The following is a 220,988-nucleotide window of genomic DNA, read 5'->3' as shown; positions in this document are numbered from 1 at the left end:
GAACAGCGGGTTCGCTGTTGACGGAGGCTATTCACACGCCTTATACTTTTTTGCTCTGGGCGGGCCGGGTGACCGGGCCGCCTAGTTTTTCGTAAGGATACTGCCGGGCCGCAAGGGCTTCATTTGACCCGGAAAGTCTTGATTTCATGGGGTTTTGCGCACCCAGCCGCGAAACCCGTCGCTCTTTAACGAAGGAGTCTCCGCCATGGCGGACCAAAAGATCCGGATTCGGCTCAAGGCGTTCGATCATCGTTTGATCGACCGTTCGGCCAGCGAGATCGTCGAGACGGCCAAGCGGACCGGCGCGCAAGTGCGCGGCCCGATCCCGCTGCCCACCAAGATCGAACGCTACACCGTGCTGGTGTCGCCGCACGTCGACAAAGACGCGCGCGACCAGTACGAGACCCGCACGCACAAGCGCGTGCTCGACATCGTCGACCCCAACGACAAGACCGTGGACGCGCTGATGAAGCTCGAACTCGCGGCGGGCGTCGACGTGCAAATCAAGTTGACCTGAGGCTAGGACCATGACCGCGAAGAAATATTCGTTGGGCATCGTCGGCCGTAAGGCCGGCATGAGCCGCATCTTCACCGAAGACGGCAAGTCGGTTCCGGTGACCCTGATCGAGGCGACCCCGAACCGCATCACCCAAATCAAGACCGTCGAAACCGACGGCTACAGCGCCGTGCAGATCACCGCCGGCGTCAAGCGCGCCGCGCTGCTGACCAAGCCGGAAGCCGGCCACCTGGCCAAGGCCAAGGTGGAAGCGGGCCGCGGCCTGTGGGAGCTGCGCGTGGAAGCCGACAAGATCGGCGACTTCCAGGTCGGCGGCGAGATCAAGGCCGACATCTTCGAAGTCGGGCAGATTGTCGACGTCGAAGGCGTGACCAAGGGCAAGGGCTTCCAGGGCACGATCAAGCGCTGGAACTTCAAGATGGGCGACGCCACCCACGGCAACTCGCTGTCGCATCGCGCCCCGGGCTCGATCGGCCAGCGCCAGACGCCGGGCCGCGTTTTCCCGGGCAAGAAGATGTCCGGCCATATGGGCGCCGTGCGCCAGAGCACGCAGAACTTGGAAGTGATCAAGGTGGACGCCGAGCGCGGCCTGATCGCGGTCAAGGGCGCGGTGCCGGGCGCGCCGGGCGGCGACGTCATCGTCCGTCCGACGAGCAAGGCATAAGGAGCGACGACGATGGAACTCGCTATCACCAATAGCAAAGAAAAACTGTCGGTCTCCGACGCCGTGTTCGGCCGCGAATTCAGCCATGACCTCGTGCACCAGGTCGTGGTCGCGTACCGCAACGCCGGCCGCGCCGGCACCAAGGCGCAGAAAACGCGCTCGGAAGTCAACGGCACGACCAAGAAGTCGAAGAAGCAGAAGGGCGGCGGCGCGCGTCACGGCGCGTTGACGGCTCCGATCTTCGTCGGCGGCGGCGTGACCTTCGCGGCCAAGCCGCGCAGCTTCGAGCAGAAGGTCAACCGCAAGATGTACCGCGCGGCGATCTCGGCGATCCTGTCCGAGCTCAACCGCCAGGGCCGCCTCAAGGTCGTGGACGCGTTCGACGTGGACGCCACCAAGACCAGCGGCCTGGTCGAGAAGCTGAAGGGCTTCGATCTGGGCCAGCGCCCGCTGATCGTGACCGAAGAGGCTTCCGAGCACCTGTATCTGTCCGCGCGCAACCTGCCGTACGTCGAAGTGCGCGACGTGCAGGGCCTGGACCCGGTCGCCCTGGTCGGCGCCGACACCGTGCTGGTGACCGCCGACGCCGTCAAGAAGATCGAGGAGTGGCTGGCATGAGCACCAACGTCTACAACGTAATCCGCGCGCCGCGCGTGTCCGAAAAGACCGCCCGGTTGCAGGAGCTTTCCAATCAGTACGTGTTCGAAGTCGCCACCGACGCCACCAAGGCCGACGTGAAGGCGGCCGTCGAGCAGATCTTCGACGTCAAGGTCGAGGCGGTGAACGTGGTCAACGTGAAGGGCAAGAACAAGGCCTTCCGTAACCGCCTGGGCCGTCGCGGCAGCTGGCGCAAGGCCTACGTGAAGCTGGCCGAAGGCCAGTCGATCGACGTGATGATGACCAAGGCCTGAGGAACTAGACCATGGCATTGATGACTTTCAAACCCACTTCCGCCGGCCGCCGTTCCGCGGTGCGCGTGGTCACGCCCGATCTGCACAAGGGCGCGCCGCACGCTGCGCTGGTCGAGAAGCAGGGCAAGACCGGCGGCCGCAACAACTACGGCCGCATCACCACCCGCCACGTCGGCGGCGGTCACAAGCAGCATTACCGCATCATCGACTTCAAGCGCGACAAGGAAGGCATCGCCGCGCGCGTCGAGCGGATCGAGTACGACCCGAACCGCACCGCGCACATCGCGCTGCTGTGCTACGTCGACGGCGAGCGCCGCTACATCATCGCGCCGAAGGGCCTGAAGGCCGGCGACCAAGTGATCGCGGGCAACGACGCTCCGATCCGCGCCGGCAACACCCTGCCGCTGCTCAACATCCCGGTCGGCACCACGGTGCATTGCATCGAGATGAAGCCGGGCAAGGGCGCCCAGCTGGCCCGCGCGGCCGGCGCCGGCGTGCAGCTGATCGCTCGCGAGCAGGGCTACGCCACGCTGCGTCTGCGTTCGGGCGAAATGCGCCGCGTTCCGGTCGACTGCCGCGCCACCATCGGCGAAGTCGGCAACGACGAGCACAACCTGGAAAAGCTGGGTAAGGCCGGCGCCAAGCGCTGGCGCGGCATCCGCCCGACCGTTCGCGGCGCGGCGATGAACCCGGTCGACCACCCGCACGGCGGCGGCGAGGCCAAGGCCGGACAGGGCAACCCGCATCCGGTCACCCCGTGGGGCGTGCCGACCAAGGGTTACAAGACCCGCAAGAACAAGCGCACGCAGAAGTTCATCGTGCGCGATCGTAGGAGCTAATCGGCAATGGCACGTTCACTGAAAAAGGGTCCGTTCGTCGACCACCACCTGATCAAGAAGGTGGAGTCCGCGGGCAACACCAAGAAGCCGATCAAGACCTGGTCGCGCCGTTCGATGATCCTGCCGGAGATGGTGGGCTTCACCATCGCCGTGCACAACGGCAAGAACCACATCCCGGTGCTGGTCAACGAGAACATGGTCGGCCACAAGCTCGGCGAGTTCGCGCTGACCCGGACCTTCAAGGGCCACGGCGGCGACAAGAAGGCCGAGGCGAAGAAGTAAGGAGATGACCATGGAAGCCAAAGCCATCCTGCGCACCGCGCGCATCTCCCCGCAGAAAGCCCGCCTGGTCGCCGACCAGGTGCGCGGCCTGCCGGCCGCCCGCGCCCTCGACTTGCTGAAGTTCAGCGACAAGAAGGCCGCGCACATGATCCACAAGCTGCTGTGGTCGGCGATCTCCAATGCCGAAAACAACGCCGGCGCCGACGCCGACGAGCTGAAGGTGAAGACGATCATGGTCGACGAAGGTCCCACGCTGAAGCGCTTCATGGCGCGTGCGAAGGGCCGCGGCACCCGCATTCTCAAGCGCACCAGCCATATCACCGTGGTCGTGGGCGAGGGCAAATAAGATGGGTCATAAAGTTCATCCCACCGGCATCCGCCTGGGCATCGCCAAGGACTGGAATTCCAAGTGGTACGCCGGCAAGAAGGAATACGCCGGTTACCTGGCCGCCGACCTCAAGGTCCGCGAGATGCTGCGCAAGAAGCTGGCCCAGGCCGGCATCAGCAAGATCCTGATCGAGCGTCCGGCCAAGACGGCGCGCGTCACGATCCACACCGCCCGTCCGGGCGTGGTGATCGGCAAGCGCGGCGAGGACATCGAGAAGCTGCGCAAGGAAGTCAGCGACCTGATGGGCGTCCCGGCGCACATCAACGTCACCGAAGTCCGCAAGCCCGAACTCGACGCGCAGCTGGTCGCCGAGTCGATCGCGCAACAGCTCGAGCGCCGCATCATGTTCCGCCGCGCGATGAAGCGCGCCGTCGGCAACGCGATGCGCCTGGGCGCGCTGGGCATCAAGGTCAACGTCGCCGGCCGCCTGAACGGCGCCGAGATCGCGCGTTCGGAGTGGTACCGCGAAGGCCGCGTGCCGCTGCATACCCTCCGCGCCGATATCGACTACGGCTTCGCCGAGGCCAAGACCACCTACGGGATCATCGGCATCAAGGTCTGGGTGTACAAGGGTGAAGTGTTCGACTTCAGCCAGGTCGGCCAGGAAAAGCAGGACGATTCGCCGCGCCCGGAGCGTGGTGATCGTAACGATCGCAATGATCGTCCGCGCGGCCCGCGTCCGCCGCGCGATCGCGAGGCAAGGGGCTAAGTCATGTTGCAACCCAAGCGAACCAAATACCGCAAGATGCACAAGGGCCGGAACGAGGGCCTGAGCTGGAACGCGAACGCCGTCAGCTTCGGCGAGTACGGCTTGAAGTCGACCGCGACCGGCCAGCTCACCTCGCGCCAGATCGAGGCCGCGCGCCGTTCCATCAGCCGCTACGTCAAGCGCGGCGGCAAGATGTGGATCCGCGTTTTCCCCGACAAGCCGATCACCAAGAAGCCGATCGAAGTCCGCATGGGCTCCGGTAAGGGCGGCGTGGAGTACTGGGTCGCGCAGATCCAGCCGGGACGCATGATCTATGAAATCGAGGGCGTCGACGAAGCCACCGCACGCGAGGCGTTCCGCCTGGCCGCGGCCAAGCTGTCGGTGACCACCACTTTCGTTACCCGGACGGTGCGGTGATGGAACTCAAGCAAATGCGTCAAAAGTCGGCCGACGAGCTGAACAAGCACCTGGCGGACCTGCAGAAGGAGCAGTTCGCGCTGCGCATGCAGAAGGCCACCGGCCAGCTCGCCAAGTCCCACGACACCCGTCGCGTGCGCCGCGAGATCGCCCGCGTCAAGACCCTGCTCGGCCAGCAGTCGGCCAAGCAGTAAGGAACCCACGACCATGAACAACACTGATAAAAAGCAGCACACGGTCGAAGGCCGCGTGGTCAGCAACAAGATGGACAAGACGGTGACGGTGCTCGTCGAGCGCCAGGTCAAGCACGCGCTGTACGGCAAGTACATCCGCCGCTCGACCAAGCTGCACGCCCACGACGCCGACAACGCCTGCAACGAAGGCGACAAGGTCCGTCTGGCCGAAATCGCGCCGATGTCCAAGACCAAGAACTGGCGCGTCGTCGAAATCATCGCCCGCGCGGCCGAATAAGAGGAGGCTAGACCATGATCCAGATGCAGAGCCACCTCGACGTCGCCGACAACTCGGGTGCCAAGGAAGTGATGTGCATCAAGGTGCTCGGCGGCTCCAAGCGCCGGTACGCGCACATCGGCGACATCATCAAGGTGTCGATCAAGGACGCGATCCCGCGCGGCAAGGTCAAGAAGGGCGAGGTTTACGACGCCGTCGTGGTCCGCACCCGCAAGGGCGTTCGCCGCGCCGACGGTTCGCTGATCCGCTTCGACGGCAACGCCGCCGTGCTGCTCAACAACAAGCACGAGCCGATCGGCACCCGCATCTTCGGGCCTGTGACCCGCGAGCTGCGCTCCGAGAAGTTCATGAAAATCGTCTCGCTCGCACCCGAAGTGCTCTGAGCGGAGGACTCAAAGATGAATCGCATCAAGAAAGGCGACCACGTCGTGGTCATCACCGGCAACAAAGACCTGAAGGGCAAGCGCGGCGAAGTGCTGCGCGTCGAAGGCGATCGCGTGATCGTTTCGAACCTGAACATGGTCAAGCGCCACACCAAGCCCAACCCGCAGGCCAACCAGCCCGGCGGCGTGGTCGAGCGCGAGGCTTCGATCCACATTTCAAACGTGATGCCGTTCAACCCTGCCTCGGGCAAGGGCGAGCGCATCGGAACCAAGGTGCTGGAGGATGGACGCAAATTGCGTGTGTTCCGCTCCAGCGGTGAGGCGATCGACGCCTGAGGAATGCAGCAATGACCACCCGTCTCGAAAAAATCTACAAGGAAGAAGTGATGCCCGCGCTGATGAAGCGCTTCGGCTACACCAATCCGATGCAGGTCCCGCGCATCACCAAGATCACGCTCAACATGGGCGTGGGCGAAGCCGCGGCCAACAAGAAGATCCTTGAGAACGCCGTCGCCGACATGACGAAGATCGCCGGCCAGAAGCCGATCGTCACCAAGTCGCGCATCTCGGTGGCCTCGTTCAAGATCCGCGACGGTTGGCCGATCGGCGCCAAGGTGACCCTGCGCCGCGCCAAGATGTACGAGTTCCTGGACCGCCTGATCAACGTGTCGCTGCCGCGCGTGCGCGACTTCCGCGGCGTGTCGGGCCGTTCGTTCGACGGCCGCGGCAACTACAACATGGGCGTGAAGGAACAGATCATCTTCCCGGAAATCGACTTCGACCAGGTCGACGCGATCCGCGGCATGGATATCGCCATCACCACCACGGCCAAGACCAACGAAGAAGCCAAGGCGCTGCTCGAGGCCTTCCGCTTCCCGTTCCGCAACTGACTTAGCGAGAGATAAGACATGGCAAAGACCAGCATGATCAATCGCGACGTCAAGCGCGCGAAACTGGCGAAGAAGTTCGCCGCCAAGCGCGAAGCGCTGAAGAAGACCATCTCCAGCGGCAAGGCTTCGTACGAAGAGAAGATGGAAGCGGCGGTGAAGCTGCAGAAGCTGCCGCGCGACTCCTCGCCCAGCCGCCAGCGCAACCGTTGCGAGCTGTCGGGCCGTTCGCGCGGCGTGTACCGCAAGTTCGGCCTGGGCCGCAACAAGCTGCGCGAAGCCACCATGCGCGGCGACGTTCCGGGCCTGCGCAAGGCTTCTTGGTAAATAACGACCGGCCGTCCGCGGCCGTAATTGAAGAATCGATTCGCGAAAGCGGATATCGGTGCTACTCAAAGGTGATATTCAATGAGCATGACTGATCCCATCGCCGACATGCTGGTCCGCATCAAGAATGCGGCCGCTGTGGGCAAGCCGACGGTGAAGATGCCGTCGTCGAAGATCAAGGCCGCCATCGCCGGCGTCCTGAAGGACGAAGGCTACATCGGCGAAACCCGCGTGACCGATCTGGGCAACGGCAAGGCCGAGCTCGAGATCGTGCTGAAGTACTACGAAGGCAAGCCGGTCATCGAGAAGCTGCAGCGCGTTTCGCGCTCGGGCCTGCGCCAGTACCGCAGCAAGGATGCGTTGCCGAAGGTGCTGGGTGGCCTGGGCGTCGCCATCATTTCCACGTCCAAGGGCATCATGACCGACACGCAGGCGCGCCAGCAGGGCGTCGGCGGCGAAGTCCTGTGCTTCGTGGCGTAAGGGAGTAAAGACCATGTCCCGCGTAGCCAAAAAGCCGATCGCTCTGCCCAAGGGCGTCGACCTCAACATCCAGTCCGACAGCATCAGCGTCAAAGGTGCCAAGGGCACGCTGTCCATCGCCAAGCCCGCCGGCGTCGAAGTCAAGCTCGAAGACGGCAACGCCCAGATTTCGACCGACAACGCCGAACTCGTGCCGATGGCCGGCACCTTGCGCGCGATCCTCGCGAACATGGTGCAGGGCGTCAGCCAGGGCTTCGAGCGCAAGCTCGAGCTGGTCGGCGTCGGTTACCGCGCCGCGATGCAGGGCAAGGATCTGAACCTGTCGCTGGGTTATTCGCACCCGGTGCTGTTCAAGACTCCGGACGGCATCAGCATCGCCACGCCGACCCAGACCGAGATCGTGGTCAGCGGCGCCGACAAGCAGCGCGTCGGCGAAGTCGCCGCCAAGATCCGCGGTTTCCGTCCGCCGGAGCCCTACAAGGGCAAGGGCGTGAAGTACGCCGGCGAAAACATCATCCGCAAAGAAGCTAAGAAGGCCTAAGCGGCCAATCCGCTTCGGAGAAACAGACCATGCAAAAGAAAATCGCCCGCCTGCGCCGCGCCAAGTCGACCCGCGCCCACATCCGCGAACTGAACGTGCCGCGTTTGTCGGTGCTGCGCACCGGCCAGCATTTGTACGCGCAGTTGTTCACCGCCGACGGCTCGAAGGTCCTGGCTTCGGCCTCGACCGTGCAGGCCGACGTGCGCGAAGGCCTGAAGAGCGGCAAGAACGCCGACGCCGCCGCCAAAGTCGGCCGCATGATCGCCGAGCGCGCCAAAGCCGCGGGCATCGAGAAGGTCGCTTTCGACCGCTCGGGCTACCGCTACCACGGCCGCATCAAGGCGCTGGCCGACGCCGCGCGCGAGGGCGGTCTGCAGTTCTGATCCTTGAAGGCGCGGGCATCGTCCCCACGCCTGAGGTTTGCCACCTGCCGATGCGGGAAGCATCGGGCGACGCGTAGGGTTTCCGGCGCGCCGAAACATCCGATCCACACCACAACTACAAGCGGCCAAGCCGCAAATTTCCTTAATCGAATAGGTAAATCGAGATGGCAGAACAACGTGAACCGCGGGGCCGCGATCGCGACCGCAACCGCGAAGAGATGGACGACGGCATGGTCGAGAAGCTGGTCGCGGTCAACCGCGTCAGCAAGACCGTCAAGGGCGGCCGCCAATTCACCTTCACCGCGCTGACGGTGGTGGGCGATGGCGCCGGCAAAGTCGGCTTCGGCTACGGCAAGGCGCGCGAAGTGCCGGTCGCGATCCAGAAGTCGATGGAAGCGGCCCGTAAGACGATGGTCAACATCGACCTGAACAATGGCACCTTGTGGCACGTGGTGAAGTCGCGCCACGGCGCGGCGAACGTGTTCATGCAGCCGGCTTCCGAAGGTACCGGCGTGATCGCCGGCGGTGCGATGCGCGCCGTGCTGGAAGCGGTCGGCGTGAAGAACGTGCTGGCCAAGGCGGTCGGCTCGCGCAACCCGATCAACCTGGTGCGCGCCACGCTGCGCGGCCTGAGCGAGATGCATTCGCCGGCCAAGATCGCGGCCAAGCGCGGTAAGAAGGTGGAGGACCTGCACCATGGCTAAGAAGGAAACCAACACCGGCACCGTCAAGGTGCGTCTGGTCAAGGGCCTGCGCGGCACCCAGTCGCGTCATCGCCTGTCGGTGCGCGCTCTGGGCCTCAACAAATTGAACGACGTGCGCGAGCTGAAAGACAGCCCGCAGGTTCGCGGCCTGATCAACAAGGTCCATTACCTGGTGCAGGTCGAGGAGTAATTCTGATGAAACTCAATACGCTTAAGCCGGCCCCCGGCGCCCGCACCGAACGCACCCGCGTCGGCCGCGGCATCGGTTCGGGCCTGGGCAAGACCGCGGGCCGCGGCCACAAGGGTTCGTTCGCGCGTTCGGGCAAGGGCAAGATCAAGGCCGGCTTCGAAGGCGGCCAGATGCCCATGCACATGCGCCTGCCGAAGGTCGGCTTCCGCTCCAAGCTGAAGAACGACACCGCCGAAGTCATGCTCTACAAGCTCGAGCTGATCGAAGGCGACACCGTCGACTTCGCCGCGCTGCGCGCCGCCAAGCTGGTGCCGAGCACGGCCAAGAAGGCCAAGATCGTCAAGAAGGGCGAACTTTCCAAGAAGCTCGTACTCAAAGGCGTGCTGGCCACCGCCGGCGCCAAGGCGGCGATCGAAGCGGCCGGCGGAAAAATCGAGGAGTAATCGATAGATGTCGCGTAGCAGCAGCGCAATGGGCGGAATGGGAGCGGGCCTCGGCAAATTTACCGAGCTGCGCTCGCGTCTGCTGTTCGTGCTGGGCGCGCTGATCGTCTACCGCATCGGCTGCTACATCCCCGTGCCGGGCGTGAACCCGGAGGCGATGCTGCAGCTGATGGAAGCGCAGAAGGGCACCATCGTGGACATGTTTAACATGTTCTCCGGCGGCGCCCTGCAGCGTTTCAGCCTGTTCGCGCTGAACGTGGTGCCTTACATCTCCTCGTCGATCATCGTGCAGCTGTGCGCGCAGATCTTCCCGAGCCTGAAGGCGATCCAGAAGGAAGGCGAGTCCGGCCGCCGCAAGATCACTCAGTGGTCGCGCATGGGCGCGGTGCCGCTGGCGATCTTCCAGGCCGCGGGCATTGCGATCGCGCTGCAGAATTCGGGCGCGAGCAGCGGCATCCCGGTGGTCTACAACCCGGGTCCGGGCTTCGTCCTGACCGCGGTGATCGCGCTGACCGCCGGCACGATGTTCCTGATGTGGCTGGGCGAGCAGGTGACCGAGCGCGGCGTCGGCAACGGCGTGTCGCTGATCATCTTCGCCGGCATCGTCGCCGGCCTGCCGGGCGCGGTGCTGGGTACGTTCGAGCAGATGCGCAACGGCGAAATCAGCACCTTCGCGATCCTGCTCATCCTGGTGATCGTGCTGGCCTTCACCTTCTTCGTGGTGTGGGTCGAGCGCGGCCAGCGCCGGGTGACGGTGAACTATGCGCGCCGCCAGGGCGGCCGCAGCGCGTACATGAACCAGAGCTCGTTCCTGCCGTTGAAGCTCAATATGGCGGGGGTGATTCCGGCGATCTTCGCTTCGTCGATCATCATGTTCCCGGCCACGGCTTCGACTTGGTTCAGCCAGGCCAGCACCATGCCTTGGCTGCAGAAGTTGACCCAAGCGCTGAATCCGGGCGAGCCGCTGCACATGATTTTGTTCGCCGCGCTGATCATCGGCTTCGCGTTCTTCTACACGGCGCTGGTGTTCAACTCGCAGGAAACCGCGGACAACCTGAAGAAGTCGGGCGCGCTGATCCCGGGCATCCGGCCGGGCAAGGCCACCGCCGACTACATCGACGGCGTGCTGACCCGCCTGACCGCGGCCGGCGCTTGCTATCTGGTCCTGGTCTGCCTGTTGCCGGAAGTGATGCGGACCCAGATGGGGACCTCGTTCTACTTCGGCGGCACCTCGCTGTTGATCGTGGTGGTCGTGGTGATGGACTTCATCGCCCAGATCCAGGCCCACCTGATGTCGCACCAGTACGAAAGCCTGTTGAAGAAGGCCAATCTCAAAGGATCCAAGGCCGGCCTCCCGGGCCGCCTCTGATCCACCGATGGGCGACCTGCGCGGCGGTCTCGCGCGCGGGTGAGCCGGTACCAGCCCTGCGCTTGAGTGGCGCGGGCGGCGGAACCCCGGATTTCGGGGTTCCGGCCAGTACCGGTTCGTCGCCGGAGCATGGGCACACTCCCCATGCCGGGCACGCGGAGGCTTCGGCCGCCGCGGGCTTCCTAGTAACCCGAGACCCTGTTAGAATTTCGTGTTCACTCCGCCGGATTTGACCGTCCGGCCGCTAACCAGTTGGAGATCCGCGCATGGCGCGTATTGCAGGTGTCAACCTGCCTGCCCAGAAACACGTCTGGGTCGGGCTACAAAGCATCTACGGCATCGGCCGTACCCGTTCGAAGAAGGTCTGCGAATCCGCCGGCGTCGCTTCGACGACCAAGATCCGCGACCTGTCGGAGCCGGAAGTCGAGCGCCTGCGCGCCGAAGTCGGCAAGTACGTGGTCGAGGGCGACCTCCGCCGCGAAGTCGGCATCGCCATCAAGCGCCTGATGGACCTGGCCTGCTACCGCGGCCTGCGCCATCGCCGCGGCCTGCCGCTGCGCGGCCAGCGCACCCGGACCAATGCACGCACCCGCAAGGGTCCGCGCAAGGCCATCAAGAAGTAAGGGGAACAGACCATGGCCAAGCCGGCAGCTGCTGCTAAGACCAAGAAGAAGATCAAGCGCGTCGTCACCGACGGCATCGCGCACGTGCACGCTTCTTTCAACAACACCATCGTCACCATCACCGACCGCCAGGGCAACGCGCTGTCGTGGGCGACTTCGGGCGGCGCGGGTTTCCGCGGCTCGCGCAAATCGACCCCGTTCGCCGCCCAGGTCGCCGCCGAGAAGGCCGGCCGCGCCGCGCTGGACTACGGCGTGAAGTCGCTGGAAGTGCGCATCAAGGGCCCGGGCCCGGGACGCGAGTCGGCCGTTCGTTCGTTGAACAACGTCGGCTACAAGATCATCAACATCATCGACGTGACGCCGATCCCGCACAACGGGTGCCGTCCGCCGAAGAAGCGTCGCGTCTGACGCCGGGAGCATTAGAAAATGGCTCGTTATATCGGTCCCACCTGTAAGCTCGCGCGCCGCGAAGGCGCCGACCTGTCCCTGAAGAGCCCGGCGCGCGCGCTGGACTCCAAGTGCAAGCTGGAGCAGAAGCCCGGCCAGCACGGCGCCACCGCGCGCAAGGGCAAGCTGTCCGACTACGCCACCCAGCTGCGCGAGAAGCAGAAGGTCAAGCGCATCTACGGCCTGCTGGAGCGCCAGTTCCGCAACTACTACAAAAAGGCCTCGACCAAGAAGGGCAACACCGGCGAGAACCTGCTGCAGTTGCTGGAAACCCGCCTGGACAACGTCATCTACCGCATGGGCTTCGCGGTCACCCGTCCGGCCGCGCGCCAGCTGGTGTCGCACCGCGGCGTCACCGTCAACGGCAAGCCGGTCAACCTGCCTTCCTACCAAGTGAAGGCGGGCGACGCGATCGCCCTGTCCGAACGCGCCCAGAAGCAGCTGCGCGTGCAGGAAGCGCTGACCGTGTCGGCCACGATGGACCTGTCGCCTTCCTGGATCGAAGTCGATTCCAAGAAGTTCAGCGGCGTGTTCAAGGCCGTTCCGGATCGCGCCGATCTGCCGGCCGACATCAACGAAGCGCTGATCGTCGAGTTGTACTCGAAGTAAGCAACAACGCCGGAGGCTGCCCGCCTCCGCAATGTGGCCGTCGCGTCGCGACGGCCGCCCCTTCCGAGGGGAGGGGCTCCAAAAGCACCAGGCCGGCGTCCCCCAATCCGCCGGCCACCGCAGGAGACGCTACAAAATGACGGTTACCGCCAACCAGGTTTTGCGCCCCAAGGGTCCGCAGATCGAACGCCTCGCCGACAACCGCGCGAAGGTCGTGATCGAACCGCTGGAGCGCGGCTATGGCCACACCCTCGGCAACGCGCTGCGCCGCGTGCTGCTGTCCTCGATCCCCGGCTTCGCCATCACCGAAGTCGAGATCGACGGCGTGCTGCACGAATACAGCACCATCGAAGGCCTGCAGGAAGACGTGCTGGAAGTGCTGCTCAACCTGAAGGACGTCGCCATCCGCATGGGTACCGGCGACAGCGCCACCCTCAGCCTGAGCAAGCAGGAGCCGGGCACGGTCACCGCGGGCGACATCAAGACCGACCACAACGTCGAGATCCTCAATCCCGACCACGTGATCTGCCACCTGACCAAGGACGCGTCGCTGAACATGCGCTTGAAGATCGAGCGCGGCTTCGGCTACCAGCCGGCCACCACGCGCCGCCGTCCCGACGAAGAAACCCGCACCATCGGCCGTCTGATGCTGGACGCCTCGTTCTCGCCGGTCCGCCGCGTCGCCTACGCGGTCGAAGCCGCGCGCGTCGAGCAGCGCACCGACCTGGACAAGCTGGTGTTGGACATCGAAACCAACGGCACGATCGACGCCGAGGAAGCCGTGCGCACCGCCGCCGACATCCTCACCGATCAGCTGAGCGTGTTCGGCGACTTCACCCACCGCGAGCGCGGCGCCGCCAAGCCGGTCGCCACGGGCGTGGATCCGGTGCTGCTGCGCCCGATCGACGACCTCGAGCTGACCGTGCGTTCGGCCAACTGCCTCAAGGCCGAGAGCATCTACTACATCGGCGACCTGATCCAGAAGACCGAAGTCGAGCTGCTGAAGACCCCGAACCTCGGCAAGAAGTCGTTGACCGAGATCAAGGAAGTCCTCGCCCAGCGCGGTTTGTCGCTCGGCATGAAGTTAGAAAACTGGCCGCCGGCGGGTATTTCCCAGCACGGGATGATGGGGTGAAATCGAACCGCTCGCGCGGCACTGCCGCGCGGTTCGGTTGAACGCCCGGCGCGCTGCGCCGGGCCGGGGCGCCAAGTTTCAGAATTCGCTGCGCACAACGTAAGCGATGCAGTAAACGCAACACCGCAACACGCAACACAAGTCGACGGGCGCAGCCCGCGACTCGCCGGTCAAGGATAGGCCGGCCAGGACCAACCGCAGTCCGAAGCGTCAACGCCATGAAGGCGACAACGAAGTCCAACGTCTCAATATTCATCAGGAACCCTAACCATGCGCCACCAGAAAGCCGGCCGTAAATTCAGCCGCACCAGCGCCCACCGCGATGCCATGTTCACCAACATGGCCGCGTCGCTGATCAAGCACGAGCTGATCAAGACCACCCTGCCCAAGGCGAAAGAACTGCGCCGCATCGCCGAACCGCTCATCACGCTGTCGAAGAAGGACGGCGTGGCCAACCGCCGCCTGGCCTTCTCGCGCCTGCGCGACAAGGAAGCCGTCGGCACGCTGTTCACCGTGCTGGGCCCGCGTTACGCCACCCGTCCGGGCGGCTACCTGCGCATCCTCAAGTGCGGCTTCCGCGCCGGCGACAATGCGCCGATGGCGTACGTCGAGCTGGTCGATCGCCCGCAAGCGGCCGAGTAAGCTTCGCGGTACCGAACTACCGAAAACCCCGGCCCAGCGCCGGGGTTTTTGTTTTGCTTCCCATTTGTGGGATTGGCTTTTGTGGGAGCGGCTTCAGCCGCGAGCTCTTTCCTGCAAGATTGCCGCGATCGGATAAAAGAGCTCGCGGCTGAAGCCGCTCCCACAAGAGCAAAAGCAATCTCCTTCGGTCCTTTTTTCAAAGGGAGTTCCAGGTGCCGGCAAGATCGCGGCGTTCTCGCTGTTCTCCCTCCTTTGAAAAGGGAAGGAAGCGCGCTTACGAAGCGCGGCTTCGTGCGCTGACGAACGCCCGCAGGCCATGCCTGCGGGTCGGGCGGGTGGGGGAGGATTTACGCGAAATCGCTAGACCGCAGCGCAACTTTTGCCGTCCGTACCGGTCTGTCAGGCATGCCGCCAGCCCATGCTAAGGTTCCCGCCATGAACCGACTCTCGTTCCGTTCCGCCTATCTGCTGGGCTTTCTGGTCTGCGCCGCCCTGATCGGCTTCGCGCTGTACAGCCAATTCCAATGGGGCTTGCAGCCTTGTCCGCTGTGCATCTTCCAGCGCATCGCGTTCGCCGTCTTGGGCCTGATGTTCCTGATCGGCGCGCTGCATGCGCTGAAAGGCGCGGGCGGCCGACGGGTTTATGGCGTGCTGGCTTTCATCGCCGCCGCGGTCGGCATCGGCATCGCCGGCCGCCACGTCTGGTTGACCCATCTGCCGCCGGATCAGGTGCCGCATTGCGGTCCGCCGTTGGAATTCATGATGGAGACCAATGCGCTCACCGACGTCATCCGCAAGGTGCTGACCGGTTCGGGCGAATGCGCCAAAGTCGATTGGACCTTCTTGGGCCTGTCGATGCCGGCCTGGAGCCTGACGTGGTTCGTCCTGCTCGCGGTCTGGGCATTGTGGATGGCCTTCCGCCGCCGCTAAAAAAAGCGGTTGCTGCGGTAACGGTTGCAGCGCGGGCGGGGCGGAGCCATGATGGGTTGGTGCAACGCAGCAACCGACCTTTCGCCATGGCCAGCCTCGACCGTCCGCAACCCGTAAACCTTCCCGTCGATTGGACGCCAGGCAGTTGGCGCGGCCGACCCGCCGTGCAGCAGCCGACCTATCCGGATGCGGAAGCCTTGGCCGGCGTCCAGCGCGAACTCGCGGCACTGCCGCCGCTGGTGACCTCGTGGGAAATCCTGTCGCTCAAGCGCCACCTGGCCGACGCGCAGGAAGGCCGCCGCTTCCTGCTGCAGGGCGGCGATTGCGCCGAGAGCTTCGTCGACTGCACTTCCGACGTCATCTCCAACCGGCTCAAGGTGCTGCTGCAGATGAGCCTGGTGCTGGTGCACGGTTTGCGTCTGCCGGTGGTGCGCGTGGGCCGCTTCGCCGGCCAATACGCCAAGCCGCGTTCGGCCGACACGGAGACGCGCGGCGAGCACACCTTGCCCAGCTACCGCGGCGACATCATCAATGCGCCCGAATTCTCGCTCGAAGCGCGCGTTCCCGATCCGCGCCGCATGATCAAGGCGCATGCGCGTTCGGCGATGACGATGAACTTCGTGCGTTCGCTGATCGACGGCGGTTTCGCCGACCTGCACCATCCCGAATATTGGGACCTGGGCTGGGTGACGCATTCGCCGCTAGCCGACGAATACCATCGCATGGTGGCCGGCATCGGCGATGCGGTGCGCTTCATGGAAACGCTGTCCGGTTCCGAAGTCCACAACCTCAACCGCGTCGATTTCTACACCTCGCACGAAGCTTTGCTGCTGCCTTACGAGGAAGCGCAGACGCGTCAAGTGCCGCGGCAATGGGGCTGGTTCAACCTCAGCACGCATTACCCGTGGATCGGCATGCGCACCGCCGCGTTGGACGGCGCGCACCTGGAATACTTCCGCGGCATCCGCAATCCGATCGCGGTCAAGATCGGACCGTCGGCCGCGCCCGATCAGGTGCTGCGTTTGATCGAAGCGCTGAATCCGGACGACGAGCCCGGCCGTCTCACCTTGATCCACCGCATGGGCGCGACGCAGATCGCCGCCAAGCTGTCGCCGCTGCTGGACGCGGTGCGCCGCGAAGGCCGGCGCGTGCTGTGGGTTTGCGATCCGATGCACGGCAATACCGAGAACAGCAGCAACGGCTACAAGACGCGCCGCTTCGGCAATATCCGCAGCGAAGTGGAACAGTCGTTCGACCTGCACGCCGCGGCCGGCACGCGCTTGGGCGGCGTGCATCTGGAGCTGACCGGCGAAGACGTGACCGAATGCACCGGCGGCGCGCGCGACCTGACCGACCTGGATCTGGAACGCGCCTACCGCTCGACCGTCGATCCGCGCCTGAACTACGAGCAGGCGCTGGAAACGGCGATGCTGATCGTGCGTAAGCAGGCCCAGATCGCTGCGCCGGCATCGGCCTGACATCGAACCGTAGCCCGGGTTGAGCGAAGCGATACCCGGGGCTTTTTGCGGCGTTCATAGATGGCGTCCCCGGGTATTCCCCGGATCAAGTCCGGGGCCCCCCGGGCTACACTCGCGGCTCCGAAACGGAGCCGTCGCCCATGCCGCCAACACGAATCCTCATCGCCGCCGCGTTGATGCTCGCGGCTGGCGCCGCCATCGCCGAAATCCGCCTCGTGCCGCAAGACAGCGGCGTCAAAGTGCGCTTGCGCGGCATCTCCGCAGTCAGCAGCGACGTGGCTTGGGCCAGCGGCCGCGAGGGCACGGTGCTGCGCACGGTCGACGGCGGCAAGCATTGGCAGGCGATGAAGGTGCCGGGCGCGAACGAATTGGATTTCCGCGACGTGGAAGGCTTCGATGCCGATACCGCGGTGGTGTTGAGCATCGGGCCGGGCGAAGCGTCGCGGGTTTATCGCACCGAGGATGGCGGGAAATCCTGGACGCTATCGCTGCAAAACAAGGATCCGCGCGCCTTCTTCGATTGCATGGCTTTCGATCGCGATAAAGGCTGGATGATGGGCGACCCGGTCGATGGCCGTTTTCAGGTCTACGCCACGCAAGACGCCGGTCGAAATTGGAAATTGCTTTCCACGGGTCCGAAGGCGGAGGAAGGCGAAGCGGCGTTCGCGGCGAGCGGGACCTGCATCGCCATCGTCCAGGATGCGTTGATGATCGGAACGGGCGGTTCGCATGCGCGCTTGCATGTGTCGCGCGACGGCGGTTCGACTTGGAACGCGTCCGACAGCGGCATGTCGCGCCGTAAACCGGAAGCCGGCGTCTTTTCGCTCGCAGCCACGCCGTTCGGCGCATTCGCCGTCGGCGGCGATTACAAAGCCGAGCAAGCGCCTGGGAATGCCGTCGAATGGCGGTTGCGGAACAAACGCGATCCGCTGATTACGATCATCGCCCCGAGCGGATATCGGTCCGGCGCCGCTTGCTTGGAGGCGACGCCTTTGGCCTGTATTGCTGTCGGCCCAAGCGGCGCGGATGCGTGGAATACGGTTGCTTGGAAGCCGGTATCCGAGGTCGGGTACGACGCTGTCGATCTGGCCGGCAATGTAGGTTGGGCTAGCGGCGATGCGGGGCGTATCGCGAGGGTCGAAATCGGCGATTAGTTTTTTCCTCCCCCTCGCGGGGAGGATGCCCGAAGGGAGCGAGCGTGCTTTTGATCTTGCTTGGGCTCTGCGCGAAAAGCCGAACCCTCTCCCTGGCGCTTCGCGCCTATCCCTCTCCCGTAAAGGGAGAGGGTAAAAGCGTCTGGCGCTGCTATTTGGCGGATTGCGCCGCTTCCAGCTTCACCGTCGGCTCGAACCTCGGCGCCTTGCGCGCTTTGGTCGCCTGTTCGAACGAATACGCCAGCTCGATCAAACGAGGTTCGCTCCACGCCGGACCCATGAAGGTGATGCCCAGCGGCAGGCCATGGCTGTCGCCCGTCGGCACGGTGATGCTGGGCGTACCGGCGACCGCGGCCGCGCCGTAGCCGGCGCCGGTGAAATGGTCGCCGTTGACCGGATCGGTCAGCCAGGCCGGCGACATCGACGGCGCGATCAGCGCATCCAGCTTCTGCGATTTCAATGCGGCGTCGATCCCTTCCGGCCCGGCCAACTTGCGCGCCTTGGTGCGCGCTTCGATGTAGGCGGCATCCGTGAGAGGACCTTTGGCTTGCGCTTTTTCGAACAGCTCCTGCGCGAAGTAGGGCATCTCCGCGGAAGCGTTCTTCTTGTTGAACTCAATCAGCTCGGCCAAAGTTTTCACCGGCGCGCCACTCTTCGCCAAGTAAGCCTCCAGATCCGCCTTGAATTCGTACAGCAGCACTTCGAATTCCGGCTCGTCCCATTTGCCCAGCGTCGGGATTTCGACGTCGACCACTTCAGCGCCCGAGGCCTTGATCGAAGCGATGGCTTTCTCCATCGCGGCGTCGACATCGGGCTGGTAACCCATCAGCTTACGCACCACGCCGATCCGCGCGCCCTTCAAGCCGTCGGTCTTCAGGCTGGCCGTGTAGTCGAACACCGCCTTGCCGACGTTCTGCTGCGTGGCCGCGTCGGCATCGTCCTTGCCGGTGATCGCGGCCAGCAGCGCGGCCGCATCGGCGACGCTGCGCGTCATCGGGCCGGCGGTGTCTTGGCTATGCGAGATCGGGATGATGCCGCTGCGGCTCACCAGGCCCACCGTCGGCTTGATGCCGACCAGGCCGGCGACCGCCGACGGGCAGATGATGCTGCCGTCGGTTTCGGTGCCGATGCCGACGACGGCGAGATTGGCCGCGATCGCGGTGCCCGTGCCGCCGCTGGAACCGCAGGGGTTGCGGTCCAGCGCGTACGGATTTTTGGTTTGGCCGCCGCGCCCGCTCCAGCCGGAGGTGGAACGCGACGAACGGAAATTCGCCCACTCGCTGAGATTGGTCTTGCCGAGCACCACGGCGCCGGCTTCGCGCAGGCGTTGCACGAGGAAAGCGTCGGCCTTCGGTTTGTGGTTGGCCAATGCCAAAGAACCGGCGGAATTGACCATCGGCGTAACGTCGATATTGTCCTTCAGCAGCACCGGAATGCCGTGCAATGCGCTGCGCTTCTTGCCATCCTTGCGCTCGGCGTCGCGCGCGTCGGCTTCCTTCAACGCATCGGGATTGAGTTCGATCACCGAATTCAGCATCGGCCCCGCCTTGTCGATCGCCGCGATGCGGTCCAGATAGGCTTGGGTCAGCGCATGGCTGGTGAGCTCGCCCTTGTCCATGCGCGCCTGCAGGCTGGCGATGCCGGCTTCTTCGAATGCGAACGCCGCAGGCGGCGGCGTGGGCGCCGGGGTTGCGGCGGGTGCGGGCGCGCTGGTTGCCGCGGGCGTGCCGGAAGCGGCGGGTTCGGAAGTCTCGCGCTGGCATGCGGCCAGCGCCAGGGCCGCGACGAGCGGCAGCAAAACGGGTTTGCGGAACATGTCGATCCCCTAGAGGCCGCTGGCAGGGCGCGGCAGCGCGCAGCATCCCGTGTCGGCCGGCCGGCTGCAAGGGTAGATAACCCCGGCGCGAAAAGCCGCTCGCAGGACCTATCGCATCGGCCCGGTACGACCTACTCTACGAAAGGCGGTGCGCTCGGCGCCAAAGCCAGAACGCGGCGGCCGGGTAGGCCAGGGCCAGCCCGATGCCGGTTTCGGATACTAGATAAGGCGTCAGCGGCGCGGGAATCGTCGAAGCATCGAACCAGGTCACCGCCAGGTTGTGCGCGGAATGAAAAACCACGGCCGGCCAGACACTGCCCGAACGCAGACGCATCCACGCCAAGAAGAACGCCGAACCCACCACCATGATCGTGAACATCGTCATGCCGTAGGCGAGGGGCGGCCCGCCCAAGTCGTATTTGAAGAACACCGGGTAATGCCATACCGCCCACAGCGCGCCCGACCACAGCGCCGCTTTCGCAGCGCTCATCCGCCGCGCGAGTTGCGGCACCAGCAAGCCGCGCCAGCCGATTTCCTCGCCGAAAGCGTAGAACGCGGTCAACGAGACGACGTACAGCCACTTCGGATAGAGATAAGTCGCGCCCACGGGATCGAAGCTGCCCGAATTCCCGAGCCAGGCGATGCCGTAGACCAAACCCATGCATCCCAGCGGAATCAACAGTGCCGGCAGCAGATAGCCGGTGCCCGGCGACCAGCCCAGGTCGCGCAAATTACGCTGCACGACCAAGCATGCGATCAGGGCGGCCGCGCCCGGGCACCAGTCCAGCGGGATCGGGCTTCGCTTGGGCGGCGAGAGATAGACGACCGTGGAGAACACGATCAGCAAACTTAGGAAAAGGATCAGCAGCCGCTGCGAATCGCGTTCCGATACCGGCACGTGTGATGCGTCCATCGGCGTCCCCTCCGCGGGCCGAACACCCCGCGCTCCGGCCTTAGGTTAACGCTTGAGCATCAACAAAATCTCGATTCGGCCGGTGGGCCGCCGTGAGCATGGATCGCTATCATGCGCGGCGAGTGGTGCCGCAATCGGAAGGCGAATCAATGCAGTCGCAGAGCGAAATGCAGGGGATGTGGCAGGTCGGCGTCGGCCTCGCGCTCCTGTTCCTGGCGATCGCAGTCTTCGTCGTGATCGCCATCGCAAGAAACAATCGTGAAGCAAAGACCGCCACGCTCGGCGGGGACACGGCCGGCGGGACGGCTATTCCCTTGGTCGCCGCTTTCACGGGGTGGAAGGGCGTGCCTTGGGTGGCGCTCGCGCATTCGAACCTGGCGCCGCGGTTGGTCCTGTACGAAGGCGATTTCCTATACCAGGTCGTCCGTGCGCGCCGTCGTTCTTACCGGGAAATCGCCATGGTCGACGTACGCACGACCGTCGGCACCGTCAATGTCGTGCTCGAATTCCGCGACTCGTCCTTCACCTTCGCCGGCAATACCGCGAGCCGCCAAATCGCCGCCAAGGCGGTGGCCATCTTGATGCGGAAGGGCTGTCAGCTCACGCCGCGCGCGCAGGCGCTGCTGCCCGCGGTTAACGCCGGCGCTTGAACAAATCCCGGCCCAGCACCCAAACCACGATCAGGTTGATCAACACGACGCCAGCCGACAGCCAGCCGGGGTGACGGAACAAAGCGTAGATATCGAAAGGCAGATAGGCCGCCGCCGCCAGGCAGCCCAGCCAGGAGGCCCAGGCCTTGGCCCGCCACAAGCCCCAGGCTTCCAGCAGATGCAGCAGGCCGTAAGCGAGCACGGCCGCGGCGGCGAAATGCACCGAGTGCGGGCTGATCGCGTTCGCCAGCCAGGCCATCGCGCCATGGTCGGGATCCAACTGGAAGCGCGCGATCAATTCGTGGACCCAGCGCTGCAGCGGCGCCGGGCCCAGCAATTCCAAACCGCTGGCGGCGAACACCGCCAGTGCGCCTTTTACCGCCTCGACGATGGCGATGACATGCAGCCCCGGATGCCTGCGCGGGTCCGGGTTGTAGTGCGGATCGTCGGGGGCCATCGGCGAAGTTTACGCGGCGCGCGAGGCGCGCTTGCGGTCCACTTCAGTGCGTTGCTTCTTGCGCAGGCGGATCGCCTTGGGGGTGATCTCGACCAGTTCGTCGTCGTCGATGAATTCCAGCGCCTGCTCCAGCGAGAACTTGATCGGCGGGATCAGGCCTTCGTCGTCGTCCTTGCCGGACGCGCGGAAGTTGGTCAGCTGCTTGCCGCGCAGGGCATTGACGGTGAGGTCGTTGTCCTTGCTGTTGATGCCGACGATCTGGCCTTCGTAGATTTCCTCGCCCGGCTCGATGAAGAGGCGGCCGCGTTCCTGCATCGCGATCTGCGCGTACGCCGGCGACGGGCCGGTGCCGTTGGAGATCAGCACGCCGTTCTGGCGCTGGCCGATGGCGCCTTCGGTCTTCGGGCCGTAATGGTCGAACACATGGAACAGCAGGCCGGTGCCGGCGGTGATCGTACGGAATTCGGTCTGGAAACCGATCAGCCCGCGCGCCGGGATCATGAATTCGATCCGCACGCGGCCTTTGCCGTCCGGTTCCATATTGGTCAGCAGCGCCTTGCGGTCGCCCAGGCGCGACATCACGCCGCCCTGGAACTGCTCTTCCATGTCGACGACCAACTGTTCGAACGGTTCCTGCGCGATGCCGTCGATCTGCTTGATGATCACTTCCGGACGCGACACGGCCAGCTCGTAGCCTTCGCGGCGCATGGTTTCGATCAGGATCGACAGATGCAGTTCGCCGCGGCCGCTGACCTTGAACTTGTCGGCATCGGCGGTGTCTTCGACTTTGAGCGCGACGTTGTGCTGGGTCTCGCGGGTCAGGCGGTCGCGCAGCTGGCGCGAGGTGAGGAACTTGCCGCCGCTCTTGTCCTTGACGCCGGCGAACGGCGAATCGTTCACCTGGAAGGTCATCGAGATGGTCGGCTCGTCGACGGTCAGCACCGGCAGCTGCTCGACCGCGTCGGTCGCGCACAGCGTGTCGGAAATGCCCAAGCCTTCGATGCCGCTGAAGGCGATGATGTCGCCGGCCTGCGCTTCCGGCACTTCGACGCGTTCCAGGCCCATGAAGCCGAGCACCTGCAGCACCTTGGCGTTGCGGGTCTTGCCCTCGCGGTCGATCACCGTGACCTGCTGGTTGGTCTTGACCTTGCCGCGCTGGATCCGGCCCACGCCGATGATGCCGACGTAGTTGTTGTAGTCCAGCGAGGTGACGCGCATCTGGAACGGGCCGTCCGGATCGACCGGCGGCGCGGGCACGTGCTCGCAGATCGCTTCGAACAACGGAGTCATGTCGCCTTCGCGCACGTCGTCGGTAAGGCCGGCGTAACCCTGCAGGCCCGACGCGTACACGGTGTGGAAGTCGAGCTGGTCGTCGTTCGCGCCCAGGCGGTCGAACAGATCGAAGGTCTGGTCCAGCACCCAGCTCGGGCGGGCGCCCGGGCGGTCGACCTTGTTGACGACCACGATCGGCTTGAAGCCCATCGCGAACGCCTTCTGGGTCACGAAGCGGGTCTGCGGCATCGGGCCGTCCATCGCGTCGACCAGGATCAGCACCGAGTCGACCATCGACAGCACGCGCTCCACTTCGCCGCCGAAGTCGGCGTGTCCGGGCGTATCGACGATGTTGATACGCCAGACCTCGTTGGTCTTGGGGTTGGTCCAGCGGATCGCCGTGTTCTTGGACAGGATGGTGATGCCGCGCTCCTTTTCCAGGTCGTTGCTGTCCATCACGCGGTCCGGGACCACGGCGCGCTCGTTGAGGGTGCCCGACTGCTTCAGCAGCTGGTCGACGAGGGTGGTCTTGCCATGGTCGACGTGGGCGACGATGGCGATATTGCGGAGGCGTTCGATGGACATGACGGAAGGGCGCCGGCGGCGCGGCGCAGGGTCGGGTAAGGAAGCCGGTTATTATAGCGGGCTGCCGAGACAAAAACCCTTTCGGGTCGCGGATTTATCCCTTAACGGCCTTGAAGGGCGCCGCCCCCGGCCTCAAATCCCCGGCTCGAGCCGACACCAGGAGTTCCCATGTCCCTTTTCGCCACCTTCGATACCGACCGCGGCGCCATCAAAGTCGAGCTGTACCCCGACAAGGCTCCGCTGACCGTGGCCAATTTCGTCAACCTGGCCAAGCGCGGCTTCTACAACGGCCTGAACTTCCACCGGGTGATCGCCGATTTCATGATCCAAGGCGGCTGCCCGCAAGGCACCGGCACCGGCGGCCCGGGCTACAAGTTCGAGGACGAGACCCGCAACGGCGTGCCGCACGAGCGCGGCGTGCTGTCGATGGCCAATGCCGGCCCCAACACCAACGGCAGCCAGTTCTTCATCACCCACGTCGCCACGCCGTGGCTGGACGGCAAACACACCGTGTTCGGCAAGGTCGTGTCGGGCATCGAAGCGGTCGATGCGGTGAAGCAGGGCGACAAGATCAAGTCGGTCACCATCGAAGGCGACGCCGATGCCGCTCTGGCCGCCAAGGCCGATCGCGTGGCGGAATGGAACAAGATCCTCGCCGCTTAACCGCTCGACGGTCCGCTTTGTAGAGCGGGGCAAGCCCCGCTCTACAAAGCAAAGCAGCGGAGCAAGCTCCGCTCTACACGAGCAAAGCTATTTCCAACGCAAGGTGTCCAGCATCCGCGACACCTTCTCCGCATCGCGGGGATAGTAGTACTCGCTGGGCGCCAGGAAGATCGCCAGCGCCAGTTCCTTGTCGTGTTCGAACGCGGCGACCATGCCCTGGTATTTCAGCCCTTCCTCGTTGGCCAATGACACTTCGAAGCGCAAGCCTTCGCGGTCGCCGAACGTCGTCGGCCGCAGATTGCTCGGCGCGATGTTCACCGCGCCCGATGCGGCCAAGCCGTCGACGATTAGATCGCGCAATTCGTCCGCGCGCATCCCCGGCTTGAAGTAGGCGCCGTCCGGGCGGCGCTTGGTCTGGCGGCTGCCCAGGAAGATGTAATCGCGCTCGCGCACCGACGGGATCAGGTAAAGGCGGTTGAGCAACTCGCCGTCGATGGTCCATAACTGGAAGCGCGATGCGGAAATACGCGTCCATTCCATCTCGCTGTTCAAGCTCAAACGACTGCCGGCGGGATTCGGGCCGGGCAGGACCAGCGGGCGGCCGTTGGAGGCGCAGGCCGCCAATAGCGTCGACAACATGAAGATTGCGACCAAGCGCGTAGCCCGGGTAAGCGCAGCGCACCCGGGAACACGTCGCGACTCATTCCCGGGTGCGCTGCGCTTACCCGGGCTACGGAATAGGTTCACGAGCCACCTCCCAGCTTGTCCAATTCGCGTTGCACGAAGGCGCGATCCTCGGCCTGCGGCGCGTCGGCGAGATAGCGTTGCAAGGCGACGCGCGCGTCGGCGTTGCGGCCGGAGGCGCGCAGTGCGAAACCGTGTTCGCGCCACGCCGCGGCCGGTGCGCCGGGCATCGCGACGGCTTGCGCATACAGCCTGGCCGCCGCGGCGCGGTCGCCGTCGGCGTTGCGCCGGCGGTGCGCTTCGCCCAGGTAGAAGGTCAGCACGCCCTCGTCCTGCTGCGGCGAATCGGCGAGCAGTTCGCCGATCACCAGCAGCGAGGCGGCATAAGCGCGGCGGGCGAGTTCGGTGTCCAGCCAATGTTCCAGATACGGCCGCGTCGCGGCGCGGTAGGCGTCGCGGCGGCGCTCATTCGATGCGTTCGCCACCGCGTCGGCCGCGGCGGTGATGTCGGCCAAGCGCTCGGCCGTGGCGGGGTGGGTGGAGAACGCCGGCGAAGGCTTGTCGTATTTGCGCGTGTCTTCCTCGCGCTTCATCCGCGCCCACAGGTCGATGCCGGCGCGCGGGTCGTAGCCGTGTTCGACGATGGCCTGGAAACCCAGCCGGTCGGCTTCGCGTTCCTGGTCGCGGGTGAACTTGAACAAGGTCGCATAGCCGGCGAGCGAGCCGAGCATCGCCGTGTTCGGCGCGCCGGCGCCGTAGGCCAGCACCTGGAACACCGTCAACATGGCGCTGGTGTCCTTGATGCGGCGCCACTGTTTCAACGAGTGCTGCGCCTTGAAGTGGCCGGCTTCGTGGCCGAGCACGAAAGCCAATTCGGCCTCGTCGCGCGCGCGGAGCAGGGCGCCGGTCCAGACCAGCATCACGCCGTTCGGCGCCATGCTGGCGTTGAACTGCGGCACGTCCATCACGTAGACGCGCAGGTCCTTGCAGTATTCGCCGGACACCTCGCAGGCGACCTTGCGCACGTACTCGTTGAGCGCAGGGTCGCGCACGCGCAGCGGCGAGCGCTGCAGTTCGGTTTCGGCGCGCTCCATCGCGTACCACAATTCGGCTTCGTCGCTCCCGGCGGCGGGCGCGGTGCCCGGCTTGTTGTCGCGGATCGGCGCCTGGCTGGCGCAGGCGGTCAAGGCGACGAGCAGGCCGATGCCGAGTGCGCGCGTCTTCATTGCGGCTTGCCCCGCATGCCTTTGAGCAGATCGTCGGCGGTCTCGCGCGCGCCGGGCGCGTCGCGCAAGTCGCCGGTCTGGTCCAGCAGCAGGTTGTGCCAGACCACTTGGCCGGTGCGCAGATCGACCAGCGAGGCCAGCCCGATTTGGGTGCCGCCGCCGATGTCGCCGCCCAGCAGCAGGAAGCCGACCACCCGCATCGCCGCGCGGCCGCCGCTGGTGTAGCTGTCGCGGACGTAGGTGAACAAAGCGTAGTCGGCGCCGGTGGCTTGGCGCAGTTCGGCCGCGCCCGGGCCCAGCGTCCAGTCGAACTTGCCGTGCTTGTTGCGCAGCGGACCGGTGCCGCTGCTGCGCGAGTACTGCAGGATGCTCAGCGAGACCGCCTGGTTCAGCAGATACATCTGGCGCAGGCGGTTCTCCGGGCCGGCGTCGGCCGGGATGGCGAAATCCGGGCGCAGAACGATGCCCTGGGCCTGAAGCTGATCGCGGGCGGCCTGCGGATACAGCTTGCGTGCGGCTTCGGTCCATTCCTTGCGCGGTTCGGCCGCGCCGCCGACCAGCAATTCGGACAATTCGATGTCCGGCTCCACCAGCACTACGCTGCCGTCGATGCGCAGCGGCTGGCCGGTGGCGTCCTTGGCGGTGCGGACCTGGGTGGACACGCAGCCGGATAGCGAGAACGTCAGCAACACGGCCGCGACGAGCGCAGCGAATAAACCTCGGAACGATGATTGCGGCACGGATCCCCCTCCCCCGCGGCCGTCGCGGGCGGCCTTTTTCGCATTATCTTGTTTTTCGGCCCGGTGCCTGCGCCTCCTCGGCAAGGAGCGCCGCCGCTGCCGACGCGGCGCCAGCCGTTCATCGGGATTCAGGGCCGTCCCGGCATCGCCGCTCGGCTCCCAGGCTGCGAGACCGCCGTCCGAGCCGGTTCTTGCCGAGACGGATTCGACCGGACTCAGACAGGGCATCTGCAGGCTGTTCGAACCGTCCGGCGGCTCCGGGGCGAGCGGTCGAAGGGTGCCTACGGCCACGGCCTCCTGATTCCGCAAGCGCAAGGACTCTTCATGTGGCCGCAGCGCTTCCTCACGCCAAGGCGCCTCCAAGAGCACCAGCGTGCCGTCCCGCAGACGCAGCGCCGCATGTCCGCGGTAAACCGGCGGGCCGGATGGCCTCATGCGCAGGTCGACGGGGGTATAGGTCCCGATGACGCGCACGCGTTTTCCTGCTTGGCCGGCGATGTCCGCCAAGTCGGTCACGGCGGCGGGCTCGACCGCCACCGGCATCCGCGCTCGTTCGGGCGGGGCCGCCGAATGGCAACCGGCCAGCGCGAGCGACGGCAACAGCAATAACGAAGGACGTAGGGTGCAGGTCACGCGCTCGACGGTCATGGGGCTCTCGTTTTTTGCGGTCGGCCGCTTCGGATGCCGGCCTGCATGCGTGGATTGCGTGCGGGAGGCCGAAGCGCTTGCAATAAGCGCCGGCCCCGGGCGTCCCGGGCGACCAGTAGGACGAAATCCCCGAAGAAGTCTGGCCAGGACGCGCTTCGCAGCAGTCGAACCCGGCGCCGCGAAAAACCGCGCCATGCTAAAATTCCGCCGCTCTCCCGCGCCTGTCCGCAGGCTTCCCACGTCGAACCCCACGAGGTTTCCCGCGATGCCCCAGCTCGCCCGCCGCATGGGCCGCGCCAAGCCCAGCGCGATCATGCTCGTCGCCGAAAAGGCCAAGCAGCTCAAGGCCGAAGGCCGCGACATCATCAGCTTCTCCATCGGCGTTCCCAACTTCCTGCCCGGCGAGCACGTCTACGCCGCCGCCCGCGAGGCGCTGGCCAAGGACAGCGGCCAGTACGGCAGCAACCGCGGCGCGGATGCGCTGCTGGACGCGTTCCTGAAACACATCGAACAGGTCGGCATGACCGGCTACACCCGCGCCAACATCGCCACCGGCATCGGCGCGAAGCACGTGATCTACAACGTCTGCGAAGCGCTGCTGGACGAAGGCGACGGCTTCGCTTTCCCCACGCCGTACTGGACCAGCTACGTCGACATCGGCGAGATCCTCAACGCCGACATCCAACTGCTGCCGTGCCCGCCGGAACAGAACTACAAGCTGACGCCCGCGCAGCTCGACGCCGCGCTGGCGAAGAAGCCGAAAGTGTTCCTGTTCAACAATCCGTCCAACCCGACCGGCATGGTCTACACGCGCGAGGAAATCGCCGCGCTGGCGGACGTGATCGTCAAGCATCCGGACACCTGGATCCTCACCGACGACATCTACAACCGCATGGTGTTCGACGGCGTGGGCTACCACAACTTCGTGCATTTCCGTCCGGAACTGCGCGATCGGGTGATCTTCCTGGATTCGTTGTCCAAGACTTACGGCATGCCGGGCTGGCGCGTCGGCTTCATGGCCGGGCCGGAGTCGGTGGCCAAGGCGGTCACGACGATGAACTCCAACCACATCACCAACATTCCCGAGATCGTCACTGCGGCCGCCGTCGCCGCGTTGAACGGCCCGCAGGACATCCCGACCCAGAAGAACGCCGAATTCCAGGCCAAGCGCGACCAAGTGATGGCCATGCTGAATTCGATTCCCGGCGTGGTCTGCCCGAAGCCGCAGGGCGCGTTCTACGCCTTCCCGGACATCAGCGTCGCGTTCGGCAAGTCGCACGACGGCAAGAAGATCGAGAACGACGTCGACTTCTGCAACGCGCTGCTGGAAGCCAAGGGCGTGGCTTGCGTGCCGGGCTCGGCCTTCGGCGAACCGCGTGCGCTGCGCATCAGCTACACCTGCCCGACGCCGCAGCTGGCTCCGGGTTTGCAGCGGTTCCAGGAATTCTTCGCCGAATTGAAGTAACCCCCGGCGGACATCGTCCGCCGTCTCCCACGATGCACCGAGGATCGAAACCATGAAGCAACCCGTCCGCGTAGCCGTCACCGGCGCCGCCGGCCAGATCGGCTATTCGCTGCTGTTCCGCATCGCTTCCGGCGAAATGCTGGGCAAGGATCAGCCCGTCATCCTGCAGATGCTGGAATTGCCGATGGAGAAGGCCCAGGCCGCGCTGAAGGGCGTGATGATGGAGCTTGAGGACTGCGCGTTCCCGTTGTTGGCCGGTATGGTCGGCACCGACGACGCCGAAGTCGCGTTCAAGGACGCCGACATCGCCCTGCTGGTCGGCGCGCGTCCGCGCGGCCCGGGCATGGAGCGCAAGGATCTGCTGCTCGAGAACGCCAAGATCTTCACCGCCCAAGGCGCCGCGCTGAACAAGGCCGCCAAGCGCGACGTGAAGGTGCTCGTCGTCGGCAACCCGGCCAACACCAACGCCTACATCGCGATGAAGTCGGCGCCGGATCTGCCGGCCAAGAATTTCACCGCCATGCTGCGCCTGGACCACAACCGCGCGCTGAGCCAGCTCGCCGCGAAGGCCGGCGTCGCCGTCGGCGATATCGACAAGCTGATCGTGTGGGGCAACCACAGCCCGACCATGTATCCGGATTACCGCTTCGCCACTGCGAACGGCGCGTCGCTGAAGGACAAGATCAACGACGCCGATTGGAACGCGAATACGTTCATCCCGCAGGTCGGCAAGCGCGGCGCGGCGATCATCGAAGCGCGCGGCCTGTCTTCGGCTGCGTCGGCCGCCAACGCCGCCATCGACCACATCCGCGACTGGGTGCTGGGCAGCGACGGCAAGTGGGTGACGATGGGCGTGCCGTCGGACGGCAGCTACGGCATTCCCAAGGACGTGATGTACGGCGTGCCGGTGACCACCAAGAACGGCGAGTACACCCGCATCGAAGGCTTGGAGATCGACGCGTTCAGCCGCGAGCGCATGGATAAGACTTTGGCCGAGCTGGAAGAAGAGCGGGCTGGCGTGGCGCATTTGCTCGGCTGAGCAAGCGGACATGCTGATGAAAAGGGCGGCTTCGGCCGCCCTTTTTCATGACCGTCGCGACTGACCGCGGCTATGGCTGCGCCGTTCGCTGCGAAGCAGGTTTCACTTGCATCAACTGGATGAGATTGCCGCAGGTATCGTCGAACACAGCCATGCGCACATTGCCCACGTCTACGGGCTCTCGTGCGAATGAAACGCCGAGGGAGCGCAGCCTCGCGTATTCGGCATCGATGTCGTCGACCTGGAACGAGGTCGCCGGGATGCCGTCTTCGACCAATGCGGCCTTGTACGGCGGAACGGCGGGATGTTCGCTCGGCTCGAGCAGCAATTCGGTGCCTTGCGGAACTTCCGGCGAAACCACGGTCAGCCACCGGTGTTCGCCCAGGGGCACGTCGTGCTTCTTCACGAAACCGAGCACGCGGGTATAGAAGTCCAAGGCTTTCGCCTGATCGTCCACGAAGACGCTGGTGACATAGATCCTCATCCGGATTCTCCTCGTCTAAAGGTGTTTTCGGAGCCATTGCCTGGCCGCCGCTCGCAGCGGTCCGGGATCGAAAGAGTGGATCTTGGTGCGGCCGGACCATTCGACGCGGACTAGCCCGGCTTTCTGCAGCATGTCCAGGTGTTGGGTGACTGCCTGGCGCGAAAGAGCTGCGCCTTCTTGCAGCGCCGAAAGGGCGCAAATTTCGAACAGCGACTGTTGCGGACGCCGTCTCAGGCTGTCGAGGATCCTGCGGCGGGTAGGGTCGCCGAGGGCCTTGAAAACACGGTCCAGCTCATCTTCGTCCACGGCCGTCATTATGCAATGAAATCATTGCATGTCAAGCGGCGCACGGAATCGTCGTTGGATGCGTTCAGCGAGCCGCGCCGATCGACGCGGCCGCTTCACCTGCCCGCATCAAGGGCACATCGATATGACTGTCGCCGTACCAGCGCAGCCGCATCGGCTCGCCGGCGTCGGCGACGGTTTCGTCGCTGACGTCCTTGCCGCTGCCGTAATTGATCTGCATGTCGCGCTGCTTGTTGAGCGCCAGCACGATCACCAGCCGGCTGCCCGCCTGCAATCGCCGGCTCACCAGCCGTTCGCTGCGGAAATCAAGCGACTGGCGCTTGCCGGGCTTCAGCAGTTCGCGGCGGTTCCGGTCCTTGGCGTAGCTCGCGCGGCCGAGGTGCCAGGCCAGCAGCAGATAGCGGCCGTCGGCCATGCGCTCGTACAGCGACACGGTCAGATCCATGTCGCGCTTGTTGGTGGTGAAGTCCAAACGGCCGGAGAACAATCCGCTCAATTCGACAGGCGCCGCGAAAGGCGCGCTGGCGAAGACCAGGCCGCCGTGCGGATCCAGCTTGTCGAGCAGGGATTCGGTGGGCGAAGTCCAGTCGACGTCGCTGCGGTCGGCGAAATCGACGTTCTGCGCGCTGAACGCATCGCGCGCTGGCGCTTGCTCGGCGAGCGCGCCTTCGCCGCCGCCGGAAGCGGGTTGCAGATACAGGCGCAAGCGTTCGTTCGCCATCGCTTCGATCGACGGCGCATGCTTCCAGGCGTCGGCGCCCATCACTTGATAGTTCACGCGGCCGCGCAGCGGTTCGGGCTTGGGCGCGCCGCGGAAGACGTGATCGAACCATTGATAGCGCAGTTCGGGCAGATCGATCAGGGCCGACGGATCGACCTGATAGCCCTCGACGAAGCGGGCCACGCCGGTCTGCATCGCGAAATGCCCCCACGGGCCGATCAGCAGGGTGTGGTCCGCGTTCGGACGATGGCGCAGATGCTCGTCGTAGTAGTGCTGCACGCCGACCCGCCCGCCGTCGAAATAACCGGTCACCGCGAGCACCGGGATGTCGATCCGCGCGAACTCGTCGCCTTGCGGCGTCATCGCCTGCCAGTAGGCGTCGTAGCCGGGATGCTGCAACCAGCGCGAATAAACCGGATTCGGCGTGCCGTCGATCCTGGGCAGATCGCGGTAGGCGCGGCCGCTTTCGTACCAAGTGCGATCCAGGCGCTGCCATCGCGCCTGGTCGCCGTAGCTGTCGCCGTCGAGCGTGGCGTTGTTCGCGGTCCACAGCGGCCAGGGGTACAGGAAATTGAGGAAGACGTTGCCTTGCATCGGCACGTCGATGCCGGGCGCGGTCGACGCCGACGTCATCATCGCTTTCAATGCCGGCGGCCGATGCTTCGCCGCGGCCCACTGGGTGAAGCTGTTGTAGCTGTTGCCGTACATGCCCACGCGCCCGTCGCACCAGGGCTGGCGCGCGATCCAGGCGATCGCCGCCGCCGCATCGGCACCGTCGTGCTCGTAAGGCGCGATGGGGCCGGGGCTGCCGGCTTTGCCGCGGCTGTACACGGCCACGCCGACGTAACCGTGCGCGGCCGCGGCCTTGGCGTCGGAGAGCGACCAGTCGCCGTTGGCGTAGATGGTGAATCCCAGCAACGCGGGTTGCGCATCTCGCGCCGATTTCGGGCGCACGACCAGGCCGCGCAGACTTGCGCCGTCGGCGCCGGGAACGACGACGTCGCGTTGGATCTCGTAACGCCGCGTTTCGTCTTCGGCGATCAGCGTCGGCATGGCTGGCAGCAGCGCGGCGTAGACCTTGTGGAAGACGAACAGGCGGACCAGTTCCAGCGCATCCGCTTGCGCGATGCTTTTCTTGCCGAGTTGCCGCGTCAGGGCGGCGTCCAAATCGTTGCGCGCGCGCGGCAGATCGGCGCCGAACGCGGGCAAGGCCCGCGCCGCCTCCCGGTCGCCGAGCGCGGCGAAACCGCGCCGCAGCGAGGGCAGCAGCGAAGGCTCGCCGCGCAGCTTCGCATCGGCGTAGATCTCGTATTGCAGGAACAGCGTCTTGGCGTCGACCGGTGCGGCGGTGGACGCGCGTTGTTCGCGCGCGGCGCGGATGCTTTCGGTCGCTTCGCGATAGCGGTCCGCGGCCAGTTGCAGGCGCATGCGCTGGGCCGGTTCCCAGTCGGCGCGCTCCGACAATAGTTTGCGGGCCAGATCGGGCGCTTGCGCTTCCAGCGCGGCCGTGGCGGCGGCGGCCCGCGATGGCCATGCCGTCTCCTGGGCCGTGGCGAGGGAGGAGTAGGCCAGGCAACAGGCCAGTAGCCACGCTTTGCGCACGTTCGTCCCTCGTTGTCCGGTGGCGCATGCTAGCAGCGCGGCCGGTGCGCCAGCGGGCGCCGCCGGCCCGGCTCGGCTAAAATATGGCCTTTCCTGGAGACGCCATGAGCCCGCAGACCTCCGCCGGCGCGCGATTCCGCGCCGCGCTCGCCGAAGAATCCCCGTTGCAGGTGATGGGCAGCATCACCGCCTACGCCGGCTTGATGGCCAAGCGCGTCGGCTACAAAGCGCTGTACTTGTCCGGCGGCGGCGTAGCGGCCAACTCGCTCGGCGTGCCCGATTTGGGCATCAGCACGATGGAAGACGTGCTGATCGATGCGCGCCGCATCGTCGACGCGACCGGCATGCCGCTGCTGGTCGACATCGACACCGGCTGGGGCGGCGCCTTCAACATCGCGCGCACCATCAAATCCTTCATCAACGTCGGCGTCGCGGCGGTCCATATCGAAGATCAGGTCGGGCAGAAGCGTTGCGGCCATCGCCCCGGCAAGGAAGTGGTGCCGGCCGACGAAATGGTCGACCGCATCAAGTCTGCTGTGGACGCGCGCCACGACGAAAGCTTCGTGATCATGGCCCGCACCGACGCCGCCGCCAGCGAAGGCGTGGATTCGGCGATCGAACGTGCCGTGGCCTACGTCGACGCCGGCGCCGACATGATTTTCCCCGAAGCGATGAAGTCGCTGGACGACTACCGTCGCTTCAAGCAGGCGGTGAAGGTGCCGATCCTCGCCAACCTCACCGAATTCGGCTCCACGCCTTTCTTCACCACCGACGAGCTGCGCGAGGCGAACGTCGACATCGCGCTGTACTGCTGCGGCGCGTACCGGGCGATGAACAAGGCGGCGCTGGGCTTCTACGAAACCGTGCGCAAGGACGGCACCCAGAAGGGCATCGTCGACCGGCTGCAGACGCGCGAGGAGCTGTACGACTTCCTCGGCTATCACGCTTACGAGCAGAAGCTCGACACCCTGTTCGCCAAGTCGAAGTGAACGAAGCGCAGGCCAAGCCCGGCACCGATTGGGATCGCATCACCGCGATCTCGGCGGTGCTGATCGGCCTGGTCGCGGTGGCCGTCTCGGCCTACACCGCGTTGATCCAGCGCCAGCAGGTGCGCGCCGAGGTCTGGCCGCGGCTGCTGATGTACAACGCCGGCCAGGCAGGCGAGTTTCGCATCGCCAACAAAGGCGTGGGTCCGGCGATGGTGCGTTCGGTGCGGGTCGAAGTCGACGGCAAGCCGGCGCACAGCTGGGGCCAGGTGCTCGAACGCCTGCGATTGCAGGATCCCGGCCAGTCCTACAGCTCGCTCGCCGGACTGGTGCTGTCGGCCGGAGAGGATTTGGTTTACCTGAAACCTTCCAGCCACGAGCGCTTCCTCGAGTTGCGCCGGCATGCCGGTAAGCGCCTGCGGATCAAGCTCTGCTACTGCTCGGCGCTGGACGAGTGCTGGACCACGCAGACCTGGGGCGAATCGCTGGAAGACGCGCAGCGCGAAGTCGCGCGCTGTCCGGCGATGGGGCCGGACGAGTTCTACGAATGAGCCAGGCGCCCGGACCGCCGCCGCATGCCGACAGCGACGCGCGGGTGCGCATCGAACCGCAGCGACGTTGGGACGCCTTCGGCATGATCGTCGCTTCGTGCATCGGCCTGCTCGCATTGCTGGTGTCCGGCTACACCGCCTACGTGCAGCGCCAACAGGTGCGCGCGCAGGTGTGGCCGCACGCGACCATCGCCTACCAGGACCAAGACCGTCGGGTGAGCATCTTCAACAAGGGCGTCGGTCCGGCCAAGCTAGAGACGGTGCGGATCACCGTCGACGGCAAGCCGTATCGCAACTGGGCGGCCGTGCTGTCCGCGCTCGGTTTGTCCGGCGCCGAGTACGGCCATTCGACCTTGTCCGAAACCGTGCTTAGCCCCGGCGAGTCGCTGGCCGTGCTCATCTTCAAGGATCCGTCGATTTACGCGCGCTTCCGTCGGGGAATGAACGCGCGCGGACGGATGGATTTTTGTTACTGCTCGACCCTGGAAGAATGCTGGGTGTTCGAAGACCGGCGCGCGCCCGTCAAGCCGGTGGTGCGGCCGGTGGCCCAATGCCCCTGGCAGACCGCGACGGAAGCCTTTACCGATTGAACCGACCGATGAATCACGGAGAACGAAAGTGAGCGACAATTCCACGCAGCCCGGCTTCAAGCCGAAAAAATCGGTCGCCCTGTCCGGCACCGCCGCGGGCAACACCGCGCTGTGCACGGTCGGCCGCAGCGGCAACGACCTGCACTACCGCGGCTACGACATCCACGACCTGGCGACCAAATCCACGTTCGAGGAAGTCGCCCATCTGCTGGTGCACGGCGCGCTGCCGACGGCTTCGCAGCTGAAGGCCTACAAGGCCAAGCTCAAGCGCCTGCGCGGGCTGCCGGCGATCGTGCAGGAAGCGCTGGAACTGGTGCCCGCCAACGCGCACCCGATGGACGTGATGCGCACCGGTTGCTCGGTGCTGGGAACGGTGTTGCCGGAACGCGAAGGCCACCCGGCTTCGGAAGCGCGCGACATCGCCGACCGGCTGATGGCCAGCTTCGGTTCGATGCTGCTGTACTGGTGGCATTTCACCCGCAACGGCCGCCGCATCGACGTCGAAACCGACGACGACAGCATCGCCGCGCATTTCCTGCATTTGCTGCACGGCGAGCCGCCGAGCGCGCTGCACGCCGATGCGATGGACAAATCGCTGATCCTCTACGCCGAACACGAATTCAACGCCAGCACTTTCACCGCGCGCGTCATCGCCGGCACCGGTTCGGACATGCATTCCTGCATCACCGGCGCGATCGGCGCGCTGCGCGGTCCCAAGCACGGCGGCGCGAACGAAGTGGCGATGGACATCATTTCGCGCTATTCGACCGCCGACGAAGCCGAAGCCGACATCCGCGCCCGGGTCGAACGCAAGGAAATCGTGATCGGCTTCGGCCATCCGGTCTACACTATCGGCGATCCGCGCAACCCGATCATCAAGGACATCAGCCGCAAGCTGTGCGACGAGGGCGGCAACCGTACGCTGTTCGACGTCAGCGAGCGCATCGAAACGCTGATGTGGGACCTGAAGAAGATGTTCCCGAACCTGGATTGGTACAGCGCCTCCAGCTACCACATGATGGGCGTGCCGACCCCGATGTTCACGCCGCTGTTCGTGATCGCGCGCACGTCCGGCTGGTCGGCTCATGTGATAGAACAGCGCGAAGACGGCAAGATCATCCGCCCGAGCGCCAACTACACCGGGCCGGATGATCGCGAATACGTGCCGATCGAACGCCGCGGCTAAGGGAGACCGCGGCGCGCATCCTGAGCCGGGGGAGGGGGAGATGCGAGCCGACGAGGTGTACGCCAAGACCGATGCCGGTCGCGAAGAAATCGAAACGCGGGCGCGCAAGCTGCCGCCCGCGCTTCGCTCCACGTTGCTGCTGGTCGACGGCCGGCGCAACATCGCCCAGTTGCTGGGCCTGGCCAGCGGTCTGCACGCGCCGCCGGATGCGTTGGCGCAACTGGCCGAGCAGGGTTTGATCGCGCCGCTGGCGCAAATCGCCGAAGCCGCTGCGGCTTGGTCCGATGCGGCCGACCGTTATCGCGTGCTGAGCGGACTGATGTCCGAAGCGGTGCGCCAGCATCTGGGCCTGCGCGGCTATTTCATGCAGCTGAAGATCGAGCGTTGCAACGACACCGACGAATTGTCGGCGCTGTTGCCGGAATTGACCGCGGCGATCGCCAAGAGCAAGGGCGTGCCGTCGGCGCAGCAGTGGGAACGCGGCGTGCGCGCCGCCATGGCGTAACGCTTTGTAGAGCGGGGCTTGCTCCGCTGCTTTTCTCGCCGACCCGATGGAATAAGAGCAGCGGAGCAAGCTCCGCTCTACACGAGCAACGGCAAAGGCAGCGGAGCAAGCACCGTTCTACAAAGCGAAAGCGGTTTAGGCCAGGCCTTCGTCCTTCATCGCCTTCTGCACGTGCGCATCGGCCAGCATGTGGGCGAAGAAACGCTCGAGGTTGGAAAGGCCGGACAGGTCGATGTCGTTGGCCTTGGCCCAACGCGTCAGCACGAACAAATACGGGTCGGCGATCGAACGCTGCCCGATTAGCCAATCCTTGCCCGCCAATTGCGCGTCGGCAGTCGCGAACATGCCACGCAGTTTCTTCTTGGCGTCGGCCTTGGATTTTTCGATCGCGCCTTCGTCGCCCAGATAAGCGGTCGAACCGAATAGCGGCTTGAACGCCGGATGCATGTCTGAATTGACGAACGCCAGCCAGCGGTTCGCTTCGGCGCGGCTCTTCGGCGTGCCGTCGCCGCCCAGGCCCGCTTCGGGAAAACTGTCGGCGAGGAAATTGAGGATCGCCGCGTTCTGCGTCAATCGCCAGCTGCCGTCCTCGAGCACGGGCACCGCGCCGGCGGGATTGATCTTCAGGAATTCGGGCTGCTTGCGCTCCTCGCGGTTCACGCGCACGGCTTCATAAGGCTTGCCGATCCATTCCAGCACGATGTGGTCGGCCAGCGAGCAGGCGCCGGGCGAGTAGTAAAGCTTCATGGAGCGACTCCGTTGCGAGGAGGCGCGATGATGGACGCGGAGGCGTGAAGGCTCAATCGCCGCGGCGCAACGGATCGTTGCGGCTTTGCTTCGTGGGGGCGGGCTTTTGCTTTAGCCGCGAGCTCATTGCTTCAAATCGCGACATTGCAAGGATTTGAGAGAAAAAGCTCGCGGCTAAAGCCGCTCCTACAAAAAATCGAAGCCGCGGCGATCAACCGCGGCGCGGTTTCAGCTTCTGCACGCGCAGGAAAGTGTGGTCGCCGATCGTCGCCACCTGGTAGGCGTTGCGCCAGCTCGGCGCGGCGATGGCGTGGGCCATGAAGTGGCTGGCGCCGGGGACAATCTCTTTGCGCTTGCCGGGCGGCAGGGCCCAGTTGCGCTCGGCTTCGAGCGCCACGGTCACGGCTTCGGCCCAGGCTTCGCTGTTGCCGAGCCGGGTCTGGCGCGAAACCAGGGTGGGGGCGAATTGCTTGGGAGCGGTGACCACCGAGCAGACGTTGTTGCCCCACAGGCCGCTGTCGCGGCGGCGCAGGGCGACTTCGGCCACGGCTTGCTGGCCGCGGACCGACTGGTCGCGGGCTTCCAGGTAGACCGTCGTGCTCAGGCACAACGAATCGGCGGCCGGCTGGGGCAGCATTTGGGACAGCCAGAGGATCCAGGCCAGTTTCATGTAACGCGTACTCCTTGCTCCGTTGCGCAGGTCGTGACGCGGATCCCCCATGGTTCCTTACGGGAATCGGCGCCGGAAACCGGCATGGCGTACTGGGGAGGGCGTGGGCGGCTCTGTGGCGCCCTTTGCCCGGGCGCGAAAGCCGCAGGATTGCGGGCTGGCGCCGGTCCCGCCCAGGTCCGGGCGGGGAGAAAGTGCGCGCAAGGTAGCGGCGGATTACCGAACCCTGGCTGAACGGTAAAACTGGAAATTATTGATTAATTTGGAGTTTTTGTTCGGGAAGTCGCGGTAAGTGGCGGTCGCCGGAGGGAAAGATGGGATGCGGGCCAGGCCCCACTACAGCTCGGCGGCCAGGCGGCTGCCTTGGGCGATGGCGCGCTTGGCGTCCAGTTCGGCGGCCACGTCTGCGCCGCCGATCACATGCACCGTCCGCCCGACTGCCTGGAGTGCGGCCAGGAGTTCCCGGCGCGGCTCCTGGCCGGCGCAGACGACCACGTGGTCGACCGGCAGGATTTGTTCCTTGCCGTCGATCCGAACCCGGAGCCCGGCCTCGTCCAGCCCCAAGTACTCGACCCCGCCCAGCATCTTCACGCCCTTGGCCTTCAGGGTCGCCCGGTGGATCCAGCCGGTGGTCTTGCCCAAACGGGCGCCCGGGCGGCCGGGACTGCGCTGCAGCAGCCAGATCTGCCGGGCCGGCGGCTCTGGACGCGGCGAAGCCAGTCCGCCGCGCGCATCGAAGCGGGCGTCCACGCCCCATTCGGCCATCCAGCGGCGCGCGTCCAGGCTGGGCGATTGGCCGTGGTGGACGAGGAATTCGGCGACGTCGAAACCGATGCCGCCCGCGCCGACGATCGCCACGCGCGCGCCGGGCACGACCCGTCCTTGCAGCACGTCGAGATAGCCGACGGCCTTGGCGTGATCCGCACCGGGGAAATCGACCTTGCGCGGCGACACGCCGGTGGCCAGCACCACCGCGTCGTAATCCTGCAGCGCCGACGCATCGACCGGAGAATTCAAGCGCACCTCGACGCCGGTTTCGCGCAAGCGATGCTCGAAGTAGCGCAAGGTCTCGTGGAATTCTTCTTTGCCCGGAATGCGCTTGGCCAGATTGAATTGGCCGCCGATCTCGTTCGCGGCGTCGAACAGCGCGACCCGATGTCCGCGTTCGGCGGCGACCGTCGCGCAAGCCAAACCGGCCGGGCCGGCGCCGACCACGGCGATGCGTTTGGGCGCATCGGTTTTCGGATAATTCAATTCGGTTTCGGCGCAAGCGCGCGGATTGACCAAGCAGCTGGCTTTCTTGTTTTCGAACACGTGGTCCAAGCAGGCCTGGTTGCAGGCGATGCAGGTGTTGATCGCGAACGCTTTGCCGGCGCGCGCCTTGGCGACCCATTGCGGATCGGCCAGCAGCGGCCGCGCCATCGACACCATATCCGCGCCGCCGCCGGCGAGCACGGTCTCGGCCACTTCGGGCGTGTTGATGCGGTTGGTCGCCACCAGCGGCAGCTTCACGTGCGGACGCAGCTTGGCGGTGACGCCGGCGAACGCCGCGCGCGGCACCGAGGTGGCGATGGTCGGGATGCGCGCTTCGTGCCAGCCGATGCCGGTGTTGATGATCGTCGCGCCGGCCGCTTCGACCGCTTTCGCCTGGGCGACGATCTCGTTCCAATCCGAGCCGCCGTCGACCAGATCGAGCATCGACAACCGGTAGATCAGGATGAAGTCCGGTCCGCAGGCTTCGCGCACGCGGCGCACGATCTCCACCGCGAAACGCATCCGCTTTTCCGCATCGCCGCCCCAGCGGTCGTCGCGCTGGTTGGTGCGGACCGCGGTGAACTGGTTCAGCAGATAGCCTTCCGAACCCATGATCTCGACGCCGTCGTAGCCGCCGTCGCGCGCGAGCTTGGCGGCGTTGGCGAAAGCGGCGATCTGGCGTTCGACGCCGCGCGCGGACAGGGCGCGCGGCGTGAACGGGTTGATCGGCGCTTTCAACTTCGACGCCGATACCGACAGCGGGTGATAGGCGTAACGCCCGGCATGCAGCAACTGCAGGCAGATCCGGCCGCCGTGCGCATGCACGGCCGAGGTGACTCGACGATGCTTGCGCGCTTCCCAGGGCCAACTCAGCTTGCCGGCGAAGGGCTTCAACCAGCCGACCAGGTTCGGCGAGAAGCCGCCGGTGACCATCAGGCCGACGCCGCCGGCCGCGCGTTCGGCGAAATAGGCGGCGAGTTTGGGGAAATCGCGGGCGCGGTCCTCCAGCCCGGTGTGCATCGAGCCCATCAACACGCGGTTGGGCAGGGTGGCGAAGCCGAGATCCAGCGGGGCGAACAGATGCGGGTAATGCGCGTTCTGGGAGGACATGCGGCCGGGCTCGCGTGCGAAGCGCGCACCATGCCGGGAAAGATTAGAGCCGGCAACCGGCCCGTTGCGGTTACGCGATCGGAACGGCGGTGCCACTCACGACGATGCCTCCGGCGGCGGGAATCTCCACATGCACGCGGCTGGGCCGGCCCATCGCCTCGCCTTGGCGGATCAGCACGGTGGCGGGCGCGTCGATCAGCTTCGCATCGCGCAGATAACCGCCCAAGGCCGCGGCGGCGGCGCCGGTGGCCGGGTCTTCGACCACGCCGCCCACCGGGAAAGGATTGCGGGCGTGGAATACCGCCTCGCTTTCCCGCCACACCAACTGCAGCGTGGTCAGATCTTCGGCGAGCATCAAGGCTTTGAGGCGATCGAAATCGTAGTCCAGACGCGCCAGCGTGCCGGCGTCGGCGACGGCGAGCACCAGATGCCACGCGCCGGCGAAGGCGCGCGCGGGCGGGATCGACGAATCGAGTTCTTCGCGTCTCCAGCCCAACGCGGACAGCGCGGCATCGACCAGGGCGTTCGGTGCCGGCTCGTGACGCGGCGCCACCGACGTCAGCGAGGCTTCGCGCACGCCGCGGCGCGTGCGCACGGCGACGGGCACCTCGCCCACGCGTGTCGCCAGGCGGTAGTCGCCGTCGCTTTCGGATTCGCCTAGCGCTACGCCGGCGGCGATGGTCGCGTGCCCGCAGAACGGCACTTCCGCTTCGGGGCTGTAGTAGCGGATTTCCCGCGCGACGCCATGCCGGGGCGCTACGAACGCGGTCTCCGAATAACCGAGGTCGGCCGCGATCTTTTGCATGGCGGCCGCGTCGGGCAATGCGTCGCCGATCCACACGCCGGCGGGATTGCCGCCGCTGGGGTCGCTGGAAAATGCGGTGTAGCGGCTAAGGGTGCCGTTATTCATTCGGTTCTCCGGAAGCGGACGTGAAATATGGAGGCGCTGCGCCGCGCTCACCACCCGGCTAAAGTGAGCTTACCGATGGCGGACCCCGATTCCAGCCGCCGGTGCGCTTCGCGCAGATTCGCCGCATCGATCTTGCCGAGCGTTTCGGTATGTGTGCTGCGCAATTCGCCGGCGTCGATCAACGCCGCGATGCGGTCGAGGATGCGGCCTTGTTCGCCTTGGTCCGCCGTTTTGAAGCGCGGCCTGGCGAACATCATCTCCCAGTGGATGCCGATGCATTTGGCCTTGTACGGATCGCCGATCTTCAGCGCGCCGCTAGGCTCGACGATCAGGCCCACATGCCCTTGCGGCGCCAACAGTTCGCCTAGCGCATCCCAGTAGCGGTCGGTGTCGGCCAAATTGATCGCCGCATCCACTTGCGCGAAGCCCAACGCGGACAATTGCTGGGCCAGCGGTTGGCGATGGTCGATCACATGTTCGGCGCCCATCGTCTTGCACCATTCGATCGTTTCCGGCCGCGAGGCGGTGGCGACGATGGTAAAACCGGCGCGGCGCGCGAGCTGGATCGCGATCGAACCGACGCCGCCGGCGCCGCCGATCACCAGCAGCGTTTTACCTTTACCGCCGTTGTCGGCATCGAAGGGCATGCGTTGGAACAGCAACTCCCAAGCGGTGATCGCGGTCAGCGGCAGCGCCGCGGCCTGGGCGAAGTCCAACGACTGCGGCTTCGCGCCGACCAAGCGTTCGTCGACGAGTTGGAACTCGGCATCGCTGCCGGGGCGGGTGATGTCGCCGGCGTAATACACCGCATCGCCGGGCCTGAACCGAGTGACTTTTTCGCCGACCGCTTCGACCACGCCAGCGGCGTCGTAACCCAGCACTTTCGGCTGCGCTTCGACTTGGGGCTTGGGCGAACGCACTTTGGTATCGACCGGATTGACCGATACCGCTTCGACGCGGACGAGCAAGTCGTAACCGGTGGGCGCATCCGGCTTCGGCAATTCGACGTCGACCAGCGATTGCGGATCGTCGATCGGCAGGTAACGGGTGAGGGCGACGGCTTTCATGCGGACTCCTGGCGCGGTACGGCGACCGGCGGCGGATTGCGCTCGGCGAACTGGCCGTTCCAATACGGGTAATAGGGATAAGGCGGCGTGAGGTAGCTCGCCGCATCGAGTTTGGCGACCTGATTGGCCGTCAAGTTCCAGCCGACCGCGCCCAGGTTCTGCCGTAGCTGTTCTTCGTTGCGGGCGCCGATCAGCACGGTCGATACGGTCGGCCGCTGCAACAGCCAGTTCAATGCGATCTGCGGAATGGTCTTGCCGGTTTCGGCGGCGATTTCGTCCAACGCGTCGACGATGCGATACAAACGCTCCTCGTCCACCGGCGGCGCGAAGCCGGCGGTGTCGTGCAAGCGGCTGCCTTCCGGCAAGGGTTGGCCGCGGCGGATCTTGCCGGTCAGCCGGCCCCAGCCGAGCGGACTCCACACCACCGCCCCCACGCCTTGATCGATGCCCAGCGGCATCAGCTCCCACTCGTAATCGCGGCCGATCAGCGAGTAGTAGGTCTGGTTGGCGACGTAGCGCGAATAACCGTGCCTGTCGGCGGCGGCCTGCGATTTCATCAATTGCCAGCCGGAGAAATTCGAGACGCCGAGGTGGCGCACCTTGCCCGCGCGGACCAAATCGTCGAGCGTGGACATCACCTGTTCGACCGGCGTCATCGCGTCGAAGTGGTGCAATTGCAGCAGGTCGATGTAGTCGGTATCCAAGCGCCGCAGCGCCTTGTTCACGCCTTCGATCAAATGATGGCGCGAAGCGCCGGCATCGTTTGGCCCGTCGCCGGCGCGCAGCGTCAGCTTGGTCGAAACGATGGCTTTGTCGCGCCGGCCTTTGAGCGCCGCGCCGAGGATCGATTCGGATGCGCCGTCCGAATAGACGTCCGCGGTGTCGAACAGATTGAGGCCGGCGTCGAGGCAGATGTCGATCAGCCGCTTGGCTTCATCCACATCGGTATTGCCCCAGGCGCTGAACAGAGGGCCTTTGCCGCCGAAAGTGCCCGCGCCGAAACCCAGTGCGGGGACTTTGAATCCGGAGGCGCCGAGAAAACGGTATTCCATGGTTCGGTTCCTTTTCGAAAGTTCAGTTGGCGGTGCACGTCGCCGCTTCGACGGTCACGCGCCGCGGCCTTTCCAGGCGCGCGCTCCACAGCGCGACCGCGATGCCGGACACCGTCACCAAGGCCGCGATCCAAGGTATGGAGCCGAGCCCGGGACCGCGTTCGATCACCACGCCGCCGAGCCAGGCGCCGAGCGCGTTGCCCAGGTTGAATGCGCCGATGTTGAGGCTGGAAGCGAGATTCTGCGCGCCTTCGGCCTTCTGCAGTACCCACAGCTGCAGCGGCGGCACCGTGGCGAATGCGGCGATGCCGAATAGGCCGAAGAACAACACCGTCGCCACTTTGCTGTGCAGTGCGAACGTCATCAGGACCAGCACGATCGCCAATCCCGCCAGGGTGGCGAGCAGAGACGCCATCAGACGCTTGTCGGCCAGACGGCCGCCGAGCAGGTTGCCGATGATCAGGCCCACGCCGAGCAGGAACAGGATCGGCGACACCGCGCTGTCGGCGAAACCGGTGACGCGGGTCAAAATCGGCTGGATATAGGTGAATACCACGAACACGCCGGCGAAGCCGAGCACGGTCATCAGCAACCCCAGCAACACCTGCGGGCGGCGCACCACTTTCAATTCTTCGCGAAACGCGATCGGCGCATGGTCTTCGCGATCGGCCGGCACCAGCGTGGCGATGACGATGGTGGCGACGATGCCGACCGCGGTCACCGCCCAGAACGTCGCGCGCCAGCCGTATTCGTGTCCCAGCCATGCGCCGGCCGGCACACCGAGCAGCGTGGCCACGGTCAGGCCGGTGAACATGATCGAGATCGCCGAGGCCTTGCGGTCGGCCGCGACCAAACCCGTGGCCACCACCGCGCCGACGCCGAAGAAGGTGCCGTGGGCGAGCGAGGTGATCACGCGCGCGATCATCAGCACCGTGTAGTTCGGCGCCAGCGCGCAGGCGAGATTGCCGATGGTGAACACCACCATCAACGCCACCAGCACGGCTTTACGCGGCATGCGGCTGGTGAGCGCGGTCAGCAGCGGCGCGCCGACGAACACGCCCAGCGCGTAGCCGGAGATCAGCAGTCCAGCCGCGGCGATGCTCACGTGCAGGTCGGCGGCGACCTGCAGCAGCAGGCCCATGATCACGAATTCGGTGGTGCCGATGCCGAAGGCGCCGGCGGTCAGCGCGTATAGGCCCAGCGGAAGGCGCGAGGGCGGGGACGGGGCGAGTGGGGTGGCCATGATGGACAGGGAAGGATGAATAGAGGCGCCCAGCCTAGGCCGTTGCATATTCAGCGGAAACCGGCAATATCCCTAATCAGTATCAATAATCAGTTGATAATCATGGACCGGATCGGCGATATCAGCCTGTTCCTGCGGGTGCTGGATCTCGGCTCGATCAGCGCCGCCGCGCGCAGCCTGGATCTGTCCGTCGCCGTCGCCAGCCAGCGGCTCAAGCGCCTGGAACGCGATCTGGGCGTGCGCCTGCTGCATCGGACCACCCGGCAATTGCACGCCACGCCGGAAGGCGCGGCGCTCGCCGAACAGGGCCGGGCGCTGGTCGAAGATTTGGAGGCGTTGACCGGCGGTCTGCGCCAGGCGAGCAGCGACGTCACCGGCACTTTGCGGGTGACGACGTCGGCTTCGTTCGGCCGCCTGTACATCTCGCCGCTGCTGCCCGAATTCATGGCCCGGCATCCGCGCGTCAAGTTGAGCATCAACCTCAACGATCAGCGCTTGGACTTGATCAGTTCCGGTTTCGATCTGGCCATCCGCATCGGCGCGCTCGACGATTCCAGCCTGGTCGCGCGCAAGCTGGCCGACAACCGGCGCGTGTTGTGCGCTTCGCCCGAGTACCTGCGCAAGCACGGCGCGCCGCGCACGCCCGATGATCTGGCGAACCACGAATGCGTGCTGCTGGTCGGCAGCGCCGGGCGCCAGGACGTGTGGCGGATGAACGATCGCGACGGCCGCGAGATCGCGGTGCGGGTCGGCGGCCGCATCGAAAGCAACTACGGCGAAGTGATCCTCGACGCCGTGGTCGCCGGCTTGGGCATCGCGATGCATTCAGCCTGGCACGCTTGCGAGGATTTGCGCGCGGGGCGGCTGCAGGTCGTCTTGCCGGACTATCCGATCGCCACCACCGGCATCTACGCGGTCATGCCGCAGCGCAGGCTGGTACCGCCGCGGGTGCGCGCCTTCGTCGATTTCTTCGCCGAGAAGTTCGGCGAAAACCCGCCGTGGGAAAAACCCTTGTAGCCGCTCCTATGAGGATCGAAAGCGTGCGAATGAATTCGCACCTACGAAAGCGGTATCAATCGAAGGCGAACGCATCCAACGCCAGCGACCCGAACTCGTGCGAACGGTGCAGGCTGCGCACGCGCGCCGCGTCGCCGCCGGCGCCGAGCGCGACGAACAGCGGCATCAGGTGCTCGACCGTGGGATGCGCCTTGCGCGCATGCGGCGCGCGCGTCTGCCAATCCAACAGCGCCGCGGTGTCGTGGGCTTCCAGTTTGTCGCGCATCCACACGGCGAAATCGTTGGCCCAGGCCGGCAGCGGCGCGTCGCGATCGTCCCATTCCAGATCGCGCAAGTTGTGCACGAAGCCGCCCGAGCCGATCACCAGCACGCCGTCCTCGCGTAGCGGCGCCAGCGCGCGTCCGACCGCGAAGTGGTGCGCCGCGTCGGCGCGCGGATTCACCGACAGCGGCACCACCGGAATATCGGCCTCGGGATAGGCGCGCCGCAGAGGCACCCACACGCCGTGGTCGAGCCAGTGATGCGAGCAGACCCGCGCCGCCAATCCCGCATCGCTCAAGCGGTGGGCGATGGCCTCGGCCAACGCCGGCGCGCCGGGCGCCGGATAGCGGATCTGGTAGAGCTGCGACGGAAAGCCGCCGAAATCGTGCACGGTCTGCGGTTCGGGCGCGCCGCCCACGCTGGGCTGGTCGGCCTCGAAATGGGCCGATGCGACCACGATGGCTCGCGGCCGCGGCCATTGCCCGCCCAGGCCATCCAAGAAACGGCCGGCGGGAGAATCCTCGACCGCCAGCATGGGCGAGCCGTGGGAGAGGAACAGGGCGGGAAGGCGGGTCATGGCGTCCATGCCACGAAAAATGCGACTTGCGCTGGCCTTCGCCAAGCCGTCGAAACGGCCCGCTGCGTTGCAAAGGTGGGGCCGGAGCGGCTGCGTCTGGCAAAATAGCGGGCTTCCCCTCCGCCAGCCTCCCAGGGACCCATGAGTCATTTCGACATCCGCTCCGCCGTGCGCCCCGATCCCGACCAGCCGATGGTCGATATCGCCGACTACGTCATCGACGCCCAGATCGACTCGCAGGAGGCTTACGACACCGCGCGCTACATGCTGCTCGACTCGCTAGCCTGCGCGATGCTGGCGATGAAGTTCCCCGACTGCGTCAAGCACCTCGGTCCGCTGGTTCCCGGCGGCGAACTTCCCGGCGGCGCGCGCGTGCCCGGCACTTCGTTCGAACTCGATCCGGTCCAGGCCGCGTTCAACATCGGCACGCTGGTGCGCTGGCTGGATTTCAACGACACCTGGCTGGCGGCCGAGTGGGGCCATCCGTCCGACAACCTGGGCGCCATCCTGGCCGTCGCCGATTACCTGGCGCGCAAGGAAGGCAAGAAGATCACCGTGCGCGACGTGCTGGGCTGGGCGATCAAGGCCCACGAGATCCAGGGCGTGTACGCGTTGCAGAACTCGTTCAACCGGGTCGGCTTGGATCACGTGATCCTGGTCCGCCTGGCGTCCACCGCGGTCGCCACCGCGATGCTCGGCGGCGGCAAGGACGAGGTGATCACCGCCGTGTCGCATTCCTGGATCGACAACGGCGTGCTGCGCACCTACCGCCACGCGCCGAACACCGGTCCGCGCAAGAGCTGGGCCGCCGGCGACGCCTGCCGCCGCGCCGTGATCCACGCGCTGAACGCGGCGCACAAGAAGGTCGTGGGTTATCCGAGCGCGCTCAGCGCCAAGACCTGGGGCTTCTACGACGTGGCGTTCAAGGGCAAGGAATTCGCCTTCGAACGCCCGTTCGGCAGCTACGTGATGGAGAACGTCCTGTTCAAGATCAGCTTCCCCGCCGAATTCCACGCCCAGACCGCGGTGGAATGCGCGATGCAACTGCACGGCCAGGTGAAAGACCGGATCGGCGACATCGAAAAGATCGTCATCGAAACCCAGGAAGCCGGCGTGCGCATCATCGACAAGACCGGCCCGCTGGCCAACTACGCCGACCGCGACCACTGCATCCAGTACATGGTCGCCGTGCCGCTGATCTTCGGCCGCCTGACCGCTTCGGACTACAACGACGACGTCGCCGCAGACCCGCGCATCGACGCCCTGCGCGACCGCATGGAAGTGCGCGAGAACCCGCAGTTCACCCAGGACTATTTCGACGCCGACAAGCGCTATATCGGCAACTCGGTCCAGGTGTTCTTCAAGGACGGCAGTTCGACCGACAAGGTCTCCATCGACTACCCGATCGGCCACCGCAAGCGCCGCGCCGAGGGCATCCCGGTCCTGATGGCCAAATGCGAGGCCGCGTTGAAGGCCCAGTTGCCGGCCGAGCAGGCCGACCGGATCATGGCCCTGGCCCGCGAGCCGGGGGCCCTAGAGGCCCTGCCGATCCAGGATTTCATGAACCTGTACCGGGCCTAGGACGGCCCTGTCGGGTTGGCAAGGTTTCAACTGTTATGCTATTGTTAACACCGCTTTCACATATCCGGTACTAATCTGGATGGGATGGCGTGCGGAACGGCCGTCTAAAACCATAACCACGCAATACCCGTGATATCGCTACATTTACCTGATCAAGGAGCTGAACATGAATAAGAAACTCCTCTGTGCTGCGCTGTTGGGCGGGCTGTGCGTGGCGCAGGCCGCTTCCGCGCAGGAGTTTGATGATCGCTGGTACGTCGCCGGTTCGACTGGCGTTAACTTCCAGGACAAGGATCGCGACACCGAAGACACCATCTTCGGCACCGTTGGCTTCGGTAAGTTCTTGAACCCGAACTGGTCGGTCGATTTCGAACTGAACTATCAGAACCCGGACAAGACCGCCAACCCGAACCTGTGGTGGAGCCAGTACGGCGCCTCGGTCGATGCTCGTTACCACTTCCGCAACGCCGACCGCAAGTGGTGGCCGTACATCCGTATGGGCCTCGGCTGGCAGCGTCATGAGGAAGAGTTCGTCCGCAACCCGGCGCTCGGCCCGAATCCGGCCCAGCACTCGGACAACAACGTCGCCGCCAACCTCGGCGCCGGCCTGCAGTTCGACTTCGGCCGCGTGGACCTGCGTACGGAAATCGGCACCCGCGTGGACTTCGACGATGTCCAGGCGCGTCCGGCTCAGCAGCAGGAAGACTACTTCACCGATCTGCTGGCTTCGGTCGGCCTGACCGTGGCCCTGGGCCCGGAGGCTGCTGCCGCTCCGCCGCCGGCTCCGGCTCCGTCCTGCGCCGACAGCGACAGCGACGGCGACGGTGTGAACGATTGCGACGACAAGTGCCCCGGTTCGCAGGCTGGCCAGACCATCGGTCCGGACGGCTGCCCGGTGCCGGTGTCGATCGATCTGAAGGGCGTGAACTTCGACTTCGACAAGTCGGTGCTGCGTCCTGACGCGGTCGCGATCCTCAACGAGGCCATCGAGATCCTGAAGCGTTACCCCGACCTGCGCGTCGAAGTGGCTGGCCACACCGACTCGAAGGGTACGGACGCCTACAACCAGAAGCTGTCCGAGCGTCGTGCCAAGGCTGTGTACGACTATCTGACCAGCAACGGCATCGATGCCGGCCGTCTGGTGGGCCCGGTGGGTTACGGCGAGAGCCGTCCGATCGCTCCGAACACCAACGAAGATGGTTCGGACAATCCGGAAGGCCGCGCGCGCAACCGCCGCACCGAGCTGAACGTCCAGAACTAATCGGACGCCAAGCTAAGCGATACACGAAGCCCGGCCTCGCGCCGGGCTTCGTTTTTCCGGATCATCGAATAGCCACTTTTGTGGGAGCGGCTTCTGCCGCGAGCTTTTCCTCCCTATCGCTGCGAGCTGAGCCAAGAGCTCGCGGCTGAAGCCGCTCCCACAAAAAAGAGCTGGTCGCCGCGCCTATTTCCTGTTCAGGTCTAAGCGAAGCGCGGCACCCTGCCCACTGCACGAGTCGCGCGCTTGTCGCCGCCGGACACGCGGCCTACACTCGCCGCATCCATCGACGCGGGGATTGCCATGCGCGCGCTACCGATTCTTACTTTCTGCCTGCTCGCAGGCGCCGCCGTCTCCGCGCAAGCCGCGAACTGCAACACCGCCGCCGTGCCGCAACCCTTGCCGGTACGCCCGACCTTGCTGGCGCCGGTGTCGTCGGAACTGTCCACCACCGCATCCCAACTCGGCGCGCCCAGCGGCGTGCTGGCGCAGGCCTACGACGAGAGCATGTCGGTCGACTTGGTGCTCCTGCGTTTGCGCGTGGAAGGCTGCAACGTGGCCAACGCCGGGCCGGCGCCGAAAGCGCTCGATCCCAACGATCCGTCGGTCTACAAGCCCAAGACGGCGTTCGACAACACGCCCTGGCGTTTCGACATGAACCAGAACGGCAAGCGCATGACCGCCGACGAGTTCGACGCCTGGATGAAAGCCCGCGGCGTGCGCGTGGCGGGGCGCAAGCCGGCCGCCACGGCTCCGGCCGCAGGCGAAGCCGCGCCGGCCCCGGCTGCGACGGACGCCAAGAAGAAACCGTAGGCGTTCGCGGCGCATCGCATGCCGCACTCGTGTAGGGAAAACGGCGCGACAAGCTTCGCGTCGCGCCTATCGTCGTGAATCGGCGTCCGCCAACGAAGCACGGGTTGGCGCGCGTGCTGTCCAAGCGCGGCGTCTGCTCGCGCACGCAAGCGGCGCAGTGGATCGGCGAGGGCCGCGTGACTTTGTCGGGCAGGACGATCCGCGATCCCGAATTTCCGACGCCGGTGGACAGCGACGCGATCGCGATCGACGGCAAGCCGCTCGCGAAGCGCGCGCCGATCCATCTGATGCTGAACAAACCACGCGGGCTGGTGACCACGACGGCCGACGAACGCGGCCGCGATACCGTGTACCGCTGTTTCGAAGGCGCGGACCTGGGCTGGATCGCGCCGGTGGGGCGCTTGGACAAGGCCAGCGAAGGCTTGTTGCTCTTCAGCAACGATCCGGAATGGGCGGCGCGCATCGCCGATCCGCAGCGCGGGCCGGACAAGACCTACCACGTGCAAGCGAATGCGATGCCGGAGCCCGCGCAACTGTCAGCGATGATCGCCGGCGTCGATGCGGGCGGCGAACATTTGAGCGCGAAATCCGCGCGCTTGCTGCGCACGGGCGAGAAGAATGCGTGGCTGGAGATCGTGCTGGACGAAGGACGCAATCGTCAGATCAGGCGTTTGCTGGCCGCGTTCGACATCGAAGTGCTGCGCTTGGTGCGCGTCGCGATCGGCGATTTGGCGCTGGGCGAATTGCCGAAGGGGCAGTGGCGCAGGTTGACGGCGGAAGAGGCTGCGTCGTTGTCGCCGCTTTAAGCGCGAAGGGCTGCTTTTCCTCCTCCTCGTGGAGGAGGATGCCCTAAGGGCAGGAGAGGGGCGCGAAGCGAAGCAAGCGTGCTTTTGATCTTGCCTGCAGCTCCGCGCGAAGAGCCGAACCCTCTCCCTGGCCTTCGGCCTTTCCCTCTCCCGTAAAGGGAGAGGGATGAAGCGCGTGAGCTTGTAGGTTACTTCGCGCCCACCACGCCCAATTCGCGCCCGATCTTGGTGAACGCCGCGATCGCTCGATCCAAATGCTCGCGCGTATGCGCCGCGCTCATCTGGGTGCGGATGCGCGCCTGTCCTTGCGGCACCACCGGGAAGAAGAAGCCGATCGCGTAGATGCCTTCTTCCAGCAAGCGCGCGGCGAATTTCTGCGCCAGCGGAGCGTCGTACAGCATCACCGGGCTGATCGGATGCGTGCCCGGCTTCAGGTCGAAACCGGCGGCCGCCATCTTTTCGCGGAAATACGCGGTATTTTCGGCCAAGCGCTCGCGCAGCTCTCCGGCGGCGTCGAGCATCTCGAAGGCCTTGATGCCTGCGGCCACCACGTGCGGGGGCAGCGAATTGGAGAACAAATACGGACGCGAGCGCTGGCGCAGCAGTTCGATCACTTCCTTCTTGGCCGTGGTGAAGCCGCCGAGGGCGCCGCCCATCGCTTTGCCCAGCGTGCCGGTGAAGATGTCGATCTTGTCCATCACGCCTTTGACTTCCGCCGATCCGCGCCCGGTTTTGCCGAGGAAGCCGGTGGCGTGGCATTCGTCGATGTGGACCAGCGCGTTGTACTTCTTGGCCAGCGCGGTGATCTCGTCGAGCGGGGCGATGAAGCCGTCCATCGAGAACACGCCGTCGCTGGAGATCAGCTTGGTGCGCGCGCCGGCCGCATCCGCCGCCTGCAACTGCTTCTCCAGGTCGGCCATGTCGCAGTTGGCGTAGCGGAAACGCTTGGCCTTGCACAGGCGGATGCCGTCGATGATCGAGGCGTGGTTCAGCGCGTCGGAGATGATCGCGTCCTCCTCGCCCAGCAGCGGTTCGTACAGCCCGCCGTTGGCGTCGAAGCAGGCCGCGTACAAAATCGTGTCTTCGGTGCCGAAGAAATCGGCGATGGTCTTTTCCAGCCGCTTATGCAGGTCCTGGGTGCCGCAGATGAAGCGCACCGAGGCCATGCCGAAACCGTGCGTGTCCAGCGCGTCTTTCGCGGCGGCGATGATGTCCGGATGGTCGGCCAGGCCCAGATAGTTGTTGGCGCAGAAATTCAGCACTTCGCGGCCGTCGGCCAGGGTGATCTGCGCCGACTGCGGCGAGGTGATGATGCGTTCGGACTTGAACAGGCCGGCCTCGCGGATTTCGTCGAGGGTGTTCGCGTAGCGTTCGGTCAAGGACATGGTTTCCTCGGGATGTCGGGCCGCGAACCGGTCACGGCTTGGGATTCGGTTGCAACAGCAATTCATAGCGCGCGGCGAGAGTTCCGCTGCTGCGCGCCAGCTCGCGGGCGATGCCGGCGCAGTTGGGCAGCTGCATCGGTTGGTCGTTCAACAGCAGCGCGCCGAGCTTGTCGTAGACCTTCTGCACGTACTGCTGGCCGCCGTAGACCTCGCCGATCCGGCTGGCCTGCGCGAAAGGCATCTTGGCCAGCGCTTGGGTGACGATGGCGACGTTGTAGGCGGTATCGAGCAGCATCGGCTCCTGGGTGCCCGACCAGCCCTTCCAAGCTGAGCAGGGACGCGGCGGCGCATCGCCCGGATTGTCGCGTTCCATCGCCGCCGCCATCGCGTCCAGGTGCCGTTGGTGCTTCAACGCCGCTTCGCGGTTGCGCGCGATCTCGGCGCGGATCGATTGCAGCGCGCTGGCGACGGTTTCGCGGTCCTTCCTGGCGTCGAACCAGCCGTCGATCGCCAGCGCGAGCAGGATGCCGATCACCACCGCGATCGTCTCCACCGCCAGCTCGCCGAGATTGATCGGCGCGCGTTCGAACCAGGCCTTGCGCGGCGGCGCGGTGTCGACGGCCGGCTCGCTCACCGCATCAGTTCCAGCTGAGCACGACTTTGCCGGACTTGCCCGATTCCATCAGGTCGAACCCCTTCTGGAAATCGTCGATCGGCAATTGATGGCTCAGCACCTTGCCCAGCGGGAAGCCGCCCAGCACCAGTTGCGTCATCTTGTACCAGGTCTCGTACATGCGCCGGCCGTAGATGCCGTGGATGGTGAGGCCCTTGAAGATGATCCGGTCCCAATCCACGCCCGCGCCCTTAGGCAGCAGGCCGAGCAGGGCGATCTTGCCGCCGTGGTACATGCAGTCGAGCATGTCGTTGAAAGCGCGCGGATTGCCGCTCATCTCCAGGCCCACGTCGAAGCCTTCCATATGCAGATCGCTCATCACGTCCTTCAGCGAGGTATTGCTGACGTTCACTACGCGCGTCGCGCCCATGTCGGCGGCCAGCTTCAGGCGGTAATCGTTGACGTCGGTGACCACGACGTTGCGCGCGCCGATGTGCTTGCAGATGCCCGCGGCCATCACGCCGATCGGGCCGGCGCCGGTGATCAGCACGTCTTCGCCGACCACGTCGAACTCCAGCGCGCAATGCGCGGCGTTGCCGTACGGGTCGAAGAACGCGGCCAGCTCGCTCGGGATCTGGTCCGGGATCGGCCACAGGTTGCTGGCCGGCATCACGATGTATTCGGCGAAGGCGCCGTTGCGGTTCACGCCGATGCCGACCGTGTTCGGGCACAAATGCTGCTTGCCGGCGCGGCAGTTGCGGCAATGGCCGCAGACGATGTGGCCCTCGGCCGACACGCGTTGGCCCAGCGTATAGCCGCCGACGCCCGGCCCGAGCTCGACGATGCGGCCGACGAATTCGTGGCCGATCACCAGGCCCGGCTTGATCGTGCGCTGGCTCCATTCGTCCCACAGATAGATGTGCAGGTCGGTGCCGCAGATCGCGGTCTTCTCCAGCTTGATCAGCACCTCGTTCGCGCCCGGGCGCGGCACCGGCACTTCCTCCAGCCAGATGCCCTTGGCCGCTTCGCGCTTGACCAGCGCTTTCATACTGGGCGGGAACGACGGAATCGACGACATGGGCGGACCTGGGACGGATGGGCGGAAAGAGATCGCAATTGTACCGCCCGCGGCAAGCCGAGGCAGGGCGGTGACCGGCGGCAGTTGCCTGCGCGGCGATGCCGCGTCTATCGTCGCTGATTCGCAATCCACCAGGAGTAGTCCGTGCCCCGACGTATGTTGGCCATGGCGGTCGCCGCCACCCTGCTGCCCGCCGCCGCGCATGCCGACGAGGGCATGTGGATGCCTTCGCAATTGCCCGAAATCGCCGCGCAGCTGAAAGCCGCCGGGTTCCAGGGCGACCCCGCCGGCCTGGCCGAGCTGGCCAAGCCGCCGATGAACGCGGTGGTCAAGGTCGGCGGCGCCACCGGCGCCTTCGTGTCCGGCGACGGCCTGGTGCTGACCAACCACCACGTCGCGTTCGGCGTGATCCAGTACAACAGCAACAAAGACCGCGACCTGATCGGCAACGGCTTCATCGCCGCGAACCGCGACGCGGAATTGCCGGCCAATCCCGATTACCGCGTGCTGGTGACGACCGGCTTCGACCGCATCACCGACAAGATCCTGGCCGACGCGCGCGGCAAGACCGGACGCGCTTACTACGACGCGGTCGATGCGGCCAGCAAAGCGGCCGTCGCCGAATGCGAAAGCGAGGTGGGCTATCGCTGCAGCGTCGCCAACATGTATTACGGCACCGATTTCTATCTGATCAAGCAGCTCGAACTGAAGGACATCCGTCTGGTCTACGCGCCGCCGGAAGCGATCGGCAACTACGGCGACGAGATCGACAACTTCGTTTGGCCGCGCCATAGCGGCGATTTCACAATCCTGCGCGCCTACGTCGGCAAGGACGGCAAGCCGGCCGCCTATTCCAAGGACAATGTGCCGTACCGGCCGCCGGCGCATCTGCAGATCTCCACCGATCCGGTGGGCGAAGGCGATTACGCGATGCTGGCCGGTTATCCGGGCGTCACCTACCGTCATCGGATGGCGTCCGAATTCAAGAGCCAGATCGAATGGCAGCTGCCGGCGCGGGTAGCGCTGTTCGACGGCATGATCGACACCATCGAAGCCGCGACGGCCGCCAAGCCGTCGGCGAAAGTGCTGTACGCCTCGCAAGTCGCCAGCCTGAAGAACGGCCTTAAGCGCGCCCAGGGCGAGCTGGACGGCCTGCGTCGCAGCGATGCGGTGAGCGCCCGCGCCGCGGACGAAAAAGCGATGCTGGCCTGGTTGGGCAAGCAGTCCGACGCCAAGGCGATCCAGGCCGACATCGCCGCTGCGCAGAAAGTGTTGGACGCCGGCGCCGCCACGCGCGAACGCGACCAGCTGTTCGGACTGATCCGCGGCCAGCCGCAGCTGTTGCGTTCGGCGGTGACGCTGCAGCGATTGGCCGCCGAGCGCGGCAAGCCCGACGCGCAGCGCGAAAGCGGCTTCCAGCAGCGCGACGAAGCTTTGATCGAAGGCTCGCTGAAGCAGGTCCAGCGCCGCTACGACGCCGATGTCGAGAAAGCGCTGCTGTCGGATCTGCTGAAGCGTTATCGCGCGCTGCCCGCGGCGCAGCGCATCGCCGAAGTGGATGCCGTGTTCGGCGGCGACGATGCGCAAGCGAAGGCGGCGATCGACGCGCTGTACGCGCAAACCAAACTCGGCGATGAAGCCGAGCGCCTGCGCTGGTTGAGAGCCGCTCCGGCGGATGTCGCGGCGTCGACCGACCCGTTGATGCTGGCGGCCGCGAAGCTGCTGCCGGCGGTGTTGCGCCAGGAAGAAACGGACAAATCCCGCGAAGGCGACCTGCTGCGGCTGCGTCCGGCCTATATGCGCGCCCTGATCGGCTACCGCAAATCGCAGGGCCGCGCGGTCTATCCCGACGCCAACTCCACGTTGCGCGTCAGCTACGGTAAGGTCAGCACCATGTCGCCGCGCGACGGCGTCACCTACGTGCCGCTGACCACGGTGCAGGGCATCGTCGAGAAGCATACCGGCAAAGCCCCGTTCGATGCGCCCAAACCGCTGCGCGACGCCATCGCCAAGGGCGATTTCGGCGGCACGGCGGATCCGAAGTTGAAGACGCAGACGGTGGATTTCCTGACCAACCTCGACACGACCGGCGGCAATTCCGGTTCGCCCGTGCTCGATGCGAACGGGCGCCTGATCGGCTTGAACTTCGACAGCAACTGGGAAGCGGTCAGCGCCAGCTGGATGTTCGATCCGCGCTACAAGCGCGCGATCCACGTCGACATGCGCTATCTGCGCTGGTTGCTGGCGAAAGTCTATCCGGCGCCGCATCTGTTGAAGGAAATGAATCTCCCCGCGGAGTAAGCGAGCCGCCGCGATAAAGCCCTCTCCCGTTTGCGGGAGAGGGTTGGGTGAGGGCGCGCGTAGTCGCCTTGGCCTGCGCAGCTATCTACGGAACTGCGCTCAATCCAACCTACGATCGCCCAGAGGCCGGATTCATAGCCCGCAGACCGCCGTGCGAGCGAGATATCGGCATTTGAGACGCGCATAGCCAAGACTGGCGCCCTCGCCGCACCAAACCCCCGCGACCCAACTTTAGTCATGCCTGCGCCCGAAAAGCCTGGGCTAGACTCCCAGACCGATCCAATTCAGGAGCACCGCATGCGCTATCACCTCTTGGCCGCCGCTATCGTCACCGCAACGCTCGGTGCGGGCATGGCGGATTCCGTCCGCGCGGGCGAGGGCATGTGGGTTCCGCAGCAACTGCCCGAAATCGCCGGTCCGCTGAAAAAAGCGGGCTTGAAGCTCGATCCGAAGCAGCTCGCCAATCTCACCGGTGATCCGATGGGTGCGGTCGTGTCGCTCGGCGGTTGCACCGCCAGTTTCGTGTCTCCCGACGGCCTGGTCGTCACCAACCACCACTGCGCGTACGGCGCCATCCAGCTCAATTCCACGCCGGAAAAGAACTTGATGAACGACGGCTTCAACGCCGCCACGCGCGACGGCGAACTCAGCGCCGGGCCGAACGCGCGCATCTACGCGCTGGATTCGATCCAGGACGTGACGCCGGCAGTGAAGGCCGCGATCGCCGCCGCGCCCGATGCGCTCGGCCGCACGCAAGCCTTGGAAGCGATCGACAAGAAGCTGGTCGCGCAATGCGAAGCCGCGGGAGGCTATCGCTGCCGCCTGTACAGCTTCTCCGGCGGCAACGTCTACCGCTTGTTCCGCAATCTCGAAATCAAGGACGTGCGCCTGGTTTACGCGCCGCCGAGCAGCATCGGCAACTACGGCGGCGAAGTCGACAACTGGATGTGGCCGCGCCACACCGGCGATTTTTCGTTCTATCGCGCCTACGTCGGCAAGGACGGCAAGCCCGCGGCGTATTCCGCCGACAACGTGCCGTACAAGCCCAAGCATTGGCTGAAGATCGCGGACAAGCCGCTCGGCCCCGGCGATTTCGTGATGGTCGCAGGCTACCCCGGCACGACCAGCCGCTACGCGCTGGCCGGCGATTTCGACAACACCGCGGCCTGGACCTATCCGACCATCAGCGGCCATTTCAAGAAATTGGTCGCGTTGGTGGACGAACAGAGCAAGAAGAATCCCGAGATCGGCGTGAAGTACGCCAACACCGTGCGCGGCTGGGAAAACGTGCTGAAGAACTACGACGGCCAGCTGGAAGGCTTCAAGCGCACCGACGCCGCCGCCACCAAGCACCGCGAAGAAGCGGCGGTGCTCGATTGGTTGAAGAAGCAAGGCGATAAGGGCAAGCCGGCGCTGGAAGCGCACGACCAATTGGTCGCGGTGAGCGATCAGGCCAAAGCCACGCGCGAACGCGATCTGGTGTTCGGCCAGTTCTCCAATACCGGCGTGGTCGGCACGGCGGCGATGCTGTACCGCTTGTCGATCGAGCGCGCCAAGCCCGACGCCGAACGCGAATCCGGTTTCCAGGAACGGGACCTGGCCGCGATCGAAGGCGGCATCAAGCAGATGGAGCGCCGTTACCAGCCGACGATGGACCGCGAATTGCAGCGCTACTGGCTAGATCAGTACATCGCGCTCCCGCAAGGCCAGCGCGTCGAAGCCTTGGACAAATGGCTGGCGGGCAACGACGAAAAAGCCGTCGGCAAAGCGGTCGACCGCCTCGGCAAGAGCAAGCTCGGCGGCACCGCCGAACGGATGAAATGGTTCAAGGCCGACCGCAAGGCTTTCGAATCGAGCAAGGATCCGGCGATCCAGCTGGCCGTGGCGATGATGCCGACGTTGCTCAAGCAAGAAGACGAACGCAAGACCCGCGCCGGCGAAGCGCTGGTCGCGCGGCCGGTGTATCTGCAGGCGGTGGCCGACTACAAGAAGAGCAAGGGCGAGTTCGTCTATCCCGACGCCAATTCCTCGCTGCGCATCACCTTCGGCAACGTGATGGGCTACACCAAGGTCGACGGCAGCAAGCAGCAGCCGTTCACCAAGCTGGAGGAAGTGGCGGCCAAGGCCACCGGCAAGGAGCCGTTCGATGCGCCCAAGCCGCTGCTGGACGCGATCGCCGCCAAGCGCTACGGCGGCCTGGCCGACAAGCGTTTGGGCACGGTGCCGGTGAATTTCCTGTCCGATCTGGACATCACCGGCGGCAACTCCGGCTCGCCGGTGCTGGACGCGCGCGGCAATCTGGTCGGCTTGGCTTTCGACGGCAACTGGGAATCGGTGAGCTCGAACTGGGTATTCGACCCGGTGATGACGCGCATGATCTCGGTCGACCAGCGCTATATGCGCTGGATCATGCAAGAGGTCTATCCCGCGCCGCAGCTGCTGCAGGAGTTGAACGTCGTCGCGAAGTGATCCCCTGGCGTAGGGTGGGCCTTGGCCCACCATTGCCGTGTGCGAGTCGCTTCGAACAATGATGGAAACGATGGCGTTCTTCGCCGATTGCTCACCGCAACCGACCATGGCGATGGTGGGCCAAGGCCCACCCTACGCCTTCGTCCTCAATCCGGATTGCAGATGGCGTGGCCGCTGCTGTAGAAGTTGGTGCGGATGCCGGACTCGTACAGATTGCCCTCGCAATCCAGCGAGGCGCTGCCGACGATGTTGCCGTCCTGGTCGAAGTAGAAATAGAACTCGCCGATCTCGTCGGGCCCGGGCGGGCGGGCGATGGCGACGCCGGCGGCGATCGCCGCCAGCAAACCCAAGGTGATTGCGGTCTTCCTGCGCATGTTTTTCTCCTGTGAGGGGGATCAGGTCGGGTCCGGATCGCAGATGAAATAGCCGTCGGCGTAATTGCGGGTGAACTTGCCCCAGGCTTCGCGGGTGCCGTCGCAATGGATCGCTTGATAGCCGACGATCTGGCCGGCGTCGTTGTAGTAGTAATAGAACTGGCCCGGTCCCGTCGGGCCCACCGCGGCGATCGCCGCGCCTACCGCCGCTGCGGCCGCCAGGCCCAGCGCGAGCGCTGATTTCCTACGCATGTCTTTCTCCCTGTCTTGCCGCCGGCTTCGTGCCGGCCGAAGGAATGTAGGCAGCGTTTTGTTGGAAAGCGGTTAGCGCGCGATGAAGATTTCGGACGATGCGATGCAGCATCGCGCATCTGTGAAACGCATCACTACGCAGCTGTGAGCTGCGGTGCGTGCGGTTCTTCGCATGCATCCTGTTTCGACGGAACCAATCGTGCAGGCCGGCGCAATCTCAAGCCCGTCATCCCGGCGAAAGCCGGGACCCAGGACTACATCGTTACCGTAATTGCGTCGGCCTGGATCCCGGCTTTCGCCGGGATGACGGCGTGGGGAAGTTCAGAACAAGTCGTAGTCGAAGGTGTAGTAGTGCTTCCCATCGACGATATCGATCTTCATCGACCCGCGCAGCCCTTCCAGTCCGTCGCTGCCCGAATCGGGCACCACCGTCAGCGACAGCGATGGCGCGCCGCGGTCCATGACGCCGCTGTGTTGGGTGAGGAACGCGCCGCTGCGGCCTGCCAGCGTGCCGACGATGCGTTCGATCGCGACATAAGCGCCCGAGCCTTCGGTTTGCGTCATCGCCGCGAGCATGTGGACCACGCCGACTGCGTCCAGATCGCCGTGGAAACGCTTGTCGAAGCGGAAATGCCCGGCCTGGACGCCGTCGCCCAGGTCGCAGGGCGCTTCGGGGCTGCGTTTCACGTCGAATTCGCCTTTGATTTGCCGGGACATGGGCCGATCTCCGCCGCCGAGGGAGCGCCATCCTCGCCGAGACCGGCCGCCGTGGCCAGCCTCTTGCGCCGCCGCCGCGGTCTGCTACGCTGAACCCGTCGCGGATTCCCATGCCAGCCGGCCCCGTCTCCCGACCCGTGTTCGATCCAGCCGCCGTTGGCGGCCGTTATTCCGATTCATCGCTCACGTTGCGCCGGCTGCCGGGACTCCGCGGGACCTTCCCCACAGGAGTTCGACGATGAAAGTGCTGGCTTGCGACGGTATCCACGACGATGGCTTGGCCTTGTTCCGCGAGGCGGGCTGGGACGTCGAAATTTCCGACCCGATCAAAGACCCCGCCAAGCTCGCGCAGGCGCTGCAAGGCGTCGACGCGCTGTTGGTGCGTTCGGCCACCCAGGTGAGCGCCGAAGCGATCGCCAACGCGCCGCAGCTGAAAGTGATCGGCCGCGCCGGCGCCGGCGTCGACACCATCGACGTGGACGCCGCCACCGCCAAGGGGATCGCGGTGATGAACGCGCCCGACGGCAACACGCTGGCCGCGGCCGAACATGCGATCTCGCTGCTGTTCGCGCTGGCGCGGCACATCCCGCGCGCCGACGCCGGCATGAAGGCCGGCGAATGGCCGAAAGCCGGCCTCACCGGTTTCGAATTGGAAGGCAAGAAGCTGGGTGTGATCGGCCTGGGCCGCATCGGCAGCACCGTCGCGCGCAAGGCGCAGGGCATCGGCATGGATGTCGCCGCGTACGATCCGTTCCTGCCCGCATCGGCCGCCGGCAAGGGCAGCGTGCCGTTGAAGCCGCTCGACGAACTGCTGGCGAAAGCCGACATCGTCACCTTGCACATTCCACGCACGAAAGACACCACCAATCTGTTGTCCGAACAGAATCTGCGGGCCATGAAGAAGGGCGCGTACGTGATCAACGCCGCGCGCGGCGGTTTGGTCGACGAAGAAGCCCTGCTGCGCCTGCTCGACGAAGGCCATCTGGCCGGCGCCGCGCTCGACACGTTCGCCACCGAACCGCTGCAAGCCGACTCGCCGTTGCGCGGCCATCCGAAACTGATCCTCACGCCGCATCTGGGCGCGTCGACCAGCGAAGCGCAGCAAGCGGTCAGCACCATCCTGGCGCGGCAGATCGTCGATTTCATCGATACCGGCGCGGTCGCCGGCTGCGTCAACCTGCCGCCGCTGACCGCCGAAGCCGCGCGCGAGGTGGGCCCGTGGATGCCGTTGATGTCGGCGTTGGGCAAGTTGGCCGCGCGCTTGGTGCCGGCGCCCACGCGCCTGCACATCACCTATGCGGGGCGCGCGGAATCGTTGGATCCGCGGCCTTTGACGCGATTGCTGGTCGCCTCGCTGCTGGGCAGCGCATCCAGCCGCGTCACGCCCGTCAATGCGCTGCAGGAAGCCGCGGCGCGCGGCCTGGTGGTGGCGGAAACGGTCGGCGGCGACGGCGACGGTTTCGACCGCTTGTTGAAGCTGCGCGTAGAAGGCGAGCAGGGCGCGGCGCGCGAGATCGAGGCCACGCTGCACCGCGGCCCGCGCGTGGTGCGGCTGGACGGCGTGGAAATCGAATTCGATCCGCAAGCGCATCTGCTGCTGATGCGCAACGAGGACCGGCCCGGCATGATCGGCCTGGTCGGCTCGCATCTGGGCGCGGCAGGAGTGAACATCGCGAACTTCTCGCTCGGCGCCAAGGGCGACGGCGAGGCGCTCGCGGCGATCACGGTGGACCGCGCGGTGCCGGAGTCGCAGTTGGTGGCGGTGCGCGGGATTCCGGGCGTGCTGTCGATCGAGTCGTTGTAAATTTCAAATCGTCATCCCGGCTTGCGCCGGGATGACGGAACTGTAAGGGATATCGTTGCATGAAAATCATCCTCGCCCGCCACGGCGAAACCCCCTGGAACGCGGAAGGCCGCTACCAAGGCCAGGAAGACATCCCGCTGTCGTCGGTCGGCGAAGCGCAGGCACGCGCGCTCGGCGAACGATTGAAGGACGTCGTTATCGATCGCGCCGTCGCATCGCCGCTGGTCCGCGCCAAGCGCACCGCGGAACTCGCGCTCGGCGAATCGCGGCAAAACCTGCTGACCACCGATCCGGGCCTGATGGAAATCGCCCACGGCACTTGGGAAGGCTTGCTCGCCGGCGAAATCCGCGACCGCGACGGCGAACGCCTGCAAGCCTGGCGCGACACGCCGCACGAAGTGCTGATGCCGGAAGGCGAATCGCTGCAGCACGTGTTCGACCGCGCTTGGCCGGCGCTGGCCCGCGCCTCCGAAGGCTTGGGCCGCGACGATACTTTGCTGGTCGTCGCCCACGATGCGGTCAACCGCGTACTGCTCTGCCGCATCCTCGGCATTCCGCTTGCGCGCTTGTGGACGTTCCGCCAGGCGCCGACCACGATCAACCTGCTGGAGGGCGCCGACGTCGAGCGCCTGGAAGTGGTGCGGCTGAACGATTGCGCGCACCACACGCCGTTCTTCGGCGAAGCCGTGCATCGCGCGCTGTGAACGGACGATCCCTCGCCGATTGGCTGGAGTACGTCGAGCGCCAGCATCCCAAGTCCATCGACATGGGCTTGGATCGCGTGCGCGAAGTGGCTTCGCGGCTGGGCTTGGGCAAGCCGGCCAAGCATGTCGTCACGATCGGCGGCACCAACGGCAAAGGCTCCACGGTCGCCTTCGTCGAAGCCATCGCCAAGGCCGCGGGCTGGCGCATCGGCGCCTACACCTCGCCGCATCTGCTCGCCTACAACGAGCGCGTTCGTATCGGCGGTCAGGATGCGAGCGATGAAGCCTTGATCGAGGCCTTCGAAGCGATCGAAGCCGCGCGGCTAAGCCCCTCTCCCCTCGGGAGAGGGGTTGGGGCGAGGGTTCGGAATAGCGACGCGAACCCGAATGTCGGCGTTTCCACCGAACCCTCATCCGCCCCTGCGGGGCACCTTCTCCCGAGGGGAGAAGGGGAAGGAATCTCGCTGACCTACTTCGAATACGGCACGCTCGCAGCATTGTGGTTGTTCGAGCGCGGCGATCTGGATCTAGCGATCCTCGAAGTCGGCCTAGGCGGCAGGCTGGACGCCACCAACATCGTCGACCCGGACGTCGCGGTGATCACCACGGTCGATTTGGACCACCAGGACTATCTCGGGGACGATCGCGAGAAGATCGGCTTCGAAAAGGCCGGCATCGCCCGCGCCTGGAAGCCGCTGGTGCTGGGCGAAGACGATCCGCCGGCCAGCGTGTTGCGCCACGCCTACGCCATCGGCGCTTCGGCGCTGCGCGCGGGCAGCGATTTCTTCTTCGAACGCATCGACGGCGCGCATTGGCGTTGGCGCGAGATCGGTTACGGCATCGAATTGCCGACGCCGAAGCTGGCCGCGCCCGCGCAATTGCGCAACGCGGCGACCGCGATCGCCGCCTTGCGCGCCTTGGGCGAACCGATCGACGATGCGGCGCTGATCGCGGGCGTCGCTGCGGCGAACGTCGCCGGCCGCCTGCAGGCTTTCGATCGCGGCGGCGTGGAAGTGGTGGTGGATGTGGGCCACAACCCGCAAGCGGCGCGCGAGCTCGCGAGATGGTTGAATTCTTTTGCGGGAGGGGCTTCAGCCCCGACAGAAGCGGTCGGGGCTGAAGCCCCTCCCGCAAGGGCGAAACGCACGTACGCGGTGTTCGCGGCGCTGGGCGACAAAGATGTGGCGGGCGTCGTGGATGCCTTGGCCGAATGCGTCGATGGTTGGTTCCTAGCCGGATTGGCCGACGTCAATCCGCGCGGCCTCGGCGCGGACGCCTTCGCGCAGCGCTTGTCCGCGACCGCCGCCGGTGCGGGCTCGCGTCATGCGACGGTGCCCGAGGCCTTGGCCGCGGCATTGGCGCAAGCGCAGCCGGGCGACCGCGTCCTGATCTTCGGTTCGTTCCACACCGCCGCGGCCGCGCTCGTCGCGCTCGGCGCATCCGTCGGTTAATTCGGGGCCCGTCCGGCGCGGGTATAATTCGCGCGGCGATCCGCCGTGCCCCCCGAGCCCCGATGGAACCTGCCCTGAAACAGCGCCTGTGGGGCGCAGTGATCCTGATCGCGCTGGCGGTGATCTTCCTGCCGATGCTGATCCAAGGACCGGCGCCGGACAGCGGCGTGGCCGATGTGCCGCTGACGATGCCCAATGCGCCGGCAGGCCAATACGAAACCCGCGAATTGCCCCTAGTGACGCCCGCCGAAGCGCCCGAAGGCGGCGCCGTGGGCATGACTCCATCCTCGGCGTCGCCCGACGCGGCCGATCCGGCCCGTCCGCAGCCCGCAACGACGGCGCCGGCCGCAACCGCATCCGCCAGCCAGCCCGTGCCTTTGGGCGAGGGCGGCGTGTCGGCCCCGGCCGCTCTGCCGGCCGAAGCGCCGGCGCCCGCCGCTTCTTTGCCGGCGCCTGCGGCCGGCGGCGATTACGCCGTGAATCTCGGCAGCTTCGCCAGCGCGGCCAATGCCGAAGGCGCGGTGCGCGCGCTCAAGCAAGCGAAGCTCCCCGCGTACAGCGAACCGGCCACGGTGAACGGACGCAGCGGTTACCGCATCCGGGTCGGCCCCTATGCCACGCGTCCGGATGCGGAAGCCGCGCGCCTGCGTGCGCAAGAATTGCCGCAGGGTTTGCGCGGCAGCGTGGTCGTGCTCGATGCCGAGCCGATCGCCGCCGCGCCCAAACCCGCCGAAACCAAGCCCGCCGCTCCCAAGCCGGCTGTTGAAACCAAGCCTGCGCCCCCATCTACCGTCCAGGCGCCCGCGCCGGCGAAGTCTGCGGCCAGCGGCACGGGCTTCGCGGTGCAGCTGGCGGCCTTCAGCAAGCCTGCGGACGCCAACGCCTTGCGCGATCGTTTGCGCGCGGCCGGCTTCAGCGCTTTCGTCGAACAAGTGAAGACCGACAAGGGCCCGTTGTCGCGCGTCCGAGTCGGGCCCGTGGTCGGCCGCGCCGAGGCCGACCAGCTCAAGGCGCAAGTGAAGGCGAAAACCGGGATGGACGGCATCGTCCGCCCGCATCCGTAACCGATTTTTTGGCGCTGCGACGCGGCGCGGAGTAAGCAACATGTGCGGCATCGTCGGCATCGTCGGCACCACTGAAGTCGCAGCCGCGCTGTACGACGGCCTGACCGTGCTCCAGCACCGCGGCCAGGACGCCGCGGGCATCGCCACCGCCAACGGCACGCAGCTGCGCGTGCACAAGGGCAACGGCCTGGTGCGCGACGTGTTCGACGCCAAGGCGATGGCGCTGTTGGAAGGGCGGGTGGGCATCGCCCACTGCCGCTATCCGACCGCCGGCAGCGAAGGCAGCGACGAGGCGCAGCCGTTCTACGTCAATTCGCCGTACGGCATCGCGCTCGCGCACAACGGCAATCTGGTGAACACCGACGCGCTGCGCCGCGAGGTGTTCGAACAAGATCGGCGCAACGTCAATACCGAATCCGATTCGGAAGTGCTGCTGAACGTGTTCGCTCACGAGCTCGACACGCAGAAGGCGCTGACCCCCGATTCCGTGTTCCGCGCCATCGAAGGCGTCAACCGTCGCGCCAAAGGCGGCTATGCGGTGGTCGCGACCGTGCTCGGACTCGGCCTGGTGGCGTTCCGCGATCCGCACGGCATCCGTCCGCTGGTGCTGGGCCGGCGCAATACCGATGCCGGCATCGAATACGCGATCGCGTCCGAATCGGTGGCGTTGGACATCCTCGGCTTCGAGCGCATGCGCGACGTCGCGCCGGGCGAAGCGATCGTGGTCACCGCGCGCGGCGAGATTCACGCCCGGATCTGCGCGCAGGATCCGCAGAACTTCCCCTGCATCTTCGAATACGTCTATTTCGCCCGTCCGGACTCGATGATGGACGAGATCTCGGTGCATAAAGCGCGGATGCGGATGGGCGTGGCCCTGGGCGAGAAGATCCTGCGCCAACGTCCCGACCACGACATCGACGTGGTGATCCCGATCCCGGACACCTCGCGCGATGCGGCTTTGGAAATCGCCAATCTGCTCGGCGTGAAGTACCGCGAGGGCTTCATCAAGAACCGCTACGTCGGCCGCACCTTCATCATGCCGGGGCAGGGCGAGCGGGCGAAGTCGGTGAAGCGCAAGCTCAACCCGATTCCGCTGGAATTCAAGAACCGGGTCGTGCTGCTGGTCGACGATTCCATCGTCCGCGGCACCACGTCCAAGCAGATCGTGCAGATGGCGCGCGACGCCGGGGCGCGCAAGGTCTATCTGGCTTCGGCGGCGCCGCCGGTGCGCTATCCGAACATTTACGGCATCGACATGCCTTCGTCGGAAGAACTGGTCGCGCACGGCCGCACCGAAAAGGAGATCGAAGAATTGCTCGGCTGCGATTGGCTGATCTACCAGGAACTGAAGGACCTGGAAGCCGCCGTCGCCGGGCCGAAATTCCCGGGCCGCAAATTCGACAGTTCCTGCTTCAGCGGCGAATACGTCACCGGCATCGAGCCCGGTTACTTCGAACGCATCCAGCAGTTGCGTTCGGACGAGGCGAAGAAGAAGCGGCGTTTGGCGTCCTGATGCCTCTTCATGCTCGTCATCCCGGCGAAAGCCGGGATCCAGGGGGGACGGCGCGACCGTCACGCATGTCGGATAGCACTGGATCCCGGCTTTCGCCGGGATGACGGCATTGGGAATGACGTTATTCGCGGCCGCGCGCGAGTGTCTGGGCGCGCGCTCGTGCGAGGACAAAGTGGCGCGTACTTTCGCCGCGGCGGAGGCGTACCGCAGCGGCGAGTTGCACATCGATCCCACCGCGCCGCCGCCCGAACCGATCCGCATGCCCGGCCGCCCGCCCAAGCCGGCGCTGGTGCATCCGCGCGATCTGCCCAAACGCGGTTTCGGCACGCCGGAAGGCCGCGCGGCTTTCGTCCACTCCATCGCGCACATCGAATTCAACGCCATCGACCTGGCCTGGGATGCGGTCTACCGCTTCCGCGGCATGCCGGACGCTTACTACGCGGACTGGGTGAGCGTGGCGAACGACGAAGCGCGCCATTTCGTCCTGCTGCGCGGGCGCCTGAACGAATTGGGCCGCGATTACGGCGATTTCGACGCCCACAACGGTCTGTGGGAAATGGCCGAAAAGACCGCGCACGACGGCCTGGCGCGGATGGCGCTGGTGCCGCGCGTGCTCGAGGCGCGCGGCTTGGACGTGACGCCGGGGATGATCGAGAAACTGCGCGCGCTGGCCGACGACGCCACGGCCGGCATCCTGGAAATCATCTTGCGCGAGGAAGTGGCGCACGTCGCGGCCGGATCGCGCTGGTTTCGTTGGTTCTGCGAGCGCGCCGGCGTGGAGCCGGAACCGCGTTTCCGCGAGTTGCTCGCGGAGTATGCGCGCGCGGTGCTGCATGGGCCGTTCAATCTCGAAGCCCGCAGCGCGGCGGGTTTCGGCGAAGAAGAATTGAAAGCGCTGCAGCAATTAAGCGCATAACCCGAGCCCGGCTTTTTTGTGGGAGCGGCTTTAGCCACGAGCTTTCTCCATCAAATACTCGCAATGCCGCGATTTGAAGAAGAGAGCTCGCGGCTAAAGCCGCTCCTGCGAAAAGCAAGAGCAGCGGAGCAAGCCCCGCTCTACAAAGCCGACAGCTTCGCGCCTTCGGCGGTCACCCGCAGCACCGATCCTTGTTCATACCAATCCCCGAGCACGATCCGCGTGTTGCCGTTGGCCTCATGCACCGCCGGCCGATGCGTATGGCCGTGGATCAGCGTGTCAATGCCATAACGCTTGAAGGCTTCGGCCACTGTGGCCGGCGACACGTCGGTGATGGTTTCCATCGTGCCCGCATCGCGCAGTTCGCCCGCGCGCGCCTTGCTGGCGGCGCGCGCCTTCTCGGCGAACGCCAGGCGTGCGACCAAAGGCTGCGTCAGGAATTGCGCCTGCCAGGCCGGATCGCGGGTCTGCGCGCGGAATTGCTGGTAGGCCACATCGTCGGTGCAAAGCAGGTCGCCGTGCATCAGCAGCGTCGGCTTTCCGTACAGCATCACTACGGCCGGATCCGGCAGGATCGCCATGCCGGCGCGGCGCGCGAAATCGTCGCCGACCAGGAAATCGCGGTTGCCGCGGATGAAGCTCACCGGCACGCCGGCATCCGCGAGCGCGCGCAGCTTCTGCGCTACGAAGGCGCCGGCTTCGGAAGGATCGTCGTCGCCGACCCAGGCTTCGAACAAATCGCCGAGGATGTAGAGCGCATCGGCGCTGCGGGCCTCGCCGTCGACGAATTCGCCGAAGAGGCGGGTGATGTCGGGGCGCGCGGGGTCGAGGTGGAGGTCGGAGATGAACAACGTCGTCATCCCCGCATTGTAGAGCCGAGCCTCTGCTCTTGTGGGAGCGGCTTCAGCCGCGAGTTCCTTCCGCACTCTGGAACGGAAGAGCTCGCGGCTGAAGCCGCTCTCACAAAGCGAGGCGGCGGCGGGTCCGCTAAAATGCAGGCCTTCCCGTTTCCAGACGCCCGCATGACCTGCCGCACCCGCTTCGCGCCCAGTCCCACCGGCTACCTGCACATCGGCGGCGCCCGCACGGCGCTGTATTGCTGGCTGGAGGCGCGCCGCCGCGGCGGCCAGTTCATCCTGCGGATCGAGGACACCGACCGCGAGCGCAGCACCCAGGCCGCGATCGACGCGATCCTGCAAGCGATGGATTGGCTGGGCCTGGACTACGACGAGGGTCCGATCTATCAGACCCACCGCCTGGATCGCTATCGCGAAGTCGCCGAGCAACTGGTCGCTTCCGGCCACGCCTATTACGCTTACGAGACCAAGGAAGAACTCGAAGCGGCGCGCGAGGCGATGATCGCCGCCGGCGAGAAGCCGCGTTACAACGGCGCCTATCGCGACCGCAACGAGCCCGGCTTCGATGAGGCGCACCGCGACGATCCGAACCGGGTGATCCGCTTCAAGAACCCGCAAGGCGGCACGGTCGTGTTCGACGACAAGGTCAAAGGCCGCATCGAGTGGAGCAACGACGAGCTCGACGATTTGGTGATCTTCCGCTCCGACGGCTATCCCACCTACAACTTCGCGGTGGTGGTCGACGATCTGGACATGCGGATCACCGACGTGGTGCGCGGCGACGACCACGTCAACAACACCCCGCGCCAGATCAACATCTACCGGGCATTGGGCGCGCCGGTGCCGTATTTCGCGCATTTGCCGATGATCCTGGACCCGGATGGCGCGAAATTGTCCAAGCGCACCGGTGCCGCCGACGTGATGCAGTATCGCGACGAGGGCTATCTGCCGCATGCGCTGCTGAATTACCTGGTGCGGCTGGGCTGGTCGCACGGCGACCAGGAAATCTTCAGCATCGAAGAGATGCAGCGCTTGTTCGACCTGAAGGACGTCAACGCCAAGGCTTCGCGCCTGGATCCGGCCAAGCTCGGCTGGTTGAACCAGCAATACTTGAAGAACGACGATCCGAACGACGTCGCCAAGCACCTGGAATGGCATCTGCTCAACGAAGGCTACGATTTGGCTTCGGGCCCGAAGCCGGCCGACGTGGTCGTCGCTTTGCGCGACCGCGTGCAGACGCTGAAGGAAATGGCGGCGCGCGCCGCGGTTTGGTACCGGCCGTTGGAGCAATACGACGATGCCGCGGTCGCCAAACATCTCACCGCAGCCGCGGGCATGCCGCTGGCCGAGGCGCGCGATCGACTGTCGAAGCTGAGTTCCTGGACCGCGGAAACGGTTTCCGCCGCATTGCACGAAACCGCCGAAGCCTTGGGCATCGGCATGGGCAAGATCGCGCAGCCGCTGCGGGTGGCGATCACCGGGACCCAGGTGAGTCCGGATATCTCGCATACCGTGTATTTGGCGGGGCAGGCGCAGGCGCTGGAACGCATCGATCAGGCCCTGAAACGGCTGCCGGCTTGAGTCCGGGCGCGTGCGGCACCATCATCTGACCATGGCCGAGCACGCTTGCACCGACCCCAAACACCACGTCCACGACGCTTCCGGCTTCGTGCGCGCGGTCGAGCGCGCCTGCCACGAACGCGGCCTGCGCCTGACCCCGATCCGCGCGCGAGTACTGGGTCTGATCGCCGACGGCGGCCGCCCGATCAAGGCCTACGACCTGCTCGATCAGGTCCGCAACGGCGAAGGCGCCGGCGCAGCCGCGCCGCCCACCGTGTACCGCGCGTTGGATTTCCTGCTCGCCAACGGCTTCATCCACAAACTCGAATCGGTCAATGCCTTCGTCGCCTGCCACCATCCGAGCACGGCGCAGCATTCGGTGCCGTTCCTGATCTGCGACCGTTGCCATAACGCGGTCGAATTGGAAGACGAGCGCGTCGTCGCGCAGCTGGACGAGCGCGCCCGCGCACTGGGCTTCATGCCGCAAGCGCAAACTTTGGAAGTGCACGGCCTCTGCGCCGATTGCGCGCGAGCCGCGTAAGGCTGCTTTTGTAGGAGCGGCTTCAGCCGCGAGCTTTTTCCTGCAAACTCCGACCAAACTCGCGATTTGCCGCAAAGAGCTCGCGGCTGAAGCCGCTCCTACGAAAAGCCATCACGCGGGCGCAACAGCGCTGCGCACGATCCGCGTTTCCCGAATCGGCAGATTCGCCGCCGCTGCGATCAGCGCCAGCGCGATGTCGGCATACCACATCCAGGTGTAATCGCCGAAACGGGAAATCACCAACCCGCCGACCCAGGCGCCGAAGAAACCGCCGATCTGGTGCGAGAACAAGGTCAGTCCGAACAGCGTGCCGAGATAGCGCGGTCCGAACAGCTTGCCGACCAAGCCCGCGGTCGGCGGCACGGTCGCCAGCCAAGTCAGTCCCAGGCCCGCGGCGAAGACGTAGAACACGATCGGCGTGGGCGGGGAGACCAGGTACAACGCGATCATCGCCGCACGGCTGGCGTACATCAGCGCCAGCAGCGATTTCATCCGGTAGCGTTGTCCCAGCCAGCCCGCGGCCAAGCTGCCGCCGACGTTGAACAGGCCGATCAGCGCCAATGCGGTGGCGGACACGCTTTCCGGCAAGCCGCACAACGCGATTTCGCTGGGCAAATGCGTCACCAGGAAGGCGATGTGGAAGCCGCAGGTGAAGAAGCCCAGATGCAGCAGCCAATAGCTGCGGTCGCGCGCTGCGATGCGCAGTTGTTCGCGCAAGCCGATGTCGGCGGGCGTCGCCGCGTTCGCGACGGCGGGCGCGGCCGCCTCGGGCGCCGCACGCCGGCTGCGCAACGGCCAAGCCAGCGGCAAGGTCGCCAATGCGGCCGCGGCCAGCGCCCACATGCCGGCGACCCAGCCCGCGGCGCTGATCACCGCTTGCGCGAACGGCGCGAACAGGAATTGGCCGAACGAGCCGCCTGCGTTGATCACGCCGGCGGCCATCGAGCGCTTTTCGGCGGGGATGCGCCGCGCGGTGGCGCCGATCAGGATCGAGAAACTGCCCGCGCCCGCGCCTGCCGCCGAGAGCACGCCGAGGGTGAGCAGCAAGCCCCACGACGAACCGAACACGGGCGTCAGCGCCATGCCCGCCGCCAACAGGATGCCGCCCGCGACGAGCACCCGTCCGGCGCCGCGCTGATCGGCTAAAGCGCCAAACAACGGCTGCACCGCGCCCCAGACGAATTGCCCGATCGCCAGCGCGAAGCTGATGTCGACGATGCTCAGTCCGGTGCTGGCGCCGATCGGCTTGACGAACAGGCCCAGCGATTGGCGCACGCCCATGGTGATCATCAGCATCGCCGCCGCGGCGAGGATCAGCGGCCACGCATTCGTTTTGCTCTGCGATGCGGTATTCATCGGCCGTTCTCCGCTTGTAGCCGGAGCAGGGCGGCGTCGAGTTGGGCATGCAAACGTTGGGTGGCGGCGTCGCCGATCGCGTTTTCGATCTCTTGCTGCGCCTGCAGCCACAACGGTCTGGCTTTTTCCGCCGCGCGTTTGCCGGCCGCGGTGACGGTGACGACGCGGCGGCGCGCATCTTGGCCCGTGGCCACGGCGATCCACCCGGAAGCGATCAGCGGCTTCAGGTCGCGGGTGAGGGTGGTGCGGTCCATGCCCATTTTCTTGGCCAACTCGCCGATGCCGCGCGGCTCTCCTTCGGCACGGCGCAGCAGTGAGTATTGGTTGATGTTGAGTCCGGCCTCGGCCAGACGGCGGTCGTAGCGTTGCGACATCAACCGGCTGAGCTTGCGCAGGCGGAAGCAGGTGCAAGTCGGAGCGGACGGGGGTGGATGGGCCATTTCCGTGCAGGCGGCGTGAGATAGGTGTATATACACTTATATCTTCGGCGGATGCAAGCCTGCTCGGTTGCAGTTATGGAACGGCACGTCGCGGCCGTAGAGTCGAGCTTGCTCGACTGCTTTGATTTCCATCCGGCGTCGCTTCTGGGAAAAAGGGCAGTCGAGCAGGCTCGACTCTACAAAAGCAAAAAAGAAAACCGGCCGAAGCCGGTTCGAAAGATCCGCAACGACTCCGGGCGTGCATGAGGTCACGGCACCGGAGCCGCTGCGGCGGGGGGAAGATCAGAAGAACACGCGCAACCCTGCGCTGACGCCGCGGCCGGGAAGCACGACCTTGTCCTTCAGGAAAGAGGTGTGCACGCGCGCGGTCTCGTCGGTGAGGTTGCTGCCGTCCAAGAAAATTTCCCAGCCGCTGCTGTAGTCGTCGTTGCCCATGTCCCAGTGGTAGGCGACGTGCGCATTGACCAGGGTGTAGCCGTCGGTCGGGGTTTCGTTGATGGCGACCTTGTCCTGCTTGGCGTAGCGCACCGCGCCGAGCGATGCGCGCCAGCCTTCCTGCTGCCATTGCAGGTCCGCGCCGGCGCGCGACGGCGCGATCCGCGGCACGTTGCCGCCGCCCTCGGCGAAGGTCGCCCGCACCGTGTCGCCGAACACGCGCAGGTTCCAGTTGTCGGCGAATTTGAACGTCGCTTCGCCTTCGAAGCCGCGGAAGCGCGCATCGGCCTGCGACCATTGCCGCACCGGCAGGTCTTCTTCCTCGCCGGCGACGATTTCGCCGGTATCGACGAGGAAAATGTAGTCGTCGAAGCGGTTGTAATAAGCCGCGAGCTTCGCCTGGATCCGATCGCCGTGGTAGTGCAGGCCGAATTCGAGCTGGTTGGCCGCTTCTTCGGTGAGGTTCGGGTTGCCGATTTCGAACGAAGCCGTGGCGATGTGCGGCCCGTTCGCGAACAGTTCCTCCTCGGCCGGCGCGCGTTCGGCGCGATCGAGGTTTGCGGTCAGATCCCAATCCTTGGCGAAGTGCCAAATGCCGCCGATCGAGGCGCTGACCGGCTTGAAGTCGCGCGCCGCGGCGTCGGCCGGATCGCTGCGCACGTCGTCGACGCGCGCGCCGAAATCCAGTTGGAAGGCATCCCACTTGCGCTTGGCCACGCCGAAAATGCCGCGGCCGTGGGTCTGCACGCGCGGCACGAAGGCTTCTTCGCCGATCGCTTCGAATTCGCTGTTCGACGCCTGACCGCCGAAGGCCAGATCCCAACCGCCCAAGCCGGTCAGCGCGTATTCCGCGCGGCCTTCGGTCGCGGTTTTCAGGAAACGCGTGCCCACGTCCGCGCCTTCGAATTCGATATGCTCGTAATCGGTGTCGGCCACGCTGAAGCGCAGCGTACCGTTATCCGAGAACAGATGGTTGATGCCGCCCTTCAGCTCGTTGCGGTTCTGCTTCATGTCCAAGTGCACGCCCAGCTCGCCTTCTTCCGGATTGCCGGGTTCGCCGGGATTGCCGTAAGTGTCGTGGTAGCGCGAACGGGCGAAACCGACGAAGCCCCAATCGCCGAACAGCGATCCACCGACGGCGCCGGTCTTGGTTTTGAGGAAGCTGTTGAGCTGCGTTCCGTCTGGCGTTTTGTAATCGTCGTTGTCGCGGTACACGCCGTCGAAGTGGAATGCGAAGCGGTCGTTGCCGACATCGACGCGCGCCATCTCGGTGAAGCCCTGGCTGACGCTGTCGTAGCGCGCCTCGGCGCGGCCGCTGGCGCCGTCGTCCGGCGGCGATTCGGGAATGCGGCCGTCGACCACGTTGACCACGCCGCCGATCGCGCCGGAGCCGTAGAGCAGGGTGGACGGCCCTTTCAGCACTTCGATCTGGTCGGCGAGGAAGGATTCCACCGCCGGCGCATGGTCCTGGCTCACGGTCGATACGTCCTGGGTTTGCAGGCCGCCGGAGAGGATGCTGACCCGGGCGCCGTCTAGGCCGCGGATGATCGGACGGCCCACGCCGGCGCCGAAATTGGAGGTTTGCACGCCCGGCAAGCTGTTCACGGTCTCGCCCAGGGTGGCGCCGCGCACCTCGTCCAGACGTTCGCCCGACAGTACTTCGACCGGTTTGGCCAGGTCCTCGACGCCGCCGCGCAGCGGGCTGGCGGTGACCACGACCGCGTCCAGTTCGGTGGCCTTGTCTTCATGGCGGGCCTTGTCTTGGGCGGGCGTCGGCGGATCGGCGGCCCAAACTGGGGCGGAAGCCAGGACCAGGGCCAAAAAGAGCGGGGTGCGGCGCAACAAAGACTTGGTCATCATTAGAGTCGGTTGGATGGGCCAGGATTAGGATGTTATAATGTTTCAAAACCGGCGCCATCCCTCAAAAGTCATGTCCAGTCCCCAATCCGCTTTACACCGCGCTGACCGCTTCGGCTTCGCCGCCTCCTTTCTGTGCGCGATCCACTGCGCCTTATTGCCGATCCTGGTCGCCCTGCTGCCGGCCTTCGGCCTGAACATCAGCGGCTGGATCGACCTGGACCAGGCCTTCGTGATCTTCGCCACGTTGCTCGCGGCCACCACGCTGACCCTGGGCTACCGCCGCCATCGCGTCTTCCGCGCATGGGCGCTGTTGTTGCCGGCGCTGGCCCTGGTCTGGCTGGCGACGTTCAGCCCCTTGCACCACCACGACCTGACTCATGCCGTGCTGATGACGGTCGGCGGCCTGATGCTGGCCGCCGCGCATTTCGTCAATCTGCGCCTGACCCACGCCGCGAGCGCCGCTGCGGAAAGCGCCTGAGGGCGCCGCGTGCTAGGATTTGCGGCTTGCGCCGCGTCCGGCGCACGCGAAACCAACGAGATCAGGAGCAAGACGATGGGCAAGGGCGACCGCAAGACCGCCAAGGGCAAGCGCTATAACTCCAGCTACGGCAACGCGCGTTCGCACGCCACCGCCAAGGCCGCCGGCACCGGCGCGGCGCCCGCCGCGAAGAAGACCGCGACCAAGAGCGTGGCCAAGGCTCCGGCGAAGAAGGCCGTGGCGAAGAAGGCCGTCAAGCCGGAATAAGCGTCCCGCGACGTTTCGAAAAAAGCCCCGCTTTGAGCGGGGCTTTTTCATGATGACGACCGGCACTTCATGCGCGATGCGGCCTCGCCGAGCACGATCAGGTGGTGCAGTTGCTCGGCGTCCAGGAGGACGGCAAAGAACGGGCGGGCATGATCGTCAACGACCGTCCCCTCCGTCCGATCGTGCAAGACCTGGAAGAGACCGCCAAGCTGGACGCGATGGCGGCGCCCGACCGCGAGAAATTGATGAAGGAACGTTACGAAAGCGGATATTACGGGCAACAACGCCTGTTCATCGGCAAGAACGCCGAGCGCAGTTCGATGGTCACGCTCAAGGACGACAAGGGCAGGACGCGTCTGCGCCTGCAGGTCGCGGCCGACGGCGCGGCGAAAATCGAATTCCTGGATGCCGACGGCAAGGTGCAGCGCAGCGTGACGCCGGAAGCCGCGGCGAAGCAATAGGGTTCCATGGCTTATGCGGGAGCGGCTTCAGCCGCGAGCTCTCCTTTCGGATCGCCAGCGGGCGGAGCTCGCGGCTGAAGCCGCTCCTACAATAAAGCGGTTAGCGCGTAGCGGCGGCTTCTACGGCAGTCCAAACCCGCAACAGATTGCCGCCCAGGATCTTGCGGATGTCCGCATCCTTGTAACCGCGCGCCTGCAGGCCCGCCACGAAGTTCGGATAGTCCGCGACGGTGCGCAGTCCGTCAGGCAATTCGCCGTCGACGCCGTCGAAGTCCGAGCCGACGCCGACGTGGTCCACGCCGATCAGCTTCACCGCGTAGTCGATCTGGTCCAGCACCGCGTCGATCTTGGTCTGCGGCGGCGGATGCGCCTCGGCCCAGGCCTTGTCGAATTCGTCCTCGCTTTCCAGCGGCTTGCCCGCCGCTTTCAACTCGGCGTTGCGCTTGTTGAATTCGTTGATCGCGCGGAAATGCGCTTGCGTGTTCGCGGCGCCTTTCGGGTCGACGAAGGCGGTGCCGAACGGGATCTGCACCACGCCGCCCTTCGCGGCGACGGCCTTGGCCAGCTCGTCGCTGATATTGCGCTCGAAATCCGGGGTGAAATGCCGGAACGCGGAATGGCTGGCGATCACCGGCGTCTTGCTCAGGGCGATCGTCTCCTTCGCCGATTCGTCGGAGATATGCGAAACATCGACCATGATGCCGAGCCGGTTCATTTCGGCGACGACTCGCTTGCCGAACGGGCTCAGCCCGTGCCATTTGCGTTCGATGCCGTAGGACGAATCGGCGATCCGGTTCGCCGCGCTGTGGGCGAGGGTGATGTAGCGCACGCCGCGGTCGAAGAAGAACTTCAGTTGCGACAGGTCGTCGCCGATCGGCGCGCCGTTTTCCATGCCCAGCGGCAGCAGCACGCGTCCGCCTTGGCGCAGCTTGTCGACATCCTGGGGCGAGCGCAGCAGCGCGAACTTGTCGGGGTTGCGTGCGGCCAGCGCCTCGACCGCATCGATCATCTCGTTCGCCGTCTGCCAGGCGGTGCCTTCGCCGTCCTGTTTGGCGGAGGTGTAGATCGACATGAAGGCCACGTCCAAGCCGCCCTTGCGCGCTTTCGGATAATCGAACTCGAACTTCGCCGCATCTTTGCCGAGTTCGGCCCAATGGCTCATCAATCCGCCGGGCGCATCGATGTGCGTGTCGACGATGATCGCGTCCTGGGCGAGCTTGTTCGCCGCGTCGTCGGCGGCGAAAGCGGGAGCGGCGAGCAAGAGAGCGGCGGCTAGGACGGTCGGGCGCATCGTGTTCTCCGGAAAACGGTCGGACGAATTCAAAGGGAGTGGGCTCGATTCCCACCGATGTAGACGGACCGGAGCGAATTTCCCCCCAGCCAATAGCAAAGCTCGGCGGGCTGCGCGATCGCCCAATGCGCGAAATCCGCGCGCATGCCGGCGCGCAGCGCGCCGCGATCGTGCAATCCGAGCGCCCGCGCGGCGTGCACGGTCGCGCCGCGCAGCGCTTCTTCCGGCGTCAACTTGAAATGGGTGCAGGCCAGCGCCATCGCCAATCGCAGCGACTGCAGCGGCGAAGTGCCGGGATTGCAGTCGGTCGCCACGGCCATGGGCACGTGGCGGGCGCGGAATTCGTCCAGCGGCGGCAATTTCGTTTCGCGCAGCACGTGGAAGGCGCCCGGCAGCAGCACCGCCACGGTGCCGTGCTCGGCCATCGCGCGCACGCCGCCGACCGAAGTATGTTCGACGTGGTCGGCGGACAGGCCGCCGAATTCGGCCACCAGCGCGGCGCCGTCGCCGTCGCTGAGCTGGTCGGCGTGCAGCTTCACCGGCAATCCCAGCGCGCGCGCGGCTTCGAACACGCGCCGCGTTTGCGCCGCATCGAAGCCGATCCGCTCGCAGAACGCATCCACCGCATCGACCAGGCCTTCCGCGTGCAGCCGCGGCAGCCATTCGCAGACTCGGTCGATGTAGCCATCGGGATTGCCGGCGAACTCCGGCGGCAACGCATGCGCGCCCAGGAAGGTGGTGCGTACGCCGATGCCGAGTGCTTCGCCGATCCGGCGCGCCACGCGCAGCATCTTGCGTTCGTTGTCGTAATCCAGGCCGTAACCGGATTTGATTTCGATCGTGGCCACGCCGTCGGCCAGCAAAGCGCGGGCCCTGGGCAGCGATTGCGCCAACAATTCCGCCTCGTCCGCGGCGCGGGTGGCGCGCACCGTGGAAACGATGCCGCCGCCGGCGCGCGCGATCTGCTCGTAGCTGGCGCCCTGCAGGCGCTGTTCGAATTCGCCGGCGCGGTCGCCGGCGAAGACCAGATGGGTGTGGCAGTCGATCAGGGCGGGCGTGATCCAGCCGCCGCCCGCGTCGATGGTTTGCCGGGCCAACGCGGCCGGATCGCCGGGCAGGGCAGCGCGCGGGCCGACGTAGGCCAAGATGCCGTCCCGCCAGCCGATCGCGCCGTCTTCGATGCCGCCATAACCGGCGTCCGCGTCCAGCGTCGCCAGGCTCGCGCCGACGATCAGTCCATCCCAGGGCGTATCGGCGACGGAAGGCATTTACCGATTGTAGCCGCGCCGCTGGGCTATTGGGCTCGCTGTATCGCCTCAACGCGCCGCCGCGCGCTGCGAACGCCGGTCACGACGGCTTTTCGGGCGATATTTCGGCGAGAATAGGCCATGAACGAAGGCATGACCTGGACGACGGAAGGCTGGCAGCAACGCGGGTCGGCGGGTTGGATCTTGCCGGGCATCGCCAATCTGCATTCGCACGCTTTTCAACGCGCGATGGCCGGGATGGCCGAACGCCAAACGAACCCCGAGGATTCGTTCTGGACTTGGCGCGAAACCATGTACCGCATGGCCGCGCGGTTCGATCCCGAATCGCTGCAGGCCGTGGCCGAGCAGTTGTACGTCGAGATGCTGGAATCCGGCTACACCACCGTTTGCGAATTCCACTATCTGCATCACGCGCCCGACGGCCGGCCTTACGCGGATTCGGCGGCGATGTCGCGCGCCTTGATCGCCGCGGCGCGCAGCACCGGCATCCGCATGACGCTGTTGCCGGTGCTCTACATGACCGGCGGTTTCGACGGACGCGCGCTCGGCGAACGGCAGCGCCGTTTCGGCCACAGCGTGGAGGCCTATCTGCGCTTGTTCGAGTCGTTGCGGGAGGAAGAAGACGAGACGTTGCGGATCGGCTGCGCCTTGCACAGCTTGCGCGCGGTGCCGCCCGAAGCGATGCGGGAAACGCTGGCGGCGCTGCCCGAAGAGGCCCGCGTCCACATCCACATCGCCGAACAGATCGGCGAAGTGCAGGATTGCGCCGCGATCCGCGGCGCGCGTCCGGTGGAATGGCTGTTGGCGAATGCGCCGGTGGATCGGCGTTGGACGCTGGTGCACGCGACCCACCTGACTCCGGCCGAAATCCGCGGCATCGCCCGCAGCGGCGCGACGGTGGCGATCTGTCCGACCACCGAAGCCAATCTCGGCGACGGTTTGTTCCCGCTGCGCGAGTACTTGAACGCGAACGGCGCCTGGGGCGTCGGCTCGGATTCGCACATCTCGGTATCCCCGGTGGAAGAACTGCGCTGGCTGGAATACGGTCAGCGCCTGAACACCCGCCATCGCAACATTGCCGTGCGCGAAGGCTCGCCCAGCGTCGGCGAGACTTTGCTGCGCGATGCCGTGTCCAGCGCGGCGGACGCCACCGGCTTCGCTCCGGCGGACGAGGATGCGGTGACGCTGGACGACCGCGCGCCGCAATTGGCGGGCGCCGCCGCGGACGACGTGATCGATCGCTGGATCTTCAGCGGCAACCGCAATCTCGTCGACCGGGTCGAAGTCGCCGGCCGCGCCGTGGTCGAAAGCGGACGGCATGTCGATGCCGAACGCATCGCGTCGAACTATCGCCGCACGATGCGCGTCTTGATGGGCGATTGATGCTACGTTTTATTTCTTCCCGGGTTCCGGAAACTCATCGCCCGCCAGGAAGCCGTCCTTGTTCTTGTCCAAATGATCGAAGCTGGCGCGCAAGCCGCTTTCGAATTGCGCGCGGGCCAGCTTCTGGCCGGCTTTCGGCGGCGGTTGCTGCGGCAGTTCGGCGCTTTCCAGCACGCCGTCGCCGTTCTTGTCCAAGCGCGTGAAGTTGTCGGACATCGCTTTGCGGTATTCGTCCCAGCTGGCGCGATGGTCGCCGTCCAGATCGCGCGGATCCTTGCGTTCGGCGGCGGGCTTGGCGGCCGGGGCCGCTGTGGTTTGCGCGGCCGCGGAGGCGCAGAAAGCGGCGGCGGCCAGGGCGATGGCGAGGGTCGAAAGGGTACGCATGGGCTTGCTCCTCGGGGGATGCCCTGTACCAACGTCAGCGCGCCTGTCCTCCGGCCAGCGGCGCGCGCAGCGCCGGCAGCAAGCGCTGCGGATCGCCGTCGTTGGGCGCGGCGGGAATGCCCAGCAGCCGCGTCAGTAGCGGATAGACGTCGACGTTGTCGAAAGGCGGCAGCGTCGCGCCGCTGCGGAACGAAGGCCCGCGCGCGATGAACAAGGCGCGCATCGACGGCAGCGCCGGATCGTAGCCGTGCGAACCGCGAACCGCATCCTTAGGACGATCGTTCAGTTTTTTCCGCGATATCGCATCCCAGCCTTCGCGCATCTGGCAGACGATGGCCGGGATCCGCGGGTTCGTCCCATATTGCCAGCGCGCCGGCAATTCGCCCTTGCGCCAGCAGTCGTAATGCGGATGCGCGCCCAGCAAACGCGCCTCGGCGCTGCGCTCGCGCCCCGGCTTGGGCGCGAAACCGACGGATTGCCCGTCCGACACCACGTTGGCGTCGGCGGCGGACACCATCTCGTCGGTGGCGATCGCGTGCCCCGGGCCGACCGTGGCCATGCCGTGATCGGACACGACGATCACATCGGTGCTGCGCAATCGTCCGCGCGCATCCAAAGCCTGCAACAAGCGCCCGACGGCGGCATCCGCTTGCGCTATCGCATCGCGCACCTGCGCCGAATCCGGACCGAAATCGTGGCCGGCCTTGTCCACTTTCTCGAAGTACAACGTCGCCAAACGCGGACGCTGCGTCGCGGGCGCATCCAACCAGGCCATTACTTGGTCGACGCGCGCTTCGTAACTGAACTTCTCGTCGAATTTCTTCCAATACGTGGGACGCACGCCGTCGATGGCCGCTTCGCTGCCCGGCCAGAACATCGTCGCGGTGCGCAAGCCGGCTTTTTCCGCACCGACCCAGACCGGTTCGCCGCCCCACCATCTTCCGTCGCCGACCGCATCGCGATCGGCGGTCTTGAAGCCGCCCAATGCCGCGTCCCACATCGCGTTGTGGATCACGCCGTGATGGTCCGGCCGCAAACCCGTGACGATGGTGTAGTGGTTGGGGAACGTCAGCGACGGGTAGGACGGATTCATCCACTCGGCGCGCACGCCTTGCCGCGCGATCCGCGACAAGTTCGGGGTCAATCCGCGGTCGAGGTAATCGGCGCGGAAAGCGTCAATCGATATCAACAGCACGGTGCGCGGTTCGGGCGGTCCGGAGCGGGTTCCGGAGCCGGCGCAACCGGCCAGCAAAGAGCAAATCAGCAAGGCGCGGAGGATGACGAACGGCAGGTGCATGCGTTTCCGGATCGTTTAGCCTGGGCCAAGCATGTCAGAGGCGGAGGGGATTTTCATGACGGCAGCGAGGCGACACCTGTTCCTTTCCGCTCTGGCCGCATTGTCCGCGGCGCTGCCGATGGCCGCTGCCTGGGCGGTCGTCCCAGAACCGCCGGCGCCCCGATTGAGCGCGGCCGAATGCGAAGTGTGGGCGCGCGAGCTGAGCTTCGCGCAATCGGTCGCCGACCACGATGCGGCCGCGTTCGCCGCGCATCTGCATCCCGGCGCGGTATTCGGCGCCAAAAGTCCGCAGCCGCAGCGCGGACGCGATGAGATAGCGCGCAGCTGGGCCGGCATCGTCGAAGGCAAGCGGATGAAGCTGTCCTGGTATCCGGCGATGGTCGCGATCGGCGGCGAAGGCGACATCGCCTATTCCAGCGGGCCGGCGCTGTACGAAAGCCTGGCGCCGGGCGCGAAGCAGCGTTACTCCATCGGTGGGTTCCAGTCGATGTGGCACAAGGACGCCGACGGCGTTTGGCGCGTGTTGTTCGACGATGGCGTGCAGCCGCAGCCTGCGACGGATGCGCAGGTTGAGGCTTTCAAAAAAGGCCGGTTAGCAACTTGCCCGAAGGGCTGAAGCTTCTTCCTCCCCCCTCGCGGGGGGAGGATGCCCGAAGGGCAGGAGAGGGGTGAGCGAAGCGAGTGCTTTGCTTGAAGATGCCTGCGAAAAGCCGAACCCTCTCCCTGGCGCTGCGCGCCTTTCCCTCTCCCGCGGAGGGAAGAGGGCAAGAGCCTCAGCCGAACAAATCGCCGGTCACCGGCTTGGTCTCGGGCAACTTCAACGCGCCTTCCAAACGCAGCAATTTCTCTTTCACGTCCAACCCGCCGCCGAAACCCGTCAGGGCGCCGTTCGCGCCGATCACGCGATGGCAGGGCAGGATGATCGGAATCGGATTGCGCCCGTTCGCAGCGCCCACCGCGCGCGCCGATTCCGGTTCGCCGATCAGTTTCGCGAGCTGGCCGTAGCTCCAAGTCGTGCCGTACGGGATTTCCGCCAACGTATTCCACACCATCACCTGGAACGGCGTGCCCATCGGCGCCAGCGGCAATTCGAAATCGCGGCGCTCGCCTTCGAAATATTCTTCCAGCTGCTTGCGCGCATGCGCCACGCGCGGGGGCGAGCGCAACCAAGCGCTGCGGCCGCCGGGCACCGGATGGCGGTTGCGCTCGAACAGGATGTGGCGCAGGCCGCCTTCGTCCGCGGCTACGACCAATCGGCCGATCGGCGTCTTGAATTCATCGAACCACACGTTCGCGCTTCCTTCGTTCCGACCGCTCCACCGCATGGTCGCCGGCCAGGTGCCATAACTGCAACACCGCATAGGCGCGCCAGGGGCGCCAGTTTTCCGCGCGCGCCGCGGTGGCGCGTTCGCTCAGGCGCGAACCGTCGCCGGTGGTCGCGCCGCCCAGCACTTGTTGCAGCACCAGGTCGCCGGCCGGGAACGCATCCGGCTGGCTCAACGCGCGCATCGCCACGTATTGCGCCGTCCACGGACCGATGCCCGGCAATGCGGTGAAGCGTTCGATGAAATCGTCCAGCTTCTGCCCGGCGCCGAAATCGATGCGGCCTTCCGCCACCGCGCGCGCCAGCGAACGCAACGTCGCCGCGCGCGTCTTCGGCAGGCCCAGCAACTCCAGCGGCGCGCCCACCAAGCGCTCCGGCGCGGGGAATACGCGATCCAGTCCCGCCGGCGCGCCCTTGCACGGCTCGCCGTACGCTTCCACCAAGCGCCGCGCCAACGTCGTCGCGCCGGCCACGCTCACCTGCTGGCCCAGCACGGCGCGCACCGCGAGTTCGAAACCGTCCCAGCCGCCCGGCACGCGCAGGCCCGGACGCTTCTTGATCGCCTGCGCCAGCTGCGGCTCGGCGCGCAGCACCGCATGCACGGCGCGCAGGTCCGCATCCAAGTCGAACACGCGGCGCACGCGGCGGACGATGTCCGGAATCGCGCGCGGGTCCGGCCCTTCGATCCGCAACAGCACTTCGGGACGCTTCGGATCCGCGCTGACGTGGATCAAGGTCGGCGCGTCCGGCGAGCCGACCACGCGTTCGTAGCTGTCGGCGCTGACGCGCTCGATGCCGGGGATCGCGCGCTTGGCCAGGAAGGCGAGCATCAGCGGGAAATCGAACGGCGGCCGATAGCCGAAACGCAACGTCAACGCGCCGGCCGGCGCGTTCGCGTTCTGGCGGCGGATCGCCGTCGGCGCCATGCCGCAGCCTTCCAGGAACGCCGCATTGAAGCGGCGCAAACTGTTGAAGCCGGACGCGAGCGCGATCTGCGTCACCGGCAGCGAGGTTTCGGTGAGCAGCTGCTTCGCCAGCAGCATCCGGCGCGTGCTGTGGACGACGATCGGCGTCGCCCCGGTGCGCGCCAGGAACAAGCGCCGCAATTGGCGGCTGCTGACGCCGACGCGCTGCGCCAGGTCTTCCACCGACCCGTCCTGCAGCGCGCCTTCGGCGATCAGTTCCAGCGCGCGCTGCACCGTTTCTTCGCCGATCCGCGCATAAGCCTCCGGCGACAGTTCCGGACGGCAGCGTAGGCACGGCCGATAACCGGCCGCGACCGCCGCCGCCGCGGTCGGCATGAACACGACGTTCTTGCGTTTCGCGGTCGGGGCCGGGCACACCGGCCGGCAATAGATGCCGGTGCTGCGTACCGCGATGAAGAACAGACCGTCGAATCGCGGATCGTGGGCGATCCGCGCGCGGTCGCAGATTTCGGGGGAGGGCATACCGTGCATGGGGCCATTCTAGGCCGTCCGCGCGGCGGAACTCGCCGTTTTCGGACAGGGCCATTTTTGGCCGCTTGCACAGCTCAAAGCCCTCTCCCGCGTGCGGGAGAGGGCTGGGTGAGGGCGCGCACGCTAACGGATCGCGTCAAACCTCTCTGCAACCTAGGCTGTCATTCCCGCGCAGGCGGGAATAGCGACTGTGCTCTTTTTGGGGCATCGCGCGAAAAGCCGAACCTTCTCCCTGGCGCTTCGCGCCTTTCGCCCTCCCGTAAATAAAAGGGAGAGGCTGAGCAGCCCCGCGGGCCCTAGGCGATAATCGCCGCTTCCCCGCACCACGGACCCAGACCGGCATGTCCACCCGCAAAGACCCGTCCCGCACCATCCGCGCCCCGCGCGGCAGCGAACTCAGCTGCAAGAGCTGGCTGACCGAAGCGCCGTTCCGCATGATCCAGAACAACCTGGACCCGGACGTGGCCGAGAACCCGGCGGAACTCGTGGTCTACGGCGGCATCGGCCGCGCGGCGCGCGATTGGGAATGCTTCGATGCGATCCTGAAGTCGCTGAAGGAACTGGGCGACGACGAAACCCTGCTGGTGCAATCCGGCAAGCCGGTCGGCATCTTCCCCACGCATGCGGATGCGCCGCGCGTGCTGCTCGCCAATTCCAACCTGGTGCCGCATTGGTCCACGTGGGAGCATTTCAACGAACTCGATAAGAAAGGCCTGATGATGTACGGCCAGATGACGGCCGGCAGTTGGATCTACATCGGCAGCCAAGGCATCGTGCAGGGCACGTACGAAACCTTCGTCGAAATGGGGCGCCAGCATTACGGCGGCGATCTCACCGGCAAGTGGATCCTCACCGCGGGCCTGGGCGGCATGGGCGGCGCGCAGCCGCTGGCCGCGTCGCTGGCCGGCGCTTGCAGCTTGAACATCGAATGCCAGCAGTCGCGCATCGACATGCGCCTGCGCACGCGTTACGTGGACGAGCAGGCGAGCGACCTGGACGACGCGCTCGCCCGCATCGAGAAATACACGAAGGCCGGCCAGGCGAAATCGATCGCGCTGCTCGGCAATGCGGCCGAGATCCTTCCGCAGCTCGTCGAGCGCGGCGTGCGTCCGGACGCGGTCACCGACCAGACCAGCGCGCACGACCCGGTGCACGGCTACCTGCCGCTCGGCTGGACGGTGGAGCAGTGGTTGGCGGAGCAGAAGCTGCATCCGGAGCATGTGCGCGATGCGGCCAAGAAGTCGATGCGCGTGCACGTCGAGGCGATGCTCGCGTTCCAGAAGATGGGCGTGCCCACGTTCGACTACGGCAACAACATCCGCCAGATGGCCAAGGACGAAGGCTGCGCTAACGCGTTCGATTTCCCCGGTTTCGTGCCGGCCTACGTGCGTCCGCTGTTCTGCCGCGGCGTCGGCCCGTTCCGCTGGGTCGCGCTGAGCGGCGATCCGGAAGACATCTACAAGACCGACGCGAAGGTGAAGGAGCTGATCCCCGACGACAAGCATCTGCACCGTTGGCTGGATATGGCGCGCGAGCGCATCAGTTTCCAGGGCCTGCCGGCGCGCATCTGCTGGGTCGGGCTGGGCCAGCGCCACAAGCTGGGCCTGGCGTTCAACGAAATGGTGCGAAAGGGCGAGTTGAAGGCGCCGGTGGTGATCGGCCGCGACCATTTGGACAGCGGCAGCGTGGCTTCGCCGAACCGCGAGACCGAAGCGATGCGCGATGGTTCGGATGCGGTGTCCGATTGGCCGTTGTTGAATGCGATGTTGAACGTGGCCGGCGGCGCGACCTGGGTGTCGCTGCACCACGGCGGCGGTGTGGGCATGGGCTATTCGCAGCATTCCGGCGTGGTGATCGTCTGCGACGGCACCGAAGCGGCGGACAAACGCATCGCGCGCGTGCTGTGGAACGATCCGGGCACGGGCGTGATGCGGCATGCGGATGCGGGTTACGAGATCGCGCAGCAGTGCGCGCAGGAACAAGGGCTGAAGTTGCCCATGGCATAAAGCGCCGCAGCCGCGGCCTTACAACGAAGGGGAGGGGGCTCCATGAATAGGGTTTGGGTTGCGGTTCTGATCATCGTGGTCGCGCTGGCGGCTTACGTCGGCGTCGATCGTTTGGGCAAGAAAGGGATGGAGTACTACGCCACCCAGAAGATAGACGACATGCAGGAGGAGGCGGCCAAGAAGTATCCGGACATGCCGCTGACCGATGCGATGAAGAAACTCGGCGAAGAGCGGGCTCGCGACATGCTGAGCAAGACGTCCGATACGGACCAGAAGAACCTGCGCGCGGCGCAGATGTTCTACGGCTTCTACTACATCAACACCGAAGCCCGCGTCGCCTATTGCCGCGAACGCGGCACGGACATCGCATCCTTCGCCAACCGTTTCCAGTCCAACAACCGCGCCGAACTGGCCCGCGCCCAGGCGATCTACGCCAAGACCGGCGGCAAGCCCGACGACATGCTGGACATGCTGCGTCCCGCCTTCGCCAAGACCATCGAACAGGACATGAAAGACGTCACCGCCGGCGCCGGCGTGCCGCTGGAGAAAGCCTGCGCGCTATTCAACGAGCATGCGGTGGAGCTGGCGGATTACATCAAGTTGCCGGCGGATGTGCGGACTGCGTTGATGGCGGATTGAGATTTCTACTTACGACGTCAAGTAACGGAAACAAAATCAAGGGCCGTAGGCTGGGTTAGCTTCACCAACCCAGCGAATCGTAATCTGGAATGCTGGGTTGATAGCGCCAATCCAGCCTACTTTTCGTTAACCAGCGCGCTGCAAGGATTGGGTTGCGGCGGTGCCCGCGTAACGAATTCCGCCGCGCACCCCGCAGTGGGCTGAGGTTCGCGCCCTGCGGCCGGTGCCTGTTCGCAAAAGCCCTTCGGCGCGCGATGGCCCGGCGCGACTATCGCGCGCCGGCCTTGGCTTCCGCATAACGCGCGTAGCTGTCGAGGATCGCCTGCCAACCCTGCTGCTGGTATTCGGGGGGGTTCTCGGATTCGGCGTCGAAAACCACGCGGACGTTTACGCCGTCCGGCACCTGGTCGAAGCTCACCGCGACTTCGCGGCCATCGCCCATGCGGTATTCGACCAGCTTCTGCGGCACGACGCGCGTGAACGTGCCTTCGAAGTCGAAGCCCATGCTGCCGTCCTTCGCCTCCATGCGCGTATTGAACGCGCCGCCTTCCCGCAGGTCGACTTGGCTGCGCGGCGAGTGCCAGTCCGGCGATGGCGAATTCCATTGGGTGATGTCGTCCGGCGTGTTGTAGACGGACCAAGCGGTCTTCAGATCGGTGCGGGCAAGGGTTTCGACGGTGATCTTCATGGGAATTCCTTATCGGTGATGGGAGGACGGCCCGTTTCGGCGCCTTATGCAGACGACGAACGGCGCGGTGCGGGATCGACAAAGCAAGCGTAGCCCGGGTAAGCGCAGCGCACCCGGGCCACGGTGCCGCGGCAACCCGGGTGCGCTGCGCTCAGGCTACGGTGAGTCGATAAAAGTTCGGCTCAATTATCCGGAATTTCCGGCGTCACGAGCATATTGAGCAGATTCAACGAATCCTGCCAACCCAGATAGCAGCCTTCGACCGGAATCCCGCTCGGCAGGTTTTCCTGGGTAATGTTCACTTCGGTGCCGCAGAACACCTTCTTCAGGACAATGGTGGTGATCATCTCGCCCGGCAGGTTCGCGTCTTCGAAGGCGTCGGTGTGGACGATCTTCTCGTTCGGCACCAATTCCAGATACTTGCCGCCGAAGCTGTGGCCGTTGCCGGTGGAGAAGTTGGTGAAGCTCATCCGGTACTTGCCGCCGACCTTCGCGTCGATTTCGTGCACGGTACAGGTGAAGCCGTTCGGCGGCAGCCACTTGGACAGCGCCGCGGCGTCGAGGAAAGCCTTGTAGACGCGCTCCGGCGGAGCGGCCAGGACGCGGTGGAGACGGACGGTATTGGCGTTCGAAGTCATGTCGATTTTCCTAGAGTGGAGGAGTAGCCCTCATTACCGCGACGAGCGAGGCGGCCCGAAATCGACATGGTCCGTCGCGATCGCCCGAATCGCCGGTTCAGGCGGCGTATCGCGCCCTAATGCCGGCCCGACGGAGCGCTCACGCTATGGGAACAGCCGTCAACGGCTGATCGACGGACCGCTGCGGGCCAGCTCCTGCTGCTGGGCCAGCCACTGAGCGCGATCCTGGGCCATTTGCTGGTCCAGCAACTCCGACTGGCGAACGATCTCCCGCATCGGCGGCGGATCTTGCGACAGATCCGCATGCGCGGCCTGCAAATGCTTGCCCGCGACGAAAGCGCGATCGTTGCGGACCTCGACGCCGTCCAGATCGCGCGGCTCCACGATACCCGCCTGCTTCGCCTGCAGCATCACGTGCGCGGCGGCCTCGTCCGAAACCTGCGGCGGCAGCTCGCGCCTGATTGCGGAGTAGAGCGCATGGTCGGGGTGGTCCCAATCGCGCGGATCGCGGCGGCCGGTGAGGGTGCCGAGGCTGGGGCCGTCGGGGTTCGCACTAAGGTCGCGAAAGCGTATATAGGCTGCCGCCTCGGCCTTCCGTTCTTGCGCATGCGCCATCGAATCTTGGATCAGCTGTTGCCCATCCTCTGAATTGATATACATCGCCCTGGCAAGGCTCAACGCGACTTTATCGTCGCGCTCCAGAGCATCTATGAAGCGATCGATAAGACTTGCCTGCGGGTCAGCGTCAGGCAAATGAGCCGCCTGGGGGACATATTGGTGATCGTAACGTCCGCCCTGGGTATGGTCGAAGTAGCGTAAACCGGCGGGACTTAAATCCGTATCGTAGTAAGGTTGCGGAACCTTGCTTCTTCCAAGATTTAGTCCTTCTTCCTCCAACAGTTTTTCGCTGAGCCCGAGCCTGTCAAGGTCGACCCTCATTTTTGGCTTTTCGCCGAAAAGTTTTGCGTTTGCGCGTTCTTGCGCAATACAAAACTCTAGGGCCTCGACGCCGTAATATGTCGCGTAGTTCGATTTTCCGAGATCACCTATCTTTGCGAGCTCTGGGGCGTCAAAGAAATTTTTCCCCATAGCCTCGATGTTAGGTTTCGTAGCCTCAAGGCTGAGGTCAGTATTTAAAGTGATGTTGGATTTTGGGGTATAGGAATAGTTTCTTGGATGCTCGCCGGAGAAATCGACAAAATCTGCAGCTCGATATGGCGCCGCCACATAAACATCACTTAGTTCTGCAGACGGATTTTTCTCTCGTACGCTAGCCACTAAGGCGTTCCAGCCGGCAATCTCGGCTTTGGCTTCGTCATAGCGGTGCGCCGAAATTAGCCCGTCTATCGCCTCTGTATAGTCGTGAACGGGGAGTGTGCTTCTCGAGATAGAGCTGACAGATATCCGGAAGCGTTCGATTGCCTCCTCAAGAGACGATTTGTTCAAGCTGTGCTGTATTTCATGACCAAGAAGAAAAATTGCGTCATAGGGGCGCTTCAGCGCTCCCAGTTCGATACGAATGGAGTCATCGGACGAGACATATTGTCCGCCCGCATGGGCTCCTTGAGGGAGTAAAGATATGTGCTTTATGCAGCCGATCGATACGGCTAAATTCAACAGTCTTGCCAAGACGTCCGAGCTGCATATGATGGTTTCTAGCGCCGCTGCTTGCTCGGGTTCAACTCCAGGTTGTCTGCCGAATCGATTGATGAGCTCGATTGACTCTTTGCTGAGGCTGGCCACTTATTATTTTCCTTCTTCAATGGCAACGGCCGATTGCACGCAAAGGTGACCCGCCTTGTCGGGAGATTCCTCAGTCTCTCCACGCGTATACACGTCGATGATCAGGCCTCGGCTTTGCGGCCTAGTGTCTGTGAAGCTGTCCCACCCTAGAGCTCCGTGTTGACCATAGTGTCTGCTGTGTTGAAATCCGATCCCCTCCAGTTTTGAGGCGAAGTCATCAAAGTCCATTTGACAGATGTCGGACATCGGCATGTAAGCGCCAGGCGTTTTTGCGGTGAAGCTAAGCTCGAATCTCGGCCCGATGATGCTGTCCTTCTCCAGCCCCACGCCATAGTTCCAATCCTTCGTGAGCTCGCCCCCAAAGCCGTAACCAGTGCTGTCGCCCATCGACGGTTCGATTGTTTTCCCCAGTGCCGATGCGGCTTCTTCTAGGGTTATGCCTGCGGGGGTGAAATTAGTCTCGGCCAACGCAAGAAAGGCAGTAAGTATTTTTGATTGATTCGTTCGGCTTTCAGGGGCGTATTCAACTGTTTTGCAGGACGATAAGAGGGTTAGAAATAAAGCCAGCATGAGGCGATCGGCGATATTTTGATTTCTCATAGGGTTCTAATTAAGTACATTCAACTCAATGCGGCGATTTCTGCATCTGCCGTCGGGATAATCCTTGCCGTCCTCGGTCGTGTTCGGGGCAATAAAGCGAGTTTCGCCATAGCCAGCCCAGGTGAGCCTGGATGGTTTGATACCGTGATCGATTAGGTACTTATAAGCCACGGCTGCCCGTCGAACGGATAGGTCTTGGTTATAGCGGCGCGTGCCTATCGAATCCGTATGGCCTGATACCTCTACGCGGAGATCGGGGTACTCGTTAAGACTCTTTACAGCTTCATCTAGGGTTCGTTTGGTGTAGGGCGTCAAGTCGACTTGATCGAAGCGAAAAGTCATTCCCGGCGGCCATGCTCCTATGTCTAGGACGATGACAGGTTCTCCGTCCTTGGATTCTGGGATATAGGCCGCTGGCTGATAGGGTGCGCATCGGCCATCTTCATCCATCACTCGCTTGGCAGCGTGCGCGTAAGTTGCGATCAAAATCAAAAAAACAGCGAAAGCGGTGCATTTCATTTGATTTCCTCATTTGGCTCCTGTATTTGCCGTGCCAGATCTCGACTCCACGATCCGGTACTTCTTCCTTTTCCCCTGATCTCCCACATTCGCGCACAGCCGCCCACCGCAGACCTGAATATCGGCCTGGTTAACCGCCCTAAGCAGCGACGCCTCGACCCGGTAGCGCGCCACCTCCTCCCGGGCCGTCTTGACCCGGTACACCGTCGCGGCCAAAGCCAGCAGACAGCCGATGCCCAGGCTGGCCAGGCCCAGGTAGACCAGGCTCTGCTGGGCGCCGCTGAGGACGCGGCGTTGTTCGCGCAGGGCGTCGGCGGCCCATCGGGCCGATTCGGCGCCGCGCTGGAGTTGATCGGCGCAAGGCGCCACGGCGCGTTCGGCGGCCTGGGCCATCGTCGACTGCGCCTGGTATTCGACGCCGCGGAGCAGGGCTTCGGAGCTGGCGGCGATCTTGCGCGCCGCGTTGTGGGCCTGGTCTTCGAGCAGGGTGGAAAGGTGGGCCAGCCGCAGGCTGATCTGCTTCAGTTGTTCGGTGTCCAAGCGCGTGGCTCGCGGAGATGTTGCGTTAAGGACGCAGCCGCTGCAGCGCAGCGGCCAGCGCGTGACTCGCGTCACACGCCATGCCGCACGACGCCATGCCGCCGAACTAACGCCGTCTAGTCGCAATACCCCTTAGACTCCGCCGCATGAAAAAAGCGGCGACCCTGGCTCTGCTCGTATTGATCGTGGCGACCGCGAGCGCGGCGATCTTCCTGTCCCGCGCGCCCGACACCACGCCGCGCGCGACGGCCGCGCCCATCGAGGCAACCGAGCGTGCCCGCGCCATCGAAGCGCTGCGGCCGAAGACGGCGGCGCGGCCGGTGATCGCCATCCTCGCCCAGAACGCGGGCACCGAAATCGCCGACTTGCTGAATCCTTACGGCGTGCTGCGCCAAGCCGACGTGGCGGACGTGGTGGTCGTCGCCGAAAAGAAAGCGCCGCTGAGCTTGTACCCGAGCGACTTGCGCGCGATGCCGGATGCGAGCTTCGACGAATTCGCGCGCCGCTATCCGCGCGGCGCCGACATCGTCGTGGTGCCGGCGATGGATCCGTACGACGACCACGCCGTCATCGCCTGGCTGTTGTCGCAGCGGCAGGCCGGGGCGAAGATCGTTTCCGTCTGCAACGGCTCGCTGACCCTGGGCGCCGCGGGTTTGCTGGACGGCCGCAGCGCGACCAGCCATTGGAGCACCGTCGAAGAACTCGAGTCCCGCCACCCGAGCATGCGCTGGGTGCAGGACCGCCGCTACGTGACCGACGGCGACGTCACCACCGCGACCGGCATCACCTCCTCGTTGCCGCTGATGCTCGCCTTGGTCGAGGCGATCGGCGGACACGACGCCGCGGCGAAAACCGCGAACGAACTGGGCATCGAATATTGGGACGCGCGCCACACCTCCGCCGCGTTCCGTCTGAACAATGCGCACCGTTGGACCTTCCTGCGCAACAAACTCCAGTTCTGGGGCCGAGAAGAAAGGGAGTTGCCGGTCGAAGGCGCCGACGAGATCGCGCTGGGCATCACCGCCGACGCTTATTCCCGCACCGAGCGCGTGTCGGTGGTGTCGGTCGCGGCCCGGCCGGAAGTCCGCACGAAGCGCGGACTGGTCGTGCTGCCCGGGCGCGTGGGCGACGCGTCCGCATCGGCGCATCCGCTGGCGCTGCCGCCAGAACGTCCCGGAGCGACGCCGCAATACGTGCTGGCGCGGATCGCGACCGAATTCGATCCGCGCACCGCGCGCTATGTGGCGTTGACGCTGGAATATCCCTGGGCGCCGTAGCCCGGGTAAGCGCAGCGCACCCGGGGTGACGTCGCGACTCGATCCCGGGTGCGCTTCGCTTACCCGGGCTACGGGTGGATACTTGCCCATCCGTCGAATCAATGAGGGCGCGCATGGCGACGACGACCTATGTGGGCCTGCTCCGCGCCGTGAACGTCGGCGGCACCGGCAAATTGCCGATGGCCGATCTGCGCGAGATGTGCGAAGCCGCGGGTTTCCGCGATGTGCGCACCTACATCGCCAGCGGCAATGTCGTTTTCCGCAGCAAAGGCAGCGCCGATAAGGCGAAATCGGCCTTGGAAAAGGCGTTGGCGGAATACGCCGGCAAGCCGGTCGGTGTGGCGATACGCACGCACGAAGAATTGGCGGCCGTAGCGGCAGGAAATCCGTTCCAGGATGCGGCCGGAAATCGCTTGGTGGTCGTCTTCCTGGATGCGCCGCCGCCGGCGGATGCGCTGAAGCACGCGAGCCACCAGACCGACGAGCGCATCGCGCTGGGCCGCCGCGAGATCTATATCGCTTACGGCGAGGGCATGGGCGATTCCAAGCTCAAGCTGCCGGCCGCGAAGACCGGCACGGGGCGCAATCTCAATACCGTGATGAAGCTCATCGGGATGTCGGCGGAGTAGGGCGGCCGACCTGCTCGTTTGGATCGAGCGAAAAAGATGCAGATCGTCTCGGATTCGTGTCGATTCGGCCGATCCTGCTTCGTCTCAGATAGAGCGACCGGCGTGGAGCACGCTCGGCCGTTACACTCCTTCAAACACTGGGATCGCGACCATGACCTCCGGACCTCAACCCACAGACACCGTGGCGGTAGCGCCCGCGGACTCCACCTGGACTGCGCTGCGCGACGCCCTCCGCGGCACGAACGCGGACTACACCAAAATCCCCATGCGCCGCGCGGTGCTGCTGCTCGCCGTGCCGATGGTGCTCGAGCTGGTGCTGGAATCCACCTTCGCGGTGGTGGACATCTTCTTCGTCGCCAAGCTCGGCCCGTCCGCGGTGGCGACGGTGGGACTGACCGAGAGTCTGTTGTTCCTGCTGTACGCGATCGGCATGGGCCTGGCGATGGCGACGACGGCGGTGGTCGCGCGGCGCATCGGCGAAGGCAAGCGCGAGGAGGCCGCATCGACCGCGGTGCAGGCCATCTTCCTGGCGCTGCTGATCTCGGTGCCGTTCGCCTTGGCCGGCATCTTCTTCGCCAAGGATCTGCTGCGGCTGATGGGCGCGGATGCCTGGACGCTGGAGCACGGCTACCGCTACATGCAATGGATGCTCGGCGCCAACGCGGTGATCATGCTGCTGTTCGTGATCAATGCGATCTTCCGCGGCGCCGGCGATGCGGCGATCGCGATGCGCGTGCTGTGGCTAGCCAACGGCCTGAACATTATTTTGTGCCCGCTGCTGATCTTCGGCATCGGCCCGTTCCCGGAATTGGGCATCGAAGGCGCGGCCATCGCCACCGTCATCGGCCGCGGCACGGGCGTGCTGTACCAATTGTGGTCGATTTTCCGGCGCGGCCAGCACATCCGCATCGCGCCTTCGCAGCTGGTCGTGCAGAGCGCGATTCTGTGGAACATCGTGCGCACGTCGCTGGGCGGCGTCGGCCAGATGATCATCGGTATGACCTCGTGGATTTTCGTGATGCGGATCCTGTCCAGTCTGGGCAGCGAGGCGGTGGCGGGCGCGACGATCGCGCTGCGCATCATGATGTTCACGCTGATGCCGGCCTGGGGCATGTCCAACGCGGCCGCGACCCTGGTCGGGCAGAACCTGGGCGCCGGGCAGCCGGAGCGCGCCGAAGCTTCGGTGTGGCACATCGGCTGGTACAACATGGCCTTCACCTTGCTCGTGTCGGTGCTTTTTTTCTTCTTCCACCACGAGCTGATCGGGCTATTCACCGACGATCAAAAAGTGATCGGCATCGGCGGCGAATGGCTGCGGATCCTGTCGTATTCCTATTTCGTCTACGGCTGGTGGATGGTCGCGGTGCAGGCCTTCAACGGCGCCGGCGACACGGTGACGCCGACTAAGATCAATCTGGTGTTCTTCTGGTTGATCCAGATTCCGCTGTCGTACGCGTTGGCGATTTCGCTTGGCTGGCAGCACACGGGCGTGTTCTGGGCGGTGTTCGTGTCCGAGACGTCGGTGGGGTTGTTCACTCTGTGGTTGTTCAGTCGCGGAAAGTGGAAGACGGCGCAGGTTTAGGCGTCGATAGGATCGACCAGGTTGCGTCGGCGCGCATACGATGACCATCGGCATGCGCTCGCGCGGCCAGCGAGCGTTAGGTTGTCCGCAATCCGAAGGAGGTGGTCCTCATGAAGGATGGCGTTCGGCGTCCCTGGGCGATCGCGCGTTATTTCGCGCTGGTGACTTTCTGCGCCTATGGCGGCACGGTGCTGGCGGCCATCGCGACGGGACGCGATGCGTCGCCGGCCCTGGGGTGGTTGGTCAAATGCCTCTTCGTCGCGGTCGGCGTGCTGGCGGTTACGGCTTGGCACCTGAAAGGGCACGGCGAGCGTTGGCGCGACTACGGCGTTTCGCCGGACGCGCCCGCATTGCGCCGAGCGGCGCTGGGTCTCTTGGGCGGCGTAGCGCTGGCCACAGGGTGGGCCGCGGTCGTTTGGTTTTGGGCGCCTTACCGGCTGACGCCGAACCCGCAGTTGACGGCGGCGACTTTCGCCATGGGTACCGCGGCGACTTTGGCCATCGGCATCGCCGAAGAGGTCGGATATCGCAGTTACGGTATGCGTAGGTTGCACGAAGGCTACGGTGCGGCCGCCGCCGTACTGTTGCCTACGGCGATCTTCGTGCTCGCCCATGTGGCGGGCGGCGTGCCTTGGTTGGCGGGTTTGACGGTGATCGGCACGGCCAGCGTGCTGTACGGATGCCTGATGCTCGCTACGCGCAGCTTGGCCTTAGTCGCGGCTTTCCACATCGGCAACAACCTCGTGCAGGATGCCGCGTTGCGTACATCGGCGGGTTCCTTGTTCGTTTCTTCCTTCGCCGACCCGGAGCGGGCGCAAGCTGCGGGCCCGGCGATCTGGTCGAGCATGGCGGCGTTGAACTTGGCCGTGGCCTTTGCGGTGTTGGCTTGGCATCGATCGCGAACGAGAAAGTGGTCGCAATTCACAAGTAACCGATGATCGCCGGCGGATGGCCCCAATCGTCGTGCGCGCCGTCTTCGTAACGGATCGGCGCGGCGGCGTACTCCTCTTCGCTCACGTCGTCCAGGCAGGCGATGTTGACGCAATAGAAGTCGCCGCCCATGGCCGGTTCGCTGGCGGAGACGAAGGCGTAGACGCCGCAGCGCTTGCAAAACGTGTGGTCGATGGAACCTTCGCCGAAGCGGTAATGGCTCAGATGGTCCGCGCCTTGCAGCAGGCGGAAGGCTTCGGCGGGGACGTGGTTCTTCCACATGCGGGTCTTGCGGCAGAAGGAGCAATTGCAGCGTAGCGTGGAGGCGTACCAGTCGCCCGGGCGCAATGGGGGCGAGCGCTGGCCCGCGGGAGCCAGGTCGATATCGCAAGAAAAACGGACCGCGCCGCAATGGCAGCTGCCGTGTCGGGTTTGGATCATGCCGGTCTCCTTTGCGTGAGCGATGCGGCGGGATGCCGTTTCGACCGGCGCGACGATGTCGGTTCGTCCCGCATGCATCCGCATCGTCGGCGGATGCGCGTGACCGCGCCGTTAAGTGGCTCTCCGCGATGTTCTCAGATTTGGTCCCCATAACGGTGCGTTTCGTTCCACATACTCCGACCAATAGGGAGGAGCGCCATGAACAGAAATGCCGATGCGCAGGCGATGCGGACCGGTCCTTTAGGTTGGATGACAGAGCGTTTGTCGATCGGCACCGGTGCGATCGACGGCCCGCGCATCGGCTGGGGTCATGCCTTGTTGGCGGCCGTCATGATCGCGCTCGGTTTGCGCGGCTTGTATTACGGCGATTCCGCATCGGTGTGGCAGCCCATTCCTCAGGATATGCCGCTGCGGACCCTGTTGGTGTATGCCTGCGCCGCGATCGAACTCGCGGCCGGTATCGGTCTGCTCGTGCGTCGCGCGACCGATATCGCGGCCGCCGCGTTGTTCGCGTTCGCGCTGCTGTGGTGGGCGGCGCTGAAGCTGCCGGTAGCGTTCGTGCGGCCGTTGTCGCCGTTCTCATGGTTGGGCGTGGGCGAAATCGGCGTGATCGTCGCCGGGGCCTGGACCCTCTTCGCGATGCGGGCCGGCGATGCCGCGCTCGGCAAGGCGGGCTGGCTATCCGGTGCGCGCGGCGTATGCGGCGCGCGGTTGCTGTGCGCCTTGTCGTTGCCGATGATCGGCCTGTCGCATTTCGCTTATGCGAAGGAAACCGCTGGTTTCGTGCCGGCCTGGATTCCCGGCCCGTACTTCTGGGCCTATTTGACCGGCGCAGCCAGTTTTTGCGCCAGCTTGGGCATGCTGTCCGGGACATGGCCGCGCCTGGCCATCGTGCTGGAGTCGGCCATGCTGAGCGTCATCACCGTGCTCGTCTGGCTGCCCGGTCTGATGGCGGCGCCGTCGAACGACACGTGGACGCCTTTCTTGATGTCGACCGCGATCGCCTGCGGCGCCTGGGCGGTGGCCGACGGCTACCGCAGCGTGCCGTGGCGGACGATGCGGCCCTTGCGGGCGTAATGCGGGGGCGAAGCGCGTCCGGGCGGGCCCGGCAGGCTCCGGGCGCGCTTCGCTTGTCCGTTGCGGCCGCGCATCGCCTCGGGCCGCGAACCGACGGGCGGACCGCAATATTTTCCAAGAGTGGCCCGATTGGCCCGGCCATAGTGGTCCTATATTCGGTTTCGGGGGTGCCAAATAATGCTTTTTTCGCGACGGGCGGCGCCCGATCCGCGCTCGGATACGGTTCTCGGTCGCCGGGGGGCGAACATGGCATCAATAGGGTTGCGTCTGAATCGAGTCGTGCAGCGCGTTCTGCCGTCATTGTTGATCGTCGCGAGCGCGCCCGCAGCGTGCGCGGCTTCGGATTTGGACCGCCCAAGCGGTTACGTCGCATTGATGAGCAATTACGTCGGCCGCGGTCTATCGCAGAGCGTGGGCAATCCGTCGGCGCAGGTGGAAGTGAACTACTACGCTTCCAGCGGCTGGTACGCCGGTCTCGACGTGACCACGGTCAATTGGGTGGAGAAGGTGTATCCGGGCAGCAACGGACGGCTGGAGTTGGATGCCTACGCCGGCTACCGCTGGATCCGCGGCGATTGGACGCTGAAGGGTTATGCGATGCGGCTCGAATTCCCGGGCCACTATCCCAGCGGCACGAAACGTCCGGACACGAACGAAGTGGTGGGCTTCGTCGGTTGGCGCGGCTTGAGCGCGAAGTTGAACTACAGCGTCGGCGATTCGTTCGGCACGCCGGATTCGCGCGGTTCTTGGTATTTCGATGTGGGCGCGGGCACGGCGCTCGGCGAGAAGTGGTACGCCGCTGCGCACGCTGCGCGCAAGCAGCCGCGCGGGCGCAATCCGCAGACCGGCGTGCCGAACGACATCAACGCCTACAACGCCTACAAGATCGGCTTGACCCGTTCGTTGCCGCGCGATTTCGCCGTTTCCTTCGAGCAGACCTGGACCACGGCCGAGCCGGATCTGTACACGCTCAACGGCTACCGCGTGGCGGGCAGCCATTTCGCGGTGGTGCTGCTGAAGAACTTCTAGCGCCGAATGTAGAGTCGAGCAGGCTCGACTCTACAAGAGCGGCGTCGCGCTCAGCTGGCTTTCGAACGCGAGTTGCTGCCGAGCTCCAGCACGGGCGAGAAGCCGCCGAAGATCATTCGCGCCCCGTCGAAGGGCATGGAGACTTTATCCGGCTGCATGCGCGGATCGTCCATGACTTTCTTCATGCCCGCGTCGCGCGTGGCCTTGTCCGGCCATTCGACCCAGGAGAACACGATCGTTTCGTCGTCCTTGGCCTGCACGGCGTGCTGGAAATCGGTCTGCTTGCCGGCGGGGACGTCGTCGCCCCAGCATTCGCGGACGCTGAGGGCGCCGTGTTCCAGGAACAACGGATCGACCTGGTTGGCGAAATCGATGAATTTCTGCTTATTGGCGGTGGGCACCGCCATGACGCTACCGTCGACGTAAGGCATCGCTGACCTCGCTTGCGGTTCGGGAAGCCGAAGCATGCTCCCGCCGGCGTTAAGCGATGGTCAGCGAGCCTGTCTTTGCGGCAGCGACTTGAGCACCCACTTTCTTGTCGGCTCTAGATGAATGCGGCTGTCGGCGGGAAGCTCGCGGCTGAAGCCGCCCCCACAAAAGCAAAGGTCTCAGGCCGCCTGCGCCAGCCGCTCGCGCGCCGCCTTGAGCGCGTTACCCCACCAAACCAACTGATCGAACATCGTTTCTCGCGCCTTCACTAGATGCTCGTAGTCGTCGGGCGTCTTGCCCTGCGTCAACATACCGACGAAAGGCTCCATCGCGATGTTGACCTCGGCCTTGACCGGCGCCATCTGCAATTCGATCGCCACGCCGCGCAATTGTTCGATCGCGCGCACGCCGCCGGCGCCGCCGTAGCCGACGAACGCGATCGGCTTGCGGTTCCATTCGTAGAACGCCGAATCCAAAGCGTTCTTCATCACTGCGGTCGGCCCGTGGTTGTATTCGGCGACGGTGGCGATATAGCCGTCGAACTCGCCGATCTTGCTGCGCCAGGTTTCCGCCGCCGGGTGGGTATAAACGCCGTTGCTGGCCAACGGGGATGCCGGTTCTTGGTAGAACGGCAGGGCGTAGTCGCGCAGGTCCAGCGTTTCCATGCGCAAGTCCGGCCGTGCGGCGGCGCCTTGCGCGATCCAGCGCGCCGGCACGTCCGCGAACCGCTGCGGCCGCGTACTGCCGACGATGAGCGCGATCTTGATCATGATTTTACGTCCTTCATGGGTTACAAAACGGAACCTGGGCTAAGTTAGTGACCGGGTGTCCGATCCACAAGAAGGCACATTCATGAAACCTAGGCACACGCACGAGTCCTGCACGCCGGTCCGCGAGATCCTTGCGCGGGTCGGCGACAAGTGGAGCATCCTGGTGATCATGCTGCTCAGCGAGCGGCCCTGGCGTTTCAACGAACTGAAGCGTTCGATCGAGGGCCTGTCGCAACGCATGCTGACTCTGACCTTACGCAATTTGGAACGCGATGGATTGGTGACGCGCACCGTGTATCCGACCGTGCCGCCCAGCGTGGAATACGCGCTTACGCCGCTAGGCGAATCGCTGTGCGGTCCGGTCGGTGCGCTGGGACGCTGGGCCCTGGAGAACAGCCCGCGGATCGACTCGGCGCGGCATCGCTTCGACGCCGCGGCCAAACGCAAGCGATAGCAATCATGGACGTTCGCGAGCTCGACAATCCTTTGTGGAGTTCATTGCGGACCCGCCATCGGGACATCGCGCTGAGCGATGGCGATGCCGCGCGCTATCCGGCCGATTTCGCCCCGTTCTTGGGCGTGGCCAACGCGAAAGCGGATGTTGCGCAGGCGTTCGAAACGCTGATCGCACCCGGCGAGAGCCTGTACCTGCTCGGCGTCGCGGCGGAGGCGCCGAGCGGGTGGCGCCTGCAAGCTTTCCGTCCGCTGGTCCAGATGATCTGCGAGCGGCCGCTGGAGGTGATCGACGGGCCGGACATGGTCGAGCTGACGCGAACGCACCGCGCCGACGTGCTGGCGCTGACCGCACTGGTCTATCCGCATTACTTCCGCGAACGGACGATGGAGATGGGCCGCTATTTCGGCATCTACCAAGACGGCCGGCTGGCGGCGATGGCCGGCGAACGCTTGGGCATGGACGGTTCCCAGGAAATCAGCGCCATCTGCACCCATCCGGACTTCAACGGTCGCGGCTATGCGCGGCGGCTGACGGCGATGCTCAGCAACGACAACCTGCACCGCGGCCGCATCCCTTTCCTGCACGTCAGTCGTGAGAATCCCCGCGCGCTGCGCCTGTACGAGCGGCTCGGCTACCGGCATCGGCGCGATATCGGATTCTGGTCGATTCGCCGCGCGTAACGCCCGGGTGCGGGTTTATTTCGCGCGAGATCCGCGGAATCGCAAAACGGTTGCGCGATGTTCGCGGATAATTCGCGCACGGCCGTTTTTCGAAGCCTGCGCATGAACCGCATCCTGTACATCGGCACCAAGAACGCCTCGAGCTGGGCCTTGCGCGCCTGGTTGGCCCTGCGCGAGCAGGGCATCGAATTCGAAGAACGGCTGATCGACCTGCGGCCGCCGCAGCGCGCCTTGGATCTGGCGAAAGTCGGCGACTTCTCGCCGCCCGCGGCGGTGCCCGTTCTGGTGGACGGCGGAACGGTGATCTTCGATTCGCTGGCGATCATGGAATACGCCAGCGACATCGGCGAGCGCCCGCTGCTGCCCGCGGATCCGCGCAAGCGCGCCCGCGCGCGTTCGTTGCTGGCGTGGATGCATAGCGGCCTGTCGGGCCTGTGCGGGCGTTTGTCGTTCGAAAGCTCGTTCTATCCCGAACGCCGCGCGATGAAGCCGGCCGAAGCGCAAGAAGCCGGCCGCCTCCTGAAAGTTTGGAACGACGAGCTCGCCGCCAGCGGCGGGCCTTATTTGGCCGGCGATCTGTCGCTGGCCGACCTGGCTTTCGTGCCCGTCGTGCGGCGCTTGCAGGCTCACGAGGCCGATGCATCGCCTTGGCCGCTGGCCGAAACATGGATGCGACGCTTGATGGCGCGGCCGGCGGTGGCCGAGTGGATGGCGGAAGCCGAACGCCTGCCACCCGTATGGCTTGAAGATTACGCAGCGCCGGATCTTCGTAGCCCGGGTTGAGCCGAAGGCGATACCCGGGCTATATGCACGGTTCAGTGCGGGTTGAGTCTCGGCACGCGGGCGACCTTAAACTAGAAGGCCGATTTTCACTGCAGGCGCCGATGCATCGCGAATCCAAGTGCTGGTGGTGGCTGCCGCTTTGCCTCGCGCTGGCCGCTTGCCAAGCGAAGAACCCCGCCGGAGACGAAGAGGCCAAGCCCGAGACCGTGCCGGTATCCAACGGCGACGGCAGCGGCGCGGTGAGTACGGCGACGCCGGAGTCCAAGCCGGCCGAGAAGCCCGTGAACGTGCACAAGAGCACGAAGTGGCCGCCGGCCGAGGTGAGCTCGGGCACCGCGACGGTGAGCTGCGACGTCGATCCCGGCAAGGGCGAAAGCCGGCCGCTGACGAACCTGGAATTCTTCAGCGTGGTCGACGCGATGAGTCCGTGCCAGGAGAGCGGCGCGATCCGGCTCAGCTACAGCGGCAAGATCGCCGCCGATTTCACCGACTTGGTCGATCGCGTCGGCGCGATGGCCGACCGCATGGACATCCGCACCCGTGTGCTGGATCTGGATTCCAGCGGCGGCCGCGTCGAGGACGCGATGAAGGCCGGCGACATCATCGCCGAATCGCGTTGGACGCTGCGCGTCGGCGAAGCGGCGATCTGCCACAGCGCCTGCGTGCTGGTGCTGGCCGCGGGCGACGACCGCGCCATCGCCGGCAAGGTCGGCATCCATCGCATGGTGCGGATCGGCTCCAAAGCGTCTTCGCGGACCGAGCTGAGCGAGGAGCTGCAGCAGGTCTACCAGCGGATGAAGGCCTATCTGGAGCGCAACGGCGCCTCGGTGGCCGTCGCCGACCTGATGATGACCGTGCCCAACCGAAGCCTGCGTCTGCTCGGCGAGGACGAGCTGAAGGAATACGGCCTGGACGGCACCAATGCGGCGCAGGACGACCTTGAGCGGATCGTGCTGAGCCGCAAATGCGGCGAGGATTTCGTGAAACGCAAGGACGAATACTCGCGCGCTTACGAGGCCGAGTGCGCGGCCAAGAAGACCGGAACCTCCGTCGCTTGCGCCGCGGCGCTCGACGCGCGCTACGGTTTTCCCGATCCGAAATGCCCGGCCGACGGACCGCAGCCGGCGTCCGGCTGAACGGCCGCCTATTCAGGTTTTGAACGTCGCTGCGCCAGCCCGCGCGTGGCATGATCGGCGCATCGAAACCGGGGGAATGCGATGGATCCGATCAGTCTGGAAGAATTGGCGTTGCTCGACGTGCTGGATCGAGTGGACCAGTACCACGAACCCGCGCTCAATTCTTCCGCGTTGCGCCAGCGTCTATTGGATACCGGCCTGGTGACGGTGGAGGACGGCGCGCTGCGTTTGACCGATGCGGGCATCGAGCGCTGCAAGTCGCTGCACCACCGCGTCATCTCCGATGCCGAGGCCGCCGCCATCGTCGCCGAGCGCGAAGGACAGGCCGCCTAAACCGCTTTTTGTGGGAGCGGCTTCAGCCGCGAGCTCTTTCCGACAAGTCGCTGCTACTTGAAGGGAAAGCTCGCGGCTGAAGCCGTTCCCACAATCAGGAGCCGGCGGACACCGCGGTGATGTGGGCCAGCAGCGCCTGCCAGCGCCCGTCGCGCCCGATCCAGACATCGGTGTACAAGCTCTGCCCGCGGCCGCCGTCGGCTTTTTCGTAGACTGTGCGCGCTTGCACGATCGCCGTATCGCCTTCGAATTGCACGGTCACGTCCTCGACGTCGAAAGCCTTCATTCCCGCCGCTTGCCGCGTTTCGGCCAGGAAACGGGCGCGGTCGATCAGGCTGCCGTCGGGCAGGATGCAGCGGAAGTCGCTGGCCAGATGGCGTTCGTACCAGTCGACGTCGGAATTCAGGAAGGCTTCGACGTATTCGCTGTTGAGGCGCCGCAACTTGGTTTCGGAATGCCGCGAGGGCAGAGGGACGGCGGACATGTGCGACTCCTCGCAAGAATAAGGAAGTGCCGCCGGGCGAAGCCGGATCGCCCGACGGCACGCGGCGAAGGCCGCAATCTCAGGCTAGGAGCATGCCGGCCGGGACGCTCGCCGTTTCCGGACAAGGTTGCCTGCGTCGCGGGATACGCGACGGAAAAAGGACAAGCTGCCCCGATCCGAACGGAGCGCCGACATGCTGACCACGCTCGCCATCGCCAATTACCGTTCGCTGCGCGATCTGGCCGTGCCGATGGGACGGTTGAACTTGGTCACTGGCGCGAACGGCAGCGGCAAGTCGAATCTGTACCGGGCGCTGCGCTTGCTGGCCGATACCGCGCAAGGCGGCGTGGTGCCGGCGCTGGCGCGCGAAGGCGGATTGCGTTCGACGCTGTGGGCGGGCCCCGAGAACATCAGCCGGCGCATGCGCCGCGGCGAGGTGCCGGTGCAGGGCGGGCCGCGCCAAGCGCCGGTGTCGTTGCGGATGGGCTTCGCGGGCGAAGAGTTCGGCTACGCGATCGATCTGGGCCTGCCTAAGCCTTCGCTGTCCGCGTTCGCGTTGGATCCGGAAATCAAATGCGAGGCCATTTGGAGCGGACCTTTCCTGCGCGGGGCCAACGCGCTGGTCGAGCGCCGCGGGCCGATGGTGCGGGTGCGCGACGGCCGCGGCTGGCTCGTCGCGGCCGAGCATCTGAGCGCTTTCGACAGCATGTTCGGGCAGATCGCCGATCCGCAGCGCGCGCCGGAAGTGCTGAACTTGCGCGAGACGATCCGCGGCTGGCGTTTCTACGACCAGTTCCGCAGCGACGGCGAAGCGCCGGCGCGCCTGCCGCAACTGGGCACGCGCACGCCGGTGCTGAGCCACGACGGCCGCGACTTGGCGGCGGCCTGGCAGACCATCCGCGAAATCGGCGACGCGAACGCGTTGGACGCGGCCGTGGCCGATGCATTCCCGGGCGCGTCGGTTTCGGTGACCGAGAGCGACGGCCGTTTCTCTTTGGCGTTCGCGCAGCATGGCCTACTGCGGCCATTGTCGGCTTCCGAATTGTCGGACGGCACTTTGCGCTATCTGTTGTGGATCGCCGCGCTGCACACGCCGCGTCCGCCGCCGTTGATGGTGCTCAACGAGCCGGAAAACAGCCTGCATCCCGACCTGCTGCCGGCGCTGGCCAGGCTGATCGCCGCAGCATCGCGGCGCGGGCAAGTGTGGGTCGTATCGCATGCCGCGCGCCTGATCGCGGCTTTGGAAGGGCAGCCGGAATGCAACTCGATCCGGCTCGAGAAAGCGTTGAGCCAGACCGCGGTCGTCGGGCAGGGGCCACTCGATGCGCCGGCCTGGCATTGGCCCGAGAGATGAGCCTAACCGAAGAGGATCGGGCTTGGTTTTGACCGCCATCCCGGCGCAAGCCGGGATCCGGGTTTGCCGACGTCGGTATCGGTTGCCCCGGCGCGTGCAAAGAACGTCGGCCTGGATCCCGGCATACGCCGGGATGACGGCTTGGCGGCTAGGGCTTCGTATAGCGGATATCCAACTTGTACGACCCGGCCGCATAACCGCGCACCATCACGTACACCTTGTTGCGGTTCATCGGAACTTCCTGTTCGCAAGTCTCGTTCGCATGGCTCAAATAGGGCCGGCAGATCCAATGCGTCAGATCGGGCTGGCCCACGTAGCGCGTGTACAGGTCGGGATCGCCGGCATTGGCGCCGACGCCGCTCATCTTGATTTCGAAGATCGAACCGGGTTTCACCGAATACGGTCCGTAATACTTGTTCTGGTCTTTGGCGACGCTCTGGTTGTCGAGCGTTTCGGTGGTTTCGGCGCCGGTCGCCGGCGCGTCGGGCACGCGGAACACGCACTGGCCCAGGTCCTCGATGTTGTGGGTGCCTTTGCCGTAGATGCAGGCCGCGCCGGCGCGGTCCAGCGCGGTGAGGGTCAGCGACCAGTCGCCGCCGCCGTTGCATTGCGGGTAATGCATCACCGAGAACTTGTCGTAGGATGTGATCGGCTTGTATTCGCTGTCCTCGAAGCAGGCGCCGGCTTCGGGGCGGGTGTGTTCGTGGCGCCAGCCGAGCGTGTGCCCCAATTCGTGGCGCAGGATGCCGACCAACTGCAATTTTTCGCTCGGATCCAGGCCGAAAGAGGACTGGTCGATCAAGACGTTCCGGTCGGCGCGCTGGTCGCCCGGGAAGAACGCGCGGGCCAGGTATTCCCCGTCGACATCCACCGGGTTCACGTCGAACACCACGTTGTCGTTGCCGGCCTTGCAGTTGGCGTCTTGGGCGGCGACGTGGGTGAAATCGACGTTGGCGGCCTTCTCCCATTCTTGGGTAGCCGCTTCCATGTCGGCCACCACTTGCGCCTTGCGTGCGCCGAAGCTGTCGCTGACGCAGTAGATCAGCTGCTTCTTCTTGGCGCTGGTCCAGGCATCGATCACGCCGTTGCGCTCGTTGATCACCAGCTTGCCGTGCGCGGTGCCGTCGACGGTCGCCTTCATCGCGTCGAAGAATTCCCGCAGTTGCTTGCGGTCGGCGATGGCGATGTCGCCGTCGACGATGTATTTGCCGTTCTCGCCCGGTTCCTTGAATACGCCGGCTTCGAATTCCTCGAAGGTCTTGTCTTTCCACTTTTCGCGCGCGGCCTTGGCGGCTTGGGCGATGCGCTCGCGCGATGCGGCGACGTTCTCGTCGGTCGCTTCGGCCGCGTCCGTCGCCGGCTTGATCGCATCCGGTGGTTGCGCCGGCGGCGGTTGCTCGGTGGTCGGAGTCGGAGGAGGCGCCGTCGTTTCGGCGGTTTCTTGCGGCCGCTGCTGGCAGGCGGCGAGCGCCAGCGGTATGGCCAGCGCCAGCAACAGGCGCGGCTTGGTCAGCGAGGGGGCGTTCATGGGGTGTCTCCCTGGGTGGTCGGGCAGGGGCCTTCGGCGACGTGGATCAGTTCGACGTCGGCCGAGAGCTTGCGGATCTGCTCCAGCGTGTATTCGGCTTGGGCGCGGTCGCGGAATTCGGCGCACATCCGCATTTCGCCCTCCAAGCCGATGCGCTGGGTGTCGATGTTGGTGACGGCGGACTGGTTTTTTTGTTCTTCCAAAAGACCGCGGATTTGCTTGTAGGCGTCGCGCGTCGGGGCGGGCACGCCGCGGCCTTTGGACATGGTGGTGATCACGACGCTCGTTGGCGCATCTTGGGTTTTCGCCGGCGCCGCTTGGGCTTCCGCAGCGGGTGCGGGTTCGGGGGCGGGCACATCGGCTTCTTGCTGCGCCGGCGGCGGTGCGGACGCTTGCGCAGCGGGCGGGGCGGGGGCAGGCTCGGTCTGCGGCGGAGCCGTTTCGGCCGTGGCGGGCGCGGTTTGTTCCGCGGCAGTCGGCGTTGCCGATTCCGGCGTGTTCGCCGCGCCGCAGGCGGCCAGCGAACCGGCCGTGGTGAACGCGAACGTCGCCAGTTGCAGGCTGCGGAAATCGCGCGCGCTCACGGCCCGCCTTCCATGCGCGCGTTGAGCGCGCGCGAGGCCTGCGGTTTGAGCGCCGCATCCGGCGCTTGCAGCGCGCCCGGTTGCGGCGGCTGCATCGCATGCAGGAAAGCTTCCGAATCGCGCGCGGCCAGATCCAGCAATTCCGGGCCGAAACGCGTCAGCGCCGCGTCGAAATCGGCCGGATGCTTGAGCATGCGGTCCAGGCCGGCGCGCAGTTCGGCCGGATCGCGGTCGAGCGTGCGCGACAGTAGGCTGATCGTGTCGTCGTGCGGCGGCGCACGCAGTTGGTTGGTCGGCGCGCCGAGCGGCTGCTTCAGCAAATGCTCGAGATCGAGAATGCCGGCGCCGTAGCGCTGCTTCTCCCAACCCGCCGGCGCGCGCGCGCTGGCTTGCATCGCTTTCAGGAACACGTCGCGGCGCGTGCGGCTGCCTTGCGCGGCCTTGATCTTGGCCGGACCGTGGAAAGCGATCCAATCCGCCGCCGCGCCGGCCACGGCCGCAGTAGCGAAGGAAGTGCCGTTGCCGGGGACGGCTCGGGTGCCTTGTCCGCCTTGGACGGCTTCGGCCACGTACACGTCCTCGCCCGGCGCGGCGATGTCCACCGCGCGGCCTTTCGACGAGCCTTTCCATGGCTTGTTGTCGACATTGGTGGCCGCGACGGCGATCGCGTTGTCGTAACTGGCCGGAGCCACCACGATGCCGATGCAGTTGCCGGCGGCGTTGACCACGATCACGTCGCGGCGCACCGCGTCGTTGATCGCGCGCTCCAGGCCGAAGAACATGCGTCCGCCCAGGCTCATCGACAGCACGTCGCATTTCGCGGTCGTGGCGTGGCGCACGGCGCGCGCCACATTGGAATCCAGGATGCGCACCACGCTGTTGAAGGTGCGGATCGGCACCAGCGTCGCTTTCGGTGCCAATCCATCCACGGTGCCCGGCGCGCTGGTGCCGCCGTTCGCGCCGAAGCCGCCGTCGCTGATCAGCACGCTGCCGGTCTTGGTGCCGTGTCCGGGGTTGCCGGAATAGCCGAGCGGATCGTGCGCGTCGTTGCCGCCTTCCATCAGATTGAGCGTGGCGGTCTTGTCGATGCGCGCGCCGTCCAGATCGATGTGATCGGTCCAGCCGCTGTCGGGATGGCAGATGCGTACGCCTTCGCCGAGCGGCTTGCCTCCCGGCGGCGGGACGAGCTGGCGCGCCGCGATCACGTTCATGTGCTGCGCGTCCAGCGACCACGCCGGATCGGTCGGCGCAGGCACGCCTTGATCGCCGAAGCAGGCGGTCACGGCGGAGCGTTTTTGCGCTTCCACCAGCGTGTCTTCGGTATCCGGCTCCACTTGCACGAAGCCGCCGCGGTCGCGCAGCGCGTACGCATCGTCCCACGGGCTGCCGTCGATCGGATCTGCGACGCGCACGCGGTAGATGCGGGCCAGGCCTTCCGGATCGTCCGCGGGATTCACGTCTTCGAACAAGGGCTCCACCGACACGACACGGTCGAACACCGCTTCGGCGGCGCTGCGCAAGTCGGCTTGCGTCTGCCCCACGGCGAGTTCGGCGACGAAGCCTTGAGCGAAGGGATTCGCCGGCGCGGACTCGGCCGGCGTCGCCGGAATTTGCGCTGCGGACGGCGCAGGCGCGGCGGGCTCGGCAGGCGGCTGGCGTTGGCAAGCCGCCAGGGAGCACAACGACAGCGACAGGTACAGCAGGGCGTTGCGGAACATGCGCTTGCCTCAGTTGGCGGGAATGACGCAGACGCGCGGATCCTCGCGCCAGGCGGGCGCGACGCTGTCCATGCGTTCGACGATCCGGGTGATCGGCAGCACCGCTTCGTGCGCGCGCCAGCCGGCGGCCCAGGGTTCGCTCAGGTCTTCCTGGCCGTCGAACAGCAGCCCGATCACGGCGTGGGTGCGCCGGTTGTAGACCGGAGATCCGGAATTGCCGTGGTAAGTGTCGCTGTCGGCGCCGATGGTCGGCTGCTCGCCGAAGCGTTGGCTGATGTATTCGTAGTCGCCGTCTTCGCGCAGTCGGTAGCTGTCGACGAATTCCTTCAGCTTGCCTTCGCGATAGGACGCGTCTTCGGCGGCGATCGAATCGAATTCCGCGCTGACCAGCATCTTGATTTCCGCGTATTCCTCGGGCGTGACCCGGAACGGGAAATAGACGAAGGCGTTGTCGTGCACCGTGCGCGGTTCGCCGAGCGGGAAGCCGACCACGTACAGCGGATCGTCGCGCTTGGCGTTTTTCATCGACAGGCATTGCACCGGATAGACCTTGCCCGGGAGCGCGCCGTCGGCGTTCGGACCGAGTTCGAGCAGGGTGAAGTCCAGGTGGCCGCGTTCTTCTTCCGTAGTGAGTTTGATGTCCACCAGCGGGAACGACTTGGCGGCCATGTGTTGCCCGGCCAGATCGTCTTCGTAGTCGAACACGGCCTCCATCTCGTCGGGCGCTTCTTCCAGGATGCAGTGATTGTTGGTCAGCGCCAGCTTCTCGCCGATCAGCACTGCGCTGCAGCGCGGCTTGTCCTGGCCCTTGACCCGCAATGCGAAGGCACCGCGCGAATTGGCGTAGATCTTTTCGTAGGCCTGCGGCGGATAGCGGTCGTCGTGGTCGATGCCGTACAGCGATTTGTCCAGGCGCCGCAGTTCGGCATGCTGTTCGACCAAGGCGCGCTGCTCCTGGCGCTGGTTCGCGGGCAAGGCCTGGTAGGCCTGCACCAGCTCTTTTTGGGTTTCGTCGACGCTCTGCTTCAATACCTTGAGGTCCGATTCGCTGGCGTCGGCGGTGAGCGCGGCCTGCGCGGCGTCGTTCAATTTCTTTTGCGCGGCGTCGACCTTGCCGTAGCGCGCGCGCCATGCCGGAGTGCGATCGTTCCAACGCTTGGTCGCTTGCAGCTCGATGTCCTTGAGTTCGACCGTATCGCCGGGGCCCGCGCCGACCACGGCCTGCACCGGCATCTGCCGCACCTGCTGGCCGAGATAATCGGCATTGTTGACCTTGACCGCCGAATCGGCGGTCTGCAGCACCATATTGCTGCCTTGCTTGGTGATCTGCGCAGGCACGGCGGCGCCTTGCGGCCGGGCGCGAACGCGTTGCTTCAGCTCGTCGGTGCTGATGCGCTGGTTCTTGGGCGCGTCTTGCGCGAAGACGGGCGGCGTAGAAACGACCAACAGCAGCGGCAATCCGGCGGCGAGCCATGCCGGCGGGCGCGAAACGCGGTGGCTCATGGGTCCATCCTCGGGGGAAGCTCGGTACGGCCCACATAAGGAACCGTCCACCCGAGGCCAACGCGCTTCCGGAATCGGAGCGGACAGGCAGCGGTGGGATCGGGCCGTGGAAGCTCGTACATGCCACTTTGTGCTTGTCGTGCGTGTCCGGTAGCGGCGATGGGCCGCGTTGGACGGTTTAGCGCGTCGCGTTGCGGCTTCGGCCCGCTTGCAGCGCGTACAGGGGATCGATCGAGGGGAAGGACCCATGAAAAAGCGTTATTTGCGGTTCGCAGCGGTGTGGTTGGCGCCCTTGGCGGTATTGGGTTGCAGCAGCGATTCGCCGCCTCGCGCAACGACTGCGGAATCTCCCGCAACCGAAACCGCATCCGCGGAAACCGCGATGGATCGCACAGAAACCAGTGCGGCCTTGCTGCCTCCCGCCACCGGTTGCGCACCCGGCGCGCGTTGTTTGTCGGTCACCAGCAGCGGGCGGCCCAGCGCCACCGGCAATTACGTCGCGCAATGCCGCGGCAAGTTCGCCGACTTCATCGTGCCCAAGGACACGATCCCGTCTTCCTACGACGGCCCCTGGTTCCAGCCGCCACTGCTGGAACAGGCGGCGACCGGCGTGCCGAGCGGATCGCGCCCTTGGCAGGCTTTCGATCCGCGCAAGCCGGAGCAGAAGCTGAAATACGCGTTGGCGCTGCGCAATTACGCGTTCTCGAGCAAGATCGTCAAAAGCCTGACGCCGCAGCTCACTGCCGATTCGAATTATCGCGATCCCGCCGGCGGCAGCATAGCGGCCGCGCAGCGCAATCAGGCGTGGTATCCCGCGCCGCGCATGTTCTACGGCCCGACCAATTCGCCAGGTACGCGCGAAGCGGCGTACGGCATGACTTTGGAGCGCACGGTGCGCGTGGGCGAACTCGGCGGCAACACCGCCGCATTCCAGAATTATGCGGTCGCTTACTACGACGCGCGCGGCGGCCGCGTGTTCCAGCAGTTGTGGAAAACCGGCACGCCCGGCGTCGACGAACCTAAGCTCAGCGGGATGAAGTTCAGCGAAGGCAGTTTCGTTTTCAAGCTGCTGTACAGCGCGGCCAAGCCTTCGGATTTTCCGCAGGATTTGTTGGCGGGTTCGTTGAAGCTGGACGTCCTGCCCAATCCGGGCGGGCCCAAGGTGTCGGTGCGGCTGATGCAGATCGACATTGCGGTGAAGGACCAGCGCGCCGGCGCCACCGGCTGGTATTTCGCCACTTACGCCTACGACGCTTCGGCGTCCGGCGGCTCGCCTTGGCGCAAGATGAAGCCGGTGGGGCTGATGTGGGGCAACGATCCGAACGGCCTGCCGATCGAGCAATCGTGGATCAACACCGCCGCGCCGGCCTATGCGTTGGCGCATCTGGGCGTCGACGGCCGCTTGAACGGACCCGTCGACAACCCCGCATCGGCGTGCATGAGCTGCCATAGCACCGCGCAAGCGCCGTCGGTCGCGCCGATGCTGCCCACCGGCGCCTGCAATCAGCCGCCGTTCCGCGAAAAATGGCTGCGCAATTTGAAGGGAACCGTCGCGTTCGGCCGGTTCCAACCGTCGGGGCAGACGTGCAATACCGCCTCGCCGGGCGTGACGCTCACCGCCGCGGACTATTCCTTGCAGTTGTCCGCTACGGTGGCCAGAGCCTTGCCGACCGCGACGGGCGGGCAGACATTCAATCCCTGCACCTGGGACGAGAACCATCCGCCGCCGACGGCATTGGTGGCCGCCGCGCGCGCGTCGGAGTTGAGCGTGCGCGACGTGAAGCAGTTCGAAGTCACCCGCGATCCGGAACAAGAGTGATCGACGCCGGGAACCGGCAAGCGATCGGCCGCTGCGCCGATCGCGCCGGAACGTGGATCAGATCACGCGGCGCCCGGCCGCGTCGATCACGACTTCGCCGTCCTCTTTGACGAAGGGTCCGAGCTGCGGCGAGGGCAGCAGGTCCAGCACCGCTTCCGAGGGCCTGCAAAGCTTCGCGCCCAACGGCGTGACCACGATCGGCCGTTGGATCAGGATCGGATGCGCGAGCATCGCGTCGATCAGGGCTTCGTCCGACAACGACGGATCGCCCAACCCCAATTCCGCATAGGGCGTGCCTTTCTCGCGCACGGCCTCGCGCACCGGGATGCGCATGGCTTCGATCAATCGCACCAGCGTCGCGCGGTCCGGCGGCGTCTTCAGATATTCGATCACCTGCGGCTCTACGCCGCTGTTGCGGATCAGCCCGAGCGTATTGCGCGAGGTGCCGCAATCGGGGTTGTGGTAGATGACGAAGCGCGGATCGTGGGTCGTATTCATGCGATTTCTTTCGCGGTTTTGGAAGAAGTCTCGCCCAGCAGCGCGTGCAATCCCAGGCCGAGGGCGGCCCCGGCCAATTGCGCCAGCACGAAGCCCGGCACGCTCGCCGGCGCGATGCCGGCGAAGCTGTCGCTGAGCATGCGCCCGAACGCGGCGGCCGGATTGGCGAAGGAGGTCGAGGCGGTGAACCAATAAGCCGCGCCGATGTAGGCCGCGACCATGGCCGCGGCGCGCGACGCGGGGGCACGCAATACGACCAGGATCAATCCGGCGGTCGCCACGGCTTCGGCCAGCCATTGGCCGGGCCCGCTGCGCAGCTTCGCCGACCACTGCAGGATCGGCAGGTCGAACATCGCGTGCGCCAGCCATGCGCCGCAAGCGGCCCCCAAGAGCTGGGCCAGGATGTAGGCCGGGAGGATCTTCCAAGCCAGATCGCCGCGCAATGCCATGACCGCGCTGACGGCAGGATTCATATGCGCGCCGCTGACCGGCGCGAAAATTTCGATCAGAACGTATAGCGCGCCAATCGTGGCGAGCGTGTTGGCCAGCAGCGCGATGCCGGCATTCCCGCCGGCGAGCCTCTCGGCCATGATGCCGGAGCCGATCACGGCTGCGAGCAATATCGCCGTGGCGACGAATTCGCCTGCAAGGCGCGATGCTGTGGCCATCGTCTTCAACGCGCCTTCGATGCGGTACGGGGAATTTTTTTTCTGGGCGCGCAGGATTCCCCGCCGCAGCAATTTTCGGTCAGGAAGCCGAGCAGGGCGTTCATCTGATCGTATTCCGCGCGTACCCGGATCACTCTTCCCTCGCGGGTGTCGGCCACCAATCCGGCGCTGCGAAGCGAGTTCAAATGGGCGGTCAGCGTGGCCGGCGCCAGATCGACGCGATCGCGAAGTTCACCGACCGACAGGCCTTCGGGACCGGCTACCACCAAAGCACGGAATGCGGCCAACCGGTGCGGCTGCCCCAGTGCGCGCAATGCGGAAAGAGCTTGCGGCGTTTTCATAATTCCATATTTCCGGAATTATAGAACAATTTCAAGGGGGAGCATCGATGCGAACGGTTGTGCCCGATCAATCCGCGGCGACAACTTCGATCACGGCGTCGCCCACGGTCACGCGCTGCCCGACCCTGATCTTGCAGGTCTTGCGCCATTCGACCGTGCCATCCACCGACACCGCGCCGCTGGCGACCAGGGCCTTGCCGGCGCCGCCGCTGTCGCACAGGCCGACCAGTTTCAACAGCTGGTTGAGTTCGACGAACTCGCGGTCCAAGACGAAATCGATTTGCGGCATCGGCGCTCCCGGGCGTACCGAGAAAGGGTCGCAGCCGCGAGGCGGGGACGCAAGGCGGGCAGGCCATGGCCTGCGGGGTTGGCGGCCCCGGCTTTTGTCGTAGACTGCCGGTCCGCGCATATCCAGCCGAAGGTATACGAAGATGAACAACCGGAATCTGTTCCTGTCTGCCGTCCTGCTGGCCTGCGCCAGCGCCAGTGCCGTGGCCCAGCAATCGCAGCCGGCACGCGCGCCGGCTGCACCGGCCGCGCGTCCCGCCGCGCAAGCGCCGGGCGCTCCGCGACCGGCCGCGCAGCAAGCGCCGCAATTGACGCCCGAGCAGCGCGCGGCGCTGGCCAAGCAAGACGCCGATATGACCCGCGGCGCGCAGCAAGTGATCGCCCTGGTCGACGGCAATCGCGTCGGCGAGGTATGGGACGGCGCGTCGCCGACCATGAAGCGTTTGGTCACCAAGGACGACTTCATCAAGCAAGTGACCATCGACCGCAACCGCCTCGGCGCGCCGGCCGCGCGCGGCAAGGCCGTCGTCAGCCGTTCGCAGTTCGCCGCGGGCGGGCAGGTGCCGGCCGGCCTGTACATCAACGTCAACTTCCCGACCAAGTTCGCCAAAGCGCCGCAACCGGTGCGCGAGCTGGTGTCGTTCCATCTGGACGACGACAAGACCTGGCGCGTGTCGGGTTACAGCCTGCGCTGATCGGTCGCGTCTACGACGAAAAAGAGCCGGCATCGCCGGCTCTTTTTTTAGGGGTCGAGCCTGCTCGACCGCCCTTGATCTTCGCCGGTCACTCGCGCGCGAACCGCGCGACTTCGTCGAGGATGCGTTGGCTGCGGCGTATGCCGTCGGCGCCGTCCGCGGCGCAGACGGCGTCGCTCGCGGCCGGTTCCGACGTCGACGACCGCCGCTGCTTCCACATGAACGCCCAGGTCGCCAGCAGGCCGACCGCGCCGATGGCGAGGCTGATCCAGATCCAAACCGGCGTGGCCGCTTGCGGATCCATTCGGCCGAGCCCGGAAAAGGCCACGACCACCAATACCCACATGATCCACCACGGCGCGCCGCAGACATTGGCGTTGAGGGTGTAGAAGCGCATCAGCACGCCCATGCGCTTTTGGATCTTCAGCACCGGCGCGGAATAGTCGATGCTGCCGATCAGTCCTAGGGTGATGCCAGCGGCGACCGCGGTGACGACGCCGAACGCATGCACCAGTATGCCGGTCGCGAGCAAGCCGAGTACGTCGGTATTTCGAGTCCAGCAGGCCACGCCCAGCGCGATCAGACCGACGCCGAGCAGGAGTTGCAGCCACTGGCCCCAGAACAGCCCACGCAAGCTCTTGCGCGCCTTTTCCAGCCTGATTTCCTTGAACAGCGCCAGGTGGATGTCGTCGTGACGGGACAGGCGCTTGTCGAGCGCTTGCCAGACGGATTTGAGTTCATCGAGTTCCATAGTGGTTTCCATGCGGGTTTTCCGGTCAGATCTCGTTGCGGATGCGCTGTTTCAGCCGCCCGATCTTGGTGGTGACGTTGCTTTCGCTGATGCCGAGCACTTCGGCGATTTCGCGGCCGCTGCGGTCTTCCAGGTAAAGCAGCATCAAGGCGCGATCGAGCGGGGGCAGTTGCGATATGAAGCGGCGCAGGGCGCGGAGTTGTTGTTCCTTTTCGTGGTCGACGCCGTCGCCGGCCAGGTCGTGCAGTTCTTCGTCCAGCGGCACCGCTTGGCGGTCGCGACGGCCGTCGTTGCGGACGAAGGAGATCGCCACATTCAGCGCGATGCGGTACATCCAGGTCGAGAACGTCCGCTCCGGATCGTAGCGCGGATAGGCACGCCACAATTGCGCGGCGATCTCTTGCGCCAGATCGGCGCGGTCGTCGGCATCGTAGGCATAAGTGCGGGCCACCTTGAGCACGATGCCCCGATGCCGCTCCAGCAAGGTGCCGAAGCTCTCTTTCGTATCCGCTGACATGGCCGCTGCGTGTCCCATCGTCCTGCGCGTTCCTGAGCGATTGTGCTCGTTCGGAAGGGTGATTCGCAGGGCGAGGGCATTTGTCACACACATCCGCGCGGTTTGCCAACGAGAACCGCTCTCGATAAGATTCCACCCAGCCCGCGGTCAACGCCAGCCGACTCGCCACTCCAGTGGCCTCGCGTTCACTCGACCCGGACTGCCGTGCCCGCTATCCCTCTCTCCGCTCGTCCCGCCCAGCGCAAGCGTCGCGGCGTATCTCCGTGGGTCGCCGTCGTACGTACGCTGGCTGCGCTGTTCGCCGGCTATTGGGTGGCCTGGGGCAGCACCGCTTTCCTTACTTGGGCGTTGCCGATGTCGCGCGCCAACCGGGTCACCACGGCCAGCTTGTTGTGCTTCGCGGTTTGGACCGTAGCGGCGATGTACGCGTTCGCCGCGCGCAGCGCTTGGCACGCCTGGTGGATGTTGCTGCTGATCGGCGCTGCGCTGTATGCGCCGGCGCTGATGTTCGCCGCCGAGGCGATGCGGCCGTGAAGAACAGTTTTTCGCAAAGCATGGCCTGGTTGCACACTTGGGCCGGATTGATCGTCGGTTGGCTGCTGTTCGTGATCTTCGTCGGCGGCACCATCGCTTGCTTCGATACCGAACTCGACCGCTGGATGCGCCCCAGCATGGCCGCGCAGGCGCCGGCGCGGCCGGCGGTGGAACGGGTGCTCGACGCGCTGCAGAAAGAACACGGTGATGCGCACGCGTGGTACGTCTATCTGCCGACGCAGCGCTTTCCGGCGCTGAAAGGCGGCGCCTACCACGACGACGGCCGCTACGAAGTCCATGCCTACGACGCCGCGACCGGCGCGCGCTTGCAGGACACCGTCGGCGGCGAATTCTTCTTCACGCTGCACTACAACCTGCACGCCGGGACCATCGGCATGTACCTGGTCGGGCTGGCGGGGATGATGATGCTGATCGCGATCGTCACCGGCGTCGTCGTCCACAAGCGGATCTTCAAGGATTTCTTCCTGTTCCGCTTCCGCGCCGGCGGCCAGCGCGCCTGGCTGGACGGCCACAATCTGTCCGGCGTGCTCGGATTGCCGTTCCATCTGATGATCGCCTACACCGGCGTGGCCATTTTCGTCGCTTCCTACATGCTGGCCGGGCTGCAAACCGGTTACGGCGGCGATGCGGAGAAGTTCTACCAGGAAGTCGCGCCGTCCCCGCATCGCGAAGAAATGCATCGGCCGCCGCCGTCGCGCGCGCCGCTGTGGCCGATGATCGAAGACGCGCGCCGCCGATTGCGCGCCGATCCTTGGCTGGTGAGCGTCGAGCATCCCGCCGATGCTTCCACCATGGTCGGCGTCGGCTTGGATCACAGCCGTCACGTCGCCTGGAACTGGCGCACCGCTTACTACGACGGCGTCACCGGCGCATCGCTGGGCGATAGCCCGCCGCCCGGCGCGGCCTACCACACCTACCATTTCCTCGGCGGCCTGCACATGGTGCAGTTCGGCGGAATGGCTTTCCGCTGGCTGTATTTCGCGTTGGGTCTGAGCGGTTGCGCGATGCTCGCTTGCGGCATGCAGGTATGGGTGGAGAAGCGGGCCAAGCAGGTGGCCGCGGCGGGGGCGTTGTCCGGTTACGGGCTGGTGCGCGCCTTGAACGTCGGCGTGGTCGCGGGCCTGCCGTTCGCGGCGGTTTCGATGCTATGGGCCAATCGTTGGCTGCCCGCGGATGTAGCCGGACGCGGCGATTGGGAGATCCGCACGTTCTGCATCGTTTGGACGCTCGCCGCGATTTGGGCGATCGCGCGGCTGCGGCGCGGCAAGCCATGGCGCGATTTGTTCGCGGCGACGTCCGCGCTGATGGTCGGTTTGCCTTTCGCATCGATGTTTCTGGCGGAGCGGGGCGCATTGCCGCGCACGCTGGCGGACGGCGATTGGCGAATGGCGATGGTCGATCTGACTCTGTTGGCTTTGGGCGCCGGCTTCGCCTGGCTTGGGTGGCGCGCGGCGGATGCGCGTTCGAAAACGAAAGCCGATGGCATCGCGGCCGGAGAGCCGGCATGAACGCCTGGCTGTTCGCTGCGGGCTTGACGGTGTCCGGATGGGCCGCGCTATCGCATGCGATGCCGCGCCATCATCAGGAAGCGTTCGGCCGCGCAGCGGGCCAGATGCGGCGATGCGCGCATCGCGCGGGAGGATGGCTGGCGTTGATCGCTTCGTTCGCGGTCTGCACCGCGGCCATGGGCTGGGAATTCGGCCCGGTGATGTGGGCCGTGCTGCTGTGCGTCGGTGCGGTGGTCTGGGTGCTGTGCCGCAACGCCGATCCGCAGCGCGCGCGTTGGCTGGGTTGGTTGGCGCCGCTGCCCGGGCTGGTTTTGCTGGCTTTTTGAGGCTTTTGCTTATGTAGGCGCGGCTTCAGCCGCGAGCTCTTTCCGCACGTCGCGGCGACCTGAAGGAAAAAGCTCGCGGCTGAAGCCGCTCCTACAAAAAAGCGCATGCACGGCAAAAAACGGCGATTGGGCGCACAATATCGGTTTCGAAGGCCGATCCCGCGATGCCCACCGATCCCATCCCGCTGCGTTTCGCCGATCTGGGCCTCGCCGATCCCATCATGGCGGCCGTGACCGAGGTCGGCTACGAATCGCCGTCGCCGATCCAGGCCGCGACCATTCCCGCCCTGCTGGAAGGCCGCGACGTGCTCGGCCAGGCGCAGACCGGCACCGGCAAGACCGCGGCCTTCGCGCTGCCGATCCTGTCGCGACTGGATCTGTCCCGGACCAAGCCGCAGTGCCTGGTGCTGGCGCCCACCCGCGAACTCGCGATCCAGGTCGCCGAAGCCTTCCAGCGCTACGCGGCGCGCATCCCCGGTTTTCACGTGCTGCCGATCTACGGCGGCCAGAGCTACGGCCCGCAATTGGCCGCACTGCGGCGCGGCGTGCACGTCGTGGTCGGCACGCCGGGGCGGGTGATCGACCATCTGCAGCGCGGCTCGCTCGATTTGTCGCAGTTGGAATGGCTGGTGCTGGACGAAGCCGACGAGATGCTGCGGATGGGCTTCATCGACGACGTCGAAACGGTGTTGAAAAGCACGCCGGAATCGCGCCGGGTGGCATTGTTCTCGGCGACGATGCCGACCCAGATCCGGCGCATCGCCCAGACTTATCTGCGCGATCCGGTCGAAGTCACCATCGCCGCGAAGACGACCACCGCCACCAATATCCGCCAGCGCTATTGGTTCGTCAGCGGCCTGCACAAGCTGGATGCGCTGACCCGGATCCTGGAAGCCGAGCCGTTCGACGCCATGATCGTGTTCGCGCGCACCAAGTCCGGCACCGAAGAATTGGCGGAAAAACTGCAGGCGCGCGGCCTGGCCGCGGCGGCGATCAACGGCGACATCCAACAGGCGCAGCGCGAACGCACCATCCAGCAGCTCAAGGAAGGCAAGCTCGACGTGCTGGTCGCCACCGACGTAGCCGCGCGCGGCCTGGACGTGGAACGGATCAGCCACGTGCTGAACTACGACATCCCGTACGACACCGAAAGCTACGTCCATCGCATCGGCCGTACCGGCCGCGCCGGCCGCAGCGGCGAAGCGATCCTGTTCGTCACGCCGCGCGAGAAAGGCATGCTGCGCGCGATCGAGCGCGCCACGCGGCAGCCGATCCAGGAGATGCAGCTGCCCAGCGTCGAAGCGGTGAACGACCAGCGCGTCGCGAAATTCCTCGGCCGCATCACCGATACGCTGGAAGCCGGCGATCTCGATCTGTACCGCGATTTGGTGCAGCGCTACGAGAACGAACGCGACGTGCCCGCCGTGGAAGTCGCCGCCGCGCTGGCGAAGCTGCTGCAGGGCAAGACGCCGCTGCTGCTCGCGCCCGAACGCGCGCGCGAAACCCGCGAGGCCGAACGTCCGCAGCGAAACGATCGGCCAGTGCGCAACGAACGGCCGGTTCGCGAAGAACGCGCGCCGCGGCCGCGCAGCGAAAAACCGCCGCGCGGCGCGCCGGAACCGGGCATGGAGACCTACCGGATCGAAGTCGGCCACGCGCACGGCGTCAAGCCGGGCAACATCGTCGGCGCGATCGCGAACGAAGCCGACCTGGAAGCCAAATACATCGGCCGGATCGACATCCACGACGACCATTCCGTGCTCGATCTGCCCGAAGGCATGCCGCGCGATCTGCTGATGCATCTGAAGAAGGTGCGCGTGGCCGGCCAGGCGTTGCGGTTGCGGCGGCTCGGCGATCCCGACGATGGGCCGTCGCTGCCGCCGCATGGCAAGCCGCGTCCGCCGAAGGCGGCGCACCGCAAAGGCCCCGCCGCGGCCAAACCGCGCAATTTCAAGCCGAAACGCTGACCCTGCCGAGGACTTCCGATGAAAACGTTGGCGGGATTGGCGGTGCTGGCCTTGTTCGCGTCGCCCGTCAGCGCAGCGGAAAAGGTCCGCGAATGCGGCCCATCCGCTTGGCGGCACGTGTTCAGCAGCGATCCGCAAGGCAAAGACGCCGGCGGCAGCCGCCAAGCCTTGATCGATGCGCTACGCCGCGGCAGTCCATTGCGGGTCGGTTGGGGCGAAGCGGATGCCGACGGGAAATGGAAGGTCGAAGAATTCGCCGATGCGCGCTTCACCAACCTGATGAACGGGCGCGACGTCGTCGCGCAGCTCGACGATGCGATGATCCAGACGAACTACACCGATGCCGCGAAAGCCGGCTTGCGCGATCCGGCGATGAGCTGGCACGCGCTGGCTTCGACCGACGGCCGCCTGGAAGCGATCATGGTGGAAACCGCCACCGGCAAAGTCGCGCGCAAACTGGTGCAGCGCACCCATTTCCACTGGTACGCGTTCGCGCCCGATCCCGGCTGCGACGCGCGCGACGCCATAGACAGCGCGCCGCGCGGGCGGATGAACGAAGTGATTTTCGACAGCCGCAAGCAAGCGCCGGCCGAAAAACCCTAAATCCGACGAACGTAAAGCGCTTAGCGCACGCTCACCGCGATCGCTTCGTCCCGGTACAACCCCGGCAAGAACTGCTTCAGCGCCACGACCTTCGGCGCATCGTTGTAGACGATGTAGGGATCGTTCGGATGCAGCCGCGCGTAGTCCTGGTGATAGGCCTCGGCCGGATAGAAGGCCTTCAGCGGCGCGAGTTGGGTGACGATGGGCGCAGCAAAAGCCTTGGCCGCATCCAACTGGGCGATATAGGCCTTGGCCACGCGCTGCTGGTCGGCGTTGCCGTAAAAGATCGCCGAGCGGTACTGGGGGCCGCGATCCGGGCCTTGGCGGTTGAGCTGGGTCGGATCGTGCGCCACGGAGAAGAACACTTTCAGCAATTGGCCGTAGCTGATCTGCGAGGGGTCGTAGACCACTTTCACCGATTCGGCGTGGCCGGTGCTGCCCGAACCCACTTCGTAATAGCTGGCTTCGTCCTTGTCGCCGCCGGAATAGCCCGACGTCACCTGCTTCACGCCTTTGACGTGTTCGAACACGGCTTCCACGCCCCAGAAACAACCGCCGGCGAACACCGCCGTCGCGCTGCCTTTGGCCGGGGCCAGCGGCGCATCGGTTTTCGGATCGGGCAAAGCCGCAGGTTTGCTGCTGGCGACGCCGACATTGCAAGCCAGCAGGCCCGCGGCGAGCGCGGCGGTCAGCGCGGCGCGGAGCAGGGAAGAGACGGGAACGTTCATAGCGCGACTCCGGAAAGAAGGATCAAGCGGCCTTGGCGAACTTCATCGCCACCGAATTCATGCAATAGCGCAAGCCGGTGGGGCGGGGGCCGTCGTCGAAGACGTGGCCCAGATGCGCGTCGCAGCGCGTGCAGGACACCGCGGTGCGGACCATGCCGTAGGAACGGTCTTCGTGTTCGCGCACGTTCTCGCGCGCGATCGGCTGCCAGAAACTGGGCCAGCCGGTGCCCGAATCGAATTTCGTCGCCGAATCGAACAGCGCGGTATCGCAGCAGATGCAGCGGAACACGCCTTTGTCGTGCACGTTCAGCAGCGCGCCGGTGAAGGCGCGTTCGGTGCCTTCCCGGCGCGCGACGACGAACGCATCCGGCGACAGTTGCTTGCGCCACTCAGCTTCGGTCTTCACCACCTTGGGTAGCGTCGCCGTGCGCAGCCGCTTGCCGTCGTCGGAGAATTCGACCAGCGTCACCGGCCCGCTGGGCGCCTTGGCGGCGGACGATGCCGCCACCGCGGGGCTTTGCTTGCCGCAGCCGAAGATGAAGCCGGCGGTGGCCAGCGTCGAAGCGGTGACGAAACCGCGGCGGGTGAACGAGAACGGGGAAGGCCGATGCATGGAACGCTCCAGTTGCGGGTTCGAGGTTCCTCAGATACGTAAGACCGCAGCCGAAGGATGCGGTTCCGAGTCGCCGATGGCTACTCCTGAGAGGCATGGAAGGGGCCAATCGGTGCGCGCCGGCGCCAAGCTTGGCCCCGCCCTCAGCCGCGATTCATTTCGCTCCGGCCGAGTCCGGTTTCGGGGGGATTTTGGGCCTGCGCCCGCGAATGCAATGGGTGTACGCTGCCGCGTATGGCCCTGAAGACTCTATTCCGCAACGATGCGCTGGCGGTGCTCGACTACCGCTGCCGCGCCGGTCCGCAGGATCGGCCCTATGTGGAACTGCACGGCAGCCATTCGGTGTCCTACGTTCGGCAGGGCAGTTTCGGCCTGCGCGCCCGCGGCCGCGAGCACGAGCTGGTGGCCGGGGCGGTGCTGATCGGGCATCCGGGCGACGAATTCATGTGCACGCACGAGCATCATCTCTGCGGCGACGAATGCCTGTCCTTCCATTTCAAGCCGGCGCTGGTCGAAACGTTGGGCGATCGCAGCGCGATCTGGCGACTGGGCTGCATGCCGCCGTTGCCCGAGCTGATGGTTTGGGGCGAATTGGCGCAAAGCGTCGCCGACGGCGACAGCGACATCGGCCTGGACGAGGTGGCGTTGGCGTTCGCGGCGCGGTTCGTCGATTCGGCTTCGGGCGAGAAGCGCGAACGCTGGCGTTCGCGCTCGGCGCAGACGCGCTCGCGCGACCGCAAGCGCGCGGTCGAAGCGGCGATGTGGCTGGACGCGCATTGCGCGCAGGACATCGATCTGGAAAGCGCCGCCGCCGTCGCCGGCCTGAGTCCGTTCCATTTCCTGCGCTTGTTCGCCGACGTCACCGGCGTCACGCCGCACCAATACCTGGTGCGCGCCAGATTGCGCCGGGCGGCGAAACTGCTGGCCGACGACGGCCGCGCGATCACCGACGTGGCCTTCGAGGCCGGTTTCGCCGACCTGTCCAACTTCGTCCGCACCTTCCACCGCGCTGCGGGCGCCTCGCCGCGGCGTTTCCGCCAGGCGGCGAAGGGCGACCGCAAGATTTTCCAAGAACGGCTGGCCGCTCCCGCGCGAGCATGAGCCTTCCATCCAGGAGGCCCTTATGTACGACCATATCGGTTTGAAAGTGAAGGACTTGGACGCCAGCGTCCGTTTCTACAAAGCGACGCTCGCGCCGCTGGGCCACGAGATCGACAGCTCGGGCACCGGTTTCGGTCCGCCCGGCGAGCCGGGACTCTGGCTTTACGGCGGTGCCCGCGCCAAAGGCAGCACTCACTTGGCTTTCCGCGCCGCGGATCGGAAGGCGGTCGACCGCTTCCACCAGGCCGGACTGAAGGCCGGCGGCCAGGACAACGGCAAGCCGGGCCTGCGTGCCGATTACAGCCCCAACTATTACGCCGCGTTCTTGCTCGACCCCGACGGCAACAACGTCGAAGCGGTGTTCATGGAATAGCGGTCAAGCCTTTCTCCTTGGCTTGTGTAGAGTCGAGCTTACTCGACTGCTTTTCGCGCATCGATGTGCTTCGTTTGGAGCAAGAGCAGTCGAGCAGGCTCGACTCTACATGGTTGCCATCCGCCCGCTTTCGGCGCGATGGCGGTAGAAGCCGAGGATGTTCTCTTCGAAATCGCCGATCAGCCAACGCGCGATCGGTTCGGCGTACCAGTTGAATTGGGTGCTGACGCGGTAGCGCATCCGCACTTTCAGCTCGGTGGTTTCGCCTCGCGGCGTCAGCGCGTACGAGGTGTCGACCAAATCGAAATACAGACCGCCGATGCGGACGTGATCGTCCAGCGCGCGCGGCGGGAACGAATCGTCGGCGAAACGGTATTCGAAGCGCACGTAACGTTCGGGACGCCAATCGGCGACCCATTGGTCGAAGTGGATGCCTTTGCCCATCGTGATCCGACGCACGCGGCCCTGCGGCGTGCTTTCGGTGATGCCGGCATGCGGCAGCGGCACGCCGATGCGGTACATCCAGGCGTTTCGCACTTCGTCCGGCCGGATCCCGTCGGCGCGATGGATCCTGTCCCACACTTCGGCCGCCGGCGCTTGGATCGTCACGCTGCGCTCCACGTCGGCGATGCGTTCGGGCAGCGGCATGCGGTGTTCGAAAGCGCCCAGCAGTAAGGGCAGGGCGACGATGCTGTAGGTCGCCTGTTTGGGCCAGTTCGTCACCCGGCAGATCAGGCCCATCACCAGTCCGCCGATGCCGCCCAGCGTGGCGAACAGCGGCACGATCAGGATCGCGCAGATCCAACCTTCAATATTGATCGCCAGCGCGCCCAACACGTACAGCACGTTGGCCAGGAACGGCCCCCAGAAATAAAACCACGCGCCGCGGCGCGAATGCCGTTCGGCGACGTATACCGTCACCGCACCGACCAGGATCGGCGACAGATAGATGAAAGCGCCCATCATCGGCGCGAAGGCGTGGCCCGGTTTTCCCATGAAGGTCAGCCGGATCGCCAGGCCCGCCAACACGCCGGCGAGGATCGGCCAGGCCATGTTGAACGGGATCCAGCGCGGATCGGCGGGTGTCGGGGCGTTCGGTCCGGAAGGCGGGCGGTCCATCGATTCGGGTTCCTCGTGGAATTAGGGGGGCGGAGCGGTGCGTAAGCTTTTCGCAAGCGCGCGCCGAGGCGCATGCGGCGGCGGCGGGACGACCGCCAGTTCGGGCCGATGCGGCAAGTGTTCGGGCAAACGCAAATCCCAGACCAAGCCCAGGCGTTCGAGCGCTTTCAGCAACCACCAGCCCGGATCCCATTCGCCCGGATACAGCCCGAGCTTGGCCGAACCCGGAAACGCGTGATGATTGTTGTGCCAAGACTCGCCCATCGTCAGCAGCGAAACGAAACGCACGTTGCGGCCTTGTACGCAGGCGTCCCGCACTTCGTGGCGCATGCCGCCGTGGTTGTGGGCGAAATAGCCGACCAGCCAATGCCCGCATACGCCCGCGGCCACGCGCGCGCACACGCCCCAGAACACGAAACCCCACCCGCCCAGCCAGAACAACAGCAGCGCCCACGGCAGTTGCTGCAGCATCCAGGTGCGTTGCAGGAAGCGATAGACCGGATCGTTCGCGATCCGCGCTTCGATGCGGATGTCCGGCGGCCGCCGCAGCCGCAATTCGCAATGCAACTGCCACCACGCGTCCTGCCAGAACGGACGGCGGTGGGCGAGGAAGTCGTGGCAATCGGGCAGGCGCTGCGCGTAGTCGCGCAGATCGTGCGTGCGCAGCAGGCCCCACGGTCCGGACAACCCGACCAGCACGCCGCAATACACCAGGAAATACTCCAGCCATTTCGGACAGCCGTAGCTGTCGTGGATCAGCTTGCGGTGCATGCCCAGCGAATGCCCCAGCAGCAGCACCGCGGCGGTGGAGAAGACGAAGATCGCGAAGGCGGCCCAGCTGAAAGTCAGTGCGCCGCCGATGCTTGCGCCGGCCAGCATCGCGCTCAGCCATAGCGAACGCACCGGCTCCCAGATCGCGTCGCCTTCGACGACGTCGCGCTGCGCCGACGTGCGGACGCGATGCGACTTCAGGCTTTCGGACATCGGCATGCTCCCCACTGCAGCGTCTCCGAACGGGTTAGCGATTCAACCGGCTTTGCTCGCGCTCACGAAGCAATAACGGAAATGGCGCAGCGCCAGCCCGAGCGGTATCGACAGGAAGGAAGCGCGCGCGTGGTGGCGGCGCCAGGCCGACAAGCGATGGCCGCCGGCCCATTCGTTGAGCACGTAGCGGGTGGCGACCCACGGAATGTGGGCGAAAGAGGGCGCCATCCGCCACGACACGTCTTCGACGCGGATGTCGACGAAGCCCAGATCGGCCAAGGCGGCGGTCAACGCGTCGAGCTGCGCCATTTCCGGGATCGCCCAGCCGCGGCACCAACTGCGGTAGGTGTTGCGCAGCCAGCGCGGCAGCGGCCGCGCGTCGCGCTTGAAGCCGTCCGCGATCAGCAGACGGCCGCCCGGCTTCAACAAACGGTGCGCTTCGGCCAGCGGCGCGCGTTTGTCCGGACCGTCGGCATGGCAGGCGCTTTCGACGAACCAGGCGCGGTCGAAGCTCTCGCTCGGCAAGCCGGTATCGCGGTAGTCGGACAGGTGCATGTCGATGCGCTCGGCGACGCCGGCATCGGCGTTGAGTTCGCGGCCGTATTCGATTTGCACCGGGGCGATGGTGACGCAGGTGATGCGCGCTTGCGGATGCTGGCGCGCCAGAGCCCGCGCCACGGCGCCGGCGCCGCAACCCAGGTCGACCGCGCGGATGGGCGCGTCGCCGTCGATGGCCATGCGCGCGATCGCTTGCCGGTTCAGCGCTTCCAGCATCGCTTCGCGGTCGAACGGCGACAGCGGCCATTGCCAGTAGCCGAAATGCATGTTCAGGCCGCGGCTCCATTGCCGGTAGTCTTCGGTGGCGGTCGCGTAATAGCTGGCGACATCCGCAAGGGTGCGGTCGATGGCGGGATCGCCCGCGTTCTTCGTCGTTGGAAGGCCGTCGATCAGGGCTTCCGAAGCGCGATCCGTCGACATCGTCGATTCCTCGGCAGTGGAGATTACTTCTTGGCGGCCAGCTTCTTCATGGCCCGCGACTCGCGCTTCAACGGCCCGGCGGTGGGGCAGATCTCGAAGGCGAAGCCGGTGATGGTGTTGACCAAGTTGTCTTTGTTGAGCCGGTAGATCACGTACTGGCCGCGGCGCTCGCTGCTGACCAGGCCCGCGCTCTCCAGCGTCGACAGATGGCGGGAGATGGCCGGCGCGCTCATCTCGAAACGAGCGGCGATCTCGCCGGCGGTCAGTTCCTGCTCGGACAGGTAGGCCAGGATTTCGCGCCGGGGCTGCGAGGCCAGGGCTTCGAACACGGAATTCACGCTCATAAGCAATTCAACAATTAACGAATTGGCTAATTGTATAATCGTCTTGCCGGGCCGTGTCAAGCGTCGAGGACTCAATCGGTGATGCCCTTGGCTTCGGAGGTTCCCAGCACTTCCGGATGGCCGATCCGCTTCGGCCTGCCCAGCAACGGATACACCAACACCGCCGCGAGGATGATCGCCACGCCCAAATAGAACTGCGGCGTCAATTCGCGCTGCTCGTTGAGCAGCAGGATCGCCAGGACGATGGCGTAGACCGGTTCCAGGTTCACCGCCAACTGCGCGGCGAACGCGCTCATGTGGCGCAGCGCCGCCAGCGACAGCGCGAACGGCAGCAACGTGCAGACCAACGACAGGGCCAGCAGATAGCCGGCGTCGTGGAGGCTGGGCAGGGCGAACAGGCTGCCGGCGAAGGCGGGGAACAAGCGCGGCATTAACGGCGCAAGCAGGGTCAGCAGCAGCGCCCCGGCGCCCAGTTCCAGCGCGGTCACGGTCAGCGGATCGCCGTGCTCGACGAAGCGCTTGTTGAGCGAACTGAACAAGGCGACGAACAGCGCCGACATCGCGCCGACCGCGATGCCGAGCCGCATTCCGTCCGGCACGCCGCCGACCACCAGCACCACGCCGGGCAGCACGGCGATGCCGAGCAGCACGTCGCGCAGCGAAAACGTTCGGCGCGCCAGCCACGGTTCGAGCAAAGCCGTCATCGGCGTCGCCAAGGCGATGCAGGTGGCGCCCACCGACGCGTTGGACAGCTTGATCGAGCCGTAGAAGGTCAACCAATGCAGCGCGACCAGCGCGCCGATGCCCGCATAGGCCAGGATCAGCCGCGCAGGCATCTTCCGCAGCCCGCGCCAGACCCGCGGCAGCAGCGCCAATGCCGCCACCACGATCAGCATTCGCCACCACACCAGGGGCAAGGCGGGCAAGGTGATCAGCTTGCCGAGGATGGCGGTGAAGCCCCACAGCAGCACGCAGGCATGGATCTGGAACTGGGCTTTGGCGGCAGGCGTCATCGGCACCGGACCATTATGATGGCCCGGCACCTCGGCGGGGAGACGCTATGGCGGCGGAAAGAGGATGGCGGCATTGGCTGGCGTTGTCGGCGTTCTGCGTCGCGGCGGGGGCGCTGGTCTTGCAGTACGTCATCCTGATGCGCGGCGCTTCCCCGGCGATCGGCCCGGCGCTGGCGACGCTGCGCTTCTTCAGTTACTTCACGATCCTCAGCAACCTGCTCGTCGCGTTCGCCACCGCAAGCGCATGCGTGCATGGCGGAGGTTCCCCGGCGGCGTTCTTCCGGCGGCCCGCGGTCCAGGGCGGCATCGCGCTCTACATCGGCGTGACCGGATTGATCTACTTTTCGATCCTGCGCCACTTGTGGCAACCGCAAGGCGCGCAATGGTGGGCCGATACCGGCCTGCATTACGCTTCGCCCGTGTTGTACGTGGCCTGGTGGGTCTTCGGGTTACGGCATTCCGGATTGCGGTGGCGGACGGTGATGGCGTGGTTGGGATTCCCGGCGGCCTACCTGCTGTGGGTGCTGCTGCGCGGCGCGTGGGTGCACGAATACCCGTATCCGTTCATCGATGTCGGCCAATTGGGCTGGGCGGCGACCGTGCGCAACGCAGCCGGCGTGCTCGTTTTGTTCTTGGGCCTGGGTGCGCTGCTGGTCGCCGCCGACCGCGGATTGGCGAAGAGCGGGTGGATGGACGGAACGCGGCGAAAATGAGATGTTCGCGCGCTGAAAAGACTGCTGGGTAACGCGAATCATGAGTGCGATCGACGCCATCGCCGCCGATAGGCAACGCCCCTTCGGTCGCCGCGACGCCAAGACCTTGAGCCTGGCCGCATTGGGCGGAGCGCTGGAGTTCTACGATTTCGTCGTCTTCGTATTTTTCACTAAGATCCTCAGCCAACTGTTCTTCCCGCCGGATACCGCGCCGTGGCTGGCGCAGCTGCAGACCTACGGCATCTTCGCGGCCGGCTATTTGGCACGCCCGTTGGGCGGCATCGTGATGGCGCATTTCGGCGACCTGGTCGGGCGCAAGCGCATGTTCACGCTGAGCGTGTTCTTGATGTCGGTGCCGACCTTGTTGATCGGTCTGCTGCCGACCTACGCCCAGATCGGCATGTTGGCGCCGCTGCTGCTGTTGCTGTTGCGGGTGGTGCAGGGCATCGCGGTCGGCGGCGAAGTGCCGGGCGCTTGGGTGTTCGTCGCCGAGCATGTGCCGTCGCGCCGGGTCGGCTTCGCTTGCGCGAGCCTGACTTCGGGGCTCACCGCGGGCATCCTGATCGGCTCCTTGCTCGCGGCTTGGATCAACACCCATTTCCCGGCCGAAGAAGTCGCCGCTTACGCATGGCGCATCCCGTTCCTGATCGGCGGCGTGTTCGGCTTCATCGCGGTCTATTTGCGGCGCTGGTTGGAAGAGACGCCGGTGTTCGCCGAAATGCGCGAGCGCAAGCAACTGGCCAGCGGCTTGCCGGTCCGGCAGGCGCTGGCGCATCACGGCGCGAGCGTGGCCGTGTCGATGCTGGCGACCTGGATGCTGACGGCGGCGATCGTGGTTGTGATCCTGATGACGCCGACCCTGGTGCAGACCGCGTTCCAAATGCCGGCCGCGCTGGCGTTCCACGGCAACAGCGTGGCGACATTTTGCTTGGTGATCGGCTGCCTGGTTTTCGGATGGTGTGTGGACCGCTTCGGCGCGGCCGCGACTTTGCTCGGCGGCGCCATCGGTTTGGCCGTTTCGACGTATGCCCTGTATGCGCATCTGGTCGGCGGCGTCACGGATCATTTCGTGCCGTTGTACGCGCTCGCAGGCTTCTTCACCGGCGTGGTCGCGGTGGTGCCTTCGATCATGGTGGCCGCGTTCCCCGCCCCGGTGCGCTTTTCCGGATTGTCGTTCTCCTACAACATCGCCTACGCGATTTTCGGCGGCTTGACGCCGCCGTTGATCGGTTACCTGTCGAAGGCGATCGGCGGATTGGCGCCGGCGCATTACGTGGCGCTGACGTGCGCGGTCGGCGTGCTGGTCGCACTCTATTTGATCAAACGGCCTCTATCGCCGCCGTAGCTTGATTTTTGTGGGCGGCTTTAGCCGCGACCTCTTTCCTCGAAATCGCGACATCGCAACGATTTGAGAGAAAAAACTCGCGGCTGAAGCCGCTCCTACAAAAGAGCAATACCTCAGGGCGGGGCCATGCGCTTGTGCGCCCGCGCCAGCGCGGCGCCGTTGTAGGCCCACACCAAAGCCAGCCCCGCGCCGAGCAAGGCGGCGATCGCCGGCTGCTGCGCCAGCATGTCCACCCCGGCTTTGACCCAGGCGCTCACCGCGTCCGCGCCGCGATAGACCACAGAATCCACGAAATTCTTGGCCTTGTACTTGGCTTCCGGCGTCGTCACCGTCCACAGCATCTCCCGGCCCGGGCGAACGAAGGCGTACTCGCCCGCGCGCCGCACGACCATGACCACCGCCAGCACGGCGAAAGTGGGCGCCAACGCCAGCCACAGGAAACCGAACACCGCCACGACCGGCACTGCGACCAGCAGCACGCCGATGCCCAGCCTTTGCGCGACGCGACCGGTCAGGAAGAGCTGGGTCAGGATCGCGAGGCTTTGCACGACCGTGTCGATGATGCTGAACACCCGAGTCTGTTCGGTGCTGTCGGGGAAGCGTATTTCCACCAGGCGCGCTTGCTCGAAGTAGAGGAAGGTGGTGACGCTGGCCAGCAGCAGCACGAACATCGCGATGCCGAGCATGAAGGGCGAGCGCAGCACCTCAGTCGCGCCGGCCAGCGGACTGCCGCCGAGCGGCCGCTGCCGCTGCAAGGTTTCGTCGGCGGTGAGCGGACGCGCATCGCGCCAGCGCTGCGCCCAATGCGCGGCGCCGGCCGCGCCCAGCAGGAACACCGCGGACAGGAACAGCAAGCCCGCGTGTCCGATCGGTTCCACCAGAAGCAGCGCGAGCAACGGGCCGACCAGGCCGCCTAGGCTGGCGCCGGCGGCCATCAGCCCGAACAGGCGTTTGGCTTGCGACACCGCGAATAGGTCGACCAACACGCTCCAGGCCACCGAGATGGCGATCATGTTGAACACCGAGATCCAGATGTAGAACGTGCGCGCCATCCAGACGTTGTCGGGTTGGACCAGGAAGCCGACGCCGAAGCCGATCAGATTGGCGGCGAAGAATCCGAACACCCAATACAGGATCCGCCGCCGCCGCACTTTCGCCGCGAGCCAGCCGAACAGCGGCATCGCCGCCAGCGTGGCGACGAAAGTGCCGGTGAACAGCCATTGCAGGTTGTCCACGCCGCCGGTGATGCCCATCGTTTCCCGCACCGGGCGAAGCATGAAATAGCCCGCGAACAGCAGGAAGAACAGGACGAAGCCGGACGCCACCGCACCGGCTTCGTCCTTCTCGAGATTGAATAGGCGGGCTAACCAGCGTTGCAGCATGCGGTCCTCCTCGGACACGATCTCTCGGCGGTAGTGGCGACGGTGTGAGCGTTAACCGCCGAGGTTTATTGCTTGCCCGCATCCTTCGGCCGATTGCTGGCGATCTTGTTCGCGATCTTCCATTCGCCATCGACGTTCAACAGCAGGAAATAGTCGGTGAACACGAGCTTCGGATAATCGAGCGTCACCTTGGCGATCGCGGTGCTGTTCGAAACGTCCACGAAATCGATCTTCCGCACCCGCGTGCTTTCGTCGGCCGCGGGCGTTCCCTTGAACAGGGCGCAGTACTCGTCGAGCGTCCACGAGGTGAACTTTCCGTCGCGGATGATTTCGACGTGCGCAGTCGGGAGGAAGGCCTTGCGGAAGTGGGACGGATCGCCGGTGGCGTGGCCTTGGAAGTAGTGCTGGATCGTGGCGCGGATGCCGGCTTGGGCCGATTCGTCTTGTTGCGATGTTGCGCCGCTTTGAGCGGGAGCCGTTTGCGCTGAGGCGGGCGCGGCAGCGCAGGCGATGGCGGCCAATCCGCCGAAACCGTAGGCGAGCAGAACCTTCGGGAAGCGTGCGTTCATGGTGTTTTTCTCCTCGTCGAAACGAGTGGATGGGAGGGAGTGTTTCCGCAACCGCTCTGCGGCACATGTGCCGATGGTTGTTTTCATCGCCCGAGCGGCGAGAGGGCGGTTAACCGAGGGCGGCCACCAGGGCGGCGCGCTGCTCAGGGTTCATGAGCCGGCCGAAGCCCGCCTTGAGGTTGTCGGCCTGGTTCTTGGGCTTGGACGTGGCCGGAATCACCGCCGTCACCGCCGGTTCGCTGAGGACGAACTTGAGGAACAACTGAGCCCAGGAATCCGCATCGACTTCCTTGGCCCAATCCGGCACAGGCTTGCCCCTGACTTGGCCGAACAGCTTGCCGTCCTCGAAGGTGCGGTTGGCGATCACCGCGATGCCCAAGTCTTTGGCCAGCGGAAAGATCTTCTCCTCGGCGCCGCGCGAGATCGGCGAATAGTTGATCTGCACGAAATCGGGCTTGAGCTTTTGCATGGCCTCGGCCATTTGCGCTTGCGCCGCGCTGTTGGAGTGGGTCAGGCCGATGTATTTCGCTTTGCCTTGCTGTTTGAGTTCGCGGGTCAAGGCGAATTGCGTATCCAAGTCGCGCATGTCGTGCACTTGCAGCAATTCGACCTTGTCGGTTTTCAGCCGCCGCAGCGAATCCTGGAATTGCGCCAGGCCCGCATCGCGGCCGGTCACGCGGGTCAGCTTGGTCGCCAGGAACAGTTTGTCGCGGACGCCGAAATCGGCGATCAAATCGCCGAGGATGATTTCCGCGTCGCCATAGAGCGGCGCGGTGTCGACGACGGTGCAGCCGGCATCGACGAAGAGCTTGAACACTTCGCGCAGCGCGGCCATGTCGGGAGGCGCGGCGCCGGCTTCGAACACGCCGAAGGTGCCGGAGGAGCCGATGCCCATCGCCGGTATCTTTTCGCCGGTGGAGGGAATCGCACGCTCGATCAAAACCGCGGACGGCAGCCGGGACGCTTGGCCGTAAGCGCCGAACGGCAGCAGGGCGACAGCGGCCGCCGAAGCGGCGCTGGCGATGAAGTCTCGGCGAGTGAGCATGGGGGAACCCTCGATTAGGAGAGTGCCAGCTTGGCCGGTGAGCCGATCAGGAACAATGCCGCCCACCGCAGGTTTCGCACGTACCGGCGCATCCGTTCGGCGGCATAAGATGCGTTGGCCGCCGCGATCACTTGAACAGCGCGAGACGGTCCCGATAGCTGCGCGACAGTTTGAGCTCCTGTCCGCAATCGAGCATCAAGAAGTACTCTCCGTTGAGGTGCGGACGCAGTGATTTGACCCGCCCCGCATTGACCAAGGCCGAACGGTGGATGCGAGGAAAGCGCGTCGGATCCAGGCGTTTTTCGAGCTGCGCCAACGTGGCCCGCAACACATAGGTCTCGCCGTCGGTGTGGATGCAGATGTAATCGCCCGCGGCGTCGACCCAGCGCAGATTCTGCGGCGGAATGCGCACGGTGCGGGCGCCGTCGCGGATCGCCAGCGGCGCATCCGGATCGCGCAGGCCGTGCATGCCGTCCGCCTGCAGCGCTTCTTCCAGCGTCAGCGCCGGACGGCCGCTGAGTGCGCCGAGCAGGCCGAGCAGCTTGCCGCGATGCTCGCTGGCTTCGCGCCGGTCCAGCGCTTCCCGCACGCGGAAGAGGGCCTGATGCAGCCGGCTTTCGTCCACCGGCTTGAGCAAGTAGTCCACCGCGTTCGCTTCGAATGCGCTGATCGCGTAATGGTCGTAGGCGGTGACGAACACGATCAGCGGCATCTGCTGCGCCGGAATGCCGCGTAAGGTCGCGAAACCGTCCAGGCCGGGCATCTGCACGTCCAGGAAAAGCAGGTCGGGCGCATGCTCGGACACCGCGCGGATCGTCGCCTCGCCATCGCCGACCTGGCCGACGATGCGGATGTCGGACTCGCCGGCCAGGCGCAATTCCAGTCCGCGCCGCGCCAGCGGTTCGTCGTCGGCGATCAAGGTGCGGATCGTCCGGTCGCGGCGACGGTCGCTCGTCATTCCCTGGGGGCGCCTCTGATTTCGAACGGCAGCGTCATCGTCACCATGAAGCCGCCCTCGTCGCGGTTGCGCGCCTCGAAGCTCTGCCGTTCGCCGTAGAGGACGCGCAGCCGCTCGCGAGTGTTGGCCAGCCCGACCCGCGTGCCTTGCGGCCCCTGGTCGGGCAGCACGCCGCCTTCCTTCAGCGCGGGCCAGCCCGGGCCGTCGTCGGTGACGGAAAGCCGCAGGCGATCGCCTGCGAGCGAGGCTTGCAAGCCGAGCGTGCCGCCTTCCACGCGCTTGGCCACCGCGTACTTGATCGCGTTCTCCACCAGCGGCTGCAGCAGCAGGCTAGGCATCAGCGCCGACCAGCAGGCGGGTTCGACATCGATGCTCACCCGCAAGCGTTCGGCGAAGCGGGTTTTTTCTATCTCCAGATACAAGCCGATCGCGTCTATTTCCTGCTTCAGCGTCACCCGCTGCATCGGATCGGCGTCCAGCGAGTGGCGCAGGAAGGCGCTGAGCCCTTGCACCATGCGGTTGGCGGTGGCGTTGTCGCGGTCCAGCACCAAAGTGGAAATCGCGTTCAAGGTGTTGAACAGGAAATGCGGATTCAGCTGGTAGCGCAGCATCTTCAGCTGCGCCTGGTGCGCCATCGCGGTCGCAGCCAGCGCCGCTTGGGTCTGCAACTGCAGTTTTCGCCAGTTGGTGATGACCAAATACAGGCTGGTCCAGCCCACCACCACGTTCAGCTGGTTGAAGACGTAGGCCACATAGTTCACCCGCGACATCGGCTGGCATACGTCGCACCATCCCATGCCCAATCCGCCGATGAAGGTCAGCCCCATCGCGGCCGCGACCACCAGCACCGGCGCGATCATCAGCATGGTCACGCGCAGCGGCGGCAGATCGCGGCAGGCCCGCAACAGGTAGCGCAGACCGAGCGTGCCGAAGAAGCCGGTCGCGGCGACGGCGAACAGGAGCTTCCATATCTCGCAAGGCTTGCCGTTCGCGATCGCGGACAGATAGCCGACCAGGAAAAATCCGCCCCAGCCGGCGATGTGCAGCGCCCAGAACAGGACCCCCGAATTCAGGCCCTTCGGACGCGGCTTGCCGACAAGAGGATTCGAGGGCGCGGGATCCGGGGTCATGGTTGTGCGAACTGCGACGCATAAGCATAAACGGCTCCCGGGCCCGAACCGATCGGGTCGGCGCGCTTAGCGCACGTTTCGGCGCGCGACAGCTAGCCCAACGCCGCAATCAGGGCCGAACGCTGGCTCCCGTCCAGCAAACCCCCGACGCCGGCTTTGAGGTTGTCGGTCTGGTTCTTCGGTTTCGACGTCGCCGGAACGACCACGGTCACTTCCGGCGGGCTGATCGCGAATTTCAGGAACAGCTGCGCCCAAGAATCCGCACCCACTTCCTTGGCCCAGTCCGGGACGGGCTTGCTTTTCACTTGGGCGAACAGGCGGCCGTCTTCGAACGCGCGGTTGACCATCACCGCGATGCCCAGATCCTTGGCCAGCGGGAAGATGCGTCGTTCGGCGCCGCGCGATACCGGCGAATAATTGATCTGCACGAAATCCGGCTTGAGCTTGCGCATCGCTTCCGCCAGATCCTGCTGCGCGCTTTCGACGTAGTGGGTCAGGCCGACGTATTTCACCTTGCCCTGCTGTTTCAGCTCCCGCGCCAAAGCCAGCTGTGTTTCGGTGTCGCGCAGGTTGTGCACTTGCAGCAGCTCGACCTTGTCGGTCTTCAGGCGGCGCAAGGATTCGCCGAACTGGGCCAGGCCTTCGTCGCGGCCCGTCACGCCGGACAATTTCGTGGCCAGGAAGAGCTTGCCACGCGCGCCCGATTCGGCGAGCAAATCGCCGAGCACGTCCTCGGCGGTGCCGTAGGTGGGCGCGGTGTCGATCGCCGTGGCGCCGGCCGCGACGAAACGCTTAAGCACCTCGCGCAGGGGATCGCGCTCAGCCGTATCGGCGCCGACTTCGAAACTGCCGGACGTGCCCATGCCGATGACGGGTACCCGTTCGCCGGTGGAGGGGATCGCGCGTTCGATCAGTTTGCCGGAGAACGGTTTTTCGGCCGTATCGGCCGCGGCGACCGGCGCGGTGTTTTCCTGGCTGCATGCGCCGAGCGGAATCAGCGCGGCGGCGGTTGCGGTCAGAGCGGTGCTGGCGATGAATTCACGGCGAGTAGGCATGGCTAACTCCTGCGGGACGTCGGCCGATCCTGGCGCAATTTCCGGTAACGCGACGTGAGCCGACAGTGCCGGACGGCACGGATGCTGGATTACGGCCGAAAAGCTTCGGACGGCTGCAGGCCGAGCTGTTCCAACAGTTTCATCGCCGCGGCCGGATTGCGTTCCTTCGCTGCGCTGATGAAGTAAAGGAACACGTCGCGTGGCCGCGCCTCGGCCGCCGCCGGGGCTATTTTCGGCAGATCCTCGGGTTCGCCGCCCGCGGCCCATCGCAGCGCGCGTTCGGCCCACGTTTGCAGCTCCGCATCCGGATAGCCGGTCGCAACGGAGGATCGACTTCGCATCAGCCGCGCATAGATGAAATCGGTGGTGACGTCGGCGAAGGAAGGGTAGTCGGGCGAATCGGTGAACACGGTCGCCATGCCGCGCTTGCGCGCCGAGTCCAGGAAGCGGGCATCGATGAAAAACGCATCGCGCACGTCGAGCACGTGCCGCAAACCGCGCGCACCGGATTGCTTGGGCAGCAAGTCCAGGAATTCGTCGAAATCGCCGGCTTCCAGCTTGCGTCCTTGCTCGAACTGCCACACCAGCGGGCCGAGCTTGTCGCCCAGTTCGACGATGCCGCCGACGAAATCCTCGATCTGCGGGCCGGTCTTGGCCAATGCGCGAGAAGCCATGATCCGCTTCGGCGCCTTGGCCGAGAACACGAAATCTTCCGGCGTCTCGTCGCGCCATTTAGCGTAAGTGACGGGCTTTTGCGTGCCGTAATAAGTGCCGTTGATCTCGATCGCGGTGACATGGCGGCTGGCGAATTCCAGTTCGCGCCTTTGCACCAGGCCTTTGGGATAGAAATTGTCGCGCCACGGCGCGAAGGTCCAGCCGCCGATGCCGACGGTGACGCGGCCCGTCGAAGTTTGGGTCTGGGATGCGCGGGTCATCGGTGCGGGTCCGTGGCGAGTCCGTCAGGAAGATGCGGCTTTGCGGGTGAATACCACGTAATCCACCATGCGCCATCGGTCTTCGCCGTCGCCGCGTTCGTAGGTCATCTTGAGGCGGTCGCCTTCGTAGCGCTCGAAAACGAAGCGTTCGCGGCCGACGGCCGGCGCGCCGGCGTTGGCGACGTTTTCGAAGACCACGCGGCCGTCGCGCCAGCCCTCGCTCGCGAAGCGCCGGGCGCCGCCGAAATTGTCATTCAAGGTCATCACGAATTCGCCGCCCTTCGCGTAGCCCCACATGCCGACGGCCTTGTACTTGCCGGGAGGGCGGTCCGCGTGGCGGTAGGCCAGCCACTGTCCGTCCAGGTCGGAAGCGAACGAAACGTCGGCTTCGATTTTCTTGCCGTTGGCGAAGGCGCCTTCGCCGGTCCATGCGCCCGAGAGAAAACCGACCAAGGCGTCGGGAACTTTGCTTAGCGCCGGCGGCGCGGGCTTGTCCGCGGCAGCGGCGCCGGAAGACGCGCACAGAAGGATAAAGAAGCAGTTCGCGACTGATCGCAGCATCGTGGCGTTTCCGGAAGGGACGGGCGGAGTATTCCAAACATGCCGCAGCCGCGCCATGTGCCTTTAGATGGCGAAGCGAGCGGTCCTCAAACCCGGGCCTGTAGCCATTTCGGCGCCTTTTCCCGCCACGCCTGCGACAGCAGGCCTTGCACGAACGCCGGCTTCGCGTCCTTCAGCGCGATCCGCAAGCCGACCACGCGTTTGCCCCAAAACAACTTCTCCGTCGAACCGGGCGCCAACGCCAAAGCGCGTTCGCGCTGTTCCTCGCCGACGAAAACATGCAAGTACCCGCCGTCGGGCGGCGCGGTGGCGAAAATCTTGCCGCCGACCCGGAACGAGGCGTAATCGAAATGCGGCTGCTCGACTGTTTCGGGCAAGGACAGCGCATAGCGGCGGGCTTGGTCGAGCTTCATGTCGGATGGTCGCGGCGGATTCCGTCCGAACTTAGCCGGTGCGGGCGAGGGCGTCTTGGATATTCCGGCTAATCGAGCGGGATGTGCCCGGGCCAAGGGCCGCGCTGCGCCAGGTAAGCGGTCGGCGCGAATCCCGAGAAGGCGCGGAATTCGCGCACCAGATGCGGCTGGTCGTGGAAGCCGCCGTCGGCGGCCACGCCGGCCCAGTCGATCCGGCCGCCGCGCTGCGCTATCGCCGCGACGCGGTGGAACCGCTGCAGGCGCGCGTAGCGCTTGGGCGACATGCCTACCTGTTCGCGGAAGCATTGGCTGAACCGGCGCGGGGACCAGCCGAGATCGGCGGCGATCGCACCGATGCGCCCGATCTGCGGCGAAGCTTCGAAGACGTGCAGGGCATGGGCGATCGCGGGCTGCGGCCGCGCGTCGCGCGCCAATGCCTTCAGCCAACGCTGCAGGATCTCCAGTCTTCGCGCCGCGCTGCCCGCTTCGAGCAGACGCGTGCGCAAGTCGCGTCCGTGCCCGGGGAGCAAATCGTCCAGATCGATCTGGCCGTTGGCCAACGCATCCATGCGCTGCCGGAACAGCGGCGCGGACGCGCCGGGCTTGAACACCACGCCGCAGACCGCGACTTGTTCGGCGGTATCGATGACGAAGCTGCGGTGCGAAGGCGCATCCAGCGCCGCGCCGGCATTGCGCTTGCAGTTCAGCGCATCGTCGTACACGCGGGTTTCGTCTTCGGCCAGGTTGATGGTCAGCTGCGCGCAGGCCGAAGGCAGCATTCGTTCGAAACGGTGCGCCTGCTGCGGCATGTCCCAATCCCAGATCGATTCGATCCAGTCCGAGAGTGGTGCGGGCGGAGCGAGGACGGCGTATCCCATGCCGGTTCCTGCGGCGGGCAGGCTTGCAGGGTAGCGCAGCCGGGCAGGCGACCCAACCGATGGCATAGGCCGGGGACGCGCGGCTGTCTACAATGCCCCGGTCGCCTTCCCGGGGAATCCGCATGACCCTCGCACCGACGCCGCTGCGCGGCGCCTGCCTCGCTTTTCTCGCCCTTGCGTTCTGCGGCGCCGCTGCGGCGCAGCAAGCGCCTGCCTCCGATACCGCGCAGTCGGCGATCGCGAACCTCGACGATTTCGACGCTTACGTCGAAAGCGTGCGCAAGCAATTCGACGTGCCGGGCATCGCGGTGGCGATCGTACAGGACGGCAAGATCGTGCTCGAGCGCGGCTACGGCGTGCGCGAACTGGGCAAGAACGCGCCGGTGGATGCGAACACGCTGTTCGCGATCGCTTCCAACACCAAGGCCTTCACCGCGGCTTCGTTGTCGATCCTGGCCGACGAGAAGAAGCTGAGCCTGGACGACCGGGTGATCGATCATCTGCCCTGGTTCCAGATGTCCGATCCTTACGTCACCCGCGAGATGCGCATCCGCGACCTGCTGGTGCACCGCAGCGGCCTGAGCCTGGGCGCCGGCGACCTGCTGTTCTGGCCGGCGACCACCTACAGCACCCGTGAGATCGCCGAACGCCTGCGCTACGTGCCGCTGACGGGCAATTTCCGCAGCCAGTACGCCTACGACAACATCTTGTACGGCGTGGCGCAATTGGTGATCGAGAAGGCCAGCGGCCAGAGCTACGAGCAATTCCTGCGCAGCCGCATCTTCGGGCCGCTGGGCATGGATGCGACGCGCTTCAACAGCGATTCGATCAAGCCCGGCGACAACGTCGCCATCGGCCACGCCAAGTCGAACTTCACCGAGCTCAAGCCGGTGCCGATGATGTCGTGGTCGAACGTGGCGGCGGCCGGCGGCATCTATTCCAGCGTGCACGATCTGACCAAGTGGATGAACCTGCAATTGAACGGCGGCGTCCTTTCCGGCGAAGGCGACGGCGCCAAACGCCTGTTCAGCGCCAAGCGGCAGAAGGAGATGTGGTCGATCATCACCCCGATTCCGATCGGCGATGCGTCGGTGCCGGAGCTCGCGCCGGCGATGCCGAATTTCCTCGGCTACGGCGAAGGTTGGAACTTGTCCGACTACCGCGGCCAGAAACTGGTCTGGCACACGGGCGGCTGGCCGGGCATGGTTTCGCGGCTGACCTTGGTGCCGGGCAAGAAGGTCGGCGTGATCGTGCTGACCAGCCAGGAAGTCGGTGCGGCCTTCAACGCGGTCACGCTGCGCGCACTGGACGCGATGTTGGGCGCGCCGAAGACCGATTGGGTCGGCGCTTACGCCAAGGCGGTCGCCAAGTCGGAGGGCAGCGCCGACGAGGATTGGAAAAAGCACGTGGCCGCGCGCGACGCTTCGTCGAAGCCGTCGCTGCCGCTGACGAATTACGCGGGCACCTATCGGGATCCGTGGTACGGCGACGTCGTGGTGAGCCAGGGCGGCAAGGGCCTGCAGATCCAGTTCTCCAAGACCGCGCAGTTGATCGGCGATCTGGAACACTGGCAGCACGACGTGTTCCTGGTGAAGTGGCGCGACCGTTCGTTGAATGCGGACGCTTTCCTCAGCTTCGCGTTGACGCCGGACGGCGCGATCCGCGAAGCGCGCATGGAGCCGGTGTCGCCGCTGACCGACTTCAGTTTCGATTTCCAGGATTTGCGGTTGGTGCCGGTCGGAAAGGACGCCAAGCCTTAGCTCGCTCTCGGCACGGCTTGAGCGAACTGTTAGACCGCAGGAAACAGCGCCTCGAATAGTTGCGGCCAGTTGAGAGGGCCATGAAACTGGCTAACGCGTACATTGCGGTAGTTCTCGCGGACTTTACGTGTGCCGTCAGGCGCACGTCTTCCAGGCGATTTCGATACTGCAAAGCTGGCGATATCCGGCATTGGTTCGATGGGACTCGCTCCGCCGTAGAAGCGGAAATTTGCGAGTGAAAGATCATTTAGACCATGCGACATAAGAACGACGCAGGCTCCGGGGAGTAGGGCAAATGGGGCGCGGACGGAGACATGCGAGGGTGTCTTTTCAGCATGAGCTTGCTTTAGTTGGACGTAGCGGAGTTGGTTGTCGCACGCCAAGATGACGTCAAAACCAGCGTTATCAACCTCAGAATTAAAGACTTGGAGCGAACGCTCTGGATCTCGCTGCCAGAGTAATGATGAGAGGCCAGCCACCAAGGCATGGCAAAGCACGTTTTCGACGTAGCTTGATCGCTCCGCCAGCATCTTGATTCTTACATCTCGCGAAACATCAGGCATGCGGTCTAACACCTGAATTAAGCCGCGCTGCGAAGCGGTGTCGGCTTGAACAAATTGTTAGCCAATCACTCGACACTGTTGACTATAACTTTGTGCGCTAGTTCTTTCATGAGCTCAATTTCAGTTCTGAGTAGGTCCATGTTTGCGGCGCTCGGATGGAACGGAACGGCCTTTGATTCGTCGAAGTCAGGATTTGAGTGCACAATTGAGCATCTGAGCGCGTAGATTCTCTTTGTAAGCGACTCAAAGAAGGGCGTTTCTGAGTCGAGGTTCACGGCCTGAAGTTTCAGTTCCTTTGGTCCGGAGAGAGTCTGTTCTTTTGAGAAATGATCGAGCAGATTTTCCCTTTCAAGAAAGGCTTTGATCTCTTCTCTATGTGCGTACTCTGATATGACACGATTGATCTTAATCCGATCGGTCATGTTTTTCTCTGTCTCCGCTCGGAAAATTTTAATGGCCTCAGCCATATGTTCCGAGTGGTTAACATGAAAGTCAGGGCGCATCATGATTTGTTTAATGCGCTTTGATATTAGTCGATGTGCGCTCTTATCCATGAAATATTCAAGGATATGAAAGTAACAGATGAACTTGAATGGCGCATAGTCCACGCGTGTTGCCGTGTGATAGTACTCAATCAGCTCTGGAATGTAGGGTTTAACAATCAACTGCAGCTCGTCCTTAGGGATGGGTCTTCGCGGGCGTCTTGGCGCAGTTGATCGCCGCCTTAGGGTTTCAATGTTCGCGCTCTCAAGCGCAATTCCGTATGTGAGTTCGATATCAAAGAGAACTGAACGCAAAACGTGCCTTGCGTCAGATTCAAATTTTCCGTGCTCAGGCAGGCCGCTGACCATGGCGAGGACATGCCTAGAGATATTAGGGATGCCAATCATGCGGCTGGCGAGAAATCCCATGTCGGTCGTTATAGGACCGCCAATATATATGTGTACCGATATGGCCTTGCCGCGATGCTGCGTGGATATCTTGATTGGTTCGTTATCGGGTCGATAAAGCCCGATTCCAAAAGATGGGCTTTGGATGCGCGCCAGTACGATTTCAGCGTTCTTCCCAACTCTCGCGCCAAGAATTTCTTTGAAGAGTTCGGGCTTCGAGGAGATGATCGCGTCGAGACGGTCGAAGTCACTCTGATCTACTTTCAGAACGAGTTTATCTAAGTTGTGAACGTTCTTGAGAATGTAAGACGTTACTTCAACCTGAAATTCGTTGCCGTCTTCATCTTCTACGTAATCAACGTCTTCTATTTTCTCGACTTCCGTCGAGGCGTACTTTTTCTTAAACGCCTCAATGTCCATTCGCACTTCCCTTGAGCGGATAACGCCTGAGTTAAGCCGCGCCACGAAGTGGCGTCGGCTTGAACGAACTGTTAGATCTCTCCTGCGTCATGCAACTGGGCCATGATGACCAGATAGTGATTTGCTATGAGGTCGAAGCCGAATACGAAGTCTAGTGCAGCAAAGTTGCAGGGCTTGCCAAAGACGGCCTGGAAGAGCGCATCCATACTGTTTCCGTGCGTATCGAAGCTTGCAACCCGGTACGTGAAGTAGAGATAGCTTAGCTTGTCACCATGATCGTTCGTGGCTTGGGCGAGCATGCTGTTTACGTCTTTCGGGCGAGGGAGCGCAGCCCAGCTGGGATCCGCCGTTTCCAAGCTTGCCTTGTCCGGAATTAGTGGCTCATTCCAGAATTTTCCGTACTCCCTTTTGAAGGCGTTGATCTTCTCCTCGAAGCGAGCAGCTCGCTTGGATGAGTCATCAAAGATATAGATGAGCCAGAAGAAGCCCTCAAGCAGCGACCTTCCCAAGATGTGCGAAATCTGACGCTCAGCCGCCGAAGCGTTCTTGAGCATGTCATTCTCGCGAAGCGTCCCCGCTATCGAATAGAAGCGCAATGCTTCTTGCGCAAAGTAGCTGATCTCGCCTCGATCAGAAGGGATCGCTTCGAGTGTTGGAAGCTGTTGTTTTAGGAGCTCGAAATGATCCACTGAATTGTCCATAGAGATCTAACTAGGATTAGATCCCATAGTGGGATGTAGCGCGGATTCTGGGCGTGGCTCCGCTGGTCGGTCAATGAGAATATTCTTATAAAAATTCAGGGCTTGGATCGATTGTGCCCAGCTCAGTCCAGTGCAATGTTGAAGGTGTTATATGGTACGGAGACCGTCTAATACCGGGCGTCAGGAATTCTGCAGCCATAACGGCCCGTCCCCAAGCCTAGGCGATTCAGCGAAGCTCGATGCAGATCACGCCTGAGCAGTACCGCTTGCGGACCGAACAGGCCGATTTCCACCGGGTCACTGTATATCCACACCAACGGCCCGTCCGAATCATCCGGATTTAGATGGTACGCAGGCAGAGCATTTCTTCAGCGTGCTGACGCCTGCCGACATCGCGAATGCCGCCCGCACGACCAAACAAAAAGCCCCTTCCGGGGCTTTTTGTTCGTGCATTTTCGTGAAGCCGCGGGATGTTTGCGGCTGGCCCCGCCTATTTGATCGGCTCATCCAACATCAACTCCCGCACAAACCGCGGCGGCGGCGCGCCGTAGGACAGCACCTTGTCGTGGTAGGCCTTCAGGTCGAAGTCCTTGCCCAGCTTGGCTTCGACCGCTTTGCGCATGTCGAACTGCTCCTGCGCGCCGACGAAATAGGTCGGCAGCTGGGCCGAGGTCAGTTGCGCGCGCACCCACTTGCCAGCGGCTTCGCGTTCCTGCTGGAAGGCCTGCTTGGTCATCAGCTCCATCGCTTGCTCACGGCTCCAGCCGTCGACGTGCACGCCTTGGTCCAGGATCGCGTTGGCGATGGTGCGCAGGTAGAACTTCAACTGCACCAGCCGGAACAGGGGATCGTTATCCAGATAGCCGGCGTCGGCCATCATGTCTTCGGTGTACACCGCCCAACCTTCGGCGAACAAGCCCGAACGCAGCACCGCGCGCAGCGTGGAGCCGGCCTTCACCGAATGCGCGCCTTCCAGGTAGTGGCCAGGCATCGCCTCGTGGATCGACAGCAGATGGATCATCCGGCTGTTGTATTCGCGCAGGAAGGAATCGACCTGCGCCTGGCTCCAGTCGTCCGGGATCGGCGAGATCGCGTAATAAGTGTCCAAACCCTTGTCGAGCGGGCCAGGCGAATCGCAATACGCCACCGCGACGCCGCGCTGGAATTCGGGCATCAGGATGATCTTGACCGGATCGTCCGGCACGGTGACCAGATTCTTGGCGCGGGTGAAGGCGGTGGCGTCGGCCAAAGTCTGCTTGGCGAAATCGACCACCTGGTCGCGCGCGGGCCGTTCGGCGTAAGCCAGCTCGAGCGCGGCTTCGATGGCTTTCTGGCGTTGTTCGTCGTTGGGCGTGTCCGGCGTCGGCGGCGCGCCGGGCTTGTCTTTCAGCACGGTCCGCGCGACGGCGTACATCTCGTCGCGCACGCGCGCCAGTTCGGCTTCGGCGCGCTGCTTGATTTCGGCGCGCGACAGCGCGGAGTTCAGCGAGAACTGCAGCTTCTCGTCGTACAGCTTCTGGCCGATGCGGAAATCGCCTTTCGCGTTCGGCACCAGGGTCTTGTCGAGCCACGCCTGCTGCTCGTCGACGGCCTTGCGCAAGCCCGCGACCGCGGCGTCGAGCCGCTTGCGGTCCTCGCCGCTCAATTGCGCCGCGTTGGGCGCGATGAACTGGTCGATCAGGTCGATCACGCCCTTATTTTGCTTGGCGACGGTTTCGGCGTGGATTTTCGGCACGCGCGCCGGATCGAGGTTCTCGCGCGCTTGCGCGAACAAGGCCGGAATCTTCTCCATCCGCGCCGTCGCGGATTTCAAGCGCTCGGGCATCGGCGCGAATTCGCGCGCCATCAGGCTATAGATGGCGCCGCCAGCCAGGCCGCTGTACGCCTGCGGATCCCAGGCCCAGCTCTGCAGGGTTTCGGTGCTCCAAATGTCGCCGCGCAACTGATTGCGCAGGATCAGCGCATCGACCTGGTTGTCGTGCGACAGCTTGGACGCGTCGATCGCATCGAGTTCGGCCAGCATGCGTTGGCTGAATTCCAGACCCTTCTGCCGGCCCGCGGCGCTGAGATCGTCGAGTTCGGCGTCGAAACGATGATCGCCGGTCTGGGTGGCGCCGACGGGATTGAGCTGCAGCCAGCCGTCGAGCCAGCGCTTGGACAGGTCGGCGAATTTCGCGTCCTGTTCGGACGTCGCCGGCGTTTGCGCCGCCGGTTTCGCGTCCGTCGCGGAAGGCGCCGGCGATTGGCCCTGGCAGGCGGCGAGGGCCGCGGTCAACGCGGCCGCGAGTAAGAGAGGTTGGGCATAGCGCATGTCAGGGATTCGCCGGTTCGGATTGCTGCATGGACAGGAAGGCATCGGTGTTTGTCGTCGGCGCGCCGGTCGCGGCGGCTGAGACCACGGAAACCGCGCCGGCCAGATCGGCGAAGCCGTACAAGCGTGCGATCCGGCCCCAGGCAAGGAACACGATCGCCGACTGCGCCAACACCACGCCAAGCAGGAAGCCGCCCATGCCGGCGCCGTTGACGTTGAGGCGCCACAATCCGATCAGGGCAGCGATAACGTAGCCGAACACACTCGTGCCCAAGTAGACGATCAAGCTGGCCAGCGGACGCCGGAAGACGAGCTTGGTCCCGCGCCACCACGCTTTGATCGCCGAGCGCAAGCCGCCGTCGGCGCCGAACCAGCCGCGGCCGGCTTCGACCGTCATGTGCGCGATCACGAACAGGATCGCCAAGACGATCAGGCCGGCCAACTTGCCGTTCTCCACTTCCGATTCCAGGATCGCCTTGTCCTCGTGGCGCGTGCCCAGATGGATCGCGGCCATGCCCACGCCGATGGCGATCGCCAGCGGCAGGATCGACCACAGCAGCGTGCGGAACATGCGGCCGTATTCGGCGAAGCCGCCGTGCAGCAATTCGCCCATGCGCAGCTTGCGGCCGGCGCGGATCGAAGCCACGACCATGCCGGCCAACCACGGCGACAGCAGCACGGTGACGGCGAAGGCGAACAGAGCGGCGACGTTGATGCCGCCGAGCTTTTCGTCCAGGCCGACGATGGCGTCCGCGAACAGCGGCAGATTCTTGCCCGCGGCGATCGCGGCGGCCTGCGGCGAATCGCCCCACAGTCCTTGCAGCGCGCTCCACACCGGCAAGGCCACCAACAGCGTCGGCAGCCACAAGGCGAGCAGCCACCACAACAGCAAGCGCCACTGCGCGGCGCTGCGCAGGCCGGACATCAGTGCGGCGAGGCCGCCGCGGCGTACGGAGGAGTTCATAGGCTCACCAGCATGGCGAAGAGGGTCTGCAGCGCGGCGGCGACGTCGCCGGTCCAGCGCCGGGTGGCGGAGCGGTCGCTTTCGAGCGTGCGGCCGTTGTCGAGCTTGTTGCGGTCCAGATTGATGTTGCCGTCCGGATCCAACTGCGCGGACACGGCCTTGCTGCGCTTGGTCCAACTGAAGCGTTGCCAAGGCTGAGTGCCGCTGAAGCGCACGGTTTCGGAACTGCCGTCGGCGAAAGTCACCCGCAGCGTCTGCGGCACGTCCGCGCCGTCGCGCTTCACCAAGACCATGGTGCGGTAGGGGAACGGGCCTTCGCCTTCCTTCGCCTTCGGATGCTTCTCTTTCCAGGCCTTGCGCTTGTCGGCGACCGCTTTGTCCAGCGCTTCGCTGGTCAGTTCGATGCGCTTGCCGCCGCGTTCGACGTAACCGGGCACCGGCAGCGCTTCTTTGCTGGAGAACTGGGCGATGCTGTCGTCGACCTTGCGGGTGGAATACACCTGCTGGGCGAAGATGCGCTCGACCGTCGCGCGCTGGCCGGTGCCTTCGATCAGCGCTTCGCGGAAATCGGCGATGCTGGGGTGGCGGAACTTCCAGCGCGCGTAGTACAGCTTGAACGCGCGTTCCAGCGCTTCCTTGCCGACCGCTTGCTCCAAATCGTGCATCGTCGTCGCGGTGCGCGCGTACACGGTGCCGTAGCTGCGGCTGGACATGCGGTTCCAGGAATTCTGGCCCAGCGCGTCGCCCGGCGCGTCGTTCATCGCGCCCAGCCGCTCCATGTCGAAGCCGGCCAGGTTCGGCGCGAAGCCGATCTTCTTCAGGAACGGCGTCGTCACATCCAGGCCCTGCTTGCGCTCGCGCAGCATGCGCTGGTCCCAGTACTCGTTCAGGCCTTCGTCGAGCATCGGCTCTTCGAATTCGTTCGAGGCCAGGATGCCGTAGAAATAGCCGTGGCCGAATTCGTGGATGGTGACGAAATCCAGCGCGTAGCGCGTCAGCGTGCCCGGATCGACGTTCTTGTAGCTCGATGCGGTGAAGAAAGTTGGGTATTCCATGCCGCCGGCTTCCTGCGCGTTGAACGGCGGGATCACCACGGTCACGGTCTTGTACGGATACGGGCCGAGCGTGCGCGAGAAATAGGCCAAAGAATCGATCGTGGCCTGCAACGCGGGCTGCGCGTTGTTTTCGTACTCGGGGTGATACAGCACCCGCACCTTCACCTTCGGGCTGCCGGGGCCTTCGTACGTGCCGTCCAGCGGCTTGGCGTAGCGGTTGTCGGCGGTCCAGGCGAAATCGTGCACGTCGCCCTGGACGAAACGGCGCGTGATCTTGCCGTCGCGCTCGACCGGCGCGCCCGTCTCTTCGCCGGTGGCGCCGACGGTGTAGTCCTTGGGCACGGTGATGCGCACGTCGTACTCGCCGAAATCGGCGTAGAACTCGCTGTGCATATGGAATTCGTGCACGTTCCAGCGCGGCGCGGTCGCGCCGCGCTCGCCGGGCGTTTCCAGCACGCCGATCTTGGGGAACCACTGCGCGACCAGATGGAAGGTGCCGTAGTAACCGGTGCGCGCGGTCACCCGCGGCAGCTGGTTGAAGAAGTCGATGTCCAGCGTGGTGCTGGCGCCCGGCGCGACCGGCTGCGGCAGATCCAGGCGCACCACGGTGCGATCGGTGGACGGGCCGCCGTCGGGCTGCACGTAGCGCCACTTCACCGCCTGGCCGCCTTGCTGGACTTTCTGCAGCCGGCTGTAGCCCCAGTCGCCGTCTTCGATCGGCACGTCGCTGCGGAACGCGAAGCTGAGATTGCGCTGTTCGGTCATGAACGTGCTGTTCGCGCTCTCGAATGCGTTCAGATACAGATGCAGGTACACCGCGCATACCGGCTGCGCGCTGCGGTTGCGCCAGGTCAGCTTCTGCTTGCCGTCGATGGTGTGCTTGGCCGGATCCAGCGTCGCCTGGATCTCGTAGCGGACCACCCGGTCGGACAAGGTCGCTTCGTCGCCCTTGCGCGGTCCGCCCCAAGCGTCGGGCGCGCTGGGCACGGAGACGGCGGCGGCGTTCGCCGCGGCGAACGGGATGTCGGCGCAGCCGGCGTTCGCCTGCGCGGCGGGCGCGGCGGCGGGTTGCTTCGCGGCGGCGGTGGCGAAGGGCAGGCAAAGCAAAAAGCCCAACGCCGCCAAGGCTCGGATTCTCGGCATGGTAGTTCCCCAGGAGAGCAACCGGTGAGACTGGGCCATCCGTCGCGGCGCGGCAAGCAGGACCGTCGGGCGATGCGGCCGGACGCCGATCGCGCTATCGTTGTCGTCTTTCCGGCGGGGGCGGGGCATGAAGCACCAGGGCAGTTGCCATTGCGGGCGGATCGCGTTCGAACTCGAGGCGGACGTCACCGATGCGATCGACTGCAATTGCTCGATGTGCCGCCGCCGCGGCGGCTTGCTCGCTTTCTTCCCGCGCGAAGCGCTGACCTTGAAGACGCCGGAATCCGATTACCGGACTTACTATTTCAACAAGGAAAAGCTGGCGCACCATTTCTGCCCGAATTGCGGCATCGCGCCGTTCAGCGAGGGCGTGAATCCGAAGACCGGGCAGGCGACGGCGGCGGTGAACGTGCGTTGCTTGCCGGACGTGGATCTGGCCAAGCTCAAGATCGTCCACGTGGACGGCGCCAAGTTCTAGGCGGCGATCCGCTCCTACGAAAGGCAAAGGCCCGCACCGGTTGGCCCTTGCGCCGCCGCGATACGCGCACCTACGCTAGGCCTTTCGGGAAGGGGGAAGGCCATGCGCCGCGCATTGTTCCTGTCGATCTGCTTGATGGCTGCGCCGGCCTTCGCCCAAGAATGCCCGCCCGCGGGCCAGACCAAGACCTCGCTGCAGGCGTTGAAGACGTTGCAGTTCGCGCTGCCGGACGCGGCGGAAAAACAGAAGCTGGCCGACGGCCTGCTCGGTTGCTTGGGCGATTCCGATCCGGAAATCCGCGACGGCATTGCTTACGAAGCCCTGACCGCTTGGATGCGCGCCGGCGATTTCGACGCCGATGCGCTACGCGGATTGCGAGACAAGCTTTACGCGATGCTAGACGGCGACGACAAAGGCGGCTTCCGCAAGCCGTTCGCGGCGCTGGTGCTTTCCGAAGTGGCGCGCACCGACCGCATCAAACCTTGGATGGCGCCCGAGGAACGCGTCGCGATGGTCGACCGCGCGGCGGCGTACGAGGAATCGGTGCGCGACTACCGCGGCTACATCGAAGGCGAAGGCTGGCGCCACGGCGTCGCGCACGGCGCGGATTGGCTGATGCAACTGTCCTTGAATCCGGCGCTGGAACGCGCGCAGTACGACCGCATCCTCGCCGCCGTCGCCGCGCAGGTCGTGCCGGAAGGCGCGCACGCCTACGTCTACGGCGAACCCGGCCGTTTGGCGCAGCCGGTGCTGTACACGGCCAAGCGCGGATTGCTGTCGGATGCGGAGTGGGAAGCCTGGTTCGTGGCTCTGGAAGCCAAGGTCGGCAAGCTCAAGCGCGAGGAGTACGCGAGCTGGCTCGCGCGCCGGCACGATTTGATGGCGTTCTTCACCAGCATTTACCTCAGTGCCGATCAGAGCGAGGACGCGGGCATCAAGAAGTTGAAGCCGGCGATCGTGGCGGCCCTCAAACAGGTCCCCTGATCGCGCCGCTTTTGTAGAGTCGAGCCTGCTCGACTGCTCTTCCTCCAACCGCGGGAACACTCGAAGGAAGGCGAAAAGCAGTCGAGCAGGCTCGACTCTACAAAGATCAAGCGTCGCGCCCGTCGGCGATGATCATGCACCCGGGGGTAGCGGCGTGTTCTCGTCCTGCGCCTCGCGCTTCAGCCAATCGACGAACATCGCCGCATTCGCGGTCAACGGCCGATGCGCGGGGTGCACGGCGTAATACGCGAATCGCGTCTTCAGAGAATGTCCGGGCAGCCGCACCAATTCGTAGCGCTGCAGATACGGCATCGCGATGTGCTTGCGCGCGAGCGCCGCGCCGATGCCGTAGACCGCGGCGCGCATCACGTCGGTGCTGTCGCTGAACAAATGCATGTCGGGCAGGCGCAGGCCGCGCAGGCCGCCGGCGCGGAACCAGTCGCGCCAGCCTTGCAGAGCGTTGTCGGACAGCAGCGGCAGCGCGGCGATTTGGCGCGGTTCGGCGATCGCTTCGATGCCGGGCAGCGCGGGCGAAGCGACCGGGAACAATTCGTCGTCCATCAGATGGTGCGCGCGCAAGCCTTGCCAATGGCCCGGGCCGTGGCGGATTGCGAGGTCGGGGCCGCCTTCGTCGAAGCGCGTCAGCGCCGATTCGGCGTCGATGCTGAGCCTGACTTGCGGATGCGCGGCGAGGAACCTCGGCAATCGCGGCAGCAGCCAGCAATAAGCGAAAGAGTGCAGGGTGTTGATCCGCAAGCGGCCGCCGTCGCGGGTATTGCCCAGCGACGCCGCGACGGCTTCCAGGTCGGTCACCGCGGCGGCGGCGGCGTCGGCCAGCAGGCGGCCCTCGCCGGTCAGCGTCACGCCGCGGGCATGGCGCTGGAACAGCGATACGCCCATCGAAGTTTCCAGTTTGCGGACGTGGTGGCTGACCGCGCTGGCGGTGAGATGCAGTTCCTCGGCCGCATGCGCGAAATTCTGGTGGCGGGCCGCCGCGGCGAACACGCCCAGGGCGGGGAGCAGGCTCGGTCTGAGGCTCATACAAGACCCAAATATAATTTGCGGCTCGGCCGCAAAGTATGCGCTTGTGGGGCCTGCGGAGGAACGGAAAATAGCGGCCAGACCCCCGTTGGATTGCTGGCCATGTCGACCGCCGATTGCAGCCCCGCCGCGATGACGCCCCTGGCGCAGGCCCGGACCCGAGACTGGATGACGCCCCTCGAGCTCGCCGTGCTGGGCGCGATCTGGGGCGCCTCGTTCCTGTTCATGCGCGTCTCGGCCAAGGATTTCGGCGCGATCCCGCTGGTCGAAGTGCGGCTGGCGCTGGGCTCGCTGGTGCTGCTGCCGTTCCTGTGGCGCGCTCGCGCCCAATTCGGCCGCGGCCTGTGGCCGAAGTTGGCGATCATCGGCGCGATCAATTCGGCGATTCCTTTCATGCTGTTCGCCTGGGCCGCGCAGCGCGCGCCGGCGGGGGTCGGCGCGATCGCCAATGCGATGACCGTGCTGTTCACCGCCCTGGTCGGGTTCTTGTTCTTCGGCGAGAAGATCGGCACCCGCCGCGCGATCGCGTTGCTCGCCGGTTTCGCCGGTGTGGTGGTGTTGGCCAGCGGCAAGACCGCCGGCGTCAGCATCGGCTGGGCCGTCGTCGCGGGCGCCACGGCCGCGTTCCTGTACGGCATCGGCATCAACTTGGTGCGACGCCATCTGACCGGCCTGCCGCCGGCTGCGGTGGCCGCGGCGACCCTTGGCATGTCGGCGCTATTGACGCTGCCGTTCGCCGTGGCGGAATGGCCGCAGCATTCGATCGGAACAGTGTCGTGGTTGTCGGCGGCGATGCTGGGTGTGTTGTGCACCGGCGCAGCCTTCGTCATGTACTACCGCCTGATCGCCCGGATCGGCGCCAGTCGCGCCTCGACCGTCACCTATCTGGTCCCGCTGTTCGGCGTGGCTTGGGCGTGGATGCTGTTGGGCGAAGCGCTGACCTTAAGCATGGGCATCGCCGGCGCGATGATCCTGGCCAGCGTCGCGATCAGCCAGCGCGCCGCTAAATAACGCCGCCGCGCGTTCTGCGCGGCGCCACTCACCGCTTATCGAAAGGGCCAGCGCATGGTGGAGAGCTACTCGCGCCGAAATTTCCTGCAGGCGGCCGCCGCCGCGGGTGCGCTCGCGGCCTTGCCGCCGACAGTCGCCGCCGCCGCAACGCCGGCGCTGCGCGCGCAACGCTTGGCCTGGGCCGGCGTGCGCCTGCAACTGCCGGATGCGACGCTGTTCCTGGACCCGCTGCTCGACCGCAACGTCTGGGGCGATGCGCTGCGCGACGAACTGGTGCCTATCGAAGCCGCGCAGGGTGCGCGTTACGTGCTGGCGACGCATCGGCATCCCGACCATTGCGACCCGCTCGCGATCCGGCAAGCGCTGGGCTCCACCGGCACGCTGTTGATGGCGGCCGCGGCGGGCATTCCGTTCGCAGGCGAATTCCGCTTCCGCACCGCGCCTCTTTACGAGCCGCAGATCCTGGGCGATTTCACCGCGACCGCGGTGCCCGCCAGCGACGGCTACGGCGATCCGCAGGTGTCGTGGATCGTGTCCGGCGGCGGCCGGCGCATCATCCATTGCGGCGACACGCTCTGGCACGGCGCGTGGTGGCAGATCGGGCGCCAGTTCGGGCCTTTCGACGCCGCTTTCTTGCCGATCAACGGCGCCAAATTCTCGTGGCGCAAGCCCGCGGCCGACGTCAGCGCCGTGTTGACGCCGGAGCAGGCGATAGCGGCCGCGCGAGTGCTGGGCGCGCGCCAGATCGTGCCGATCCACTACGGCGTGAAAGGCGCCGAAGGCTACGAAGAGATTCCGGATGCGGAAGCGTCGCTGATCGCCGCCGCGAAGCGCGGCGGGGTCGGCGTCGAGATCGCCAAACCGGGCGAATGGCTGAAATGGTCGCCGAATCGTTGAGGACGAAGATGGACGGAATCGTGGGCAATGTGGAATCCCTGCGCAGCGACGAGGTCGCGCGCATCGAAGTGGGCGAAGGCTGCTGGCGCCGCGATTTGCCGAGCGTGTCCGGCGTGCGCGCCTGGATCGTCGAGATGGCGCCCGGCAGCCAGTGGCCGCGCGTGGACGAGCATCCGGACGGCGAGGACGTCTATGTGCTGGAAGGCGAGATGATCGAAGGCGAACGCCGCTTTCCCGCCGGCACCTATCTGCACTTCGCGCCGGGTTCGTCGCACCGGCCGCGCACCGAAACCGGTTTGCGGCTGATCGGATGGAATCCGCAGGATCCTGCCCCGGCGCTCGTCGGGCAAGACCGTCGCGATGCGCCGCAACGCCGCGTCCTGTTCGATTTCGAGATCGATTTCAGCAACGGCGGCGGCATGAACGGCCACGACTTCCGCTTGGACATCGACGGCGAAGACATCGCCGACGAAGCGCTGGCCGATTATCTGGTGCGGGACATGCGCTTGTTGATGGTCGGCGCCGTGCGGATCCGCAATAGGCGGATCATCGCCGAAGCCCATAAGCGCGTCTGACGCGCCAAGCTTAGCCTTCGTCTTCTTCGAATTCGACCAGCGCATCCAGATCGAAGGCCAAGGCTTCGGCCGCTTCGCGCACCTTGCGCGCGGTCGATTCGTTCGGCGCTTCGATCTCCAGCTCGTGCATGCCCGGGCTCTTGTCGTCGGGCAAACCCGCGGAACTGGAATCGTCGTCGTCCATGTGCGGCATCAGGTCGTCGACTTCTTCCACGTGCTCGATGCCTTCCAGGCTCTGCATCAGGTTGATCATCGCGCGGGCAGCGTCGTCGCTGCCGGTCAGACGCAAACGCAGAGTGGGCATGGCGGTACCGGGGTGGGGGAGGGTGGCCACAGGCTAGGCGGGAAAGAGCTAAGCGACCGTGAAGCAGCGATGCAGGATCGGCGCCGCTGCCGATAGAATCGGGGCGGCCCATTCGTATGGAACGCCGCTTGTCCCACGCCAACCCTCCCGCGATCGCGCCGTTGCAGCGCTTTAAGTCGATCTTCAGCGGCTCGGTCGGCAATCTGGTCGAATGGTACGACTGGTACGCCTACGCCGCGTTCTCGCTGTATTTCGCCAAGGTCTTCTTTCCCGAAGGCGACCGCACCGCGCAATTGCTGAATACGGCGGCGATCTTCGCGGTCGGCTTCTTGATGCGGCCGCTGGGCGGCTGGCTGCTGGGCCGCTACGCCGACCGGCACGGCCGCCGGGCGGCCTTGATGCTGTCGGTGCTGATGATGTGCGCCGGTTCGTTGATGATCGCGCTCACGCCGGGCTACGCCAGCATCGGCGTCGCCGCGCCGGCGCTGCTGTTGTTGGCGCGATTGCTGCAAGGTTTGAGCGTGGGCGGCGAATACGGCACGTCGGCCACCTATTTGAGCGAAATGGCGACGCGCGAGCACCGCGGCTTCTGGTCCAGTTTCCAGTACGTGACGCTGGTGATGGGGCATCTGCTGGCATTGGGCGTGTTGATCGCCCTGCAACGGCTGTTCCTGACCGCCGAGCAATTGGAAAGCTGGGGTTGGCGCATTCCGTTCGTCATCGGTGCATTGGCCGCGGCCACGGCTTTGTATCTGCGCCGCAATATGGACGAGACTGGCGCGTTTTCGCGCCGGCGCGATCGCGATCCCGCGCAGGCGCGGGGCGAAGGCACCTTGCGCGAGCTGATGCGCCATCCGCGCGCGGTGTTGACCGTGATCGGGCTGACCATGGGCGGCACGCTCGCGTTCTACACTTATACGACTTATATGCACAAATTCCTGGTGAACAGCGCCGGGATCGACAAATCGACGGCATCGTTGATCAACGCCGGCACTTTATTCGTCTACATGCTGCTGCAGCCGCTGGTCGGCGCGCTGTCCGACCGCATCGGCCGCAGGCCGGTGCTGATCGCGTTCGGCGTGTTGGGTACGCTGCTGACGGTTCCTATTTTGAGCCGCCTGCAGCAGATCGGTTCGCCGGCGGCCGCTTTCTGGCTGATCATGCTGGCCTTGGTCGTCGTATCCGGCTACACCGCGATCAATGCGGTGGTGAAGGCCGAGTTGTTCCCGGTCGAGGTGCGCGCACTGGGCGTGGGCTTGCCGTATGCGCTGACCGTGGCGATCTTCGGCGGCACGGCCGAATACGTGGCGCTCTGGTTCAAGGACATCGGCCGCGAAAGCGGCTTCTATTGGTACGTCACCGCCTGCATCGCCTGTTCGCTGCTGGTGTACGTGTTCATGCCCGATACGCGGACGCATTCGCGCATCGAATCCGACTGATCGATTCCGGACGGATTACGTCCTGCCGGGCAAGGGCAGGCCGCGCGGCGCCACCGGCGTCGATTGCACGAGCATGGTCGCCGTATTTCCGAAGGCCAGGAACTGGTCGAGGATGCGGTCCAGCGTATCCAGGCTTTCCAGGTGGATCTTGACCAGGAAGCAGTCTTCGCCGGTGACGCGATGGCATTCGCTGACCTGGGGCAGGCGCTGGGCCAGTTCGACGATGTTCGGCAATTGGCCAGGCATGGGCTTGATGCGCACGAACGCGGCGATCGCGTAGCCGAGCGCGCGCGGGTCGATGTCGACGCGGTAGCCGGAAATCACGCCGCTTTCTTCCAGGCGCTGGATGCGCTCGCGCACCGCGGGCGCGGACATGCCCACCCGGCGCGCCATTTCCGAAACGGACATGCGCGGGTCGCCGCGCAACAGTTCCAGCAGCTGCAGATTGCGCTCGTCCAGGAGCGAATCGGAGGGGTAAAGGTTCATTGTCAATAATTACTTCATTTATAAGGCGATTCAACTATAAATCCTTTGTTTTGGTATTCAAGTGACCCGTGTCCCTGTGGAATATTGACGCCTGCTTCGAGACGGGCAGGGTCAGGGATATGCGCGAACGTGGGACTAACGGCGCGGAGGAGAGGGAAAGCGATCCGCGCGACGCGTTCGACCTTCCGGACGGCGTGGCTTATTTCAATTGCGCCAACCTGGCGCCGAGACTGAAATCGGTGTCCGCCGCCGGCCATGCCGCGATCGATGCGATGGCCGCGCCCTGGTCGATCGCGGCCGCCGATTGGTTCTCCGGAACCGCCGCGCTGAAGGGGCTGTTCGCCAGTTTGATCGGCGCGACGGAGCGAGATACGGCCCTGGTGCCGTCGGTGAGCTACGGCATCGCGTTGGCGGCGCGCAATATTCCCTTGCGCGAAGGCGACAACGTCGTCCTGCTGGACCGCGAATTCCCCTCCAACTATTACAGCTGGGCGCGGGCCGCGGCGCGCAGCGGGGCGCAAGTCCGCTTGGTCAAGCCCGCAGCGGACGTTGCGATCGCGCAAGCGGTGTCGGAGGCGATCGATCCGCGCACGGCCGTGGTCTCGATTCCGCAATGCCGCTGGACCGACGGCGCCTTCGTGGATGTGGTCCGCATCGGCGAGGCGGCGCGGAAGCGCGGCGCCGCCTTGGTGATCGACGCCAGCCAATCCTTGGGCGCCCACCCTCTGGACGTCGCCGAATGCCGCCCGGATTTTCTGGTCGCCGTGGGCTACAAATGGCTGCTCGGGCCTTATGGTCTGGGTTATCTATACGTGGACGAACGTTGGCACGGCGAAGGCGTGCCGCTGGAAGAGTCGTGGTTGCATCGCGACGGCAGCGATAATTTCGCGGCGTTATCGGATTACACGGACCGCTACCGACCCGGCGCCGCCCGATTCGGCCAGGGCGAATCGCCGCAGTTCCATCTGCAGCCGATGGCGATCGCCGCGCTGACCCAGATTTCGCGATGGCGTCCTGCCTTCATCCAGCGCCGTCTGCGCGAATGGACGGACGCGTTGTGTGCGCGCGCGGCGACGATCGGGTACGGGTGCCGGCCGGCGGAACAGCGCGTCGGCCACATGGTCGGCCTGCGCCCGCCGCGCAGCGGTCTCATCGAGGGTTTGGTCGAGCGCCTGCGCGCGGAAGGCATCCACGTATCGGCGCGGGATGGGTGCATTCGCATCTCGCCGCACCTGCACAACGATGAAAAGGACCTGCAGCGGCTAGTAGATGCCTTGCGCAGGATGGCGTCTTGACCGACCGCGAACGAAGCGATCCAACCCAACATGAAGGAAAGAGAATGAACGCACCGAACTCGCTATTGCGCGATATCCCCGACGATGCGGGCAGCCCGGCTTTTTCGCCGACCGATGCTCCGGCGGCGGCCGGAAACGCCGATGCGCCCGATCTGTATCCGCCGATCGAACCGTATGCCGCGGGCGTGTTGCCGCTGAGCGACGGTTACACGATGCCCTACGAGCTTTGCGGCAATCCGGACGGCCTGCCCGCCGTCGTTTTCCACGGCGGTCCCGGCGCGGGCTGCACGGCTACGCATCGCCGCTATTTCGATCCCCGGGCCTACAAGATCGTGCTGTTCGACCAGCGCGGCGCCGGGCGCTCCACGCCTTACGCCGGCATTGCGCACAACACTACGCCCAAGCTGGTGGAAGACATCGAACGGTTGCGCGCCCATTTGGGCATCGAGCGCTGGGTGGTGTTCGGCGGTTCGTGGGGTTCCACCCTGGGGCTGGCTTATGCCGCTGCGCATCCGCAGGCGTGTCTGGCGCTGATCCTGCGCGGCATCTGGTTATGCCGACCCGAAGACGAAACCTGGTGGTTCGACGGCATCCGCACCTTCTTTCCCGAATATTGGAACGACTTCGCCGCGCACATACCGGAAGCGGAGCGCGGCGATCTGCTCGGCGCTTATCTGCGCCGCCTCACCGACCCGGATCCGGACGTCCACTTGGCCGCGGCGAAGGCGTGGGACGTCTACGAAACCCGCTGCTCGACGCTGCTGCCGCCCGATCCGTCGGAGCTGGCCGAACCGCCGCGCCTGTCGATGGCCCGGATCGAAGCGCACTACATGCGCCACGCTGTCTTCATGGGCGCGGGCGAACTGCTCGCCTCGGTGCCGCGGTTCCGCCACGTGCCCGGCGTCATCGTGCATGGACGCTACGACATGCTGTGCCCGGTGGACGCCGCGATCGCATTGGCTCAGGCGTGGCCGGAAGCGCAACTGCAGATCGCGCCCGACGCCGGCCATTCGGCCCTGGAGCCGGGCATCCGCAGCCGCCTGGTCGCCGCCACAGACCGGTTCCGCGTACTGGTCGGCTGATCATCGGCGCCGCTGATCCGCCGACATACCGCCGACTTCGGCGTGGAGTAGTGTATGGGGCATGTCCGCCGAAGCGCCCATGCCCGCCGCCGTCACCCTGCGCCCGCTCGAACGCAGCGATCTGCATTTCGTCCATCTGCTCAACAACAATCGCAGCGTGATGGGTTACTGGTTCGAGGAACCGTACGAATCGTTCGTCGAACTGGAGCAGTTGTACAGCAAGCACATCCACGACCAGAGCGAGCGGCGTTTCATCGTCGAAGACGGCGGCGGCGAACCGGTCGGCCTGGTGGAATTGGTCGAAATCGACCACCTGCACCGGCGCGCCGAATTCCTGATCATGATCGCGCCCGAACGCCAAGGCCGTGGCTACGCGCGCGCGGCGACGCGGTTGGCGATCAACTACGCCTTCCGCGTCCTCAACCTGTACAAGCTCTATTTGCTGGTCGACGTCGACAACACCCGCGCAATCCGTATCTACGAAGGCCAGGGCTTCCGGCGCGAAGGCGTGCTGGTGGACGAATTCTTCAGCGATGGCCGCTATCGCAGCGTGATCCGGATGTGCCTGTTTCAACACCAGGCTCTGGGCCAGGAGCAGGAGCGACGGGACGACTGAGCCGACCCCAAGCATCGAAGGGCTCTGGACGGCGCAATTCGGACCGGCGTAGATTGTGAAGGCGCCTGTTGGGGTAAGGGCGCCGTCTCTAGGGGGAGAGGCGACCTGTGGGGTCTGGCGTCCACCGATCGCTGAAGAGGGCTGAATGAGCGCACCCGAGCCAATGGCTTCGCTTGAGACCGCGCTCGCCCATGCTTCCCGACTGCTCGCCACCGACCCGGCCCTGGCCGGCGAACAGGCCGGCGAAATCCTGAAAGTCGCCGCCGGCCACCCCGTGGCCAGGCTACTGCTGGGCGCCTCGCGCTCGGCGCTGGGCGATGCCGAAAACGCGATCGAGATATTGGACCCGCTGGCGCGCGAACAGCCGCGCTCGGCGATGACCCAGTTCGAACTGGGCATGGCGCTGGGCCGCGCCGGCCGCGGCGACGAGGCGATCGGGGCGCTGAAGCGCGCGGTCGCGCTCAAGCCGGAGATGCCGCAAGCGTGGCGCGCGCTGGGCGACCACTTGTTCGCCAGCGGCGATACCCAAGGCGCCGACGAAGCCTATACCCGCCACGTCCGTTACTCGACCCGCGACCCCGGCCTGCTCGCCGCCGCCACGGCCTTGTGCGAAAACCGCATCCCCGAAGCCGAAACGCTGCTGCGCGAGCATCTGAAGCAAGCGCCGACCGACGTCGCCGCGATCCGCATGCTCGCCGAAATCGCCGCGCGGCTGGGCCGCGACGACGATGCCGAACTCCTGCTCGCGCGCTGCCTGGAATTGGCGCCGAGCTTCGATGCGGCGCGGCAGAACTACGCGCTGGTGTTGAACCGGGCCAACAAGCATGCCGAGGCGCTGGCCGAGATCGATGCTTTGCTGGAGTTGGACCCGCAGCATCCCGGTTACCGCAATTTGAAGGCGGTGATCCTGTGCCGGGTCGGCGATTACGCGCCGGCGATCGAGCTGTACGACGGCGTGCTGGGCGAATACCCGCGCAACGCCAAGATCTGGATGAGCTATGGCCACGCGCTGAAGACCGCCGGCCACCGCGATCGCGCGATCCGCGCTTACCGCCGCAGCATCGAACTGGATCCCGGTTTCGGCGAAGCGTATTGGAGCCTGGCCAATCTGAAGACGTTCCGCTTCGATGCGCAGGACCTGGCCGCGATGCGCCGCCAGTTGGAGCGCGCCGATCTGGATGCCGAGCATCGCCTGCATTTCGAATTCGCCTTGGGCAAGGCCTTGGAGGACGCGGCCGAATACGCCGATTCTTTCGAGCACTATCGGCGCGGCAACGCGTTGCGGCTGGAGCGGGTGCCGTACAGCGCGGACGACCATTCGGCGCGCGTGCGGCGCTCGAAGGCGCTGTACACCCGCGAATTCTTCCGCGAACGCGAAGGCTGGGGCGCCGACGCGCCCGATCCCATCTTCATCGTCGGCCTGCCGCGCGCGGGCTCGACCCTGATCGAGCAGATCCTGTCCAGCCATTCGGCCGTCGAAGGCACGATGGAACTGCCGGAAATCCTGTCGCTGACCCGCGAGCTGCGCAAGCGCACCGCCGCGCCGCGCAGCACCGCCTACCACGAGGTGCTCGCCGAACTCGCGGCCGACGAATTGCGCGAACTGGGCGAGCGTTATCTGGAGCGCACCCGCATCCACCGCAAGCGCGGCGCGCCTTTCTTCATCGACAAGATGCCTAACAACTTCGCGCACCTGGGTTTGATCCATCTGGCCCTGCCGAACGCGCGCATCGTCGATGCGCGCCGCCACCCGCTGGCCTGCGGCTTTTCCGGCTTCAAGCAGCATTTCGCCCGCGGGCAGAGCTTCACTTACAGCCTGGACGACATCGGCCGCTACTACCGCGACTACATGGACCTGATGGCGCATTTCGACGCGGCGCTGCCCGGCCGCGTGCATCGGGTGATCTACGAAAACATGGTCGACGATACCGAAGCCGAAGTCCGCAAGCTGCTGGATTACTGCGGCCTTCCGTTCGAAGCGCAATGCCTGCGCTTCTTCGAGAACGAGCGCCCGGTGCGCACCGCCAGTTCCGAACAAGTGCGGCAACCGATCTACCGCGAAGGCGTCGACCATTGGCGCCATTACGAATCCTGGCTGGGGCCGCTGAAGCAAGCTTTGGGCCCAGTGCTCGATGTTTATCCGTCCGTACCCCGAGAGCTGCAACCCACATAACCAGAAGTCCTAGGCATCCACCGAGGAGACCAGCGTGCGAGACATCAGAAGAACGAGCAGGCGGATCGATCCCAAGACGTTGCACCGATTGCCGTTGGCGGCCGCCGTCTGCATGGCCTGCGCCGCGCCGGCCTGGGCGCAGGACGCGCAGACGCCACCGGCGCCGTCCACGCCCGAAACCCGCGCCAGGACGCTGGATACGGTGACGGTGACCGCGCAGAAGCGCGTGGAGAACCTACAGAAAGTGCCGATCAGCATCCAGGCGATCGGCAATGCGCAGCTGGAGCAGCAGCAGGTCGCCGACTTCGACGACTACGCGAAGATGATCCCCAGCCTGTCCTACGGCACCGCCGGCGGCGGCGTGTTCTCGGGCCCGGGTTTCGTGCAGGTGTACATGCGCGGCGTGGCCAGCGGCGGCGACGGCAACCATTCCGGTTCCAAGCCGAGCGTGGGCATGTATCTGGACGAGCAGCCGATCACGACGAACCAGGGCGCGCTCGACATCCACATGTACGACATCGAGCGCGTCGAAGCGCTCGCCGGCCCGCAAGGCACGCTGTACGGCGCCAGTTCGCAGGCCGGCACGGTCAAGATCATCACCAACAAGCCCGATCCGTCCGGATTCGCCGCCGGTTACGGCATCGAGGGCACGTCGATCAAGGACGGCGGCATCGGCCACATCTTCGAGGGCTTCGCCAACCTGCCGATCAACAGCAACGCCGCGGTGCGCCTGGTCGGCTGGCAGAAGTACGACGCCGGCTACGTCGACAACGTGCGCGGTACGCGCACGTTCCCCACCTCCGGCATCACCATCGACAACGCCAACCGCGCCGACGACGACTACAACGACGCCGAGACGATGGGCGCGCGCGCCGCGCTGAAAGTGGACCTGAACGACAACTGGTCGATCATGCCGCAGATCATGGGCCAAAAGATGGTCGCCAGCGGCAGCACCGGCTACGATCCCAGCGTCGGCGATCTGAAGGTCAAGCATTTCTACAACGAATCGTCGAAGGACCGCTGGAACCAGGCCGCGCTGACCGTGGAAGGCAAGATCGGCAATTTCGATCTGGTGTACGCGTTCTCGCGTCTGACCCGCAACGTGGATTCGGAATCCGACTACAACGATTACGGCTTCTGGTACGACACGCTAGCCGGCTATGGCGCCTACTTCTACAACGATGCCGGCGAACTCATCAATCCGTCGCAATACATCCAGGCCCGCGACGGCTACCGGATGACCAGCCACGAGCTGCGCCTCACTTCGCCGGCGGAAAACCGGCTGCGCCTGGTGGCGGGCGTGTTTTGGCAGGAGCAGAAGCACGACATCCACCAGCGCTACCGCGTGGACGATCTGGCCTCGGTCCTGTCGGTGAGCGGCTACGAGGACACCATCTGGCTCACCGAACAGGACCGCAAGGACCGCGACGAGGCCGTATTCGGCGAACTGACCTTCGACATCACCGACAAGCTGTCGGTCACCGGCGGCGGGCGCTGGTTCCGCGCCAACAACAGCCTGCGGGGCTATTTCGGCTTCGCCGAAGGCTATTCATCGCAGAGTTCGTTGGATCCCGCATTCCGCTACGGCGAAGCGGGCTGCCGCGCGCGTTACGGCGATCCTTCCAATTGGGTCAAGTACGAAGGTGCGCCCTGCGAGAACTTCGACAAGACCGTGAAGGAAGACGGCTCGCTCGGCCGTTTCAACATCACCTACGACATCAGCGATACCAAGCTGGTCTACGCGACCTGGTCGGAAGGCTACCGCCCCGGCGGCATCAATCGGCGCGGCACGCTGCCGCCCTACCTGTCCGACTTCCTCACCAACTACGAAGTCGGCTGGAAGACCACCTGGGCCGACAACCGTCTTTCGTTCAATGGTGCGATCTTCCGCGAGGACTGGAAAGACTTCCAATTCGCGTACCTGGGCCAGAACGGCCTGACCGAAATCCGCAACGCGGGCCAAGCGCGCATCGACGGCATCGAAGTCGATCTGAACTGGGCGGTGAATTACAACCTGACCATCACCGGCGGCTTCGCCTGGTACGACGCCAAGCTCACCGAAACCTATTGCGGTTTCACCGACCTGTCCGGCAACGCGATCAGCGTCTGTCCGCCCGGCACGATCAATCCGCAGACCGGCGATCCGGTGGACGGGCCGCAGGCGGAGTCGGGCACGCGCTTGCCGTTGACGCCCGAGTTCAAAGGCAGCCTGATCGGCCGCTACACCTGGGATGCGGGCCAATACGAGCCTTATTTCCAGGCCTCGGTCTTCCATCAGGGCGACCGCATCACCGATTTCCGTGCGGCCGAACATGCGTTGATGGGCGATCTGGATGCTTACACCATCGTCGACCTATCCGGCGGCGTGAAGCGCGGCAGCTGGTCGCTGGACGTGTTCGTCAAGAACGTGTTCGACAAACGCACCGAACTGACCCGGTTCGCGCAGTGCGCGACGCTGACTTGCGGCAATCAGCCGTACACCGTCAGCACACCGCCGCGGACGATCGGAGTGAGGTTCTCGCGGGAGTTTTGACGAGCGGTCTTTGGGTTGTCCTTCTCCCGCCGGGAGAAGGTGCCCGAAGGGCGGATGAGGGTTCGGTGCGCGACTGCAGCTCCGCGCTCGCGCCGAACCCTCACCCCAACCCCTCTCCCGATAGGAGAGGGGCTCATGGGTTGATTAGTTCTTGGGCACAGGCCGCACCGGCAACGGCACATTGCACAGATCGATATGCCCGGCCGGGTGCTTGTACCACTCGTCGCGGCGGTTGCGCCGCGCTTCGGTCGCTTCCTTGAAGGCCACGCTGTCGGTCTTCAGCAACTGCAGCGGAAGGCGTTCGGCTTCCGGTACTTCGGAGGCCAGCTTGATCGAAACGATCGGCACGCGCCGTTCGGTTTCCTTGTAGAAGCCCATTGGTTCGGGTCCGCGCGGAATCACGCTGAGCAGTTCCATGCCTTGCACGACGCGGCCGACCACGGTGATGTTGCGGTCCAGCGCGCGCGGCGATTGGCCGGTGGCGACGTAAAGCTCGGTGCCGTTGCTGCTGTCCGCGGCGACGTCGCGGCCCGCGCCGAGCGTGCCGTAGCAATGCGCCAACCACGTCTTGCCGGATTTCGGATCGCGTCCGGCCGGGAAACCGTCGGAGAAGCCGACTTGCGGCGCCCACCCGTCGCTATCGGGCAACGCGTCGAAGGCCAGTCCTGCGCTGGAGCGTTCGAACTCGGCCGGCAGTTTCGCTTTCGCGCCGGTGGAAAGCGGCTTGCGCTGCTTCTCGTCTTCGGTCGGATCGCCGAACTGGACGACGAAGTTGTCCTGCGACCGGTAGATGCTCAAGCCGTCCCAATAGCCGCCGCGCGCCAGCGCCTTGATGTTGGCGACGTGCTCGGGCGCGAAACCGGGGGCCAATTCGATGATCACCCGGCCGGCTTTCAGGTCCATGTACAGCGTATTCGCCGGGTCGAGCGTGCGCCAAGCCGAAGCGGGTGCGGCGTCGACGATTTCCTTGGCCGATTTCACCTTCGGCTTCTCGGCGTTTTGCTGCGCTTGCAGCATGGGTGCGAAGGCAAGCAGCAGCGCGGCGCACAGCAGGTTCTTACGCATGGCTCTCTCCGGTGAGTCGCGCGAGTGTACTGGCCGCGGCGGCGATTCGGGAATCTTGGCCACAGAATCCCAACTTTCAGGGGTTGGCAGCGGCCCCAAGGCTGCGACAATGGGCGACCCGCTTTTGTAGAGTCGAGCTTGCTCGACTGCTCTTGATTCCGACCATAAAAGCAGTCGAGCAAGCTCGACTCTACGGTTCGCGGCGGGCCCGCTGCAGCGAACGCCAGGAGGCGCCGTGCAATCCCCCGTGATTTCCATCAAGAACCTCAGCAAGACCTACAAGTCCGGCTTCCGCGCGCTGAAGAACGTGAACCTGGACATCCGCCGCGGCGAGATCTTCGCGCTGCTGGGCCCGAACGGCGCCGGCAAGACGACGCTGATCAGCATCGTCTGCGGCATCGTCAACGCCAGCGAAGGCAGCGTCGTCGCCGACGGCCACGACATCGCCGCCGAGTACCGCGCCGCGCGTTCGAAGATCGGGCTGGTGCCGCAGGAGCTGTCCACCGACGCGTTCGAGAGCGTCTGGGCCACGGTCACCTTCAGCCGCGGCTTGTTCGGCAAGCCGCCGAATCCCGCTTATCTGGAAAAAGTGCTGCGCGACCTGTCGTTGTGGGACAAGAAGGACAGCAAGATCATGGCGCTCTCCGGCGGCATGAAGCGGCGCGTGCTGATCGCCAAAGCCTTGTCGCACGAACCGCAGATCCTGTTCCTGGACGAACCCACCGCCGGCGTCGACGTCGAGCTGCGCCACGACATGTGGGAAATGGTGCGCAAGCTGCGCGAGAGCGGGGTGACCATCATCCTGACCACGCACTACATCGAGGAGGCCGAAGAAATGGCCGACCGGATCGGCGTGATCAGCAAGGGCGAGCTGATCCTGGTCGAGGACAAGCGCACGCTGATGCGCAAACTGGGCAAGAAGCAGTTGACCGTGACCTTGCGGAATCCGCTCGACAGCATGCCCGAGGCGATATCCGACCTGCCGCTGGAGTTGGCCGAGAACGGCCACGCGCTGGTCTACACCTTCGACACGCAACAGGAGGAAACCGGCATCGCTTCGCTGCTCAAGCGCTTGGGCGACCAAGGCATCGATTTCAAAGACCTGCATTCCAGCGAGAGCTCGCTGGAGGACATCTTCGTCAGCCTGGTGCGAAACAATCGCGAAGGAGCGGCGGCATGAACCTGCATGCGATCCGCGCGATCTACCGGTTCGAGATGGCGCGCACCTTCCGCACCATCACCCAGAGCATCGCTTCGCCGGTGCTGTCGACGTCGCTGTATTTCGTGGTGTTCGGCGCGGCGATCGGCTCGCGGATGGGCGACATCGACGGGGTCGGCTACGGCGCCTTCATCATCCCCGGCCTGATCATGCTGACCCTGCTCAACGAGAGCATCTCCAACGCCTCGTTCGGCATCTACATGCCGAAATGGGCCGGCACCATCTTCGAGCTGCTGTCGGCGCCGGTGTCCTATATCGAGGCGGTGATCGGCTACGTCGGCGCGGCGGCGACCAAGTCGGTGATGCTGGGCGTGCTGATCCTGATCACGGCGCGGTTCTTCGTCGATTACGAAATCGCGCATCCGTTCTGGATGATCTGCTTCCTGTTCCTGACCGCGATCACCTTCAGCCTGTTCGGCTTCATCATCGGGCTGTGGGCGGACGATTTCCAGAAATTGCAGGTGATCCCGCTGATGATCGTCACGCCGCTGACTTTCCTGGGCGGCGCCTTCTATTCGATCAAGATGCTGCCGCCGATCTGGCAGAAGATCACGCTGTTCAATCCGGTGGTGTACCTGATCAGCGGGTTCCGCTGGAGTTTCTACGGCAACGCGGACGTGGACGTGCGGATCAGCGCCGTGGCGATCGTCGGATTCCTGGGGCTGTGCTTGTTCGTGGTCTGGTGGATCTTCAAGACCGGGTACAAGTTGCGCAACTGACCGCTTTTGATCTTGTGGGAGGGGCTTCGGCCCCGACGAAGCTGTCGGGGCCGAAGCCCCTCCCACAAGAGCGGGCTCAGGCGTACTTGGCGATGAACTCGCGCACCCGCGGATACACCTGCTCGCGCCAGCGGCGGCCGCTGAAGATGCCGTAGTGGCCGGCGCCGCGCACGGTGTAGTGCAGATGGTTTTCCTCGGCGATGCCGCTGCACAGCTTGTGCGCGGCGCGGGTCTGGCCGCGGCCGGAGATGTCGTCCAACTGGCCTTCGATGGTCATCAGTGCGCAGTCGCGGATCTTCGACGGGTCCACGCGCTCGCCGCGCACGTCCCACAAGCCGCGCGGCAGCAGGAATTCCTGGAATACGATCCGGATCGTGTCCAAGTAGTACTCGGCCGGCATGTCCAGCACGGCGTTGTATTCGTCGTAGAAGCGGCGATGGGCATCGGCGTCCTGCAGGTCGCCGCGCACGAGGTCTTGGTAGAAATCCCAGTGCGATTGCAGGTGCCGGCGCGGATTCATCGCCAGGAAGCCGGCGTGCTGCAAGAAGCCCGGATACACCTGGCGGCCACGGCCGGGATAAGGGTAGGGCACGCTGTGGATGACGTTGTTGCGGAACCAGCTGAGCGGCTGCTCGGTGGCCAGGTCGTTGACCTCGGTCGGGTTCTCGCGCGGGTCGTTCGGGCCGCCCATCATGATCATGCTGCGCGGCGTTTTTTCGCCGCGCGCGGCCATCAGCGAAATCGCCGCCAGCACCGGCACGGTCGGCTGGCAGACGCTGATCACGTGCAGGTTGTCCGCGCCGATGTGGCGGATGAACTCTTCGATGTAGGCGACGTAATCGTCCAGCCCGAACGCGCCTTCTTCGGTCGGCACCATGCGCGCGTCGACCCAGTCGGTGATGTAGACCTTGTGGTCTTGAAGCAGCGTGCGCACCGTGTCGCGCAGCAACGTCGCGTGGTGGCCGGACAGCGGCGCGACCACCAGCACGGTCGGGTCGTCCTTCAAGTCCGCGATGTTGGCCGCATCGTCGGTATAGCGCTTGAAGCGCAGCAATTTGCAGAACGGCTTGCTCAGCGCCTCTATTTCGGCGACGGGCACGGTATGGCCGTCGATGTCGATCGAGTGGATGCCGAATTCGGGTTTCTCGTAATCCTTGCCGATCCGGTAGAACAACTCGTAGTTCGCGGCCAGGCGATGCGCGCCCGGCAGCGCCGCGAACGGGCTGCTGGGGGCGGTGAGGATCTTGGCGTTGGCCTCGGCCCAATAGACGAAGGGGCTGAGCCAGGAGCGGGTCATTTCGTGGAGCTGATAGAGCATGGCGGCGGGCGGGCTCTTTGCTGCAATGCACAAGAGTAGCCGATTCGGATGAACGCTGCCGCAGGGTGAGCCTTGGCCGCCGGCGCCGGGTGTTCGACGGCGACAAACCCTTAGACATAGACACAGGTGACGGTTGGCCGGATGGCGATGGTGGCCAAGGCCCACCCTAACTAATGGCATATGCACTATAGCTAACTTAGCAATAGCATTCCCATCAACCTAGCGGGCCTGCCGTGACCGACACCGACCTCCAGCTCAAGAAATTCCAGAAGGAACTCAGCGCGGGCACCGTGTCGCTGACCTTACTGGCGGTGCTGGCCCGGGCCGGCGAGCCGATGTACGGCTACCAGATCGCCAAGCAACTGGAACGCTTCGGAGAGGGCGTGCTCAGCGGCAAGCAGAGCGCGCTGTATCCGGTACTGCGCAACTTGGAGGCTTCCGGACTGCTCGGCAGCCATGTGGAGCCGTCGGTGGCCGGGCCGCCGCGCCGTTACTACCGCATCACCGCGCAAGGCAGCGACGTGCTGCGCGAGTGGGCCGCCGCCTGGCGCGCGACCCGCGATTCCGTCGATTCCGTTCTCGAGGGGCTGATCCCATGACTCGTACGCCGTCCACCATTCCCGAATACCTGGATCAGCTGCGCGTCGCCTTGGCCGGAGCCGATCCGGCGTTGATCCAAGACGCCCTGTACGACGCCGAAGAATATCTGCGCTCCGAAATGGCCGAAAACCCGGGCAAGGGCGAAGCCGAAGTGATCGCCTCGGTCGCCGGCAGCTACGGCGCGCCGGAGGAAGTGGCCGACATCTATCGCGATACGGAAGTGACGGTGAACAAGGCCTTGCGTCCGCCGCCGCGTCCGCCGCGCCGATCGCTGCTGGGCGGCTTCTTCGGTGTGATCGCCGATCCGCGCGCCTATGCCGCGCTGTTCTACATGCTGCTGTCGCTGGCCACCGGCATTTTCTACTTCACTTGGGTGGTGGCCGGCGCTTCGATGTCGGCGGGCTTCGCGGTGCTGATCATCGGCATTCCGTTCGTGATCCTGTTCTTCGGCTCGGTGCGGGTGCTGTCGCTGGTGGAAGGCCGCTTGGTCGAAGCGATGCTGGGCGAACGCATGCCGCGGCGCCCGCTGTACGCCGACCGCGGCAAGCCGTGGACGCAGCGCATCGTCGACATGTTCACCGATCCGCGCACCTGGCCGACGATGCTGTATTTCCTGGCGATGCTGCCATTGGGCATCGCGTACTTCACCCTCGTCGTCACGCTCACCGCTGTCTCGTTGGCGTTCGTGGCGGCGCCGCTGGCGGTGTGGTTTTTCGGCGCCGATGCGGGCGTCAGCGTCGACGGCTGGCAGATATTGACCATCAACGACGATATCGTGAGCACGTCGCTGTATCCCTGGTCGTTGCCGCTCCTGTTCGTGGTCGGCATCCTGATGCTGTTCGCGACCCTGCACCTGGCGCGCGGCATCGGCAAGTTGCACGGGTTGTTCGCCAAGCATCTGCTCGTGAAAAGCGCCGCCTATTGATTTTCGTAGCCCGGGTGCGCTTTCCTACCCGGGCTACCGAAGCGGTGCCGTCGTATAGTGGCGCCATGGCCGCGCGCGACCCCTTCGTCGACTATCTGCTGGAATTGCTGGCGCCGTTGGGCGCCACCTCGGCGCGGCGGATGTTCGGCGGTTGGGGCGTCTACGTCGACGGCCTGATGGCCGGCCTCGTAGCCGAAGAAACCTTCTATTTGAAGACCGACGCCGAAACGCGTTCGGAGTTCGAACAGGTCGGCTCGGCGCCTTTCGTGTTCGAAGGGCGCGGCCGCATCGTGGAAACCAGTTATTGGTCCGCGCCCGAGACGGCGATGGACTCGCCCGATGCGATGCGCCCGTGGGCGCAACGGGCGCTGGAAGCCGCGCGGCGCAAACCCGCGGCCAAGCCGAAGCGCAAGAAAAAGGTCAGCTGATTTCCAGCGCGGTCGCGTCGCCGGCCAACCCCGGCGACAACCAGCAATGCGAACCGGCTTGGCGCAAGCCCAGCGCTTCGAAGCGTTTGCGGTAGAAAGAAGCGGGGCGGTTGCGGAACTCGTCCTCGTCGCCTTCGGCTTCGTCTTCGCGGGCGAACGTTTCCAGGAAGGCGACGCCGCCGCACAGTTCGACCAGTCCCGGCAGGCCGCGGTCGAGTTCGCGGGCGGAAAGGTAATGCAGCACGTCGCTGCAGACCAGCAGGTCGGCCGGCGCGCACGGCCGCAGTTCGGCGAAATCGCCGAAGCGAGCCAGGTGCAGGTTGCGGCGGGAGCCGTAGCGCCGCACCGCGTACTCGCTGCCGTCGAAGCCCAGATACCGCAGCTTCGGCCGTAGCTTCAGCAGCGGCGCGCGCCAGGCGCCTTCCCCGCAGCCGATATCGAGCACGCTGCGGATCGGCCGCTGCAAATGGTATTCCGCTACCGCGACCGCCATGGCGACCTTGCGCGCGAGCCGGGCGTTGCCGCCGATCCAGCTCTCCCGGTACCAGCGTTGGAAATACCGCGCGTCGTATTGCTTGCCCATGTGTCGGAATGCGGCCATCGTCGTATCATCCTAGCGCGAACGACTCGGAGCCGCGCATGCAAGCCTATCTGTGGACCAAGACCGCGCACGTGGTGTTCGTGATGGCCTGGATGGGCGGCGTGTTCTATCTGCCGCGGATCCTGGTCAACATCGTCGAAGCCGGCGGCGACGCCGCGGTGCGGGCGAGGCTGATATTGATGGGCCGCCGGCTGTACCGCTTCGGCCACATCATGTTCGGCTTGGCCGCGGCGTTGGGGCTGACGCTGTGGCTGCACTTCGGCATCGCCGGCGAATGGCTGCACGCCAAATTGGTGCTGGTGATCCTGATGTTGACGCACTACATCGTGGCGGGCCGGTGGCTGAAGGGCGCCGATGCGGGACGCGCACTTCCATCGGCCAAGACCTTGCGATTGTTCAACGAGGCGCCGGTCCTGCTGTTGATCGGTGTGGTTTACCTAGTGCTGGCCAAGCCTTTCTGAAGCGCTCTGGTGTGTGCCGTACCGGCCGTTCCATGGCCGGGTCCGGCTTCGATCGTCGTCTATCAGCCTGCTCCCGTCCCCAGCCTGGGCGACGGCCGTTATAGGAAGCGGGGATGGCGATGAAAACGATATGGACGGTGATGACGGCGCTCGGATTGGTCGCCTGCGATACGGGCGCGTCCAAGGCCGAGGAAATGGTGGAAGTGCGGATGCAGTTGGTGCGCTCGGACGGAAGTCCGCTTGCGCACGTCCCGGTCCGCATGGTGCTGAGCACCGAGAAAAGCCCGCGCTCGCCCGATGCGGGCGTGCATTTGGTTACGGACGCCCAAGGCAGGATCGAACGCAAGGTGATGGGAAAAGTGGAAAAACGTTCGGTCGAGCTCGACAACATGTTCGCGCGGCATCGCATGGACTACATCGATGTCGGCATCGAAATGAACTGGCCGGGAGAACGTGCGCTGCACTGGATCGGGCTGGACTCCAATCGAAGCGGCACGCTGGTCAGCTCGAGCGTCTACAAGTTCGGGCGTTTGGGCCGATTCGACAGGCTGGTCACGGCTTGGACTCTCGCCCCCGGAGAACGCGCGCCGGAGGGATTCGACGCGCGCGTCGCCACGATGGACCACGTCGAGCGCGCGCAGGAACGGCGCTGGGTAGTCGACCTTGTGCTGGCGACCTACGACGAGCCGGTGCGGCCGAAAATGATAGGCGCCGCGCCTCGGACGAGGCGCGTTACCTAACGGGCGCCGACGGCTCGGCCGCCGGATCAACGGGCCCGGAAATCGCCGGGTTTGGGCAGTTCTACGGGTACGCCGTTCGCGTCGCACAAGCCCGCCGCGCACAGCCGTTCGCGCATTTTCGGCGTGGCTTGCACCATGAAGTGGAAGATCGTGTTTTGTTCGACGCTGCCGCGCACGGCGTCGCTGCCCGGGCCGCGCGCCCAGATGCCGACGTCGTCGCCGCCGTGGCTTTCGTTGGCTAAGGGCACCAGCGCTTCCTGCATGTAGTCCGGGTCTTCGGTGTTCACGTCGGTCAGGTTGGGCCGTCCGTTCGCGGATTCGTATTCCTTGCCGGCGTGGAAGAATTTTTTCGGCCCGGCCGGTTGCGACGAGGTCGCGCCGGTGTTGCCCGGCCCGTTCATATAGGCCAGCGTGGTGTAGGGCAGGCCGGTCGCGTCCATGGCCAGGTCGCCGCCTTCGTCCTCGCCGCTGCTGCCGCGCACTTTGCCGAGGATGGGATTGCCGCGCTGCGGATAGCCGACGAAGGTCAGCGTGTGCGAATGGTCGGCGGTGACCAGGATCAGCGTGTCCTGGTCGGAAGTCAGGTCCGCGGCGGCCTGCACCGCGTCGGACAGCGCGATCGTGTCGGTCAGCGCGCGGTAGGCGTTGCCGTAGTGGTTGGCGTGATCGATGCGGCCGCCTTCGACCATCAGGAAATAGCCGTTGGGCGAGGATTGCAGGCGCTGGATCGCATCCTTGGTCAATTCGGCCAGGCTCGGTTCGCCCGGATCGTCCTTGCGGTCGTAGTCGAAATGCAGGTGGTCGTATTCGAACAAGCCCAGGATCGGCGTTTTGCCGCGCGCCGCGTTCAACTGCTCGCGATTCCAGACGTAGGCGCCGCCCGGACGCTTGGCCCGCCATTCGCCGATCAAATCGCGGCCGTCCAGGCGCCCGCCCACCTTGTCGTCCTCCTCCGGATCGCGTTGTTCGACGGTCATGAAGTATTCGCGTCCGCCGCCGAAGACCACTTCGGGTCCGTCGCCGAACGGCGTCTCGATCAGTTGCCGCGCGATGTCGGCGCAACCTTCGCTGCGCGCGGTTTCGCTGAGCTCGGTGTCGCCTTCCCAATTGCGCTCCGAGGTGTGCGCATAAGTGGCGCCCGGGGTGGCGTGGGTGACGCGCGCGGTGGTGACGATGCCGGTGGCCATGTTCGCGCTTTCGGCCAACTCCAAGGCGCTCAGCAAGGGCGCCTTCAAGGCTTCGCTGCAGTCTTTGCGCTTGGCCGACTGGCCTACGCTGAGCATGCCCGCGCGCGTTTTCACGCCGGTGATCATCGCGGTCATGGTGCCGGCCGAATCGGGCGTCTGCGAATCTGTGTTGTAGGTCTTGCTGAGCGCGGTATCGGGGAAGCGTTCCCAGCTGAGCCGGTTGTTTTCGCCTGGCCCGCCGTTGCGCTGGCCTTGCAGGATGCGCGCGGCGGCGACCGTGGTCAGGCTCATGCCGTCGCCGACGAACAGGATCACGTTCTTGGCGCGTCCGCGCATCGCGCCGCGTTCGGCGGCTTGCGCCGCGCCGTCGCGGAACCACCATGCGGCGTTTTCGCCGTCGGGATGTCGGATCGACGGAACGTCCACGCGCACGGCCGCGGACGCGTTCTCGTGCGCGGGCTGCGCCGCGCAGGCGGCGAGCAGGACGGCCAAGCAGGAAGCGGCTATCGCTCGGCCGGAGCGGGGCATGCGGATGCGGGTTCGAGGCATCGGGTATTCCGGAATGGTGAGAAAAATAGCGGCCCAAAAGGCCGCGTCGAATTATGCCAAGGTTCTAGCGGCCGTCGTGTTGCACCCAGGCGGTATTGACCATGCGCCATTGGCCGCCCTGGCGGATCAGCAGAGCGTAATCGACGATCCGGCGGCCGCTGGACCAGTCGACCGTCCAGCGCGCATAGCCGACGTCGCCGGTGGCGGCGACCGTATCGATCTTCTGCGACAGCGGCTTCAGGGTCGAGCCCTCCTTGCGCCGGCGGTCGAAGCGCGCCGCCCATTCCTGAGCGGAGACGGCCACCAGTTGTTCCAAATCCAAATTGAAGAACATGGCGCGCGGTTGCTGCGTCCGCAGCAGTTCGTCGCCGTTGAAGCTCAGGTCGCTGCGCAGCTTGGCTCGCACCACGGCGCGCAACTCCGCGGCGGTTGCGGGGTCGGTCTCGGCCGGGCGCGGCGCCGAAGCGAAGACCTTGCCGACGATCTTCCATTCGCCTTGCAGCTTCATCAGCAACAGATAATCGGTCAACGGCTTGCCGTCGCGATTGCCTTCGACCGTCGCCACGGCCGCATCGCCGCTGCGGTCGAGAGCGACGATCGTTTGCTCGAAACGGGCCTTGTGTTTTCCGTCGGCCATCAGCTGGCGCCACTCGGCCATGGTGCGGATCAGGACGTCGCCGTCCTGACCTACCCAATACATCTGAGCGGTCGGATGGAAGGCCCGCTCCAGCGGTTTCGCGGTTTGAGTGGCGTTGGCGCGGAGATATTCCCGCACCGGCGCGACCACGTCGGCGGGGAAGGCGGCGGCGGAAGAGGCGAGCAAAAGCGGCAACAGCATCGGCGACTCCATGAGAGGACGGGGTTCGGCGTTTCGGCGCGACGGGCCGGCACTGGATTCGCGGCTTCCTGAATCCGAGGAACACCATAGTCAGGCGGCCGATCCGCGAATATCGAAGATATCGCCGGCATCGTTCGCTTCTTTCGAACGATGGCCCGGAGCGGTCCGCCCACGGATGGAACGCCGGCGTTGCGCATCGCCGACTGTCCGCCGCGCCCGGATGAGGTATCGTCGGGGTTTGGACCGAATCGAGCCGTTCCCATGCTGAAATGGTGGTTCCGCATCCCGTTCTGGCAGCGCGTGCTGGCCGGTTTCGTCCTGGGCGCGCTGGCCGGCCTGGCCTTCGGCGAGAACGCGGCGAAATGGTTCGAGCCGCTCGGCGACGTCTACGTCAATCTGATCAAGATGATCGCGATCCCGCTGGTGTTCTTCGCGGTGATCAGCGCGGTGGGCTCGCTGCACGGGCAGAAATCGATCGCCGCTCTCGGCGGCCGCACCTTCGCCTGGTTCGCGATGACGGCGGTGCTGGCGGTATGCGTCGGCCTGGCGGCGGGCTTCGTGTTCAAGCCGGGCAGCGGCGTCAGCGGATTGCAGATCGCGGCCGACTACAAACCCAAGGAAGTGCCGGGCCCGCTGGACGTGCTGTTCAACATCGTGCCGCAGAATCCGTTCCGCGCGCTGTCGGCGACCGACGTGGGCAAGACGGCGGAAGGCAAGTCGGTGCTGGTGCCGAGCAACGGCACCGTGCTGCAGGTGATCTTCTTCGCCGGATTGATCGGCTTCGCTTTCGTCAAGCTTGGCGAAAAGACCGCCAACCTGCGCAAGCTGGCCGGAGAAGCCAGCGAAACCATGATCCAAGTGACGCGGTTCGTGCTCGAGTTCACCCCGATCGGCACCTTCGGCCTGATCGCCGGGCTGGTCGGCGCTTACGGTTTCGAGAAGCTGCTGCCGCTGGGCAGTTTCGTGATCGCGTTGTACGCGGCTTGCGCCTTCCACATCGTGGTGGTCTACACCGGCCTGTTGCTGGCGCACGGCCTGAATCCGCTGAAATTCTTCCGCGGCGCGGCGCCGGCGATGCAGGTCGGTTTCGTCGCTTCGTCCAGCTTCGCGGCGATGCCGGTGTCGCTGCGCAGCGTGGTCCATAACCATGGCGTGGACCGCGATTACGCCGCGTTCGCGGTGCCGTTGGGCGCCAGCATCAAGATGGACGGCTGCGGTGCGATCTATCCGGCGCTCGCGGCGGTGTTCATCTCCCAATACGCGGGCATCGAACTGTCGATGGGGCAATACCTGATCATCGTACTGGCGTCGGTGCTGGGCAGCTTCGGCACCGCCGGCGTTCCGGGCACCGCGGTGATCATGGCCACGGTGGTGCTGAGCGCGGCCGGATTGCCGCTGGAGGCGATCGGTTATCTGTACGCGATCGACCGCATCCTGGACATGATGCGCACGATGACCAACGTCACCGGCCAGATGCTGGTGCCGGTGCTGGTGGCGAAGGAAACGGGGCTGCTCGACCGCGAGATCTACGAAGCGGCTTCCAGCAACGTCGGCATCGCCGAAGACGAGAAGACGGAAGTAGACGCGAAGGAGCGCGCGTGATGGGCGAGGCGATCGAGCTGGTCGAGCGTTTCCCGGGCGTGGAGGATTATTTGCGGATCCGCTCGGCGGCCGGCATGCACGCCAAAACGGCCGAAGCGGCGACGCGGGCGCTGCCGAACACGCTGTATGGCGTCAGCCTGCAGCGCGACGGCGAGACGGTCGGCATGGGCCGCATCATCGGCGACAACGGCTGTTTCTTCACCGTCGTCGACATCGCGATCGTGCCGGAATTCCAGGGCCAAGGCCTGGGTCGGCGGGTGATGGCCGCACTCGATGCTTGGATCCAGCGCAATGTGCCTGAATCGGCCTACGTCACCCTGGTCGCCGACGGCGATGCGAAGTATCTCTACCAAAAGTTCGGCTTCGTCGAGAGCGCGCCGCTCGCGGTGAACATGGAGTACGTGATGGGGCCGGGCGGCGAGCGCGACACGAGCTATCTGGAAGCCGCGCCGTAACGCTGCGATCGAAGCCCTCTCCCGCTTGCGGGAGAGGGTTGGGTGAGGGCGCGCGGACGCGCCGGTCGCGCCAAACAGTCGTTGCGCACCCTCATCCCAGCCCACGCTCCGCGCCCCGGCCCGGCCTGCGCTTACGCGCAGGCGCTCAGCGGCGCGCGCGGCGGTGCCACGCAAGCAGCGCCGCTTCGCCCCGCAAGCGGGAGAGGGGGGCGCATCACGCCCGCGAATAGCGCCACGACACCATTTTCCCGTCCCGATACGGCATCACGCCATGGAACGGCCGCGGATCGCTATCGAACACCAGCGGCAGGAACTCGCGGTCGCCTTCCCACATCGGCAATTCGTGCAGGCGGCCGATGTCGACCCATTCCAAGGCGCCTTCTGGATTGCGTTCGAGCGGCGTTCCGGAAAACCGGGTCACCACGAACACGAAGCCCAGCCAATCTTCGCCATGCTTGCCGAAGCCGGGCCAGCTGATCGTGCCGCGCAGTTGCAATTCCTCGCAATCGATTCCGGCTTCCTCGCGGATTTCGCGGCGCATGCCGGCCAGCACGTCCTCGTCCGGTTCGATCTTGCCGCCCAGGCCGTTGTATTTGCCCAAATGGTGGTCGTCTTCGCGCGCATTGCGATGCAGCATCAACACTTGGCGGCCGTCCGGCGACAGCACATAGCCCAGCGTGGCGACGATCGGCGTGTAGGGCATCAGCGCGCGGCCTCGCGCTGCTTCTTCAATTCCGCATCGAAATTGCGCTCGGCCCCGTCGGCGTATCCGCGGCAAGTCATCGGTTCGGGGTGCGGCGCGGACGTCTTTTCCGGCGTCCAACCGCTGGCGCCCGGATGCGGCGTCAGCAGCACGTCGCAGGGCAGGGCGCGCACGACGGCGAAGCTGCGGCGGTAGTCGTCGACGATGCGCGGGTAGCGGGCATTGCCGATCAAGCGATAATCGGGCGTGGACAAACTGTCGGCGTAAGCGATGCGCACGTCCTTGCCGTCGCGGCGGTCGGTCCAAGTCCAACTGGTGCTGCCGGGCGTGTGGCCGGGCGTGAAATGCGCGACCAGGCGGATGCCGCCCAGTTCGATGGCTTCTCCGTCCATCAGAATGCGGTCGGCCTGCACCGGCGGGAACGGCAGCGCGTCGCCGTAATGGATGTCGTCGCTGCCGCCGCGCGCCAGCAGCGCCGCGCTTTCCGCGCCGACGGCTACGCGCGCGCCGGTGCCGCGCTTGAGCGCGGCCAATGCGCCGGCGTGGTCGGCGTGCGCGTGGCTGGACAGGATGTACTTCAACTCGCCGGGCTTCACGCCCAAAGTGCGCAGGCGCTCGAGCAGCATCGGCGCCGCCTGCGGCATGCCGCCGTCGATCAAGACCGCGCCTTCGGGCGTCTTCACCAATACGACGCTCAGCCCTTGCGTGCCGATGTACCAGGTGTTGTCGGCCAACTGGAACGGCGGTATCGGCTGGCGCCAGCTCTCGTCGACCTCGTAAGCGCGCAATTGCGGCAGCGCCGGTTCGGCGGCGGAAGAACAACCCAGGGACAGCGACAAGCCGACGACGGCGGCGGCCGAGCGGAGCGAAGGCATCGCGATGCGTTTCCGTGTGGAAGATGCACAGTGTCGGCGATCCGGCGTGCCGCCCGCCAGCCCGCCGCGTTACTTTCGGCCCTGTGGACGGCCCCCGTCGGCTAGGTAGCCTGCACCCACTCAAGTTGGGGATTTCGTATGCAAGCACGTCGCCTAGCCGGATTGCTGGTCGGTTGCTTCGCCGTCGGCACGGCCTTCGCCGCCGACGCGGACCGCTGGAACCTGCCTATCGCCACCCAGAAGCTCGACAACGGCCTGACCGTCGTCGTTTCCGAGGACCACAGCGCGCCGGTGGTCGGGGTCAGCGTCGTGTACCACGTCGGCATGCGCCTGGAGCCCAAGAACCGCACCGGTTTCGCACACTTGTTCGAGCACCTGATGTTCCAAGGCACGCCGAACGCGAAGAAGGGCGTGTTCGACACCGTGATCACCGGCGGCGGCGGCCGCAACAACGGCTCCACCCGCGCCGATTTCACCAATTACGTCGAAACCGCGCCGGTATCGGCGATCGAATCGCTGCTCTGGCTCGAAGCCGACCGCATGAAGACGCTCGACTTCAATCCGGCGACGCTGAAGAATCAGCAGGACGTGGTGAAGGAAGAAATCCGGGTCAACGTGAAGAATCAGCCCTACGGCGGCTTCATGTGGATCGACATCGGCCAGCACGCGTTCCAGAAGTGGGAGAACAACCACGACGGCTACGGCAGCTTCCAAGACTTGGAAAACGCCAATCTGAAGGACGTCGAACAATTCCACCGCGATTACTACGGCCCCAACAACGCGGTGCTGAGCATCGCCGGCGACATCACGCCCGAGCAGGGCTTCGCTTTGGCGAAGAAGTATTTCGGCGGCATCCCGGCGCGCAAGACGCCGCCGCCGACCGATTTCCGCGAAGGCCTGAACACGCAGGAAAAACGCGTGCAGCAGAGCGACGCGCTGGCCCAGGTGCCGGCCATCGCGGCGGCGTGGAAGATGCCCGACCGCGGCAGCAAGGACCAGGCGCCGATGGCCGTGCTGGGCGCGCTGCTCGCCGGCGGCGACGCTTCGCGCTTCTACCAGGGCCTGGTGAAAGGCCGCGAGCTCGCGCTCAACGTGGAGTCGTTGTACGGCCTGACCAGCGAATGGGAATACGACGGCCCCACGCTGTTCACGGTGTTCGCGCTGTACAAGCCCACCACCGACGCCGACACGCTGCTCAAGGCGATGGACGAAGAAATCGCCAAGGTCGCGAAGGACGGCGTTGACGACGCCACGCTCGCCCGGGTCAAGACCCAGTTGCTGGCCGATTGGTACAACGGCATGGAGATGTTCCTGCAGCGCGCCGACAAGCTGGCCCGGCTGCAGACGCTGTGGGGCGACGCGAACGTCGCCAACCAGATTCCCGGCTGGATCGACGCGGTGACGTCCGAAGACGTGAAGCGCGTCGCCGCCACGTATCTGACCACGCCCAATCGCACCGTGATCGACCGCAAGCCGGCCGCGATGCTGAAGCCCGCCGCGCCCGCCGCAGCGAAGAAGGACTGAGGAGACGACGATGACGCTGACCAAGACCTCCATCGCGCTCGCGATTTCCCTGGCCTTCTGCGGCGCCGCGACGGCGCGCGACGCCGTCGTCCTGCCCAAGGATCTGCCGCCGTACGCGCCCGACAAGCCGCTGCCGGTGCCGCAAATCGAGAAGAAGACGCTCGCCAACGGCCTGGAAGTGTGGGTCGTGCCGCGCAACGGCTTGCCGCGCGTGGACTACGTGCTGGCGGTGCGCAACGCCGGCCTGGCCGTCGATGCGCCGACCTCGCCCGGTTTCGCTAGCCTGTTCGCCGGCTTGTTGAACGAAGGCACGGCCAAGCGCGATTCGAAGGCGGTCGCCGAAACCGCGCAAGGATTTGGCGGCAGCCTGGGCGCCGGCGCCAGCAACGACGGCGTCACCGTCTATGCCGACGCGCTGGCCAGCCATGCCGCGCCCATGCTCGACCTGCTCGCCGAAGTGGTCCGCCAGCCCGCTTTCCCGGAGAACGAAGTGAAGCTAGCGCAGGCCAACGCCGCGCAAGAGCTGAAGGCCAGCGAAGCCCAGCCGGCGTTCAAGGCTTCGCGTGCGCTGCTCAAGGCGGTCTACGGCGACCATCCTTATTCGCGCACGCAGCTCGCCGAATCGACCATCGCCGCGCTGACCCCTGAGAACCTGCGTTCAGAACACGCGCGCCGTTTCCATCCCGACCGCGCCTTGCTGGTGATCACCGGCAAACTCACCGGCGCCGAAGGCTTCGCCTTGGCCGAAAAAGCGTTCGGCGATTGGAAGGCCGCGGGCGCCGATGCGCCCGACACGCCGGCCGCGCCGCGCGAAGCCAAGCCGCAGTTCGTGATGATCCAGCGCGACGGCAGCGTGCAGTCCACCTTGCGCATCGGCCGTCCGGCGATCGCCGCGACCGATCCGGACTACGTGCCGATGCAGCTGGCCAGCACCGTGCTCGGCGGCGGCTTCAGCAGCCGCGTCAACCTCAATCTGCGCGAAGAGAAGGGCTATACGTACGGCGCCGGCGCGGGCCTGTCCGCGGCGCGCGCGGGCGGCAACGTGGTCGCGCAGGCGGACGTGCGCAACGAAGTCACCGGCGCGTCGCTGAAGGAGTTCTTCTACGAGTTCGACCGCCTCGGCAACGAGCCGGTGAGCGCGCAGGAACTGGCCGACACCAAGCGCTATGTCGCCGGCGGCTATCTGATCAACAACCAGATGCAGGGCTCGGTGGCGACGACGCTGGCCAGGAATTGGCTGATCGGATTGCCGTCGAATTTCCTAGGCGAATACGTGCCCAAGATCCGTGCCGTGGATGCGGCGCAGGTGCAGGCGATGGCGAAGAAGTACTACTCGCCGAAAGACCAGTCGATCGTGGTGGTCGGCGACGGCAAGGCCATCGCCGAACAGCTCAAGGCCTACGGCGAGTTCCAGGCCCGCGACAAGTAAGGTTTCGTTTCGGTCGACAGACCCCGGCCGGCGTCTTCAGGCGCCGGTTTCTTTTTTTGTGGGAGCGGCTTTAGCCGCGAGCTTTCGCTTCGGGTAAAAGCTCGCGGCTAAAGACGCCCCCACAAAGAAGCCGCCTACAACGCGACGCGCGGGGTGGCGATCCGCGCCGCCCACCAGGCGAGCGGGATCGGCAGCAAGACGCCCAAGGCCGTCATCCACAGCGGATACGGCAGCGCGACGGCATTGAAGATCACGCCCAGCACCACTGCGGCGCCCACGACGAGCGCCGCGCCGACGCGATGCGCGCGCGAGATCTTCGCCGCGACCCAGCCGCCGACGAAGCTCGCCAGCAGCCAGCCGAATACGACCATCGCCTTCATCGCCGGCGTGGCCTTGGCGACTAGTTCGGCCAGCGCGGCTTCGCTGCTCGGATCGATGCCCGGCGGCGGCGGGAACAACATCGTGGCCAGGCCTTCGATCAACAGCATCGCGAGCATCGCCACGGCCAAGCCGACGACGGCGCCGAGTATCGTGCGCCCCATGGCATCCCTCCGTGCGGTGGAGACGGCTTTCAGCATCGCGCTCGGCGCGCCGCCCCGCAAGTACGCGCATCCGCGCATAATCGGCCTTTCGGGTCGATTCTTCGGACGCTGATGCCGGCTATGGATATCGCCATTCGCGAATGCGGTCCCGCCGATGCGGCGCGATTGGCGCGGCTGCGGGCGGATTTCCTGGAAGAGCTCGGCCAGCGCCTGCCGAACGGTTTCGTTGCCAATCTCGAACAGTGGTTCGCGCAGGCGCTGGGCACGCCGCGCGTGCGCGCGTGGGTGGCCGAGACGGAGGGCGGAATCGCCGGCACCGTTGTGGTCAATCCCTTCGAGCGCGTGCCCAATGCGCGCAATCCGGCCGGGCGCGGCTGGTACGTGATGAACGTGTACACGTTGGCGCCGCATCGCGGCCGCGGCATCGCCAAGCGCTTGTTGACGGCGGTGGATGCCGCAGCCGCGCAAGACGGCGTGCCGGTGCTGGAACTGCGCGCCACCGACGAGGGCCGCCCCTTGTACGAACGTTTCGGTTTCGGACCTACTTTCCACTACATGGAACGCATGGAGACCCCGGCATGAGCGGACACCAGCGCGAATTGAATTTCCGCTTCCTGGCCGAACCCACCGACGTCAATTACGGCGGCAAGGTGCACGGCGGCGTGGTGATGAAATGGATCGACCAAGTCGGTTACGCCGCCGCGGTCGGCTGGAGCGGCAAGTACAGCGTGACGGTGGCGGTGGGCGGGATCCGTTTCGTCGCGCCGATCCGGATCAGCGATCTGGTCACGGTCTCGGCGAAGCTGGTGCATACCGGCACCACCAGCATGCATTTCTCGGTCGACGTGCGCGCGCGCGATCCGATGGACGACCAAGGCGAGCGGCTGTGCACGCATTGCGTGATCGTGTTCGTCGCCCTGGACGGCGTGGAAGGCAAGCCGACGCCGGTGCCGCCTTGGGTGCCGACATCGGAAGACGATAAGCGTCTGGCCGAATACGCGATCAAGGTGATGGATTTGAGCAAGGGGATCGAGGAGACGATCGCGCGGTATCGCGGTTAGTTTTTTCCTCCCCCCGTAGAGAGCGTGCTTTTGACTCCGCTATTTGCGGTTGCCCTCCGTCAAAAGCCGAACCCTCTCCCTGGCCCTTCGGGCCTGTCCCTCTCCCGTTAAGGGAGAGGGAATGCATTGCGACTTCGAAAATGAAAAAGGCCGCTAGCAGCGGCCTTTTTTCGAAAACGCTGGAGCGCGGCGTCAGACGCCGCTGACGCGCCGCGCCTGCAAGAACTTGCGGCTCCAATAGCCGTCGTTGAGGCTGGACACCGTCACGTCGCGGCCGGTGCGCGGGGCGTGCACGAAGCGGCCGTCGCCAACGTAGATGCCGACGTGGTCCACGCGCTTGCCGCGGCGGCTGAAGAACACCAGATCGCCGACGGCCAGCGAGGCGCGGTCGACCTTTTCCCCGTCTTTGGCCATCTCGCGCGACACGCGCGGCAGTTCGATGCCCAAGGCGCTGCGGAACACGTAGCCGACCATGCCGCTGCAGTCGAAACCGCCGTCCGGCGAAGTGCCGCCCCAACGATAGGGGGTGCCGAGCAGGGCCAGGGCCTTCTGCAGGACGGCCTGGACCCGGCCGGACGCCTGCGGAGCCACGGCCTGGCCGACCATCAGGCCGCCGGCGTCGGCGGTCGCGCGCAGGTCGAGGGTGGCTTCCATCAAGGTGCGGTCGGACAGCGCCATCGCATCGGCCACCGCCGGGCTGGCGGCGCTGGCGTTGGTCAGGTGGCTATTGCTGTCCAGAGTGTTCTGGTGCGCGAAAGCCGGCAGCGCGGCAGCGCACAACAGGGAGAAGAGGAGGGGACGGAGGCGACCCGGGCGGGGGAGACGGGCGGCTGTTTGGCCAGAGTCGGTCGTCGTCACGCGGCTTTCACTATTCAAAACCAGGCGGAATAGTGCCGGATGAAACCGAAGATATTGTTCAGAAAAGATTAAAAAAACGTAAAGATGGAACGATCTTCGTCACTATTCCACTATCGCAACACCCGCCGAGCCCCGGTGTAATGGTCGACCCAGTAGGGTCCGTCGAGCCGGTCCAGACGCACCGTGCCGCCGGTGCTGGGGGCATGGACGAAGCGGCCTTCGCCTACATAAATGCCGACGTGGCTGACGCTGCCGCGGCTGCCGAAGAACACCAGGTCTGCGGCCGCCAGACGCTCGGGCGCTATTTTCGGGCCTTGCACCTGCGCCAATTCGTGCGAGGTGCGCGGCAGCTTCAGATCGAGCATGTCGCGGTAGACGTAGTTGACCAAGCCGCTGCAGTCGAAGCCGCCTTCGGGCGTGTTGCCGCCGTAGCGATAAGGCGTGCCGACCAGGCTCAACGCGCGCATCAGCACCGCATTGGCCGAAGCGGGATCCTCGGGTTCGACCATCGGCCACGACCGCGAGGCGTAGGCGCCGCCGCGCTTGGGCGCAGGGCGCACGTCGGGACGGCCGCAGGCCGCGAGCAGGCAGGCCATGGCCAAAAGCGCGGCGATCGCGGCCGCGCGCGCTGGCATAGGCGGACGGGGTTCCGGATAATGGTCGGCCTTCATCACCGCGCATCTTGGCCGCAATCCGACGCCGCCCACAAGCCTGCGCCAGTCCGGAATTCAGAATGAAAATCGAGAAAGACCGCGTCGTCCGCTTCCACTACACCGTCGCCGAACAGGGCCAAGAGGCCTTGGAGAGTTCCAAGGAACGCGAGCCGCTCGCGATCCTCATCGGCCACGGCAACATCATTCCGGGCCTGGAAAAGGCGATGGAAGGCCGCGAGGCCGGCGACAGCTTCGCGGTCGACGTGGCCGCGGCCGATGCGTACGGCGAACGCCGCGACGGCCTGACCCAGCGCGTGCCGAAGAAGCATTTCGGCGCTCAGCGCCTGGAGCCGGGCATGCAAGTGGTGCTCAACACCAATTTCGGGCCGCGCGCGGTGACCATCGAGAAAGTCGGGATGAGCGTGGTCGACGTCGACCTCAACCATCCGATGGCCGGCAAGAACCTGCATTTCGACGTCGAGATCGTCGACGTGCGCGAGGCCAAGCCGGAAGAAGTCGAGCACGGCCACGTGCACGGCGACGGCGGGCACGATCATTGAGCCCCGCGCTCCGCGAAAAGCTTCCGAAGGCCTGCGCAAGCAGGCCTTCGTTTTTCGGCGGGCTCGCCTAGAGGTTCGAGCGAGCACCGCTCTTGTGGGAGGGGCTTCAGCCCCGACACAGGGCGGTCGGGGCTGAAGCCCCTCCGCAAAATCGCGGCCCTTGCGGCCCGCGCACTCAGCGTGAATGATTCGCCCGGGCCGGTCGGGAGGGGATCGCATGGACTCGGGCGCGCATTTGGAGCCGGTCGCGGCGAACGAACGCATCGAGACGATGGACGTGCTGCGCGGCTTCGCCCTGCTCGGCATCCTGCTAATGAACATCGAGGCCTTCGTCGGGCCGTTGATGGAAGCGCTGACCGGCGTGAATCCGCGCTTCTCCGGCGCCGACCGCTGGATGGACGCGGCGATCTACGTGCTGGTGCAGGGCAAGTTCATCACCTTGTTCTCGCTGCTGTTCGGCATGGGCTTCGCGGTGATGCTCGAACGCGCGCGGGCGCGCGGCGGCAGCGGCGCGGGCGTGTACACGCGGCGGCTGCTGGCGTTGCTGGGCTTCGGATTGGCGCATTCGATCCTGATCTGGTCGGGCGACATCCTGGCGACCTACGCGCTGATCGGATTCCTGTTGCTGCTGTTCTTCCGCAACGCGTCGGTATCCCACTTGCCCAAATGGGGCGTGGTCTTGTACCTGCTGCCCTTGCTATTGCCCTGGGCGATGGTGTTCTTCGGCGCGTTGGCGCAAATGGATCCGCAGTCTTCCGCGGAATGGCAGAAGGGCATGGCCGAACAAGGCCGGCAGATGACGGCTTTGTCCGAAGCGCAGCGGCAAGCCTATGGCGCCGGCAGTTACGCCCAAGCGGTGGCGCAGCGCGCCGCGGATACGGCGACCATGCTTGGCTTCGTGCCTTTTTATGGTTTGACGATCTTGGGCATGTTCGCGTTCGGCGCCTGGTTCGTGCGCAGCGGCGCGATCCGCAATCCCGAGACGCGCCTGCCCCTGTTCCGCAAATTGCTCGCGATCGGCTTCCTGGCCGGATTGCCGCTGATGCTGTGGTCGGCCTGGTTGCATCCTAGCCACAGCTTCTCCGGTATCGATGCGAGCGGCGCCGCCTCGCAAACCGCCGCGCAGATCGCCAACGCGCTGATGTGTTTCGGCTATTTCTCGGCGATCGTGCTGCTGATGCAGCGCCCGGCCTGGCGCGCGCGGCTGCGCTGGATCGCTCCGGCCGGCCGGATGGCGCTGACCAATTACCTGATGCAGTCGGTGATCTGCACGCTCGTGTTCTACCACTACGGTTTGGGTTACTTCGAACAGTTGCCGCGGCTATGGCAACCGGCGTTCGTGCTCGGCGTGTTCGTCGTGCAAGTGTTGCTGAGCCGATGGTGGCTGTCGAAATTCCGCTACGGGCCGATGGAGTGGTTGTGGCGTTGGCTGACCTATCTGGAACGGCCGGCGATGCGGTTGGCGAATGCATAGCGGCGACGGCGGCGTCGCGGCTCCGCAAGAGCCCGCGAGCGACACGCGATCCGCGCCGGCGGCCGGCCCGATCGAATCGGGCGGCCGCATAGGCGCGCTGGATCTGGCGCGCGGCTTCGCATTGCTCGGCATCCTGCTGGTGAACATCCAGATGTTCAACCTATCGATGCTGGATCCGGCAGGCGGCAAGCGCATCCTGCCGACGGACGATGCCGTGCAATGGGTGCTTTCCACATTCTTCGAAAACAAGTTCTGGGCCTTGTTCTCGATCCTGTTCGGCATGGGCTTCGCGGTGATGATGGAGCGTGCGGAAGACGATCGCCGCGGCTTCATCGTGCGTTACCTGCGGCGCGCCTTGGCCTTGGCTGCATTCGGCGCACTGCACATCGTGCTGATCTGGCACGGCGACATCCTGTTCAACTATGCGGTGACCGCGCTGGTGCTGCTCGCGATCCTGTTCTGCGGGCCTTGGCTGGGCGCGGCGCTGGCGGGAGCGGCGATCCTGTGCGCGCAGCCGTTGGGTTTGGCGACAGCGGACGCGGTTGCGCTCTGCCTGATCGCAGCGACAACGGCCTTGTACTTGCGCGCGGAAGAACCGCGCCGGCGCGCCGTTCTCGCGCTGAGCGGGCTGGCGTCGGCGGCGATCCTCGGCGCGATAGCGATATACGCCACCTCCGCGCCAGGGCAGGCCCACAAGTACGCGGGCTATGCGCTCGTATTCCTGGCCGCGTGCGCGCTGGCGCTGTTCGAACGCCGCGCGGGCGCCGTGCGCTTCCTGCGCGCGGGCATCGCGTGGTTCTTGGCGGCGATGCTGGCGTCGGCGATTGCTCTTTCGTTGCCGAAGTGGACGCCCGCGGGTTGGTGGCCGCCGTCGACGGCGGCCGCCGAAGTGCAGAAGGCCCAGCGCAGGATCGAGTTGCGCGCGCGCGGACTCGCGCAGAACACCGCGATGGCGCAAGACAGCTATGTCGAGAGCGTGCGCTTCCGCGCCGAATCGGGGTTCAAGCGACCGCTCGAAACCTTATTCGTGATGACTTTGGCCGCAGGCGCGCTGTTCCTGATCGGCATGTGGCTGGTGCGTTCGGGCGCGGCGCGCTGGCCCGATCGCCATATGCGGTTATGGCGCGGACTGGCTTGGGTGGGTTTCCCGCTCGGTGCGGCCGCGGTGATCGGCGGCGACAAGCTGGCCGAACTCGCATCCGGATCCAAGCCCGCCGCCGCCTGGCTCTCGATCTTGCCGGAAGCCGGCGCGGTCGCGATGGCTTTGGGCTATCTGGCTTTCGCCTTCCTGCTCGCGCGACACGGCACGGTAGCCGGGCGCTTGTCCTGGGTCGCCGCGGCCGGGCGCATGGCGCTGACGAACTATTTGATGCAATCGCTGATCGCAACATGGTTCTTCCACGGCTACGGCTTGGGCTTCTGGGGTTTGGGCCGCACCTGGCAGGCGCTGTTTTGCGTGACGCTGTTCGCATTGCAGGCCGCGCTCAGCGCGTGGTGGCTGTCGGGCCATCGCTACGGACCCATGGAATGGCTGTGGCGTTGGATCACCTACGCGCGCAAGCCGCACATGCGAGTGCGCGCCTGAGGCGCCATCGGTCGGAGTGACTTCCGGCCCGCGAAGCCGCGCTGCCGGCGTGAGGAAATCTCCGTGAAGAACGAGGGAGATGGGGACATGGACGCTGCCGTACCGACCGCCGAACTGAAACCGGTCGCCGCGAACGAACGCATCCAGGCTTTGGACGTGATCCGCGGCTTCGCGCTGCTCGGCATCTTCTTGATGAATATCGAGTGGTTCAACCGGCCGCTGGCCGATCTCGGCGCCGGCATGGCGGCGGGGCAAACCGGCATCGACTACGCCGTCGCCTGGTTCATCGACGTATTCGTGCGCGGCAAGTTCTGGACCATGTTCTCGATGCTGTTCGGCATGGGCTTCGCGGTCATGCTGGCGCGCGCGACCGCCGCGCAGCGCGGCTTCATCGCGCCGTATCTGCGGCGGACCGCAGCGCTGGCCGCGTTCGGCCTGTTGCACGGCATCCTGATTTGGGGCGGCGACATCCTGCTGAGCTACGCGACCGCGGCGTCCGTGCTGCTGCTGACGCTGTTCGGCCGCTTCTGGCAAGGCTTGCTCGTCGCCGCTTTGCTGGCGGGCGTGGGATTCGCGTTCGACGCGGGGCAACAGGTCGGCGGATTCGTGATGGTGCTGGCGGTCGCATGCTTGGTGGCCCTGTATCTGCGCAACGAACGCAGCGTGCGCATCGGCGGCAAATCGTGGCCGCTGCTCGCCGCGGTGTTGGCGGGCGCGGGCTTGCTGGCCGCGGTCGCCGGCGGCATCGGCGTCGCGATATACGGCAAAGGCTATGCGGGCTTGGTGGCGGGCGCGATCCTCATCGTCCTGGCTTGGCTATCGGCGCGCTATCGCAATCCGCCGGAACTGCGCAAGGCGCGAGTCGGCGTCGTGCTGTACATGGTGCCGGCGTTGGCGATGTTGATCGGCGCCGTCGTCGCGATGGCGATGCCCGAATCCGCGAACAAGCAGACCGCCGAGCAGAAGCAGCAGGTCGAAAAATTCCGCGCGGAACGCCGTCAGGAAGTGGCGACCGAAGCCCGGGTCATGAGCTCGGGCACCTACGCCGAAGCCGTCGCGACCCGCCGCGAATACTATTTGAACGACTACCTGCGGCAGGGCTTCTTCAGCGTGCTCGTGCTGGGGCTGTTCCTGCTCGGCGCCTGGTTCGTGCAATCGGGCGCGATCACGCAACCGGAGCGGTACGCGGGCTTGTTCAGGAAGCTGGTCTGGATCGGATTGCCTCTCGGTCTAGCGCTCGCCATCGTCGGCCACTTCATCGCACCGAGCCACGTGCAGGGGCAGAACGACCGGCAATGGCAGCTGGCGATCGGCCTGCAGATGGTCGGCAACCTGCCGATGTCGCTGGGCTACATCGCCGCGATCGTGTTGCTCCTGCGGCAGCGCGGGTGGTGGGCCCGGCTGCTGTCGTGGCTGGCGCCGGCGGGCCGTATGGCGCTGACCAATTACCTGAGCCAGTCGGTCATCGCCAGCCTCTACTTTTATGGCTACGGCCTGGGCCATTGGGGCGTCGGCCGCGCTTGGCAGGCGGTGTTCGTGCTCGTCGTGTTCGGGCTGCAACTGCTGATCAGCCGGTGGTGGCTGTCGAACTTCCGCTACGGGCCGATGGAATGGCTGTGGCGCTGGGCGACTTACGGACGCCAGCCGGCGATGCGCGACGCCTGACGTCGCCGAACGGGCGCCGGACGCCGCTCGGCGGCCCGGCTTGTCGGTAAACTGATCGCATGAGCGATCTCGACGATGTGGTGATCATCGGCGGCGGCGTGATCGGATTGGCCAGCGCCCTGGCCTTGATCGAAGCCGGCCGCAGCGTACGCGTGTTGGAAGCCAAGACCGTGGGCAGCGGCAGTTCCCACGGCAATTGCGGCACGATCACGCCCAGCCACGCGCTGCCTTTGGCCGCGCCGGGCACCATCGGCCGCGCGATGCGCTGGCTGCTGACGCCCGACGCGCCGTTGTATTTGAAGCCGCGCATCGATCCGTCGCTGTGGAAATGGCTGGCGCGGTTCGCCTCGCGCTGCAATGCGCGCGACCTGCGCCAGGCCACCGCCGCCAAGGCCGCGATCCTGACGCATTCGCGCCAAGCGCTGCCGGATTGGCTGGCGCGCTATGGCATCGATTGCGAATTCGCAGAATCCGGCACCGATCACGTTTTCCGCGACGCTGCGGCGTTCGACGAATTCGGCGAGGAAGTGCGGCTGCTGGCCGAATACGGCGTCGGTGCGGACAGCATCGACGGCGCCGCCTACGAACGCCAGGAGCCGGCGGTGCTGCCCGGCGTGCACGGCGTGATCCGTTTCCACGGCGACGCCAGCTTGCGTCCGGACCGTTACGTGGCCGGACTCGCGCACGCGCTGCTGCAACGCGGGGGCAAGATCGTCGAGCGCTGCGAAGTCAGCGGCTTGGCCGAAGACGGCGCGGCGTATCGGATCGCGAGTTCGAGCGGCGAATACCGCGCCCGCGACGTGCTCGTCGCCACCGGCGCCTGGTCTTCGCCATTGGCGAAAACGCTCGGTTTGGCGGAAGAAGCCCTGGGCAAGGCGCTGCAGCCGGGCAAAGGCTATTCGATCACCTACGACAGCCCGGCCTTGATGCCGCGCCGCCCGCTGGTGCTGCACGAACGCAGCGTCTGCGTCACCGCCTGGGGCAGCGGCTTCCGGCTCGGCAGCACGATGGAATTCTCCGGCTACGACAGCGCCTTGAACCGCCGCCGCTTGGACGCGCTCGAACGCGGTTCGCGCGAATACCTGCGCGAACCGGTCGGCCCGGCCAAGCGCGAGGAGTGGTACGGCTGGCGGCCGATGACCTACGACGACCTGCCGATCATCGGCCGCGTGCCGGGCAAGGCGCGCGTTTGGCTGGCGACGGGGCACGGCATGCTCGGCGTCAGCATGAGCGTGGGCACCGCGCAATTGGTCGCCGATCTGGTGTGCGGCCGCGCGACCGCGATCGATCCGCAACCCTACCGCCTCGAGCGCTTCGCATGAGCGGCACCGATTTCGACCTGATCGTCGTCGGCGGCGGCTCCGGCGGTCTCGCGGGCGCCTTCCGCGCCGCCGCGCACGGCGCGCGCGTGGCGATCCTGGAGCCGGGCGAATTGGGCGGCACCTGCGTCAACGTCGGCTGCGTGCCGAAGAAGGCGATGTGGCTGGCGGCGGACCTGTCGCAGAAGATCGCCGCCGCCGCCCAGGTCGGATTCGCCGTGCCGCCGCCGCAATTCGATTGGCGCGCGTTCGTGGCGCACCGCCAGCGCTACATCGCCAACATCCACACTAGTTATCAGCAGCGGTTGGACGCGAACAAGATCGCCTTGCTGCGCACGCGCGGCTGTTTTTCGGCCAAGGACACGATCGAAACCGACGACGGCATCCGCCTGCGCGCGCCCCACATCCTGATCGCCACCGGCGGCCGGCCGCAGCGGCCGGACATTCCCGGCGCCGAATACGGTTTGGTGTCGGACGATTTCTTCAACCTATGCTCGGCGCCGGAACGCGTCGCGATCGTCGGCGGCGGGTATATCGGCGTCGAGTTGGCCGGCGTGCTGCAAGCGCTCGGCAGCCGGGTCGATATGTACGTGCGCGGCCGGCGCCTGCTGAACGGTTTCGACGAAGAACTGTCGCTGCAGCTGGCCGAAGACTACCGCCAATACGGCGTGCGCCTGCATCTGGGCTGCGAACTGCGCTCGCTGCGCCGCGAAGGCGAACGGGTGGTGCTGCGCGACGGCGCGGGTGGCGACAGCGCGCCTTTCGATGCGGTGTTCTTCGCCACCGGACGCCGCGCCAACAGCGACGTCTGCGGCGCGAACAAAGTCGGCATCCGGCTGGAAGCGGGCGGCCACATCCACGTCGACGATTTCCAGAACACCAGCGTGCCGGGCATCTACGCGGTGGGCGACGTCACCGACCGGGTCGCGCTGACGCCGGTCGCGATCGCCGCCGCGCGGCGTTTGATGGATCGGGTGTTCGGCGGCAAGCCGGATTCCAAGCTCGATTACGCCGACATCGCCACCGTCGTGTTCAGCCACCCTCCGATCGGCCACGTCGGCCTGACCGAGGAAGAGGCGCGCGCCCGCCACGGCGACGCGGTCCGCGTGTACCGCACCGGCTTCCGGCCGATGCTGCATGCGCTCGCCGATTCGCCGCAGCGCAGCTTGTTCAAACTGGTCTGCGTCGGCGAAGAAGAGCGCGTGGTCGGCATCCACTTGCTGGGCGAGGGCGCCGACGAGATATTGCAAGGCTTCGCCGCCGCATTGAAACGCGGCGTGACCAAGCGCGACCTGGACGAGACGGTCGCGATCCATCCCACCAGCGCCGAAGAAGTCGTGCTGATGCGGTAACGCAGGAGACCTCTTTCACGAAAGGAGCGGGACGCATGCGGCAGTGGCGGGTTTGGATAGCGTTTTTCGCGTTGGCGGCGGCTTCCTCGGCGCAGGCCGCGGAGTCCGATATCGCCGACTTGCTGAGCGTGCCGCAGCCCGAAGGCCTGGTCGCGGCGGCGGATGCGCCGACGATCGCCTGGGTGTCGAACGAGCGCGGCGTGCGCAACGTATGGGTCGCGCGCGCGCCTGAGTTCGCACCCCGCAAACTGACCGCCTATACCGAAGACGACGGACAAACGCTCGGCCCGTTGCAGCTCAGCGCCGACGGCCGTTGGGTGGCTTACGCACGCGGCAGCGCGCCCGATGCCGGCGGCAATTCCAACAACCCCACCAGCGACCCCGATGGCGTCGAACAAGCGGTGTGGATCGTGGCCAGCGATGGCGCCGCCGCGCCGCAACGCCTCGCCGCGGGCCGCGCGGCGATGTTCGCGCCAGGCGGCACGGCGCTGATCGTGCAAGGCAAGAGCGTGGGTTGCTTTGCGGTGCCCGGTGCGAAAGCGCCGGCGTGGTGCATCGAATCCTTGCTGAAGACACGCGGGGCCAACAGCGCGGCCGCGTTCTCTCCGGACGGAACGCGGCTGGCTTTCGTCAGCAATCGCGGCGACCACAACTTCATCGGCGTGCTCGATCTCGCGCAGCGCACGGTGCGTTGGCTGGCGCCGGATCTGAATCGCGACAGCGCGCCGGTGTGGTCGCCCGACGGCCGCCGCATCGCGTTCGTGCGCATCGCCGGCAGCCGCAACGACGAGGTTTTCAATCTCGGCCAGATGATGCCGTTCGAAATCTGGACGGCCGACGCGAGCAGCGGCGAAGGCCGGCGCTTGTTCCGCTCCGGCGCCAAAGCCGGTGGTTACGCGCAATTCGCGGTCGACGCGCCGGTGCGTTGGTCCAAAGACGGGCAGGTGCTGTTCTCCTCGGAAGAGAACGGCTGGCTGCATTGGTATTCCATTCCGGCCGAGGGCGGCGCGGCGGCCGAACTGAGCCGCGGCGATTGCGAAGCGGAAACGGCGGCGCTGGCGGGCGACGGCACGCTCTTGTTCAGCGGCAACTGCGACGACATCGACCGACGCCAGATCTTCGCTGTGGCCGCGCGCGGCGGCGAACAAAAACGGCTGACGCCGGCCGATGCGATCGCCACCGATCCGCAAGCGGTAGCCGGCGACCGATGGTTGGCTTTCCGCCACGCCGATGCGCGCCAGCCGACCGCGATCGCGGTGATGCCGCGCGCCGGCGGCGAGCCGCGCCGTATTTTTCCGGCGCAATTGCCGGCTTCCTTCCCACAAGACGCGCTGGTCGAACCCAAGGCGGTGCGTTTTCGCGCTGCGGACGGCCAGGAGCTGCACGGGCAGCTGTTCCTGCCGCCCGCGCGGAAAAGCGGCAAGCGGCCGGCACTGGTTTACGTCCACGGCGGGCCGATCCGGCAAATGCTGCTGGGTTGGCATCCGATGAATTACTACTACGCCGATTACGCCAACAACCAGTGGCTGGCGCAGCAAGGCTTCGTGGTGCTGGCGCTGAATTACCGCGCCGGCACCGGATATGGCCAAGCGTTCCGCAACGCCGCCGGACAAGGCCCGCGCGGCGCCAGCGAATATCAGGACGTGTTGGCCGCGCACGAATATTTGAGCGGATTGGCGGAAGTCGACCCGCAGCGCATCGGCATCTATGGCGGGTCTTACGGCGGCTATCTGACCGCGTTGGCGCTGGCGCGCGATTCCGCATCGTTCGCGGCCGGCGTCGATCGCCACGGCGTGCACAATTGGAAGGAATCGGCCAAGGGCGGCGACAACAGCGGTTTGTGGGGTTTGCAGCCGGACGAACTGGATCTGGCCTTTCGTTCGTCTCCGGTCGCCAGCCTCGACGGATGGCGTTCGCCGGTGCTGATCGCGCACGGCGACGACGATCACGCGGTGCTGTTCCGCCACAGCACCGACTTGGTCGCGCGGCTGCGCGATCGCGGCGTGGCGGTGGAAACGCTGGCGATTCCCGACGAGGACCATTTCTTCCTCCGCTACGCCACCTGGGTGCAGGTGCATCGGCGTACCATGGAATTCTTCCGCCGCCGGCTCGGGCCCTGACCGCAAGCAGATGAACGCAACCGCACCGATTTTCGAATTGCACCGCGGCACCGCGCCGCTGCTGATCAGCGTGCCGCACAACGGCACCGAGGTTCCGGACGAGATCGCCGAGCGTCTCACCGACGACGCGCGCCGGGTGCCCGACACCGATTGGCACGTCGCCCGGCTGTACGCGTTCGCTCGCGAGCTCGGCGCATCGATGATCGTGCCGCGGCATTCGCGCTACGTGATCGACCTGAACCGGCCGGAGGACGACGTTTCTCTCTATCCGGGCCGGAACACCACGGGCTTGTGCCCGATCGTGCGCTTCACCGGCGACCCGGTGTATCGCGAAGGCATGGCGCCGGTCGAAGCCGAAATCCGCGCGCGCGTCGACCGCTACTGGCGTCCGTACCACGCGGCGCTCGCCGCCGAGATCGCGCGGCTGAAGGCCGAGCATGGGCGCCTGGTGCTGTGGGAGGCGCATTCGATCAAGGGCGAGCTGCCGTTCCTGTTCGAAGGCCGCTTGCCGGACCTGAATTTGGGCACGGCGGGCGGCACGAGCTGTTCGCCCGAACTGCAAGCGCGCCTCGAAGCCGTGCTGGCCGGGCAGCGCGATTACGACTTCATCGTCAACGGCCGCTTCAAGGGCGGTTACATCACCCGCCATTACGGCGATCCGGCGAGCGGCGTCCAAGCGGTGCAACTGGAGATGAGCCAGCGCATCTACATGGACGAGGAAAGCTTCGCCTACGACGAAGCCAAGTCCGCGAAGCTATCGCCTGCTTTGCGTCGACTGCTCGAAGCCGCTTTGGCCTGAAGCCGGCGAAAAAACGGGCGGCATAGCCGCCCGTTCCGTTCGCTGCGCGACTTCGGTCACTTCTGGCCGTTGTTCTCTTGCAGGAATTTCTCCACGCGGGTGTACAGGTCGGCGCGCGTCTCCGGCTTGTAGAAGCCGTGGCCTTCGCCCGGCGCCACCATGGTCTCCACTTTGACGCCGTTGGCGGCGAAACCGTCCTTCATGGCGTTGAACTGCGCCATCGGCACGCGCCGGTCGATGGCTCCCTGAGCCAGGAACACCGGTACCTTGATCTTGGCGGCGTTGCGGGCTGGAGAATTGGCGATCAGCAACGCTTCGTCGGTGCCCAAGGCCCGGTCCATGTAGCGGCGGCCGGACTTGGTGTCGTCGATGTCGCCTTCCTTCTTCATCACTACCAAGTCGTAGACGCCGACGTAGCCCACCGCGCAGCGGTACAGCTCGGGGAAGCGGATCGGCTGCATTAGCGCCGCATAGCCGCCGTAGCTGGCGCCGAAGGTGCAGATGCGGTGGGGATCGGCCAGCTTGTTGTCGATCGCCCACTTCACGCCGGCGGCGATGTCGTCCTGCATCTTGCCGCCCCATTCGCGATATCCGCTCTTCTCGAAGTTGCGGCCGCGCATGCCCGACCCGCGATAATTCACCTGCAGCACGCCGTAGCCGCGGCTGGCGAAGAACTGCGCGTCGGGATCGAAGCCCCACACGTCCGAAACGCCGTGCGGGCCACCGTGCGGCAGCACGATCAGCGGCTTGGCGCTGCCGGGTTGAGCCGTGTAGAAGGCGTTGATCGCCGTGCCGTCGACGCTCTGGAAGCTGACTGGACGCACTGGCGCCATCTGCGCGGGTTTGATCCACGACATCGATTCGGCGACCAGCTGGGCGTTTTTCGACGACCGGTTGTAGACGTAGAAGGCGGGCGGATGGCGGTCCGACCATACCTGGAACAAGACCACGTTGCCGTCGCGGCTGAAGGAATTGAACGTCACCAGCTCGCCGGGGAAGGATTTCATCAACCCAGCGTGCAGCTTGGCGTATTCGGACGCGCCGTCCAGGTATTGGACCGAAGGCTTGGTCGCTACGTAGGTCACCGCGAACGGCGGGCCGTCGCGCCCTTCGGTGTCGTAATAGCTCAATTCGGCGTCGGGCAGGGAAGGCAGCGGCGCGCGCGTGCCTGCGGCAAGATCGAGCTTGTACATCTTGGCGGCTTCTCCCGCATCGGAGACTTCCGCGTAAAGCGTGTTGTCGTCGCTGCCGAACGTCGCAGCGCTCACGGTGTAGCCGGCCAGGGATTTGGGCATGGCCTTCCATGCGTTGTCCGCGGTCGGACGGTAGGCCAGCACCGGCTCGTCGTTGGCGTCCAGAGTGGTCTTGATGCGGGCGCGGCCGGTGTTGTCGAAGATCAGTCCGGCGGGCTTGTCGATGCGCTCGACTTCCTGGCGGTTGCCGGTCGCGGTATCCACCTTATAAATGACGGTATCCGGGTCTTCGCCGCAATCCCAGCAAGAGAAAGACACCAATACCTTGCCGGGTTCCTTGTCCAACACCTTGACGACATCCGCGAAGCCTTCGTCCTTGCGCTTTGCGGTGGAACGGCCGTTGTCGCGGAAATAGCCGAACAGGGATTCCTGATCGCTGCCGTCGAGGTTGGTGGAGAACAGCTGGCCGGTGCTGTAGGGGCGCGGACGCAAAGGCATGTTGCGCGCGCGCGCCAGCACGATGCGCTCGTTGTCGGTCCAGACGATGTCGGAGACGTGGTTCTGTTTGCCGAAGCGCAAGACCTGCAACTTGCCGCCGTCGAGCGGAATGATGCGCAGCTCGGTTTCGGTGCCGTCCGCATTGGGCACGGTCAAGGCCACATGCTTGCCGTCGGGCGACAATGCCACCTCGTACACTTCCGGGTGCTTGGCGAAATCGAGCGCCGGAATGGTTTGCGCGCCCGCTTGCGCGCAGGCGAAGGCGCCGAGCAGCGCCCAGATGCTTGCTTTGTTCATATCCCCTGTTCCTCAGATTTCGAACGCCCTCCCCAGGGCGCGCGCACAGCCTAGCCGGGCCAAAGGCGATATCCAAGTGGGCCGCCGGCCGGGCCGACCGGAAGGGCTCAAACCTCCAGCGTTGCCAGGTCGCCCTTGGTCTCCAGCCAGGTCTTGCGGTCGCCGGCGCGCTTCTTGGCCAGCAGCATGTCCATCAGCGAATGGGTGCCCTGGTTGTCGTCGACGGTCAATTGCACCAAGCGACGCGTGTCGGGATGGATGGTGGATTCGCGCAACTGCTGCGGATTCATTTCGCCCAGTCCCTTGAAGCGGGTGACGTTGACCGCGCCCTTGAGTTTTTCGCGCTCGATCCGTTCCAGCAGCAGCCGCTTTTCCTCTTCGTCCAGGGCATAGAACACCTGCTTGCCCACGTCGACGCGGAACAGCGGCGGCATCGCCACGAACACATGGCCGGCCGACACCAGAGCCGGGAAGTGCTTCAGGAACAGCGCGGTGAGCAGGGTGGCGATGTGCAGCCCGTCGGAGTCGGCGTCGGCCAGGATCACGACCTTGCCGTAGCGCAAACCGGAGATGTCGTCTTTGCCCGGATCGCAGCCGATCGCCACGGCCAGGTCGTGCACTTCGGTCGAAGCGAGCACGCCGCCGGAAGCGACTTCCCACGTGTTGAGGATCTTGCCGCGCAGCGGCAGGATCGCCTGGAAATCCTTGTCGCGCGCCTGCTTGGCGCTGCCGCCGGCCGAATCGCCTTCCACCAGGAACAGCTCGGTGCGCGACAAATCCTGGGAAATGCAGTCGGCCAGTTTGCCGGGCAGGGCGGGGCCTTGCGTCACCTTCTTGCGGACGATCTGCTTTTCGGTTTTCAAACGTGCGCTGGCACGTTCGATCGCCAACTGCGCGATCTTTTCGCCGAATTCGGTGTGCTGGTTCAGCCACAGGCTGAAAGCGTCGTGCGCGGCGCCTTCGACGAAACCTGCGGCCTGGCGCGACGACAGGCGTTCCTTGGTCTGGCCGCTGAACTGCGGGTCGGTCATCTTCACCGACAGCACGAACGCGACGCGATCCCACACGTCTTCCGGCGCCAGCTTGATGCCGCGCGGCAGCAGATTGCGGAAATCGCAGAACTCGCGCAGCGCATCGGTGAAGCCGGTGCGCAGACCGTTGACGTGGGTGCCGTGCTGGGCGGTCGGGATCAGGTTGACGTAGCTTTCCTGCACCAGTTCGCCTTCCGGCACCCAGGCCACGGCCCAATCGACGATTTCGGTGTCCTTCTTCAGCTGGCCGACGAACAGGTTCGGAGGGAGCAGTTCGCGGTCGACCAATTCGCCGCGCAAGTAATCGCGCAAACCGTCTTCGTAATGCCACTGCTCGCGCTCGCCGCTGGCTTCGTCGAACAGTTTCACGGTCAGGCCGGGGCAGAGCACGGCTTTGGCGCGCAGCAAGTGCTTGAGCGCGCGCAGGTTGAACTTGGGCGTATCGAAATATTTCGGATCCGGCCAGAAGCGCAGCCGGGTGCCGGTGTTCTTCTTGCCGACCGTGCCTACCGTTTCCAGCTTCGAGGCGCGGTCGCCGTCCTTGAAGCCCATCCGGTATTCGTTGCCGTCGCGCTTGATGAACACGTCGACCTTCTTCGATAGCGCGTTGACCACGCTGACGCCGACGCCATGCAAGCCGCCGCTGAAGGTGTAATTCTTGTTGCTGAACTTGCCGCCGGCGTGCAGGCGGGTGAGGATCAATTCGACGCCGGGGATCTTCTCCTCCGGATGGATGTCCACCGGCATGCCGCGGCCGTCGTCGGAGACCTCGCAGCTGCCGTCGGCGTACAGCGTCACCTCGATCTCGCCGGCATGCCCGGCCAGCGCCTCGTCGACCGCGTTGTCGACCACTTCCTGGGCCAGATGGTTCGGCCGGGCGGTGTCGGTGTACATGCCCGGGCGGCGTTTGACCGGATCCAGGCCGGAGAGGACTTCGATGTCGGCGGCGTTGTAGCGAGTGCTCATCAGGAATTCGGCGAATGCGACCAGCGTAGTTTAACGATTGCCGATGTCCGCGCTCTCGCTCTTGTGGGAGGGGCTTCAGCCCCGACAAGAGCGTCGGGGCTGAAGCCCCTCCCGCAAAAGTGCGTTATTCAGTCGCCGGCCAACATTCGGGGAATATGGTGCGCGGAAGCGATAACGCGTCACTGGCCTTCGGGCCCGGAGGTTCCCAATGAAATCCTTGAAGCTGCTGATTCCCGCCCTGGTCGCCGCGGCCCTGATCGCGCCGCTGGCGATGGCCCAGTCCGCCAAGCAGGCCGACAAGAAGGCCCAGGAAGCCGAGCAGCAGGCAGAGGCCGCCAAGAAGCAGGCCGCCGAAGCCGAAAAGAAAGCCGAACGGGCGCGCCAGCAAGCCGACGCCGCGGCGAACGAGCCGGAGCAAGAAGAAGAGGAAGAGGAGCGCCGCCGGAAGCCGTAACCGGCCTGCAGCAAGGCTTTCCAGACGCCTCGGCCCGCCCGGGGCGTCCTTTTTTGGGGCGTCGCCGCTCGGCTCGCTGCGAGCGGACGACGGGCTTCCTGTAGAATGGGGCTTTCCAGCGGACCGCTGAACCCATGACTCCCCTGATTTTCGTCACCGGCGGCGTGGTGTCCTCCCTCGGGAAGGGCATCGCGGCGGCTTCGCTGGCGGCCATCCTCGAAGCGCGCGGGCTGCGCGTGACGATGATGAAGCTCGATCCCTACATCAACGTCGACCCGGGCACCATGAGCCCGTTCCAGCACGGCGAGGTCTACGTCACCGACGACGGCGCAGAGACCGACCTGGACCTGGGCCACTACGAGCGCTTCGTCAACACCCGGTTGACCGGCAAAAACTCGATCACCACCGGCAAGATCTACGAAAACGTGATCCGCAAGGAGCGCCGCGGCGACTACCTGGGCGCCACGGTGCAGGTGATCCCGCACATCACCGACGAGATCAAGCGCTGCATCGACGCGGCCACGGCCGGCTACGACGTGGCCCTGGTCGAGATCGGCGGCACCGTCGGCGACATCGAATCGCTGCCGTTCCTGGAGGCGATCCGCCAAATCCGCACCGAACGCGGCGCCGAGAAGGCGCTGTTCATGCATCTGACCCTGGTGCCGTTCATCGCCGCCGCCGGCGAGCTGAAGACCAAGCCCACCCAGCACTCGGTGAAGGAACTGCGCTCGATCGGCATCCAGCCCGACGTGCTGCTGTGCCGCAGCGAACAGCCGCTGCCCGACGGCGAGCGCCGCAAGATCGCGCTGTTCACCAACGTGCCCGAGCAGGCGGTCATCTCAGCGGTCGACTTGGACAACATCCATAAGATCCCGATGTGGCTGCATTCGCAGGGCCTGGACCAGATCGTGGTGCAGCGCCTGCACCTGGAGGACAAGGCCGCCGAATCGGCCGACCTGTCCGAATGGCTGAGCGTGGTCGAGGCCAGCGAATACCCGATCGACGAAGTGAACATCGCCGTGGTCGGCAAATACATCGATCACAAGGACGCCTACAAGTCGGTGGCCGAAGCGCTGAAGCACGGCGGCATCCGCCAGCGCACCCGGGTCAACCTGAAGTGGCTGGAATCGCAGGACATCGAACGCGAAGGCGCGGACAAGGCGCTGGCCGGCATCGACGGCATCCTGGTGCCGGGCGGCTTCGGCGACCGCGGCTTCGAAGGCAAGGTGCTCACCTCGCAGTACGCCCGCGAGCACAAGATTCCGTATTTCGGCATCTGCTATGGGATGCAGGCCGCGGTGGTGGACGTGGCGCGCAACTTGGCCGGCCTGGAAGGCGCCAACAGCACTGAGAACGACAAGATGTCGCCGCATCCGGTGATCGGCCTGATCACCGAATGGCGCACCCAGACCGGCGAAGTCGAGCGGCGCAGCGAGGACAGCGACCTCGGCGGCACCATGCGCCTGGGCCTGCAGGAACAGCGGATGAAGCCGGGCACCAAGTCGCGCGAGCTGTACGGCAAGGACGTGGTCGGCGAGCGCCACCGCCACCGCTACGAATTCAACAACCGCTACCGCACGCAGTTGGAAGAAGCGGGGCTGGTGATCGCCGCCAAGTCGATGGACGACCTGCTGGTGGAGATGATCGAGTTGCCCAACCATCCGTGGTTCATCGCCTGCCAGGCGCATCCCGAATTCCTGTCCACGCCACGCGGCGGGCATCCGCTGTTCGTCGGCTTCGTCCGCGCCGCGCGCGAGCAGAAGGCCGGCGGGCGGTTGTTGAAGGAAGCCACGGCTTGAAAAGCTTTTTTAGACACGGATTAGGTCCGACGAATGCGGATAAGGCCATTTCTGTTGTTTATCCGCTTGTTTCCGATTTGATCCGTGTCAAAAACCGCTTCTTCGGAGAATCGAACGCATGAAGCTCTGTGGTTTCGACATCGGCCTCGACCAGCCGTTCTTCCTGATCGCCGGGCCCTGCGTGGTCGAATCCGAGCAGTTGCAGATCGACGTCGCCGGCCAACTGAAGGAAATCACTTCCTCGCTCGGCATCAACTTCATCTTCAAATCCAGCTTCGACAAGGCCAACCGCACCTCCGGCACCAGCTTCCGCGGTCCCGGCATGGAAGAAGGCCTGCGCGTGTTGGCCGAGGTGAAGCGCCAGCTCGGCGTGCCGGTGCTGACCGACGTGCACGAATACACGCCGATGGACGAGGTCGCCTCGGTGGTCGACGTGCTGCAGACGCCGGCATTTCTCGTGCGCCAGACCGACTTCATCACCAAGGTCTGCCAGGCAGGTAAACCGGTGAACATCAAGAAGGGCCAGTTCCTGTCGCCGTGGGAAATGAAGCCGGTGGTGGAGAAGGCCAAGGCGACCGGCAACCAGGACATCATGGTCTGCGAACGCGGCGCCAGCTTCGGCTACAACAACCTGGTCAGCGATATGCGTTCGTTGTCGGTCATGCGCAATACCGGTTGCCCGGTCGTATTCGACGCCACGCATTCGGTGCAGTTGCCGGGCGGGCAGGGCACGTCCAGCGGCGGCCAGCGCGAATTCGTGCCGGTGCTGTCGCGCGCCGCGGTCGCGGTCGGCGTGGCCGGCGTGTTCATGGAGACGCATCCCAGGCCGGAAGAGGCGTTGAGCGATGGGCCGAACGCATGGCCGTTGCCGAAGATGCGCGCCTTGCTCGAAACCTTGCTCGAGTTGGACCAGGTCACCAAGCGGAATGGCTTCCTCGAGTCCGGGATTTAAAAAACCTAGACGCGGATCAGAGCGGATGAGCACGGATAGGAAATTTTAGTTTTTATCCGCTTTTTTCGGATCTTATCCGTGTCCAAAGAGCTTTCATCTTGAGAGACATCGAACGACCCATGACCAACATCGCCAAGATCCACGCCCGCGAAATCCTCGACAGCCGCGGCAATCCCACTCTCGAAGCGGAAGTGACCCTGGAGGACGGCAGTTTCGGCCGCGCTATGGTCCCGTCGGGCGCATCCACCGGCTCGAAAGAGGCCGTCGAGCTGCGCGACGGCGACAAGACCCGCTACCTCGGCAAAGGCGTGCTGAAAGCCGTCGCCAACGTCAACGGCGCGATCGCGCAGGCGCTGCACGGCTTCGATGCGAACGACCAAGAAGGGCTCGACCGCCGCCTCATCGACCTCGACGGCACCGAGAACAAGGGCCGGCTGGGCGCGAACGCGCTGCTCGGCGTATCGCTGGCGAATGCGCATGCCGTCGCCGCGTCGAAGAAGATGCCGCTTTGGCAATATCTGGCTACCAGCAAAGACGTCGTGCTGCCCGTGCCGATGATGAACATCATCAACGGCGGCGCGCACGCCGACAACAACGTCGACCTGCAGGAATTCATGGTGCTGCCGGTCGGTTTCGATTCGTTCTCCGAAGCGCTGCGCGCCGGCACCGAAATCTTCCATGCGCTGAAGTCGGTGCTGAAAGGCCGCGGCCTGAGCACGGCGGTCGGCGACGAAGGCGGCTTCGCGCCGGACTTGCGCAGCAACGCCGAAGCGCTGGATACGATCCTGGAAGCGATCGGCAAGGCCGGCTACCACGCCGGCGAAGACGTGCTGCTGGGCCTGGACGTGGCCAGCACCGAGTTCTACGAAAACGGCAAATACCACCTGGTGGGTGAAGGCAAGCGCCTGTCCAGCGAGCAGTTCGTCGATTTCCTGGCCGACTGGTGCAACGAATATCCGATCGTCACCATCGAAGACGGCATGGCCGAGGACGACTGGGCCGGCTGGAAGCTCCTCACCCAGCGCCTCGGCAATAAAGTGCAATTGGTCGGCGACGACCTGTTCGTGACCAATCCGAAGATCTTCAAGGAAGGCATCGAGCAGGGCGTGGCCAACGCGATCCTGATCAAGGTCAACCAGATCGGCACGCTCACCGAAACGCTGGAAGCGATCGCGATGGCGCATCACGCCAAGTACGCCGCAATCGTCTCGCACCGTTCCGGCGAAACCGAGGACACCACCATCGCCGACATCGCCGTGGCGACCACCGCTACCCAGATCAAGACCGGCTCGCTGTGCCGCAGCGACCGCGTCGCCAAGTACAACCAGTTGCTGCGGATCGAACAGCAGCTGGGCGCCGCGGCCAAGTACGCCGGCCGCAACGCCTTCGTGTCGCTGAAGCGCTGAGCCAGCCGATGCGTTCGCTGCGGATCGTGCTGCTGTTGCTGGTCGCGCTGCTGGCGTGGCTGCAATACCGGCTCTGGTTCGGCAGCGGCGGCGAAGGCGAAGTGCGGGCGCTGCAGGAACAGGTACAGAAGCAGGCGCGCGACAACGGCGGCCTGCAGCAGCGCAACGACGCTTTGGCCGCCGAGGTGAAAGACCTGAAGAACGAAGGCGGCGGCGAAGCGATCGAAGAACGCGCGCGCAGCGAGCTGGGCATGATCAAGCCCGGCGAGACTTTCTACCGCGTGGTCGAGCAGGCGAATCCGGCTCCGGCGGAAGCGAGCGCGGACAAGCCGGAGCCGGCGCAATGAGTTGGGCCGTGGTGCCCGCGGCCGGACGCGGCGCGCGTTTCGGCGGCGAGGTGCCCAAGCAGTATCTGGAAGTCGCCGGCGAGCCTTTGCTGGCGCACACGTTGCGCGCGCTATGCGCGCATCCGGGCGTGGACGGCGCGGTCGTAGTGCTCGCCGAAGGCGATGCGCGTTGGCCCGGTTGGGCCGAAATGGCCGGCAAACCGATCCTGGCCTGCGTGGGCGGCGGCGAACGCGCCGACTCGGTGCTGGCGGGTCTGGCGGCATTGCCGGAAAGCGTGCGCGCCGACGATTTCGTGCTGGTGCACGATGCGGCGCGGCCGAACCTGCATCCGGACGATTTGACCCAATTGCTCGAACGCGGCCGCGGCGATCCGGTCGGCGCGATCCTGGCCGCGCCGGTGCGCGATACGCTCAAGCGCGCAGGCGACGACGCCGGCATCGACGCCACCGAGCCGCGCGAACGGCTGTGGCGCGCCTTCACCCCGCAGTTGTTCCGCCGCTTGCAACTGAGTCGCGCGCTGGAAGCGGCGCGGGACGAGGGCGTGGCGGTGACCGACGAGGCGATGGCGATGGAGCGGTTGGGGTTCCGGCCGTTGCTGATCGAAGGGCGGGAGGACAACTTGAAAGTCACCACGGCGGCGGACTTGGTGTTGTTCGAATTCTTGGTTTCCCGCAAGAACCCGTAGCCCGGGTGGAGCGAAGCGATACCCGGGGTTTTTGATCTTCTATTTCGCCGTGGCTCCGCCCGATTCTGAGAATGGCGTTCCCGGGTATCGCTTCGCTCCACCCGGGCTACGATCATCGGTTAAAGTCCTGCAACGATAGCTTCTCCGGTTTCCGATATGCCCGATATCCGCATCGGCCAAGGCTTCGACGTCCACGCCTTCGGCGACGGCGATCACCTCATGCTCGGCGGCGTGCGCGTGCCGCACGTGCGCGGCGTGCTCGCGCACAGCGACGGCGACGTGGTCCTGCACGCCTTGTGCGACGCCATGCTCGGCGCATTGGCCCTGGGCGACATCGGCAAGCATTTCCCGCCTTCCGACCCGCAGTGGAAGGGCGCCGACAGCCGCGCCTTCGTTCGCCATTGCAACCGTTTGCTGGCCGAGCGCGGCTGGCGGGTCGGCAACGCCGATATCACCGTGATCTGCGAGCGACCCAAGATCGGTCCGCACGCCGACGCGATGCGGGTGAACATCGCCGAAGATCTGGGCATCGATGTCGATGCGGTCGGCGTGAAGGCCACGACCAGCGAAAAACTCGGCTTCACCGGGCGCGGCGAGGGCATCGCCGCGCAGGCGGCCTGCCTGCTGGTCCGGGCGTGAGCGAAGCCGAACTGCCGCGCGCCCACGGCGCGCCTGCGCTGTCGGCGCGGTTCCGCGCTTCGCCCGAGGATTTCCGGGTCGAGGAGATCGACGGCTTCGAGGCCAGCGGCAGCGGCGAGCATCTGCTGCTGACCGTCGAGAAGCGCGGCATGAACACCGCTTTCGCCGCCAAGCGCATCGCGCAATGGGCCGGCGTGCAGGAAGCGGCGATCGGCTACGCCGGGTTGAAGGATCGCCACGCGCTCACGCGCCAGCGTTTCAGCGTGCATTTGCCCAAACGCGTCGCGCCCGATTTGTCCGCGCTGCAATCTTCCGATCTGTCGGTCCTGAAATCGGAATGGCATGCGAAAAAACTGCCGCGCGGCGCCTTGGCCGGCAATCGCTTCGTGTTGACGTTGCGCGAGGTCGCGGGCGATCGCGATGCGGCCGTCGAACGCCTGCGCGCCATCGCGGCGCGCGGGGTGCCGAACTATTTCGGCGAGCAGCGTTTCGGGCGCGACGGGGGCAACGTCGCCGAGGCCTTGGCCATGTTCGCCGGCCGCCGCGTGCGCCGCGAGCAGCGCTCGCTGTTGCTCTCTGCGGCGCGTTCGGAATTGTTCAACCGCGTGTTGGCCACGCGCGTGGCCGACGGTAGCTGGGAGCGGGGCCTGGAAGGCGAAGTGTGGATGCTGGACGGCAGCCGCAGCGTGTTCGGGCCGGAGCCGTGGAGCGACGAGCTGGCGGCGCGTTTGGCGACGTTCGACATCCACCCGAGCGGGCCGTTGTGGGGCGCGGGCGGGTTGCGCAGCGCCGCCGTCGCGCGACAGTTGGAGGAAGCGGGATTGGCCGACGAAACGGCGTTGGCCTTGCGTGCCGGGCTGGAGAAGGCCGGGTTGAAGCAGGAGCGTCGCGCCTTACGCCTGCGACCGCAGGCCTTGCGTTGGGATTGGCGGTCCGAAGATGTCCTCGAATTTCAATTCGAATTGCCCGCAGGCGCGTATGCGACCGTAGTTTTGCGGGAATTGGGCGAAATCGCCAACGCGGCCGCGTAGCGGTCGCTCTTCGTAGGAGCGGCTTTAGCCGCGAGCTCTTTCCAGTGAATCGCGGCTATGCCTGGATTGAGGAAAAAAGCTCGCGGCTAAAGCCGCTCCTACGAAAAGCGGTAACTCTACAAGGCTCGGTAAGCCTCAGCGCTTCGCCAGCAGCACCAGCACCGCCCCTGTGCCGCCCTGCGCAGGCGGCGCCGAATGGAAGGCCAGCACATCGGCGCGTTGGCGCAATACGCGGTCGACCAGGTTCTTCAGCACCGGCACCGCGCTGCCCGAGTTCAGGCCTTTGCCGTGGATGACGCGGACGCAGCCGAAACCCGCATGCCGCGCCTGGAGCAGGAATTCGCGCAGCAGGCCTTCCGCGGCCTGGGCGTCGCTGTCGTGCAGGTCCAGCTCGTCTTGCGCCGCGTACAGGCCGCGGCGCAGGCGTTGCAGCACGCGCGGCGGGACTTCGTCGCGGCGGTAGCTCAGCGCATCGCCCGATTCCAGATCGTCGCGGGCCATCGCCCGCCGGAATTCGCTCAGCGCCTCGGTTTCGTCGCGTTCGGCCATCGCGGCGCGGGCCTTGGGTTTGGGCTTCTGCGGCGGCGGCGCGGCCGCAGGCAGCTCCCGCACCGGGCCGATCGCCTGGCGGAACAGTTCGGAATCGTCCGGGTCGCGGTCGTTTTTGCCCATCGCAACGACAATCTAGCGCTCGATCCGCCAGAAGCAAGCCAAGTAGCCCGGTTAAGCGCAGCGCACCCGGGATCGAGTCGCTGCGTGGTCCCGGGTGCGCTGCGCTTACCCGGGCTACGGTCGCAGATGGCTGCAATCCGCATTCGGTATCATGGGCGCCTACAGAGGAGTTCCATGCGCGTTCTTGTCAGCAACGACGACGGCGTCGACGCCCCCGGCATCCGCATTCTGGCCGAGGGCTTGCGCGCCGCCGGCCACGAAGTCAGGGTGGTCGCGCCCGATCGCGACCGTTCCGGCGCCAGCAATTCGCTCACCTTGGACATGCCGGTGCGGGTGATCCGGCTGGATGAACGCACTTGGCGCGTCGCGGGCACGCCCACCGATTGCGTGCACTTGGCGCTGACCGGCATGTTCGGCGAGGACGAGGAGCCCGACATCGTGGTCTCCGGCATCAACAATTCCGCGAACCTGGGCGACGACGTCATTTATTCGGGCACCGTTTCGGCGGCGATGGAAGGCCGTTTCCTCGGCTTGCCCGCGGTGGCCGTATCGCTGGCGACGCACGAACATCAGGCCAAGCATTACGAAACCGCGGCGCGCGCGGCGGTGGAGATCGTGGCGCGGCTGAAGGCCGATCCGCTGCCGGCCGACACCATCCTCAACGTCAACGTGCCCGATCGCGCCTGGGACGACGTCGCCGGCTTCGAAGTCACGCGGCTGGGCAATCGCCATCGTTCCGAGCCCTGCGTGCCGGCGCAGGATCCGCGCGGCCGCAGCCTGTTCTGGATCGGGCCGGCCGGCCGCGAGCAGGACGCCGGCCCCGGTACCGATTTCCACGCCATCCGCACCGGCCATATCTCGATCACGCCGATCCACGTCGACCTGACGCGCTACCAGGCGCTGGAGCACGTCGCGCGTTGGGTCGGCAGCCTGGCCGAAGAATTGAAGCAAGGGCAGCAAGCATGACCGCGCGCTTGCGCCTGCAGCCCGAAGCCATCGGCATGGGCATGACCTCGCAGCGCGTGCGCGATCGCCTGATCGAACGCCTGCGCGGCAACGGCATCCGCGACGAGCGCGTGCTGAACGCGATCCGCACCGTGCCGCGGCATTTGTACGTCGACGAAGCCCTGGCCACGCGCGCTTACGAAGACACTGCACTGCCCATCGGCCACGGCCAAACGATTTCGCAACCGTGGGTGGTGGCGAAGATGACCGAGGCCATCCTCGACGGCGCATCGCCGAAAAAAGTGCTCGAAGTAGGCACCGGTTCCGGCTACCAGGCCACGATCCTGGCCGCGCTGGGCATGGAGGTCTACACCGTCGAGCGGATCGGCGAATTGCTGCGCACCGCGCGCAAACGCTTCCGCAGCTTGGGTTTGAACGTGCGCAGCAAGCACGACGACGGCCGCATCGGCTGGCCGGAAGAAGGCCCGTTCGACGCGATCGTGGTTACCGCCGGCGCGCCGGCATTGGTGGATGCGCTGAAGGACCAGCTGGGGCCGGGCGGCACGCTGGTGGCGCCGGTCGGCAACGCGTCCTCGCAATCGCTGCTGAAGCTGCGCAAGCAGGACGACGGCAGCATCGAGCAGACCGATCTGGCGCCGGTGGTGTTCGTGCCTTTGTTGTCGGGACTGGTCGATTGAGCGTCGCGGCAGGGCCCGGGCTTTTGTGGGAGGGGCTTCGGCCCCGACCGCCATCTGTCGGGGCCGAAGCCCCTCCCACAAAGGCAGAGGCCGTCGACGGATGAAATTGTTCGGCCCGCTCTACCAACGCGCACTCGTCTGGGCCCGCCATCCGCGCGCGCCCGCTCTGCTGACCGGCTTGAGTTTCGTCGAAGCGATCATTTTCCCGGTGATGCCGGAAGTGATGCTGGCGCCGATGTGCCTGGCCCAGCCCAAGCGCGGCTTCTGGTTCGCGACGTTGAGCTTGGCAGGTTCGCTGGCCGGCGCTTTGGTCGGTTACGCGCTCGGCCATTTCGCTTACGAGCTGGTGAAGCCGCTGTTGGTGTCCTTGGGCTGGATCGACAAGATCGACGAACAAGTGCGCTACCTGCGCGAAGTGTCGGCGAATTCGCCGTGGAAGGCGTTCTGGATATTGGTGATCGCCGGTTTCGCGCCGATTCCGTTGAAATTCTTCACCTGGGCCGCAGGCATCGTCGGCGTGCCGCTGCTGCCGTTCATGGCCAGCATGTTCGTCGGCCGCGGCAAGCGCGTGTACCTGCTGGCCGGCGCGATCCGCCTGGGCGGCGAGCGGGCCGAAAAAGCGCTGCACCGTTACATCGAGCCGGTCGGATGGGTAGCATTAATCCTGCTCGTGCTCGCATTCGGCTATCTGCTCTACAGGGCGAACGCAGGATGAAGACGATTCGCGCGTTGATCTGCCTAGGTTCGCTGTGCCTGCTCGCCGCTTGCGCGAGCAGCCACGTGGTGCGCGAAGGCGGCGCGCGCGGTCCGGTGCGTGTGTCCGCGCCCAAGTACGGATCGACCGCCGTCGTGCAGCGCGGGCAGACGCTGTACCGCATCGCCACCGAGAACGGCATCAGCCCGCTGGATCTGGCGATGTGGAACGGGGTCCCGCCGCCGTACACGATCTATCCCGGCCAGCGGCTGCGTCTGTATCCCGGCCGCGGTTCCGCGCTCGTCGCCACGCGGCCGCCGCCGCGTCCGGGCTCGGGCACCGCGCCGCCACGGCCATCGCCGCCGCCGCCGGTGGTAACTGCGCCCGCGTCCAGCCCGATCGATTGGCGCTGGCCGACCGAGGGCCAGCTGATCGGCCGCTACGTCGGCGGCGATCCGACCAAACAGGGCATCGACATCGCCGGTTCCGGCGGCCAGGTCGTGCGCGCCGCCGCCGACGGCGTGGTGGTGTATTCCGGCTCGGGCCTGATCGGCTACGGCGAGCTGATCATCGTCAAGCACAACGAACAGTGGCTGTCGGCTTACGGCCACAATCGCTCGCGCCTGGTCAACGAAGGCCAGCTCGTGAAATCCGGCCAGCAGATCGCCGAAATGGGCCGCAGCGGCGCGGCGCGCGACATGCTGCACTTCGAGATCCGCTACAACGGCAAGCCGCTGGATCCGCTGTCCTACCTACCGCAGCGCTAGCGACCGTTCGGCTTAGCGCCGCATCGGCGGGCCAACCTATGGCACTGCGATAGCGGGAGGCGACCCGGCAGCATCGCCCAGGGCGATCGAGGGGAATGGGATGAAGCATCGAATCTATGGGCTGGCGCTGTTCCTGCTGTGCGCTCCGGCGTTCGCGCAGGAATCCTCGATCCCGATCGCCGACGCGCGCGCCGTGTTCGCGCAGGCCCAGTCGCTGTGCGAAACCGACGGCGGCCGCTTGTGGGGCGCCTCTTTGTGCGCGCCGATCATGCTGGTGGATCCGAACACGCGCCGGATCGTCGCATCGCAAGCCGACGCCAAGGGCGCGCTGCGCGCGCAGGACGGCGTGTTCGTCGGCGAGCTGCCGGCGGAGGCGAACGCGGCCAACACCGCCACCGAATGGTCCGGCACGCGCTGGACGCAAATGGTGTGGCCTTTGCCCGAGGACGACGACGCACGCGGCACGCTGATCGCGCACGAGTTGTTCCATCGCTTGCAGCCCGACTTGCCGATCGCGAGCGCGAAAGGCGGCGAAAACCCGCACTTGGATACGCTGGAAGGGCGCTACACCCTGCAATTGGAGTGGCGAGCCTTGGCTAAGGCGCTGCAAGCGGATAGCCGCGCCGCCAAACGCGCCGCGGCGGCCGATGCGCTGGCGTTCCGCGCCGAACGCTACCGCCGTTTTCCCGAGGCCCGTGTGGACGAGGCCGCGCTGGAAATCAACGAAGGCTTGGCCGAGTACACCGGCGCGATGATCGGCAACGCGACGCCGCAGGCGCGGTTGCGCACGGCGCTGAACGATCTGCAGGCGCATGTCGGCGACCCCAGTTTCGTGCGCTCTTTCGCGTATGCGACGGGCCCGGCCTACGGCATGCTGCTGGACGACTTCGCGCCCGGCTGGCGCAAACGCTTGGGGGGCGCGCCGTCCGATCTCGGCACGCGTCTGCGCGATGCGGCCCGCATCGAAATTCCGGCCGGCGAAGCAGTACTGGCCGCGGCCGCCGCGCGCTACGACGGCGCCGCGTTGCGCGCAACGGAAACGGTGCGCGAGCAGAAACGCTTAGCGCAGCTCGCGCGCAATCGCGCGCGTTTCGTCGACGGTCCGGTGCTGACGCTCGCCTTGGTCCATATGAGCGTGCAGTTCAATCCGAGCAATCTGCAACCGCTCGACGGCGTCGGCACCGTCTATCCCACCATGCGCGTCACCGACGATTGGGGCACGCTGGAAGTGGCGGATGGCGCGGTGATGCGCAGCGATTGGAAGGCGGTGATCCTGGCCGCGCCCGACAACGCCGGAACGGCGCTGCAGGGCCCGGGTTGGAAGCTCACGTTGAAACCGGGATGGGCGTTGGCGCCCGGCGAGCGCGCCGGGGATTACGTGTTGAAAGGGCCCTGATCCTGGCGGGCGAGGCGCTCTGCGCCGTCGGAATTTCGGTCGCCGGGATGAGGCGCGCCAACCGCATCGCCAACAGAATCTGAATCGCCGGCTGAGATGCCTGCGACGTTTGGGACCGCCTGTGTATCTTTGAATCGCTGGCGCTTGCGCCGGAATCGGGGGTTGTCCGTGTTGTCGTTACGGTGCTGCGATCGCGCAGTGGCTGTGGCGGCGGCCCCATCGCGAACCCCAAAAAGGAATAACCCCGATGAATCGAGCGATCTGGCTCCCCATGGCCCTGATGGTTTTGGGCTGTGCGCAAAGCGACAAGACTCCGGAAAGCGAAACGAAGCAAGGCGCTAGCCCTTCTACGCCGGTCGCATCGGCCTCGACCGGCGCGCCGAACAATACCGTCTCTTCGGACGGCGAAGGCGGGAACGCTGAACAGGAATTCAGGGAGGCGATGGCGCTGAGCGCCTACCCGAAAGTGGATTACCGCGACGAAGAGGGCAATGGCATTTCTTTCGAGGAGTTCATGAAGCAGACGTCGAACGGGAAAACATTCGGCATGTTCAAGAACTCGAAAACGAAAGAGGCCATCGTGTCGTTGAATAAACCGGGCAAACCTGTCGCCGAAGAGACGAAAAGCGATATTCGGATCGGCAGTCCGCTGCCGGCCTTGAAGAACGCCAAGACCTTGGACGGCAAGGCTTTGGACGACGCCATGTTTTCGGGGCGCCATACGCTGGTGAGTTTCTACTATTCCGAATGCGTGCCTTGCATCGCCGAGGTTCCGGCGCTGAACGCGTATGCGAAGGCGCATCCGGAGATGGGTATTCTGGCTGTGACGTTCGATGAGGCGAAAGAAGCCCGCGCTTTCGTCGGAAAACACGGATTCGAGTGGCCGGTATTGGCGGATAGCGAGGCGTACATCCATCAAGCAGGCGTGAGAACCTACCCTACGATCCTGTTGATCGGACCCGACCGAAAAATCGTCGCGAAGATGAAGACCACTTTGCTGCAACGGGAAGACGACACGGCCTCCGCAGTTGCCGCGCTCGATCGGTGGGTCGAATCGCTGTTGTGAACTCGGATTTGGGTCGCCGCGATAGGGCCGCTGTTTCAGGAGAGGATGAAGCCGGCGACCACCCGCCGGCCTTCCGCGGCCAACACATTGAACGTGCGCGCCGCCGCGGCGTTGGTCATCGATTCCAGGCCGATGCCGCGGCTCAAGCAGGCGGCCATCGTTTCCGGCGACGGGAAGGCTTGCACGGCGCCGGCGCCGAGCACGATCAGTTCCGGATTCAGCGCGAACAGCGGTTCCAAATCGGCCGGCGCCAGCGCGTTCACGTCGCGCACGGACCAGTCTTCGATCAGTTTGTCGGGCGCTACTATAAAGCTGCGCGTCAGCTTGCGGTCGTTCACCAGGGCGGAGGCTCCGTCGGCGCCGCGCAGGCTGTATTCGTAATCGGGCCGTTCCAGGTTCAGCTGCATGGCTTTGCGTTTGTAGTAGCGGCTTCAGCCGCGAGCTTCAGCTTCAGGTCGCCGGATCTGCAGGAAAGAGCTCGCGGCCGAAGCCGCTCCTACAAAAGCCCGCTTCCGCCGCGGCACCGAGGTCGTGACGCTCAGCGCGGCAGGACGATCTGCCGATGGTCCTTCGACGGCCGATACAGGATCGCCACATGCCCGATCTTCTGCACCAGCGCCGCGCCGGTGCGGCCGGCCAGTTCGTCGATCATGGCCGCGCGCTCGTCGCGGTCATCGCCGCCGATTTTCACCTTGATCAGCTCGTGGTGCTCCAGCGCGCCGTCCACTTCGGCCACCAGCGCGTCGGTGATGCCTTTGCCGCCGACTTGGAGCATCGCCTTGAGGCCGTGCGCTTGGCCACGGAGGAAACGGTTCTGGCTGGCGGTCAAAACGGTGCTCATCGAGGATCGGAACAGGGCGGGAGACGGCGCACAGGGTATCATGGAGGTCCTAACCCGTTGATTTCCCATGGCGCGCAGCAAGAGCAGCCACCGTTGGCTCCAGGAGCATTTTTCCGATCCCTACGTCAAAAAGGCGCAGGCGGAAGGGATGCGCTCGCGCGCGGCCTACAAACTCGAGGAATTGGTCGAACGCGACCAGTTGCTCAAGCCGGGCATGGTGGTGGTGGATCTGGGCGCGGCCCCGGGCGGGTGGTCGCAATGGGTCCGGCAGGCCCTGGGCGACCGCGGCCGCGTGGTCGCCTTGGACATCCTGGAGATGCCTCCGCTGGCCGGAGTCGAGTTCCTTCATGGCGATTTCAGGGACGATAGCGTCTTATCGGCCTTGGAGACGACGCTGCAGGGGCAGCCGGTCGACCTTGTCCTGTCCGATATGGCCCCCAATAAGAGCGGTGTCGATTCGGTCGATCTGCCGCGGGCGATGCACCTGGCTGAATTGGCGATGGAATTCGCCGATAACCACCTTCGGCCCGGCGGCGCGTTCCTGATCAAGCTGTTCCAGGGCGTGGGTTTCGACGAATACGTGCGGCAACTGCGGCGGCGTTATGCCAAAGTGTCGATTCGCAAACCGGCGGCGTCGCGCAAGCGCTCCCCGGAAGTGTATGCCCTGGCGCAGGGCAAGCATGCGCAGATGAAGTAGGGCGCTCGGGCGCCGGAGAGTTGAATGAACGATCTTGTGAAGAATCTCTTGCTGTGGGTCGTCGTCGCCGTCGTGCTGATGGTGGTGTTCCGCAGCTTCGCGCCGACCGCCACGGCCGGCGGCGAAGTGGTGTACTCGCAGTTCGTCGAGGACGTGCGGGCCGACAAGATCAAGACGGTCGACATCTCCAGCGACGAGCGCACCATCAAGTTCGAGCGCAAGAACGGCGACAAGGGCATCACCAATGCGCCGCGCCGCGACGAGCATTTGGTCGACGACTTGATCAACCACAAGGTCGAGATCAAGCAGGCGCCGCCGGAAAGCGGCATCTCGCTGTGGACCATCCTGATCAACTTCCTGCCGATCCTGCTGATCATCGGCTTCTGGGTGTTCGTGATGCGGCAGATGCAGCAGGGCGGCAGCAAGGGCGCGATGTCCTTCGGCCGCTCGCGCGCGAAGCTGCAGGGCGAGGACCAGGTGAAGGTGACCTTCGCCGACGTCGCCGGCTGCGACGAGGCCAAGGAAGAAGTGGCCGAGCTGGTCGAATTCCTGCGCGACCCCACCAAGTTCCAGAAGCTCGGCGGCCGCATCCCGCGCGGCGTGCTGATGGTCGGCTCGCCCGGCACCGGCAAGACGCTGCTGGCCAAAGCCATCGCCGGCGAAGCGAAAGTGCCGTTCTTCTCGATTTCCGGTTCCGACTTCGTCGAAATGTTCGTCGGCGTCGGCGCGAGCCGCGTGCGCGACATGTTCGAGCAGGCCAAGAAGCATGCGCCTTGCATCATCTTCATCGACGAGATCGACGCGGTCGGCCGCCATCGCGGCGCCGGCCTGGGCGGCGGCCACGACGAGCGCGAGCAGACCCTCAACCAATTGCTGGTGGAGATGGACGGCTTCGAAGGCGGCGAGGGCGTGATCGTGATCGCCGCGACCAACCGCCCCGACGTGCTCGACCCGGCGTTGCTGCGTCCGGGCCGCTTCGACCGCCAGGTCGTGGTCGGCCTACCCGACGTGAAGGGCCGCGAGCAGATCCTGAAAGTGCATATGCGCAAAGTGCCGCTGGCCGACGACGTCGACGCGATGGTCGTCGCGCGCGGCACGCCGGGCTTCAGCGGCGCCGACCTCGCCAATCTCGTGAACGAGGCCGCGTTGTTCGCCGCCCGCGAGAATGCGAAAGACGTGCGCATGGAACACTTCGACAAGGCGCGCGACAAGATCCTGATGGGCACCGAGCGCCGCTCGATGGCGATGAGCGAGCAGGAAAAGACGCTCACCGCCTACCACGAGGCGGGCCACGCCATCGTCGGCCGCATCGTTCCCGAGCACGACCCGGTCTACAAGGTCACCATCATCCCGCGCGGCCGCGCGCTGGGCGTGACCATGTACTTGCCCGAGGGCGACAAGTACAGCTACAACCGCACCGCCATCGAATCGCAACTGTGCTCGCTGTACGGCGGCCGCGTCGCCGAAGAACTGATCTTCGGCAACGACAAGGTCACCACCGGCGCGTCCAACGACATCGAGCGCGCGACCAAGATGGCGCGCAACATGGTCACCAAATGGGGCCTGTCGGACGAGTTGGGCCCGATCGCCTACGGCGAAGAGGACGACGAAGTGTTCCTGGGCCGTTCCGTCACCCAGCACAAGAGCGTGTCCGACGACACCGCGCGCAAGATCGACGAGGTCGTGCGCAGTATCCTGGACAAAGCCTACAACCGCACCAAGGCGATCCTCACCGAGAACCTGGACAAGCTGCACGTGATGGCCAAGCTGTTGCTGGAGTACGAAACCATCGACGTGCCGCAGATCGACGCCATCATGGAAGGCCGCGATCCGCCGCCGCCGATGGGCTGGGGCAAGAACGGCAACCGGGACAAGAACGACGTGCGTCCGCCGTTGCCGCCGATCGGTGGGCCCGCGGCGCAGACTTGATCCGGATCCCGCCTCGGCGGGCGCCATTCCGCGTCACAAAGGACGGCTTCGGCCGTCCTTTGTTTTATCCGGCTGGGGAGACGCGAATGGATAGGCGCAAGAAAAACAACGGCGGCGCTTGGTTGGCGCTGTGCATCGGTGCCGGCGTCGCACTCGGCGCGGCCTTGGGCAATCTGGCCGTCGGCATCGGCTTGGGTGCGGGTTTGGGCGGGATGATGATGGCGTTGTCGGTGCGCAGAAACGGCGGATAGCGCCACGGCTTGGTGACAGAATAGACGCACTCCATGCCGGGCCCTTCCATGTTCGACACCACGCCCCAGCTCGATTGCGCCGGCCGCCCGCTCAAGCTCGACCGCCCGCGCGTGGTCGGCATCGTCAACGTCACGCCCGATTCGTTTTCCGACGGCGGCGAACACGCCACGGTCGACGCCGCCATCGCGCACGGCCTGAAGCTGGCCGAGGAGGGCGCCGATGCGCTCGACATCGGCGGCGAATCGACCCGGCCCGGCGCCGATGAAGTTTCCACGGACGAAGAAATCGCACGCGTCGTGCCGGTGATCGAACGGCTCGCGAAAGAAACTTCGCTGCCGATCGGCGTCGACACCTCCAAGCCAGAAGTGATGCGCGCCGCGGTCGCGGCGGGCGCGGGCATGATCAACGACGTGTACGGCCTGCGCCGCGAAGGCGCGCTGGATGCCGCCGCATCGCTGGGCGTGCCGGTGGTGCTGATGCACATGCTGGGCGAGCCGCGTTCGATGCAGGACGACCCGCGCTACGACGACGTGGTCGCCGACGTGCATCGGTTCCTGGCCGAGCGGATATTCGCCGCGGAAATGGCCGGCATCGCCAAGAAGAACATCGTGGTCGACCCGGGCTTCGGCTTCGGCAAGACGCGCGAGCACAATCTCGCATTGCTGGCGCAACTGGAGCGTTTCGGCGAGCTCGGCGTGCCGGTGCTGGCCGGCCTTTCGCGCAAGCGCACGATCGGCGACCTGACCGGCCGCGAAGCGCCGCGCGATCGCGTCTTCGGCTCGGTCGCCGCTGCGCTGATCGCCGCGCAGCGCGGCGCCATGCTGTTGCGCGTGCACGATGTCGCCGCCACGATCGACGCATTGAAGGTATGGAATGCGGTGGCCGCGGTGCCGATGCCGCGCAAAGCCTCGGCGTCGTCGGCGCCGTCGATTCGCTGGCCGGACGACGATTGACCCACGCCGTCATCCCAGCGAAAGCTGGGATCCATTTTGCTGTTGCTTACGCCGTTCTCTACGACTTCAAAGCCGAATCAAGATCAAAATGGATCCCGGCTTTCGCCGGGATGACGGATAAGAAAGTCCAGGCCCTTACGACTCCGATGCCCGCCGACACCCGCCCGCCCGCCATCGCCCTCATGGGCCCCACCGCCTCCGGCAAGACCGCGTTGGCGCTGGCGTGGGCGGAAAAATACGGCGGCGAAATCGTCAGCGTCGATTCCGCGCTCGTCTACCGCGGCCTGGACATCGGCGCCGCCAAGCCGACCGCCGAAGAGCTCGCACGCGTTCCGCATCACTTGATCGACCTGCGCGAACCCTGGCAGCCCTATTCCGCCGCCGAATTCGCGAACGATGCGCGCGCCGCCGTCGAGGGCATCGCGGCGCGCGGCAGATTGCCGATCCTGGCCGGCGGCACCGGCTTGTACTTCCAAGCTTTGTTGCGCGGCCTGTCGCCGATGCCCGAGGCCGATGCCGACGTCCGCGCCGAAATCGAAGCCGAAGCCGCGCAGCGCGGCTGGCCGGCGCTGCACGCGCAACTGGCCGGCATCGACCCCGAAGCCGCGGCCCGCATCCACGCCACCGACCCGCAGCGGATCCAGCGCGCGCTGGAGGTCTACCGGATCAGCGGCCGCCCGATCAGCGCCTGGCAGCGCGAGGACAAACCGGCCCCACTGCCGCTGCGCGTGCTGAAGCTGGCGATCGCGCCGGACGACCGCGCCGAACTCCACCGCCGCATCGAACGCCGCTTCGACGCCATGCTCAGCGCCGGTTTCCTGGACGAGGTGCGCCGCCTGCGCGCGATTCCCGAACTGCGAGACCACCCGCGGCCGCTGGACCTGCCGTCCCTGCGCGCCGTCGGCTATCGCCAGGCCTGGGAACACCTGTCCGGCGAGACCGATGCGGCCGCTTTCCGCGACCGGGCGATCTTCGCCACCCGCCAGCTGGCCAAGCGTCAGCTGACCTGGCTGCGCGGCCAGCCGGACTTGCGATGGTTCGATCCGGAACGCGATCGCGAAGCTTTGAAAGCCGCCCCGGACCTCTTCTTGGCCCGTTCGCGGCCCTGAATGCGAGCCAAGCCGCTGTCTCCGGCGGCCGTCTGCGCTAACATCGGGCTGTCGCCGCCGCGGGGAGCGGGTCGGGCGATGCGGTCCTTCGGGGCCGGACGACTAAAACAAAAACCAAGTTGGGGATACGCAAAAATGTCGAAGGGGCAGTCTCTGCAGGATCCGTTCCTGAATGCGTTGCGCCGCGAGCGCGTGCCGGTCTCGATCTACCTGGTCAACGGCATCAAGCTGCAAGGCACCATCGAATCGTTCGACCAATTCGTCGTCCTGCTGCGCAATACCGTCAGCCAGATGGTCTACAAGCACGCCATTTCCACCGTGGTACCGGCGCGCAACGTGCGGGTCGGCCCGGGAGGCGGCTATGTGCAGCCGTCGGGCGAGAACGGCGAGGGCGACGTAGGCGCCGACGAGCACGAATAGCCGCGCATTCACCCGGCGGATGCGACAATGCCGCCGATGAAGGACATGTTCGATCGCGGCCGCAAAGGCGAGCACGCGCTGCTGATCCAGCCTCACGCCGGCGGCCCGCCGGCGGATGGGGCGATGGAGGAATTCGCCGATCTGGCGCGCTCGGCCGGCGCCAGCATCGCCACGCTGCTGACCGCCCGGATCGACAAACCCAATCCGGCGACCCTGATCGGCAGCGGCAAGCTGGAAGAAGTCAAAGCCGCGGCCGACGCCACCGGCGCCGACTTGGTCCTGGTCAACCATGCCCTGACGCCGGTCCAGGAACGCAACCTGGAAAAGGCGCTGGAGCGGCGCGTGGTCGACCGCACCGGCCTGATCCTGGACATCTTCGCCCAGCGCGCCCGCAGCCACGAAGGCAAACTGCAGGTAGAACTGGCGCAGCTGAAGCACATGGCCACGCGCCTGGTTCGCGGCTGGACCCACTTGGAACGCCAACGCAGCGCGATCGGCATGCGCGGCCCCGGCGAAACCCAGTTGGAAACCGACCGCCGGCTGCTGCAGAAGCGCGTCGACCAGTTGCAGAAGCGGCTGGAAAAAGTCGAGGTGCAGCACACCCAGATGCGCCGCGCGCGAGTGCGCAGCGAAGTGCCGCGGGTGGCGCTGGTCGGCTACACCAACGCCGGCAAATCGACCCTGTTCAATGCGCTGACCGGCGCCGAGGCCTACGCCGCCGACCAGTTGTTCGCCACGCTCGACCCCACCGTGCGCCGTCTCGCTTTGCCCGGCGGCGCCGTGCTGTTGGCCGACACGGTCGGTTTCGTGCGCGACTTGCCGCACGAACTGGTCGCCGCGTTCCGTTCGACCTTGTCCGAAGCGCGCGAGGCCGATCTGCTGCTGCACGTGATCGACGCCGCCGATCCGCTGCGCAACGAACGCGTGGCGCAAGTGGATGCGGTGCTGGCCGAGATCGGCGCCGGCGATCTGCCGCAGGTGCTGGTCTACAACAAGATCGATCGGGTCGAAGGCGCCGAGGCGCGCTACGAAAAACCGAACGAAGGGCGCGCCCGCGTCTGGCTTTCCGCGCAAAACGGCCTGGGCCTGGATCTGTTGCGCCAAGCGCTGGGCGAAGCGCTGGATCTGCGCCGCGTCGTCGGCGAGGTCCTGTTGCCCAACCATGCCGCCCGGCTGCGTTCGCGCCTGCACGACTTGGATGCGGTGCGCGCCGAGAGCCACGACGAGGACGGCTGGCGGCTGAGCGTGGACCTGGCCGCCAGCGACGCGGCGCGGTTGGCCGCGGGCGAGGGCGGCGAAGCCCTGCGAGGGCTCTTGCCCGGCGAGGGGGCCAACCCCACCTTGTAGAATCGGGTCGTGCGCGTCCGGTCGTTTAAGATCGGCGCCCAGCGATTTCGCGCCCTGGCCGGGACGGTGGGCGTATACCTTTCGGATGTGGAGCAGGCATGGCCTGGAATATTCCCGGTAGCGGCGGTTCTGGAAAAAACGGCAACGGACAGGGGCAGGGCGGTCGGCCTGGCGGCGGCCGCGGCGGCAATCCGCTGGACGCGGTCGGCGACGCGCTGCGCGGCCTGTTCGGCGGCATGGGCGGCGGCGGCGCGATGCGCTGGATCGGCATCCTGGTGCTGCTGTGGCTGGCCTTCACCACCTTCACCCTGATCGCCGAACAGCAGCGCGGCGTGGTGCTGCGCTTCGGCCAGTACGCCCGCACCATGCAGCCCGGCCCCAACTTCAAGCTGCCCTGGCCGCTGGAGC

At 65.6% G+C, this 220,988-nt stretch carries 235 protein-coding genes (1 of these 235 running past the window's edge); 140 read left to right on the top strand and 95 right to left on the bottom strand.

Translation table 11 applies throughout. The features are described from left to right. The first annotated feature begins 205 nt into the window (after positions 1-205). From rpsJ to FCE95_RS06750, 30 genes are all read left to right on the top strand, one after another. Positions 206-517 (top strand): 30S ribosomal protein S10, encoded by a 312-nt coding sequence (rpsJ, locus tag FCE95_RS06895; protein WP_005408208.1) that lies wholly within the window; start codon positions 206-208, stop codon positions 515-517. Between the two features lie 10 nt (positions 518-527). Next, positions 528-1,181 carry a 50S ribosomal protein L3 gene (gene rplC / locus FCE95_RS06890; protein WP_137266196.1) on the top strand — a complete coding sequence of 218 codons (654 nt, stop codon included), beginning with the start codon at positions 528-530 and terminating at the stop codon, positions 1,179-1,181. Between the two features lie 12 nt (positions 1,182-1,193). Beyond that, complete coding sequence (gene rplD / locus FCE95_RS06885; RefSeq protein ID WP_137266195.1) at positions 1,194-1,799, top strand: 50S ribosomal protein L4; 606 nt, start codon at positions 1,194-1,196, stop codon at positions 1,797-1,799. Further along, positions 1,796-2,092: a 50S ribosomal protein L23 gene (gene rplW, locus FCE95_RS06880; protein WP_137266194.1), complete on the top strand. Its 297-nt coding sequence runs from the start codon at positions 1,796-1,798 to the stop codon at positions 2,090-2,092. The genes rplD and rplW overlap by 4 nt, the downstream gene beginning before the upstream one ends. An 11-nt stretch (positions 2,093-2,103) precedes the next feature. Next, a complete protein-coding gene (gene rplB, locus FCE95_RS06875) occupies positions 2,104-2,931 on the top strand; it encodes a 50S ribosomal protein L2 (protein WP_137266193.1) in 828 nt (275 codons plus the stop codon). 6 nt (positions 2,932-2,937) lie between these two features. Continuing rightward, the gene (rpsS, locus tag FCE95_RS06870) at positions 2,938-3,213 is read left to right on the top strand and encodes a 30S ribosomal protein S19 (RefSeq protein WP_137266192.1); all 276 of its coding nucleotides are present in this window, start codon (positions 2,938-2,940) and stop codon (positions 3,211-3,213) included. Between the two features lie 10 nt (positions 3,214-3,223). Continuing rightward, the gene (gene rplV / locus FCE95_RS06865; RefSeq protein ID WP_137266191.1) at positions 3,224-3,559 is read left to right on the top strand and encodes a 50S ribosomal protein L22; all 336 of its coding nucleotides are present in this window, start codon (positions 3,224-3,226) and stop codon (positions 3,557-3,559) included. Between the two features lies 1 nt (position 3,560). Then, entirely contained in the window at positions 3,561-4,310 is a 750-nt protein-coding gene (rpsC, locus tag FCE95_RS06860; protein WP_137266190.1) for a 30S ribosomal protein S3, read from the top strand. A 3-nt stretch (positions 4,311-4,313) separates the two neighbouring features. Beyond that, positions 4,314-4,727, top strand: a complete 414-nt coding sequence (gene rplP / locus FCE95_RS06855; protein ID WP_137266189.1) for a 50S ribosomal protein L16 — start codon at positions 4,314-4,316, stop codon at positions 4,725-4,727. Beyond that, entirely contained in the window at positions 4,727-4,921 is a 195-nt protein-coding gene (gene rpmC / locus FCE95_RS06850; protein ID WP_137266188.1) for a 50S ribosomal protein L29, read from the top strand. The genes rplP and rpmC overlap by 1 nt, the downstream gene beginning before the upstream one ends. Positions 4,922-4,934: 13 nt before the next feature. Continuing rightward, a complete protein-coding gene (rpsQ, locus tag FCE95_RS06845; protein WP_137266187.1) occupies positions 4,935-5,198 on the top strand; it encodes a 30S ribosomal protein S17 in 264 nt (87 codons plus the stop codon). A gap of 14 nt (positions 5,199-5,212) precedes the next feature. After that, positions 5,213-5,581: a 50S ribosomal protein L14 gene (gene rplN / locus FCE95_RS06840; RefSeq protein WP_137266186.1), complete on the top strand. Its 369-nt coding sequence runs from the start codon at positions 5,213-5,215 to the stop codon at positions 5,579-5,581. A 15-nt stretch (positions 5,582-5,596) separates the two neighbouring features. Further along, positions 5,597-5,917, top strand: coding sequence for a 50S ribosomal protein L24 (gene rplX, locus FCE95_RS06835; protein WP_137266185.1), 321 nt, complete (start codon positions 5,597-5,599; stop codon positions 5,915-5,917). A gap of 11 nt (positions 5,918-5,928) precedes the next feature. Next, positions 5,929-6,471 carry a 50S ribosomal protein L5 gene (gene rplE / locus FCE95_RS06830; RefSeq protein WP_137266184.1) on the top strand — a complete coding sequence of 181 codons (543 nt, stop codon included), beginning with the start codon at positions 5,929-5,931 and terminating at the stop codon, positions 6,469-6,471. An 18-nt stretch (positions 6,472-6,489) separates the two neighbouring features. Then, on the top strand, positions 6,490-6,795 hold the full coding sequence (rpsN, locus tag FCE95_RS06825; RefSeq protein ID WP_137266183.1) for a 30S ribosomal protein S14: 306 nt from the start codon (positions 6,490-6,492) through the stop codon (positions 6,793-6,795). An 81-nt stretch (positions 6,796-6,876) separates the two neighbouring features. Beyond that, a complete protein-coding gene (gene rpsH / locus FCE95_RS06820; protein ID WP_137266182.1) occupies positions 6,877-7,275 on the top strand; it encodes a 30S ribosomal protein S8 in 399 nt (132 codons plus the stop codon). Positions 7,276-7,288: 13 nt separating this feature from the next. Further along, complete coding sequence (gene rplF / locus FCE95_RS06815) at positions 7,289-7,816, top strand: 50S ribosomal protein L6 (protein WP_137266181.1); 528 nt, start codon at positions 7,289-7,291, stop codon at positions 7,814-7,816. Between the two features lie 29 nt (positions 7,817-7,845). Then, positions 7,846-8,199, top strand: a complete 354-nt coding sequence (gene rplR, locus FCE95_RS06810) for a 50S ribosomal protein L18 (protein WP_137266180.1) — start codon at positions 7,846-7,848, stop codon at positions 8,197-8,199. Between the two features lie 164 nt (positions 8,200-8,363). Then, a complete protein-coding gene (rpsE, locus tag FCE95_RS06805; protein WP_137266179.1) occupies positions 8,364-8,903 on the top strand; it encodes a 30S ribosomal protein S5 in 540 nt (179 codons plus the stop codon). Beyond that, on the top strand, positions 8,896-9,093 hold the full coding sequence (gene rpmD / locus FCE95_RS06800) for a 50S ribosomal protein L30 (protein WP_137266178.1): 198 nt from the start codon (positions 8,896-8,898) through the stop codon (positions 9,091-9,093). The genes rpsE and rpmD overlap by 8 nt, the downstream gene beginning before the upstream one ends. Positions 9,094-9,098: 5 nt before the next feature. Next, positions 9,099-9,536, top strand: a complete 438-nt coding sequence (gene rplO / locus FCE95_RS06795) for a 50S ribosomal protein L15 (RefSeq protein ID WP_137266177.1) — start codon at positions 9,099-9,101, stop codon at positions 9,534-9,536. 28 nt (positions 9,537-9,564) lie between these two features. Next, complete coding sequence (gene secY / locus FCE95_RS06790) at positions 9,565-10,905, top strand: preprotein translocase subunit SecY (protein WP_137266176.1); 1,341 nt, start codon at positions 9,565-9,567, stop codon at positions 10,903-10,905. A 266-nt stretch (positions 10,906-11,171) separates the two neighbouring features. After that, the gene (gene rpsM, locus FCE95_RS06785; protein ID WP_137266175.1) at positions 11,172-11,528 is read left to right on the top strand and encodes a 30S ribosomal protein S13; all 357 of its coding nucleotides are present in this window, start codon (positions 11,172-11,174) and stop codon (positions 11,526-11,528) included. 12 nt (positions 11,529-11,540) lie between these two features. Beyond that, positions 11,541-11,936: a 30S ribosomal protein S11 gene (gene rpsK, locus FCE95_RS06780; RefSeq protein ID WP_137266174.1), complete on the top strand. Its 396-nt coding sequence runs from the start codon at positions 11,541-11,543 to the stop codon at positions 11,934-11,936. A gap of 18 nt (positions 11,937-11,954) precedes the next feature. Continuing rightward, positions 11,955-12,584, top strand: coding sequence for a 30S ribosomal protein S4 (rpsD, locus tag FCE95_RS06775; protein ID WP_137266173.1), 630 nt, complete (start codon positions 11,955-11,957; stop codon positions 12,582-12,584). Positions 12,585-12,720: 136 nt separating this feature from the next. Beyond that, a complete protein-coding gene (locus FCE95_RS06770) occupies positions 12,721-13,719 on the top strand; it encodes a DNA-directed RNA polymerase subunit alpha (protein ID WP_137266172.1) in 999 nt (332 codons plus the stop codon). Between the two features lie 270 nt (positions 13,720-13,989). Beyond that, on the top strand, positions 13,990-14,361 hold the full coding sequence (gene rplQ, locus FCE95_RS06765) for a 50S ribosomal protein L17 (protein ID WP_137266171.1): 372 nt from the start codon (positions 13,990-13,992) through the stop codon (positions 14,359-14,361). Positions 14,362-14,796: 435 nt separating this feature from the next. Continuing rightward, entirely contained in the window at positions 14,797-15,291 is a 495-nt protein-coding gene (locus FCE95_RS06760) for a disulfide bond formation protein B (RefSeq protein ID WP_137266170.1), read from the top strand. Between the two features lie 86 nt (positions 15,292-15,377). After that, a complete protein-coding gene (locus FCE95_RS06755) occupies positions 15,378-16,769 on the top strand; it encodes a class II 3-deoxy-7-phosphoheptulonate synthase (protein ID WP_137266169.1) in 1,392 nt (463 codons plus the stop codon). A 140-nt stretch (positions 16,770-16,909) separates the two neighbouring features. After that, on the top strand, positions 16,910-17,923 hold the full coding sequence (locus FCE95_RS06750) for a WD40/YVTN/BNR-like repeat-containing protein (RefSeq protein ID WP_137266168.1): 1,014 nt from the start codon (positions 16,910-16,912) through the stop codon (positions 17,921-17,923). 151 nt (positions 17,924-18,074) lie between these two features. Here the strand turns inward: FCE95_RS06750 and FCE95_RS06745 are convergent, their stop codons facing one another. Further along, positions 18,075-19,739 (bottom strand): amidase, encoded by a 1,665-nt coding sequence (locus FCE95_RS06745; RefSeq protein ID WP_137266167.1) that lies wholly within the window; start codon positions 19,737-19,739, stop codon positions 18,075-18,077. A gap of 136 nt (positions 19,740-19,875) precedes the next feature. Further along, a complete protein-coding gene (locus FCE95_RS06740; protein WP_137266166.1) occupies positions 19,876-20,652 on the bottom strand; it encodes a CPBP family intramembrane glutamic endopeptidase in 777 nt (258 codons plus the stop codon). Between the two features lie 92 nt (positions 20,653-20,744). On the opposite strand from FCE95_RS06740, the gene FCE95_RS17225 reads away from it, so the two are divergent. Further along, positions 20,745-21,302 carry a hypothetical protein gene (locus FCE95_RS17225; RefSeq protein ID WP_223266804.1) on the top strand — a complete coding sequence of 186 codons (558 nt, stop codon included), beginning with the start codon at positions 20,745-20,747 and terminating at the stop codon, positions 21,300-21,302. Here the strand turns inward: FCE95_RS17225 and FCE95_RS06730 are convergent. Together FCE95_RS06730 and typA are read right to left on the bottom strand one after the other, a co-directional pair. Then, complete coding sequence (locus tag FCE95_RS06730) at positions 21,286-21,759, bottom strand: DUF2127 domain-containing protein (RefSeq protein ID WP_137266165.1); 474 nt, start codon at positions 21,757-21,759, stop codon at positions 21,286-21,288. The two genes, FCE95_RS17225 and FCE95_RS06730, sit on opposite strands and share 17 nt — an antisense overlap. Positions 21,760-21,768: 9 nt before the next feature. Beyond that, the gene (typA, locus tag FCE95_RS06725; RefSeq protein WP_137266164.1) at positions 21,769-23,616 is read right to left on the bottom strand and encodes a translational GTPase TypA; all 1,848 of its coding nucleotides are present in this window, start codon (positions 23,614-23,616) and stop codon (positions 21,769-21,771) included. Positions 23,617-23,784: 168 nt separating this feature from the next. On the opposite strand from typA, the gene FCE95_RS06720 reads away from it, so the two are divergent. After that, positions 23,785-24,279: a peptidylprolyl isomerase gene (locus FCE95_RS06720; protein WP_137266163.1), complete on the top strand. Its 495-nt coding sequence runs from the start codon at positions 23,785-23,787 to the stop codon at positions 24,277-24,279. Between the two features lie 87 nt (positions 24,280-24,366). Here the strand turns inward: FCE95_RS06720 and FCE95_RS06715 are convergent, their stop codons facing one another. The 3 genes from FCE95_RS06715 to FCE95_RS17060 all read right to left on the bottom strand — a co-directional run bounded on the left by FCE95_RS06715 (position 24,367) and on the right by FCE95_RS17060 (position 26,851). Beyond that, complete coding sequence (locus FCE95_RS06715; protein WP_137266162.1) at positions 24,367-24,918, bottom strand: hypothetical protein; 552 nt, start codon at positions 24,916-24,918, stop codon at positions 24,367-24,369. A 104-nt stretch (positions 24,919-25,022) separates the two neighbouring features. Further along, positions 25,023-26,189 carry a M48 family metallopeptidase gene (locus tag FCE95_RS06710; protein ID WP_189644656.1) on the bottom strand — a complete coding sequence of 389 codons (1,167 nt, stop codon included), beginning with the start codon at positions 26,187-26,189 and terminating at the stop codon, positions 25,023-25,025. Beyond that, a complete protein-coding gene (locus tag FCE95_RS17060) occupies positions 26,186-26,851 on the bottom strand; it encodes a hypothetical protein (protein WP_223266803.1) in 666 nt (221 codons plus the stop codon). The genes FCE95_RS06710 and FCE95_RS17060 overlap by 4 nt, the downstream gene beginning before the upstream one ends. Positions 26,852-27,842: 991 nt before the next feature. On the opposite strand from FCE95_RS17060, the gene FCE95_RS06705 reads away from it, so the two are divergent. After that, complete coding sequence (locus tag FCE95_RS06705; protein ID WP_137266160.1) at positions 27,843-29,042, top strand: pyridoxal phosphate-dependent aminotransferase; 1,200 nt, start codon at positions 27,843-27,845, stop codon at positions 29,040-29,042. 52 nt (positions 29,043-29,094) lie between these two features. Further along, positions 29,095-30,081, top strand: a complete 987-nt coding sequence (locus FCE95_RS06700) for a malate dehydrogenase (protein ID WP_137266159.1) — start codon at positions 29,095-29,097, stop codon at positions 30,079-30,081. Between the two features lie 70 nt (positions 30,082-30,151). Here FCE95_RS06700 and FCE95_RS06695 read toward each other — a convergent pair whose 3' ends face one another. From FCE95_RS06695 to FCE95_RS06685, 3 genes are all read right to left on the bottom strand, one after another. Next, on the bottom strand, positions 30,152-30,565 hold the full coding sequence (locus FCE95_RS06695) for a VOC family protein (protein WP_137266158.1): 414 nt from the start codon (positions 30,563-30,565) through the stop codon (positions 30,152-30,154). Between the two features lie 15 nt (positions 30,566-30,580). Next, the gene (locus FCE95_RS06690; RefSeq protein WP_223266802.1) at positions 30,581-30,871 is read right to left on the bottom strand and encodes an ArsR/SmtB family transcription factor; all 291 of its coding nucleotides are present in this window, start codon (positions 30,869-30,871) and stop codon (positions 30,581-30,583) included. A gap of 64 nt (positions 30,872-30,935) precedes the next feature. Further along, positions 30,936-33,194 (bottom strand): CocE/NonD family hydrolase, encoded by a 2,259-nt coding sequence (locus FCE95_RS06685; RefSeq protein WP_137266157.1) that lies wholly within the window; start codon positions 33,192-33,194, stop codon positions 30,936-30,938. A gap of 104 nt (positions 33,195-33,298) precedes the next feature. On the opposite strand from FCE95_RS06685, the gene prpB reads away from it, so the two are divergent. Genes prpB through FCE95_RS06660 form a run of 5 tightly spaced genes read left to right on the top strand, consistent with a single transcriptional unit; the run spans position 33,299 to position 37,012 of the window. Continuing rightward, a complete protein-coding gene (gene prpB, locus FCE95_RS06680) occupies positions 33,299-34,183 on the top strand; it encodes a methylisocitrate lyase (RefSeq protein ID WP_137266156.1) in 885 nt (294 codons plus the stop codon). Next, positions 34,180-34,731 (top strand): hypothetical protein, encoded by a 552-nt coding sequence (locus FCE95_RS06675; protein ID WP_137266155.1) that lies wholly within the window; start codon positions 34,180-34,182, stop codon positions 34,729-34,731. The genes prpB and FCE95_RS06675 overlap by 4 nt, the downstream gene beginning before the upstream one ends. Then, positions 34,728-35,321, top strand: coding sequence for a hypothetical protein (locus FCE95_RS06670; RefSeq protein WP_137266154.1), 594 nt, complete (start codon positions 34,728-34,730; stop codon positions 35,319-35,321). The genes FCE95_RS06675 and FCE95_RS06670 overlap by 4 nt, the downstream gene beginning before the upstream one ends. 28 nt (positions 35,322-35,349) lie before the next feature. Further along, a complete protein-coding gene (gene prpC / locus FCE95_RS06665) occupies positions 35,350-36,507 on the top strand; it encodes a bifunctional 2-methylcitrate synthase/citrate synthase (RefSeq protein WP_137266153.1) in 1,158 nt (385 codons plus the stop codon). Between the two features lie 40 nt (positions 36,508-36,547). Then, positions 36,548-37,012 carry a hypothetical protein gene (locus FCE95_RS06660; protein ID WP_137266152.1) on the top strand — a complete coding sequence of 155 codons (465 nt, stop codon included), beginning with the start codon at positions 36,548-36,550 and terminating at the stop codon, positions 37,010-37,012. Between the two features lie 135 nt (positions 37,013-37,147). On the opposite strand, the gene FCE95_RS06655 is transcribed toward FCE95_RS06660, so the two are convergent. The 7 genes from FCE95_RS06655 to FCE95_RS06625 form a co-directional block, all read right to left on the bottom strand. Further along, positions 37,148-37,759, bottom strand: a complete 612-nt coding sequence (locus FCE95_RS06655) for a glutathione S-transferase family protein (RefSeq protein ID WP_137266151.1) — start codon at positions 37,757-37,759, stop codon at positions 37,148-37,150. 211 nt (positions 37,760-37,970) lie between these two features. Beyond that, positions 37,971-38,429: a cell wall hydrolase gene (locus tag FCE95_RS06650; protein WP_137266150.1), complete on the bottom strand. Its 459-nt coding sequence runs from the start codon at positions 38,427-38,429 to the stop codon at positions 37,971-37,973. A gap of 336 nt (positions 38,430-38,765) precedes the next feature. Beyond that, positions 38,766-40,793: an NADPH-dependent 2,4-dienoyl-CoA reductase gene (locus FCE95_RS06645; protein ID WP_137266149.1), complete on the bottom strand. Its 2,028-nt coding sequence runs from the start codon at positions 40,791-40,793 to the stop codon at positions 38,766-38,768. Between the two features lie 70 nt (positions 40,794-40,863). Then, positions 40,864-41,703, bottom strand: a complete 840-nt coding sequence (locus FCE95_RS06640; RefSeq protein WP_137266148.1) for a PhzF family phenazine biosynthesis protein — start codon at positions 41,701-41,703, stop codon at positions 40,864-40,866. 47 nt (positions 41,704-41,750) lie between these two features. Next, on the bottom strand, positions 41,751-42,770 hold the full coding sequence (locus FCE95_RS06635; RefSeq protein ID WP_137266147.1) for a zinc-binding alcohol dehydrogenase family protein: 1,020 nt from the start codon (positions 42,768-42,770) through the stop codon (positions 41,751-41,753). Next, positions 42,767-43,822 (bottom strand): aldo/keto reductase, encoded by a 1,056-nt coding sequence (locus tag FCE95_RS06630; protein ID WP_137266146.1) that lies wholly within the window; start codon positions 43,820-43,822, stop codon positions 42,767-42,769. The genes FCE95_RS06635 and FCE95_RS06630 overlap by 4 nt, the downstream gene beginning before the upstream one ends. A gap of 22 nt (positions 43,823-43,844) precedes the next feature. Continuing rightward, positions 43,845-45,065, bottom strand: a complete 1,221-nt coding sequence (locus tag FCE95_RS06625; RefSeq protein ID WP_137266145.1) for an MFS transporter — start codon at positions 45,063-45,065, stop codon at positions 43,845-43,847. 102 nt (positions 45,066-45,167) lie between these two features. Between FCE95_RS06625 and FCE95_RS06620 the strand changes: the two genes are divergently transcribed. Then, positions 45,168-46,082: a LysR family transcriptional regulator gene (locus FCE95_RS06620; protein ID WP_137266144.1), complete on the top strand. Its 915-nt coding sequence runs from the start codon at positions 45,168-45,170 to the stop codon at positions 46,080-46,082. A gap of 55 nt (positions 46,083-46,137) precedes the next feature. On the opposite strand, the gene FCE95_RS06615 is transcribed toward FCE95_RS06620, so the two are convergent. Next, entirely contained in the window at positions 46,138-46,920 is a 783-nt protein-coding gene (locus FCE95_RS06615; RefSeq protein WP_137266143.1) for a dioxygenase family protein, read from the bottom strand. Between the two features lie 141 nt (positions 46,921-47,061). Between FCE95_RS06615 and FCE95_RS06610 the strand changes: the two genes are divergently transcribed. The 4 genes from FCE95_RS06610 (at position 47,062) to FCE95_RS06595 (ending at position 51,378) form a co-directional block, all read left to right on the top strand. After that, a complete protein-coding gene (locus FCE95_RS06610) occupies positions 47,062-48,501 on the top strand; it encodes a bifunctional 2-methylcitrate dehydratase/aconitate hydratase (RefSeq protein WP_137266142.1) in 1,440 nt (479 codons plus the stop codon). Positions 48,502-48,667: 166 nt separating this feature from the next. Continuing rightward, the gene (locus FCE95_RS06605; RefSeq protein WP_137266141.1) at positions 48,668-49,762 is read left to right on the top strand and encodes an OmpA family protein; all 1,095 of its coding nucleotides are present in this window, start codon (positions 48,668-48,670) and stop codon (positions 49,760-49,762) included. Between the two features lie 300 nt (positions 49,763-50,062). Next, on the top strand, positions 50,063-50,572 hold the full coding sequence (locus FCE95_RS06600) for a hypothetical protein (protein WP_137266140.1): 510 nt from the start codon (positions 50,063-50,065) through the stop codon (positions 50,570-50,572). A 74-nt stretch (positions 50,573-50,646) separates the two neighbouring features. Further along, a complete protein-coding gene (locus FCE95_RS06595; RefSeq protein WP_223266801.1) occupies positions 50,647-51,378 on the top strand; it encodes a pseudouridine synthase in 732 nt (243 codons plus the stop codon). A 188-nt stretch (positions 51,379-51,566) separates the two neighbouring features. On the opposite strand, the gene kbl is transcribed toward FCE95_RS06595, so the two are convergent. The 3 genes from kbl to tdh are packed head-to-tail and all read right to left on the bottom strand — an operon-like array spanning position 51,567 to position 54,424. Then, a complete protein-coding gene (gene kbl / locus FCE95_RS06590) occupies positions 51,567-52,763 on the bottom strand; it encodes a glycine C-acetyltransferase (RefSeq protein WP_137266138.1) in 1,197 nt (398 codons plus the stop codon). Positions 52,764-52,794: 31 nt separating this feature from the next. Beyond that, complete coding sequence (locus FCE95_RS06585) at positions 52,795-53,397, bottom strand: hypothetical protein (protein WP_137266137.1); 603 nt, start codon at positions 53,395-53,397, stop codon at positions 52,795-52,797. A gap of 4 nt (positions 53,398-53,401) precedes the next feature. Further along, a complete protein-coding gene (tdh, locus tag FCE95_RS06580; protein WP_137266484.1) occupies positions 53,402-54,424 on the bottom strand; it encodes an L-threonine 3-dehydrogenase in 1,023 nt (340 codons plus the stop codon). 195 nt (positions 54,425-54,619) lie between these two features. Here tdh and FCE95_RS06575 point away from each other — a divergent pair, with 195 nt between their 5' ends. Next, a complete protein-coding gene (locus FCE95_RS06575; protein ID WP_223266826.1) occupies positions 54,620-56,755 on the top strand; it encodes a S46 family peptidase in 2,136 nt (711 codons plus the stop codon). Positions 56,756-57,052: 297 nt separating this feature from the next. Then, a complete protein-coding gene (locus tag FCE95_RS06570) occupies positions 57,053-59,224 on the top strand; it encodes a S46 family peptidase (RefSeq protein ID WP_137266136.1) in 2,172 nt (723 codons plus the stop codon). Between the two features lie 146 nt (positions 59,225-59,370). On the opposite strand, the gene FCE95_RS06565 is transcribed toward FCE95_RS06570, so the two are convergent. The 3 genes from FCE95_RS06565 to FCE95_RS06555 all read right to left on the bottom strand — a co-directional run bounded on the left by FCE95_RS06565 (position 59,371) and on the right by FCE95_RS06555 (position 60,567). Then, positions 59,371-59,598, bottom strand: coding sequence for a DUF6289 family protein (locus FCE95_RS06565; protein ID WP_137266135.1), 228 nt, complete (start codon positions 59,596-59,598; stop codon positions 59,371-59,373). 21 nt (positions 59,599-59,619) lie between these two features. Beyond that, a complete protein-coding gene (locus tag FCE95_RS06560) occupies positions 59,620-59,850 on the bottom strand; it encodes a DUF6289 family protein (RefSeq protein WP_137266134.1) in 231 nt (76 codons plus the stop codon). A 321-nt stretch (positions 59,851-60,171) separates the two neighbouring features. Next, a complete protein-coding gene (locus FCE95_RS06555; RefSeq protein ID WP_137266133.1) occupies positions 60,172-60,567 on the bottom strand; it encodes a DUF3224 domain-containing protein in 396 nt (131 codons plus the stop codon). 238 nt (positions 60,568-60,805) lie between these two features. Here FCE95_RS06555 and serA point away from each other — a divergent pair, with 238 nt between their 5' ends. The 6 genes from serA (at position 60,806) to FCE95_RS06525 (ending at position 68,019) form a co-directional block, all read left to right on the top strand. Next, a complete protein-coding gene (gene serA / locus FCE95_RS06550) occupies positions 60,806-62,371 on the top strand; it encodes a phosphoglycerate dehydrogenase (protein WP_189644653.1) in 1,566 nt (521 codons plus the stop codon). Between the two features lie 59 nt (positions 62,372-62,430). Next, on the top strand, positions 62,431-63,075 hold the full coding sequence (locus tag FCE95_RS06545; protein WP_137266131.1) for a histidine phosphatase family protein: 645 nt from the start codon (positions 62,431-62,433) through the stop codon (positions 63,073-63,075). Next, the gene (locus FCE95_RS06540) at positions 63,072-64,526 is read left to right on the top strand and encodes a bifunctional folylpolyglutamate synthase/dihydrofolate synthase (RefSeq protein ID WP_137266130.1); all 1,455 of its coding nucleotides are present in this window, start codon (positions 63,072-63,074) and stop codon (positions 64,524-64,526) included. Before FCE95_RS06545 ends, FCE95_RS06540 begins: the two co-directional genes overlap by 4 nt. Before the next feature lie 62 nt (positions 64,527-64,588). Next, the gene (locus FCE95_RS06535; protein WP_137266129.1) at positions 64,589-65,590 is read left to right on the top strand and encodes an SPOR domain-containing protein; all 1,002 of its coding nucleotides are present in this window, start codon (positions 64,589-64,591) and stop codon (positions 65,588-65,590) included. Positions 65,591-65,630: 40 nt separating this feature from the next. Beyond that, the gene (purF, locus tag FCE95_RS06530) at positions 65,631-67,103 is read left to right on the top strand and encodes an amidophosphoribosyltransferase (protein WP_137266128.1); all 1,473 of its coding nucleotides are present in this window, start codon (positions 65,631-65,633) and stop codon (positions 67,101-67,103) included. 115 nt (positions 67,104-67,218) lie between these two features. Then, a complete protein-coding gene (locus tag FCE95_RS06525) occupies positions 67,219-68,019 on the top strand; it encodes a ferritin-like domain-containing protein (protein WP_137266127.1) in 801 nt (266 codons plus the stop codon). Positions 68,020-68,159: 140 nt separating this feature from the next. On the opposite strand, the gene lpxH is transcribed toward FCE95_RS06525, so the two are convergent. Beyond that, positions 68,160-68,879 (bottom strand): UDP-2,3-diacylglucosamine diphosphatase, encoded by a 720-nt coding sequence (gene lpxH / locus FCE95_RS06520; RefSeq protein WP_137266126.1) that lies wholly within the window; start codon positions 68,877-68,879, stop codon positions 68,160-68,162. A 162-nt stretch (positions 68,880-69,041) separates the two neighbouring features. Here lpxH and gltX point away from each other — a divergent pair, with 162 nt between their 5' ends. Together gltX and FCE95_RS06510 are read left to right on the top strand one after the other, a co-directional pair. Further along, a complete protein-coding gene (gene gltX / locus FCE95_RS06515) occupies positions 69,042-70,457 on the top strand; it encodes a glutamate--tRNA ligase (protein ID WP_137266125.1) in 1,416 nt (471 codons plus the stop codon). 31 nt (positions 70,458-70,488) lie between these two features. Then, positions 70,489-70,977: a transcriptional repressor gene (locus tag FCE95_RS06510; RefSeq protein WP_137266124.1), complete on the top strand. Its 489-nt coding sequence runs from the start codon at positions 70,489-70,491 to the stop codon at positions 70,975-70,977. Between the two features lie 111 nt (positions 70,978-71,088). Here FCE95_RS06510 and FCE95_RS06505 read toward each other — a convergent pair whose 3' ends face one another. Next, positions 71,089-72,333 carry an MFS transporter gene (locus FCE95_RS06505; RefSeq protein WP_137266123.1) on the bottom strand — a complete coding sequence of 415 codons (1,245 nt, stop codon included), beginning with the start codon at positions 72,331-72,333 and terminating at the stop codon, positions 71,089-71,091. Then, positions 72,330-72,773 (bottom strand): MarR family winged helix-turn-helix transcriptional regulator, encoded by a 444-nt coding sequence (locus FCE95_RS06500; RefSeq protein WP_137266122.1) that lies wholly within the window; start codon positions 72,771-72,773, stop codon positions 72,330-72,332. Before FCE95_RS06500 ends, FCE95_RS06505 begins: the two co-directional genes overlap by 4 nt. Positions 72,774-72,848: 75 nt before the next feature. Here FCE95_RS06500 and FCE95_RS17220 point away from each other — a divergent pair, with 75 nt between their 5' ends. Beyond that, a complete protein-coding gene (locus tag FCE95_RS17220) occupies positions 72,849-73,019 on the top strand; it encodes a hypothetical protein (RefSeq protein WP_223266800.1) in 171 nt (56 codons plus the stop codon). Positions 73,020-73,055: 36 nt separating this feature from the next. On the opposite strand, the gene FCE95_RS06495 is transcribed toward FCE95_RS17220, so the two are convergent. After that, complete coding sequence (locus FCE95_RS06495; RefSeq protein ID WP_223266799.1) at positions 73,056-75,065, bottom strand: TonB-dependent receptor; 2,010 nt, start codon at positions 75,063-75,065, stop codon at positions 73,056-73,058. Positions 75,066-75,138: 73 nt separating this feature from the next. On the opposite strand from FCE95_RS06495, the gene FCE95_RS06490 reads away from it, so the two are divergent. The 3 genes from FCE95_RS06490 (at position 75,139) to FCE95_RS06480 (ending at position 76,274) form a co-directional block, all read left to right on the top strand. Next, the gene (locus FCE95_RS06490; RefSeq protein ID WP_137266120.1) at positions 75,139-75,546 is read left to right on the top strand and encodes a MerC domain-containing protein; all 408 of its coding nucleotides are present in this window, start codon (positions 75,139-75,141) and stop codon (positions 75,544-75,546) included. Between the two features lie 60 nt (positions 75,547-75,606). Continuing rightward, positions 75,607-75,813 (top strand): 30S ribosomal protein THX, encoded by a 207-nt coding sequence (locus tag FCE95_RS06485; RefSeq protein ID WP_317616481.1) that lies wholly within the window; start codon positions 75,607-75,609, stop codon positions 75,811-75,813. Between the two features lie 104 nt (positions 75,814-75,917). Then, positions 75,918-76,274 carry a hypothetical protein gene (locus FCE95_RS06480; RefSeq protein ID WP_137266118.1) on the top strand — a complete coding sequence of 119 codons (357 nt, stop codon included), beginning with the start codon at positions 75,918-75,920 and terminating at the stop codon, positions 76,272-76,274. A gap of 100 nt (positions 76,275-76,374) precedes the next feature. On the opposite strand, the gene FCE95_RS06475 is transcribed toward FCE95_RS06480, so the two are convergent. After that, positions 76,375-77,565, bottom strand: coding sequence for a dipeptidase (locus tag FCE95_RS06475; RefSeq protein WP_137266117.1), 1,191 nt, complete (start codon positions 77,563-77,565; stop codon positions 76,375-76,377). 29 nt (positions 77,566-77,594) lie between these two features. Further along, positions 77,595-78,833, bottom strand: a complete 1,239-nt coding sequence (hutI, locus tag FCE95_RS06470; protein ID WP_137266116.1) for an imidazolonepropionase — start codon at positions 78,831-78,833, stop codon at positions 77,595-77,597. Between the two features lie 120 nt (positions 78,834-78,953). Between hutI and FCE95_RS06465 the strand changes: the two genes are divergently transcribed. Beyond that, entirely contained in the window at positions 78,954-80,216 is a 1,263-nt protein-coding gene (locus FCE95_RS06465; protein ID WP_137266115.1) for a formimidoylglutamate deiminase, read from the top strand. Between the two features lie 9 nt (positions 80,217-80,225). Here the strand turns inward: FCE95_RS06465 and FCE95_RS06460 are convergent, their stop codons facing one another. Both FCE95_RS06460 and FCE95_RS06455 read right to left on the bottom strand, forming a co-directional pair. Continuing rightward, the gene (locus tag FCE95_RS06460) at positions 80,226-80,600 is read right to left on the bottom strand and encodes an EF-hand domain-containing protein (RefSeq protein WP_137266114.1); all 375 of its coding nucleotides are present in this window, start codon (positions 80,598-80,600) and stop codon (positions 80,226-80,228) included. Between the two features lie 34 nt (positions 80,601-80,634). Beyond that, complete coding sequence (locus FCE95_RS06455) at positions 80,635-81,897, bottom strand: alkaline phosphatase family protein (RefSeq protein ID WP_137266113.1); 1,263 nt, start codon at positions 81,895-81,897, stop codon at positions 80,635-80,637. Positions 81,898-81,952: 55 nt separating this feature from the next. On the opposite strand from FCE95_RS06455, the gene FCE95_RS06450 reads away from it, so the two are divergent. Next, entirely contained in the window at positions 81,953-82,513 is a 561-nt protein-coding gene (locus FCE95_RS06450; RefSeq protein ID WP_223266798.1) for a YybH family protein, read from the top strand. A 157-nt stretch (positions 82,514-82,670) separates the two neighbouring features. Here the strand turns inward: FCE95_RS06450 and FCE95_RS06445 are convergent, their stop codons facing one another. Together FCE95_RS06445 and FCE95_RS06440 are read right to left on the bottom strand one after the other, a co-directional pair. After that, a complete protein-coding gene (locus tag FCE95_RS06445) occupies positions 82,671-83,222 on the bottom strand; it encodes a methylated-DNA--[protein]-cysteine S-methyltransferase (protein WP_137266112.1) in 552 nt (183 codons plus the stop codon). Then, positions 83,173-84,678, bottom strand: a complete 1,506-nt coding sequence (locus FCE95_RS06440; protein WP_137266111.1) for a DNA-3-methyladenine glycosylase 2 — start codon at positions 84,676-84,678, stop codon at positions 83,173-83,175. The genes FCE95_RS06445 and FCE95_RS06440 overlap by 50 nt, the downstream gene beginning before the upstream one ends. Positions 84,679-85,019: 341 nt before the next feature. Here FCE95_RS06440 and hutU point away from each other — a divergent pair, with 341 nt between their 5' ends. Further along, entirely contained in the window at positions 85,020-86,684 is a 1,665-nt protein-coding gene (gene hutU / locus FCE95_RS06435; RefSeq protein ID WP_137266110.1) for a urocanate hydratase, read from the top strand. Positions 86,685-86,726: 42 nt separating this feature from the next. After that, on the top strand, positions 86,727-87,323 hold the full coding sequence (locus FCE95_RS06430) for a hypothetical protein (RefSeq protein WP_137266109.1): 597 nt from the start codon (positions 86,727-86,729) through the stop codon (positions 87,321-87,323). A gap of 268 nt (positions 87,324-87,591) precedes the next feature. On the opposite strand, the gene FCE95_RS06425 is transcribed toward FCE95_RS06430, so the two are convergent. The 6 genes from FCE95_RS06425 to FCE95_RS06400 all read right to left on the bottom strand — a co-directional run bounded on the left by FCE95_RS06425 (position 87,592) and on the right by FCE95_RS06400 (position 92,051). Next, entirely contained in the window at positions 87,592-88,011 is a 420-nt protein-coding gene (locus tag FCE95_RS06425; protein ID WP_137266108.1) for an SRPBCC family protein, read from the bottom strand. A gap of 182 nt (positions 88,012-88,193) precedes the next feature. Next, positions 88,194-88,649 carry an SRPBCC family protein gene (locus FCE95_RS06420; protein ID WP_137266107.1) on the bottom strand — a complete coding sequence of 152 codons (456 nt, stop codon included), beginning with the start codon at positions 88,647-88,649 and terminating at the stop codon, positions 88,194-88,196. A 159-nt stretch (positions 88,650-88,808) separates the two neighbouring features. Beyond that, positions 88,809-90,392, bottom strand: a complete 1,584-nt coding sequence (locus tag FCE95_RS06415) for a hypothetical protein (RefSeq protein WP_137266106.1) — start codon at positions 90,390-90,392, stop codon at positions 88,809-88,811. Between the two features lie 3 nt (positions 90,393-90,395). Next, positions 90,396-90,992: a hypothetical protein gene (locus FCE95_RS06410; protein ID WP_137266105.1), complete on the bottom strand. Its 597-nt coding sequence runs from the start codon at positions 90,990-90,992 to the stop codon at positions 90,396-90,398. A 6-nt stretch (positions 90,993-90,998) separates the two neighbouring features. Beyond that, complete coding sequence (locus FCE95_RS17375; protein ID WP_137266104.1) at positions 90,999-91,511, bottom strand: OmpA family protein; 513 nt, start codon at positions 91,509-91,511, stop codon at positions 90,999-91,001. Between the two features lie 9 nt (positions 91,512-91,520). Next, on the bottom strand, positions 91,521-92,051 hold the full coding sequence (locus FCE95_RS06400) for a hypothetical protein (RefSeq protein WP_137266103.1): 531 nt from the start codon (positions 92,049-92,051) through the stop codon (positions 91,521-91,523). 146 nt (positions 92,052-92,197) lie between these two features. Between FCE95_RS06400 and FCE95_RS06395 the strand changes: the two genes are divergently transcribed. The 4 genes from FCE95_RS06395 (at position 92,198) to FCE95_RS06380 (ending at position 96,477) form a co-directional block, all read left to right on the top strand. Then, positions 92,198-93,328: a DJ-1/PfpI family protein gene (locus FCE95_RS06395; RefSeq protein WP_137266102.1), complete on the top strand. Its 1,131-nt coding sequence runs from the start codon at positions 92,198-92,200 to the stop codon at positions 93,326-93,328. A gap of 113 nt (positions 93,329-93,441) precedes the next feature. Beyond that, positions 93,442-93,957: a DUF1697 domain-containing protein gene (locus FCE95_RS06390; RefSeq protein ID WP_137266101.1), complete on the top strand. Its 516-nt coding sequence runs from the start codon at positions 93,442-93,444 to the stop codon at positions 93,955-93,957. Between the two features lie 151 nt (positions 93,958-94,108). Then, positions 94,109-95,539: an MATE family efflux transporter gene (locus FCE95_RS06385; RefSeq protein ID WP_137266100.1), complete on the top strand. Its 1,431-nt coding sequence runs from the start codon at positions 94,109-94,111 to the stop codon at positions 95,537-95,539. A 110-nt stretch (positions 95,540-95,649) separates the two neighbouring features. Continuing rightward, on the top strand, positions 95,650-96,477 hold the full coding sequence (locus FCE95_RS06380; protein ID WP_137266099.1) for a CPBP family intramembrane glutamic endopeptidase: 828 nt from the start codon (positions 95,650-95,652) through the stop codon (positions 96,475-96,477). On the opposite strand, the gene FCE95_RS06375 is transcribed toward FCE95_RS06380, so the two are convergent. Next, entirely contained in the window at positions 96,461-96,910 is a 450-nt protein-coding gene (locus FCE95_RS06375) for a GFA family protein (RefSeq protein WP_137266098.1), read from the bottom strand. The two genes, FCE95_RS06380 and FCE95_RS06375, sit on opposite strands and share 17 nt — an antisense overlap. A 198-nt stretch (positions 96,911-97,108) precedes the next feature. Between FCE95_RS06375 and FCE95_RS06370 the strand changes: the two genes are divergently transcribed. Together FCE95_RS06370 and FCE95_RS06365 are read left to right on the top strand one after the other, a co-directional pair. Continuing rightward, positions 97,109-97,987 carry a DoxX family protein gene (locus FCE95_RS06370; protein WP_137266097.1) on the top strand — a complete coding sequence of 293 codons (879 nt, stop codon included), beginning with the start codon at positions 97,109-97,111 and terminating at the stop codon, positions 97,985-97,987. A 177-nt stretch (positions 97,988-98,164) separates the two neighbouring features. Continuing rightward, the gene (locus FCE95_RS06365) at positions 98,165-99,016 is read left to right on the top strand and encodes a TorF family putative porin (protein ID WP_137266096.1); all 852 of its coding nucleotides are present in this window, start codon (positions 98,165-98,167) and stop codon (positions 99,014-99,016) included. Positions 99,017-99,066: 50 nt separating this feature from the next. Here the strand turns inward: FCE95_RS06365 and FCE95_RS06360 are convergent, their stop codons facing one another. Together FCE95_RS06360 and FCE95_RS06355 are read right to left on the bottom strand one after the other, a co-directional pair. Further along, entirely contained in the window at positions 99,067-99,447 is a 381-nt protein-coding gene (locus tag FCE95_RS06360; protein WP_137266095.1) for a DUF1428 domain-containing protein, read from the bottom strand. A gap of 177 nt (positions 99,448-99,624) precedes the next feature. Then, the gene (locus tag FCE95_RS06355) at positions 99,625-100,215 is read right to left on the bottom strand and encodes an NADPH-dependent FMN reductase (protein WP_137266094.1); all 591 of its coding nucleotides are present in this window, start codon (positions 100,213-100,215) and stop codon (positions 99,625-99,627) included. Between the two features lie 82 nt (positions 100,216-100,297). On the opposite strand from FCE95_RS06355, the gene FCE95_RS06350 reads away from it, so the two are divergent. The 5 genes from FCE95_RS06350 (at position 100,298) to FCE95_RS06330 (ending at position 103,604) form a co-directional block, all read left to right on the top strand. Then, entirely contained in the window at positions 100,298-100,669 is a 372-nt protein-coding gene (locus FCE95_RS06350; RefSeq protein WP_137266093.1) for a winged helix-turn-helix transcriptional regulator, read from the top strand. A 5-nt stretch (positions 100,670-100,674) separates the two neighbouring features. Continuing rightward, positions 100,675-101,352, top strand: a complete 678-nt coding sequence (locus tag FCE95_RS06345) for a GNAT family N-acetyltransferase (RefSeq protein ID WP_137266092.1) — start codon at positions 100,675-100,677, stop codon at positions 101,350-101,352. A gap of 102 nt (positions 101,353-101,454) precedes the next feature. After that, positions 101,455-102,135 (top strand): glutathione S-transferase family protein, encoded by a 681-nt coding sequence (locus FCE95_RS06340; RefSeq protein WP_137266091.1) that lies wholly within the window; start codon positions 101,455-101,457, stop codon positions 102,133-102,135. A 101-nt stretch (positions 102,136-102,236) separates the two neighbouring features. Beyond that, a complete protein-coding gene (locus FCE95_RS06335) occupies positions 102,237-103,271 on the top strand; it encodes a COG3904 family protein (RefSeq protein WP_223266796.1) in 1,035 nt (344 codons plus the stop codon). A gap of 81 nt (positions 103,272-103,352) precedes the next feature. Further along, on the top strand, positions 103,353-103,604 hold the full coding sequence (locus FCE95_RS06330) for a hypothetical protein (protein ID WP_137266090.1): 252 nt from the start codon (positions 103,353-103,355) through the stop codon (positions 103,602-103,604). Positions 103,605-103,698: 94 nt separating this feature from the next. Here the strand turns inward: FCE95_RS06330 and FCE95_RS06325 are convergent, their stop codons facing one another. Next, positions 103,699-104,088 carry a nuclear transport factor 2 family protein gene (locus tag FCE95_RS06325; protein ID WP_137266089.1) on the bottom strand — a complete coding sequence of 130 codons (390 nt, stop codon included), beginning with the start codon at positions 104,086-104,088 and terminating at the stop codon, positions 103,699-103,701. 193 nt (positions 104,089-104,281) lie between these two features. Between FCE95_RS06325 and FCE95_RS06320 the strand changes: the two genes are divergently transcribed. Then, the gene (locus tag FCE95_RS06320) at positions 104,282-105,442 is read left to right on the top strand and encodes an AAA family ATPase (RefSeq protein WP_137266088.1); all 1,161 of its coding nucleotides are present in this window, start codon (positions 104,282-104,284) and stop codon (positions 105,440-105,442) included. Between the two features lie 148 nt (positions 105,443-105,590). Here the strand turns inward: FCE95_RS06320 and FCE95_RS06315 are convergent, their stop codons facing one another. From FCE95_RS06315 to FCE95_RS06305, 4 genes are read right to left on the bottom strand one after another with little or no spacing between them, the layout of a single operon-like run. Then, positions 105,591-106,970, bottom strand: coding sequence for a matrixin family metalloprotease (locus FCE95_RS06315; RefSeq protein ID WP_189644651.1), 1,380 nt, complete (start codon positions 106,968-106,970; stop codon positions 105,591-105,593). Beyond that, entirely contained in the window at positions 106,967-107,554 is a 588-nt protein-coding gene (locus FCE95_RS17055; RefSeq protein WP_189644650.1) for a hypothetical protein, read from the bottom strand. The genes FCE95_RS06315 and FCE95_RS17055 overlap by 4 nt, the downstream gene beginning before the upstream one ends. Next, positions 107,551-109,272 (bottom strand): S8 family peptidase, encoded by a 1,722-nt coding sequence (locus FCE95_RS06310; protein ID WP_137266086.1) that lies wholly within the window; start codon positions 109,270-109,272, stop codon positions 107,551-107,553. Before FCE95_RS06310 ends, FCE95_RS17055 begins: the two co-directional genes overlap by 4 nt. 9 nt (positions 109,273-109,281) lie before the next feature. Continuing rightward, on the bottom strand, positions 109,282-110,775 hold the full coding sequence (locus FCE95_RS06305) for a trypsin-like serine peptidase (protein WP_189644649.1): 1,494 nt from the start codon (positions 110,773-110,775) through the stop codon (positions 109,282-109,284). Between the two features lie 382 nt (positions 110,776-111,157). Between FCE95_RS06305 and FCE95_RS06300 the strand changes: the two genes are divergently transcribed. Beyond that, positions 111,158-112,594, top strand: a complete 1,437-nt coding sequence (locus FCE95_RS06300) for a hypothetical protein (protein WP_137266084.1) — start codon at positions 111,158-111,160, stop codon at positions 112,592-112,594. Positions 112,595-112,651: 57 nt separating this feature from the next. On the opposite strand, the gene arsC is transcribed toward FCE95_RS06300, so the two are convergent. The 4 genes from arsC to FCE95_RS06280 all read right to left on the bottom strand — a co-directional run bounded on the left by arsC (position 112,652) and on the right by FCE95_RS06280 (position 114,390). Continuing rightward, positions 112,652-113,092, bottom strand: a complete 441-nt coding sequence (gene arsC, locus FCE95_RS06295) for an arsenate reductase (glutaredoxin) (RefSeq protein ID WP_137266083.1) — start codon at positions 113,090-113,092, stop codon at positions 112,652-112,654. Further along, positions 113,089-113,760 (bottom strand): aquaporin, encoded by a 672-nt coding sequence (locus FCE95_RS06290; protein ID WP_137266082.1) that lies wholly within the window; start codon positions 113,758-113,760, stop codon positions 113,089-113,091. The genes arsC and FCE95_RS06290 overlap by 4 nt, the downstream gene beginning before the upstream one ends. Positions 113,761-113,765: 5 nt before the next feature. Continuing rightward, positions 113,766-114,101, bottom strand: coding sequence for an ArsR/SmtB family transcription factor (locus FCE95_RS06285; RefSeq protein WP_137266081.1), 336 nt, complete (start codon positions 114,099-114,101; stop codon positions 113,766-113,768). 67 nt (positions 114,102-114,168) lie between these two features. After that, the gene (locus FCE95_RS06280; protein WP_137266080.1) at positions 114,169-114,390 is read right to left on the bottom strand and encodes an RNA-binding S4 domain-containing protein; all 222 of its coding nucleotides are present in this window, start codon (positions 114,388-114,390) and stop codon (positions 114,169-114,171) included. A 142-nt stretch (positions 114,391-114,532) separates the two neighbouring features. Between FCE95_RS06280 and FCE95_RS06275 the strand changes: the two genes are divergently transcribed. After that, positions 114,533-115,084: a DUF4019 domain-containing protein gene (locus FCE95_RS06275; RefSeq protein ID WP_137266079.1), complete on the top strand. Its 552-nt coding sequence runs from the start codon at positions 114,533-114,535 to the stop codon at positions 115,082-115,084. A gap of 88 nt (positions 115,085-115,172) precedes the next feature. Here FCE95_RS06275 and FCE95_RS06270 read toward each other — a convergent pair whose 3' ends face one another. Continuing rightward, positions 115,173-115,847: a hypothetical protein gene (locus FCE95_RS06270; protein WP_137266078.1), complete on the bottom strand. Its 675-nt coding sequence runs from the start codon at positions 115,845-115,847 to the stop codon at positions 115,173-115,175. A gap of 13 nt (positions 115,848-115,860) precedes the next feature. Then, entirely contained in the window at positions 115,861-116,352 is a 492-nt protein-coding gene (locus FCE95_RS06265; RefSeq protein ID WP_137266077.1) for an RNA polymerase sigma factor, read from the bottom strand. Positions 116,353-116,556: 204 nt separating this feature from the next. Here FCE95_RS06265 and FCE95_RS06260 point away from each other — a divergent pair, with 204 nt between their 5' ends. The 5 genes from FCE95_RS06260 to FCE95_RS06240 all read left to right on the top strand — a co-directional run bounded on the left by FCE95_RS06260 (position 116,557) and on the right by FCE95_RS06240 (position 121,311). After that, positions 116,557-116,886, top strand: a complete 330-nt coding sequence (locus FCE95_RS06260; RefSeq protein WP_223266795.1) for a DUF3649 domain-containing protein — start codon at positions 116,557-116,559, stop codon at positions 116,884-116,886. Beyond that, entirely contained in the window at positions 116,883-118,415 is a 1,533-nt protein-coding gene (locus tag FCE95_RS06255) for a PepSY-associated TM helix domain-containing protein (protein WP_137266076.1), read from the top strand. The genes FCE95_RS06260 and FCE95_RS06255 overlap by 4 nt, the downstream gene beginning before the upstream one ends. After that, complete coding sequence (locus tag FCE95_RS17050) at positions 118,412-118,741, top strand: DUF3325 domain-containing protein (RefSeq protein WP_189644648.1); 330 nt, start codon at positions 118,412-118,414, stop codon at positions 118,739-118,741. The genes FCE95_RS06255 and FCE95_RS17050 overlap by 4 nt, the downstream gene beginning before the upstream one ends. 164 nt (positions 118,742-118,905) lie before the next feature. Beyond that, on the top strand, positions 118,906-120,708 hold the full coding sequence (locus tag FCE95_RS06245) for a DEAD/DEAH box helicase (RefSeq protein ID WP_137266074.1): 1,803 nt from the start codon (positions 118,906-118,908) through the stop codon (positions 120,706-120,708). A gap of 18 nt (positions 120,709-120,726) precedes the next feature. Continuing rightward, entirely contained in the window at positions 120,727-121,311 is a 585-nt protein-coding gene (locus FCE95_RS06240) for a hypothetical protein (RefSeq protein ID WP_137266073.1), read from the top strand. A gap of 20 nt (positions 121,312-121,331) precedes the next feature. On the opposite strand, the gene msrA is transcribed toward FCE95_RS06240, so the two are convergent. After that, a complete protein-coding gene (msrA, locus tag FCE95_RS06235) occupies positions 121,332-122,039 on the bottom strand; it encodes a peptide-methionine (S)-S-oxide reductase MsrA (protein WP_137266072.1) in 708 nt (235 codons plus the stop codon). A 22-nt stretch (positions 122,040-122,061) separates the two neighbouring features. After that, complete coding sequence (msrB, locus tag FCE95_RS06230) at positions 122,062-122,652, bottom strand: peptide-methionine (R)-S-oxide reductase MsrB (protein WP_137266071.1); 591 nt, start codon at positions 122,650-122,652, stop codon at positions 122,062-122,064. A gap of 234 nt (positions 122,653-122,886) precedes the next feature. Here msrB and FCE95_RS06225 point away from each other — a divergent pair, with 234 nt between their 5' ends. After that, complete coding sequence (locus FCE95_RS06225) at positions 122,887-123,753, top strand: helix-turn-helix transcriptional regulator (RefSeq protein ID WP_137266070.1); 867 nt, start codon at positions 122,887-122,889, stop codon at positions 123,751-123,753. 22 nt (positions 123,754-123,775) lie between these two features. Further along, complete coding sequence (locus tag FCE95_RS06220; protein ID WP_137266069.1) at positions 123,776-124,126, top strand: VOC family protein; 351 nt, start codon at positions 123,776-123,778, stop codon at positions 124,124-124,126. A gap of 105 nt (positions 124,127-124,231) precedes the next feature. Here FCE95_RS06220 and FCE95_RS06215 read toward each other — a convergent pair whose 3' ends face one another. The 5 genes from FCE95_RS06215 to FCE95_RS06195 all read right to left on the bottom strand — a co-directional run bounded on the left by FCE95_RS06215 (position 124,232) and on the right by FCE95_RS06195 (position 128,570). After that, positions 124,232-125,245, bottom strand: a complete 1,014-nt coding sequence (locus FCE95_RS06215) for an SRPBCC family protein (protein ID WP_137266068.1) — start codon at positions 125,243-125,245, stop codon at positions 124,232-124,234. Between the two features lie 21 nt (positions 125,246-125,266). After that, positions 125,267-126,229 carry an acyl-CoA desaturase gene (locus FCE95_RS06210; protein WP_223266794.1) on the bottom strand — a complete coding sequence of 321 codons (963 nt, stop codon included), beginning with the start codon at positions 126,227-126,229 and terminating at the stop codon, positions 125,267-125,269. Between the two features lie 42 nt (positions 126,230-126,271). Further along, positions 126,272-127,207: an SAM-dependent methyltransferase gene (locus FCE95_RS06205; RefSeq protein ID WP_137266066.1), complete on the bottom strand. Its 936-nt coding sequence runs from the start codon at positions 127,205-127,207 to the stop codon at positions 126,272-126,274. 23 nt (positions 127,208-127,230) lie between these two features. Next, on the bottom strand, positions 127,231-127,551 hold the full coding sequence (locus FCE95_RS06200; RefSeq protein WP_137266065.1) for a metalloregulator ArsR/SmtB family transcription factor: 321 nt from the start codon (positions 127,549-127,551) through the stop codon (positions 127,231-127,233). 71 nt (positions 127,552-127,622) lie between these two features. After that, positions 127,623-128,570: a DMT family transporter gene (locus FCE95_RS06195; protein ID WP_425481285.1), complete on the bottom strand. Its 948-nt coding sequence runs from the start codon at positions 128,568-128,570 to the stop codon at positions 127,623-127,625. A 41-nt stretch (positions 128,571-128,611) separates the two neighbouring features. Between FCE95_RS06195 and FCE95_RS06190 the strand changes: the two genes are divergently transcribed. Both FCE95_RS06190 and FCE95_RS06185 read left to right on the top strand, forming a co-directional pair. Continuing rightward, positions 128,612-129,277: a Pr6Pr family membrane protein gene (locus FCE95_RS06190; protein ID WP_137266064.1), complete on the top strand. Its 666-nt coding sequence runs from the start codon at positions 128,612-128,614 to the stop codon at positions 129,275-129,277. 40 nt (positions 129,278-129,317) lie between these two features. After that, positions 129,318-130,622 carry an MFS transporter gene (locus FCE95_RS06185; RefSeq protein ID WP_137266063.1) on the top strand — a complete coding sequence of 435 codons (1,305 nt, stop codon included), beginning with the start codon at positions 129,318-129,320 and terminating at the stop codon, positions 130,620-130,622. A 113-nt stretch (positions 130,623-130,735) separates the two neighbouring features. Here the strand turns inward: FCE95_RS06185 and FCE95_RS06180 are convergent, their stop codons facing one another. From FCE95_RS06180 to FCE95_RS06135, 10 genes are all read right to left on the bottom strand, one after another. Next, positions 130,736-132,004, bottom strand: a complete 1,269-nt coding sequence (locus tag FCE95_RS06180) for an NTP/NDP exchange transporter (RefSeq protein WP_137266062.1) — start codon at positions 132,002-132,004, stop codon at positions 130,736-130,738. A 65-nt stretch (positions 132,005-132,069) separates the two neighbouring features. Continuing rightward, positions 132,070-132,573, bottom strand: coding sequence for a nuclear transport factor 2 family protein (locus FCE95_RS06175; RefSeq protein ID WP_223266793.1), 504 nt, complete (start codon positions 132,571-132,573; stop codon positions 132,070-132,072). Between the two features lie 109 nt (positions 132,574-132,682). Then, a complete protein-coding gene (locus FCE95_RS06170) occupies positions 132,683-133,618 on the bottom strand; it encodes an aldo/keto reductase (protein WP_137266060.1) in 936 nt (311 codons plus the stop codon). A 127-nt stretch (positions 133,619-133,745) separates the two neighbouring features. After that, on the bottom strand, positions 133,746-134,576 hold the full coding sequence (locus FCE95_RS06165) for a LytR/AlgR family response regulator transcription factor (RefSeq protein WP_137266059.1): 831 nt from the start codon (positions 134,574-134,576) through the stop codon (positions 133,746-133,748). Then, positions 134,573-135,706 carry a sensor histidine kinase gene (locus FCE95_RS06160; protein ID WP_137266058.1) on the bottom strand — a complete coding sequence of 378 codons (1,134 nt, stop codon included), beginning with the start codon at positions 135,704-135,706 and terminating at the stop codon, positions 134,573-134,575. The genes FCE95_RS06165 and FCE95_RS06160 overlap by 4 nt, the downstream gene beginning before the upstream one ends. A gap of 92 nt (positions 135,707-135,798) precedes the next feature. Further along, positions 135,799-136,761, bottom strand: a complete 963-nt coding sequence (locus FCE95_RS06155) for an aldo/keto reductase (RefSeq protein ID WP_137266057.1) — start codon at positions 136,759-136,761, stop codon at positions 135,799-135,801. An 89-nt stretch (positions 136,762-136,850) separates the two neighbouring features. After that, on the bottom strand, positions 136,851-137,696 hold the full coding sequence (locus FCE95_RS06150) for a DUF72 domain-containing protein (RefSeq protein ID WP_137266056.1): 846 nt from the start codon (positions 137,694-137,696) through the stop codon (positions 136,851-136,853). A gap of 24 nt (positions 137,697-137,720) precedes the next feature. Further along, the gene (locus FCE95_RS06145; RefSeq protein WP_137266055.1) at positions 137,721-138,257 is read right to left on the bottom strand and encodes a hypothetical protein; all 537 of its coding nucleotides are present in this window, start codon (positions 138,255-138,257) and stop codon (positions 137,721-137,723) included. Between the two features lie 86 nt (positions 138,258-138,343). Beyond that, positions 138,344-138,670 (bottom strand): MmcQ/YjbR family DNA-binding protein, encoded by a 327-nt coding sequence (locus FCE95_RS06140; protein WP_137266054.1) that lies wholly within the window; start codon positions 138,668-138,670, stop codon positions 138,344-138,346. A 68-nt stretch (positions 138,671-138,738) separates the two neighbouring features. Further along, complete coding sequence (locus FCE95_RS06135) at positions 138,739-139,548, bottom strand: helix-turn-helix domain-containing protein (RefSeq protein ID WP_137266053.1); 810 nt, start codon at positions 139,546-139,548, stop codon at positions 138,739-138,741. A gap of 122 nt (positions 139,549-139,670) precedes the next feature. Here FCE95_RS06135 and FCE95_RS06130 point away from each other — a divergent pair, with 122 nt between their 5' ends. After that, positions 139,671-141,308: a serine hydrolase gene (locus tag FCE95_RS06130; RefSeq protein WP_137266052.1), complete on the top strand. Its 1,638-nt coding sequence runs from the start codon at positions 139,671-139,673 to the stop codon at positions 141,306-141,308. A gap of 29 nt (positions 141,309-141,337) precedes the next feature. Here the strand turns inward: FCE95_RS06130 and FCE95_RS06125 are convergent, their stop codons facing one another. The 6 genes from FCE95_RS06125 to FCE95_RS06100 form a co-directional block, all read right to left on the bottom strand. Then, positions 141,338-141,871 carry a hypothetical protein gene (locus FCE95_RS06125; RefSeq protein WP_137266051.1) on the bottom strand — a complete coding sequence of 178 codons (534 nt, stop codon included), beginning with the start codon at positions 141,869-141,871 and terminating at the stop codon, positions 141,338-141,340. A 65-nt stretch (positions 141,872-141,936) separates the two neighbouring features. Then, entirely contained in the window at positions 141,937-143,181 is a 1,245-nt protein-coding gene (locus tag FCE95_RS06120) for a hypothetical protein (RefSeq protein ID WP_137266050.1), read from the bottom strand. A 71-nt stretch (positions 143,182-143,252) separates the two neighbouring features. Then, entirely contained in the window at positions 143,253-143,882 is a 630-nt protein-coding gene (locus tag FCE95_RS06115; protein WP_137266049.1) for a hypothetical protein, read from the bottom strand. Positions 143,883-144,372: 490 nt separating this feature from the next. After that, positions 144,373-146,193: a DUF885 domain-containing protein gene (locus FCE95_RS06110; protein WP_137266048.1), complete on the bottom strand. Its 1,821-nt coding sequence runs from the start codon at positions 146,191-146,193 to the stop codon at positions 144,373-144,375. Between the two features lies 1 nt (position 146,194). Further along, positions 146,195-147,157: a hypothetical protein gene (locus FCE95_RS06105; protein WP_137266047.1), complete on the bottom strand. Its 963-nt coding sequence runs from the start codon at positions 147,155-147,157 to the stop codon at positions 146,195-146,197. Continuing rightward, positions 147,154-149,355, bottom strand: coding sequence for a M1 family metallopeptidase (locus FCE95_RS06100; RefSeq protein WP_223266792.1), 2,202 nt, complete (start codon positions 149,353-149,355; stop codon positions 147,154-147,156). The genes FCE95_RS06105 and FCE95_RS06100 overlap by 4 nt, the downstream gene beginning before the upstream one ends. 127 nt (positions 149,356-149,482) lie before the next feature. Between FCE95_RS06100 and FCE95_RS06095 the strand changes: the two genes are divergently transcribed. Together FCE95_RS06095 and FCE95_RS06090 are read left to right on the top strand one after the other, a co-directional pair. Then, complete coding sequence (locus FCE95_RS06095) at positions 149,483-149,833, top strand: GFA family protein (protein WP_137266045.1); 351 nt, start codon at positions 149,483-149,485, stop codon at positions 149,831-149,833. 102 nt (positions 149,834-149,935) lie between these two features. Further along, entirely contained in the window at positions 149,936-150,817 is an 882-nt protein-coding gene (locus FCE95_RS06090) for a DUF2785 domain-containing protein (RefSeq protein WP_137266044.1), read from the top strand. Positions 150,818-150,949: 132 nt separating this feature from the next. Here FCE95_RS06090 and FCE95_RS06085 read toward each other — a convergent pair whose 3' ends face one another. Beyond that, positions 150,950-151,858, bottom strand: a complete 909-nt coding sequence (locus tag FCE95_RS06085; protein ID WP_137266043.1) for a LysR substrate-binding domain-containing protein — start codon at positions 151,856-151,858, stop codon at positions 150,950-150,952. A 132-nt stretch (positions 151,859-151,990) separates the two neighbouring features. Here FCE95_RS06085 and FCE95_RS06080 point away from each other — a divergent pair, with 132 nt between their 5' ends. From FCE95_RS06080 to FCE95_RS17210, 3 genes are read left to right on the top strand one after another with little or no spacing between them, the layout of a single operon-like run. After that, on the top strand, positions 151,991-152,869 hold the full coding sequence (locus FCE95_RS06080; protein ID WP_137266478.1) for a DMT family transporter: 879 nt from the start codon (positions 151,991-151,993) through the stop codon (positions 152,867-152,869). A gap of 54 nt (positions 152,870-152,923) precedes the next feature. Next, on the top strand, positions 152,924-153,766 hold the full coding sequence (locus FCE95_RS06075; protein WP_137266042.1) for an MBL fold metallo-hydrolase: 843 nt from the start codon (positions 152,924-152,926) through the stop codon (positions 153,764-153,766). Between the two features lie 8 nt (positions 153,767-153,774). Next, on the top strand, positions 153,775-154,341 hold the full coding sequence (locus tag FCE95_RS17210) for a cupin domain-containing protein (protein WP_223266791.1): 567 nt from the start codon (positions 153,775-153,777) through the stop codon (positions 154,339-154,341). 10 nt (positions 154,342-154,351) lie between these two features. Here the strand turns inward: FCE95_RS17210 and FCE95_RS06060 are convergent, their stop codons facing one another. Beyond that, a complete protein-coding gene (locus FCE95_RS06060; RefSeq protein ID WP_137266041.1) occupies positions 154,352-154,645 on the bottom strand; it encodes a hypothetical protein in 294 nt (97 codons plus the stop codon). A 128-nt stretch (positions 154,646-154,773) separates the two neighbouring features. Between FCE95_RS06060 and FCE95_RS06055 the strand changes: the two genes are divergently transcribed. Beyond that, positions 154,774-156,084 carry an MFS transporter gene (locus FCE95_RS06055; RefSeq protein WP_317616474.1) on the top strand — a complete coding sequence of 437 codons (1,311 nt, stop codon included), beginning with the start codon at positions 154,774-154,776 and terminating at the stop codon, positions 156,082-156,084. A gap of 15 nt (positions 156,085-156,099) precedes the next feature. Here the strand turns inward: FCE95_RS06055 and FCE95_RS06050 are convergent, their stop codons facing one another. Continuing rightward, complete coding sequence (locus FCE95_RS06050) at positions 156,100-156,570, bottom strand: Lrp/AsnC family transcriptional regulator (protein WP_137266039.1); 471 nt, start codon at positions 156,568-156,570, stop codon at positions 156,100-156,102. 119 nt (positions 156,571-156,689) lie between these two features. Here FCE95_RS06050 and FCE95_RS06045 point away from each other — a divergent pair, with 119 nt between their 5' ends. From FCE95_RS06045 to FCE95_RS06025, 5 genes are all read left to right on the top strand, one after another. Beyond that, complete coding sequence (locus FCE95_RS06045; RefSeq protein ID WP_137266038.1) at positions 156,690-157,865, top strand: aminotransferase class V-fold PLP-dependent enzyme; 1,176 nt, start codon at positions 156,690-156,692, stop codon at positions 157,863-157,865. Between the two features lie 44 nt (positions 157,866-157,909). After that, positions 157,910-158,947: a prolyl aminopeptidase gene (gene pip, locus FCE95_RS06040; protein WP_137266037.1), complete on the top strand. Its 1,038-nt coding sequence runs from the start codon at positions 157,910-157,912 to the stop codon at positions 158,945-158,947. Positions 158,948-159,026: 79 nt separating this feature from the next. Then, positions 159,027-159,563 carry a spermidine N1-acetyltransferase gene (gene speG / locus FCE95_RS06035; RefSeq protein ID WP_137266036.1) on the top strand — a complete coding sequence of 179 codons (537 nt, stop codon included), beginning with the start codon at positions 159,027-159,029 and terminating at the stop codon, positions 159,561-159,563. Between the two features lie 145 nt (positions 159,564-159,708). Continuing rightward, positions 159,709-161,736, top strand: a complete 2,028-nt coding sequence (locus FCE95_RS06030; RefSeq protein ID WP_137266035.1) for a tetratricopeptide repeat-containing sulfotransferase family protein — start codon at positions 159,709-159,711, stop codon at positions 161,734-161,736. 34 nt (positions 161,737-161,770) lie between these two features. Then, the gene (locus FCE95_RS06025) at positions 161,771-164,269 is read left to right on the top strand and encodes a TonB-dependent receptor (protein ID WP_317616473.1); all 2,499 of its coding nucleotides are present in this window, start codon (positions 161,771-161,773) and stop codon (positions 164,267-164,269) included. A gap of 144 nt (positions 164,270-164,413) precedes the next feature. On the opposite strand, the gene FCE95_RS06020 is transcribed toward FCE95_RS06025, so the two are convergent. Continuing rightward, positions 164,414-165,334, bottom strand: a complete 921-nt coding sequence (locus tag FCE95_RS06020; RefSeq protein ID WP_137266034.1) for a peptidylprolyl isomerase — start codon at positions 165,332-165,334, stop codon at positions 164,414-164,416. 235 nt (positions 165,335-165,569) lie between these two features. Here FCE95_RS06020 and FCE95_RS06015 point away from each other — a divergent pair, with 235 nt between their 5' ends. Beyond that, complete coding sequence (locus tag FCE95_RS06015) at positions 165,570-166,514, top strand: ABC transporter ATP-binding protein (RefSeq protein WP_137266033.1); 945 nt, start codon at positions 165,570-165,572, stop codon at positions 166,512-166,514. Then, positions 166,511-167,272 carry an ABC transporter permease gene (locus FCE95_RS06010; protein WP_137266032.1) on the top strand — a complete coding sequence of 254 codons (762 nt, stop codon included), beginning with the start codon at positions 166,511-166,513 and terminating at the stop codon, positions 167,270-167,272. Before FCE95_RS06015 ends, FCE95_RS06010 begins: the two co-directional genes overlap by 4 nt. Positions 167,273-167,348: 76 nt before the next feature. Here the strand turns inward: FCE95_RS06010 and FCE95_RS06005 are convergent, their stop codons facing one another. Then, on the bottom strand, positions 167,349-168,590 hold the full coding sequence (locus FCE95_RS06005) for a polyhydroxyalkanoate depolymerase (RefSeq protein ID WP_137266031.1): 1,242 nt from the start codon (positions 168,588-168,590) through the stop codon (positions 167,349-167,351). A 233-nt stretch (positions 168,591-168,823) separates the two neighbouring features. Here FCE95_RS06005 and FCE95_RS06000 point away from each other — a divergent pair, with 233 nt between their 5' ends. The 3 genes from FCE95_RS06000 to FCE95_RS05990 all read left to right on the top strand — a co-directional run bounded on the left by FCE95_RS06000 (position 168,824) and on the right by FCE95_RS05990 (position 170,543). Further along, on the top strand, positions 168,824-169,189 hold the full coding sequence (locus FCE95_RS06000; protein ID WP_137266030.1) for a PadR family transcriptional regulator: 366 nt from the start codon (positions 168,824-168,826) through the stop codon (positions 169,187-169,189). Then, a complete protein-coding gene (locus FCE95_RS05995; RefSeq protein ID WP_137266029.1) occupies positions 169,186-170,115 on the top strand; it encodes a sensor domain-containing protein in 930 nt (309 codons plus the stop codon). The genes FCE95_RS06000 and FCE95_RS05995 overlap by 4 nt, the downstream gene beginning before the upstream one ends. 65 nt (positions 170,116-170,180) lie before the next feature. Next, the gene (locus tag FCE95_RS05990) at positions 170,181-170,543 is read left to right on the top strand and encodes a TfoX/Sxy family protein (protein ID WP_137266028.1); all 363 of its coding nucleotides are present in this window, start codon (positions 170,181-170,183) and stop codon (positions 170,541-170,543) included. Here FCE95_RS05990 and FCE95_RS05985 read toward each other — a convergent pair. Next, positions 170,536-171,126: a class I SAM-dependent methyltransferase gene (locus tag FCE95_RS05985; RefSeq protein ID WP_137266475.1), complete on the bottom strand. Its 591-nt coding sequence runs from the start codon at positions 171,124-171,126 to the stop codon at positions 170,536-170,538. The two genes, FCE95_RS05990 and FCE95_RS05985, sit on opposite strands and share 8 nt — an antisense overlap. Before the next feature lie 56 nt (positions 171,127-171,182). Here FCE95_RS05985 and FCE95_RS05980 point away from each other — a divergent pair, with 56 nt between their 5' ends. Both FCE95_RS05980 and FCE95_RS05975 read left to right on the top strand, forming a co-directional pair. Continuing rightward, on the top strand, positions 171,183-171,605 hold the full coding sequence (locus tag FCE95_RS05980; RefSeq protein WP_137266027.1) for a CopD family protein: 423 nt from the start codon (positions 171,183-171,185) through the stop codon (positions 171,603-171,605). Between the two features lie 119 nt (positions 171,606-171,724). Then, positions 171,725-172,345 carry a hypothetical protein gene (locus FCE95_RS05975; RefSeq protein ID WP_137266026.1) on the top strand — a complete coding sequence of 207 codons (621 nt, stop codon included), beginning with the start codon at positions 171,725-171,727 and terminating at the stop codon, positions 172,343-172,345. Between the two features lie 26 nt (positions 172,346-172,371). Here FCE95_RS05975 and FCE95_RS05970 read toward each other — a convergent pair whose 3' ends face one another. Both FCE95_RS05970 and FCE95_RS05965 read right to left on the bottom strand, forming a co-directional pair. Continuing rightward, positions 172,372-174,060, bottom strand: coding sequence for an alkaline phosphatase (locus FCE95_RS05970; RefSeq protein WP_137266474.1), 1,689 nt, complete (start codon positions 174,058-174,060; stop codon positions 172,372-172,374). Between the two features lie 85 nt (positions 174,061-174,145). Continuing rightward, the gene (locus tag FCE95_RS05965; RefSeq protein WP_189644647.1) at positions 174,146-174,919 is read right to left on the bottom strand and encodes a nuclear transport factor 2 family protein; all 774 of its coding nucleotides are present in this window, start codon (positions 174,917-174,919) and stop codon (positions 174,146-174,148) included. 261 nt (positions 174,920-175,180) lie between these two features. Here FCE95_RS05965 and FCE95_RS05960 point away from each other — a divergent pair, with 261 nt between their 5' ends. Beyond that, positions 175,181-176,521, top strand: coding sequence for a dicarboxylate/amino acid:cation symporter (locus tag FCE95_RS05960; RefSeq protein ID WP_137266024.1), 1,341 nt, complete (start codon positions 175,181-175,183; stop codon positions 176,519-176,521). After that, positions 176,521-176,976, top strand: coding sequence for a GNAT family N-acetyltransferase (locus FCE95_RS05955; RefSeq protein WP_137266023.1), 456 nt, complete (start codon positions 176,521-176,523; stop codon positions 176,974-176,976). Before FCE95_RS05960 ends, FCE95_RS05955 begins: the two co-directional genes overlap by 1 nt. Before the next feature lie 214 nt (positions 176,977-177,190). Here FCE95_RS05955 and FCE95_RS05950 read toward each other — a convergent pair whose 3' ends face one another. Beyond that, positions 177,191-177,679 carry an NUDIX hydrolase gene (locus FCE95_RS05950; RefSeq protein ID WP_137266022.1) on the bottom strand — a complete coding sequence of 163 codons (489 nt, stop codon included), beginning with the start codon at positions 177,677-177,679 and terminating at the stop codon, positions 177,191-177,193. Then, a complete protein-coding gene (bla, locus tag FCE95_RS05945) occupies positions 177,679-178,554 on the bottom strand; it encodes a subclass B3 metallo-beta-lactamase (protein WP_137266021.1) in 876 nt (291 codons plus the stop codon). Before bla ends, FCE95_RS05950 begins: the two co-directional genes overlap by 1 nt. A 138-nt stretch (positions 178,555-178,692) precedes the next feature. Between bla and FCE95_RS05940 the strand changes: the two genes are divergently transcribed. Both FCE95_RS05940 and FCE95_RS05935 read left to right on the top strand, forming a co-directional pair. Beyond that, entirely contained in the window at positions 178,693-180,078 is a 1,386-nt protein-coding gene (locus FCE95_RS05940) for a M16 family metallopeptidase (RefSeq protein ID WP_137266020.1), read from the top strand. Between the two features lie 10 nt (positions 180,079-180,088). After that, positions 180,089-181,507, top strand: coding sequence for a M16 family metallopeptidase (locus FCE95_RS05935; protein ID WP_223266790.1), 1,419 nt, complete (start codon positions 180,089-180,091; stop codon positions 181,505-181,507). Positions 181,508-181,641: 134 nt separating this feature from the next. Here FCE95_RS05935 and FCE95_RS05930 read toward each other — a convergent pair whose 3' ends face one another. Further along, a complete protein-coding gene (locus FCE95_RS05930; protein ID WP_137266019.1) occupies positions 181,642-182,049 on the bottom strand; it encodes a hypothetical protein in 408 nt (135 codons plus the stop codon). A 120-nt stretch (positions 182,050-182,169) separates the two neighbouring features. Between FCE95_RS05930 and FCE95_RS05925 the strand changes: the two genes are divergently transcribed. Beyond that, positions 182,170-182,631: a GNAT family N-acetyltransferase gene (locus FCE95_RS05925; protein ID WP_189644645.1), complete on the top strand. Its 462-nt coding sequence runs from the start codon at positions 182,170-182,172 to the stop codon at positions 182,629-182,631. After that, the gene (locus FCE95_RS05920; protein ID WP_137266017.1) at positions 182,628-183,110 is read left to right on the top strand and encodes an acyl-CoA thioesterase; all 483 of its coding nucleotides are present in this window, start codon (positions 182,628-182,630) and stop codon (positions 183,108-183,110) included. The genes FCE95_RS05925 and FCE95_RS05920 overlap by 4 nt, the downstream gene beginning before the upstream one ends. A 192-nt stretch (positions 183,111-183,302) precedes the next feature. Here FCE95_RS05920 and FCE95_RS05915 read toward each other — a convergent pair whose 3' ends face one another. Further along, entirely contained in the window at positions 183,303-183,890 is a 588-nt protein-coding gene (locus FCE95_RS05915) for a C40 family peptidase (RefSeq protein ID WP_425481284.1), read from the bottom strand. Positions 183,891-184,078: 188 nt separating this feature from the next. Beyond that, positions 184,079-184,603, bottom strand: a complete 525-nt coding sequence (locus FCE95_RS05910) for a C40 family peptidase (RefSeq protein WP_137266016.1) — start codon at positions 184,601-184,603, stop codon at positions 184,079-184,081. Between the two features lie 44 nt (positions 184,604-184,647). Here FCE95_RS05910 and FCE95_RS05905 point away from each other — a divergent pair, with 44 nt between their 5' ends. From FCE95_RS05905 to hutG, 8 genes are all read left to right on the top strand, one after another. Further along, on the top strand, positions 184,648-185,181 hold the full coding sequence (locus tag FCE95_RS05905; protein ID WP_425481294.1) for an FKBP-type peptidyl-prolyl cis-trans isomerase: 534 nt from the start codon (positions 184,648-184,650) through the stop codon (positions 185,179-185,181). A gap of 217 nt (positions 185,182-185,398) precedes the next feature. Continuing rightward, the gene (locus FCE95_RS05900) at positions 185,399-186,655 is read left to right on the top strand and encodes a DUF418 domain-containing protein (protein ID WP_137266014.1); all 1,257 of its coding nucleotides are present in this window, start codon (positions 185,399-185,401) and stop codon (positions 186,653-186,655) included. Next, complete coding sequence (locus tag FCE95_RS05895) at positions 186,648-188,240, top strand: DUF418 domain-containing protein (RefSeq protein WP_137266013.1); 1,593 nt, start codon at positions 186,648-186,650, stop codon at positions 188,238-188,240. Before FCE95_RS05900 ends, FCE95_RS05895 begins: the two co-directional genes overlap by 8 nt. An 87-nt stretch (positions 188,241-188,327) precedes the next feature. Further along, positions 188,328-189,905 (top strand): DUF418 domain-containing protein, encoded by a 1,578-nt coding sequence (locus FCE95_RS05890; protein ID WP_137266012.1) that lies wholly within the window; start codon positions 188,328-188,330, stop codon positions 189,903-189,905. 59 nt (positions 189,906-189,964) lie between these two features. Next, complete coding sequence (locus tag FCE95_RS05885) at positions 189,965-191,227, top strand: NAD(P)/FAD-dependent oxidoreductase (protein WP_137266011.1); 1,263 nt, start codon at positions 189,965-189,967, stop codon at positions 191,225-191,227. Then, complete coding sequence (gene gorA, locus FCE95_RS05880; protein ID WP_137266010.1) at positions 191,224-192,576, top strand: glutathione-disulfide reductase; 1,353 nt, start codon at positions 191,224-191,226, stop codon at positions 192,574-192,576. Before FCE95_RS05885 ends, gorA begins: the two co-directional genes overlap by 4 nt. 35 nt (positions 192,577-192,611) lie before the next feature. Further along, entirely contained in the window at positions 192,612-194,696 is a 2,085-nt protein-coding gene (locus FCE95_RS05875) for a S9 family peptidase (protein WP_137266009.1), read from the top strand. 10 nt (positions 194,697-194,706) lie between these two features. Then, positions 194,707-195,495: an N-formylglutamate deformylase gene (hutG, locus tag FCE95_RS05870; RefSeq protein WP_137266008.1), complete on the top strand. Its 789-nt coding sequence runs from the start codon at positions 194,707-194,709 to the stop codon at positions 195,493-195,495. Between the two features lie 56 nt (positions 195,496-195,551). On the opposite strand, the gene FCE95_RS05865 is transcribed toward hutG, so the two are convergent. Together FCE95_RS05865 and parE are read right to left on the bottom strand one after the other, a co-directional pair. After that, positions 195,552-197,483 carry a S9 family peptidase gene (locus FCE95_RS05865; protein WP_137266007.1) on the bottom strand — a complete coding sequence of 644 codons (1,932 nt, stop codon included), beginning with the start codon at positions 197,481-197,483 and terminating at the stop codon, positions 195,552-195,554. A 107-nt stretch (positions 197,484-197,590) separates the two neighbouring features. Next, complete coding sequence (parE, locus tag FCE95_RS05860; RefSeq protein ID WP_137266006.1) at positions 197,591-199,480, bottom strand: DNA topoisomerase IV subunit B; 1,890 nt, start codon at positions 199,478-199,480, stop codon at positions 197,591-197,593. A gap of 208 nt (positions 199,481-199,688) precedes the next feature. On the opposite strand from parE, the gene FCE95_RS05855 reads away from it, so the two are divergent. The 8 genes from FCE95_RS05855 to truD all read left to right on the top strand — a co-directional run bounded on the left by FCE95_RS05855 (position 199,689) and on the right by truD (position 206,794). Further along, positions 199,689-199,934: a hypothetical protein gene (locus FCE95_RS05855; protein ID WP_137266005.1), complete on the top strand. Its 246-nt coding sequence runs from the start codon at positions 199,689-199,691 to the stop codon at positions 199,932-199,934. A 134-nt stretch (positions 199,935-200,068) separates the two neighbouring features. Next, positions 200,069-201,733 carry a CTP synthase gene (gene pyrG / locus FCE95_RS05850; protein ID WP_137266004.1) on the top strand — a complete coding sequence of 555 codons (1,665 nt, stop codon included), beginning with the start codon at positions 200,069-200,071 and terminating at the stop codon, positions 201,731-201,733. A gap of 118 nt (positions 201,734-201,851) precedes the next feature. After that, positions 201,852-202,685 (top strand): 3-deoxy-8-phosphooctulonate synthase, encoded by an 834-nt coding sequence (gene kdsA / locus FCE95_RS05845; protein WP_137266003.1) that lies wholly within the window; start codon positions 201,852-201,854, stop codon positions 202,683-202,685. A 119-nt stretch (positions 202,686-202,804) separates the two neighbouring features. Beyond that, positions 202,805-204,091 carry a phosphopyruvate hydratase gene (gene eno / locus FCE95_RS05840; protein WP_137266002.1) on the top strand — a complete coding sequence of 429 codons (1,287 nt, stop codon included), beginning with the start codon at positions 202,805-202,807 and terminating at the stop codon, positions 204,089-204,091. Positions 204,092-204,099: 8 nt separating this feature from the next. Continuing rightward, positions 204,100-204,438, top strand: a complete 339-nt coding sequence (ftsB, locus tag FCE95_RS05835) for a cell division protein FtsB (RefSeq protein WP_137266001.1) — start codon at positions 204,100-204,102, stop codon at positions 204,436-204,438. Next, positions 204,435-205,124 carry a 2-C-methyl-D-erythritol 4-phosphate cytidylyltransferase gene (gene ispD, locus FCE95_RS05830; RefSeq protein ID WP_137266000.1) on the top strand — a complete coding sequence of 230 codons (690 nt, stop codon included), beginning with the start codon at positions 204,435-204,437 and terminating at the stop codon, positions 205,122-205,124. The genes ftsB and ispD overlap by 4 nt, the downstream gene beginning before the upstream one ends. 156 nt (positions 205,125-205,280) lie before the next feature. Continuing rightward, entirely contained in the window at positions 205,281-205,763 is a 483-nt protein-coding gene (ispF, locus tag FCE95_RS05825; protein WP_137265999.1) for a 2-C-methyl-D-erythritol 2,4-cyclodiphosphate synthase, read from the top strand. Beyond that, complete coding sequence (gene truD / locus FCE95_RS05820) at positions 205,760-206,794, top strand: tRNA pseudouridine(13) synthase TruD (protein WP_137265998.1); 1,035 nt, start codon at positions 205,760-205,762, stop codon at positions 206,792-206,794. Before ispF ends, truD begins: the two co-directional genes overlap by 4 nt. Positions 206,795-206,929: 135 nt before the next feature. Here the strand turns inward: truD and FCE95_RS05815 are convergent, their stop codons facing one another. After that, positions 206,930-207,466: a Smr/MutS family protein gene (locus FCE95_RS05815; RefSeq protein WP_137265997.1), complete on the bottom strand. Its 537-nt coding sequence runs from the start codon at positions 207,464-207,466 to the stop codon at positions 206,930-206,932. Positions 207,467-207,640: 174 nt separating this feature from the next. Here FCE95_RS05815 and surE point away from each other — a divergent pair, with 174 nt between their 5' ends. The 6 genes from surE (at position 207,641) to FCE95_RS05785 (ending at position 213,032) form a co-directional block, all read left to right on the top strand. Continuing rightward, positions 207,641-208,432 (top strand): 5'/3'-nucleotidase SurE, encoded by a 792-nt coding sequence (gene surE / locus FCE95_RS05810; protein WP_137265996.1) that lies wholly within the window; start codon positions 207,641-207,643, stop codon positions 208,430-208,432. Further along, positions 208,429-209,109, top strand: a complete 681-nt coding sequence (locus tag FCE95_RS05805; protein WP_137265995.1) for a protein-L-isoaspartate(D-aspartate) O-methyltransferase — start codon at positions 208,429-208,431, stop codon at positions 209,107-209,109. The genes surE and FCE95_RS05805 overlap by 4 nt, the downstream gene beginning before the upstream one ends. Before the next feature lie 100 nt (positions 209,110-209,209). After that, complete coding sequence (locus tag FCE95_RS05800; protein WP_137265994.1) at positions 209,210-209,824, top strand: YqaA family protein; 615 nt, start codon at positions 209,210-209,212, stop codon at positions 209,822-209,824. Next, on the top strand, positions 209,821-210,570 hold the full coding sequence (locus FCE95_RS05795) for a peptidoglycan DD-metalloendopeptidase family protein (protein ID WP_137265993.1): 750 nt from the start codon (positions 209,821-209,823) through the stop codon (positions 210,568-210,570). Before FCE95_RS05800 ends, FCE95_RS05795 begins: the two co-directional genes overlap by 4 nt. Before the next feature lie 100 nt (positions 210,571-210,670). Next, the gene (locus FCE95_RS05790; RefSeq protein ID WP_137265992.1) at positions 210,671-211,966 is read left to right on the top strand and encodes a hypothetical protein; all 1,296 of its coding nucleotides are present in this window, start codon (positions 210,671-210,673) and stop codon (positions 211,964-211,966) included. A 247-nt stretch (positions 211,967-212,213) separates the two neighbouring features. Then, on the top strand, positions 212,214-213,032 hold the full coding sequence (locus FCE95_RS05785) for a TlpA family protein disulfide reductase (protein WP_137265991.1): 819 nt from the start codon (positions 212,214-212,216) through the stop codon (positions 213,030-213,032). 35 nt (positions 213,033-213,067) lie between these two features. Here FCE95_RS05785 and FCE95_RS05780 read toward each other — a convergent pair whose 3' ends face one another. Together FCE95_RS05780 and yhbY are read right to left on the bottom strand one after the other, a co-directional pair. Continuing rightward, the gene (locus FCE95_RS05780; protein ID WP_137265990.1) at positions 213,068-213,439 is read right to left on the bottom strand and encodes an Mth938-like domain-containing protein; all 372 of its coding nucleotides are present in this window, start codon (positions 213,437-213,439) and stop codon (positions 213,068-213,070) included. 131 nt (positions 213,440-213,570) lie between these two features. Then, the gene (gene yhbY, locus FCE95_RS05775; RefSeq protein ID WP_137265989.1) at positions 213,571-213,873 is read right to left on the bottom strand and encodes a ribosome assembly RNA-binding protein YhbY; all 303 of its coding nucleotides are present in this window, start codon (positions 213,871-213,873) and stop codon (positions 213,571-213,573) included. Between the two features lie 67 nt (positions 213,874-213,940). Between yhbY and rlmE the strand changes: the two genes are divergently transcribed. The 8 genes from rlmE to hflK all read left to right on the top strand — a co-directional run. After that, positions 213,941-214,570, top strand: a complete 630-nt coding sequence (gene rlmE, locus FCE95_RS05770) for a 23S rRNA (uridine(2552)-2'-O)-methyltransferase RlmE (RefSeq protein ID WP_137265988.1) — start codon at positions 213,941-213,943, stop codon at positions 214,568-214,570. Between the two features lie 24 nt (positions 214,571-214,594). Beyond that, the gene (gene ftsH / locus FCE95_RS05765; RefSeq protein WP_137265987.1) at positions 214,595-216,499 is read left to right on the top strand and encodes an ATP-dependent zinc metalloprotease FtsH; all 1,905 of its coding nucleotides are present in this window, start codon (positions 214,595-214,597) and stop codon (positions 216,497-216,499) included. Between the two features lie 86 nt (positions 216,500-216,585). Beyond that, positions 216,586-216,750 (top strand): hypothetical protein, encoded by a 165-nt coding sequence (locus tag FCE95_RS17045; RefSeq protein WP_189644643.1) that lies wholly within the window; start codon positions 216,586-216,588, stop codon positions 216,748-216,750. Positions 216,751-216,798: 48 nt separating this feature from the next. Next, positions 216,799-217,704 carry a dihydropteroate synthase gene (folP, locus tag FCE95_RS05760; RefSeq protein ID WP_137266471.1) on the top strand — a complete coding sequence of 302 codons (906 nt, stop codon included), beginning with the start codon at positions 216,799-216,801 and terminating at the stop codon, positions 217,702-217,704. 146 nt (positions 217,705-217,850) lie between these two features. Continuing rightward, entirely contained in the window at positions 217,851-218,813 is a 963-nt protein-coding gene (gene miaA / locus FCE95_RS05755; protein ID WP_137265986.1) for a tRNA (adenosine(37)-N6)-dimethylallyltransferase MiaA, read from the top strand. A 135-nt stretch (positions 218,814-218,948) separates the two neighbouring features. Further along, positions 218,949-219,233: an RNA chaperone Hfq gene (hfq, locus tag FCE95_RS05750; protein ID WP_137265985.1), complete on the top strand. Its 285-nt coding sequence runs from the start codon at positions 218,949-218,951 to the stop codon at positions 219,231-219,233. A 45-nt stretch (positions 219,234-219,278) separates the two neighbouring features. Next, positions 219,279-220,580, top strand: coding sequence for a ribosome rescue GTPase HflX (hflX, locus tag FCE95_RS05745; protein WP_137266470.1), 1,302 nt, complete (start codon positions 219,279-219,281; stop codon positions 220,578-220,580). A gap of 98 nt (positions 220,581-220,678) precedes the next feature. Beyond that, on the top strand, positions 220,679-220,988 hold the 5' end (the start) of the coding sequence (gene hflK, locus FCE95_RS05740) for an FtsH protease activity modulator HflK (RefSeq protein WP_137265984.1). The gene runs 809 nt beyond the window's last position; only the first 310 of its 1,119 coding nucleotides appear in the window; its start codon is at positions 220,679-220,681; its stop codon lies off the right edge, out of view.

The organism is Luteimonas gilva (assembly GCF_005239095.1).
GTDB classification, from domain to species: Bacteria; Pseudomonadota; Gammaproteobacteria; order Xanthomonadales; family Xanthomonadaceae; genus Luteimonas_C; species Luteimonas_C gilva.
The sequence above is the reverse complement of the archived record's forward strand: the minus strand, read 5'-3'. Positions and strand labels throughout refer to the sequence as shown.

Coding starts and splice junctions, on each gene's coding strand:
- rpsJ (WP_005408208.1), top strand. CDS start 206: ATGGCGGACCAAAAGATCCGGATTCGGCTCAAGGCGTTCGATCATCGT.
- rplC (WP_137266196.1), top strand. CDS start 528: ATGACCGCGAAGAAATATTCGTTGGGCATCGTCGGCCGTAAGGCCGGC.
- rplD (WP_137266195.1), top strand. CDS start 1,194: ATGGAACTCGCTATCACCAATAGCAAAGAAAAACTGTCGGTCTCCGAC.
- rplW (WP_137266194.1), top strand. CDS start 1,796: ATGAGCACCAACGTCTACAACGTAATCCGCGCGCCGCGCGTGTCCGAA.
- rplB (WP_137266193.1), top strand. CDS start 2,104: ATGGCATTGATGACTTTCAAACCCACTTCCGCCGGCCGCCGTTCCGCG.
- rpsS (WP_137266192.1), top strand. CDS start 2,938: ATGGCACGTTCACTGAAAAAGGGTCCGTTCGTCGACCACCACCTGATC.
- rplV (WP_137266191.1), top strand. CDS start 3,224: ATGGAAGCCAAAGCCATCCTGCGCACCGCGCGCATCTCCCCGCAGAAA.
- rpsC (WP_137266190.1), top strand. CDS start 3,561: ATGGGTCATAAAGTTCATCCCACCGGCATCCGCCTGGGCATCGCCAAG.
- rplP (WP_137266189.1), top strand. CDS start 4,314: ATGTTGCAACCCAAGCGAACCAAATACCGCAAGATGCACAAGGGCCGG.
- rpmC (WP_137266188.1), top strand. CDS start 4,727: ATGGAACTCAAGCAAATGCGTCAAAAGTCGGCCGACGAGCTGAACAAG.
- rpsQ (WP_137266187.1), top strand. CDS start 4,935: ATGAACAACACTGATAAAAAGCAGCACACGGTCGAAGGCCGCGTGGTC.
- rplN (WP_137266186.1), top strand. CDS start 5,213: ATGATCCAGATGCAGAGCCACCTCGACGTCGCCGACAACTCGGGTGCC.
- rplX (WP_137266185.1), top strand. CDS start 5,597: ATGAATCGCATCAAGAAAGGCGACCACGTCGTGGTCATCACCGGCAAC.
- rplE (WP_137266184.1), top strand. CDS start 5,929: ATGACCACCCGTCTCGAAAAAATCTACAAGGAAGAAGTGATGCCCGCG.
- rpsN (WP_137266183.1), top strand. CDS start 6,490: ATGGCAAAGACCAGCATGATCAATCGCGACGTCAAGCGCGCGAAACTG.
- rpsH (WP_137266182.1), top strand. CDS start 6,877: ATGAGCATGACTGATCCCATCGCCGACATGCTGGTCCGCATCAAGAAT.
- rplF (WP_137266181.1), top strand. CDS start 7,289: ATGTCCCGCGTAGCCAAAAAGCCGATCGCTCTGCCCAAGGGCGTCGAC.
- rplR (WP_137266180.1), top strand. CDS start 7,846: ATGCAAAAGAAAATCGCCCGCCTGCGCCGCGCCAAGTCGACCCGCGCC.
- rpsE (WP_137266179.1), top strand. CDS start 8,364: ATGGCAGAACAACGTGAACCGCGGGGCCGCGATCGCGACCGCAACCGC.
- rpmD (WP_137266178.1), top strand. CDS start 8,896: ATGGCTAAGAAGGAAACCAACACCGGCACCGTCAAGGTGCGTCTGGTC.
- rplO (WP_137266177.1), top strand. CDS start 9,099: ATGAAACTCAATACGCTTAAGCCGGCCCCCGGCGCCCGCACCGAACGC.
- secY (WP_137266176.1), top strand. CDS start 9,565: ATGGGCGGAATGGGAGCGGGCCTCGGCAAATTTACCGAGCTGCGCTCG.
- rpsM (WP_137266175.1), top strand. CDS start 11,172: ATGGCGCGTATTGCAGGTGTCAACCTGCCTGCCCAGAAACACGTCTGG.
- rpsK (WP_137266174.1), top strand. CDS start 11,541: ATGGCCAAGCCGGCAGCTGCTGCTAAGACCAAGAAGAAGATCAAGCGC.
- rpsD (WP_137266173.1), top strand. CDS start 11,955: ATGGCTCGTTATATCGGTCCCACCTGTAAGCTCGCGCGCCGCGAAGGC.
- FCE95_RS06770 (WP_137266172.1), top strand. CDS start 12,721: ATGACGGTTACCGCCAACCAGGTTTTGCGCCCCAAGGGTCCGCAGATC.
- rplQ (WP_137266171.1), top strand. CDS start 13,990: ATGCGCCACCAGAAAGCCGGCCGTAAATTCAGCCGCACCAGCGCCCAC.
- FCE95_RS06760 (WP_137266170.1), top strand. CDS start 14,797: ATGAACCGACTCTCGTTCCGTTCCGCCTATCTGCTGGGCTTTCTGGTC.
- FCE95_RS06755 (WP_137266169.1), top strand. CDS start 15,378: ATGGCCAGCCTCGACCGTCCGCAACCCGTAAACCTTCCCGTCGATTGG.
- FCE95_RS06750 (WP_137266168.1), top strand. CDS start 16,910: ATGCCGCCAACACGAATCCTCATCGCCGCCGCGTTGATGCTCGCGGCT.
- FCE95_RS06745 (WP_137266167.1), bottom strand. CDS start 19,739: ATGTTCCGCAAACCCGTTTTGCTGCCGCTCGTCGCGGCCCTGGCGCTG.
- FCE95_RS06740 (WP_137266166.1), bottom strand. CDS start 20,652: ATGGACGCATCACACGTGCCGGTATCGGAACGCGATTCGCAGCGGCTG.
- FCE95_RS06730 (WP_137266165.1), bottom strand. CDS start 21,759: ATGGCCCCCGACGATCCGCACTACAACCCGGACCCGCGCAGGCATCCG.
- typA (WP_137266164.1), bottom strand. CDS start 23,616: ATGTCCATCGAACGCCTCCGCAATATCGCCATCGTCGCCCACGTCGAC.
- FCE95_RS06720 (WP_137266163.1), top strand. CDS start 23,785: ATGTCCCTTTTCGCCACCTTCGATACCGACCGCGGCGCCATCAAAGTC.
- FCE95_RS06715 (WP_137266162.1), bottom strand. CDS start 24,918: ATGTTGTCGACGCTATTGGCGGCCTGCGCCTCCAACGGCCGCCCGCTG.
- FCE95_RS06710 (WP_189644656.1), bottom strand. CDS start 26,189: ATGAAGACGCGCGCACTCGGCATCGGCCTGCTCGTCGCCTTGACCGCC.
- FCE95_RS06705 (WP_137266160.1), top strand. CDS start 27,843: ATGCCCCAGCTCGCCCGCCGCATGGGCCGCGCCAAGCCCAGCGCGATC.
- FCE95_RS06700 (WP_137266159.1), top strand. CDS start 29,095: ATGAAGCAACCCGTCCGCGTAGCCGTCACCGGCGCCGCCGGCCAGATC.
- FCE95_RS06695 (WP_137266158.1), bottom strand. CDS start 30,565: ATGAGGATCTATGTCACCAGCGTCTTCGTGGACGATCAGGCGAAAGCC.
- prpB (WP_137266156.1), top strand. CDS start 33,299: ATGAGCCCGCAGACCTCCGCCGGCGCGCGATTCCGCGCCGCGCTCGCC.
- FCE95_RS06670 (WP_137266154.1), top strand. CDS start 34,728: ATGAGCCAGGCGCCCGGACCGCCGCCGCATGCCGACAGCGACGCGCGG.
- FCE95_RS06660 (WP_137266152.1), top strand. CDS start 36,548: ATGCGAGCCGACGAGGTGTACGCCAAGACCGATGCCGGTCGCGAAGAA.
- FCE95_RS06655 (WP_137266151.1), bottom strand. CDS start 37,759: ATGAAGCTTTACTACTCGCCCGGCGCCTGCTCGCTGGCCGACCACATC.
- FCE95_RS06650 (WP_137266150.1), bottom strand. CDS start 38,429: ATGAAACTGGCCTGGATCCTCTGGCTGTCCCAAATGCTGCCCCAGCCG.
- FCE95_RS06645 (WP_137266149.1), bottom strand. CDS start 40,793: ATGTCCTCCCAGAACGCGCATTACCCGCATCTGTTCGCCCCGCTGGAT.
- FCE95_RS06640 (WP_137266148.1), bottom strand. CDS start 41,703: ATGAATAACGGCACCCTTAGCCGCTACACCGCATTTTCCAGCGACCCC.
- FCE95_RS06635 (WP_137266147.1), bottom strand. CDS start 42,770: ATGAAAGCCGTCGCCCTCACCCGTTACCTGCCGATCGACGATCCGCAA.
- FCE95_RS06630 (WP_137266146.1), bottom strand. CDS start 43,822: ATGGAATACCGTTTTCTCGGCGCCTCCGGATTCAAAGTCCCCGCACTG.
- FCE95_RS06625 (WP_137266145.1), bottom strand. CDS start 45,065: ATGGCCACCCCACTCGCCCCGTCCCCGCCCTCGCGCCTTCCGCTGGGC.
- FCE95_RS06620 (WP_137266144.1), top strand. CDS start 45,168: ATGGACCGGATCGGCGATATCAGCCTGTTCCTGCGGGTGCTGGATCTC.
- FCE95_RS06615 (WP_137266143.1), bottom strand. CDS start 46,920: ATGACCCGCCTTCCCGCCCTGTTCCTCTCCCACGGCTCGCCCATGCTG.
- FCE95_RS06610 (WP_137266142.1), top strand. CDS start 47,062: ATGAGTCATTTCGACATCCGCTCCGCCGTGCGCCCCGATCCCGACCAG.
- FCE95_RS06605 (WP_137266141.1), top strand. CDS start 48,668: ATGAATAAGAAACTCCTCTGTGCTGCGCTGTTGGGCGGGCTGTGCGTG.
- FCE95_RS06600 (WP_137266140.1), top strand. CDS start 50,063: ATGCGCGCGCTACCGATTCTTACTTTCTGCCTGCTCGCAGGCGCCGCC.
- kbl (WP_137266138.1), bottom strand. CDS start 52,763: ATGTCCTTGACCGAACGCTACGCGAACACCCTCGACGAAATCCGCGAG.
- tdh (WP_137266484.1), bottom strand. CDS start 54,424: ATGAAAGCGCTGGTCAAGCGCGAAGCGGCCAAGGGCATCTGGCTGGAG.
- FCE95_RS06575 (WP_223266826.1), top strand. CDS start 54,620: ATGGCGGTCGCCGCCACCCTGCTGCCCGCCGCCGCGCATGCCGACGAG.
- FCE95_RS06570 (WP_137266136.1), top strand. CDS start 57,053: ATGCGCTATCACCTCTTGGCCGCCGCTATCGTCACCGCAACGCTCGGT.
- FCE95_RS06565 (WP_137266135.1), bottom strand. CDS start 59,598: ATGCGCAGGAAGACCGCAATCACCTTGGGTTTGCTGGCGGCGATCGCC.
- FCE95_RS06560 (WP_137266134.1), bottom strand. CDS start 59,850: ATGCGTAGGAAATCAGCGCTCGCGCTGGGCCTGGCGGCCGCAGCGGCG.
- FCE95_RS06555 (WP_137266133.1), bottom strand. CDS start 60,567: ATGTCCCGGCAAATCAAAGGCGAATTCGACGTGAAACGCAGCCCCGAA.
- serA (WP_189644653.1), top strand. CDS start 60,806: ATGAAAGTGCTGGCTTGCGACGGTATCCACGACGATGGCTTGGCCTTG.
- FCE95_RS06545 (WP_137266131.1), top strand. CDS start 62,431: ATGAAAATCATCCTCGCCCGCCACGGCGAAACCCCCTGGAACGCGGAA.
- FCE95_RS06535 (WP_137266129.1), top strand. CDS start 64,589: ATGGAACCTGCCCTGAAACAGCGCCTGTGGGGCGCAGTGATCCTGATC.
- purF (WP_137266128.1), top strand. CDS start 65,631: ATGTGCGGCATCGTCGGCATCGTCGGCACCACTGAAGTCGCAGCCGCG.
- FCE95_RS06525 (WP_137266127.1), top strand. CDS start 67,219: ATGACGTTATTCGCGGCCGCGCGCGAGTGTCTGGGCGCGCGCTCGTGC.
- lpxH (WP_137266126.1), bottom strand. CDS start 68,879: ATGACGACGTTGTTCATCTCCGACCTCCACCTCGACCCCGCGCGCCCC.
- gltX (WP_137266125.1), top strand. CDS start 69,042: ATGACCTGCCGCACCCGCTTCGCGCCCAGTCCCACCGGCTACCTGCAC.
- FCE95_RS06510 (WP_137266124.1), top strand. CDS start 70,489: ATGGCCGAGCACGCTTGCACCGACCCCAAACACCACGTCCACGACGCT.
- FCE95_RS06505 (WP_137266123.1), bottom strand. CDS start 72,333: ATGAATACCGCATCGCAGAGCAAAACGAATGCGTGGCCGCTGATCCTC.
- FCE95_RS06500 (WP_137266122.1), bottom strand. CDS start 72,773: ATGGCCCATCCACCCCCGTCCGCTCCGACTTGCACCTGCTTCCGCCTG.
- FCE95_RS17220 (WP_223266800.1), top strand. CDS start 72,849: ATGGAACGGCACGTCGCGGCCGTAGAGTCGAGCTTGCTCGACTGCTTT.
- FCE95_RS06495 (WP_223266799.1), bottom strand. CDS start 75,065: ATGACCAAGTCTTTGTTGCGCCGCACCCCGCTCTTTTTGGCCCTGGTC.
- FCE95_RS06490 (WP_137266120.1), top strand. CDS start 75,139: ATGTCCAGTCCCCAATCCGCTTTACACCGCGCTGACCGCTTCGGCTTC.
- FCE95_RS06475 (WP_137266117.1), bottom strand. CDS start 77,565: ATGCGCCCGACCGTCCTAGCCGCCGCTCTCTTGCTCGCCGCTCCCGCT.
- hutI (WP_137266116.1), bottom strand. CDS start 78,833: ATGCCTTCCGTCGCCGATACGCCCTGGGATGGACTGATCGTCGGCGCG.
- FCE95_RS06465 (WP_137266115.1), top strand. CDS start 78,954: ATGAACGAAGGCATGACCTGGACGACGGAAGGCTGGCAGCAACGCGGG.
- FCE95_RS06460 (WP_137266114.1), bottom strand. CDS start 80,600: ATGCGTACCCTTTCGACCCTCGCCATCGCCCTGGCCGCCGCCGCTTTC.
- FCE95_RS06455 (WP_137266113.1), bottom strand. CDS start 81,897: ATGCACCTGCCGTTCGTCATCCTCCGCGCCTTGCTGATTTGCTCTTTG.
- FCE95_RS06450 (WP_223266798.1), top strand. CDS start 81,953: ATGACGGCAGCGAGGCGACACCTGTTCCTTTCCGCTCTGGCCGCATTG.
- FCE95_RS06445 (WP_137266112.1), bottom strand. CDS start 83,222: ATGCGGTGGAGCGGTCGGAACGAAGGAAGCGCGAACGTGTGGTTCGAT.
- FCE95_RS06440 (WP_137266111.1), bottom strand. CDS start 84,678: ATGCACGGTATGCCCTCCCCCGAAATCTGCGACCGCGCGCGGATCGCC.
- hutU (WP_137266110.1), top strand. CDS start 85,020: ATGTCCACCCGCAAAGACCCGTCCCGCACCATCCGCGCCCCGCGCGGC.
- FCE95_RS06430 (WP_137266109.1), top strand. CDS start 86,727: ATGAATAGGGTTTGGGTTGCGGTTCTGATCATCGTGGTCGCGCTGGCG.
- FCE95_RS06425 (WP_137266108.1), bottom strand. CDS start 88,011: ATGAAGATCACCGTCGAAACCCTTGCCCGCACCGATCTGAAGACCGCT.
- FCE95_RS06420 (WP_137266107.1), bottom strand. CDS start 88,649: ATGACTTCGAACGCCAATACCGTCCGTCTCCACCGCGTCCTGGCCGCT.
- FCE95_RS06410 (WP_137266105.1), bottom strand. CDS start 90,992: ATGAGAAATCAAAATATCGCCGATCGCCTCATGCTGGCTTTATTTCTA.
- FCE95_RS17375 (WP_137266104.1), bottom strand. CDS start 91,511: ATGAAATGCACCGCTTTCGCTGTTTTTTTGATTTTGATCGCAACTTAC.
- FCE95_RS06395 (WP_137266102.1), top strand. CDS start 92,198: ATGAAAAAAGCGGCGACCCTGGCTCTGCTCGTATTGATCGTGGCGACC.
- FCE95_RS06390 (WP_137266101.1), top strand. CDS start 93,442: ATGGCGACGACGACCTATGTGGGCCTGCTCCGCGCCGTGAACGTCGGC.
- FCE95_RS06385 (WP_137266100.1), top strand. CDS start 94,109: ATGACCTCCGGACCTCAACCCACAGACACCGTGGCGGTAGCGCCCGCG.
- FCE95_RS06380 (WP_137266099.1), top strand. CDS start 95,650: ATGAAGGATGGCGTTCGGCGTCCCTGGGCGATCGCGCGTTATTTCGCG.
- FCE95_RS06375 (WP_137266098.1), bottom strand. CDS start 96,910: ATGATCCAAACCCGACACGGCAGCTGCCATTGCGGCGCGGTCCGTTTT.
- FCE95_RS06370 (WP_137266097.1), top strand. CDS start 97,109: ATGAACAGAAATGCCGATGCGCAGGCGATGCGGACCGGTCCTTTAGGT.
- FCE95_RS06365 (WP_137266096.1), top strand. CDS start 98,165: ATGCTTTTTTCGCGACGGGCGGCGCCCGATCCGCGCTCGGATACGGTT.
- FCE95_RS06360 (WP_137266095.1), bottom strand. CDS start 99,447: ATGCCTTACGTCGACGGTAGCGTCATGGCGGTGCCCACCGCCAATAAG.
- FCE95_RS06355 (WP_137266094.1), bottom strand. CDS start 100,215: ATGATCAAGATCGCGCTCATCGTCGGCAGTACGCGGCCGCAGCGGTTC.
- FCE95_RS06350 (WP_137266093.1), top strand. CDS start 100,298: ATGAAACCTAGGCACACGCACGAGTCCTGCACGCCGGTCCGCGAGATC.
- FCE95_RS06345 (WP_137266092.1), top strand. CDS start 100,675: ATGGACGTTCGCGAGCTCGACAATCCTTTGTGGAGTTCATTGCGGACC.
- FCE95_RS06340 (WP_137266091.1), top strand. CDS start 101,455: ATGAACCGCATCCTGTACATCGGCACCAAGAACGCCTCGAGCTGGGCC.
- FCE95_RS06335 (WP_223266796.1), top strand. CDS start 102,237: ATGCATCGCGAATCCAAGTGCTGGTGGTGGCTGCCGCTTTGCCTCGCG.
- FCE95_RS06330 (WP_137266090.1), top strand. CDS start 103,353: ATGGATCCGATCAGTCTGGAAGAATTGGCGTTGCTCGACGTGCTGGAT.
- FCE95_RS06325 (WP_137266089.1), bottom strand. CDS start 104,088: ATGTCCGCCGTCCCTCTGCCCTCGCGGCATTCCGAAACCAAGTTGCGG.
- FCE95_RS06320 (WP_137266088.1), top strand. CDS start 104,282: ATGCTGACCACGCTCGCCATCGCCAATTACCGTTCGCTGCGCGATCTG.
- FCE95_RS06315 (WP_189644651.1), bottom strand. CDS start 106,970: ATGAACGCCCCCTCGCTGACCAAGCCGCGCCTGTTGCTGGCGCTGGCC.
- FCE95_RS06310 (WP_137266086.1), bottom strand. CDS start 109,272: ATGTTCCGCAACGCCCTGCTGTACCTGTCGCTGTCGTTGTGCTCCCTG.
- FCE95_RS06305 (WP_189644649.1), bottom strand. CDS start 110,775: ATGAGCCACCGCGTTTCGCGCCCGCCGGCATGGCTCGCCGCCGGATTG.
- FCE95_RS06300 (WP_137266084.1), top strand. CDS start 111,158: ATGGATCGCACAGAAACCAGTGCGGCCTTGCTGCCTCCCGCCACCGGT.
- arsC (WP_137266083.1), bottom strand. CDS start 113,092: ATGAATACGACCCACGATCCGCGCTTCGTCATCTACCACAACCCCGAT.
- FCE95_RS06290 (WP_137266082.1), bottom strand. CDS start 113,760: ATGGCCACAGCATCGCGCCTTGCAGGCGAATTCGTCGCCACGGCGATA.
- FCE95_RS06285 (WP_137266081.1), bottom strand. CDS start 114,101: ATGAAAACGCCGCAAGCTCTTTCCGCATTGCGCGCACTGGGGCAGCCG.
- FCE95_RS06280 (WP_137266080.1), bottom strand. CDS start 114,390: ATGCCGCAAATCGATTTCGTCTTGGACCGCGAGTTCGTCGAACTCAAC.
- FCE95_RS06275 (WP_137266079.1), top strand. CDS start 114,533: ATGAACAACCGGAATCTGTTCCTGTCTGCCGTCCTGCTGGCCTGCGCC.
- FCE95_RS06270 (WP_137266078.1), bottom strand. CDS start 115,847: ATGGAAACCACTATGGAACTCGATGAACTCAAATCCGTCTGGCAAGCG.
- FCE95_RS06265 (WP_137266077.1), bottom strand. CDS start 116,352: ATGTCAGCGGATACGAAAGAGAGCTTCGGCACCTTGCTGGAGCGGCAT.
- FCE95_RS17050 (WP_189644648.1), top strand. CDS start 118,412: ATGAACGCCTGGCTGTTCGCTGCGGGCTTGACGGTGTCCGGATGGGCC.
- FCE95_RS06245 (WP_137266074.1), top strand. CDS start 118,906: ATGCCCACCGATCCCATCCCGCTGCGTTTCGCCGATCTGGGCCTCGCC.
- FCE95_RS06240 (WP_137266073.1), top strand. CDS start 120,727: ATGAAAACGTTGGCGGGATTGGCGGTGCTGGCCTTGTTCGCGTCGCCC.
- msrA (WP_137266072.1), bottom strand. CDS start 122,039: ATGAACGTTCCCGTCTCTTCCCTGCTCCGCGCCGCGCTGACCGCCGCG.
- msrB (WP_137266071.1), bottom strand. CDS start 122,652: ATGCATCGGCCTTCCCCGTTCTCGTTCACCCGCCGCGGTTTCGTCACC.
- FCE95_RS06225 (WP_137266070.1), top strand. CDS start 122,887: ATGGCCCTGAAGACTCTATTCCGCAACGATGCGCTGGCGGTGCTCGAC.
- FCE95_RS06220 (WP_137266069.1), top strand. CDS start 123,776: ATGTACGACCATATCGGTTTGAAAGTGAAGGACTTGGACGCCAGCGTC.
- FCE95_RS06215 (WP_137266068.1), bottom strand. CDS start 125,245: ATGGACCGCCCGCCTTCCGGACCGAACGCCCCGACACCCGCCGATCCG.
- FCE95_RS06210 (WP_223266794.1), bottom strand. CDS start 126,229: ATGTCCGAAAGCCTGAAGTCGCATCGCGTCCGCACGTCGGCGCAGCGC.
- FCE95_RS06205 (WP_137266066.1), bottom strand. CDS start 127,207: ATGTCGACGGATCGCGCTTCGGAAGCCCTGATCGACGGCCTTCCAACG.
- FCE95_RS06200 (WP_137266065.1), bottom strand. CDS start 127,551: ATGAGCGTGAATTCCGTGTTCGAAGCCCTGGCCTCGCAGCCCCGGCGC.
- FCE95_RS06190 (WP_137266064.1), top strand. CDS start 128,612: ATGGCGGCGGAAAGAGGATGGCGGCATTGGCTGGCGTTGTCGGCGTTC.
- FCE95_RS06185 (WP_137266063.1), top strand. CDS start 129,318: ATGAGTGCGATCGACGCCATCGCCGCCGATAGGCAACGCCCCTTCGGT.
- FCE95_RS06180 (WP_137266062.1), bottom strand. CDS start 132,004: ATGCTGCAACGCTGGTTAGCCCGCCTATTCAATCTCGAGAAGGACGAA.
- FCE95_RS06175 (WP_223266793.1), bottom strand. CDS start 132,573: ATGAACGCACGCTTCCCGAAGGTTCTGCTCGCCTACGGTTTCGGCGGA.
- FCE95_RS06170 (WP_137266060.1), bottom strand. CDS start 133,618: ATGCTCACTCGCCGAGACTTCATCGCCAGCGCCGCTTCGGCGGCCGCT.
- FCE95_RS06165 (WP_137266059.1), bottom strand. CDS start 134,576: ATGACGAGCGACCGTCGCCGCGACCGGACGATCCGCACCTTGATCGCC.
- FCE95_RS06160 (WP_137266058.1), bottom strand. CDS start 135,706: ATGACCCCGGATCCCGCGCCCTCGAATCCTCTTGTCGGCAAGCCGCGT.
- FCE95_RS06155 (WP_137266057.1), bottom strand. CDS start 136,761: ATGCCTACTCGCCGTGAATTCATCGCCAGCACCGCTCTGACCGCAACC.
- FCE95_RS06150 (WP_137266056.1), bottom strand. CDS start 137,696: ATGACCCGCGCATCCCAGACCCAAACTTCGACGGGCCGCGTCACCGTC.
- FCE95_RS06145 (WP_137266055.1), bottom strand. CDS start 138,257: ATGCTGCGATCAGTCGCGAACTGCTTCTTTATCCTTCTGTGCGCGTCT.
- FCE95_RS06140 (WP_137266054.1), bottom strand. CDS start 138,670: ATGAAGCTCGACCAAGCCCGCCGCTATGCGCTGTCCTTGCCCGAAACA.
- FCE95_RS06135 (WP_137266053.1), bottom strand. CDS start 139,548: ATGGGATACGCCGTCCTCGCTCCGCCCGCACCACTCTCGGACTGGATC.
- FCE95_RS06130 (WP_137266052.1), top strand. CDS start 139,671: ATGACCCTCGCACCGACGCCGCTGCGCGGCGCCTGCCTCGCTTTTCTC.
- FCE95_RS06125 (WP_137266051.1), bottom strand. CDS start 141,871: ATGCCTGATGTTTCGCGAGATGTAAGAATCAAGATGCTGGCGGAGCGA.
- FCE95_RS06120 (WP_137266050.1), bottom strand. CDS start 143,181: ATGGACATTGAGGCGTTTAAGAAAAAGTACGCCTCGACGGAAGTCGAG.
- FCE95_RS06115 (WP_137266049.1), bottom strand. CDS start 143,882: ATGGACAATTCAGTGGATCATTTCGAGCTCCTAAAACAACAGCTTCCA.
- FCE95_RS06110 (WP_137266048.1), bottom strand. CDS start 146,193: ATGCGCTATGCCCAACCTCTCTTACTCGCGGCCGCGTTGACCGCGGCC.
- FCE95_RS06105 (WP_137266047.1), bottom strand. CDS start 147,157: ATGAACTCCTCCGTACGCCGCGGCGGCCTCGCCGCACTGATGTCCGGC.
- FCE95_RS06100 (WP_223266792.1), bottom strand. CDS start 149,355: ATGCCGAGAATCCGAGCCTTGGCGGCGTTGGGCTTTTTGCTTTGCCTG.
- FCE95_RS06095 (WP_137266045.1), top strand. CDS start 149,483: ATGAAGCACCAGGGCAGTTGCCATTGCGGGCGGATCGCGTTCGAACTC.
- FCE95_RS06090 (WP_137266044.1), top strand. CDS start 149,936: ATGCGCCGCGCATTGTTCCTGTCGATCTGCTTGATGGCTGCGCCGGCC.
- FCE95_RS06085 (WP_137266043.1), bottom strand. CDS start 151,858: ATGAGCCTCAGACCGAGCCTGCTCCCCGCCCTGGGCGTGTTCGCCGCG.
- FCE95_RS06080 (WP_137266478.1), top strand. CDS start 151,991: ATGACGCCCCTGGCGCAGGCCCGGACCCGAGACTGGATGACGCCCCTC.
- FCE95_RS06075 (WP_137266042.1), top strand. CDS start 152,924: ATGGTGGAGAGCTACTCGCGCCGAAATTTCCTGCAGGCGGCCGCCGCC.
- FCE95_RS17210 (WP_223266791.1), top strand. CDS start 153,775: ATGGACGGAATCGTGGGCAATGTGGAATCCCTGCGCAGCGACGAGGTC.
- FCE95_RS06060 (WP_137266041.1), bottom strand. CDS start 154,645: ATGCCCACTCTGCGTTTGCGTCTGACCGGCAGCGACGACGCTGCCCGC.
- FCE95_RS06050 (WP_137266039.1), bottom strand. CDS start 156,570: ATGAACCTTTACCCCTCCGATTCGCTCCTGGACGAGCGCAATCTGCAG.
- FCE95_RS06045 (WP_137266038.1), top strand. CDS start 156,690: ATGCGCGAACGTGGGACTAACGGCGCGGAGGAGAGGGAAAGCGATCCG.
- pip (WP_137266037.1), top strand. CDS start 157,910: ATGAACGCACCGAACTCGCTATTGCGCGATATCCCCGACGATGCGGGC.
- speG (WP_137266036.1), top strand. CDS start 159,027: ATGCCCGCCGCCGTCACCCTGCGCCCGCTCGAACGCAGCGATCTGCAT.
- FCE95_RS06030 (WP_137266035.1), top strand. CDS start 159,709: ATGAGCGCACCCGAGCCAATGGCTTCGCTTGAGACCGCGCTCGCCCAT.
- FCE95_RS06020 (WP_137266034.1), bottom strand. CDS start 165,334: ATGCGTAAGAACCTGCTGTGCGCCGCGCTGCTGCTTGCCTTCGCACCC.
- FCE95_RS06010 (WP_137266032.1), top strand. CDS start 166,511: ATGAACCTGCATGCGATCCGCGCGATCTACCGGTTCGAGATGGCGCGC.
- FCE95_RS06005 (WP_137266031.1), bottom strand. CDS start 168,590: ATGCTCTATCAGCTCCACGAAATGACCCGCTCCTGGCTCAGCCCCTTC.
- FCE95_RS05995 (WP_137266029.1), top strand. CDS start 169,186: ATGACTCGTACGCCGTCCACCATTCCCGAATACCTGGATCAGCTGCGC.
- FCE95_RS05990 (WP_137266028.1), top strand. CDS start 170,181: ATGGCCGCGCGCGACCCCTTCGTCGACTATCTGCTGGAATTGCTGGCG.
- FCE95_RS05985 (WP_137266475.1), bottom strand. CDS start 171,126: ATGGGCAAGCAATACGACGCGCGGTATTTCCAACGCTGGTACCGGGAG.
- FCE95_RS05980 (WP_137266027.1), top strand. CDS start 171,183: ATGCAAGCCTATCTGTGGACCAAGACCGCGCACGTGGTGTTCGTGATG.
- FCE95_RS05975 (WP_137266026.1), top strand. CDS start 171,725: ATGAAAACGATATGGACGGTGATGACGGCGCTCGGATTGGTCGCCTGC.
- FCE95_RS05970 (WP_137266474.1), bottom strand. CDS start 174,060: ATGCCCCGCTCCGGCCGAGCGATAGCCGCTTCCTGCTTGGCCGTCCTG.
- FCE95_RS05965 (WP_189644647.1), bottom strand. CDS start 174,919: ATGCTGTTGCCGCTTTTGCTCGCCTCTTCCGCCGCCGCCTTCCCCGCC.
- FCE95_RS05960 (WP_137266024.1), top strand. CDS start 175,181: ATGCTGAAATGGTGGTTCCGCATCCCGTTCTGGCAGCGCGTGCTGGCC.
- FCE95_RS05955 (WP_137266023.1), top strand. CDS start 176,521: ATGGGCGAGGCGATCGAGCTGGTCGAGCGTTTCCCGGGCGTGGAGGAT.
- FCE95_RS05950 (WP_137266022.1), bottom strand. CDS start 177,679: ATGCCCTACACGCCGATCGTCGCCACGCTGGGCTATGTGCTGTCGCCG.
- bla (WP_137266021.1), bottom strand. CDS start 178,554: ATGCCTTCGCTCCGCTCGGCCGCCGCCGTCGTCGGCTTGTCGCTGTCC.
- FCE95_RS05940 (WP_137266020.1), top strand. CDS start 178,693: ATGCAAGCACGTCGCCTAGCCGGATTGCTGGTCGGTTGCTTCGCCGTC.
- FCE95_RS05935 (WP_223266790.1), top strand. CDS start 180,089: ATGACGCTGACCAAGACCTCCATCGCGCTCGCGATTTCCCTGGCCTTC.
- FCE95_RS05930 (WP_137266019.1), bottom strand. CDS start 182,049: ATGGGGCGCACGATACTCGGCGCCGTCGTCGGCTTGGCCGTGGCGATG.
- FCE95_RS05925 (WP_189644645.1), top strand. CDS start 182,170: ATGGATATCGCCATTCGCGAATGCGGTCCCGCCGATGCGGCGCGATTG.
- FCE95_RS05920 (WP_137266017.1), top strand. CDS start 182,628: ATGAGCGGACACCAGCGCGAATTGAATTTCCGCTTCCTGGCCGAACCC.
- FCE95_RS05910 (WP_137266016.1), bottom strand. CDS start 184,603: ATGCCAGCGCGCGCGGCCGCGATCGCCGCGCTTTTGGCCATGGCCTGC.
- FCE95_RS05900 (WP_137266014.1), top strand. CDS start 185,399: ATGGACTCGGGCGCGCATTTGGAGCCGGTCGCGGCGAACGAACGCATC.
- FCE95_RS05895 (WP_137266013.1), top strand. CDS start 186,648: ATGCATAGCGGCGACGGCGGCGTCGCGGCTCCGCAAGAGCCCGCGAGC.
- FCE95_RS05890 (WP_137266012.1), top strand. CDS start 188,328: ATGGACGCTGCCGTACCGACCGCCGAACTGAAACCGGTCGCCGCGAAC.
- FCE95_RS05885 (WP_137266011.1), top strand. CDS start 189,965: ATGAGCGATCTCGACGATGTGGTGATCATCGGCGGCGGCGTGATCGGA.
- gorA (WP_137266010.1), top strand. CDS start 191,224: ATGAGCGGCACCGATTTCGACCTGATCGTCGTCGGCGGCGGCTCCGGC.
- FCE95_RS05875 (WP_137266009.1), top strand. CDS start 192,612: ATGCGGCAGTGGCGGGTTTGGATAGCGTTTTTCGCGTTGGCGGCGGCT.
- hutG (WP_137266008.1), top strand. CDS start 194,707: ATGAACGCAACCGCACCGATTTTCGAATTGCACCGCGGCACCGCGCCG.
- FCE95_RS05865 (WP_137266007.1), bottom strand. CDS start 197,483: ATGAACAAAGCAAGCATCTGGGCGCTGCTCGGCGCCTTCGCCTGCGCG.
- parE (WP_137266006.1), bottom strand. CDS start 199,480: ATGAGCACTCGCTACAACGCCGCCGACATCGAAGTCCTCTCCGGCCTG.
- FCE95_RS05855 (WP_137266005.1), top strand. CDS start 199,689: ATGAAATCCTTGAAGCTGCTGATTCCCGCCCTGGTCGCCGCGGCCCTG.
- pyrG (WP_137266004.1), top strand. CDS start 200,069: ATGACTCCCCTGATTTTCGTCACCGGCGGCGTGGTGTCCTCCCTCGGG.
- kdsA (WP_137266003.1), top strand. CDS start 201,852: ATGAAGCTCTGTGGTTTCGACATCGGCCTCGACCAGCCGTTCTTCCTG.
- eno (WP_137266002.1), top strand. CDS start 202,805: ATGACCAACATCGCCAAGATCCACGCCCGCGAAATCCTCGACAGCCGC.
- ftsB (WP_137266001.1), top strand. CDS start 204,100: ATGCGTTCGCTGCGGATCGTGCTGCTGTTGCTGGTCGCGCTGCTGGCG.
- ispD (WP_137266000.1), top strand. CDS start 204,435: ATGAGTTGGGCCGTGGTGCCCGCGGCCGGACGCGGCGCGCGTTTCGGC.
- ispF (WP_137265999.1), top strand. CDS start 205,281: ATGCCCGATATCCGCATCGGCCAAGGCTTCGACGTCCACGCCTTCGGC.
- FCE95_RS05815 (WP_137265997.1), bottom strand. CDS start 207,466: ATGGGCAAAAACGACCGCGACCCGGACGATTCCGAACTGTTCCGCCAG.
- surE (WP_137265996.1), top strand. CDS start 207,641: ATGCGCGTTCTTGTCAGCAACGACGACGGCGTCGACGCCCCCGGCATC.
- FCE95_RS05805 (WP_137265995.1), top strand. CDS start 208,429: ATGACCGCGCGCTTGCGCCTGCAGCCCGAAGCCATCGGCATGGGCATG.
- FCE95_RS05800 (WP_137265994.1), top strand. CDS start 209,210: ATGAAATTGTTCGGCCCGCTCTACCAACGCGCACTCGTCTGGGCCCGC.
- FCE95_RS05795 (WP_137265993.1), top strand. CDS start 209,821: ATGAAGACGATTCGCGCGTTGATCTGCCTAGGTTCGCTGTGCCTGCTC.
- FCE95_RS05790 (WP_137265992.1), top strand. CDS start 210,671: ATGAAGCATCGAATCTATGGGCTGGCGCTGTTCCTGCTGTGCGCTCCG.
- FCE95_RS05785 (WP_137265991.1), top strand. CDS start 212,214: ATGAATCGAGCGATCTGGCTCCCCATGGCCCTGATGGTTTTGGGCTGT.
- FCE95_RS05780 (WP_137265990.1), bottom strand. CDS start 213,439: ATGCAGCTGAACCTGGAACGGCCCGATTACGAATACAGCCTGCGCGGC.
- yhbY (WP_137265989.1), bottom strand. CDS start 213,873: ATGAGCACCGTTTTGACCGCCAGCCAGAACCGTTTCCTCCGTGGCCAA.
- rlmE (WP_137265988.1), top strand. CDS start 213,941: ATGGCGCGCAGCAAGAGCAGCCACCGTTGGCTCCAGGAGCATTTTTCC.
- ftsH (WP_137265987.1), top strand. CDS start 214,595: ATGAACGATCTTGTGAAGAATCTCTTGCTGTGGGTCGTCGTCGCCGTC.
- FCE95_RS17045 (WP_189644643.1), top strand. CDS start 216,586: ATGGATAGGCGCAAGAAAAACAACGGCGGCGCTTGGTTGGCGCTGTGC.
- folP (WP_137266471.1), top strand. CDS start 216,799: ATGTTCGACACCACGCCCCAGCTCGATTGCGCCGGCCGCCCGCTCAAG.
- miaA (WP_137265986.1), top strand. CDS start 217,851: ATGCCCGCCGACACCCGCCCGCCCGCCATCGCCCTCATGGGCCCCACC.
- hfq (WP_137265985.1), top strand. CDS start 218,949: ATGTCGAAGGGGCAGTCTCTGCAGGATCCGTTCCTGAATGCGTTGCGC.
- hflX (WP_137266470.1), top strand. CDS start 219,279: ATGTTCGATCGCGGCCGCAAAGGCGAGCACGCGCTGCTGATCCAGCCT.